Raw genomic sequence first — 229,184 nt, 5'->3', positions numbered from 1 at the left:
CTGGGCGCGGTGCGGGTCGCCGACGGCGAGGGAGTCGGCCTTGGCGGCGAGCCGCTCGACGTACTCCCCGTACAGCGACTCGTGGACGAGGTGGCGGCCGGTCGTCATGCAGATCTGGCCCTGGTGGAAGAAGGAGCCCCAGGCGGCGGTGGAGATCACCGCGTCGAGGTCGGCGTCCTCCAGGACGACCAGGGCGGAGTTGCCGCCGAGTTCGAGGTGCGCGCGCTTGAGGTGACGGCCGGCCGCCTCGCCGACGGCCCGGCCCGCGGCCGTGGAGCCGGTGAAGGAGATGACGGGGACGAGCGGGTCGGCGACCAGTGCCTGACCCGCGTCGGGGCCGCCCGGCAGTACGTGCAGCAGGTCCTCGGGCAGGCCAGCCTCGGCGAAGATCGCGGCCAGGGACAGCCCGCCGCAGACCGCCGTACGCGGGTCCGGCTTCAGGACGACCGCGTTGCCGAGCGCGAGGGCCGGGGCGACGGAGCGGATGGAGAGGATCAGCGGGGCGTTGAACGGCGAGATCACGCCGACCACTCCGACGGGCACGCGCCGGGTGTAGGACAGCCGGGGCGCCTCGGAGGGCAGCACCTGTCCGGCGGGGCGGGAGGCGAGAGCGGCGGCCTCGTAGCACTCCTGAGCGGCGACATGCAGCTCGAACTCGGCCTTGCCGGGAATCGAGCCCGACTCGCGGACGATCCAGTCGCGCAGTTCCTCGGTGTGCGCGGCGAACAGGTCGCCCGCCTTGCGGAGCACTCCGGCGCGGACGAAGTGCGGGGTGCGTGCCCAGGCCGCCTGGGCGGTACGGGCGGCCTGCGCGGCCGGTCCGACGTCCTCACCGGTGGCGAGCACGACCGTGCCGAGCGCCTCGCCGGTGGCGGGCTCGGTGACGGTGTACTCGGGGCCCGACAGGGGACGGGCGGCGTGGGACTGCCAGGTCTTGGGGTCGAGCAACGGCATTGCGGCTCTCCGTTTCAGTCACCGGCGGGACGCGCGGAGCGAACGCGGGTCCCGTGTGGTTCGCGGCCGTTCGTCGGCCGCGGAGCGGGATGCGGTGATCCGGCGCACGGCAGAGCAGCACGCGGCGTCCGGTGTTCGACGGCATCCCCAGCTGGTTGAGCGTGCAACATCCTATGGCCTGTCAGACGGTTCGGGTCAGCGAAAAGCAACGACACTTCCCCCACGCACGCCAGCGAGACGCGCCTCGACAGGGGCGCGAGGAACTGCGCGACCAGCCCCCACCGAACCCGCAGCAGACCCTAAACCTCACACACCTGAAGCCGCGACGAACGAGCATCACACCGAGGGGGCACGCTCAGACGCGCCCCCAACAGGGGCGCGAGGAACTGCGCGACCAGCCCCCACCGGACCCGCACCGAACCCCCGACCCCACGCACCCGACCCCCCAAAGCCCAGCGCAGCGATTCAGCTGGAGTCGCGGTGGACGAGTGTCGCGCCGAGGACGTGGTGGGTCTCGGGGGCGGCGCCGGGGTTGCGTACCGCGCGGTCGACGAGTTCCGCGAGGTCCTTCCCGGCCGGGAGTTCGATGTGGACCGTGCTCAGTCTGGGCCGCAGCAGCCGGCCGAGGATCAGGTCGTCGGCACCGACGAGCGCCGTGTCGTCGGGGACGGTGACGCCCTCGTCCTGGAGGGCGCGCATCAGGAGCATCGCGTACTCGTCGTTGAACCCGAAGACGGCGTCCAGGCCGAGTTCGGGCCAGCGGGCGGCGAGGCGGGCCGCTGACTCCTCCTCGTAGGCGAGCGACAGCACGGTCACCGAGGCGTCCGTGCCCTCCACCGCGCCGCGCACCCCGTCGAGACGGGGCTTGGAGAAGACCTTCAGGCCCGGCTCCTCGGGCACGACGACGCCGATGCGGCGACGGCCTCGGGCGTACAGGTGGGCGCCCGCCGTGCGGCCGACACCCTCGTGGTCGATGAGCAGGCTGTGCGCGCCCTCGATGCGCTCGGAACCGAGCGTGACGACGGCCCGAGCGCCGGAGCGCTTCAGGACGGCCACGCCCTGCGGTCCGAGCCCGCCGACGGGCACGAGGACGGCGGCGGGCCGCAGTTCGGCCCAGGCCCGGGCGGCCTCGTCCCCGCGCAGACCGACGGAGGCGTACTGCACGACGGTGTAGTCGAGGCGGCTGAGCGCCCACTGGAGTTCGTTGATGAACTGGCTGTAGAGCGGGCCTATCGGCACGCTCGGGGCGGGCATCAGGACCATACGGCTGTGGCCGGCCCGCAGGCTGCGGGCCGCCGCGTGCGGAACGTACCCGAGTTCCTCCGCGGCCTCGTGGACACGGCGGCGGGTGGGTTCGCTGATCCGGACGGCACTGGTGTTGTTGAGGACGTAGGAGACGGTTGCGCGCGAGACGCCGGCCAGGCGTGCCACATCCGCGCTCGTGGGCACGGAGCGCGGCTGGGACGCCGCCGGGGCGGCCGAATTCGGTATCTGCACCATGACGTACGGCATCTTTGCAGAAGCTCGGGGCAAGGTTCGGAGCGGGGGAACTTCGCAATCGACCCGGTAGCAAAGGCGGTTGACGAAAGCGCTTCAGGAAAGCGCTTTACTGAAACGCTTCAGAAAGATCATCAAAAGATCGTTTCCGGATTGCCGAGAGCGGCTGGACTACGGGTTCGGGGCCCGACCCCGAACAGCCGCGCACCGAACGCGCTTTCCGGACAGCCCGCACCAAGTCCCGGACGGATTGCACTGGTTGACCACCCGTGCGGGCCGGAGCACCTGCCCGGCGAATGGCCGAAACTCGCGGTCAATACGAAGGCGTACCACCGGCGATCCGGTCGACGAGGTCGATCCAGCCCGCCTCCAGCCGCGCCGTCGGCATCCCGCACTGCTTGGTCAAGTGGTGGACAAGGGCCGGATCCAGATAGCCCATCAGCGTTTTCGCGAGAAGTTCGCAGTCGGCGTCCGGAATGGTCTGCCGCAGCAGCAGGGTGACGTGCCCGGACAGCACCATGCGGGGTGCGGAAGCGAAGCGGCGGCCCGGTTCGCCCTCGGCGGCCAGTTGCAGTTCCAGCTCGTCGACGGTCCGGCGCAGCACCGCGACACCGAACGCGCGCAGCCGCTCCACGGGCGGCGCTCCCGGTCCGAGCGGCGGCGGGCCGGACAGGAAGGCGGCCTGGAGCTTCTTCTCCGAGTGGTCGAGCAGCGCCATCAGCAGGCCGGTGCGGTCCCCGAAGCGCCGGAACACGGTGCCCTTGCCCACCTGTGCCGCGACGGCCACCGCCTCCATGGTCACGCAGCCCACCCCGCACTCCTCCACCAGCCGCGCGGCGGCCTCCAGCAGGCGGGCGCGGTTGCGCGCGGCGTCGGCGCGCAGGCACGGCTCGTCGGCTTCGGCGCCGATGCCGGTGCTCAGTTCCAGCAGCTGGGGCGCCTCAGCCCGGCCCGAGGGCTTCGGGAAGGGCGGCAGGGACTCGGACATGAAGACAGCGTAACGCCCAGGAAGAAAACTGGACCCTGGTCCGTTTCACTGGTACAACTTTAAACGGACCTCGGTCCGGATCGTAACGACCACGTTTCAGCCCCCCTGTGGAGTCCCCCATGTCTGTTCGCATCCTTGCTCTCGTCGGCAGCCTTCGTGCCGGTTCGCACAACCGTCAGCTCGCAGAGGCCGCCGTGAAGCTCTCTCCCGAGGGCGCCGAGGTCGTGCTGTACGAAGGCCTTGCCGACATCCCGTTCTACAACGAGGACATCGACGTCGAGGGCAGCGTCCCGGCCGCCGCCGCCGCGCTGCGTGAGGCCGCCGGCACGGCCGACGCCCTGCTGCTCTTCTCCCCCGAGTACAACGGCACGATTCCGGCCGTCCTGAAGAACGCCATCGACTGGCTGTCCCGCCCGCACGGCGCCGGCGCCCTCTCCGACAAGCCGGTCGCCGTGGTCGGCACCGCCTACGGCCAGTTCGGCGGCGTCTGGGCGCAGGACGAGGCCCGCAAGGCCGTGGGCATCGCCGGTGCCAAGGTCCTTGAGGACATCAAGCTCTCCATCCCCGGCTCCGTGGTCCGCTTCGCCGAGACCCACCCCGCCGACGACGCCGAGGTCGCCGCGCAGCTGACCGAGGTCATCGGCCTGATCCACGGCCAGGCCACGCCCGCCGCCGCCTGATTCGACGTACTCGTGACGACGTACGCATGAGAGAGGGCCGGAGCCGCACGGGCTCCGGCCCCTTTTCTTGTCTCGTCTCAGCCCAGCTCGGCCGCGCGCCGCACCGCCGGGGCCACGAACTGCTCGATCCACGCGGCCGGTTCGCCCGTACGCGGTCCCAGCATCACCGTCTCGATGCCGAACTTCGCGTAGCCCTCGATGTCCCGGACGAAGGCGTCGACGTCGTTCTCGGCCAGCGCCTCGCCCATGTAGACGAGCGTCCTGGTGATGTCGTCGTACGGGCGTCCGACGCTGTCGCAGTGGCCGCGCAGGACGTCGAGCTTGTGCCCGACCTCTTCCGGGCTGGTCGCGAACAGGTTGCAGGCGTCCGCGTACTGGGCGACCAGGCGCAGCGTCTTCCGCTCGCCTCCGCCGCCGATCATGATCTCCGGGTGCGGTGAGCTGACCGGCGCCGGGACGCAGAGGGTCTCGGCGAGCCGGTAGTGGGTGCCCTCGAAGGGCCCGTTGGCGTCCGGGTCCCACATCTGGAGGCAGATCCGCAGGGTCTCCTCCAGTCGCTCGAAGCGCTCGGCCGTCGCCGGGTACGGCACCCCGAGCCCCTCGTGCTCGCGGTCGTACCATGCGGCCCCGATGCCGAGGGTGGCCCGGCCGCCGGACAGCACGTCGAGGGTGGTGGCGATCTTGGCGAGCAGGCCGGGGTGGCGGTACGTCACCCCGGTCACCAGCGCGCCGAGGCGGATCGTGGAGGTGTGGGCGGCGAGGAAGCCGAGGGTCGTGTAGGCCTCCAGCATGGGGTCCTCGGCGCCGCCGTTGAACTCCATCTGGAAGTAGTGGTCCATGACCGTGAGCCGGTGGACGCCCGCCGCCTCGGCCGCGGCACCGGCCGCCGCCAGTTCGGGGCCGAGCGCGGCGGCACCCGAGGAGTGGTTGAACCTGTTGATGTGCACGCCGAGCCGCATGTCCGTCTCCGTTCGCCTGCATCCAGCGGTGTTCCCCGAGCGAAGCTAGTTCCTGGAGCGCACACGAAGTCAAGCCTGGGCTTCGGCCTCGGCTTCGGCCTCGGCTTCGGCCTCCTCCTGCTTCTTCGAGGCCCGCAGGCTCGTCACGGTCGTGACGGCCAGGACGAGGACGATGAAGCCGAGCGAGAAGGGGATGGAGATCTCCGGCACGTGCACGCCGGACTCGTGCAGCGCGTGCAGCACCAGTTTCACGCCGATGAAGCCCAGGATGATCGACAGGCCGTAACTGAGGTGGACCAGCTTCTTCAGCAGGCCGCCGATGAGGAAGTACAGCTGGCGCAGACCCATCAGGGCGAAGGCGTTGGCGGTGAAGACGATGTAGGGGTCCTGGGTCAGCCCGTAGATGGCGGGGATGGAGTCGAGCGCGAACAGCACGTCCGTGGAGCCGATCGCGAGCATCACCACCATCATCGGCGTCATGATCCGCTTGCCGTTCTCGACGATGAACAGCTTGGTGCCGTGGTACCGGTCGGCGACGCCGAACCGCTGCTCGGCCATCTTGAGCAGCTTGTTCTCCTCGTACTCTTCGGCCCCCTCCCCGTGCGAGCCCTTCTTGGCGTCCTGGACGAGCTTCCAGGCGGTCCAGATGAGGAAGGCGCCGAAGATGTAGAAGACCCACGAGAACGTGGAGATGATCGCCGCGCCGGCCGCGATGAACCCGGCCCGCAGCACGAGGGCGACGAGCACGCCGACCATCAGCACCCGCTGCTGGTACTGCGAGGGCACCGCGAACTTGCCCATGATCAGGACGAAGACGAAGAGGTTGTCGACACTCAGCGACTTCTCGGTGATGTACCCCGCGAAGAACTCACCCGTGGGCTTGCTCCCGCCGTAGATCAGCAGCCCGAGCCCGAACAGACAGGCGAGGACCACCCACACCACGGTCCAGGTGCTGGCCTCCTTCAGGGACACGTCGTGGGGCTTGCGGCCGATGAAGAAATCGACGGCGACGAGGACGCACAGGGCGACGACGGTCAGCGCCCAGACGTTGAAAGAGACGTTCACAGGTACTCCAAAGAAAAGATGTGCAATGGCAGCGTTGTCATCACCAGTGATCACTTCCACCCCGAAGCGGTGAACAACGGCTCATTACCTGGCAAAATCCCAGGTCACCGGTGCGTGCGCCGGTCCGGCCGCGGCTGGGCCGACCGGGCTACCCGCCGGATGGCGGGCAAGTCCCGCCGGACGGCGGCGCTCCGGAATCCGGCGGGCGCGCGGATCATCGTCGTACGATCCGCCGCACGCAGCATGAGGAACAGAGACAATGACGCTTACGCCGCCCCCGTTCGACCCCGAACTCGCCGCCGTCCTGGAGATGCTCAAGGACGCGGTGCCGCCCCAGCTGACGATGGACGAGATCGAGGCCACCCGCAACGGGCCCGGTCTCGCGATGCTGGCGGACATGGACCTGACGCTGGGCGGAGCCTTCGAGGTCGAGGACCGGGTCGTGCCGGGCCCGGAGAACGCGCCGGACATCTCGCTGCTGATCTGTCGCCCGACCGCTCCGGCGACAGAGAATCCACTCCCCGTGATCTACCACGTCCACGGTGGCGGCATGGTCATCGGCAACAACCGCGTCGGCGTGGACGGGCCGCTGCGGTGGGGCAAGGAGCTGGGCGCGGTGGTGGTGTCGGTGGAGTACCGCCTGGCGCCGGAGCATCCGTACCCGGCACCGATCGACGACGTCTACGCCGGACTGCTGTGGACCGCCGACCACGCCGAGGAGATCGGCGCCGATCCCGAGCGGATCGTCATCGCGGGGGCCAGCGCGGGCGGTGGCCTGACGGCGGCGCTGGCGCTGCTCCTGAGGGACCGCAAGGGACCGCGCCCCCTCGGACAGCTGCTGATGTGCCCGATGCTCGACGACCGCAACGACACCGTTTCCTCGCACCAGATGGCGGGCGTGGGCGTGTGGGACCGCACGGCCAACGAGACGGGCTGGACGGCGTTGCTCGGCGCGGAGCGCGGCGGCCCGGACGTCTCCCCGTACGCCGCCCCCGCCCGCGCGGAGGACCTGTCCGGCCTCCCCCCGGCCTTCCTCGACGTCGGCTCCGCCGAGACGTTCCGCGACGAGGTCGTGGCCTACGCCACCCGCCTCTGGCAGGCCGGCGGCGCGGCCGAGCTGCACGTCTGGCCGGGCGGCTTCCACGGCTTCGACGGCTTCGCCCCCCAGGCAGCCCTCTCCCAGGCCAGCCAGTCGGCCCAGGTGAAGTGGCTGCGCAGGCTGCTGGCGGAGTGAGGGGGGCGCGGGGAGGGTTGTTCGCTGCGGGTCCGTGGGGGCTGGGCGCGCAGTTCCCCGCGCCCCTTAGGGGGCTGCGCCCCACCAAGGGCCCTACTGCGCCCCCAGCGACAAGACTCGGGCGACCAGTCCCCTCATATGGGGGCGCAGCCCCCATATGAGCGCGGGGAACTGCGCGCCCAGCCCCCACCGAACCCGCACCAGAACACCGAACCGACAGCCCCTGTGCCCGGGGGACCGGGGGCGCAGCCCCCATAGGGGTGCGAGGAACTGCGCGCCCAGCCCCCACCGGGCCCGCGGACAAGGAACCGCACAACCTGCGGAGCAACTGGCACCATGGGGCGCATGAAAGAGCTGGCGGGGCGCCTGACCGCGCTGGACCCGGACGCCGGTGCCGCCGTCCGGGTCATCGCCTACTTCGACCGCCTGGCCGAGCACCGCGCCGGCCTTGAGGCGCTGGTGCGCGGCGCCTCCGTCCTGGCCGGCTGCCCCGCACGGCTCGCCGACGCCGGCCGGCGCGTACACCTGCGGGTCGAGACCGACGGCCGCCGCCGCGACACGGACCAGCCGCCCGACCCCGCCTGGCCCTCCGCCCCGCTGTCACCGGACGGCGCCCCGGCCCTGTGGCTGGAGCGAGCCGAAGCACCCAGCGTCGTCGACGCGGTGATCCTGGAACGCGCGGCGGCAGCCATCCGTACCGTCCTCGACCGCACCCGTGGCCGCGCACCGGCGGCCCGCGCCGACGACCCGGCGCTCGTCGAGACTCTCCTCGACGCCACCGCACCCGAGCAGGTACGGCTGCACGCGGCCCGCGCTCTGGGCCTGGACCCCGCCTCCCCGGCCCGCGCGGTCGCCCCGCTGGACGGCCCGCCCCGGATCCTGACCGCGTCCGCCCTGCGCAGGCCCGCCCCCTTCGAGGGCGGCCCGGACTCACCGGATCACGTCAGATCCCCCGACCCCGCTCTCCCGCCCGGCCGGGTCGGAGTCGGCCCCGCCGGGCCGGTGCTCGAACTGCCGGGCTCCTGGGCCGCCGCCCGGACCGCGCTCCGGTTCACCGCCGACGGCACCCCGCACTCCCCCGGACCACGGGTCGTGTACGCCGATGAGCTGGGCGGTATCGGGCTGCTCGCCGAGCTGGTCGTGCCGGGGGCCGATCCGCCGCCCGACGTCCAGGCGCTGGAGGCGGCGGTCGCGGACGCACCCTGGATACTGACGACGTTGCACGCCGTCGCCTCGACGGCGAGCCTGCGGGGAGCCGCCGTCGAGGTCAACGTCCACCACTCCACGCTCCAGGACCGGTTGGGCCACGCCGAGGCACTGCTCGGGTGGCCCGTCCGTCCCCCGCAGGGCAGGCTCAGACTGCAACTGGCCCTGACCATGCGGCATTTGGGACGCGCGTAACTCACTTAGAAAGCAATGGAGTTACGCCCAGGCCGTCACCGGGGTGAAGGAGCTGTCCTGCCGGAAGGTGTCCGTGCCGTCTGTCACGTCCACGCGCAGCTGGTAGTTGTAGTGGCGCAGGAAGTAGCCGGGGTAGTTGTACGACTCGAAGCGGATCGAGCCCGACGCCGTGCCCGTCCGGGCGATGAACGTGGCGTCCTTCGCGAAGGACGTCGTGCCGTCGTTGGCGTCGAAGCGGGCGCGGTAGTTGTAGTGGCGCAGATAGTTGCCCGAACTGTCCCTGAACGAATAGCCGTTGGCGTCGGCGAGGCCCGCGACGACCGTGAAGGTGGCCGCCTGCTTGACCGCGGTGGTGCTGGAGCTGCTCACCACGGGGAGGTTGAGCAGGGAGGACTCCACCGTCCAGTACCGCGTCGAGTAGTTGGCCGACCGGAAGGAGCGGGTCACGCCGGTCGACAGGGTCGGGCCGCCGCTGACCGTCTCCTTGATGACGGTGAAGTGGCGTGCCGTACCGGATACCACGGGCAGCGCCTTGGGGGCGGTCCAGGTGGCGAACGTGTCGTAGCTGTCGCTGTAGTAGTAGGTCCCGTCGCCGTAACCGTCGAAGAAGATCCGCCAGCCGCCGTTGTCGAGCTGGATCACGGACGGGCCCTCGCGGTAGCTGCCCCAGCCGGCCCAGTTGCCGGTCTTCGAGATGGTGTAGGGGCCGGCGAGGCTGGTCGCGGTGGCGTACTCGATGTACTTCGTCGTCTCGTTCTTCGGGAAGGCGTGGTAGGTCGAGCCGATCTTCACGATGCACGTGTCGATGTGGTTCGAGCCTATGCCGGACAGGGCCACCGGTGAAGTCCACGCCGTGAGCGCCGAGTTGGTCGCCTTGAGCAGATACGGGGTGAAGATCCACTCGTCGCTGGTGACCGAGCAGGACACGATGACGTTGACGCTGCCGTCGCTGTCGACGAACCACTCGGGCGCCCACGCGCGGGACAGACTGGTGATCGGGACCGTGTAGTCGTACAGGAAGGTCCAGTTGACGCGGTCCGAGCTGCGGGCGAAGCCGATGGTGGTGCTGGTGTCCTGCCAGGTGTGCGTGGTGTAGGTGACGTAGTAGTAGCCGTTGGTGTGCTTGAAGACGCTCGCGTCGCGGATGCGGTTGCTGGGCGGGGTGTAGGCCGAGGACTGCACGAGCCGGAAGTCGGTGGCGTCGTCGGACTGGTAGACGTTCACCGTGCCGTCGTTGCTGTTGAGGAACGGCACGATGGTGTAGCGCGTGGCGGAGCCGCTGGGCGGGGCCGCCGCGGCGGCGGTGCCGAGCAGTCCGGGGAATTCGCCCAGCACGAGCGCCGAGGCGGGCAGAGCGGCCAGCGCGCGCAGGAGGCTGCGGCGGGAGGGGGTGGGGCGGGGTCTGGTCACGAGCGGCTCCTTGACGATCCAACCGACGGCTCTCCACGTTCGACATTGCGAACGCGGTTCGGTAAATCGGTCAGACCGTAGGTCCGAGTCGTGCGCACGTCAATACTTCCGACACGCTCCGGACCTGTGAACTTCCGCCCGGCCGCGCCGCATTCGACATACCGCACCGCGCCGCCCCGCCAGCCGTTACCGTTCGGTAGGAAGCTGTGAAATAGCTATGGGGAACACACCGGCGTGGCATGACGGTGTGCGACGGAGGTGTCCGGATGACTGCCGAACGTGCCGCACGTGCCGCCGGGCTCACGGAGTGCGCCCGTGCGCTGGCCGACGGCGAGGTGACCTCGCGGACCCTCGTCGAGCAGGCCCTCGCCCGGATCGGAGCGACGCAGGGCACCCTCAACGCGTTCCGGCTCGTACGGGCCGAGGCGGCGCTCGCCGAAGCCGACGCGGCCGACCGGGAGTTGGCGGCAGGAGGACGCCGGATGCTGCTCGGCGTACCGGTGGCCGTGAAGGACGACACGGACGTGGCGGGCGAGCCGACCGCGTTCGGCTGTCCGGGCGAGTTCCCGCCGGTGGCCGAGGACGGGGAGGCCGTGCGACGGCTGCGCGCGGCCGGGGCGATCGTCATCGGCAAGACCAACACCTGCGAACTCGGCCAGTGGCCCTTCACCGAGGGCCCCGCCTTCGGCGCGACCCGCAATCCCTGGCATCCCGACCACACCCCGGGCGGCTCGTCCGGCGGTTCGGCCGCCGCCGTCGCCGCGGGCCTGGTCCCCGCCGCTCTCGGCTCGGACGGCGCCGGCTCGGTGCGCATCCCCGCGTCCTGGACCCATCTGATCGGCATCAAGCCGCAGCGCGGACGCGTCTCGACCTGGCCGCGCCCCGAGTCCTTCCAGGGCATCACGGTCAACGGCACCCTGGCCCGTACGGTCGCGGACGCGGCCCTCCTCCTGGACGCGGCGAGCGGCAACCACGTACGGGACCTGCATCAACCGCGGACGATCAGCGCGTCCGAGGCGGCCGGCCGCGACCCCGGACGACTGCGCATCGCGCTCTCCCTCAAACCGCCGTTCACCGCGCTGCCCGCCCGGCTCCAGCCCGACGTACGGGCCCGGATCGTCCAACTCGCCGAGAAACTCGTCGCGTTGGGCCACACGGTCGAGGAGGCCGACCCTGCGTACGGGCAGATCGGGCTCACCTTCGTCCCCCGCGCCACCGCCGGTCTCGCCGAGCGGGTCCGCGAGGCCCCCTTCCCCGCGCTCCTCGACCGGCGCACCCTGGACGCCGCCCGGCTCGGCCGGTTGCTCGGCGGGCCCCCGCTGCGACTGGCCCGGCGGGCGGAGTCCGCCTTGCAACGGCGGATCGGCGCTCTGTTCTCCTCGTACGACGTGATCCTCTCGCCGACGACGGCCGCTCCCCCGCCGCGCATCGGGGCGATGCTGCCGCTGAACGGACTGGCGACCGACCGCGCGATGATCGCCGCCTGCCCGTACGCCTGGCCGTGGAACGTGCTGGGCTGGCCCGGGGTGAACGTCCCGGCGGGGTTCGTGGGTGAAGGGCTGCCGGTGGGCGCCCAGTTGCTCGGTCCGGCGAACAGTGAGCCGCTGCTGGTCTCGCTGGCCGCGCAGTTGGAGGCCGACCTGCGCTGGCACGAGCGGTGGCCGCCGTACGAACCCGTCGCCGACTCGGCAGCGGCATAAGGGGGCTTCGGCCCGTACGCTGTGACCATGGACGACGCGCCGATGGTCGGCTTGATGGGGCGGGTGACCGGCACGATCGGACCGGGGCTGGTCGGCGAGGTGATCGTCCGGGTGCGCGGTGGCGCCGAGCACTTCCTGGCGTATCCCGCAGCCGCGCAGGACCGCATCGAGCGGGGGACGGTGGTGATGGTCGTGGAGTACCTGCCGCCTCGGACGGTCTACGTCACCGCCGCGTACGACAGTTGAGTCCGGCCGGGCACACCGGGTGACCGAATCGTCTGCGGACGATCACGTGTGCGTCAAGCTTGCAACAAGGATTCGTCAGCATCTGTACCCCTGCGTCGCGCAGGAGCACCCTTGCCTTCGTTCGGTGCCGAAAGGGCACCAGGCAAAGGGGGCGTATGCCGATGTTCGTCGGCGTCGTTGCGGGGATCGCGGTAGCCGGGATCCTCGTTCTCATCGGTGTGTTCAAGATGATGTGGCGGGTCGCTGAACCCAACGAGGCACTCATCATCTCCGGTTCCAAGCACAGGACCGAAGGCCTTGAGGAAGGCATGGGGTTCCGGATCGTCACCGGGCGGGGCACGCTCGTGCTGCCCGGGATGCAGGCGGTGCGGAAGATCTCGCTCGACCTCAACGAGACCGAGCTGCACGTGGACTGTGTGACCACCCAGGGCATTCCGCTGAAGGTGCGGGGCGTGGTCATCTTCAAGGTGGGCGACGACTTCGTGTCGATCGCCAACGCGGGCCGTCGCTTCCTCGACCAGCAGAAGATGATGGCGGAGCGCGTGCACAACGTGTTCGCCGGTCATCTGCGGTCCATCGTCGGCGGGTTGACCGTCGAGGAGATGATCCGCGACCGCGAGAAGCTCACCGGGCAGACCCGGGCCGCGTGCGGCACCGAGATGGAGAAGCTCGGGCTGATCGTGGACTCCCTCCAGATCCACGAGATCGAGGACCCGACCGGGTACATCAAGAACCTCGCCATGCCGCACGCAGCCGCCGTCCAGCGGGACGCGCGGATAGCACAGGCCGAGGCGAACCGGCTCGCCACCGAGGCCGAGCAGAAGGCCGCGGCGCGGATGTCGGAGGCCACCCGGGACAGCGAGATCCTCCAGGCCGGGTACCAGGCGGAGCGCGACAAGGCAGCGGCGAAGGCCCGCCAGGCCGGACCGCTCGCGGACGCCGCCGCCCGGCAGGACGTCGTCGTCCAGGAGACCCGCATCGCCGAACTCGACGCCCTGCGCCGGGAACAGCAGCTCCAGGCGGACGTCCGCAAGCCGGCGGACGCGCAGGCCTACGAGACGCGGGCGCGGGCCGAGGCCGAGCGTGACGCGCGGATCTCGGCGGCGCAGGCCAAGGCCAAGGAGACGGAGCTGGCGGCCCTGGCCGAGGCGAACCGGGTCAAGACGGCCGCGACCGCCGAGGCCGAGGCGACCAAGGCACGGGGTACGGCCGCCGCCCTGGCGACCAGGGCCACCGGTGAGGCCGAGGCCGCCGCGTCCCAGGCCAAGGGGCTCGCCGCCGCCGAGGCGACCCGGGCGCAGGGGCTCGCGGAGGCGGAGACCATCAAGGCGCGGGCCGCCGCGCTCGCGGAGAACCAGGAGGCCGTGGTCGCCCAGCAACTCGCCGAGAACTGGCCGGAGATCGTGAAGGCCGGTGCGTCCGCGTTCGGCAGCGTGGACAACATGGTGGTGCTCAACGGCGCGGACGGTATGGCGGAGATGCTCGCCAAGGCCCTCACGATGGGCGGTACGGGGCTGGGCCTTGCACGACAGCTGCTCGCGTCCATGAACCAGAACGGGCAGTCGGCGAACGGGACTTCGGCGCTGAACGGGGTGGCGGCGCCGGCTACGCAGAAGGTGCCGGTGGAGAAGGAGTAGGTGAAGGAGCAGGGGTGATGCGGGGAAGGGCAGTACGCAGGCTCTAACGTGTGCCTCGTGACTGCCTTTCCCGATGCCGATGTTCCGGGGCGTTACGGCCCCTCCGCCACCACCGAGGCCGATCCTCGCGATGTGGGGCGGGTGCGTACGGAGTACTCGCCCGCCCACGACGGGGATCCCGATCCCGGGGAGATCGTGTGGACCTGGGTGCCGTTCGAGGAGAACGACGGGCGGGGGAAGGACCGGCCCGTCCTTGTCGTCGCCCGTGAGGCCGGGGGGACGTTTCTGGCCGTGCAGTTGTCCAGCAAGCGGCATGACGGGGATCGGGAGTGGGTCGCCATTGGCAGCGGGCCCTGGGATCGGACCGGGCGCGATTCCTGGGTTGATGTGGATCGGGTGCTGCGGCTGTTCGAAGACGGGATGCGGCGGGAGGCTTGTGCGTTGGATCGGATGCGGTTCAACTCTGTTGTTCGGCGGTTGCAGGAGCGGTACGGGTGGCGGTGAGTTTCGGTTGTTCGCCGGGTGCGGGTCTGTGGGGGCTGGTCGCGCAGTTCCCCGCGCCCCTAAAGGCAGGTCGCTCCAGCGAACGTATGTTCAAATGCAGCCCTTGTCGTCGCGCCTCTCGTGCGGTCCAGGATTGCGAACACGACCCTCTCGAATCTGCCCTCGAAACGGCCGCCCACCAGGAGGTCTCTGAACGTGGCCGCCACCATGCGCGGGTCGTTCTGGAAGACTCCGCAGCCCCATGCGCCCAGGACCAGGCGGCGGTAGCCCTCCCTCGCGGCCACCTCCAGGACCCGTTCCGCACGTGATGCGAGGGCCTGTGGGATGGCCGCCTCGCGCTCCGGGGACGTTCGTCGGATCACCCCCGCGTTCGGGGCCGCCGAGGTCAGGAAGCCCGCCGTGTATGAGGTGTCCAGGAGGTGGCCACGGTCGTCGCGGAAGACCGGGACCCCGGGTGAGTGGATGACGCGGTCCGTGTAGAACGGGTCGCGGTGGGTGCGGTGGTGGTCGTAGAACTCGCGCACCGCCGTCAGGCAGGTGTACAGCGCCGAGGCTCGACACAGGGCCTCTTCCTGGGCCTGGGCGCCGTTCAGGTAGCCGCCGCCCGGATTGCGGGCCGAGGAGAAGTTCAGGACCGCCACCGGGCCGGGGAGGCGGCGGGCGGCCTCCAGGCTGCTCTCGCCTGTGACCTCGAAGGAGGTGGCCAGCGGTGAGGGTGCCCGGAGTAGGTCCAGTGGGCTCGGGCCGAAGAGGCGCGTGCCCTCTCTGGCGGCCTTGATCGTCGCGGCGAGTTGCACCTCACGCCCGTCGGACGCTCGATAGGAACCGGCCGCGACGATCTCCTCCGTACCACGCGCGAGGTCGCGCAGGCGGGCGCTCATGGCGCCACCCCCGTGTGCGCCATGACCGTGCCTGGTACTCGCTCCCCCGCCGTGCTCATACAGGCATCGTGGGCGATGCTGGACATGCGGTGCAACAGAGTTTTCCGGGTCGGCGAACGGCCTGGAAACGTCATGGAAACGGAGATCCATCGTCCTGAAAGTGCCCATGTGCACCCTTGTGCGATTCGGCGTGAGGGGTTTGGGTGGGACGAGCGTTGCCTGACCGGCCCACCCGAAGCCGGGCCGGCGGCATGGTGGAATCTCAGGAGGATCCCTACATGTCCGATGCGTCCACTGCCACTTCGGCGAGTGGCTGTACCAAACGCCGCACCGCCCTCTCCGAGGCCGAGGTCGAAGCCCTCGTCCGGGGAATCTGTTTCAAGACCGGACCGCCCCGTACCCTCGGTGTCGAGGTGGAATGGCTCGTCCATGAGCTGCGCCAGCCGCAGCTCCCCGTGACACCCGCACGGCTCGAAGCGGCCTACGCTTCCCTGCGGACCCTGCCTCTCAGGTCGGCGCTCACCGTCGAACCGGGCGGTCAGCTGGAACTCAGTTCCGCTCCCGCCGACACCCTGATGGAGTGCATAGGATCCGTCTCCGCCGATCTGGACGCCGTTCGCGCGGTACTGCGCGAGGACGGTCTCGGGCTCGTCGGTATGGGCCAGGACCCCTGGCACCCGCCCCGCCGCTTCCTGCACGAGCCGCGCTACGACGCCCTGGAGCGCTCCCTCGACCTCACCGGCCCGGCCGGCCGCGCCATGATGTGCACCTCGGCCTCCGTGCAGGTGTGTCTCGACGCCGGTCACGAGGAGCCGGGGCCCCTGGGGCACGGACGGCGCTGGTGGCTCGCGCACCAGCTCGGCGCGGTCCTCGTGGCCGCCTTCGCCAACTCCCCGCTCGCCGTGCGCAACCCCACCGGCTGGCGTTCCACCCGGCAGGTGCTGTGGATGGAGATCGGCGCCGGACGGGCCGGAGCGCCCTCGTTGGACGCCGAACCGAGGCAGGCCTGGGCACAGCATGTGCTCGACGCCCCGGTGATGTGCGTACGACGGGACAGCGGGCCCTGGGATGTACCGGAGGACGGGCTGACGTTCCGGGAGTGGATCCGGTCCGGGGTGCCCCGGCCGCCGACGCAGGAGGATCTCGACTACCACCTGACGACCCTGTTCCCGCCGGTCAGACCGCGTGGCCATCTCGAACTGCGCATGATCGACGCGCAGCCCGGCGACGACGGCTGGATCGTGCCGCTCGCCGTGACAGCCGCGCTCTTCGACGACCCCGAGGCCGCCGAGCGGGCCTACCGGGCGGTCAAGCCGCTCGCCGAGCGCACCCAGTCGCTGCCCGCTCCGCACAACCCGCTGTGGGCCGACGCGGCCCGCTACGGCCTCACCGACCCGGAGCTGCACGAGGTGGCCGTGGTCTGTTTCTCGGCCGCCCTGGAGGCGCTGCCCCGGCTCGGCGCGAGCCGGGAGGTCGTCGGCGCCGTCGCCGCGTACCTCGACCGCTATGTCATACCGGGCCGTTGCCCCGCCGACGACCTGCTCGACCGCGTGCGCGGCACGGACCGGCGTGCGCACGGGACCTCGTACGGGAAGGATCTCCGCACATGACCGACCCCGCCCTGGATCCGGAGGCGCTCCGGGAGCGTGCGCTGGCCGCGCTCACCACCGCGCGGGCGCGGACCGCGCTTCTGACCACCGTGGACGATCCCGAACTCACCGCCCAGCACTCGCCGTTGATGTCCCCGCTGGTGTGGGACCTCGCGCACATCGGCAACCAGGAGGAGATGTGGCTGCTGCGGGCGGTCGCCGGGCGGGAGGCGATGCGGCCCGAGATCGACGGCCTGTACGACGCCTTCGAGCACTCGCGCGCCGAACGGCCCTCGCTGCCGCTGCTGCCGCCCGACGAGGCGCGTAAGTACGCGGCGGAGGTGCGCGGCCGGGCCCTGGACGTGCTGGAGAGCGCCGCGTTCGAGGGGACGGGCGCACGGCTGACCGAGGCCGGGTTCGCCTTCGGGATGATCGCCCAGCACGAACAGCAGCACGACGAGACGATGCTGATCACCCATCAGCTAAGGAAGGGGGCTGTTGTTCTCAGCGCTCCCGATCCCGAGCCCGCTCCCCCCTTCACCGGTCCGGCCGAAGTCCTGGTCCCCGGTGGGCCGTTCACGATGGGAACCTCCGCCGAGCCATGGGCCCTGGACAACGAACGGCCCGCGCATCGGAGGGAAGTGGCGTCCTTCTTCATCGACACCGTCCCGGTGACGAACGCCGCCTATCAGCGGTTCATCGAGGACGGCGGCTACGACGACCAGCGTTGGTGGACACCAGAGGGCTGGGCTCATGTCCGCCAACACTCCCTGTACGCACCGCAGTTCTGGTTCCGGGACGGCGGGCAGTGGCTGCGGCGGCGGTTCGGGGTCACCGAGGTGGTGCCGCCCGACGAGCCCGTGGTGCACGTCTGCTGGTACGAGGCGGACGCGTACGCCCGCTGGGCGGGGCGCCGGCTGCCCACCGAGGAAGAGTGGGAGAAGGCGGCCCGGCACGACCCGGCGACCGGCCGCTCGACGCGCTACCCGTGGGGCGACGCCGACCCTGCCCCCGAGCACGCGAACCTCGGTCAGCGGCATCTGCGGCCTGCGCCCGCCGGTTCGTATCCGGCCGGTGAATCACCGTTCGGAGTACGGCAGTTGATCGGTGACGTGTGGGAGTGGACGGCCAGCGACTTCGCGCCGTACCCGGGGTTCAGCATGTTCCCGTACAAGGAGTACTCGGAGGTGTTCTTCGGGCCCGAGTACAAGGTGCTGCGCGGTGGATCGTTCGCCGTGGACGCGGTGGCCTGCCGGGGGACGTTCCGCAACTGGGACTATCCGATCCGGCGGCAGATCTTCTCCGGGTTCCGCACCGCCCGTACGCCGGGTGCTTCGGAGGCCGTCTGATGTGCCGTCAACTCGCTTACCTGGGGCCCCCGGAGGCGATCGGCAGCCTCGTCGTGGAGCCGCCGCACGGGGTGTACCGGCAGTCGTGGGCACCCCGGCACCAGCGGTACGGGACCGTCAACGCCGATGGTTTCGGGGTGGGTTGGTACGCGGAGGGCGATCCCGTGCCGGCCCGCTACCGGCGCACCGGGCCCGTCTGGGCGGACCCGTCCTTCGCCGACCTCGCCCGGGTCGTCCGGACCACCGCGCTGCTCGCCGCCGTGCGGGACGCGACGGTGGCGGGCGCCGACGGGGAGGCCGCGGCGGCGCCGTTCGCCGCCGGTGCCTGGCTGTTCGGGCACAACGGGGCGGTCAGGGGCTGGCCCGGGTCCCTCGCACCCCTCGTACAGGCCCTGCCCGCCGAGGAGTTGCTGTCGATGGAGGCGCGCTGCGACTCGGCGTTCGTGTGGGCGCTGGTGCTGCACCGGCTGCGCGCCGGTGACGACGTCGGGCGGGCGCTGGCCCGTACGGTCCTGGAGGTCGCCGAGGCGGCCCCCGGGTCCCGGCTCAACCTGCTGCTCACCGACGGCACGACGATCGCCGCGACCACCTGGGGCGACACCCTCTTCCACCTCACCGGGCCCGGCCCGCGCACGGTCGTGGCCTCCGAACCGTACGACGACGATCCCCGCTGGCAGGAGGTACCCGACCGCACCCTCGTCATCGCGAGCCGCACCGAGGTACGGCTCACCCCGCTCCAGGACATGAGCGACGAGATGGCATCCGTACCACCCGAGGAGCTTCGTACGTGAGTCCGTTCCTGGTCACCCGCACCCTGCCCGAGGACGCTACGGAGGCCGCCCTGCGCGCCGACGTTCTCCACGGGCTCACCCGCACACCCAAGACCCTCCCGCCGAAGTGGTTCTACGACGCCCACGGCAGCGAACTCTTCGATCAGATCACCGAGTTGGACGAGTACTACCCGACCCGGGCCGAGCGCGAGATCCTCGTCGCCCGGGCCGGGGAGATCGCCGCCGTGACCGGTGCGCGCACCCTGGTCGAGCTGGGTTCCGGCTCGTCGGAGAAGACGCGGTATCTGCTGGACGCGCTGTCGGAGCTGGAGACGTATGTCCCGGTCGACGTCAGTGAGAGCGCGCTGCGGCAGGCGGGCGAGGCGCTGATCGCCGAGCGGCCCGGGCTCGGCGTGCACGCCCTGATCGCCGACTTCACCGGCGGTCTGGCGCTGCCCGGCACGCCCGGGCCCCGGCTGGTGGCGTTCCTCGGCGGCACGATCGGCAATCTGCTGCCCGCCGAGCGGGCCGGCTTCCTGTCCTCGGTCCGCGCCCTGCTGTCGCCGGGCGACGCGCTGCTGCTCGGCACGGACCTGGTCAAGGACGCGTCGGTGCTGGTCCCGGCGTACGACGACGCGGCGGGTGTGACGGCCGCGTTCAACAAGAACGTACTGACCGTCGTCAACCGCGAGTTGGGCGCCGACTTCGACCCCGACGCCTTCGAGCACGTGGCGCTGTGGGACGCCGAGAACGAGTGGATCGAGATGCGGTTGCGCTCGCTCGCCGAGCAGACCGTGAAGGTCCCCGCGCTCGACCTCGCCGTGGACTTCACGGCGGGCGAGGAGATGCGTACGGAGGTGTCGGCGAAGTTCCGGAAGGAGGGTGTGGGCGCAGAACTGGCCGCTGCCGGGCTGGAGTTGCGGCACTGGTGGACGGACAGCGCGGACCGCTTCGCGCTGTCGCTGAGCGTGGTGCGCTGACGGCGCGGCTCACCGCGGGCCGGCGTCCGGAACGCATCACCCGCCGGCCGCCGGCGCCGCGGAGGGCGGCGGGCTCGGGGTGGGCGGGGCGGCATCACCGGCGGGCGGCGGCGGGCTCCCGGGTGCCACCGGGCTGGTCGTGGAGACCGGGCCGCCGGGGTCGGCCTGCGTGGGCGTGTCGTCGGTGCGGGGGACGTCCAGGCAGTCGACGAAGCTGACGAAGTCGGGTCCGTCGGTGCTGTCGGCGACCAGGAACGCGCTCACCGCGTGGCTGCGCAGCAGGCACATGTCGTAGCGGGCGACGGCCGACAGGGGATGCTGCCGGCCGTCGGTCCGGTATTCGTGGCGGCCCACCAACTGGCAGGAGTCGTAGCGGATCAACGGCCCTCGCGGCCCCACCGAGTAGCGGTGCGGGCGCACGTCGGCGGAGAAGTCCCGGAAGGCGTGCCCGGTGTCGTCGCAGTCGCTGAAGTGGATCGTTCCGCTCCTCCATTCGCTGTCGATGATCCGCACGTTCGGGTTGCGCACCTCGAACCGGATGTCCTGGGCGTGGAACCGCTGCACCGAGTCATGGTGCTGGGCGACGGGGAAGCGGAAGAACGTGCTGCTGACGCCGTACTCCTCGGTGCTCACCGGGCGGGTGCCGGTGATGATGTACGAGCCGCCCCGGCAGGTGATCGATCCGCCGTAGGGGAACTCGAGGAAGTTGCCCCACTCGTACTCGACCTTCATGTCGGTGAACCAGTAGTTGAGGAACTGGTCCTGGTCGTTGGCGTCCGCCTGCCCGCGCCGGGTCAGACCCGAGTACAGGAAGGCCCGGCGGTAGCTGCCGCCGACCCGGCACGCCTCCCACCGCATCTCCGAGTTGGTGTCCGTACCCTCCAGGGCGAGCCCGAACTCCCACTCCCCCATCCACTCGCACTCGGAGAACCGGTAGTCCTGCGCCTGCCCGGTGGAGTACGAGCTGAAGAAGGAGGCACCCGGTGTGGCCGAGCGGAACTGCATGCGCTCGAAGGAGACGTTCGACCAGATGTCCTCGTTGCGGCACAGATAGGAGCCCGGGCCGGCATTCGGGCGGAAGACGAGGGTGGTCATGCGCTTGCCCGCCCCGACGAAGCGCAGACCGTTGGCCGGCCGCAGCGGAGCGACTCCGTTCATCAGCGCGTTCGGATGCGTGATGAGGAACTCGCCGGCGGGAATCCAGATCACCGTGCGTCCGACGCCGCCGGAGACCTGGGTGGCGGCGAGACGGTAGGCACGCTCGAACGCCGCGCTGTCGTCGGTCCGTCCGTCGCCCACCGCGCCGAGCTCGGTCACATCGATCACTCGGAGCAGCGGGTCGCCGGAGGGACGCCCTCGCCAGGGTCCAAAGGGGCCGGCCGGTGGGGCGGGAGTGCCCCCCGGCCCCACGGCGGCGGATGCGCTGTGAGCTGTCAGGGCCGTCGCGGCCAGCACCGTCGCTCCGCCACGCAGAAGTTGACGACGGCTGACACGAGACATGGAACCTCCCCTTTCTGCCATGATTGCCTTCTCTCTAACGTTTTGCCCAATAAAGGAGGATAATGTCAGAATTTACTGCGGTACTCAGACAGCTGTCGGCGGCACAGAAGCCCGCGAAGGGGGTGTCGCTCTACACCCTGTTCATCAACCGTCCGGCCGGTCGCGTACTGGCCGCGCTGGCCTACCGGGTGGGGGCGACGCCGAATCAGCTGACCGTGCTCGGCGCCCTGTTCACCTTCCCGGCCCTGGCCGCGGTGGCTCTGCTGCCACCCGGGCCGACGATGGCGGTCTGCGTCGGCGCGGCCCTGGCCGTGGGGTTCGCCCTGGACGCGGCCGACGGTCAGCTGGCGCGGGGTCAGCGCTCGGGGAGCCCGTCGGGCGAGTGGCTCGACCATGTCCTGGACTGCGTCAAGATCGTCGCCCTCCACCTGGTGGTGCTGGTGTCGTTCTACCGGTTCTTCTCCCTGCCCGGCCCGGAGTTTCTCCTGGCACCGATGCTGTTCCAGCTCGCGGCCGTGGTGATCTTCTTCGCCGGGATTCTGACGGACAAGCTCAAGCGGCGGACACCGGGTGATGTCCCGGCGCCGACTGGGCCGGTCCCAGCACTGAGATCCGTGCTGCTCCTCCCGGTCGACTACGGCCTGACCTGCGTCAGCTTCCTATTCCTGGGGAGTCAGGAGGTCTTCCTTTCGGTGTACTGCGCGCTGCTGCTCGCCCATGTCCTGTTCATGGCCGCCTTCCTGGTGAAGTGGTTCCGCGAGCTGCGCTGAGGGCATCTCCGTCGGCTCGTGCGCCGAGAGCAGCTGCAGGGCGCCGCGCAGCAGGGTGCTGGAGGTGTGCACGGTGTACGGGAAGTAGACGACTTCGACACCGACCGGGGCGAAGCGGCGCTCGAGCTCTTCCCACTTGGGGGTTCCCCGCCAGTCGTCACCCTTGAAGATGACGTGGAAACCGACCCGCTTCCATGTCTTCAGCTTGTCGACGTCCGCCTCCACGACGGCCTCGTCCACGTAACGCACGCTACGGACGATGTCCAGGCGCTCGGCGAGCGGAACGACGGGCAGCCTGCCCTTCAGGCGTGCGGCAAGGTCGTCGGAGGTCACCCCCGCGACGAGACGGTCGCAGTGCCGGCGTGCCTCACGCAGGATGTTGAGGTGCCCGACGTGGAACAGGTCATAGACGCCGGGGGCGAATCCGATGCGGGTCACTGCGTCTCACCCGCGGCCCGCTCCTCCGCCTTCGGCACGGTCACGCTCAGGGATGCGGACTTGGGCGAGGTGTTCGTCCCGTCCGTCACCTCGATCGCGTACCGGTGGCTCGTGCCCGCGCCCACGGAGTCGGTGTAGCTCATCCGCGGACGGTCCCAGTAGGCGGACGACTTGGTCCGCCGTGCCACGAGCTTCCCGTCCCGGTAGATCTTGTACGTCAGCTCGGCGTCGTCCCGGTCCCATGAGGTGCGCCAGGCGAGGGTGACCCTGCCGGGGTCGGTGTCGGCCACCGAGAGGGCGGGAACCATCGGCGCTCCGGTGTCGCGGCTCCCGAAGCGGGTGAGGCCCTGCTGCGGTTTGTCGTTGACCGTGGTGAACTCGCCGCCCGCCCACAGGATGCCGCGTCCCACCTCCAGGGTGCGGGGACCCACGTGTTCGCCCAGTCCGTCGTTGGTGTCGGGGAACCAGTGCAGGATCCTGCGGTCGTTGAGCTGCTGGGCCAGCAGGTGCTGCCGGTCTCCCCTTTCGGGGAACCCTCCGGGCGTCTCGGCGCAGTCGTGCGCGTGTGAGGCGCTGTACAGGACGCCCTTGTAGGGCAGCAGGGCCTGGGTGGCGCCGCGGCAGGTGTCCCTCCACAGAAGGGTGTTGTTCGTCAGCCGGCCGGCGATGCGGCCGTCGAAGATGCCCGGGCCGTGGCCCTCGGCGCCCACGTAGAAGCGGGTGCTGTCGCGCGCGATGGCCTTCACCGACGACTGGGACGGGAACCATCCAGGATAGGAGAGCACCGTCCCGCCGGTGGTGGGGTTCAGGGCGACCAGCGAACGGTCCTGGCGTCCGTTGGCCGACTCGAAGTCGCCTCCGACGAAGACGCGCCCGTGCGAGGTCGCGGCCGACAGGGCGCGCACCGGGTGGTCGAGGTTCGCCGAGAAGGGCAGCAGGGAGCCCTTTGGGGAGATGGCGGCGACACGCTGCCTCACCTTGCCGTCGACGCGGCCGAAGTCACCGCCCAGGTACACCGCGCTGTCCGTCACGTCGATGGCCCGCACGGTGGCGGACACCGCCGGGCGGAAGCTCTCGCGCAGCGAGCAGCCTGCGGTGTTGAGGGCGACCGCGCTGGCCACGCTGGTGGATCTGACGCGGTTGAAGGAACCGCCCACGTACAGCACGCGGCCGTCCGCCGAGGCCTTCATGGCCCGCACGGTGCGGCCCAGGCCGGTGAAGGACGGGGCACAGGGCAGCAGCTTGCCCGTCACCGCGTCGAAGGCGGCGAAGTTGTGGCGTTCCACCTCGCCCTGGCCGGGCTCGGCACCGGGTGGGCGGACCGAGTCGAAGGTGCCTCCGACGTAGACGACGCCGTTCGCGGAGGCCAGCGACCAGACGATGCCGTTCGTCTGCCAGGTGGCCAGCGGATCGGCGGTGAACGTCCCGTCGGCGGCAGCGACGGGGAAGGCTTCGAGCAGGGCCGTGGTGCAGACGAGGGCGGTGACAGCCGCCGTCGTGACCGATTTCGTGCGGAGCTTTCTCAGGCGCAAGGGACACCCCGGTGGCAGTTGTGGGAGTGGTACGGAGGAGGTGACGCCGACAGGGTGAGCCCGGACGGTACGACCGTGTCTGGGCTCATGCAGCGCGTCGGCGCAGCACTCCGACCAGCTCGCTCACTCTCAGCGGCGTCCTATATCGCCACAAACTAGTAGCAAATACACATATTCCCAAGACCATTCCCACGGCGAGTCCTGTCGGTGTGTCACCTGCCAACGCGCGGGAGGCCGCCAGGGCGACCGCGACGAACAGACCGGCGGCCAGGGCGTTCACGTAGCCGCGGCTCACGGAGGTGAAGCCGAGGCCCAGCCGGATGAGTACGGCCGCCGCGAGGTTCTCCACGACGATGGCCGCACCCCAGGACGCGGCGGCGCCGAGCACACCCCAGGCCGGCACGGCGAACACGCCGACGGCCAGCTGCACCGCGAACGCCGCGGCGGTGACGGCCAGGTGCCAGGAGCTGCGGCCGGCCATGAGGAGCACGGTCTGGGCGTTGCCGACCGCGACATTGACCATCGAGGCGGCGCACAGCAGCACCAGGGCGGGCGCACCGTCGACGAACTCCGGCCCGAAGACGGACAGAACGGTCCGCGGAAAGCCGGCGACGAGGAGGAACAGGGGCCAGGAGAAGAGCACGATCCAGCAGGTCGAGACGCGGTGCAGATCGTGCGCCTCGGCGGCCTTGTCGACGGCGAGCAGGCGGCTGATCTCCGGTGCGGAGGCGAGCCGGACGGCTAGCTGGATGAGGGCGCCCGCGGTGACGACGCGGCCGATCGCCGTGTAGACCCCCGCGTCGTCGGCCGTGGCCATGACCGACAGCAGGATGACGCCGACCCATACGGCGCTGATGTCGAAGACGGAGGAGACCGCGCGGGGTGCGGCGAAACCCCAGAAGGTCCGCCAGGGCACGGACCCGGGTCCCGTGGTGTACGGCGTACCGTGGCCGGCGCGGCAGCGGCGCAGGGCGAACCAGGCGGCCACGGAGCCGGCCAGCGCGGGCAGCAGCCAGGCCGAGGCCAGGGCCAGCAGTCCGGGCGCATAGCAGGCCACAGGGACGGCGATCAGCACGCGCAGCACCGGTTTGCCGATCTGCTCCACGCCGACGAACGGCACCACCGTGCCGTAGCCCCGGGTGGCGGCGAGCAGGATCGTGCCCACGGTGGCGGCGGGCAGGAAGAGTCCGAAGAGCCGGACCAGGGCGACGGCGTCCGCGGGGGGCAGGTGGGGCAGGAGCGTGGTGGCCACCGACGGGAACAGCAGCAGGGGCACGGCGGCCGTGGTGCCGGCCAGGGCCGCCGGCAGGGCGGCCGTGCGCAGCAGCGCCCCCACCGAGCGGCCGTCGTCGACGGCGAGGTCGCGCGGGACGAAGCGGACAAGCCCGGTGTCGGCACCGAGCTTGCAGGCGTTGCTGAGAATGGTGAACAGGGCGACGCCCGTGAAGATCGCTCCCGCTCCGTTCGCTCCGACGGCCCGGGTGATCAGGCCGACGAAGACGAAGGAGAAGACGGCGTTCGCGAGAGACCCCGCCATCCCCCACCAGCCGCCCCGTGCGGCCGCGGCCACCCCGCTCGGGGCGGTGGCCCCGGCGCGGCGGCGAGCGGTCGCTTCGGGTGCGGTCATCGGCGGGTGACGGTGAGCGTGCCGTCGTACAGGGGAAGGTCCATGGTCGAGGTGTCGACGGGCGACACGCGACCGTTCTTCCGGCGGCGGAACAGCGCGCGCAGGCGTCGGCGTGGGCGCCCGGCATCGAGGACCGCCCCCAGGAGGCGTCCGCCGGAGCAGCCGATCAGCTCCTGCACCTGCCGGAGGTCGTCGCGCCGGGTGCCGTCGAGGCCGGTGACCACGAGGATGCCGTCGACGCGCTGAGCGACCGCCAGCACGTCGGCGTGCTCGAGGAAGGGCCCCGTGACGACGACGGTGGAGGTGTCGGCCTCGGACCCTGTCCGGTCGGTCCCGGAGAGGGCGGCCCGGGTGTACGGGCCGGTGTGGCCGCCCGAGGAGAAGGTGAGGCGTCCGGTCACGTCGGCGTCGACGAGGACGCCGCTCTCGGAGCGGAACCCCTCCTTCAGGGCGGGGGCTTCGTACGGCAGCAGCGGCAGTCGTCCGGCCAGTCCGGAGGTGTCGGGGGCGGCGTCCACCAGCAGCACGTCGCCACCTTCCTCGGCGAGGGCCGCGGCCAGGTTGGCGCCGACCTCCTCGGCGGCGTCGGCACGCCGGGGGGCCACGACCAGGACGCTGCCGGGGCCGGCCGGGCTGCCGAGCTGCCGCAGACGGAAGGCCAGGGCCCGGTACGCCTCCGTGCGAGGACTGGCCGTGTGGCCGACCGTCAGCAGCGCGTCGTCGCCCCCGTCGTCCGAGGGCAGGAGGCCGAGCACCGGGGCGCCCAGGGCGGCCCGTACCTCACCCACCGACCGGACCCGGGTGTCCAGGGCGGAGCGCATCCAGGCCAGCACGATGCCGAGGAGGAGACCGCAGGCCAGTCCGACGGCGAGCAGGGTCTTCCGACCGGGGCCCACGGGCAGGGCGGGGGCCACGGCCCTGCGCACGATGTCACCGCCGTCGGTGTCGCGGGACTTGATGTCGAGGACCTTCTTCTGCAGGTTGTAGAGCTGGTTCTGCGCGGCGGGCTTCGCGGTCGCCCGCTCCAGCTGGTTCTGGGCCAGCCGCTGGTTCAGCACGGTGATCTGCTGCTCCAGGGCGCGGGTGGCCCGCAGCACCGTGGCGTCGTTGCGGCTCTTGCGGTCGGCGAGGTAGGCCTCGGCGAAGGCGTTGGCGCCGCGCGCCGCGCGCTGGGGCCCGCGGGCGGTGAACTCGAAGCGGAGTACCTGGGACTTCAGCGGATTGGTGACCCGCACCCGGGCGCCGAGCGTGCCGGCCTGGTTGTCGGGGCGACCCAGGAGCCGTGGCACGCGGTGGGAGACGGCCGCGCTGGCGGCGATCCGCTGCTCGGTGCTCATACTGACCTGGTTGTCGGCGGAGACGCCGACCGCGCCGAAGGGGTCGGTGGTGGAGCGCACGAGGACTTCGCTGGTGGCGGTGTAGGTGTGAGCTCGCTGCAGCGACAGCGCCAGCCCGCCGAGGAGTCCCAGGAGGATTCCCAGCGTGATCAGGACGCGGTGGCGCAGGAGTCGGCGCAGTTGGTCGCGTAGCTGGTCCGGCTCGTCGTACCGGTCGTCGATGGGGGTGGGGCCGGTCACGGGTGCCCTCCTGTTCCGGGGATCGATGCATGACGGGTGGGTGCGGTCGGCGCCGCCGATGAGGGGAACCGGGATGTCCTGACGGTCGGGATGCTGATGAGCAGCGGGATGGCCAGCAGCAGGGTCAGTGGGCCCGCGATGCCGAGCAGGCTGCCGCGCAGGAAGACCATCTGGTAGAAGGCGAAGGCGGGGACCATGAGGGCGGCGACGGTGTCCGGCCGGTCGCGCAGCCGGTGGCGTACGTCGTCCGCACGCCGTCCGGCCGCGCCGAGCAGGAGGAACACGATGACCACCGCGTAGGGGCCGGCCCACAGGTAGCTCTCGATCCACAGGGGCGCGGAGAGGTTGAGGAAGTCGTACCCCGCGTACCTGGCCAGGGTGATGCCGGTGTCGTCGGGTTTCCCGGGCCACATCGAGCGCGGCACCGCGAACAGCGGGGGGCCGAGCGCGTCCTGCGGGGAGAACCCGTTCTCCCGGGCGTAGTCGAGTCCGGTCTGCACCTGCTGGAAGGCGTCGTAGTCGCCGTTGGTAGTGAACTGGTCGGCGAGGGAGACGACGGCGACGTCCTCCCGCTCGCTGTAGCGGAAGTAGTCGCTGTACGGGAAGACGAGCAGGAGCGCCGCGATGAGAGCGGCCGCCGCGATGCGGAAGGCACGGGGCCGGCACAGCCGGGGCGCGGTGAACAGCAGGGTCAGCAGGACCGTGCCGACCCAGAACCGCGGCTTGCTGATGGGGTTGTTGACGACGGCGTTCAGCGCGAGGAGCACAGGCAGCAGCAGCCAGCGGACGCCGCGCAGCCATCGGTCGCCGCCGGGCAGGCGGGGTACGCGCAGCAGGCCCAGCAGCGCCCAGAAGGCGGGCACGGACAGCGACCAGCTGAGCAGCACCTGCATGAAGCCGCCCTGCCCGTTGTCGGGGGCGCCGACCTCGGTGATGGCCTGACGACTTGTGAAGTACGCGCCGAGACGGCCGGGTTGGCCCGAGATCAGCAGCACCGCCAGGGCGAGGGCGAGCCCGCACAGTGCCAGCAGCCGCCAGGGGGAAAGACGCCGGGAGAGAAGTCGTTCCAGGAATCCCGGTGGAGCACAGGCCGCGCGGGCGTGGCCACGGCGGGCGGCGAGGGCCGTTCCGGCGCTGTAGGCGACGAGACCCAGTTCGACGACGGCCACCGCCTGGAAGGCGGTCACCTCGCTGGTCCGGTTGGGCCACGGGTAGGTGTCGGCGGCGAGCATCGCCAAGGGGGCCAGACCGAGCCAGATGTAGACGAAGACCCAGAAGCCGAAGGCGATGAACCGCACGGTGCCCGCGGTGAGCACGCGGGCGAGCGCACCGCCGGTGTGCGCCACGACGACACCTTGCAGGGCCAGTGCGGCCGACAGGTGCACGCCGTCCGACTGGAGGATCAGCCCCGGCAGCAGGACGGTCAGCACCACGGCCCAGAGGGAAACCGCAGCCACACTGCGGACGCGAGCGTCCTGCATCCCGACCTCTCTGCCGAGTGAGCATTCTGGACGAAACATCACCAAACGATATATAGCATGCTTAATTATCAAATCGTCCCAGGCGCGCACGAATCCTTGACTTCGGCGCCGCCACCTCGGCGAGAGAGTCATCGGGTGATCTTGTTCATCGGGCGGCGTGCCATTTACCCCAAATCATGACAAGTCTGCATAGCTTATCGCGCAGGTCTCCGCGCAGCCCGGTGATGGACCGGCGTCACGAGCAGCGGCGGGCCGGCTGACCTCAGATCAGATCTCCGGATTCCCAGAGGAGTTACGCATGAGCAAGCGGGTCGACGTCGTCGTCGCTGGAGGCGGCGGATTCATCGGTGGCCATCTCGTGGGCGACCTGCTCGCCCAGGGGCTGACCGTCCGCTCCATCGACATCAAGCCCCGGCACGAGTGGTACCAGGTCCACGAGGACGCCGAGAACGTGATCGCCGACCTGTCGCTCCTGGACAGTGCTCGCGCGGGCGTCCGGGACGCCCGGCAGGTGTACATGCTCGCCGCCGACATGGGCGGCATGGGCTTCATCGAGAACAACAAGGCCGCCTGCATGATGTCGGTGCTGACCAGCACCCACATGCTCCAGGCGGCGCACGAGGCCGGCGTGGAGCGCTACTTCTACTCCTCGTCCGCCTGCGTCTACGCGGCCGACAAGCAGACCGACCCGAACGTCACCGCCTTGAAGGAGGAGGACGCCTATCCGGCGCTGCCGGAGGACGGCTACGGCTGGGAGAAGCTCTTCTCCGAGCGGATGTGCCGTCACTACGCCGAGGACCACGGGTTCGTCACCCGCGTCGCCCGCTACCACAACGTGTACGGCCCGCACGGCACCTGGACCGGCGGACGGGAGAAGGCTCCGGCCGCGGTGTGCCGGAAGGTGGCCGAGGCGGTCCTCTCCGGTGACCACCGGCTGCAGATCTGGGGCGACGGACAGCAGAGCCGCTCCTTCATGTACATCGACGACTGCCTCCACGGCAGCCAGATGATCATGCACGGGGACAGCGGTGTACCGGTCAACCTCGGATCGTCGGAACTGGTGACCATCAACCAGCTCGTCGACATCGTCGAGCGGATCGCCGGCGTCCGCTGCGAGCGCGCCCACCGGCTCGACGCCCCGCAGGGCGTGCGCGGGCGCAACTCCGACAACACCCTGATCCGCGAGATCTACGGATGGGAGCCGTCGGTCTCCCTCGTCGACGGTCTGGAGAAGACCTACGCGTGGGTCTACGACCAGGTCAAGCGCTCCCACCAGTGACACCCGACCGAGCACCAGGACACCACGAGCCGATGAGGATCCTCGTCCACGACTACAGCGGCCACCCGTTCCAGGCCCAGCTCAGCCGGGAGCTGGCACGCCGCGGTCACTATGTCGTCCACTCCACGTGTACGGCCTACGTCTCCGGCAAGGGCAACCTCGCCGAAGACACCCCCGGCCTCCGCTTCGTCACCATCGGGGACAGCACCGCGCTCAGGAAGGAGGCGTACTTCCGCCGGCTCCACCAGGAGACCCTGCTGGGCCTCGAACTGGCCCGGCAGGTACGGCGCGAGAAGCCCGATGTGGTGATGCTGTCCAATCTGCCCATTCCGGTGCTGGTCGTGGCAGCGGCCGTGCTGAGGCGGCTGCGCATCCCCTGGGTGCTGTGGCACCAGGACGTGACCGCCGTCGCACTCAAGCGCTTCGCCGCCGCCGACGTCGCGAAGTCGATGGGCGTCGCCGCCACCATCTTCGGGGCGGGCGAGAAGTGGTCGGCGCGCCGGGCCTCGGCCATCGTGGTGATCGCCGAGTCATTCGTGCGGATCCACGAGCAGTGGGGCACCGCCGGCAAGGTCACCGTCATTCCCAACTGGGCACCGCTGGACGAGATCGTGCCGGTGGCCCGAGCCAACGCCTGGTCGGCCGAGCAGGGTCTGAGCGGAGTGCGGACCATGCTGTACTCCGGCACCCTGGGGCTGAAACACAATCCGGTCCTGCTGGTGCAGCTGGCCGAACGGTTGCGGGACCGCGGCGCTCCGGTGCGTCTCGTCGTCGTCAACGACGGTCCGGCCGTGCCCGTCCTCCGGGAGGCCGCGGCCGCCCGCGGCGTCGAGCTGACGTTGCTGCCCTTCCAACCCTACGAGCGGCTGCCCGAGGTCCTGGGCACCGGCGACCTCCTCGTTGTTCTCCTGGCGGCGGACGCGGGGGAGTTCTCCGTCCCGTCCAAGACACTGTCCTATCTGTGCGCCGGGCGTCCCGTGCTCGGCCTGATGCCCGCCGACAACCTGGCCGCGCAGCTGCTGCGCGAGGCGGGGTCGGCTGTCTTCCCGCCGGAGGAGTCCTCACTCGACGACGCCTTCGCCTGGGTCCAGGAGGTCCTGTCCGACCCGGCGCGTTCCGAAGCGCTCGGCAAGGAGAGCCGCGCGCTGGCCGAACGGGAGTTCGCATTGGAGGGCTGCGCCTCGCGCTTCGAGGACATCCTCCGGACGGCGAAGCGCCGCGCCGCACGCTGACCGGTCCGCCGCGGGAGTCCGCCGTTCTCCTCACGGACGGCGGCTCACCGGCGGGCCGCCTCCCCTGGTCGGTCGAAGCCGCCGGCCACCCAGGGCTCGCCGTCGATCCGGCGGGTCCGAGGTGGCCGGCAGCCGTCACACCTGTGTCACCCCGCGCCCGGCCGGTCCTGGTAGATGCCCTCGAGCTGGTCCACGACGGCCCGGATGGAGAACACCTCGTCGATCGCGCGGCGACCCGCCTCGGCCAGTCGGCTGCGCAGCTGTTCGTCGACGAGGAGCGCGGCCACCGCATCGGCCAGGGCCTCCGGGCTGCCGTCGGTCACCAGCGCCGCCTGTCCGCGCTCCAGTTCGGCCGCGATGCCGCTGCTGTCCGTGCACACGACCGGTGTTCCCCCGGCCAGTGCCTCCAGGACCGTCATCGGGAACGGCTCGTGCACGCTCGGCAGGACGTACACGGCGGCTCTCCGGTAGGCTTCGAGCGCCGCGGAGTGCTCCAGCGCGCCGCCGTAGGAGACCACATCCGTCAGCCCGCGGTCCATGACGAGCCCGTTCACCGCCGCGAGGGATCCCTCGTCCGCTCCGTACAGCGTGAAGCGTGCCTCGGGGATCTCCTTGTGGACCAGGGCGGCCATCTCGACGAACGCCTCGGGGCGCTTGCGCGGGTGCAGCCGGGCGAGGAAGATCACCTGGTTGTCGTCCCTCGGCCGAGTGCCCGGCCGCTCGCCGGACGTGCGCAGGCCGTTGGGCAGTGACACCAGCGGTGGCCCGTCCGGGCCCAGCACCTCGGTCAGTGCCCGTCGCTCCCGCTCGGTGAGCACCAGGCAGCAGCGTGCCCGGCGCAGCAGGGGCACGTACAGACTGTCGAACACCCGCGCGACGAGACCTGTGCGGGGCTCGACCATGCCGTGCGTCTGGGTGACGAAGTCCGTGCGCCGGAGCCGGGCGACGGCGAGCCCGGCGAGGGAAACGAGGTCCCGTCCCGCATGAAGGTGAACGGTGTCGGCGCGCCCCATGGTCCGCCACAGGTCCCACAGCAGCAGGGGATGCGCGAGTCCGAGGCACCCTCGGCCCGGGACGAGGCGCCGTGCCGGGCGGGAGACGAAACGGACGGTTCCGACACGCTCCGAAGCGCGGGCCCTGCCCCGCCACAGCGACACCAGCGTGACGTCGTGACCGCGGGCGGCGCATTCCTCGAGCTGGGCGACGGCCACGCTCGTCGGACCGCCGAAGGCCCCGTCGTCGCTGACGAGCGTGACCACATGGACCAGTCTCATGCCGTGACTCCCTTCGCTGATACGGCCGGGGCCGCTCCCGGCGTACCGCTCGCCGTCAGGACCGAGCCGGGCGCCAGGTCCCGGTGCGCGACGGCACCGGCCCCCACCACCGCGTCCCGGCCGACAGTGACGCCGCGCAGCACGACGGCGCGGGCCGCAACCCAGCAGCCCGGCTCCAGCCGGATGGGGCCGTTGTCGAACTCGAAGGTGGCGGAACGACGGAGATGGCTGCCCGTGCACAGCAGCGCACTCTGGGAGACGCAGCAGTCCTGGCCGATCGTCACCGGTTCCAGGTTGAGGATCCAGGCGTCCTCGCCGATCCACACGTCGTCGCCGATGTCCAGCTTCCACGGCCAGTGCACGCGCACCCCGCGCCGGATCAGCACCCGCTCTCCGACACGGGCGCCGAAGGCACGCAGCAGTACCGGCCGCCACCGGGCCGGGAACCACCATTTGACGAAGAGCAGATGGAGAGCCGCGAACCAGGCCGCCTGGACCAGCAGGGGGCGGCCTTTCTCGTAGCCGGCACCGGTGAAGCCGCGCAGGGATCGCGCCACGACCGCCCGGTACGCCGTCTCCCCTGCCGCGTCACCCGCGTGCGGGACGGTTCCGGGCGGTGCGACTGCGGGCTCTGCTGCTTCGGGCTGTGCGGCCGCGGGCTGTGCGGCTGTGGTCTTTGCCATGACGGTGTCCCTTCCGGGGGCCCAAGACGTCCACGTCCGCGATCCTTCACGGCCCCGGGGACGGAGCACCTTCGATCACCGCGTGTTGGCGGCAGACCTGCCTGGATGGAGGACCGCCCGTGGGGCGTGCCGGTCCGGCCGACGGCACGCCCCACGGGACCACACTCCTGTTCAGTAGGCGCCTTGGCCGTCCAGCACCGCGCGCACGGTACGGGCCATGACGTTCATGTCCCCGGTCAGCGACCAGTTGTCGACGTAACGCAGGTCGAGTGCGACCGTTTCACGCCAGGACAGGTCGGACCGGCCGCTCACCTGCCACAGCCCGGTCAGGCCCGGTTTGACACTGAGCCGACGCATCTCGATCCCGTTGTACTTGACGACCTCCTCGGGCAACGGGGGACGTGGACCGACCAGGGACATGTGGCCGAAGAGGATGTTGAACAACTGGGGCAGTTCGTCCAGCGAGTAACGCCGCAGGATCCGGCCGACCGGGGTGACCCGGGGGTCCCGCCGCATCTTGAACATGTGCCCGTCGTTCTCGTTCTCCGCCTCCAGACCGCTCTTGAGCCGGTCCGCGCCGACCACCATGGTGCGGAACTTCCACATGGCGAACTGCCGCATGTTCCAGCCGACCCGGGTCTGGCGGTAGACGACCGGACCCGGCGAGCCGAGCCGGACGGCCAGCGCCAGCACGAGCAGCAGCGGTGAGAGCAGGAGGAGCAGCACCAGGGCGCCCACCCGGTCCAGCACGGCCTTCGCCACGGTGTGCGCGCCGCGCTGCAGCGGTGGTGCGATGTGCAGCAGGGTGAGTCCGGCCGCCGAGGTCAGCCGCATCCGCCGGCGTGCCACGTCCACGACGCCGGGCAGCACCATGAGGGAGCGGCCCCTGTCGTGCAGCATCCAGGACAGCCGGCGCACCCGGTCGCCCGACATGTGCCGGCCCGGCGCCACGAAGATCAGGTCGGCCGCGAGTTTGTCGGCCGCCCCGAGCACGGCCGCGGCGTCCTCCTCGGGCGTCTCGGGCTCCTCGCAGGGCAGCCGCACGCACACCTGCACCCCGGAGCGCACGTCGCCCTCTCCCACCGGGCAGGAGCCGACGATCACGTACTCGTGGTCCGTGCGCTGGGAGAGCTGCTCCACCACCGCGTCGACCGTCGGTGGTTCGCCGACGATCACCACGTGACGCAGGGCGCGGGCCTCCCGGCGGGCGGCCAGCAGGTGACGGTGAATCATCTTCTGACAGACCCCCGTGACGACCAGCGCGGGGATCAGTGCCGTGAACGCCTCGGCGGGCACGCTGTCCAGTCCGCAGACCACACGAAGCGTCGCCAGGGCGCCGACCAGGACCAGCCAGTCCCGTATGACGGCCCGGAGGCCGCCTCCGTCGCCCCAGGCCAAGGGCGTGTTGCGCTTACTCACCAGCCCGATCAGCGGCCACAGCAGGGCTGCGGTGGCCGCCAGGCGCAGCGGGTGCGGTTCTTCGACCTCCACGAACGTCGCAGCGACCGGCAGGGCCGCGGCAAGAAGGTCCACACAGACCGAGAAGGGGCGGTACCACTGCGCCCACGTTTCCTCACGGTGGACGGGGCGGCGCGCCACGGTAGTCGGCGCCTGTCGGGACATCGCGATTCTGAACCGCCGCATGGTCTCCTCTCAACCCCTGATCGGCAGATCTCGGGCACAGCCGCGTGAACCACCACGCGTGCGGTCCCACCTCCTGACGTGATTCTTATATCATCAGATGGATTTGAATATCGTACTTTTATCCCCTCCTGTGTGTCCGGGACGCCTCGCGCTCCGCCGCTGCTTGGGGCACGGTGGAGTGACGCGCCCCACACACCGGACACAGGTGACGCCACGCCGCCGTCACCGCGGAGAGGAGCCCCGCATGTCGAACCACACCTATCGGGTCACGGAGATCGTCGGCACCTCGCACGAGGGGGTCGACCAGGCCGTCCGCAACGGCATCACCCGCGCCTCGCAGACCCTCCGCAACCTCGACTGGTTCGAGATCACACAGGTCAGGGGCCAGATCGTGGACGGGCAGGTCGAGCACTACCAGGTCGGGCTGAAGGTCGGTTTCCGGTTGGAGGACGGCGAGTGACCGTAGTGGGCGACCTCCGCAGGTCCGGCCCTCACCCTCCCGCGCATCCTTCGGCGCGTCGGACTCGGCCGTGCAGCGGGCCCGTACGACGCTGAAGCCGGCCCGTTCCGCGTCCTGGCAGACGAGTTCGTCGTCCACCAGGACGCGGAGCGCGCGGCCCTGGTCCAGTCGGATCCGGATCCCCGGCCCACGGCTCTGAGGTGGCCCGCGCCTGCCGGTTCAGGGGCGGGGCGAGGTGCCCAGGAACCGGTGGAGACGAGAACCGCAGCGTTCGCGTATCTGATCGCTCGCCGTCCCAGGCTCACGACACATCACCCGGTCCAGTCGGCCGACCCGGCAACCTCCACGGCGCCGGCGGCCACTCCTTGGCGACAGAGCCGAGGCAGAGGCGGGAGCCGTACATGCGCAACGCAGCGATCCGGACGGGAACGGCGGTCCTGGGCACCGCGTTAATGACAGCGGGGATGCTCGTGGGCGCCGCCGAGGGGGCGAGTGCCGCGACGACCCTCGTCGTGGCGACAGGTGGCGACGACTCGGCGCCGGGCACGCCCGCGCACCCCCTGAGGACCATCCAGAAGGCCGTCGACCTGGCGAAGCCGGGCGACACGATCACCGTACGCGGGGGCACCTACGCGCTCACCGACAACATCACCATCGCCACCTCCGGCACCGCGTCCCAGCCCATCACCCTGGGCGGCTACCCGGGCGAACGGGTCGTGATCGACGGGGAGCGACTGCCGGCGAGCCACACGCCGGTCGGCGGCAGCATCCCGCGTGCCGAGCGCGGCGCGATCCACCAGGAGGCCTCCTACTGGCGGATCTCGGGGCTGGAGATCGTGAACGGGCCGTACGGCGTGTACTGCGACGGCTGCGACAACAACGTCTTCGCCCGCCTGATCACCCACGACAACTACGAATCCGGTTTCCAGCTCCAGGGCGCCTCCGCCCACAACCAGATCCTGGACCTGGACAGTTACGGCAACCGCGACCCGCGCAAGAACGGCGAGAGCGCGGACGGGCTGGCCGTCAAGGAGGGCAGCGGGACCGGCAACGTCGTGCGGGGCGCGCGGCTGTGGAACAACGTCGACGACGGCTTCGACGCCTGGAAGTTCACCTCGCCGATCACGATCGAGAACACCATCGCGTACGGCAACGGCGTCAACCGCTGGAACTTCCCCGACTTCGCGGGCGACGGCAACGGCTTCAAGCTCGGCGGCGGCACACCGGCGCCCGCCGCGGCGCACGTCCTGCGCAACACGGCCGCGTTCAGGAACGCGGCGCACGGCATCACGGACAACGGCAATCCGGGTGCCCTCAGCGTCAACCGCAGTACCGCGTACGGGAACGCGGGCACCGGCTTCGACGTGGACACCTCCGGGGGACGCGCCACCCTCAACGCCAACCTGTCGGTCGCCGACGGACGGGCCGTCGCCCTCGGCTCCGCCACCGTCTCCACCGGCAACTCCTGGGATCTGGGCGGCACTTGGAACGCCGCGTCAGTGCTGAGCACCGACCCGGCGGCCGTCACGGGCGCGCGTCGCGCGGACGGTTCGCTGCCGGCGGCCTCCGACTTCCTGGTACCGCGCAATGGAACGAACATCGGAGCCCGCTTCTAGGCGATCTCCGGAGGCGTAATCCGGGGGCGTAAGCAATCAACCGGAATTCAATCTGTCGGAAACATTGACTCGCTCGCGCCCCATACCTATCTTCCGGTCGAACCTCCGCACACCGTTCCATATATCGAACAATGTCGGCCCGGGAACAGGCCGCCGAAGGAGAGACTCGCCGTGGACCGCACCCGCAGCAGCTCGACCAGCAGACGCACGCTCCTCAAGGCCTGCACGGCCCTGGTCGTCGCCGTGACCGTGCCCGTCGCCGTCGGCGCCCCGGTGTTCGCCGCCGTCCCGGCCTCCCCGGCCGTCACCTTCACCAACCCGATCGCCGCGCAGCGCGCCGACCCGCACATCTACAAGCACACCGACGGCTACTACTACTTCACGGCCACGGTCCCCGCGTACGACCGGATCGTGCTGCGCCGGGCCACCACGCTCCAGGGCCTGGCGTCCGCCGCCGAGACGACCATCTGGACCAAGCACGCCAGCGGTGAGATGGGCGCCCACATCTGGGCTCCGGAGATCCACTACATCGACGGCAAGTGGTACGTCTACTTCGCGGCCGGTGCCTCCAACGACATCTGGAAGATCCGGCCGTACGTCCTGGAGACCTCGGCCGCCAACCCGATCACCGGGACCTGGACCGAGAAGGGCCGGATCGCGCTGCCGCTGGACACCTTCTCGCTCGACGCGACGACCTTCGTGGTGAACGGGACGCGCTATCTGAGCTGGGCGCAGAACGACCCGGCCGTCGGCGACGGGACCAACCTCTACCTCGCGAAGATGTCCAACCCCTGGACGATCAGCGGGACTCCGGCGATGATCTCCCGGCCCACGCTGTCCTGGGAGATCATCGGGCACACGGTGAACGAGGGGCCGTCGGTCATCCAGCGCAACGGCAAGATCTTCATGGCCTTCTCGGCGAGCGCCACCGACGCCAACTACTGCCTGGGTCTGCTGACCGCGTCCGCCTCCGCCGATCTGCTCAACCCGGCGTCCTGGACGAAGAGTTCGCAGCCGGTGTTCACGAGCAACGCCTCGACCGGGCAGTACGGGCCGGGCCACAACACGTTCACGGTCTCCGAGGACGGCAAGTCCGACGTCCTCGTCTACCACGACCGCAACTACAAGGACATCAGCGGCGATCCGCTCAACGACCCCAACCGGCGCACCCGTTACCAGAAGCTGTACTGGAACGCCGACGGCACCCCGAACTTCGGCATCCCGGTCTCCGACGGGCTCACCCCGGTCCGCCTCTCCTCGTTCAACTACCCCGACCGGTACATCCGGCACTGGGAGTTCCGGGCGCGGATCGAGGCGAACGTCACCAACCTGGCCGACTCGCAGTTCCGGATCGTCACCGGGCTGACCGGCTCCGGCACGGTCTCGCTGGAGTCGGCGAACTTCCCCGGCTACTACCTCCGGCACAAGAACTACGAGCTGTGGGTGGAGAAGAACGACGGCACCGCCACCTTCCTGGCCGACGCCTCCTTCACCCGGCGGGCGGGCCTCGCCGACTCGGCCGGGGTGTCCTTCGAGTCGTACAACTTCCCGGGCCGCTACGTCCGGCACTACAACAGCCTGCTCCAGCTCCAGCCGCTCAGCACCTCCCTCGACCAGCAGGACGCGACCTACTACGCCGAGTAGGCGGCCTGTCCCCGGCACCGCACCTCCGCACCTCCGCATCCCCTCAGAGACGAGGCACATGTGACCCCCCACCTCTCCCGGCGGTTCCTTCTCCAGAGCGCGATACTCGCCGCCGCCACGCCCGCGTTCGCCTACGCCGCCTCCGGCCGGGCCGCCGCCGCTGCCCTGCCCGCGCCGTCCGCCTGGACACTCCGCCCCTTCGAGCTGAAGGACGTCTCGCTCGGCCAGGGCGTCTTCGCGAGCAAGCGCCAGCTGATGCTGGACCACGGGCGCGGCTACGACGTGAACCGGCTGCTCCAGGTCTTCCGGGCGAACGCCGGACTCTCCACGGGCGGCGCGGTCGCGCCCGGCGGCTGGGAGGGCCTCGACGGCGAGGCCAACGGCAATCTGCGCGGCCACTACACCGGGCACTTCCTCAGCATGCTGTCGCAGGCCTACGCGAGCACCGGCGACCAGGCCTACGCCACCAAGATCGGGACGATGGTCGGCGCGCTGACCGACGTACGCGCCGCGCTGCGCACCGACCCGCGCATGCTCACCGTCACCGGGAGGTGGGGCGGCGCGCACGAGAACGTCCGGGGCTCCTACCAGTACGTGGACCTTCCGGCGGCCGTGCCGGGCGGTGCCGCGGCGATCACCCTGTCGATCTGGGTGAAGCCCACGCACGACGCCAACTGGCAGCGGGTCTTCGACTTCGGCAACGACACCACCCGGTACATGTACCTGGCCTCCCGCAACGCCGGTGGGGTGCCGCGCTTCGCCATCACCACCAGCGGTGCCGGCGGCGAACAGGGCCTCAACGGCACAGCCGCGCTGCCGCTGAACCAGTGGAGCCACCTCGCGGTGACCATCTCCGGCACCACGGGCACCCTCTACGTCAACGGCACCGCCGTCGCCACGAACACCGCGATGACCGTCAACCCGTCCGTCCTGGGCACCCTGACGAACAACTGGCTCGGCCGGTCGAACTACTCCGGCGACCCCGTCTTCGCCGGCGCCTTCGACGAGTTCAACGTCTACTCGCGCGCCCTGACCGCCGCCGACCTCACCTCACTCCAGGGCAACGAGGCCAAGAACTCCTCCGCCGGGCTCGGCAACCTCGCCTCGTACTACTTCTCCGCCACCACCGGCTCCACCTTCGGCGACGCCTCCGGACGCGGACTGACCGCCACCCTGCGCCGCACCTGGGGCGGCCCGAGCCACCAGGGCTTCCTCGCCGCCTACCCGGAGACGCAGTTCATCGCCCTGGAGTCGATGACGAGCGGCGACTACACGAGAGTGTGGGCGCCCTACTACACGGCGCACAAGATCCTCAAGGGTCTGCTGGACGCCTATCTCGCGACCGACGACGCCCGGGCGCTGGACCTCGCGTCGGGCATGTGCGACTGGATGTACTCCCGGCTGTCCAAGCTGCCCGACGCCACCCTGCAGCGGATGTGGGGGATCTTCTCCAGCGGTGAGTTCGGCGGCATCGTCGAGACGATCGTGGACCTGTACACGATCACCGGCAAGGCCGAACACCTCGCCCTGGCCAGGCTGTTCGACCTCGACACGCTCATCGACGCGTGCGCGGCGAACAACGACATCCTCAACGGCCTGCACGCCAACCAGCACATCCCGATCTTCACCGGATACGTGCGGCTGTACGACGCGACGGGCGAGACGCGCTATCTGACCGCCGCGAAGAACTTCTGGGGCATGGTGATCCCGCAGCGCATGTACGGGATCGGCGGCACCAGCACCGCCGAGTTCTGGAAGGCGCGCGGGGTGATCGCGGGGACGATCAGCGACACCACCGCCGAGAGCTGCTGTGCGTACAACCTGCTCAAACTCAGCCGGATGCTGTTCTTCCACGAGCAGGACCCGAAGTACATGGACTACTACGAGCGGGCGCTCTACAACCAGGTGCTCGGCTCCAAGCAGGACAAGGCCGACGCCGAGAAGCCCCTCGTCACGTACTTCATCGGGCTGACGCCCGGCCATGTGCGCGACTACACGCCCAAGCAGGGGACGACCTGCTGCGAGGGCACGGGCATGGAGAGCGCCACGAAGTACCAGGACTCCGTGTACTTCAAGTCGGCCGACGGCGCCTCCCTGTACGTCAACCTCTACAGCCCCTCGACCCTGACCTGGGCGGAGAAGGGCGTCACGGTCACCCAGACCACCGAGTATCCGAAGGAGCAGGGCACCACGCTCACGTTCGGGGGCGGCAGCGCGGCCTTCACACTGCGGCTGCGCGTGCCGGTCTGGGCGGCGGCCGGGTTCCAGGTGACCGTCAACGGGCAGGCGGTGAGCGGGACTCCGGTCGCCGGGAGCTACTTCACGGTGTCGCGGACCTGGCGTGCCGGGGATGTCGTACGGATCAGCGTGCCGTTCCGGCTGCGGGTCGAGAAGGCGCTCGACGATCCGTCGCTCCAGACCCTGTTCTACGGGCCGGTGAACCTGGTGGCCCGGAGTACGAGCACGAGCTATCTGTCCTTCGGGCTGTACCGCAACGCGGCGCTCTCCGGCGATCTGCTGCCCTCCCTCACCCCGGTCAGCGGCAAGCCGCTGCACTACACACTGAACGGCACCGAGTTCGCGCCGTTCAGCGAGGGGACCGAGGACGCGACGCACGCCTACGTCCGGCGCGCCGAGCCGACGGTCGTATTCGGGACCGTCTCCTCCGGGGTCGCCAATCCGGCGAAGGCCGACGGGACCACGCTGCTCGACGAGATCTGGGCCGGGGCACCCTTCGCCAACAAGGCCGCGCTGGTGACTCGGGTGCAGTCGACGACGGCGGCCTGGGTGACGGCGGGACTGCTCACGCAAGCGTCCGCGAACACGGTGGTGAGCACGGCACAAGCGGCGTCGTACGTGTCCTGATCGCGTCGTACGGGCCTTGATCGGCCGACGGGCGGTACCCCTCCTCAAGGGGTACCGCCCGTCGTGCGCGGGGACGAGGGTGCGGGCGCCTGTACTGCGTTCTCAGTAGTCGCGATTGTCGACAGGCGCACGACGACGGGAGGGGGTCGGTACCGGGAGCCTTGGCAGGTACCCGAGTTCCGATGATGTGGAGACCTCCCCCTCGTGGCTACCTTCCTGTACAAGCTGGGCCGACTGGCCTTCCGGCGGCGCTGGTACGTCGCCCTGATGTGGGTGGCGGTGCTCGCCGCCGTCGGTGCCGGTGCGGCCACGGCGCCCGCCGCTCCCGACGCGGACAACACGATGCCGGGGATCGAGTCCCAGAAGGCATTCGACCTGATGGACCAGCGGTTCCCCGGCTCCAACGCACATGGCGCCAGTGCCCGGGTGGTCTTCGTGGCCCCGGGCGGCGAGAAGGTCACCGCCACCGAGAACCGGGCGGCGATCGAGAAGTTCGTGGGCGAGGTGGCCGACGGTTCGCAGGTCTCGTCCGCCGCCGATCCCTTCCAGGCCAAGGCGGTCAGCGAGGACGCCTCGACCGCGTACGCCACCGTCAGCTACAAGGCCAAGCCCGACGATCTCAGCGACGCCACCAAGAACCATCTCAAGGACGCCATTAAGGAGGCGCAGGGCTCGGGGCTGACCGTAGAGGTCGGCGGTACGGCACTGGCGACCACGCCCGCGGCGGGCGGTACGGCCGAGGCGATCGGTATCGCCATCGCGGCCCTCGTCCTCCTCATCACCTTCGGTTCGATGGCCGCGGCGGGGCTGCCCCTGCTGACCGCGGTCATCGGGGTGGGCGTCAGCATGGCCTCGATCCTGGCGCTGAGCAGCGCGCTCGGTCTGTCGTCGACGACCGGGACGCTCGCCAGCATGCTGGGGCTGGCCTGCGGTATCGACTACGCGGTGTTCATCGTGTCCCGGTACCGGGAGGAGCGCGGCAAGGGGCACGGTCCCCAGGAGGCGGCTGCGCTCGCGACCGGCACCGCGGGATCGGCGGTCGTCTTCGCCGGGCTCACCGTCGTCATCGCGCTGGCCGGGCTCATGGTCGTCGGGGTGCCGATGCTGACGAAGATGGGCCTCGCGGCGGCGGGCGCGGTCGGTGTCGGTGTGCTCGTCGCGCTGACGCTGGTCCCGGCCCTGGTGGGCTTCTGGCCGAACGCGCTCCTCTCGCGCTCCGCCCGCAAGAGCGGGCAGATCAAGCCCGCCGCCGAGCAGAACGGCGGCACCCGCTGGGCCCGGTTCGTGCTGCGCCGTCCGGTCCCGGTGCTGATCGCCTCGGTGGCCGGTCTCGGCGCGCTCGCGATACCGGTGATGGACCTTCAGCTGGGCACGTCCGGTGACGAGGCCAAGCCGACCTCCACCACCGAGCGCCGCGCCTACGACGACCTCGCGACGGCCTTCGGCCCCGGCTTCAACGGCCCGCTGACGATCGTCGTGGACGCCAAGGGGGCCGCCGACGCCAAGGGCGCGGTGGCGACGGTCTCCGAGAAGATCGCCGCCACGAAGGGGGTCGTGTCCGTCTCCCAGGCCCGCTTCAACACGGCCGGCGACACGGCGATCTTCTCCGCGGTCCCGGCCGACGCGCCGACCGACAAGAAGACGCAGGACCTCGTGAAGAAGATCCGGTCCGAGCGGCCGGCGACTGTGGCCGGCACGGACGCGGAGTTCAGCGTCACCGGCACCACGGCGGCGAACATCGACGTCGCCCAGAAGATGCAGGACGCGCTGATCCCGTACCTGATCGTGGTCGTGGGTCTGGCCATCGTGCTGCTCCTGCTGGTCTTCCGGTCGATCCTGGTACCGATCAAGGCGGCCCTGGGCTTCCTGTTGTCGGTGCTGGCGGCGCTCGGTTCCGTCATCGCGGTCTTCCAGTGGGGCTGGGGTGCGGACCTGCTCGGCGTGGAAACCACCGGTCCGATCATGAGCATGATGCCGATCTTCCTGGTGGGCATCGTCTTCGGCCTCGCGATGGACTACGAGGTGTTCCTGGTCGCCCGGATGCGGGAGGCGTACGTCCACGGGGACGGGCCCGCGCAGGCGGTCGTCACCGGGTTCCGGTACAGCGCACGCGTCGTGGTCGCCGCCGCGCTGATCATGATGGCCGTCTTCTCCGGGTTCATCGGAGCCGGCGAGTCGATCATCAAGATGATCGGCTTCGGACTGGCGGTGGCCGTCCTGTTCGACGCCTTCGTCGTCCGGATGGCGCTCGTCCCCGCGGTCCTTGCGCTGCTCGGCAAGGCCGCCTGGTGGATGCCGGGCTGGCTGGACAAGGTGCTGCCCCGGGTCGACGTGGAGGGCGAGGCACTCGCGCACAGGGCGGCCACACCCGAGAACGGGGCGGACGGTACGGCAGACCGGGAGGCGGTCCGGGTCTGACACATCGGCCGTACGCCCTGGGGGTCGCCCGTGCTGGACACACGGGCGGCCCTCGCCGGACGTCATGACGCACTGTCGTGGACCATGGGTCCACGCCCCCTGACCGGAGAAAGACGATGAGCATCGACGTGGAGCGCCACATGGCACGTCATCCCCGTGTCGTCGACACGGTGACCGTCGTGACCCTGTTCGCCCTCTTCCTGATCGGCGCCAGGGTCACCCTGCCCGGCTCCACCCCGCCGGAGGGCCTGTGGCCCGCCGTGCTCATCGCCGTCAACGCGTGCACGGGCGTGCTCCTGAGCCGCAGCCATCCCCGTACGGCCGTCATGGTGACCACGGTCTGTGCCATGACCGCGAGCGCGCTGGGCTATCTGCTCACCGTGCTGATGCTGGCGCCCGCCATGGTCGCGATCTACTGGCTGGCCATCCTCACCGACCGGCGGACGACCCGCTACTACACCATCGGCATGATCGTCCTGCTGGTGGCGACGGCCACGATCCTCGACCCGGTCGACCATCCGCTCGTCCTCAAGACGGTCGCCCCCATCGCCTACGTACTGGTCCCTGTCGCCACCGGCAGCTCCCGGCGTATGCGCCACGCCTATCTGGAGGCCGTGCACGCCCGTGCCGAGCACGCCGAGCGGACCCGCGACGAGGAGGCCCGCCACCGGGTGACCGAGGAGCGGATGCGTATCGCGCGGGAGCTGCACGACGTCGTCGCCCACCATCTGGCCCTGGCCAACGCCCAGGCGACCACGGCCGCGCATCTCGCGCGCAGCAACCCGGAGCAGACCCGCCGGATGCTGAACGACCTCACCGGCACGACCTCGTCGGCGCTGCGTGAACTCAAGGCCACCGTCGGTCTGCTGCGCCACGCCGACGACATCGAGGCGCCGCTGGAACCGGCCCCCGGGCTCTCCCGGCTCCCCGAGCTGATCGACACGGTCCAGGCCGCCGGCCTCACGGTCACCCTCACCACCGTGGGCAAGGAGCACCCGCTGTCCCCGGGGGTGGACCTGACGGCGTACCGGATCGTGCAGGAGGCGCTCACCAACATCACCAAGCACGCCGTCGGCGCGACGGCGTGCGTACAACTCGCGTACTCGGCGGACCGGCTGACCATCACGGTCGCCAACAACGCCACCGCCGTCACGGTCCCCGCGGGTCCCGCCCCGGCCACGCCCGCGCGCGGTTTCGGTCTCATCGGGATGCGGGAGCGCGCCCAGTCCGTCGGCGGCAACCTGGAGGCAGGACACCGCCCCGAGGGCGGTTACGAGGTCTCCACCGCGCTGCCCCTCTACCCCCAGCCCTCCGAAGAAGAAGAGCGCACCCCATGACGATTCGCGTCCTGCTCGCCGACGACCAGGCCCTGCTGCGGGCGACGTTCCGGATCCTGATCGACTCCGAGACCGACATGACGGTGGTCGGCGAGGCCATCGACGGCCGGGAGGCGGTCGAGCTGACCCGCGTCCACCACCCCGACCTGGTCCTGATGGACATCCGGATGCCGGGCACCGACGGTCTGGCCGCCACCTCCGCGATCTGCGCCGACCCCGAGCTGTCCGCGACGCGCGTGCTGATCCTGACGACGTTCGAGACGGACGAGTACGTGGCCCAGGCGCTGCGGGCCGGCGCGAGCGGCTTCCTCGGCAAGGACGTGACGGCCGAGGCACTGCTCGCCGGCATCCGTACGGTGGCCGCCGGTGACTCCCTCCTCTCCCCCAACGCCACCCGCACCCTCATCACCCGCTTCCTCAACTCCCCCGCTCCGGGCACCCAGTTGGCGACCCCGGAGGGGCTCGCGGCGCTCACCACCCGCGAACGGGAGGTGATGTGCCTGGCGGCCGAGGGCGGCTCGAACGACGAGATCGCGGAGAAGCTGTACGTCAGCCCGCTGACCGTCCGTACCCATGTGCACCGCGCGATGACGAAGCTGGGCGCCCGCGACCGGGCCCAACTGGTCGTCATCGCCTACCAGTCGGGGCTGGTGCGGGCGGTGCCGCCGCAGGAGTCCTGAGGCATGGAGTCGTTCCGGTTCAGTCTGCTCCGGTGTGGGGGCTGAGCCCGTCGGTCCCCTTCCGCTGACCACTGCGGTACGCGAACCAGCCGGCCGCCGTGAGCGCGGCGGCGGCCGAGGCCATCCCGATGACGCCGACGCCGGTGGAGGCGAGGCTGCCGCCGGTGCCGCCGGTGGCCGTGGTGCCGCCGGTGGCCGTGGTGCCGCCGGTGGTGGAGCCCGAGCCGCCGGTGGTGTCGGTGCCGCCCGTGGTGCCGCCCCCGGTCGTGCTCCCTCCGGTCGAACTGCCGCCCGTCGTACCGCCGTTGGTGCTGCCGCCGGTGGTGCCCCCGTCGGTTCCGCCGGTCGTGCCGCCGTCGCCACCCGTGTCGCCTCCGGTGGTCGACTCGGCGGTGACGGTGAGGGTGACGGGCGTGGTGCGGGTGGTGCCGGCCGTGTTGGCGAACTCGGCGCGGTAGCGGTGGCCGTCGTGGCCGGTCTCGGCGGTGAAGGCGTACGTGTTCGCGGTCGCGTCCGGCAGGTCCTGCCAGGTCTGTGCCCCGTCCGTGCTGACCTGCCAGCGCACGGTCGGTTCCGGGGTGCCCTCCGCCTGGGCGATGAGGGTGACCGTGTCGCCGACCGTGACCGTCTGGTCCGTCGGCGCCTGGACGACCTTCGGCGAGACGAACCGGTCGAGCTTGACCACCTTGCCCTCGGCGGGGCTGGTCACGTAGACCGTCCTGCCGTCGGCGGCGACGGTGATCGCTGCCGAGCCCAGCTGGGAGTGGTTGCCCGGCAGCGGGACGGCCTCGACGGCGGCCTTGAACGTGGTCGTGTCGTACACGGCGAGCGAACCGTTGTTGTCGCCGCCGCTGCCGGTGTCGCCGTTGTCCTGCCGGACGACGAAGACCCGCCCCGTCGACGCGTCGAACGCGGCTGCCGCGGCCTCGTCGGTGCCCTCGACGGTCGCGAGGAGTTTCGCGTCCTGGTCGAAGACGAGCACCGAACTGCCCACGCCCACCCAGACGTTGCCGGTGGCGGGGTCGGTCTCGACGAACCCGATGGCCGCGTCCGGGAGTTCGGCGGTGGCCGTCACGGTGAAGGTGCCGGTGTCGACACGGCGCAGCTGTCCGGCGGAGGAGCCCGCGGACCAGACGGCGGCCCGGACGGAGTCGACGGCGATCCGGCGTCCGCCGTCCAGGGTCAGGGTGCGGCGGACCGCGCCGGTGGCCGTCTCCAGCTCGGAGAGGGTGGCGCCCTGGGCGACCAGCACGGTGTCGGCGGCGGTGCCGGGGCCGAGGTCGGTGATGGTCGCGCCGGTCAGCCAGACGCCCTTCGCGCTCGCGTCGCCGTCCTTCGCGGTGCCGATGCCGCGCAGGGGGTAGCGGTAGAGGACGCCGTCCCCGGGGAGCGCGGCGGCGATCTGTGCGGCTGCGGCGATGCGCAGGACGCCGTTGGTGCCGGGGGCCTGGCTGATGTGGCTGCGGACGGTGCCGTCGGCGGGGTCGAGGACGTACAGGCCGCGCTCGTCGACGTCGGCCGTGTCGGCGAGGTTGTCCGAACCGACGTACAGCTTCCCGGAGTCGGGGTGCAGGAGCACGTCGAGCGGCTTGCCGGTGGTGGTGAACTCGGCCGCCTGCCGGTAGCTGACGGTCCCGGCGGGTACGTCGACACCCTCACCGCCGTCGCCGGGCTCCTGGCCGGTGAAGGTGACGGGGACGCGTACGTCCTGGGAGCGGTCGCCGCTGCCCCGGTGGTCGACGCGGGTGACGATCGCGCAGGACACCTGGGCGCAGTCGAGGCCGTCGCCCGCGGCCTTGATGTCGAGGGTGACGTCGAAGGTGCCGCCGTCGCCGTACGCCACGGCGAGGTCGCCCTCGTAGGTGTCGCCCTTGGGCACGATCCAGCGGGAGGCCGCGCCGTCGCCGGAGGTGTCGGCACCGCCCAGGCAGGGGCTGGGGACGCGGTTGTCGCCGTTGTCCTTGCAGAGGGCGACGTAGATGCCCTTGGTCTGGTCGTATCCCGCGCCGGTGACCTGGAGGGTCTCGCCGTCGGGGGCGAGACCGGCGGACGCGGAGACGGTGAGCCGCTGGCCCTCTTTGCCGAGGGCGGTTTTCGGCGTGTCGGCGGCCTGGGCACCGGAACCGGCGCCGAGGGTGGCGAGCGAGAGGGCGGAGGCGGCGGACAGCGAGGCCGCCGCCCAGAGTCTGCGGCGTGAATGAGTCATGGGGTCCTCGGTAGTGAGCCACGGGCTGGGCCTGTCCGGCGGATCAGGCTGGAGGAAGGCGACGGCGCCTTGTCGACGTACGTGAGCGGGTCTTGGTGCGTCGAGCTGCAAGGCGGAGGAGGGCGTCGACGCGGTGGGGGTCCCCCCGCGCGAGCGCAGTCGAGCGTGGGGGAGTCGGCAACCACGACAACGCCGCAGATCGGCGTGCCAAGACCCGCGTGTCCGGCATGAGCCGCCGGACAGGCCCTAGGCCCGGCCGGGTATCGACCGGCCGGGCTCCGTACAGGCAACGGCAACGACTACTGGAAGGTGATCGGGGCGTGGACGTCGTACTTGCGGTCGTTGGTGTCGAAGTGGTCGGCGCGGGTGACGACGGCACAGGTGACGTCCTCGCCGCAGACCTGGCCGTCGTCGAGGGTGGCCTTGACGAAGATCTGCACGCTGAAGGTGCCGCCGGTGCCGAACGTGGAGCTGTTGGCGAACAGGCCGCCGAAGGTGTTGTTGACCCAGTGCGAGGCACCGGTCGTGCCGCTCTCGTCCTGACCGCCGAGGCAGGGGGTCGGCTTGGTGGCACCCTGGGCGCCGTCCACCACGCACAGGCTGACGTAGATGCCCTGACCGGTGTTGTAGCCGCTGCCCGTGACGGTGATGACCTGGCCCGTCGCGGCGGCGGTGTCGGGCGCCGTGAGCGACAGGTTGTAGGTGGTCGTGCCGTCGACGACGCTACGGGTCGAGGTCGCGGCGGACGCCGAGGTCGCGAGCCCCAGGGTCAGCGCGGTGGATGCGACGACGGCGAGACCGGCACGGGCGGCGGTACGTGCGGACAGCGGAGATCTCATGATCGGAGGGGCACCCTTCTCGACTGACTGTTAGGTAAGGCATACCTAACTTCAAGCCAGGAGGAATGTCAACGGGAAGCAAAGGGAACGTCAATCCCCTGAGGAGACACGGCAGTTGCGGCAAACAGCAACGAAGCCGGACATGCCGAAGCCACCCACCGCCGGGCGCAATCCCGGCGTGGGTGGCTTCGTACGGGGCCTGTCAGTCGCCGACGGTCGTGGGCTGCACCGTCTCGTCCGTGGGCGCCTCGGCCGGGGTCGCGGGGCGGGCGCGCCGGGCTCGCCACGCGCCGAGGCGGGCGGCCAGGGGCTCGGTCCAGCGCGCGGTGAGCGGGCCCGCGACGACCAGGATCAGGACGTACGCCGTCGCCAGCGGACCGAGGTCGGACTCGACGCCGGCGGTGACCGCGAGGCCCGCGATGACGATGGAGAACTCACCGCGCGCGACCAACGCGCCGCCCGCGCGCCAGCGGCCCTTGACCGAGATTCCGGCGCGCCGGGCCGCCCAGTAGCCGGTGGCGATCTTCGTCAGCGCCGTGACGGCGGCCAGGCCGAGGGCGGGCAGCAGAACGGGCGGGATGCTCGCCGGGTCGGTGTGCAGCCCGAAGAAGACGAAGAAGATGGCCGCGAACAGGTCCCTGAGCGGACTGAGCAGGGTGTGCGCCCCCTCGGCGACCTCCCCCGACAGCGCGATCCCGACGAGGAACGCCCCTACGGCTGCGGAGACTTGGAGCTGCTGGGCGATGCCCGCGACGAGGATGGTCAGACCGAGGACGACCAGCAGCAGTTTCTCGGGGTCGTCGCTGGAGACGAAGCGGGAGATGACCCGGCCGAAGCGGACGGCCACGAACAGCACCAGTCCGGCGGCCCCGAGCGCGATCGCCAGGGTGACGCTGCCGGCGGCGAGCGAGACGCCGGCCACCAGCGCGGTGACGATGGGCAGATAGACCGCCATCGCCAGGTCCTCCAGGACCAGGATGCTGAGGATGACCGGGGTCTCCCGGTTGCCGACCCGGCCCAGGTCGCCCAGCACCTTCGCGATGACTCCGGAGGACGAGATCCAGGTGACCCCGGCGAGCACGACGGCGGCGACCGGGCCCCAGCCGAGCAGCAGTGCGGCGGCGGCGCCGGGCAGCGCGTTCAGGGTGAAGTCCACCAGCCCTGCCGGGTAGTGGGACTTGAGGTTGGAGACGAGATCGGTGGCCGTGTACTCGAGGCCGAGCATCAACAGCAGGAGTATGACGCCGATTTCGGCGCCGGTGGCGATGAACTCCTCGCTCGCGCCGAGCGGCAGCAGCCCGCCTTCGCCGAAGGCGAGACCGGCGAGCAGATAGAGGGGTATCGGGGAGAAGCTCAGCCTGGCGGCCATCCGGCCGAGCAGCCCGAGCGCGAGGATGATGGAGCCGAACTCGATCAGCAGGACCTGGGAGTGCATGGCGATGTCACTCCCGTCCGAGTATCGCCGCAGCCGCGTCGACGCCCTCGCGGGTACCGATCACGATGATCACGTCCCCGCCGGCCAGCCGGAAGTGCGGCGTCGGGGAGGGGATCGCCTCGGCCCGCCGCAGCACCGCGACCACGGACGCGCCGGTCTCCGTCCGCATCCGGGTCTCCCCGAGCACCCGTCCGTTCCAGCGCGACCCGGCGGCCACCTCCACGCGCTCCGCCACCAGCCCCAACGGAGTGGTGGACAGCAGACTGGAGCTGTGGTGGGAGGGGCTCAGGGCGTCGATCAGCGAGGCGGCCTCGGGCGCGGTCAGCCGCAGCGACTGGGCGCACGAGTCCGGATCGTCGGCCTGGTACAGGTTCACGGTACGGCCGCCGTCACGGTGGGCCACGACCGACAGATGCCGGTGCTCACGCGTGACAAGGTCGTACTGAACCCCGATACCCGGCAGCGGAGTCGCCCGCAGGCGTGGCGCAGACACGTGAAATCCCCTTGCTGGTTGAAGGTGTTGAACCTTTGGTCGGGCTCAGGCTCCCGAGGTCCCGTCGACGAGTTCGCGCAGGAGGTCGGCGTGGCCGTTGTGGCGGGCGTACTCCTCGATCATGTGCACCATGATCCACCGCAGCGAGATCCCCTGGCCACCGACCTGGGCCGCCTCCGCCTCCGAGAGGCGCCCGGAGTCGTCCAACGAGGCTGCGGCGGCAACAAGTTCACGGCTCCGCCCGATCTCCGCCCGCCAGACGGCGAACGCCTCGTCGAGACCACGTTCAGGGACGAGGGTGTAACCGTCGCCCTTGCCCTCAGGATAGAGGAGGGGCATGTCGAGGCCCCCGAACACCCGCTGGAACCAGTTCCGTTCGACCTCGGCCAGGTGCTGGACGAGCCCGAGCAGGGTCAGCTCCGAGGGTGCCGCCGAGGTGAGGCGTAACTGCCGGTCGTCGAGGCCCTGGCACTTGAGGGCGAGGGTGGCCCGGTGGAAGTCGAGCCAGGCACTCAGCATGGCGCGTTCGTCGGCGTGCGCGGGAGGTATGGGACGTCCGTCCGGTGTAGTCGACATGTACAGCACCCTTCCACACGTCCCCGGCGGGCCGCGAGGAATAGAGGCGGCCGGAAGATCGCTGACACGGACACAGCCGAGGATGTCCGGAGCAGCCATGCCGAACCCAGCACCACGCCCCGCCGCGGGGTCGATCCTGTCGGCGACCCGCTTCTCCGTGCTGGACCGGTCCCGCACCCGGGAGGGCCACCCGGACTCCGAGGCCCTGCGGGACACGGTCGCGCTGGCCCGGGAGGCGGAACGGCTGGGCTTCCACCGGTTCTGGGTCTCCGAGCACCACGGCGTACCCGGTGTCGCCGGTTCCGCGCCGACGGTACTGGCCGCGGCGGTGGCAGCAGCGACACGCACCATCCGGGTAGGCACGGGCGGAGTGATGCTCCCCAACCACCAACCCCTGGTCGTGGCCGAGCAGTTCGGGGTACTGGAGTCCCTGTTCCCGGGCCGGATCGACATGGGCCTGGGCCGCTCGGTCGGCTTCACCGACGGCGTACGCAGAGCCCTGGGCCGCGACAAGGACATGGCCGAGGACTTCGCGGCCCAGCTCGACGAACTGCTCGGTTGGTTCGCCGGCACGTCCCCGACGGGGGTGCGTGCCCGCCCCGCCGAGGGCCTCACCGTCCCACCCTTCGTGCTCGCGATGGGCGAGGGCGCCACGATCGCCGCCCGGGCGGGCCTGCCCATGGTGATCGGCGACCTGCGCTCCCGCGACCGGATGCTGCGCGGCATCGACACGTACCGTGCCGCGTTCCGACCGTCGCCCTGGGCGAGCGAGCCGTACGTGGTGATCTCGGGGACGGTAGCGGTGGCCGCAACGCAGGAGGAGGCCCGACGGCTCCTGATCCCCGAGGCCTGGTCGATGGCGTACTCCCGCACCCACGGCACCTTCCCACCGCTCCCGCCCGCCGAACGGGTCGAGTCCCGCAAGATGACGACGAAGGAGCGCGGCTTCTACGAGTCCGGGCTCGTGGGCCACCTCGTCGGCACACCGGACGAGGTGGCCCACGAGTTGGAGACCGTCCTGAAGGAAACGGCCGCACAGGAGGTCCTGGTCACGACCAGCACGTACGACCGAACGGCCCTACTGGACTCCTACAGCAAACTGGCCGACCTGCTGAGGGCCTGAAAGGAGAGGCGGCGCAGCCGCCCTCCTTTCAGGGGCGCGGGGAACTGCGCGACCAGCCACAACGAACCCGCACCCGCCCACGACGGCTAATGCACCCCCACCACCGACGGCTGCGCCGCACGCGCCAGCGCACGCCGATCCACACAACTACCCGGCGCAATCACATCCCGAACCTCCACCTCCGCCACCAGCCCCCGCGCCGACACCACCCGCCAGACCGACGTAAGCAAAGAGTCCTCACCGACAAACGCAGGCGCAGTACTCGCCGCTCCCCCGGCAACCCGGTAATGCAAATGCACCGGCTGAACAGGCACCCCCGCATCCAGCGCCGCCTGGAACACGGCCCGGCGGAAGTGCCCCTGAGCCTTCCCGCACCAGGTACTGCCCTCGGGAAAGGCAACAACAGCCGTCCCCTCGCGCAGCGCCTCCGCGATCTTCCCGACCGTCTGCGGCAACGCCCGCAGCCGGTCCCGCTCGATGAACAACGCCCCGCTGGTCGCGGTCAGCGCGCCCGCCACCGGCCACCCCCGTATCTCGGCCTTGGCCAGCATCCTGGCGGGCCGTACGGCGGCCAGCAGCGGTATGTCCAGCCACGAGATGTGGTTGGCGACCAGCAGAAGACCCCCGGTGGGAGCCGCGGGGCCGGTCATCCGCAGCCGGACCCCCGCCGCCCGCACGATGACACGGACCCAGAGCCGTACCCACCCGGCAGGGATCCTCCTGCCGAGCGGGCACAGCGTGATGCCGGCGAGCAGGACGACCAGGACGGCCATCAGTCGCAGGACGGCCAGGGGTGGGGCCGTCGTGGCACCCTTCGTCTCCACGCACGCTCTCGGGGTGCAGGGCGCGCTGGGCAGCCAGACGCTCATCAGGCCGGGACGAGGGAGAGGAAGTGCCGCAGATAGCGCTGGTTGATCCGGCGCATCGACAGCAGCACGTACAGGTCGGCGACCCCGAAGTCGGGGTCGTGGGCGGGCTCCCCGCAGACCCAGGCGCCGAGGCGGACGTAGCCGCGCAGCAGCGGGGGCAGTTCGGTGCGGCCGTCGGGACGGGTCACGCCCTCGGCGGACCAGGGCAGCAGCGGGCGTACCCGGAACTCCTCCGGGGCCAGGTGCCGGTCGCGGACGCGGTCCCAGGTGCCGGCGGCGAGGGTGCCGCCGTCGGACAGCGGGATGGAGCAGCAGCCGGCCAGCCAGTCGTGGCCGCGGTCGACCATGTAGCGGGCGATCCCGGCCCAGATGAGGCCGATGACGGTGCCGTCGCGGTGGTCGGGGTGGACGCAGGAGCGGCCGACCTCGACGAGGCCGGGGCGGATCGCGTCGAGCGGGGAGAGGTCGAACTCGCCCTCGGAGTACAGGCGTCCGGCGATCGCGGCCCGCTCCGGGGGCAGCAGCCGGTAGGTGCCGACGACCTGGCCGGTGACGGTGTCGCTGACCAGCAGGTGGTCGCAGTAGGCGTCGAAGGGGTCGATGTCGAGGCCGGGCTGCGGGGAGGACAGCAGGGCGCCGAGTTCACCGGCGAAGACGTCGTGTCGGAGGCGCTGCGCGGCTCGTACGTCGTCCTCGTCGCGGGCGAGGGTGACGGTGTAGCGGGTGGGTGCGGCGGGGAGCGGGGGACGTTCGATGGTGGAAACGCCGGTCATGGCTCTCTCCTGGTCACGGGCCGGGGACGGCGAGGCGGCGAGCTGGCCGGTCCCGTTACGTCCGGCCGCATCAGTTCTTCCGACCGCGGCTGTCCGGCGCGTGACCCTCGAAGAGAGTGCGGGTGTGAGCTTGTTGAATGCCAGGGGTGCCTGGCGGGACCGGCAATGAGCACCACTACCGGTCCCGCCCGTCCGCACCTTGTCGGCGAACGGTCACTGAAGCGCCCCAAAGGGGCGCGGGGCTGTGACATTTACGGCTCCGCCGGGTGGGCGCGACCAGCCACGACGGACGCGCACCCGACAACGGGACTATCGCTTTGCCACTCCCCGAGCAGCTCGCAGCCACTCCTTGTTCATCCCGGTGATGGAGACGAGCGGGATGCCCTTCGGACAGGCGGTGGCGCACTCGCCGGCCAGCGTGCACCCACCGAACCCCTCCTCGTCCATCTGCGCGACCATGTCGAGGACCCGCGTCTCGCGCTCGGGCGCGCCCTGCGGCAGGACGTTCAGGTGGTTGACCTTGGCGGAGGTGAAGAGCATCGCCGCGCCGTTCGGGCAGGCGGCCACGCAGGCCCCGCAGCCGATGCACTCGGCGTGCTCGAAGGCGAAGTCGGCGTCCGGTTTCGGTACGGGGGTGGCGTGGGCCTCGGGGGCGGCGCCGGTCGGGGCGGTGACGTAGCCGCCGGCCTGGATGATCCGGTCGAAGGCGGACCGGTCGACGACGAGATCCTTGACGACGGGGAACGCCGCGGCACGCCACGGCTCGACGTCGATGGTGTCGCCGTCCTCGAAGGACCGCATGTGGAGCTGGCAGGTGGTGGTGCGCTCGGGCCCGTGCGCGTCGCCGTTGATGACGAGCGAGCAGGCGCCGCAGATGCCCTCGCGGCAGTCGTGGTCGAAGGCGACGGGGTCCTCGCCCTTGAGGATGAGTTCCTCGTTGAGGGTGTCGAGCATCTCCAGGAAGGACATGTCGGCCGAGATGCCGTCCACCTCGTACGTGGACATGGCGCCGTCGGCGTCGGCGTCGCGCTGCCGCCAGACGCGCAGGGTGAGCTTCATGCGTAGCTCCGCTGGGTGGGATGGACGTACTCGAAGACGAGGTCTTCCTTGTGCAGGGTCGGGGCCTCGCCCGTCCCCGTGAACTCCCAGGCGGCGGCGTACGAGAACTCGTCGTCCCTGCGCTCCGCCTCGCCGTCCGGGGTCTGGGACTCCTCGCGGAAGTGGCCGCCGCAGGACTCGGCGCGGTGCAGGGCGTCGAGGCACATCAGCTCGGCCAGTTCGAGGTAGTCGACGATGCGGTTCGCCTTCTCCAGCGACTGGTTGAACTCCTCGCCGGTGCCAGGGACTTTGATCCGCCGCCAGAACTCCTCGCGGATCTGCGGGATGCGTTCGAGGGCCTTGCGCAGGCCGCTGTCGCTGCGGGCCATTCCGCAGAACTCCCACATCAGTTCGCCGAGTTCACGGTGGAAGGAGTCGGGGGTGCGGTCGCCGTCGACGGAGAGGAGGAGGTTCAGGCGGTCCTCGGTCTCCGCCAACACCTCCTGTACGACAGGGTGTTGGACGTCGACGGGATCCTGGCCGGGGTGGCGTGCCAGGTAGTCGTTGATGGTGGCCGGGAGGACGAAGTAGCCGTCGGCGAGGCCCTGCATCAACGCGGAGGCGCCGAGCCGGTTGGCGCCGTGGTCGGAGAAGTTGGCCTCGCCGATCGCGAACAGGCCGGGGACGGTGGTCTGGAGGTCGTAGTCGACCCAGAGACCGCCCATCGTGTAGTGCACGGCGGGATAGATCCGCATGGGGACCGTGTACGGGTCCTCGGCGGTGATCCGCGCGTACATGTCGAAGAGGTTGCCGTACTTCTCCTCGACGGCCTTACGTCCCATCCGCCGGACGGCGTCGGCGAAGTCGAGGTAGACGCCCTGCCCGCCGGGTCCGACGCCGCGCCCCTCGTCGCACACGTTCTTGGCGGCGCGGGAGGCGATGTCACGCGGCACCAGGTTGCCGAAGGAGGGGTAGATCCGCTCCAGGTAGTAGTCGCGCTCGTCCTCGGGGATCTCGTTGGCGGGCCGCCGGTCCCCCTTGGCCTTCGGTACCCAGATCCGGCCGTCGTTGCGCAGTGACTCGCTCATCAGGGTGAGCTTGGACTGGTGGTCGCCGGTGCGCGGGATGCAGGTCGGATGGATCTGGGTGAAGCAGGGGTTGGCGAAGTGGGCGCCGCGCCGGTGGGCCCGCCAGACGGCGGTGGCGTTGGAGTTCATGGCGTTCGTGGAGAGGTAGAAGACGTTGCCGTAGCCGCCACTCGCCAGTACGACGGCGTCCGCGAAGTGGCTGGAGATCTCCCCGGTGATCAGGTCACGGGCGACGATCCCCCGGGCCCGCCCGTCCACGACGATCAGGTCGAGCATCTCGGTGCGCGCGTGCATCTCGATGTTCCCGACGGCGATCTGCCTGCTCAGCGCCTGGTAGGCACCGAGCAGCAGTTGCTGGCCCGTCTGGCCGCGGGCGTAGAAGGTCCGCGAGACCTGGACGCCGCCGAAGGAGCGGGTGTCGAGCAGACCGCCGTACTCGCGCGCGAAGGGCACGCCCTGGGCGACGCACTGGTCGATGATCTCGACGGAGATCTGCGCCAGCCGGTGGACGTTGGACTCGCGGGCGCGGAAGTCGCCGCCCTTGACGGTGTCGTAGAACAACCGGTGGACGGAGTCGCCGTCGTTGCGGTAGTTCTTCGCCGCGTTGATCCCGCCCTGGGCGGCGATCGAGTGGGCGCGGCGCGGGGAGTCCTGGTAACAGAACTGGACGACGTGGTAGCCCTGTTCGGCGAGCGTGGCCCCGGCGGAACCACCCGCCAGCCCGGTCCCTACGACGATGACGGTGTGCTTGCGCCGGTTGGCGGGGTTGACCAGCTTGGCCTCGAAACGGCGCGTGTCCCAGCGCTCGTTGACGGGGCCGGCGGGTGCCTTGTGGTCGACGAGGGGCTCGCCGGTGACGTATTCGGTGTAGGTCATTTCAGCTCACCACTCCGGTCATGACGCCCACGGGTACGGCGAGGAAACCGGCCGTGAGCAGCAGCGCGAGGACGTTGGCGACGGTCTTGAGGGCGCGGTCGCGGGTGCGGGTGCCGACGCCGAGGGTCTGGGCGGCGCTCCAGAAGCCATGCCGGATGTGCAGGCCGAGGGCGAGCATCGCGACGATGTAGATGACGTTGCCGTACCAGGTGGAGAAGGTGTCGACGACGTTCTGGTAGGGGTGACCTTCCTGGAAGCCGCCCGAGTGCACGGTGCCGGTGGTCAGGTCGAGGATGTGCCAGACGATGAAGAGGCCGAGGATGATCCCGCCCCAGCGCATGGTGCGCGTCGCGTAGCTGGCCCGCGCCTTCTTGTGCACGTACTTGCTCGGCCGGGCCCGGATGTCACGGCGGCTGAGCTGGTAGGCGGAGGTGGCGTGGGCGACGACGGCGACCACGAGCACGATCCGGATGAGCCAGAGCGTCCACTCGTAGTGCATGAAGGGCTCGCCGACCGTGCGCAGCCAGTGGGCGTAGTGGTTGAACTCGCCGGGCCCGAAGAAGATCTTCAGGTTTCCGATCATGTGGACGACGAGATACAGCAGCATGATCAGGCCGCTGACGGCCATCACGGTCTTCTTGCCGACGGACGAGTCCCACACGGTGCGCGCCATCGACGGCCGTCGGTCCGTCCGCGTTGCCAGAGCCATGGTTCAAGACGCTAGGCGGCGGGACCCCGATCGGTCCAAGACATGGTACGGCTCGTTTCCATAGTCACAGCCTATGCAAGCAGTACCCTGGGCCACATGCAGTTCCAGCAGCTCCAGTACTTCGTGGCGGTCGCCGAGACCCGGCACTTCACCCGCGCCGCGGATCTCGTCCATGTCGCACAGCCGTCGCTGTCCCAGCAGATCAAGGCGCTGGAGCGGGAGTTGGGGGCCGAACTGTTCCTGCGTGCGCGCGGCAACATCACGCTCACGGATGCCGGCGAGGCGCTCCTTCCGCTGGCCCGGCGCATCCTGGCCGACGCGGACACGGCCCGGCACGAGGTGCAGGAACTGGTCCAGCTCCGGGCGGGCCGGATCCGGCTGGGCGCGACCCCGAGCCTGTGCACGGGGCTGCTGCCGGAGGTGCTGCGCGCCTTCCACGACCGCTATCCCGGTATCCGGCTGCTGATCGAGGAGGGCGGTTCGCACGATCTCGTACGGCAGCTGGCACGCGGCGCCCTCGATCTGGCCCTGGTCGTCCTCCCGCTGCCGTCACCGTCCCCGGCGCTGACGACACTGGAGGTTCTGCGCGAGGACCTGGTGGTGGTGTCGTCCCCGGAGGCGCCCGCACCCGGCCAGGGCCGGCGGACCGTCCGCATCGCCGACCTGGAGGGCGAGCGTCTGGTGATGTTCCGGCACGGCTACGACCTGCGTGAACTGACCGTGACCGCATGTCGCTCCGCGGGGTTCGAGCCGGAGTTCGCGGTGGAGGGCGGGGAGATGGACGCGGTGCTGGGGTTTGTGCGGGCGGGGTTGGGCGTGGCCGTCGTGCCCCGCATGGTGGCCAGCCGGTCGGGGCGTGGGCTACGGGTAACTCCGTTGGCTCGGCCGGGGTTGTTCAGGGCGATCGCGCTCGCCCATCGGAGCGATGTGGCTCCGCCTCGGGCGGCTCGGGAGTTGCAGCGGATGTTGTTTGAGCGGTAGCGATGCGATGCGTTGTCTGCGCTGCGGGGAGGGGGCGCGGGGTTGTGGGGCGCGTTCAGGTAGTACGTGGCTGGTCGCGCAGTTCCCCGCGCCCCTAAGGGGCGCCTCTGCTCAGGCTTGATCTGGTGGGACCGGGGTGCCCTGGTGGTAGTACATGCGCCAGCCCGTCTCCTCGTCCTGTTTGCGCCACAGGGAGGTTCGGCGGGCCCGGTTGCCGTTGAAGTCCGTTTCGAAGGTGAGGTGGACCAGGTTGGGGGCCAGTAGGACGCCCGTGATCGTTGACGGCTCGTAGCGTGGGCCGTCCGCCGAACTGCCCGGCTTGGTGGGCAGTTCGGCGATCGTCTCCGAGTACGTGTAGCGGCGGCCGGAGGCGCCGACCTCCACGAACTCGGGGTCGATCAGGTGGGCGGCCTCGCCGGAGGCGCGGAAGGCGGGGTCCATCAGGAGCAGTTCGCCCTTGATGGCCTCTTCCACGTCAGCTGATTCCTGGGTCGAAGGTCTCACCCCGTCGCGTCCACCAGGGCCAGGTCGTGCAGGCGTTCCGGAGGGCCCGGGCGGGCGTAGTACCAGCCCTGGGCGGTGTCGCAGCCGAGTATGCGGAGTTGTTCGGCCTGGGCGCCCGTCTCCACTCCCTCGACTGTGACCGCGAGGTTCAGGCTGTGGGCCAGGGAGACGATTCCCTCGACGATCTTCAGGTCGACGGGGTCCGCCGGGAACTGCTGCATGCCCTGGGTGAAGGAGCGGTCCAGCTTGAGGATGCTCACCGGGAGGCGGCGCAGGTTGGCGAGGTTCGAGTAGCCGGTGCCGAAGTCGTCCAGGGCGATGTCGACTCCCATCTCGGCGAGGCGGCGCAGGGGCTTGAGGAGGTCGTCGTCGGCGCCGATCAGCGCCGACTCCGTCACCTCCAGGCACAGCACCTCGGGTTCCAGGCCCGCGCGTTCCAGGATGTCCACCGTGTCCTGGACGAGGCCGGGGTGGGTGAGCTGGCAGGGGGAGAGGTTGACGTTGATTCGGAGGGGGCCGCCTGCCGGGTGGCCTCCGTACCGTTCCTGCCAGTCGCGGGCCTGGCGCACCGACTGTTCCAGGACCCAGCGGCCGAGCGGGACGATCAGGCCGGTGTGTTCGGCGAGCGGGATGAAGCGGTCGGGGCCGAGGACGCCGTGCTGCGGATGCAGCCAGCGCACCAGGGCCTCGGCGCCACGGACGCTGCCGTCACCGAGGTTGACCAGGGGCTGGTACTCGATGAAGAACTCGCTCCGGTCCAGGGCCGCCGGCAACGCGGTGGTCAGGCCGTGGCGGGTGATCGCCTTCAAGTCGGCCTCGGGGTCCGCCAGTTCGAAGCGGTTGCCGCCCGCCGACTTGGCCCGGTACATGGTGATGTCGGCGCTTCGGAGTACCTCCGCCGGGCCGCGCTCACCTGCCGGGCCCTCGACGATGCCGATGCTGCCGCGCACGGTCAGCTCGCGGCCGTCGACGCTGACCGGGGCGATCAGCGCGTGCATGATGCGGGCGGCGAGTTCGTCGACCTCGGCCTCGGTGTCGGGGCCGGTGGTCAGCGCCACGAACTCGTCGCCGCCCAGCCGGGCCACCATCTCGCCCGGCGCGGTCGCACAGGACTGGAGCCGGTCGGCGACCTCGACGAGCAGCCGGTCGCCGGCCGCGTGGCCGAGGCTGTCGTTGATGGTCTTGAAGCCGTCGAGGTCGAGATAGCACAGGCCGAAGCGCTGGCCCTCGCCCGCCGTCACCGCCTTCTCCAGGCGTTCGAAGAACAGCGTGCGGTTGGGCAGCCCGGTGAGCGCGTCGTGCGTGGCCTCGTAGCGCAGCCGGAGGTTGAGGAGCCGGCGTTCGGTGGTGTCCTCCATCAGGGCCAGCTGGTACTGCGGCCGGCCGTCGGCGTCCCGGAGGAGGGAGACCGTGAGGTTGGTCCACAGGACCGTTCCGTCGGGGCGGTAGAACGCCTTCTCGACGTGGTAGTGCTCACGCTCGCCGCGGACGAGTTCCTCGTAGAGCTTCCAGACCTGCGGGGCGTCGTCCGGGTGGGTCCAGTCCGTGACCCTGCGGCTGCGTACGGTCTGCTCCGAGCCGCCGAACATGCGTTGCAGCGCGCCGTTGAACTGGAGCATGTTGCCGTCGAGGTCGGCGATGGCGATGCCTATGGCCGCGCCCTCGAAGACCGCGCGGAAGCGGGCCTCACTGTCGTGCAGCGCCTCGGCGACCGTGCTGCGCGCGCTCTGCGCGGCCCACGCGATCGCCTCCTGTTCGGCCAGCGTCCGCTCGCGCAGCGCGCCGGCGTATCCGGCGGCCATGGCGTGCTGGAGCCTCGACGCACGGTTGCGCAGGTCCTCCTGCGGGCCGTCCTCACCGCAGTACAGCACCAGATAGGCGTCCACGCAGTCGAGCGAGCGGCTCAGCGCCTCGGGGTCGGTGCAGTGCGCGGCGACCAGCGCGGCGCCGACCGCCCGGCCCTCCTCGGCGTCGAACGTCCTGGCGCGCAGCGCCTCGCTCAACCGCCCGGCGAGCGGCAGGAGTTGCTCCTCGAACTCCGGCCGGGTGAGCGACGTGGAGGTCACCTGGTACACCGACCGGCTCCAGATGGTCGCGAACCGGCGCAGTCTGTCCTGGGGCCCGTCCGGCTCCGCGGTCACGCCGTACGCCCCACGCCGGCGAATCCGGAGAAGGCGTACGCGTCCTCGTCCTCCGGTGCCGTCTCCGGCCGCCAGCGCGGCATCGGCACCAGTCCCGGTTCCACCATGTCGTACCCCTCGAAGAACCGCGCGATCGAGTCGCGCGAGCGCATGACCAGCGGGTTGCGAATGTCCTTGTATACGTCGACCGCCCCCTCGGCCCGCTCCGGCGGCAGCGGGATTCCCTCGTACGAGGCATGCGACAGGACGAGCAGGCTGCCGGGCGCGAGCGCGTCGCGCAGCTCGGCGACCGCCGCGTACGGGTCGTCCATGTCTTCCACGAAGTGCAGTATGGCAACGAGAAGCAGGGCCACTGGCCGGTTCTGGTCGATCAGACCCCGCACCTGGGGGCTGTCCAGGATCTCCCGGGGCTTGCGCAGATCGGCCGCGAGGACGTCCGCGTGCTCGTCGCCGGCCAGGACCACCTGGCTGTGTGCGACGGCAACCGGGTCGTGGTCGACGTACATCACCCGCGCCTGCGGGCTGACCGCCCGGACCACTTCGTGGACGCTGCCGAAGGTGGGAATGCCGGAGCCGATGTCGAGGAACTGGGTGATGCCCTCGGCGACCGCGAATCGAACGGCCCGGCGCATGAACGCGCGGTTCGCCTGCATCATCTTCGGAAGTCCCGGCAGGAACTCCATGGCCCGGCGGGCCGCTTCCCGGTCGACCTCGAAGTTGTGCGAACCGCCCAGGTAGAAGTCGTGGATCCGGGAGACGCTCGGCACCGAGATGTCGATGCCCCGGGGGGCCCAGGCGGGACGCTCCATCTATCTCTCTCCCAGGAGTTGGCAGGCGTTGGCGCTCCAGTGTTCGAGCTGAGGTTACTGATCGCCTGCCAAAGGAGCGAGCGGAAACGGAAATTGACCATCCGTTCCCGGTCACTGCCTGCGGCACGTGCCGAATTGACGTACCGCGAACTCACTGCCGAACTCTCTCCGAAACGTATCCGGAGCATTCCAAAAGTTCCCAAGGGTTACGAACAGTCGCCGCCGACTCCTGTTGAAATACGGCGAGTCGGGGACGATTCACCGGCAAATCGCCCTGCCTGTCGGCGCATTGCGGAGTCGCGGAGCAGTGGAGTCGCGGACATGCCGAAGCGACCTGCTCCCTTCACACCACACGGACTGTGCGGCACGAAGGGAGCAGGCCCGGAGAAGTCGGCTTCTCCCGCTACCGGTTACTACTCGTTCGGCGCGCCGACGAGCTTGCCGTCGGGTGCCACGGCGTACCAAGTGCCGCCGACGCCCTGGCCGTTGGTGTCGCCGGGCTCCTTGTCGTTGATGAAGGTGTAGATGGGCGAGCAGTTGACGGTCATCTGCTTGGCGCCGTTGTCGGGCCGGGTGAAGCTCATCAGGCCCTTCTTCTGGACACCCTTGGTGTCGTTGACCTCGACCGGCGCGACGACCGGCCACTTCTCCAGGCAGGCGCCGACGCAGGCGGAGACCGGCTTCGGCCAGGCCTCGTCCTTGATGAAGCGGTAGACCGTCATGCCGTTCTTGTCGACGACGATCTCGCCGAGCTTGGCGTCGTTGCGGGTGGACAGACCGGGCAGCGAGGCCAGCGTGGCCTTCTTGCCGTCGGGAGCGAGGCCGTACCACTTGCCGCCCACACCCTGGCCCTTGATGTCACCGGCCGCGGTGTCCTTGGCGTAGTAGTAGGCGGGCCAGCCGCCGACCGTCAGCTGCTTGGTGCCGTCGGCGCGGGTCACCTCGCCGAGCAGCGCAGCATCGATACCGGCACCGGCCGTGACATCGTCCGCCGGAACCGGCGGCCAGGCGGTGGCGCAGTCGCCGTCACAGTTGGACTTCGGCGGTTCGGCCGTGTCCGCGTCGAAACGGTAGATCGTACGGCCGGAGCTGCTGGCCAGCACCTTGCCGATCTCCGCGCTGGCGACCACGTTCAGCTGGCCCGCAGCGGCCTTGTCGCCCGCGGCGGCCTGATCTCCATCGGCCGCCGTACCGGTGTCGGAACCAGTGCCGGTACCCGTACCGGCCGTGCTCGTACCGGCCGTGGATCCGTAGCCACCGGCGGCGGGGGCCGCCGCACCGACATTCTGGCTGCTCGTGTCGGTGGCCTTGTCCTGACCGCACGCCGTCGTAAGCGCCAGCACGGCCGCAGCTGACGCTACGAGTGAGGCGCTCCGCCAGGAGGTCTTCATAATTGAAACTCCCCGTAATCGTTAGGGTGTTGCGACGCCCTGCTGGGCCGCCGCACGGTCCTAGGTACGGGCGGGGATGGTCACTGTGTTCAACCACTGCACAAATTTCTTTCCGATCCCTGTGGCCTCACCCGTCACTGCCTGCACGCCGTCATCCGTCACCCCTCGTACACGAGGACGGGTCACAGGCCCCATCTAGAACGCGTGATCCAAACCGCGGCACGACATATGTCACTCGTTCGGGGCAATCTCCTCGCGCTCCCGCGCACGCGGGAGCGCCCAGCGCACATGATCTTCGTCGTGTATGGACCCACACGGACCCGATTCGCCCTCGCCATACGGGTGTTGGCGCTGCTGGCAGTGACCTGGCTGCTCGTCGGCGTGCCGATCGGCACGGCCGGCGCGACGACCTGCGTCTCCGTCTCCACCGACCAGGGCGGCGGCACAGCGGTGACGGTCACCGGGAACGGCGCCGCGGTCACGGTCGACACCGGCGTCCCGGCCGCCACCTCGGACGGCTGGTCGGTCGGCGTGGGCAACGGTGGAGTCGCCGTCACCGGAAACGGTACGGCGGTGATCGTCGGCACCGACTCCTGGTGCCCGACCCCGACACCACCACCGCCCTGCCCCACCCCGACGCCCACGCCTTCACCGACCCCCACTCCGACGCCGACTCCCCCACCGACACCCCCGCCCACGAAGGAGCCGCCGCCACCACCGAAGCCGAGTCCCACGCCCACCCCGACCCCGAAACCCACTCCCCCGCAGAAGCCGACACCGGCACCGGAGCCGAAACCACCGGCCGCTCCGCCCGCCCCGGCTCCGCCGCCACCACCGGCGCCGCCCCCCACCCCCTCGTACACACCGACGAGCACCCCGAAGCCGAAGCCGAGCCCGAGTCCTAGTCCCACGGCGTCACCGACGACGGTGAGTTATCCGCCGTACCACGTGTCCGCCCGCAAACGGACCGTCCGCGGCGGCCCGTCGCTCGTCTCGTTCACCATGCTCGTCACCCTGCCCGCACTGATCGCCGTCGTCGCACTGCGTCCGCGCTGACCCCTTGGAGGCATCCCCTTGTCGGAATGGCTTGTTCTCGCCGTCGCGATCGCGGCTGCGATCGCGGTCGTCGTCCTCATCACCTTCGTACGGGACCGCAGGGCCCCGGAGGACGAGGATCCGTCCGACACCCCGGACGTGATCGAGTACATGACGATGTGGATCGGCGTGGTCTACGCCATCGTGCTGGGCCTGGCCATCGCCGGTGTCTGGGAGGCGCGCGGTGTCGCCCAGGACCATGTGTCGACCGAGGCCCACGCGCTGCACGAGATCTCCGAGCGGGTCCGGGTCTATCCGCCCGACGTCCGTGACCGCATTCGGGACGATGTCAACGCCTATGTCGGACACGTCGTCAAGACCGAGTGGAAGGAGATGTCCGACAACGGCAAGGTGACCGAGCGGGGCGACCAGCTGCTGGACCGTATCCGCGCCGACGTCACCGACTACGAGCCGAAGACGGACTTCCAGGCACAGGCCTACCAGCCGCTCCTGGACCAGGTGACCACGGCGGACCAGGCCCGTACGGCCCGCGCCGACTCGACCGGGCCGACCATGCCGGGCGTCGTCTGGTTCGGCCTGATCGCGGGAGGCATGATCACGGTCGGGATGATCTTCGCCCTCCAGATCCGCCGCACACCCCGCGAGCTGATCCTCGCCGGGCTGTTCTCCACCCTGATCGCCTTCCTGCTCTTCCTCATCTGGGACTTCGACGCGCCCTACAGCCGTGGCATCACCGCCACGGCGGATCCGTTCCTGACGCTCTTTCCGGGCGCGGACCGCTAGACCGTCCACCACGGATGACCGGTCGCGGACAGGTGGGGACCGGCTGACGGTTCCTCACCGGCCGCGTCCACGGGGGACACCCGTCACGCGCGCGTGTCCCCCGACTCGCTCAACGAGATCCCCTGACCGGCCCACGTCCATGCCCCATTCGCACGACACCGATCGCGCGTACGCACACGTGTTCCTAGCGTTTCGGTCATCGAGGTGCATTTCTGGCGCGAACGGTACGGCGCGAGCGGAAAAGGTCCGCAGCTGCTCCTCGGGGACCCGGAGGACTCACATGCGCGCGATACGCGTCGCTTCGGCCGCACTGCTGGGCGTCACCGCCCTCACCCTCGCCTCGCCCGCCGCCCACGCGGCCGTCACGGACAACAGCGTCACGTCGTTCGGCTTCAGCGTCGTGCCCTCGACGATCGCGGCGGGCGGACAGGTCACCCTGCGCGTGGACAACTGCAACGACGACACCCGGGTGTCCTCCGGTGTCTTCGATCCGGTCACCATCCCGAAGGGCCAGTCGTCGACGACGGCGAAGGTCGACTGGGACGCCGAACCGGGGGCCGCGTACCGGGTGACGTTCACCTGCGGCGGCGAGAACGGCCACACCGACCTCACCATCGCCGGCGGCAACTCCGGCAACCCGACGCACTACCCCGTGCCGATCCAGCGGGGTGTGCACGCGGGTGAGGGCGGCAGTGTCGCCGGCTTCGACCTCAAGGAGATCGGCCTCGGAGCGGCGCTCATCGCGGGGTCGCTGGCGGTGGCGTACCACTTCTCCCGCCGTGGCACGGGCGGCGACAACGCCTGACGACCTGTCGGTACCCGCACAGCCCTTCGCCCCGGAACCCGTCAGGGTCCGGGGCGAAGGGCTGTCGACGTGCGGTCCGCGCTCCGCAGGGGTGAGCGTCAGATCCGGTTCTCGGACCGGCGACGCATCCAGAACACACCACCGCCGACGAGCGCGGCGGCCACCAGACCGCCGCCGATCGCCATGTCGGTCGGGGTGGCCCCGGTGGAGCTGCTGCCACCGAGACCGCCCCGGACACCGCCGATGACCGTGAAGACACTGGTGAAGGTCTTGGAGTGGCCCTCGCAGTTGGTGGTGACGCTGTACGAACCCGCGGTGGCGTTCGAGTTGACGGTCACCGTCGCCGTCGCCGTGCTGCCGCCCATCGACTTGAGCTTGGTCGCCGGGAAGGCGTTGGAGCTGACGGTGCTGCCGTTCACGGTGCAGGCGGAACCGTTGACCGTGAGGACCAGCTGGCCGCCCGGAGCGATGACGCTCGGTGCGGCGGTGACGCTGGTCGGCTGGTCCCAGGCCGAGGCCGCCGGGGCGGCGAACCCCACCGCGGCAGCCGTGGCGGCAGACACCACCAGGGCACGAGTTGTACGCATGTTGAACCTCCGCGGAAGGCGCCCCGGGACCCGTCCCCGGTCGATCGGCGAGAAAACGCCTCCCAGACGAACCCTCAGATGCCGTGCGCGCAGCCGCATTTCGGGAATGGTCCGTCCTGGTGAGGGGACACGCCGAGCAAAGACCACACAATCAGATATTGCCGCAGGTCACGGACCGTCAGAAAAATACTTTTCCCCGCGACCCGGATGGCTCAGGAACGAGTCAGGAACAGGTCGGGAACGGGTCGGGAAAAAGTCAGGACCGACACGTGCGCCACCCGTTCGCTGCTGCCCCGTCGCCGGTTTCCCGTCGGGCACTTAGCGTTCTCGTATGCGCGATTGACACGGCGACGGCCGGGTCGAGAGGGGATGGCGAATGTCTGCGTCCGAGCTGGCGGAAGAGGAGGAGCGGCGGAAGAAGCGCGCTCCGTGGGGCGTGATAGCGCTTGTTCTGCTGACCGGCCTCGCTCTCATTCGGAACGGTTCGGGAGAGTTCGACGTGGGCCCGCCGCAGCCCGCGTCGGCGGCGGCAGCGGACAGCCGCCTCCCGGGCGGCACCTTCTCCAGCACCCCGGCCGCACTGCCGTACGCGGTGGTCGACCGGGTGCGGATCCCGGCGATCCAGGTCGACGCGCCGGTGCTGCCGGTGGGTCTGGACGCGGCCGGGTGGGTGGACGCTCCGCCGGCGGAGGACCCGAATCTGGCGGGCTGGTTCACCGGTGCCGTGTCGCCCGGCGAGAAGGGCACCGCGGTGGTCGTCGGCCATGTCGACAACCAACAGGGCCCCGCCGTGTTCTACGGACTCGGGGCCCTCAAGAAGGGACATCGCGTCGAGGTCCAGCGCCAGGACGGGAAAACGGCCGTATTCGAGATCTACGGCATCGAGGTCTTCGAGAAGGACAACTTCCCCGGCGACCGTGTCTACGGCAGCAGAAACACCCCGGAACTGCGGGTCATCACCTGCGGGGGCGGTTTCTCCAAGCAGAACGGCTACAACGGGAATGTCGTGGTGTTCGCCCGCCTGGTCGAGGTTCGCTGAGCGTTCCCCGACCGGGCGGGCGAAAGCCCGGTTCCAGTGACTCCGTGAATTCCGTTACGTGTAATGCCGTGTCGGTACGGTGATGTGGTACCCGGAATCCAGCAGTTCCGGCAGATAGTCGCGCAGTGCCCGGACGCTCTGCGAGCGGTCGCCGCCCGCGTCGTGCGAGAGCACCACGACGCCCGGGGCGGCGCCGCGCTCGACCCGGTCGACGATGGTGCCGGCGCCCGGGGCCATCCAGTCGAGGGTGTCGACCGTCCAGGCGAGAGGCTCCATGCCGAGGTCGGCGCCGATCTGGAAGGCGGCCCGGTTCCAGGCGCCGTAGGGGGCACGGAACCAGACGGGCGCCTCGCCACAGGCGTCCTCGACGACCTCGCTGGTGCGCTCCATCTGGGAGCGGATCTCGGCGCGCGTCAGGCGGGTGAGCAGCGGGTGGGACCAGGTGTGGTTGCCGACGACATGCCCGTCCTCGGTCATCTCGGCGAGCAGGTCCTTGTTGTGGACCGCCATCTCCCCGCACACGAAGAACATCGCGCGGACGTCGTGCTCGCGCAGGGTCCGCAGGATGTCCGGGGTGTAGCGGGGGTCAGGGCCGTCGTCGAAGGTCAGCACCATGGTGCGGCCACGTCCGGACACCCGCAGCAGGGGCTCGTGGCGGACCAGGGTGCGCCCGTGCGCGGCGGCGGGCGGCGGGCCGTAACCGGTGAGGGGCTCCAGGCGGTATGCGGAGGGCTTGAGCGCGCGGTGCGCCGGGGGGCCCGCGGCGGGGGCGGCGGGCCGGGCGGCCGGGGCGGTGTCCGGGCCCGCGGTGAGCAGCGCGGCCGTACCGGCCGCTCCCACGGCGGCGGCTCCGCCGATCAACACCCGGCGCCGTGTGAGCAACTGATCCTTCGTCATGACTCATCAGTCGCCCGGTCCGGTCCCGACGCCCCGCATCGACACCGGTGCGGCGGCAGGAAAGCACCCGCCTGGACCAGTACGCGCCGATCAGACCCTCCCCCGCGTCTCCTGCGGACCCCGGGCGCCCGATAGCCTCGCGGTGTGACGGAAGAGCAGCACTCACCCCGGTCCGGGCACCAGTTCGAGCGGGGCACGGACGGTCCGAAGGTCATCGTGGTCGGCGTCGACGGCTCCGACTCCTCCCTCCGCGCCGCCGCCTACGCCGCGGGACTGGCCCGGCGCCAGCACGCGCTGCTCGCCCTGGTGTACGTCCAGCCGGTGATGGCGGCGGGCACCGCGTTCGGGGCGCCCGTGGCGGAGACGACGGACCGGATCGCCGAGGACCTCATCGCACAGATCCGCGAGGGCACCGACCAGGTCAAGGGGATCTTCGACGTCCGCTGGGAGTTCCACACCTTCCGCGGGGACCCGTACGCCGGGATGGTGAAGGCCGCCGACGATCTCAAGGCGGACGCGGTGGTCGTCGGAGCGTCCGAACAGGCGGGCCACCGGATCATCGGCTCGGTCGCGATCCGGCTGGTGAAGGCGGGCCGCTGGCCGGTGACGGTCGTCCCGTAGCCGTAGTCCGGGGCGCTACTGACCCGTCGTCGGATCGGCCAGTGGCCGCCGGGATGAGGAATCCGCCGTTCAGACCGTTCGTCGCACCGTTCGTCGACGGGTCCGACCGTCCGCCGCACACTCCGGTCCGCGCTCTGTCCCGAATCGGGCCCTTGCGATGCCATACGGCCATGACGGCCGGAACCACCATCACCCACGGGACGACGACCGCCGAGCACGAGCTGGCCGCGCTGCAGCGCGAGCACGGCCGACCGCTCTTCGCCCTGCTGCTGCGCCTGTGCGACGGCGACCGGCAGCGCGCCGAGGACCTGGTGCAGGAGACCCTCGTACGTGCCTGGCAGCACCCCGAGGCGCTGCGCGCCGACGACTTCGAGTCCGTACGGCCCTGGCTGATGACCGTGGGGCGGCGGCTCGCCATCGACGCGCGGCGGGCCCGGCAGGCGCGGCCCGCCGAGGTCGGGGACGCGATCCTGGAGAACGCGCGGGTATGTGCGGATCACGCGGAACGGTCCGCGGCGACCCTCGATGTGCGGGAGGCTGTGAAGACACTCACTCCCGAGCACCGTGAAGTCCTGGTGCTCGTGTACTTCCAGGGGGCGAGTGTGGCGGAGGCCGCCACAGCCCTCGGGATTCCTCCCGGTACGGTGAAGTCTCGCGCGTACTACGCGCTGCGCGCCCTGCGCCGAGTCCTGCCGGGTTATGCGGCCGACCTGCGGTGAAACCAATGGTCGAGTCAAACCTCGGTAAAGCGCCTTGCTGAGGACCATGGTTGAGCCATCAGCTGTCTTCATCCGTGTTCCGGACTGGCACCAGTCCCGGATGCCCGGGGTCGGGCGACGCGCACGCACCGGAGGAAGGCAGGAAGGGATGCTGCACAGAGGTCAAGAGAGCACGGACGGCACCGGCGGGGGCGAACTCACCGTCCCCATGGCCTGGTTGTACGCCGAGTACATCGCCGACGAGCTGCTGCGGACGGGCGACCTGATGCCGCCCACGTCCTTCGAGTTCCGCGCGGGTCGGGACGCGCTGGCACTCACCATCTTCCTCTCCGACACCAGCGGGGAACTCTCGGGCATCCGGGTCATCACACAGCTGGAGAAGTGGCTTTCGCTCACGGCGTACGACCAGCCCTGGCAGGACTGGGTCCGCGAACGTATTTCCAGGTTGGCGGCCGACGCGCTCGAATCAGGAGCGCCGGCCCCGGACCTGGACCTCGCGGCTGCCGCCTGGCGCTGGCTGGAGGAGACCGAGCTGCTCGCCCCGGACCTGGACGCCGTACCGGGTGGCGGGCCCGTGCTCGGTGAGGACGACGGACCGAAGGTGTGGACCCCGGCCTGGCGGCTCGGACTGCCCCTCGGTCATCTGGCGATCCATCTTTTTTAGAATCCGACCAATCCGCGAGCCCCGCCGCTCCGAACACCTAAGGTCTCGATTCGGTATGGGGCTTGAGTGATTCCGCGGTCCGGTGCGTACCGGTGGGAGCAACACCACCCCACCCGTACCATCGGCACGAGGATTCGGCATGAGGTCCCTGGAACGGCATCGCGACGTCGGCGCATACGCGCTCGGCGTGCTCGACGAGGCGGAGGCCTTCCGCTTCGAGGACCACCTCATGGAGTGCCCCCAGTGCGCGGTCCAAGTGACCGAATTCGGCTCCGCCACACGGCAGTTGCTGCTGTACAAGCGGGCCACGCCGCGCTCCGTGCACCCCATGGCCCAACCCGGTCCCAGGCTTCTGGACCGGCTGCTCGGCGAGGTCGCCAACCGGCAGCGGGCCGGTCGGCGTCGCCTGCTGTACGCGGTCGCCGCCGCGGTGGTCTTCGCTGTGGCCGGGCCCGGCATCGCGATCATGGCGGGCGGCGACGCGGATCCGACGCAGCGGGTCACGGCGACCGACGAGCGGTCGGGCGTCTGGGCTCAGGTCACCAGTGAGAACACGGTCTGGGGGAGCCAGATCGAGCTGAAGGTGAAGGATGGGGCCGGGCCCCGCGCGTGTCATCTTGTCGCTATTGCGGACGATGGCACGGAAGAGACGCTGACGAACTGGAACGTGCCTGAGCATGATGCTCGCGCCAGCACCATGATGGGGGCGTCGACTTTTCATCCTGATCAGATCGATCGATATGAGTTGCGTACGACCGCTGGGTTGCGTCTGGTGACGCTTGACGCGCCGTGAGGTTGTGATTTGGCTGCTGCGCCGTTGTGGCTGGTCGCGCAGTTCCCCGCGCCCCTTTCGGTGCGCTACCTCAGGGCTCTACTTCAGTAGGCGGGACATCCGTCTGTCCGCCAGGGGTTTTCCGCCCGTCTGGCACGTCGGGCAGTACTGGAGTGACGAGTCGCTGAAGGAGACCTCTCGGACTGTGTCGCCGCAGATCGGGCAGGGTTGGCCGGTTCGGCCGTGGACTTTGAGGCCGCTTTTCTTTTCCGCCTTCAGGCGTCCGGCCGCGAGGCCGCGGGAACGTTCGACCGCCTCGGTGAGTGTTGTGCGCAGGGCCTCGTACAGGCGTCGGTTCTCCTCGGGTGTGAGTGAGGCGGCGAGTTTGAACGGGGACATCCGGGCGGCGTGCAGGATCTCGTCGCTGTAGGCGTTCCCCACCCCCGCGATCAGACTCTGGTCGCGCAGCGCGCCCTTCAGCTGTCGCCGCTCCCCCGCCAGCAGGCCGGTGAGCCGTTCCTCGTCGAAGTCGTCGGCGAGCGGGTCGGGGCCTAGCCGGGCGACGCCGGGCACCTCCTGCGGATCGTGTACGACGTACACCGCGAGCCGTTTCTGGGTGCCGGCCTCGGTGAGGTCGAAGCCCTCCCCGGTCTCCAGGGCGACACGCAGCGCGAGCGGGCCCTTTCCGGGTTTCGGCGGGCCGTCCGGGAGGCGGTCGCGCCAGTGCAGCCAGCCGGCGCGGGCCAGGTGGGTCACGAAGTGCGGGCCGCCGTCCGTGGCCAGGTCGAGGAACTTGCCGTGCCGGTGCACGGCGGTGACCTCGCGGCCCTCGAAGGCGGTGAGCGGTGGGTCGTACGTCTTCAGGACGCTGATCGCGACGGGCAGCACGCGGACCACCTCGTGGCCCACGAGCCGTTCGGTCAGGAAGTCCCTGAGCGCCTCGACCTCGGGAAGTTCCGGCATACGTCCAGGGTGCCACCGCCCGCCCGGGTGCTCAGCTTCTGGGCGGCACCGCGAACTCGCACCACACGACCTTGCCGCCGCCGCGTGCCTCCACGCCCCAGGTGTCGGAGAGGAGGTCGACCAGGAGCAGGCCGCGCCCGGAGACCCCGGACTCGCCGGCCTCCCGGCGGCGCGGCAGGGCGCTGGAGGAGTCCTCGACCTCGACGCGCAGCCGTCGTTCGGGGGCGGTCAGCACGCGCAGGGTGACGATCGCCGGGCCCTCGGTGTGCATCAGGGCGTTGGTGATCAGTTCGTCGGCTACCAGTTCGACCTCGTCGGCGCGTTCGCGGGCGCCCCAGGCCCGGACGGCGGCGCCGATCATGTGCCGGGCCTCGCTCAGCGCGTCGGGGTCACTGGGCGCGACGTGCTGCTGGAGCCGCCCGCCGGACTGTACGGCGGCCAGGCCCCGGCGGCGCAGGAGCAGCAGGGCCACGTCGTCGTCCCCGCCCCGCTCGTCGGCCACCTCGATGAGGCGGTCGGCCAGTTCCCAGGCGCTCTCCGGACCGGCGGCGATGAGCGCCCTGAGGGTCCGCATCCCGTCGGCGAGGTCGGCGCCGGGCTCCTCGATGAGTCCGTCGGTGCACAGCACCAGGGTTTCGCCGGGCTCCAGTTCGAGGATGGCCACCGGGTAGGTGAGACGCCCGAACTCGGCGGAGAGGCCGAGGGGCAGCCCGCCGTCGACCGGGACGCGCCGGCAGGTGCCGTCGGCGCTTCGCACCAGCGGGTCGAGATGGCCGGCCCGGACCACCTGGACCACCCCGGTGGCCATGTCGGCCTCCGCGTACAGGCAGGTCGCGAAGCGGTCGGTGTCGAGTTCGTCGAGGAAGACGGAGGCGCGGGCCATCACGGTGGCGGGCGGGTGTCCCTCGGCGGCGTAGGCCTTCAGGACGATCCGCAGCTGGCCCATGACGGCCGCGGCGTGCGTGTCGTGGCCCTGGACGTCCCCGATGACCGCGCCGACCCGGCCGCCGGGCAGTGGGATCACGTCGTACCAGTCACCGCCGATGTCCCGGCCGAGCTGGCCGCCGGAGGAGGCGGCGCGGTAGCGGACGGCGATGTCGGCGCCGGGCACGCTGGGGATGGTGCGCGGCAGCATGGCCTGCTGGAGGCCCTGGGCGAGGTCCTTCTCCTGCTCGTAGAGCATGGCTCGCTGGAGGCTCTGCGCGATGCTGGTGCCGAGCGCGACGAGGACGGCCCGGTCCTCCGCCGAGAAGCCGTACCGGTCGTTGTAGAGCAGGCCCATCGCGCCGATCGGCCGGGCCTGCGCGATGAGCGGCAGATAGGCGGCCGAGGTGATCTTCAGATCGACGAGATGCGGCCACAGGATCGGGTACCCGGCCGCGAACTCCTCCGGCGACTCGATGAACCGCGGGCTGAGGGTCCGTACGACGTCGCCCATCGGGTAGGGCTCCTCGATCCGGGTGATGCGGGTGCCTGGGACGGAGGCGCCCGCCGGGCCCTCGGCGACCAGACGGATCCGGCCGGCCTCCACCAGGCCCATGACGAGGCTGGCGGCGCCGAGGTGGGGGACGCCGGGCGAGTTGGTGAGGACGTCGATGACGTCCTCCACGGTGCGGGCGTGTGCGAGGGCCGCGGTGATGACCTGCACGACGTTGGTCTGGCGGCGCCGGACCTCGTCCTTGGCGGCCTGTTCGGTACGGGTCCGGCTGTCCCGCAGCTCCTGCGTGGCGTCGCGGACGATACCGATGACCCGGCGCGGGCGGCCCGTCTCGTCACGGCGGATGTAGCCCTGGGTGTGGGTCCACTGGAGGGTGCCGTCGCGGCGGTGGAGGCGGAAGTAGACGCCGTAGTTCTCGCTGCCGTCCTTCATGGCCTCGGAGACCACGGAGTCGATCCGGAGGCCCTCCATCCGGGGCACTCGCACGGCCAGGCTCTCGGGGTGGCCGTCGTATTCGTCGGGGCGCAGGTCGAAGATCTCGTGCGCCAGCGCGTCCATGTGGAACAGACCGGCGTCCAGGTCCCAGTCGAACGTCCCCATACGGTTGAGCGACAGAATCGGATCCGGGTGGGCGGGCCAGTCGTCCGGGAGTGACAGGGCGCTCGCTCCCCGATCAGCCATGGGGCCACCTTGCCAGTGTTTGGCTGATTCTTCGACTTGTCCGACAGCTTTCGTCGGGCATCCTTCACTCGCCGACGCCCTCACAGGGGTCGTACAGGGCGTACACGCCATATGCGGTGCTTGTCTCGTCGGGAATCAGGCCGCCGCCGTCGGGGAGGTCGGGGATCTCCGGGACGGTGTCGGGGCCGATCTCGTCGCAGGCGTCCTGGGCCGTGCCGAAGCCCAGGTCGTCCGGGGACACGACCTCCTCGCCGGGCGGGTCGCCGTCCCAGCCGCCGACGAGCAGGGCTGCCGAGAGTGCGCAGGCGGTGACAAGGGTTCGGTGCATTCCCCATTGTCTGCGTCACCCGCTCGGCGCACGCAAGCCGAGATGGTCACCCAGCGTCACAATGGAGGAGGCAGCGGGGAGAGAGGGGCGAACGGCGTGGAGTGGTTCACCGCACCCGAGTACTGGCTGAGCCGCCTGCTCTTCCAGCGCGGTCTGGCCTGCGTCTATCTCGTCGCGTTCCTGGGCGCGGCCCTCCAGTTCCGGGCGCTGATCGGCGAGCGGGGCATGCTGCCCGTACCTGCCCTGGTCGCCCGGGTCGGCTTCCGGCAGGCACCGAGCGTGTTCCAACTCCACTACTCCGACCGCTTCTTCGCCGTCTGGGCCTCGACGGGGTGCGCGGTGTCGGTGGCGCTGCTCGCCGGGCTGGATTCCCAACTCCCGCTCTGGGCGGGCATGTTGCTGTGGCTGCTGCCATGGGCGATGTATCTGTCGATCGTCAACGTCGGCCAGACCTGGTACGGCTTCGGCTGGGAGTCACTGCTCCTGGAGGTCGGCTTCCTCGCCGTGTTCCTGGGCAACGACGAGGTCGCGCCGCCGGTGGTGGTGCTGTTCCTGCTGCGCTGGGTCCTGTTCCGGGTCGAGTTCGGCGCCGGTCTGATCAAGATGCGCGGCGACGCGTGCTGGCGAAAACTCACCTGCCTCGACTACCACCACGAGACGCAGCCGATGCCGGGCCCGCTGAGCTGGTTCTTCCACCACCTCCCGAGGCCGGTGCACCGGATCGAGACAGCGGCGAACCACATCACCCAACTCGCCGTCCCCGTCCTCCTGTTCACCCCACACCCGGTGGCGACGGCCGCCGCGTCCCTGATGGTCGTCACCCAGCTGTGGCTGGTTCTGTCGGGCAACTTCGCCTGGCTGAACTGGCTCACGATCGTGCTGGCCCTGTCGGCGGTACGCCTCCCGGACACGGCACCGACGACCCTCCCGGACACCCCGCTCTGGTACGAGATCGTGGTCCTGTCCGTCGCCACGGGACTGCTGAGCCTCAGTTACCGCCCGGTCCGCAACATGCTCTCGCGCCGCCAGGTCATGAACCGCTCCTTCGACCCGCTCCATCTGGTCAACACCTACGGTGCCTTCGGCAGCGTCAGCCGCATCCGGTACGAGGTGGTCGTCGAGGGCACGGCCGACGACGTACCGCGCGAGGAATCCGACTGGCGGGAGTACGAGTTCAAGGGCAAGCCGGGTCAACCGGGACGCTGGCCACGCCAGTTCGCGCCCTACCATCTGCGGCTCGACTGGATGATGTGGTTCGCCGCGCTGTCGCCCGCGTACGCCGGGTCGTGGTTCGGGGCGATGGTCGAACGCCTCCTGGAGAACGACCGCGACACACTCCGACTGCTGCGCCACTCCCCCTTCCCGCCGGACGTGCCGCCGCGTTACGTCCGCGCCCGCCTGTTCCGCTACCGCTACACGACCTGGCGGGAGCTGCGGGCGACGGGGGCGTGCTGGGAGCGGGTGTACGTACGGGAGTTCATGCCGCCGACACGACTGGTCGCCGGGCCGGTTCAGAGGCCGTAGACACGGGTCGCGGTGCCCGTGAAAACCTGCTCGCGTTCGCCCGTGTCGAGGGAGGTGGTCAACTCCTCGGCCAGGGACACGACTTGGCCGTACGACGTGGCGAGCACGCACACCGGCCAGTCCGAGCCGAACATCAGGCGGTCCGGCCCGAAGGCGTCCAGGGCCGTCTCGGCGTACGGGCGCAGGTCGTCCAGGGTCCAGGCCGTGGGGTCGGCCTCGGTGACCAGGCCGGAGAGCTTGCCGACCGTGTTGGGCAGGGCGGCCAGGGAACGCAGGTCAGAGGCCCAGGGTTCCAGGGTGCCGGCGGCGATCGGCGGTTTGCCCAAGTGGTCGAGGGCGAAGGTGAGTTGTGGCAGCGACTCGGCCGCCTTGACGCACGCGGGCAGCTGGTGCGGGAGGACGACCAGGTCGTACACCAGGCCCGCCTCGGCGACGGCGGCGAGGCCCCGGCGTACGTCCGGGCGCAGCAGCCACTCCGGGTCCGGCTCGCCCTGGACCTGGTGGCGGATGCCCTTCAGGTATGCGCCACCGGGGAGTTCACGCAGTCTGGCCAGTTCGTCGGCGACGTCGGTGCGGGTCAGGTCCGTCCAGCCGACGACGCCCGCGATCAGCTCCTGTTCCGCCGCGAGTGCCAGGAACTCCGGGGTCTCCTCGGGCACGGTGATCGTCTGGACGAGGATCGTGCGGTCGACTCCGGCCGCGTGGGCCTGCGGTGCGAGGTCCGCCATGGTGAAGTCCCGCCGCAGTGGGCTGCCTTCGGCGATCCAGTCCTGGTCCCGGACCAACAGGTCCCACACGTGGTGGTGCGCGTCCACGATCGTCACGGCAGCTCCCATACGACCGGCAGGCCGGCGTCGGCGCCTTCGCCGGAGTAGTCGTGCACCACGTCGAGGAGTTCGGCCATCCGGGCCTGCCAGGCCACGTTGACCGGCAGTTTCTCCAGCTCCGCGAGGAGGAGGGCGTAGTCCTCGCACTCCAGGACGTGGAAGAGGTCGGTGCCGCTGCGCCAGATCCTCCAGGAGGTGGCGCCGGAGGCGCGGATCGCGTCGGTCAGTTCGACGGGGACCTCGCGGTGGGCGGCGTCGTACTCGGCGACACGGTCGGCGCGGACCTTGGTGTGCAGGGCGACTCTCATGGCGTCTCCCCCGACGGCTGCTCGGCGGACAGCAGGCCGGTGTCCGTCAGCTCCTCCCAGAAGGCCTCGGGTACGGAGGTGGCGAACTGCTCGGCGCAGTCCCGGACTTCGGCCGCCGAGCGGGTACCGACGAGGACGCTCGCGACGGCCGGGTGGGCCGCACAGAAGGCGAGGGCGGCTGCCCGCAGGGTGATGCCGTGGCGGTCGGCGACGGTCTGCATGCGCAGGGCGCGGTCGAGCAACTCGCCCGAGACGGCAGTGTAGTTGTACGTCGCTCCGGGCTTCGGGTCCGCCAGCAGGCCGGAGTTGAAGGCGCCGCCGATCACGACCGACGTACCGCGTTCCACGGCGGCGGGCAACAGCTCCGTGAGCGCGCTCTGGTCGAGGAGGGTGTAGCGGCCGGCGCACAGCACCACGTCGACGTCCGTGTCCTGGACGAAGCGGGTGAGCATCTCCGCCTGGTTCATGCCCGCGCCGATCGCGCGCACGACGCCTTCCGAGCGGAGCTTCTCCAGGGCCGGGTAGGCCTCGCGGAAGGCCTCCTCGGCGTGGTCGTCGGGGTCGTGGAGGTAGACGACGTCGACGTGGTCGAGGCCGAGCCGCTCCAGGCTGGCCTCCAGGGTGCGGCGTACGCCGTCGGCGCTGAAGTCCCAGACGCGGTGGTGGGTGTCGGGGACCGCGAAGCCGTTGGCGAGGTCGTCGCCGGCCGGGGCAGCGACGGGTTCCAGGCGGCGGCCGACCTTCGTGGAGATGGTGTACGCCGAGCGCGGGTGCTCGCGCAGGGCCGCGCCGAGGCGGCGTTCGGACAGGCCGATGCCGTAGTGCGGCGCGGTGTCGAAGTAGCGGATGCCCGCGTCCCAGGCGGCGGACACGGCGTCGTGCGCCTGTTCGTCGGGGACCTCGGTGAAGAGGTTGCCGATGGCGGCGGCACCGAAGGCGAGGCCGGTGACCTCGACACCGCTGCGGCCGAGCGCGTGCACCGGCATGGGGACGAGTTCGGGCACGGGGGCGCTGCCTAGGGTGTTGTTCGGCGTGTTCACTGGCCCACCGGCCTCAGCCTGAGGCCCTGCATACCGCCGTCGACGGCGAGTGCCGTGCCGGTGGTGGCGCCGGACAGGGGGCTCGCCAAGTAGGCGATGGCGCCCGCGACTTCGGCGGCCGAGACCAGTCGGCCGCTGGGCTGGCGGGCCTCCAGTGCGGCGCGTTCGGCGGCGGGGTCGGGGGCCGCGTCGAGGAGGCGGCCGACCCACGGGGTGTCGGCGGTGCCGGGGTTGACGCAGTTCACACGGACGCCCTCGCGGATGTGGTCGGCGGCCATGGCGAGGGTCAGCGAGTGCACGGCACCCTTGGTGGCGCTGTACAGGGCGCGTTGCGGCAGGCCGGCCGTGGCCGCGATCGAGCAGGTGTTCACGATGGCGGCGTGCGCCGAGCGCCGCAGGTGGGGCAGCGCGGCGCGGGCGACGCGGACCATGCCGAGCACGTTGACGTCGAACACGCGGTGCCACTGCTCGTCGTCGTTGTCCTCGACGGTGCCCTGGGCGCCGATCCCGGCGTTGTTGACCAGGACGTCCAGGCCGCCGAGGTCGGCGACGGCCGCGGCCACCGCCTCCCGTACGGACGTGTCGTCGGTGACGTCGGCCCGGTAGCCGAGCAGCGGCTTCTCGACCGACGACAGGTCCAGGTCGAGGACGGCGACCTGGGCGCCGCGCGCCGCCAGCAGTTCCGCGGTGGCCCGGCCGATGCCGGACGCGCCGCCCGTGACCAGCGCCTTGAGACCCTCGAAGTCGGTCATGCGGCCTGCCCCTTCTCCTTCGCCAGGTCGGCGGCCCAGAAGGTGCCGCCGGGGAACGTGAACTCCGCGATGGACTCCGGCCGCATGGTCGCGGAGAAGCCCGGCGCGGTCGGTGCGCGGTAATGACCTTGCCTGATCACCACGGGGTCGAGGAAGTGGCCGTGCAGATGATCGACGTACTCGATGACCCGGTTCTCGGTCGTGCCCGCCAGGGCGACGTAGTCGAACATCGACAGGTGCTGGACGAGTTCGCACAGGCCGACGCCGCCCGCGTGCGGGCAGACGGGAACGCCGAACTTGGCGGCGAGCAGCAGGATGGCGAGGTTCTCGTTGACGCCGCCGACACGGGCCGCGTCGATCTGGACGAAGTCGATGGCGTCGGCCTGGAGGAGCTGCTTGAAGACGACCCGGTTCTGGACGTGTTCCCCGGTGGCGACCTTGACGGGGGCCACGGCCCGGCGGATCGCGGCGTGGCCGAGGATGTCGTCGGGGCTGGTGGGTTCCTCGATCCAGTAGGGGTCGAACTCGGCGAGCGCCTTGGTCCAGCGGATCGCCTCGTCGACGTCCCAGCGCTGGTTGGCGTCGATCGCCATGCGGATGTCGGGGCCGACGACGGACCGGGCGACGCGGCAGCGGCGTACGTCGTCGTCGAGGTCCGCTCCGACCTTGAGCTTGATCTGGGTGAAGCCGTCGGCGACGGCCTCGGTGGCGAGCCGGGTGAGCTTCTCGTCGTCGTAGCCGAGCCAGCCGGCGGAGGTGGTGTAGGCGGGGAAGCCCTTCGCCAGCAGGTCGGCCGTGCGTTCGGCGGCGCCCTCCCGGCCCCGGCGGAGCAGGTCGAGGGCCTCCTCGGGGGTGAGCGCGTCGGTGAGGTAGCGGAAGTCGACCTGCCGGACGAGCCACTCGGGTTCGGCCTCGGCGAGCAGCTGCCACAGGGGCTGACCTGCCCGTTTCGCGGCAAGATCCCACACGGCGTTGACGACGGCGCCGATCGCCATGTGCATCACGCCCTTCTCGGGTCCGAGCCAGCGCAGCTGGCTGTCGCCGATCAGGTCGCGGTTCAGGGTGCCCGGGTCCGCGCACAGCGCGTCGACGGACCGGCCGACCACATGCCCGCGCAGCGCGTCGATCGCGGCGACCTGGACCTCGTTGCCCCGCCCGATGGTGAAGGTGAACCCATGCCCCTCGTGCCCGTCGGCCGCGTCGGTACGCAGCACGACGTAGGCCGCCGAGTAGTCGGGGTCTGGATTCATCGCGTCGGAGCCGTCCAGCTCGCGCGAGGTGGGGAACCGGATGTCGTAGGTGTCGACCGCGATGACGCGGGCGGGGCTGGGTGACACGGAAGGCCTTTCGGTCAGGGGCAGAGGTACGGGATGGCTCGATGCCGGATGAGGTGACGCGCTTTTAAGGGGCGCGGGGAACTGCGCGAGAAGCCCCCACGGGCCGCAGACGACAAACCACAGATCCAGCCGAGCTCTTAGTCACTAGTCCTGCGCCCGCCCCGTCGTCACACGCGCGATCATCAGCGCAACCAGGATGATTCCCCCATAGATCGCCTGAATCCAGAACGAAGGCACCTGGGCCAAGGTCAACAGGTTCTGCACAACCCCCAGCAACAACACCCCGGTCAACGCCCCGAACATCGTCCCCTTACCACCGTCGAGGCTGATCCCCCCGATGACAGCCGCAGCGAACACGGTGAAGATCATGTTGTTGCCCTGGTTGGCACTGATCGCGCCGACATACCCCGTCTGCATGATCCCGCCGACGGAGGCGAGCACACCGGCGACGACAAACACCCCGAGCATCACCCGCTCGACCCGGATCCCCGCGGCGCGCGCCGCATCCGCGTTGCCGCCGATCGCGTACAACGCGCGCCCGACACGGTGGTACCGAAGCACAAGCCCGGCGACGGCGAAGCACGCCCCGGCCACCCACACCGACATCGGGACGCTGAGGAAGGTGGTGGTGGCGAGGGAGTAGAAGGAGTCGGGCATGCCGAACAGCGTCTTGCCCTTGGTCGCGCCGACCAGCAGCCCGCGCAGCACGATCAGCATCGCGAGCGTGACGATGAACGCGTTGAGCTTGAACTTGACGACGAGGATGCCGTTGAACGCGCCGACGACACCGCCGGCAACGAGGATCGCCAACAGGGCGAGTACGGCGGGGAATTCGGTCCCCCACCCGGACTGCGCGACCGGCAGCACCAGCAGCGCGCCGACGGCCGGGGCGATGCCGACGACCGACTCCAGGGAGAGGTCGAACTTGCCGGTGATGAGGACGAGCGACTCGGCGAGCACGACCATCGCGAGGGCGGCGGAGGCACCGAGGATCGAGATCAGGTTGCGTTCGGTGAGGAACGAGTCGTTGACGACCGTACCGAGCACCATGAGCAGCAACAGGGCAGGTACGAGGGCGAGTTCGCGGGCCCGGCGGAGGAGTACGGTCTTGGCCGAGCGCGGGTCCGGGGCCCGGAGGGGGGCGAGCGGCGGGGCCTTCGTGTCAGCCATGGTCCACTCCTTCGATGGAGGCGATCAGCTCGTGGTCGTGCCAGCCCGCCGGGTGCTCGGCGACGACGCGGCCATGGAAGAGGACGAGGACGCGGTCGCAGCGGCGCAGGTCGTCGAGTTCGTCGGAGACGACGAGGACGGCCGTGCCGTCCTCGCGGGCGCTGTCCATGCGGGCGAGGAGGGACTCCTTGGACTTCACGTCGACGCCCGCGGTGGGGTTGATCAGGACGAGCAGTTTGGGGTCGGAGGCGAGGGCGCGGGCCATGACGACCTTCTGCGCGTTGCCGCCGGACAGGTCGGAGACGGGCTGGTCGGGGCCCTCGGTGTGGATGTCGAGGCGTTCGATGAGGGCGGTGGCGAAGCCGCGTTTGCGGTCGCCGGAGACGAAGCCGTACCGGCCGAGGCGCCGCAGGACGCTCATGGTGGCGTTGTCCCCGACGGTCATGCCGGAGACCAGCCCCTGCTCGTGCCGGTCACGCGGGACGCAGGCGACGCCCGCCGTCAGCGCCGCCTGCACATCCCCGAACGGCAGCCGTCCGCCGTCGAGTTGGGCGCTCCCGCCGGTCGGTGTGTGGAGCCCGGCGAAGGACTCGGCCAGCTCGATCTTGCCGCTGCCGCTGGACCCGGCGAGCCCGACGACCTCACCGCGGCACACGGTCAGGTCGATGTTCTCGTACGCCGGTGAGGTGAGCCCCTCGGCGGCCAGCAGCACCGGTGCGCCCGGCTCAACTCCCTTGGGGGTGAAGGCCTGTTCGGCGATGGTCTCCCCCGCCATGGCCTCCACCAGGGCCGTGCGCGGAAGGTCTGCGACGGGTGCGGTGGTGATCCAGCGGGCGTCCCGCAGGACGGTCACCGTCTGGCACACCTCGTACACCTCCTGGAGGTGGTGCGAGATGAACAGGAAGGTGACGCCGGAGTCCTGGAGTGCGCGCATCCGGGTGAAGAGCCGGTCGATCTCCCGGCTGTCGAGCTGGGCGGTGGGTTCGTCGAGGACGATGAAGCGGGCGCCGAAGCTCAACGCCCGTGCGATCTCCACCATTTGGCGGTCCTCGACCTTGAGGTCGGCGGTACGGGCCTCCGGGTCGACGTGCACGTCCCAGGTGTCGAGGAGTTCGGTGGCCTCGGTGCGCAGCCGCCGCCAGCTGATGACTCCCCCACGACCCGTCGGCTGCCGGTTGATGAAGAGGTTCTCGGCAACCGTCAACTCGGGGACCACGGTGGGCTTTTGGTAGACGCAGGCCACCTTGCGGCGCCAGGCGTCGCGGTCGGCGAGCGGGGGCGCGGGCTGGCCGTCGAAGCGGACCGTGCCCTCGTCGGGTGCCTGGAGACCGGTGAGGATGGTGACCAGGGTGGACTTTCCGGCGCCGTTGCGGCCGACGAGGGCGTGCGACTCACCTGCCAGGACGGTCAGTTGACCGTCCTGGAGTGCGGTGGTGGGGCCGTACCGCTTGGTGATGCCGCGCGCCTCGACGAGCGGCACGAGAGGGGTGTCCGGGTTCTCCCGTGGTTGGCTGCTCATCCGACCGTGTTGCCCCAGAGCGCGGCGTCGTCGACGTTGTCCTTGGTGACCAGGGGCGCGGGCAGCTGGTCCTCCAGGATGCCGCTGGGCAGCTTGACGATCGTGGAGTCGTGGTCGGTCGGGCCCGGCTCGAAGGTCTTCCCCGCCATCGCCGCCTTGATGTAGTACATGCCGTACTTGGCGTAGAGGTCGGCGGGCTGGGAGACGGTCGCGTCGATCTCGCCCTTGCGGATGGCGTCGAACTCCTGCGGGATGCCGTCGTTCGAGACGATCGCGATGTGCCCGGCCTGGCCGGTCTTCTTCAGCATCCCCTTGGACTTCAGGGTCTGGAGGGTGGGCGCGAGATAGACGCCGCCGGCCTGCATGTAGATGCCCTTGATGTCCGGGTTGGCGTTGAGGAGCGTGTCCAGCTTGGAGGCGGCCGTGTCCGACTCCCACTTGGCCGGTATCTCCAGCACCTTCAGCTTCGGGAACTTCTCCTTCACACAGGCCCGGAACGCCTCCGACCGGTCCCGCCCGTTGACCGACGCCAGATCGCCCATGATCTGCACGACCTTGCCCGAGGTGATGTGCTCGCCGAGGTACTGGCAGGCCTTCTCGCCGTACGCGACGTTGTTGGCGCGTACGACCATGGCGACCTTGCCCTTCTCGGGCGCCACGTCGACGGCGACGACGGGCACGCCCTTGCGCTCGGCCTGGTCGAGGCCGGCCTCGATGGCGGCGCTGTCGAGGGGCGCGACGACGAGCCCCTTCACTCCCTGGTTGAGCTGGTTGTTGATGTCGGTGATCTGCTGCGAGGGGTCGCTGTTGGAGTTGACGGTCTTCAGCGCGTCGACACCCTCGGACTTGGCCATCTTCGGCACGTAGTCGTTGTACGACTGCCAGAACGGCGAGGTCAGCAGCGGCAGGATCACGCCGACCTTGCCCGTCCCGTCGCCGTCACTGCCGCCCGTGGCGACGGTGTCCTTGGTGCTGCCGCAGGCGCTGAGCACCAGGCCGGTACAGGCGGCCAGGGCCACCGCACCGAGGACCCGCGCCCTGCCCCGCTTCTCCCGCCGCATCTCCCGCTTCCCCACTGTTCTGTCGAGCATCTGGCAGCTCCTCATCGAGCGTGATCGAGCAGATGCCCGCATATTTATCAGACCACTTCGGGGTTGGAACACCCCGCAGGGCCAAATTTTCCTCGATTCGGGCCGTAGTGGTCCGACCAACCTGCTGGTTAGACTGCGGCGCACCCGGCGACAGGAGGACACGGCGTGGACGAGATCCCGGCCAGGAACGGAGAGGCCGCCCCACAGAAGGGCACCGTGACGCAGCGCGCCATCGAGCAGATCAAGGCGATGATCGGCGAGGGCCGGCTGGAACCGGGCCAGCGGCTGCCCACCGAGCGCGATCTCGCCGTCCGGCTGGGCATCTCGCGCAGCTCGATGCGGGAGGCGATCCGGGCGCTCACCGTGATGGGCGTACTGGAGGCCCGGCACGGCTCGGGCATCTACGTGACCCAGCTGGAGGCCGGCGATCTGCTGGAGACCTTCGGCGTGGTCGCGGACCTCTCGCGGGGCCCGCGGCTGGTCGAGCTGCTGGAGGTCCGGCGCATCCTGGAGTCGACGGCGACCGCGCTGGCCGCCGCGCGGATCACCCCTGACCAGCTCGCGGAGGTGGAGAAACACCTCACGGCGATGAACGCCACAGACGATCCGGAGGAGATCCTCGCCCACGACCTCGCCTTCCACCGCGAGATCGCCGCCGCGGCGGGCAACGACACGATGGCGGCGATTCTTGAGGGGCTCTCCTCACGTACGTTCCGCGCCCGGGTCTGGCGCGGGTACCAGGAGGAGGGTGCGTTCGCGCGTACGCGCCGCGAGCACGCGGCGATCCACCGCGCCCTCGTCGCCCACGATCCGGAGGCGGCGCGGGCGGCGGCTGCGGCGCATGTGGGCGAGGTGGAGGAGTGGCTGCGGGCTCAGCTCGAGACATGAGCCAAGCGCTCCGCTGAATGCGCGGTGCGGAATCTGCGGGTCCGCTGTGGCTGGTCGCGCAGTTCCCCGCGCCCCTAATGGGGCGCGGTTCCGCACCCGACTTCCCCGGCGCCGCCGGGCCCTGCAGTACCTGCTACTGGGCCCGTACGAACCTCAGCGTCACCAGCTCGAACGGGCGCAGGCGTACGGCGACCCGGTCGCCGTCGAGCTGAGGTGGCGCCGTCTCCGCGAGCGGGCGTTCCAGCAGGTCGGTGACCGTGACGGACGCGCACGCGAAGCCGACGGTGAGCGTGGCGCGGGCGCGTCCGCCGTGGGCCTCGTGGAAACGGACCACGACATCGCCGCTGCCGTCGTCGGCGAGCTTCACGGCGCTGACGACGACCGCGTCCCGGTCGACGCTCACCAGCGGGGCCACGTCCCGGGCACCGGTCACCCGCCGCTCCGGCAGGTTGATCCGCCAGCCCTCGCGCACCGCGTCGCCGATCCCCGCGCCCGGTACCAGTGCGTGCCGGAAGCGGTGGACGCCCTGGTCGGTCTCGGGGTCGGGGAAGCGCGGGGCTCGGAGGAGGGAGACGCGCACGGTGGTGGTCGTACCGGAGTCGGTGTCACGGACGCTTCGAGTGACGTCGTGGCCGTACGTCGAGTCGTTGACGATCGCGACACCCCAGCCCGGCTCCGCCACGTGGACGAAGCGGTGGTTGCAGGCCTCGAACTTGGCCGCCTCCCATGAGGTGTTGGTGTGCGTGGGGCGGTGGAAGTGCCCGAACTGGGTCTCGGACGCGTACCGTTCGGCGTGCACGTCGAGCGGGAAGGCGAGCTTCAGGAACTTCTCGGTCTCGTGCCAGTCGACCTCGGTGGCGATCTCCAGCCGCCGCTCCCCCGGCGCGAGCGACAGCACCTGGGTGACGCGCGACCCGCCGAAGGACCGTACGATCCGCACCGACTCGCCGTCCTCACCTGCGGTGATCTCGTCGACGCCGGTCAGGGCGGTGACCGTGTTGCGGTAGAACTCGTCGACGTCCCAGGCGTCCCACATGTTCGGGAAGTCGGGGTGGAGCTGGAGGAGGTTGGCGGCGTGGCCGGGGGCGACGGTCTCGCGGTCGGCATCGATGTCGTACGCCGACACCACGAGCCCCGTCGCATCGATCTCGACCCGGAGCAGCCCGTTGTCGAGGGTGAAGCCGCCGGTGAGGCGGGGCGCGAGTGCCGTTTCGCCGACGGGTTCCGGGGTGCGGGCACCGCCCGCCGGGACCCCTTCCCTGCTGTGGGGCGCGGAGTTGAAGACGAACTCCGTGGTCCCCTCCCCCGTCAGGGCGTGCTGGGCCGCGTCGATGATGTCGTTCAGCTCGGCGGCGAGGCGGTCGTAGGTGGCGCGTGCCTCGCGGTGCACCCAGGCGATCGACGAGCCCGGCAGGATGTCGTGGAACTGGTGGAGCAGGACCGTCTTCCAGATACGGTCCAACTCCTCGTACGGATAAGGGAGTCCGGTGCGGACGGCCGCGGTCGCCGCCCACAGTTCGGCCTCGCGGAGGAGGTGTTCGCTACGGCGGTTGCCCTGCTTGGTCTTCGCCTGGCTGGTGAGGGTGGCGCGGTGCAGTTCGAGGTACAACTCGCCGACCCAGACAGGCGCGTTGGGGAATTCGGTCTCGGCCTTCGCGAAGAACTCGCCGGGGGTTTCCCACTCCACGATCGCCGAGCCTTCGAGGTTGCGCAGCCTGGCCGCCTTCGCGACCATCTCGCGGGTGGTGCCGCCGCCCCCGTCGCCCCAGCCGGTCGGTGCGAGGGAGTGCCGGGCGACGCCCTTGTCCTTGAAGTTGCGGGCCGCGTGGGCTATTTCGCTGCCCTTCATCGAGCAGTTGTAGGTGTCCACCGGCGGGAAGTGCGTGAAGATCCGGGTGCCGTCGATGCCCTCCCACTGGAAGGTGTGGTGCGGGAACTTGTTGGTCTGCGACCAGGAGATCTTCTGTGTCAGCAGCCACTTGGAGCCGGCCGCCTTGATGATCTGCGGGAGTCCGGCGGCGAAGCCGAAGGTGTCGGGCAGCCACGCCTCGTCGTTCTCGATGCCGAACTCGTCGAGGAAGAACCGCTTTCCGTGCACGAACTGACGGGCCATCGCCTCCGAGCCGGGCATGTTGGTGTCCGACTCCACCCACATGCCCCCGGCCGGCACGAACCGCCCGTCGGCGACAGCCTTCTTCACCCGGGCCCACACCTCGGGCCGGTACTCCTTCACCCAAGCCCACTGCTGGGCCTGCGACATGGCGAAGACGAACTCGGGCTCGTCCTCGATCAACGCGGTCATGTTGGCCGTCGTACGGGCCACCTTGCGTACGGTCTCGCGCAGCGGCCACAGCCACGCCGAGTCGATGTGGGCGTGGCCGACGGCGCTGATGCGGTGGGCGGAGGGGACGGCGGGCTCGGACAGCACGGTCTCCAGGCGGGCCCGCGCCTGGGCCGCCGTACCGCCCACGTCCTGGAGGTCGATGGCGTCCAGCGCCTTCTCCACCGCCCGCAGGATCTCCCAGCGGCGCGCCGACTCCACGGGCAGCTCGGCCATCAGCTCGCCGAGCACTTCCAGGTCGATCACCAGTTGCCAGACCGTCTCGTCGAACACGGCCAGGTCCATGCGGGTGAGGGTGTACTGCGGTTCGCTGCCTGCGGTCTCCTTGTCGCCCAACTGCGTGGGCAGGAAGGGGTGGTAGTCGAGGATGACCGGGTTGGACGCGGCCTCGATGTGCAGCCGCACCTCCTCGCCGCCCTCGACCGGCGCCCCGATCCGCACCCACTGGTTGCGCGGGTTCAGCCCCTTCACGGGAGTGCCGTCGGGCCGGTACACCAGGCCTTCGCACTGGAAGCCGGGCATGTTCTCGTCGAACCCGAGGTCGAGCAGGGCCTCTACGGTCCGCCCGGCCCACGCCTGCGGGACGGTTCCGGTGACCCGGAACCAGCTGGTGCCCCAGGGCGCGCCCCACCGGGCGCCCACCTCGATCGGCTCGGGCGCACCGGCCAGCCCCTCGGCGACGGGCACCGGCTCTCCGGGGGCGTGCCACACGGCCACGTCCAGCGGCATGGACTCGGGGTACACGGCGGGGCGGATGCGTTCGTCGAGGACACGCTTCAGACGGCCTTCGACCAGGTTGCGGTCGTCATGCATGCGGGGTGCTCCGTAATCGGCTGGGGTTGCCAGATGGGCGTTACCAGGTGGGGGTTACCGGGTGGGAGTTACCAGGTGGGAGTTACCAGGTGTGCGTGAGAGTCACGGGGGCCGACGCGGTGTACAGCTCTCCTACGGCGCGCACTTCGAACCGTGCGATCTGCTCGCCCTGTTCGGGTGCCAGGCCGGCGACGAAGAACGCCCGCTGTCCGGTGGCGCCGAGGAAGCGCCGGGTTCCGTCGGGGAGGACGCGGTGGAGGGTGTGGTGGCGTACGGGGACCGGGCCTGGGGCGGGGCTCCAGGCGAAGCGCAGGTCGCCTCCGGTGGCGCCGGTGATCAGCGCGTCGGCCGGGGCGGCGGGCGTCTCGACGCCGTTGTGAACGGCGATGCCACCGAGCCGCCACTGCACCGGGTCAACACTGGTCGGGGTGAGCCGGACGCCGAGCGCGTGAAGGGTCCCGTTGCCGGTGAGGCCTGTGAGCTGCACGGTCACGGTCTGCCAGCCGTTGACCGAATTCACAGGCATGCCGCTGTTGACCGAGTTCACAGGGATATACGTGTACGGCGGTGTCGCACCGGGTCCGCTCGGCTCGGCGGTGGCAACGGCCAGCTCGACGTTCACACCCCCAGCGTCCGTGCGATGCGTCAGCTCGACAACCGTGTTCACACCGATCGGCAGCCGGGTCGCGTACACATCGAGGGTGACTGGCTCGTCCAGTGAGCCGGCGACCAGGACACTGCTGCCACCACGCCACGCGTCGGCGAAGTCGAACGAGACAGCGGGCCGCACCCCCTCCGTCCGTACCACCCACCGTCGTGATGGCAGCCGGTCCTGGAGCCCGAGGTGGTTCCAGGCCGCGTCCGAGGTGACCGCACCCTCCTCGAACCACCGCACCCCGTGCCCGGTGTTGAACACACTCGCGAACGGAACCGCCGTCACCGTCGACCGGTCCGCGACCGACACCGCCGGTGCCCGCCAGCTGTCCGTCCCGTCGGGCGCGGCCGGGTCCAGTGACCGCCCGGTCCAGAACCGGTCGTCGGCCGCGTGGAAGTCGCCAGGGGTGCGGCCGGCGGGCAGGTGGTTGCGGGTCCACTCGGGCCGGTAGAACCCCAGCGAGACGACGTGCGCCTTGTTGGTCGGCACGATGGCGTCCCAGTTCACGGAGGAGTTCCAGCCGTTCGCCTCCACGTCCACGCCCGCCCACAACTCGTACCGGCTGCGCGCGAGTTGGTCGGCCGTCTGGCCGGACGACGTCAGTCTCGCCGCCGTCCATCGGAAGTCGACGAACATGGAGTCTGCTGCCTGGAAGAACGCCTGGTTCTGGCTGTTGAGCGCGCCCTGCCAGCTCACCGTGCCGTTCACCGTCATCGAGTCGTACCAGGTCACCCGCTGCCCGGCCGCCACGGACAGCGCCTTCAACTCCCGTACGAAACCCAGCATCTCGGTGCCGAGTGCGGTGTTGCCGCCACTGGTCTCGGCGTTGACGAACCAGCCGTCGAAGCCGTACGCCGCCGCGACGGCGACGAGTTGGGCTGCCAGCGGATAGCGGCCCGCGGCGTCCCTCTGCACCAGATCGCGCGTCCACTGCAACTGCCCGCCGTAGGCCACGGGCGGCAGGAAGATGTTCCCGAGGACGGGTACGCCGTGCCGGTGGGCGGCGTCGACGATCGGCGCGTTGGGCGCGAGGATCAGTCCCTCGCCGGACGAGCCGCCCCAGAAGACGAGTTCGTCGATGTACGCCCAGTGGGTGAGCGCGTAGTAGTCGGCGGTGGCCGAGCCCTGGGAGGGGTTCGAGGCGGTCGGGCCGAAGGAGACGAGCGACTGAACGCGGGCCTGGCCGGACCGGGCCGTCGCGTTGGCCGGGGTCGGGGTGAAGCGGGCGGCGAGCGGCACGGACGCCGCGTTGAAGGCTAGGTCGGCGTCGTCGGCCGCACTCCAGGCCTTCAGACTGCGCCAGGTGATGCCCGCGCCCGGGGTGCCCGAGGGCAGGGAGTCGGGGTACCAGTAGGAGGCGTAGGGCGGCGCTGCCGCGGCTGCCTTCGTGGCCGCCGTGGCCGCAAGTGCCGGAAGCAGGGCGGCTGTTGTGGCGGCGAGCAGGACGGTGCGTCTGGTCGGGTTCACGAGCGGGTGTCTCCTTGTGGGGTGGGGAGTACCTGGTCGGGAGTGACGACTTCGGTGATGCCGCGCGCAGCGAGGTGGGCCTGGTCGTCCGCGCGCGTGTCGAGGATGGTGGTCGGGCGGGCCGCGTCGGCGGTGAGCCGGAAGAACGCGTCGAAGACCGGCCCGCCGGGTGCGCAGGCGGAGCGGGTGGCGGGGTCCGCCGGTACGACGAGCGCGGTGGTCCGGGGCTTCGGGGCGTACGTGTGCTCGCGGGCCGCGCGCGCCAACGCCCGTGCGGCGTCCTTGGGTTGCCTGTCGTTGGTCAACAGACCGAGACCGTACTCGAGTTCGGGGAAGTCGGCGAGGTCGCGGGAGACGTCGTGGGAGCACCACCAGGTGATGCCCCACAGGTCGGGGCAGTCGAGGGCGTTCGCGACGGTCGCCGTGGTGAAGGCGGCGGCATGCTCAGCGGGGACCAGCGGCGCGGGCGCCCCGACCTCCTGGAGCCAGACCGGTCGGCCCGGATCGCCGGCCCACGCCTTGCTCAACTCGACGAGATACGCGGCGTGGTGCTCCGTCGGGACGGAGGTGCGGCCGTGCCGCTGGGCGGTGCCGTTGAAGACCCAGGAGTGCACGGCGGTGACCGCGCCGCGCCGGGCGGCCTGGGCCGGGGTGAACGGCTGGTCGTCCTGGTACCAGGTCGCGTCGTACTCGGCGTGCAGATGCAGCCGGCCCGGGGCACCCTCCTCACAGGCGGCGAGCATCCGCTCCAGCCAGGCGTCGATCTGGTCGGAGGTCGCCCGGTCCGGGTCCGGATGAGGGTCTGCCGAGAACTGGTTGATCTCGTTGCCGAGGGTCATGCCGATGAAGTTGGACCGGTCGGCGAGGGCGGCGGCGAGCGTGCGCAGGTAGGCCGCCTGCCCCTCGACGACCTCCGGGTCGGTGAAGAGGTTCCGCCGGTGCCAGGTCCGGGTCCAGGCCGGCAGGAAGTCGAAGCTGCTCAAGTGGCCCTGCAGTCCGTCCACGTTGACGTCGAGATCGAACTCGGCGGCGGCGTCCGCGAGTTGGACGAGCTGCTCGACGGCCCGGGGGCGGATCAGTGTGCGGTTGGGCTGGAAGTAGGGCCAGAGCGGGAAGACCCGGATGTGGTCGAGTCCGAGTTCCGCGATGGAGTCGAGGTCGGCGCGTACGGAGTCGAGGTCGAAGTCCAGCCAGTGGTGGAACCACCCTTCGCTCGGGGTGTAGTTGACGCCGAAGCGCACGGCGGAAGGCATGCGATGTCCTTGCACTCGATGGGGGTGTCAGCCCTTGACGGCGCCCTCGCCGACCCCGCGGAAGAAGTACCGCTGGAGACAGGCGAAGAGGGCGATCAGTGGTGCCACCGCGATGACCGTGCCCGCGGCGACGAGCCGTTCGTCGTTGGCGAAGGTGCCGTGCAGATAGTTGAGGCCGATGGTCAGGGTGAACTTGGACGGGTCGCTGAGCACGATGAGCGGCCACAGGAAGTCGTCCCAGGCCCCCATGAAGGCGAAGATCGCGACGACGGCGAGCGTGCCCTTGACCGACGGCAGCGCGATTCGCAGGAACCGCTGCCAGGAGTTGGCGCCGTCGACGAAGGCCGCCTCCTCGATCTCGTAGGGGAGGTTGAGGAAGGCGTTGCGCATCAGCAGGACGTTCATGGCGCCGATGCAGCCGGGCAGGACGACCCCGATGAGCGTGTTGTTCAGGCCGAGTTCCCGCATGGTCGTGAACTGGGCGATGATGATGCCCTCCACGGGCACGAGCATCGCGAGGATGAAGGCGAGGGTGGCGACGCGTCGGCCCCGGTAGCGAAGGCGGGCCAGGGCGTAGCCCGCGAGTGCCGAACCGACGCAGTTGGTCACGACGTTGGCGCCCGCGACCTTCAGGGAGTTGAGGGCGTAGTCCCAGACGGGGATGGTGTCGGCGACGCGTTCGTAGTTGTGGAGGGTCGGGTCGCCCGGTAGGAACTTGGGCGGGGAGCTGAAGATGTCCTCGGTCGGGCCCTTGAGGGACGTCGACAGCTGCCACAGGAACGGGCCGACGGTCAGGGCGAGGACGCCGAGCAACAGGGCGTAGCGCAGGGCGAGTTCCCAGGCGCGGACGCGTCGGCCGTGCTCGTCCACGATCCGCCGTTGCCGGGCGGGCGCCGGGCGCTCGGCCGGACGTACCGCCGAAGGCCCTTTCTCCAGCACGCTCATGGGGCGTCCTCCCTGCGGTCGGCGCGCAGGACGAGGAGCATAAGCGCGACGGTGACGGCGAAGACGACGACGGAGAGGGCGGAGGCGTAGCCGACGCGGCCGGTCAGGCCGGTGCCGGTACGCTGGACCAGCATGACGAGGGTGGTGTCCTCGCCCGCCGGGCCGCCGTCCGGGCCGGCCATCAGGTACACCTCGGAGAACACCTTGAACGCGGCGACCGAGGACAGCGCGCCGACCAGGACCATCGTGGAGCGGACGGCGGGCACGGTGACCGTGAGGAAGCGGCGTACCGCGCCCGCGCCGTCGACGGCCGCGGCCTCGTGCAGTTCGCGCGGGACGTTGGCGAGCGCCGCCAGGTAAATGATCATGTAGTAGCCGAGGCCCTTCCAGACCGTGACGGCCATCGCACTCAGCAGAAGCAGCCACTGGTCACTGAGGAAGCCGACCCGGCCGACGCCGATCGCCTCCAACAGCGAGTTCACCAGGCCACGTTCGTCGAGCAGCCACACCCAGATGAGCCCGACTACGACGATCGACGCGACGACCGGGGTGTAGAAGGCGGACCGGAAGAAGGTGATGCCGGGGATGTTCTTCTGGACCAGCAGCGCGAGCAGCAGGGGCAGCAGGACGAGCGCGGGGACGACCCCGACGACGTACAGCGTGCTGTTGCGCAGGCCGATCCAGAACATGTCGTCGTGCAGCAGCTCACGGAAGTTGGCGAGGCCCACGAACTCGCCGGGGATCAGGGTCCGGCGGTCGGTGAAGGAGTTGATCAGGGTGGAGACGAACGGGTAGAGGATGAAGGCGCCGATGATCAGCAGCCCAGGGGCGGCGAACAGCCAGGGGCTGGTGGGCAGTTGGCGCCGCACGGACACCAACCGCCCCGGCCGCTGCGCACGTTCGACTGCGGGACTGGCCATACCGGCGTCAGCCCTGCTGCTGGAGAAGCCGGTCACAGGCCTTGACAGCGTTGTCGAGGGCTTCCTCGGGGCTCTGCTTCCCCTGGAGCGCCCGCGCCACGGAGTTGCGCAGCTCGGTCTTCATCTGCTCGCTGAACAGCACGGGCGTGTAATTGACCGCGTTCTTCAGGGACTTGGCGGCGGCGATCCGGACCCTTGTCTCGTCGGTACCGTCTTCCGTGGTGAAGTACGGGTCGTCGAGCGAGCCGGCCGTGCTGGGGAAGATGGCGACCTTCTTGGCGAACGACATCTGGCGCTCGGCGTCGGTGACGTAGTGCGCGAAGGCGACGGCGGCGGGCTTGCGCTTGCTCTGCGCGTTCACCATCACGCCCATGACGTACATGTTGACCTTGCCGGTGCTGGTGATCTGGTCGGTGATGCCGATGTTCTTGTACAGGTTCGGGGCCTGCTTCTTGAAGTTGCCGAGGTCGAGGGCGCTGCCCGGGTTCATGGCGACGGCGCCGGTCAGGAACTTCTTGCCGGAGGACTCGGGGGTCGCGGTCAGGGCCTGCGGGTCGAGCGCCTTGGCGTCGTACAACTCCTTGTACTTGGTGAGGAGTTCGACTCCCTTGGCGTCGTTGAAGGCGAAGGCGGTGCCCGCGTCGTTCATGAGGGGGACGCCGTAGCGGCCGAAGTCCTCGATGGTGGGCACGTTGGCGAGCGTGGCGACTTTGCCGTCGCTCTTGTCCGCCAACTCCAGGGCGTCCGCGAAGAGTTCGTCGTACGTCTTCGGCGGCTGCTCGGGATCGAGGCCCGCCTCCTTGAACAGGGACTTGTTGTAGAAGAGCGGGCCGGTGTTCAGATACCAGGGGAAGGCGTACGTCCCGGTCATGCCCGGGATCTCGTGGCTCGCCCAGGCCCCCGGCAGATACTCGCTCTTGTACTGGGCGGCGGCCTTGTCGAGGTCGAGCGCGAGGCCGGCCTTGGCGAGCGGGGCGACGAGGTCCGGGGAGACGTTGACGACGTCGGGCAGGGTGCCGCCCGCCGCGTCCGCGCTGATCTTGTCGGCGTAGCCCTCGGCGGGCTGGTCGATCCACTTCACGTCGGTGCCCGGGTACTTCTTCTCGAAGTCGGCGACGACGCCCTCGAAGTACGACTTGAAGTTGGCGCGGAGGTTCCAGGTCTGGAAGGTGATGTCGCCCTCGATCTTGCCGGAGGCGTCGGTGGAGCCGCTGTCGCCGTTCCCGGAGCCGCAGGCGCTCAGCGGCAGGACGACGGCGAGGGCGGCAGCGGTGGCGAGGACTCTGCGGGGGATGCGCACGGCGGACGGGCTCCTTTGCGGCGGCGGTGGCCAATGGTGCCGGGGCAGACCCTGCACGCCCGGCGCCGGGCAAGTCAATGGATTCTGCTCAGCTAAATTCATTAGTTGGGCAACACTCCAGGTCAGACAGTTGTGTTGGCCGTATTGCAGCCGATCACTAATGCGCTTTAGGCTGGTCCGACTCAAGCGCATTAGTGCGCAGCCACCGGGAATTGGGGAGCAAGGATGCCGGCCAAGCGGTCGCCCGCGCGCAGGCCGACGATGAAGGACATCGCGCAGCGCGCCGGGGTCTCCGAGAGCGCGGTCTCGTTCGCGCTCAACGGCCGCCCGGGAGTCTCCGAGGTCACCCGGGACCGAGTGCGGCGGGTTGCCGAGCAGTTGGGCTGGCGGCCCAGCACCGCTGCGCGCGCACTGTCCGGTGAGGGTGCGGCCACGGTGGGGCTGGTGGTGGCGCGGCCCGCCGACACCCTGGGCGTCGACTCCTTCTTCCTCCAGCTCATCTCGGGCATCCAGGAGGTGCTGGCGGAGCGTCATCTCGGCCTGCTCTTCCAGGTGTTGGAGGACGTCGACGACGAGTGCGCGGTCTACCGCCGCTGGTGGGCCGAGCACCGGGTCGACGGCGTGCTGGTGGTCGACCCGCGCACGGACGACCCGCGCCCCGGCCTCCTCGACGAACTGGGCCTGCCCGCCGTGGTGATCGGCGGCGCCCCGGACGAGCGGCACCCCGGCTGGTCGACGGTGTGGGCGGACGACGCGGGCGCGATGGCCTCGGTCGTGGACCGGCTGTACGCGCTGGGCCACCGGCGGATCGCGCACATCGCCGGGCTCCCCGGCCTCGCGCACACCGAGCGCCGGATCCGTACGCTGCGCGCCGAGGCCGAGCGGCGCGGCCTGACGGAGGTCCGCTCGGTGACCACGGACTACTCGGACGCGCAGGGCGCCGCCGTCACCCGGCGGGTCCTGGAGAGCGCCGCTCCCCCGACCGCCCTGGTCTACGACAACGACGTGATGGCGATCGCCGGAGTCGCCGCCGCGACAGAACTCGGTTTCTCGGTGCCGGCGGACGTGTCGGTGGTGTCCTGGGAGGACTCGGCGCTGTGCCGGATGGTCAAGCCGTGGCTGTCGGCGCTGTCGCGGGACACGGTGGAGTTCGGCCGTACGGCGGCCCAGGAGCTGACGACGCTGCTGGACGGCGGCCCGGCGCGGACCGTACGCGTACCGGTGCCGCGGCTGATCGAGCGGGACAGTACGGGCCCCTGCGGCGCGGGGGCCCTCTGAACCGCGCGGGGCGGACGCCGTACCCCCGTGTACCCCCGTACCCTCGTACGGCGTCCGCCCCGCACCCCGTAGACATGAGTCCTCAGACCCGGGATTGATACAGCCCGAACTCAGCGATCCGCACCTCCGCCCGCGCCTGTGTGACCCGGACCCGCCACCGCCGCGCCCGAACAGGCGCCGCCAGCAGGAGAATTCGGCTCGCCCCGACCGTCCCGGCCCCCGCCACCCGGGTCCAGCCACCTCGGACGAACGCCTCGACGACGAAGGCCTCGACCTGCTGGCCGTGCTGGATGTCCTCCGCGAGGCGAATCCGGTCCGCCGCCAGCTCCCTGCCGAGATCGACGGTGACGACGCCCGGGGTCCGGGTGACCGAGGCCCCGATCGTCAGGTCGGCCGGCAGTTCCCGGTCGATGCGCTCCCGGAACTCGCGCAGCCGGGTGACGTCGGAGGCGGCGAGGAGGCCGTCGGTGTCCGGTGGGACGTTGAGGAGGAGTACGGCGTTGCGGCCGACCGAGCCGAAGTAGATCTCGGTCAACTGGTCGACCGTCTTGGGCTGTTGGTCGGCGTGGTAGAACCAGCCGTCCCGGATGGACACATCGCACTCGGCCGGCCACCACTGGACGTAGTCGGCGACCGTACGAGCAGCGACGAGCGCGTCCCGGCCGCCCATGTCCGCCGCGTCGTACGAGAGCGCGAAGTCGGTCTTGCCGTAGTCCTTCTCGGTGACCGGTACGACGCTCCACTCGTTCTCGCGCGCCAGCCCGCCCTCGTTGCCGACCCAGCGGACATCGGGACCGGAGACGGCGATCGTGGCGTCCGGGGCGAGGGTGCGGACGAGGGTGTACCAGCTGTCCCAGTCGTACTTCTCGACCTTGTCCGGCGGGATGTGCCCCTGGGCGCCGTCGAACCAGACCTCGTCGACGGGGCCGTACTCGGTGAGGACCTCGTAGAGCTGGTCGAGCATATGGGCGCCGTAGTCGGTGGCAGGAAGGGTGAACGTCGGGCCGTCGGGACGGTCGTCGTTCTCGACCGGGGTCGGGATGGTGTGCTCGACGCGGGCGCTGCCGTTGGCGTAGACGCCGTGGAGGTACTGGTTCTCGTCGGCCGGGGAGATGTACACGCCGACCTTCAGCCCGTACCGACGCATGGAGTCGGCGAACGAGCGCAGCACATCGCCCTGTCCGTCGCGCCAACTGCTCGACGCCACCGAGTGGTTGGTGTAGCGCGAGGGGTAGAGGACGAAGCCGTCGTGGTGCTTGACGGTGAGGATGGCGAGTTTGAAGCCGCCGTCGCGCAGAGCCCGCGCCCACTGGTCGGTGTCGAGGCCGGTCGGCTGGAAGACGTTCGGGTCCTCGTCGCCGGTGCCCCATTCGAGGCCGGTGAAGGTGTTGACGCCGAAGTGCAGGAACGCGGTCCGTTCCAGCCGCTGCCAGGCGATCTGCCGTGCGGTGGGCCGGACTTGGGAGGCCTTGCGGACGAGGACGTCGGCGGAGTCGGTGGAACTGACAGGGATGCGGAAGTTCGGTTCCTCCGCGACCGAAGCCGCAGCCGAGGCTCCCGCCGGAGCCGTGGCTGCCAGGGCGAGCGAGGTGCCTCTGGAGGCGACGAACGCGGCGGCTGCCGTGACGAAGAGACGTCTGGAGACTGTCATGGGGAACGGGCTCCTCGGGTCAGTGGTCAGTGGGTGACGGTCAGTGGACGGTGGTCAAGTGCCAGACAGCGGGCTGCTGTTGGTCCGGCGGGTACTGCACGAGCCGACCGTCGTCGGTCACGTGCACCGGCATCCGCGTGATCGCGTTGACGAGCGTGAAGCCCCCGGCGACCTGCTCCAACTCCCAGCGCTGCACGGTGTTTCCGGCATCGCAGGTCTGCGCGGTGATCTCGACGCCGGGCTGGAGCGGGGTGTTGAGCGTGAGCTTCCCGCCGCGCACCTCCAGACAGCCGCTCCCGGTCCGCAGGGTGACGTACCCGTCGGGCGTCCGCTGCACCTCGGCGGCAAGGGAGACAGCGCCTGCCCGCAGGGTGTACGTCCCGTCAGCGACCGGCACCCGGGTCAGGTCCCGCCAGCCGGGCGCATGCCCAACAGCCGTCCCCCGCGCGGTGAACTGGGCGTACGTGGCGTCGGGATGGGGATCGCCCCAGGTGGCTTGCGCGACGTGGCGCAGCGCGGGGTCGGTGTCGACGGCGACCTCGTTCTCGGTCTCGCCGCGCCCGTTGTCGGGCCAGAGGCTGATCTTCGCGCCGGTGATCCCCTGGCTGGAGGCGACCTTCTCGCCCTCGAAGCTGCGCGGGTCCCAACTCTGGTCGTACAGGCCCTTGGTGTCGGTGTGGAAGCCGCCCCGGACGAGGTACAGGGCGTAGGCCGCGTTCATCAACGGGTAGCCCTGGGCGAGGAGTTGGCTCGGCTTCACCGCCACGTTGATCCAGTGCTCGACCGTGGTGCCCGCAGTCACCGGCACGGTGTTGGCGCCGGTCAGCCCGTCGTTCCAGATGCGCAGCTTCTTGCCCTTGGCGGCCACATAGGCCTGGACGCGGTTGACGAAGTCGATGAAGGCGTCCTGGGGTGTGGCGTTCGCCCCGTACTTCTCCTGCGCGTACCGCAGGACCTGCGGGTACTTGGCGAAGTCGGAGCCGAGCATGTACTCGTCGGCGCCCATGTGCCAGGAGCCGCCGGTGAAGACCTGCGCGTACTCGTCGATCAGGCTCGTGTAGTAGTCGAAGGCGGCCGGCTGGGTGATGTCGAGCCTGCTGGGCTGCTTGTTCCCGTCGGAGTCGGTGAGCTGGAGATCCGGCCGGTTCTCGATCCAGGGGTCCATGTGGCCCGGGGAGTTGATCTCCGGAATGATCTCGACGTGGTACTTGTCGCCGAGGGCGACGAGCCGCCGGATCTCGTCCTTGGTGTAGTAGCCCCAGGTGTTGGCCTCGGGGTGGGCGTCGCTCTTCACCTTGAGTTCCAGGAGCAGCTGGTTGAGCTTGTGGTACGCCATGTCGCGTACGAGGTTCTCCAGCCACTCGGTCGAGATGTGGATGTAGCAGGCGCAGACGCCGACGCCCCGCTCCGCGTACCGGGGCACGTCGACCGTACGTCCCGCGGGGATCCGGTCGCCCTGGGCGAGGAGTTGGAGGAGGGTACGGGTGCCGTAGAAGGCGCCGCGCTCGGTCGCCCCGGTCACCGACAGCCGTGCGCCCGCCCGGAGTTCGTACCCCTCGGCGCCCAACGCGGCCCTGCCCGGCTGGACATCGATAACGATGTCACCGGTACGCGCGCCACTGCTCACCACGGGTACATCGCCATGCCCCGCGTCGCGCAGATCGTCGGCGAGGGTGTCCGCGACCCTGCGCTCGGGCACGGAGTCGGCGACCAGCCGGGCAGAGCCGTCGTACCGATAACTCCCCTGTTCCGGGGTCCAGTTGGTCAGCGCGGGCACGGTGACCGGGGTGCTCGCCGCCACCGTCTGCGCGACGGCCGGAACCGGGGCGGCGAGCAGCAGGAAGGCCGCCAGCACACCCAGAAGCCGACGTCTTGGATACCTACTCATCTGGAAGCTCCCATTCATCGGAGGTGTGATGATTGAGCGCGCCTCAGGTGCTGTCAATGGGGTCCGGAGTCAGGGAAGTTCGGCCAGTGATCGGATGACCAGCGGCTCTTTGGCCGGAACAGGGTGCCCCGACGGGCAGAAAGTCCAAGAGCCCCGGCCCGAATGTCCAAGCTCGACGCCTTGGACACCCCAGGATCTCCAGGCCCGACACCCCGGGATCCCCTGGTCCGACACCCCAGGCCCCCAGGCCCTACACCCCCGGCCCCGACGACTCTCGACGCCACTTGTACTCACGAGTAGCCTCATCGCCTCACGCGTAGCACCATGTGTTACAGACACCCCGAGGAGCCCCCGTGACCAGCTGGGCCGGCCGTACCGCCACCGAGATCGCCGCCGCCGTGCGCGAGAAGCGCGTCACGCCCCGTGAAGTCGTGGCCGAACATCTGGCGCGCATCGAACTCCTGGACGCCCGCGTCGGAGCGTTCCGCCGGCTGCGGGCCCAGGAGGCGCTGGCCGAGGCGGACGAGGTGGCCGCCCGCGCCGATCTGGCCGACCTCCCGCTGGCGGGCGTACCCCTGGCGGTAAAGGACAACCTGGGTGTGCGCGGCGAGTCGACCCGGCACGGTTCCACCGCGACGCCGGACACCCCCGCCGACCACGACCATGTCACCGTGGCCCGGCTCCGCGCGGCGGGCGCGATCGTCGTCGGGGTCACCAATGTGCCCGAACTGTGCATCTGGGGCACCACGGAGGGCCCTCTCGGCACGGCCCGCAACCCCTGGGACACCACCCGCACGGCGGGCGGTTCGTCGGGCGGCAGCGCCGCGGCCGTCGGTGCCGGGATGGTGCCGATCGCGCTCGGCAACGACGGCATGGGCTCGCTGCGCATCCCGGCCGCCAACTGCGGTGTCGTCACCATCAAGCCGGGCCTCGGGGTCGTCCCGGCGGGCATCGGCAACGGCGACTGGTTCGGCATGTCGGAGAACGGCCCACTGGCGACGACGGTCGAGGACGCCCGTCTGATGCTGTCGATCCTCGCGGACACCGGGTTCGTACGGTCGGACGCGCACACCGGCCGCAAGGTCGCCCTCTCGGTCCGCAGCCCCATCACCGGCGTCACCATCAGCAGGCCGTACGTGTCCGCCGCGCGCGAGGCCGCCGCCCTGCTCGACGGTGCCGGTCACCAGGTGCGGCCCGCCGACCCGCCGTACCCGCTGTCGATCGGCGTCACCTCGTTCACGCACTGGACGGCGGGCACGGCACGGGACGCGGAGGGCTTCGACAAGAGCGGACTGACCCGGCGTACCCGGGTCCACGCGGCCATCGGGCGCCGGTTCGTCGGCTACGTCGAGCGGGGACAGCACAAGGAGCAACTGCGCCGCCGTCTGGAGCCGTTCTTCGCCGAGCACGACGTCCTGCTCACCCCGGCACTCGCCCGGCGCTCCCCCGCAGCAGCCGCCTGGCACGAGCGGGGCTGGCTGCGCAACATCCTCGCGAACACCAACTACTCGCCGATGACGCCCCCGTGGAACCTGACGGGCTGGCCGGCGATGGCCGTCCCGTTCGGCACCCTGCCCTCGGGCGCGCCCTGCGCCGTCCAGCTGGTGGGCCGCCCGGGCTCGGAGGCCGTACTCCTCGACGTGGCCCAGCAGTTGGAGGAGCTGCACCCGTGGCAGCGGACGGCTCCGCTCGCCTAGAACGCACCGAGCCGGGTGGCGGTCAGTCGGCGCCGAGGGCCTTGTACATGATGTGCAGGCCCACCCGGCCGTCCCGGGGATGGTCGAACGCGTCCGGGACCGTGCCCAGGATCGTGAAGCCGAGCGAAGTCCACAGCTTGACCGCCGGGTTGGTCTCGACGACGGCGTTGAAGACCATGCCCCGATACCCCTGGACCTCGGCCTCGCTCAGGACGTGTTCGGCGAGGGCGCGGCCGATGCCACGGCCGCCGCAGTCGGGGTCGACCATGAAACCGGCGTTGGCGATACGGGCCGCGGGGCCACCGTAGTTGGGGGTGAGGAAGGCGGAGCCGACAACAGCCCCCGCACCGTCCTCGGCGACGTACACGCGCTTGGCCGGGCTCATCCACAGAGCGCGGGCCGCTTCCTCGGAGGTGTCCGGGTTCCAGGTGTAGGTCTCTGCGGCGGCGACGATGCGGTGCCAGAACGGCCAGATCCGCGGCCAGTCACCTGCCGCGGCTTCCCTGATGATCAGCATGGACGTGAGTGTGGCACGCCCATGCCGACGACAATCTCGACGGGTCCTACGACCCTTCGGTCCTTCGGTTCCTCGGTCCTCCCGGGGCGTCAGTCGACGCTGGGCAGGATGTGCGGCTCGGCGAGGTCGTCCTCGTAGCCCGCCAGGCGGATCGGGGCCGACCTGGCCCACACGTCGAGGCTGCCGAGCCGGTCGCTCCGGTCGCCGGGAGCCTTCGTGCGTTCCTCAGGGCCTTGTTCGAGATTCGTCTTCTCCGGTGTCACCGCGCACTCCTTATGTGTCGGGTCACCCTCAGGACAATCGGGACCAGTCTGATGCCGGTCGCTCCACATCCACTCGGGTCTGGGTCAAGAGCAGTCAGGACGCGGTGGCGCCGGTAACGGACCGTGGGTGTGGGTGGAACCCAGTCGTGCTGCCCGTCCGCTCCAGTATTAACCAAATGAGCGCATGCCCGCTCGATGGGGTGAAAACAAGGGGTAAAGATCTCACGTCGCTCAGTGTTCATTCAGCCATAATCTGGGGTTATTTGTTGCCTGGAGCACGGTTTGAGCATCACCCGTACGGCTCAACCAACGCACCCACGTACGCCGTCCTGGAGGAGCTGGCGCACCCTGCTGGAGCTGGGCGCGGTCGACTGAACCCCTTGAACCCCCGTACGTCCAGGGCCTGTTGACTGACGACTCGTCATGAGACGGTACGCGGATGACGTCGCCGTACGGACTGGACGGGCGGGTCGCTCTGGTCACCGGGGGCACGCGCGGGATCGGGCTGGCCGTAGCGGGCGCGCTGGTGCGGGCGGGGGCGCAGGTGTGCGTAACGGCCCGCGATCCGGACGGGGTTGCGCGGGCCGCCAAGACGCTCGGCGGGATCGGCCTGGCGGGCAGTGTCGCCGATCCCGCACACCTGTCCCTGTTGACCGAGTTCACACTCGACACATTCGGCCGCATCGACATCGTCGTGAACAACGCGGCCACCAACCAGCCCTACGGCCCACTCATGGACGCCGACCCGGACAAGTGGCGCGAGGCCTTCACCGCCAACGTCGAGGCTCCCCTGCGCCTGACGCAGTGCGTATGGCGAGCATGGATGCGCGAACACGGCGGCACGGTCATCAACATCTGCACGGAGGGCGCCACACACGTCGGCCCCAACATCGGCGCATACGGCACCACCAAAGCGGCCCTGCTGCACTTGACCCAGCAACTGGCGGGCGAACTGGCCCCAAGGGTCCGGGTCAACTCGGTCTCCCCCGGCCTCGTCCGCACGGAAATGGCCCGTTTCGTATGGGAGCAAGGCGGGGACGCAATCGCCGCCGGGCTCCCTCTCGGCCGGATCGGCGAACCCGAGGACATCGCCCAAGCGGTCCTGTGGCTGGCGTCGGACGCAGCGGAATGGGTGACGGGGACGGACCTGTTGGTGGACGGGGGTACGCGGGTCAGGACGGCGCGGCCGGCGTCGGGATACGCGATCCACGAGCACTTACGAGCGCGCGGGACTGCCACCCCCTAGGGGCGCGGGACTGTGACATTTGCGGCTCCGCCGCGTGGGCGCGACCAGCCCCCACCGCCCCGCAGACGCACCACCACCCCGCCTACCACTTACCGGGCGCGTAGTCCTTCAAGAACACCCCGTACAGATCCTCGCCCAACTCTCCCCGCACGACCGGGTCGTATACACGAGCCGCCCCATCCACAAGATCAAGCGGCGCATGGAACCCCTCATCCGCCAAGCGCAGCTTGTCGTAGTGAGGCCGCTCGTCAGTGATCCACCCCGTGTCCACCGAGGTCATCAAAATACCGTCGGCCTGGAACATCTCCTGCGCACTGGTCCGCGTCACCATGTTCATCGCGGCCTTCGCCGCATTCGTGTTCGGATGCCCCGCCCCCTTGTACCCACGCCCGAACACCCCCTCCATGGCCGACACGTTGACGACATACGCCCGCTTGCTCACCGCACCCCGCGCAGCCTCCGCCATCGCCGGCCGCAACTTGCTGATCAGGATGAACGGCGCCGTGTAGTTGCACAGCTGGGTCTCCAACAGCTCCACCGGGGAGATCTGCTCGATGGTCTGCACCCAGGTGTTGGTGTCGACGACGTCGGGGACGAGCCCGCCCGCGTCGATTGCGGTGCCGTCGAGATGCCGGGCGACGCTGGCGTTGCCCGCGACGAGGGCGAGGTCGGCGACCTGCTGGGCGTCGAGGCCGCTGATGCCGACGGGCAGCGCGGCCAGTCCGTCGACCGCGCCGGAGCCGAAGGCGCCGATCACCCGGTGGGCGGGCAGCTCCCCGGCGGGCAGCGGCGCGCTCTCGCCCTCGATCAGGGCGGCGTACGCGGAGGGCAGCCGGCGTACCGTCTGGGTCGCGTTGTTGATCAGGATGTCGAGCGGACCGTGCTCGGCGACCTGGTCGGCCAGGGCCACGACCTGGGCCGGGTCGCGCAGGTCGGTGCCGACGACCTCCAGGCGGTGGATCCAGTCCGCCGAGTCGTCCATGGCCTTGAAGCGGCGGATGGCGTCCTTCGGGAACCGCGTGGTGATCGTGGTGTGCGCGCCGTCGCGCAGCAGCCGCAGCGCGATGTACATACCGATCTTGGCCCGGCCGCCGGTGAGCAGCGCGCGCTTGCCGGTGAGGTCGGTGCGGGCGTCGCGGCGGGAGCGGTTGAGGGCGGCGCAGTCCTGGCAGAGCTGGTGGTAGAAGTAGTCGACCTCGACGTAGCGGGTCTTGCAGGTGTAGCAGGAGCGCGGGCGCTGGAGTATCCCCGCGATCTGCCCGGCCTCGGTCACCGACGACGGCAGGATGCCCTCGGTCTCGTCGTCGATGCGCTGGGCGGAGCCGGTCGCCGTGGACTCGGTGACCGCCTTGTCGTGGGCGGTTTTGGAGGCCCGGCGCTCCTGCCGGCGGCGCTGCTTGACCGTGCGGTAGACGCCGGCGGTGGCGCGGCGCACGGCGATGGCGTCGGGGTGGTCGACGTCCAGCTTGTCCAGCTCTTCGAGCACGCTCAGGCAGACGGCCATGCGCTCGGGGTCGATGCCGGGACCGTAGGAGACGTCGTCCATGTCGTCCACGCCGTCCACGGCCGTCGGGCCGTCCTCTGTCACCGTCATCGCGCTGCCGTTCCCTGGGGTCGCCTTCGTGGCGCTCCGACCGCGCCCGCTCTCGAACAGGCGATTTTACGGAAGCCCGGGCCCAGTCACCAAACCCGCGACGATCATGCCCCTGCTCAGCGGGCTATTCGGAGGACTGCTCAGAGGACTGCTCAGGGGCGCAGACGGCGACCAGCGCCTCCACCTCCTCAGAGACCGCAGCGGCGAACCGGTCAAGGTCCGGCACGGCGTCGGCGTCCGCGACGAGCCCGAAGTGGACGTGTCCCCGATACGTCGAGGTGGCGACCGCCAGCGACTGCCCCTGGGCGAGCGGGGCGAAGGGGTAGACCTCGGTGAGCGGGTTGCCACCGAGCCTGAGCCCGAGACTGGGCAGCGGCACGCTGGTGACGAGGATGTCGAACCAGAGCCGGGCGGCCTGCTTCACCAGCGGTCCGCCGAGCCGGTGCCCGAGGGCCGGCACATGGTCGGCGAGCAGCGCGACCGCTCCCGCGCCCCGTCCGGGCCCCGCGTCCTTGTTCCGGTCCATGGCGCTGCGTACGAGGTCGAGGCGCCGCAGCGGGTCCGGGTCGTCGACGGGCAGCCGCATCAGGTACCCGGAGAGCCGGTTGCCCTGCGGATGCGCGGTGCGCGGACGCCGCTTGGAGACGGGGATGAGCGCGCGCGGGGCGACCCCCTCGCTGCCGTCGCCGCGCTCGTCGAGCCAGCGCCGCAGGGCTCCCGCGACGACGGCGATGAGTACGTCGTTGACGGTGCCGCCGGCCGTCTTGCGCACCCGGTGGATGTCGTCGAGGTCGAGGAGGACTCCGGCGGTACGGCGGGTGCCGCTCGGTTCGGCGACGAGCGCGGCGGAGGAGCGCGTCCCCAGCGTGTCCAGGCCGGACCGGGCGACGGAGGCGCCGATGTCCAGGGCGCGCCCCACGTCGGAGAAGGCACCGCGCACCAGCCCGGGCAGCTTGCGCACGTCCGGGAAGAGGCCGGCGGCCGGCTGTGCGGGACGCGGGCGGGGCCCCGGCAGATCGAGGGGGTCCATGACACCGGCGGCGAGGGTGAGCGCGCGCAGACCGTCGGCGAGGGCGTGGTGGAACTTGAAGAGCACGGCGAAGGAGGTGCCGTCCTCGCCGGGCAGGACATGGGCCTCCCAGGGCGGCCGGCCGCGCTCCAAGGAGCGTTCCATGAGCCGTCCGGCCTCGGCGTGGAAGTCGGAGGTCGGGGCGTGCAGCCGGACGTGGTCGAGCGGGTCGAAGTCCGGCACCGCCTCGCGGGTGGCGCCCCCGAAGGCCAGCGGGAGCAGGGGCGGCCAGACGTCCCGGATGCGCATGCGCAGTCCGGGTACGGCGGCGGCACGGGCGGCGAGCAGATCGGCCGCGTGGGCTCCGGCGGTGGGCGAGTGGGACGAGAACACACCGAGGGCGCCCAGGTGCATGGGGTGCAGGTCGGAATCCATGTTCCAGAAGGCCAGGTCGAGGGGGGCGAGCAGGTCCGAGGTCTCGAAGGTCAAAGGATCACTCTCGCGTCGACGAAGGGTGAGTCAGCAGTCAATCGCCTGCGGATGATTACGGTCAAGTACGATCAAGCTACGCACAGTTAACAACGGATTAAGTCCCGCCGCTTTGAGAGCGACGGGACTTAAGTGACTTATGAGGTCACGTCAGGACGCGCAGCGTGCTATCGCAGGGCGGGCGGGGCCGCATCCGCGCCCGTTCCCCACCCGGACGGCTCCGGGCCGACCGTGAACTCCAGCGCACGCGCGCCCCGCAGCAACCCGCTCGTCACATACGTACGGCCGTAAGTCACCCCGTCGACGGCCACCGACTGGACGTACCGTCGGCCGTCCGACGTACCCGGTGCCGTCACCGTGAGGGCGCCGAGCGGGTAGTAGCGGCGGTCGAGGGTGAGGTCGGTCCGGTCGAAGACCGGGGTGGACAGGCCCCAGGTGTCGTAGCCGGGCTGCACCGGAAAGATCCCGATCGCGGACAGGACGTGCCAGGCGGACATGGTGCCCATGTCGTCGTTGCCCGTCATGCCGGTGGGGCCGTCCGTGTAGAGGGTCAGCGCGGTGTGCACGACCTCGGTGGTCTTCCAGGGCTGTCCGGTGGAGAGGTAGGTGTACGGGGCGGTGAGGTCGACCTCGTTCTGCGGGTTGTACTTGTCCGCGTTGTAGTAGGCGTACGGGCCGTTCACCCACACCTCGCGGGCCGTCCCGGCCGGGTCCGCCTTCATTTGGTCGTACGCGAAGAAGGCGTCGAGCCGGTCGTTGGCCGCTTCCCTCCCCCCGAGCAGGTCCACCAGGCCGGGCAGATCCTGCAGGACCAGCCACTGGTACTGCCAGGCGGTGCCCTCGTGGAACCCCACGCCGATGGCCGGATCGAGGTCGCCCGTGAAGGCTCCCGAGCCGTCCCGGGGCCGGAAGAAACCGGTCGAGGGGTCGAAGACCTCGCGGTAGCTCTGCGCCCGGCGGGCGTAGCGGTCGGCGTCTGCCTCGTGGCCCAGGTCGCGGGCCATCTGGGCCAGCATCGCGTCGGACAGGGCGTATTCGAGGGTGACGGAGGCGCCCCAGTGGTAGTCGGAGTCGCCGAGCTTGGTGCGTGGGCGGCCCTTGAGGTAGGGCGCGAAACCGTCCTCGATGTACTCCCGGTTCGCCTCGCGCCCGACCATGGGCAGGTCGGCGGGCGGGACGCCGTCGGCGTTCTTCCTCAGGGCGCGGTAGGCCCGCTCCTCGTGGCCGTGCAGCAGGCCCTGCTGGTAGGCGTGGGTGAGGAAGGGGGTGACCGGGTCGCCGGTCATGATGTTGGTCTCGACGGTGCCGTAGCCCCACTTGGGCAGCCAGCCGCCCTCCTCGTCGATCTTCAGCACCGAGAGCGCCATGTCCCGGGCCTCGCGGGGCGCGAGCAGCGACAGGAGCTGGGCCTGGGTGCGGTAGGTGTCCCAGAGGGACCAGTTCTGGTAGTACGTGAAGTCCCGCGCGCGATGGATCCTCAGGTCCCAGCCGGTGTAGCGGCCGTCGGCGTCGCTGCCGATGTTGGGGGCGAGGAAGCTCCGGTACAGGGACGAGTAGAAGGTCCGCCGGAGGGTCTCCGAGCCGCCGGTCACACCCACGTCGTCGAGGCGCGCCTCCCAGCCGTCCCGGGCCGCCTCCCGTACGGCGTCGAACGAACGTCCGCCTTCGGCGCTCAGGTTGCCCGCCGCGCCGGTCGCGTCGACGTACGACAGGGCGGTGGTCGCCTCGACGGTGCGGTCCCCGTCGGTCGTGTCGAAGCGGACGTAGGCGCCGTCGCCGCCGGTCCGGGACCCGTCGGTGACCGCGGACCCGTCCCAGGTGCCGTACGCCGTGAAAGGGCGGTCGAAGCGGGTGAGCGTGTGGACGATGTACGGCTTCGTGCCCCGGCAGAACCCGGAACCGGTGATCGTCGTACGGACGGTCCGGTCGTCGAGGATCTCGACGCGGCTCGCCACCTTGGTGTGCAGCGACTGACCCGCGTTGAGCAGCACGTTGGCCTTGGTGGTCGCCGGGAAGGTGTAGCGCTGGACGCCGGTGCGGGCGGTCGCCGTCAGTTCGGCGTCGATGCCCGAGTTCAGGCCCACCCGGTAGTAGCCGGGAGTGGCACGCTCCTGGTCGTGGCCGTACTCGGCGGCGTAGGTCGCGTAGTCGGTGCTCGTGATGTCCCCGGTCGTCGGCAGGACCGGCAGGTCGCCGCCGATCCGGCAGCCGACGCCGGAGAGATGGACGAGGGAGAAACCCCGGATGCGGGTCTGGGAGTAGCGGTAGCCGGTCTTGTGGCCGGTGTCGGGCGAGAGCTGCACCATGCCGAAGGGCGCGGTCGCGCCGGGGAAGGTGTTGCCCTCGTTCTCCGTGCCGATGAACGGGTTGACGAGGTCGGTGAGCCGCTCGTCACGGGCATGGGCGGCGGGTGCGGCGAGCGTGCCCACGAACAGGGCGGCGGCCGTCACCGCCCCGGCGGTGCGCAGCGTCCATCTCACAGGGAAGTCCTCCGTGGGCTCGGGCCGGACGGCCGGGCGGCCCACAGGTGTCGTCCTGGGCCGTGTCCCGGATCCGTTCCTCGCCGGGCGCCCCGATCCGCGCCCCGCCCGGCACGGTCACCTCGCGGCCGTACGGCAACAGCCCGTTCGGCTCACTCGCCGCAGGTACGCGGACGCCGACGGCCCCGGTGAGCACGGACTCACCGGGGCCGTCGGCGTGGGTGCGGGAGTGCCTGCCTACGACACGTGCTGGCCCTTCCCGAGGGCGATCACCCCGCCCTTGGAGACGGTGTACAGGTCGGAGTCGCGCTCCGGGTTGACGCCGATCGTCGCGCCCGGCGGGACCTCGACGTTCTTGTCCAGGACGGCCCCGCGCACGATCGCGCCCCGCCCGATGCGCACGTTGTCGTGCAGGATCGACCCCTGCACCACCGCCCCCGGATCGACGCGCACCCCGGGCGAGAGCACCGACCGCGTCACCTGCCCCCGGATCAGGCACCCCGCGCTGATGATCGACTCGCTGGCGATGCCGCCGGAGTTGAAGCGGGCGGGCGACAGCTGACCGGAGTGGGTGTAGACGGGCCAGCTGCGGTTGTAGAGGTTGAATGCGGGGCGCTCGGCGATCAGGTCCATATGGGCGTCGTAGTACGCGTCGAGCGTGCCGACGTCCCGCCAGTAGCCCTGGTCGCGGGTGGTCTCGCCGGGCACGTGGTTCTCGCTGAAGTCGTACAGCTGGGCCTCACCCCGGTCGGTGAGGGCGGGCAGTATCGAACCGCCCATGTCGTGCACGGAGTCACCGTCCTCGGCGTCCCGCTGCAGGGCCTCTATCAGGGCCTTGGTGGTGAAGATGTAGTTGCCCATCGAGGCGAACACGGACTCGGGGTCGTCGGGCAGGCCCGGCGGGTCGGCGGGCTTCTCCAGGAAGCCCTGCACGGTCTGGTTGTCCGTGCCGGGACTGATCACGCCGAAGGACGACGACTCGACGCGCGGCACCCGGATGCCCGCGACGGTGACCCCGGCGCCGCTCTCGATGTGCTGGTTGAGCATCTGGCGGGGGTCCATGCGGTACACGTGGTCGGCGCCGAACACGGCGACGTAGTCGGGCTGTTCGTCGTGCACGAGGTTGAGGGACTGGAGGATGGCGTCGGCACTCCCGAGGTACCAGCGCGGGCCGAGGCGCTGCTGGGCCGGGACCGGCGTGACGTAGTTGCCGAGCAGGCTGGACATCCGCCAGGTGGTCGTGATGTGCCGGTCCAGCGAGTGCGACTTGTACTGCGTGAGCACGCAGATGCGCATGATGTCACCGTTGACGAGGTTGGACAGGACGAAGTCGACCAGGCGATACGTTCCGCCAAAAGTGACCGCCGGTTTCGCGCGGTCCGCGGTCAGGGGCATCAGGCGTTTGCCCTCTCCGCCCGCCAGTACGATCCCGAGCACAGAAGGTCCACCACGACGCATCGCCGCTCCCCTCACCGTGGTTGTGCAGGTTGCTTGCCCGTACGCCGGTCGCGCTAAGCCTGTTGACCTTTTTTGACGATCTCCTCGTAGAGCCGCACGGTCCGCCGGGCCACCGCGTCCCAGCCGAACTCGCCCACCGCGCGCTCCCGTCCGGCCTCCCCCATGCGCCGCGCGCCCTCCGGATCCCCGAGCACGGAGTCCAGCGCCCGCGCGAGATCCGCCTCGAAGATCCCCAAGTCCTCGTCCAGGGACACAAGTACGCCGGTCTTGCCGTCGTCGACCACCTCGGGGATGCCCCCGACCCGCGAGGCCACGACGGGAGTTCCGCAGGCCATCGCCTCCAGGTTGACGATGCCCAGCGGCTCGTACACCGAAGGGCAGACGAACACGGCGGCATGCGTGAGGAGTTGGATGACGTCCGGGCGCGGCAGCATCTGCGGGATCCAGAAGACGCCCTCGCGTACGGCGCTCAGCTCCTGGAAGAGTTCGCGGAACTCCCGGTCGATCTCCGGGGTGTCGGGGGCGCCCGCGCACAGCACGACCTGGGCGGCCGGGTCGATGTCCCGTACCGCGCGCAGCAGATGGGGGACGCCCTTCTGCCGGGTGATGCGGCCGACGAACAGGACGTAGGGGCGGTCGGGGTCGACGCCGATGCGGGTGAGGGCGTCGGTGCCGTGGTCGGGGCGGTAGAGGGTGGTGTCGATGCCGTTGTGCACGACGTGGACGGTGGCCGGGTCGAGGGCCGGGTAGCAGGCGAGGATGTCCTCGCGCATGGCCCCGGAGACGGCGATCACCCCGTCGGCGGCCTCTATCGCGGTGCGCTCGGCCCAGCTCGACAGGGCGTAGCCGCCGCCGAGCTGCTCGGCCTTCCAGGGGCGCAGGGGCTCCAGGGAGTGCGCGGTCATCACGTGCGGGACGCCGTACAGGAGCTTGGCGAAGTGGCCGGCCAGGTTCGCGTACCAGGTGTGGGAGTGGACGAGTTCGCGGCCTTCGAGGGCGGCGGCGATGGAGAGGTCCGTGGAGAAGGTGCGCAGGGCGTCGTTGGCGGTGTCGAGCGCCGACCAGGGACGGTGACGGATGACACCGACGCCGCGGCCCTCGCCCCAGCAGTGCACCTCCAGGTCGGTGAGGGCACCCAACTCCCGGGCGAGGAACTCGACATGGACGCCCGCGCCGCCGTACACATCCGGCGGGTACTCCCGGGTCAGCAGGCCCACACGCACCCAAAACTCCCTGTCTCGGCGGTTGGTTCCCACATGGTCACCCAGATGCGCCTCCCGGGGAAGACCGTGGGGGCCTGGTGAAGCAGCAGTCTCCGCAGACCCCGCCGCCGGGCACCCGGTAGTAGAGGCAGCAGCTGCGGCGGCGGAAGGCGGTGCCGGTGAGGGTGCCGGTCGGGGCGAGGCGGGGGTGGGTGAACAGTTCGGCGGCGAGCGAGCGGGCGTGTGCGCCGGCCGCCGGGTCCGTGCCGCGCGCCCAGCGGTCGAGTTCGCGGGCCGCGCCGGCCAGTGCGGAGCCCGCGTTGCCCCACAGCAGGCCCTCGGCGACGCCGTACCGGGCGTGCAGGGCGGCCGTGAGGGGCTCCAGGTGCCCTCGTACGACGATGTCCACGACCGTCGCCGCGTCGGCGGGCCGGGGGCGCACCTCCGTCAGCCACAGGTCGTCGGGGGCGCTCGCGGCGGCGTCCCAGAGGAGGAGGCGGGGGTCGAGGTCGGGGACGTGGCCGTAGAGGACCGCACAGCCCAAGGCGACGGACCACAGCCGGGCCGCGAGTGCCTGCTGGGCGATCGACGCGGAGACCCGCAGCTCAGAGACGTGGAGACGGTCCGCGACCGCGTGGACACGGAAAGTTACGGAATCCGCGTAAACCTCCTCGCCGCGATACGTGTAGGCCTGCGCGAGCGTCGGCGGTCGCACGGCGGGTGCTCCGGCCGTGCGTAGTACGAAGAAGCCGCCGAGCGGTCCGAGGGCCGTGAGATCCGAGTCGAGGTCCACGGGGAGCAGTAGTACCAAGGAGGGCCGTAGTCGTGCGCACCGGCTTCACCTCCGCGTCACCCACCCTGGGGAGGACGTTGGACTCCGCGTACTCCATCGGCAGTAGGACCCAATGAATGCTCTGGTACGACGACGTGGCGCGCGCGAGGGGGGATCGTAGTCACTATGGAAGCCGACCGTTCGCCGCGCCGGGCCCCTGGCCCACGCCGCACGCAGAGGAGTTGCTCATGAGCGCCCTCGCGTTGTCCATCCTGCTGTCGCTCGTCTCCGCTGTCGCCTACGCGGGCGGAGCGATCGTGCAGGAACGTGTCGCCGATTCCGAGTCCGGCCAGTCCTACGCGCCGATGCGCAGGCCGGTCTGGTGGGCCGCCGTGGCGCTGAACGGCTTCGGCGGAGTGCTGCACGTGGTGGCGCTGGCCTACGGGCCGCTGAGCGTCGTCCAGCCCATGGGTGCCCTGACGATCGTGTTCGCGCTGCCGATGGCGGCCCTGTTCGTCCGGCGCAAGGCCGGGGCGACCGCCTGGCGGGGCGCGATCATGGCGACGCTCGGACTCGCGGGTCTGCTGTCCCTGGTGGGCGCGTCCGACGCGCAGTCCCTGGGTACGACCGAGCGGGTGCTGCTGGCCGTGGTCACCGGCTCCGCGGTGGTGACGCTGATGGTGGCGGGCCGCGCGGCACACCGGCACCCGGCGGTGCGCAGCACGCTGCTCGCGATCGCGTCCGGTATCGCCTTCGGTATGTCGTCGGTGTTCACGAAGGTGGTCGCCGTGGACTGGACCGGCGGCATCACGGCCGCGGATCTGCCCACGCTGGCCCTGATCGCCGTGCTCGGTGTCGCCGGTCTGCTGCTCTCGCAGGCGGCCTACCGCGGCGGCGGCCTCGCGGCACCGCTCGCGACGCTGACGGTCGTGAACCCGGTGGTGGCGGCGGCGGTCGGCATCACGATGTTCGGCGAGACCTTCCGGTACGGCACCACGGGCACCATCCTCGCGCTGAGCTGCGGCGTGGTCGCCGCCGGTGGCCTGATCCTGCTCACGACGGAACGGCTGCAGCACGGCACGCAGCCCGAGGCGCTGCCTGTGTTTCCTGACTCTGCATCCCCTGTTCCCCCTGTTTCAGCGCTCCCGGTCCCGGAGCAGGCAGCAGAGGCCGAGGCCGGGCACGAGGAAACGGCGGAAGTGAGCGCGAAAACCCCCGGGCCGGTCAACACCCCCGGGCCGGTCCCGGCCGACGCGCTGTCGGACGCCCTGCCTACGCTCGCGGGGGTGCCCCCGCAGCCCGACCCGCCCGCCCACGAGGACGACCTGGTGCCGGCCAACGCGGCCGTGCCGGAACCGCCGCAGGACCCGCCCGACGAGGGCCCGCCCCTCCACTACGGGCCCTTCTACGGCATCCCGTACGTGGCGATCCCGCTGCCCGCCCTCGACCGGCACCGCACGCGGGTCAAATCCTGACGCCACCGGCCCTGAGATAGGCCACCGGGTCGATGTCGGTACCGAAGCCGGGCCCCGTCCGCACCTCGAAGTGCAGATGCGGGCCCGTGCTGTTGCCCGTGGAGCCGGAGCGCCCGATGCGCTGCCCGCCCGACACGGACTGGCCCGCCCGCACGGAGATCGCCGACAGATGTGCGTACTGCGAGTAGCGGCCGTCGGCGTGCCGGATCACCACCTGGTACCCGAACGACCCGCCCCAGCCCGCGTCGACGACCTCGCCCGCCCCGACCGCCTTCACCGAGGTGCCGGTGGGCACCGGGAAGTCGACACCCGTGTGGTAGCCCTTCGACCAGGAGGAACCCGCCTTGTGGTACGGCGTCCCGGTCGAGGCGCTCACGGGCGCGCTGAGCGTGGTGGTGGTCGTGGGGGCCTTGGTCGCGGCAACCTTCTCGACAGTGCGCGAAGGGGCCTTCTCCGTCTTGGGCGTGGACTTGCGCGCGGGCTCGGCGGTGGCGGGTGTCTGGGGTGCCGTCTTCGTACGGAGGCTGAGCCGCTGGCCGGGGACGATCAGGTCCGGATCGGTGCCGACCGTCGTGCGGTTGGCGGCGTACAGGCGGTGCCAGCCGCCCTTGACCTCGCGGTCGTCGGCGATGCCGGAGAGGGTGTCGCCGCGCACGACGGTGTACATCTCGGCGGTGCCCGCCTGGGACTGGGGCGTGGTCTGCGGCTTGACGTCACGGACGGTCCGCTGGCTCTTGGGCTGGGACTTCCGTTCGGAGGTGCCCGAGTTGCCAGAGTTGCCCGACGGGTTGATGTCCGGGGTGTCGCCGCCGCGCGTGAGTCCGGCGCGGACCGAGCAGACGGGCCAGGCGCCGGGGCCCTGCCCCTTGAGCACCTTCTCGGCGACGGCGATCTGCTGGTCCTTGGTGGCCAGATCCGCACGCCCCGCGTAGGCCGTGCCGCCGTACGCCTCCCAGGTGGACTGGCTGAACTGGAGCCCGCCGTAGTACCCGTTGCCCGTGTTGATGTTCCAGTCGTTGGTGGACTCGCACGCGGCGACCTTGTTCCAGGTGCTCACGTCCGCCGCGTCCGCCGCTCCGGCACCGACGAACGGCAGCGCGATACCTGCGCTGCCCGCGGTGACGGTGAGAGAGGCCCGGTTGATCCGGTTCGGCTGGTACCGGCGATGCTTGCCGCGTACGGCCATGGAAAAGCCCCCCTCACCTATGCCAGGACTCGCAAAAGTAAGCGCTACGAACAGGCCATGACAAGACGGCAAATCAGCCTCCGTACGTCCGAAGTTCGCCTGCGGTGAAACACAATTGGCCAGGAATACAGTTCCGTCACGCGAACGCTGAGGCAGGTGGGGGTTCTGGTGCGTATCTGCGTACGCAGGAACGGCGGACCCGGATGTGCGGTCGGCGTACCGGCAAGTCAGGATGGTCCGAGGGGCAATACTGACGAGCAGGAACGGCACCACCGATTCCAGGACCTACCGGCACCACCGTTTTCCAGGACCCACTAGGAGCCATCCGCATGAGCAACTCAGCCCAGATCGGCGTCACGGGACTCGCGGTGATGGGCCGCAACCTCGCCCGCAACTTCGCGCGCAACGGCTACACGGTCGCGCTGCACAACCGGACGGCGGCGCGTACGCACGCTCTGGTCGAGGAGTTCGGGACCGAGGGCGACTTCGTCGCGGCCGACACCGCCAAGGAGTTCGTGGCCGCGCTGGAACGGCCGCGCCGCCTGGTCGTCATGGTGAAGGCCGGTGAGCCGACCGACGCGGTGATCCAGGAGTTCGCCCCGCTCCTGGAGCCCGGCGACATGATCATCGACGGCGGCAACGCGCACTTCGCGGACACCCGGCGCCGCGAGCGCGACCTGCGTGAGCAGGGCATCCACTTCGTCGGCATGGGCGTCTCGGGCGGCGAGGAGGGCGCGCTGCTCGGCCCGAGCATCATGCCGGGCGGCCCGGTCGAGTCGTACGACTCCCTCGGTCCGATGCTGGAGAAGATCTCCGCGAAGGCGGCGGACGGCACCCCCTGTGTGTCGCACATGGGCCCGGACGGCGCCGGCCACTTCGTGAAGATGGTCCACAACGGCATCGAGTACGCCGACATGCAGCTGATCGGCGAGGCGTACCAGCTGCTGCGCGATGTCGCCGGGTACTCCCCCGCGCAGATCGCCGACATCTTCCGCACCTGGAACACGGGCCGTCTCGACTCCTATCTGATCGAGATCACCGCCGAGGTGCTGTCTCACGTGGACGCGGCGACGGGCAAGCCGTTCGTGGACGTCGTCGTGGACCAGGCCGAGCAGAAGGGCACCGGCCGCTGGACCGTGCAGATCGCCCTCGACCTGGGCGTACCGGTGTCGGGCATCGCCGAGGCGGTCTTCGCCCGCTCGCTGTCCGGCCACGCGGCCCTGCGCGAGGCCTCGCGGGACCTGGCCGGCCCGAAGGCGACCCCGCTGAGCGAGTCGGAGGCGGCGGCCTTCGCCGACCGTGTCGAGCAGGCGCTGTACGCGTCGAAGATCGTGTCGTACACGCAGGGCTTCCACGAGATCGCGGCGGGCAGCGACGAGTACGACTGGAACATCGACCTCGGTGCCGTCTCCGCGCTCTGGCGCGGCGGCTGCATCATCCGGGCGGCGTTCCTGGACCGTATCCGCGCCGCGTACGACACGCGGGCGGACCTGCCGAGCCTGCTGTCCGACGAGACGTTCGCGCGGGAGATCGCGGGGGCGCAGGACGACTGGCGCGAGGTGCTGGTCGCGGCGACGCGGCAGGGTGTGCCGACGCCGGGGTTCGGGGCGGCCCTCGCGTACTACGACGCGCTGCGTGCGGAGCGGTTGCCTGCGGCGCTTACGCAGGGGCAGCGGGACTTCTTTGGCGCGCACACCTATCGGCGTACTGACCGGGAAGGGGCGTTCCACACTCTGTGGGGTGGGGATCGGTCCGAGGTTACTGGCTGAGGTTGCTCCGCGGGGTCGGTGGTTCTTTGGCTGCCGCCCCGTGGGGGCTTGTCGCGCAGTTCCCCGCGCCCCTGTCGGGGCGCGTCGTGGTGGGCGGTCGGATTTTCCGGCCGCCCATCTGGTTTTTCCCGGGTCAGGACAGTGGTGGGCCCGGTTCTGGGTCGGGGGTCGGTTCGGGGCCCGGGGGCTGTGGGATGGGGTCCGGGGGTGTCGGGGGCGGTCCGGGGGCCGGGGGTGTCGGGGTCGGGTCCGGGAAGGGGCCCGGGGTGGGGCCTGGTGGTACGGGGTGGGGGTGCGGGTCCGGGTGGGTCACGGTGTCCTCCAGCCAGTCGAATGCTTCGGCTCTGGACTTCTCCCCCGCGTACCCGGCACACGCGCCCCTCACTCACTCCAGGTGGGTCACGGCCGCCGCCAGGCCCAGGCGGGGGCTGGACAGCACCGGCAGTGCGGTCGTCGTCCGTAGCTGGGCCGGGGTCATGGAGGCCTGGGCGAGGACGATCGCGTCGGTGGTGTCGCCGGGGATCGAGTCCACCGCGTCGGCCACCGTCCGGGCGTAGGCCTCTGTGTCGCCCGCCTGGAAGAGGGCCCAGGCTCCGTCGACGAGCAGTGTCCGTACGTCGGCGGGGAGTCCTGCGCGGCGCGCCTCCTCCTCGACGAGGGCCACCGTCGGCCCGAACGTGCTCTCCGAGGTCGCGACGACGACCACCCTCGGGCCGATGGCCACCGCGGCGGCGGCCATCGGACGGTCGACCCGCAGCACGGGCACCCCGACCTCGTCGGCGAACGCCTCCGCGACCCCGCCGATGGAGGAGCAGGTGCAGAGGACGGCGACGGCGCCGCCGGCGACCGCCTGGTCCAGGACCGCCCGTACGTCACCCGCCACGGCCTCGGGCCCTTCCACCCGCGCCCTGGTCAGCAGGTTCTCGTGGATCAAGTGGGCGAGTTCCAGGCCTTGGTGGTCCTCGTCGCGCAGGGCGTCGAACACCGGGACGTGCACGGGTGAGGTGTGCAGAAGGGCGAGCACGGCGAGGCGAATCCTCTTGTCGGACAGCCGGACAGGCGGGCTGTTTGGCGTCAGAAGCGGTCGGGGTTCGCCACGAGCCACTCCTTGGCGGCCTGGAGAAGCCCGGGGTCGGCCGCCGGGGCCTCGTCGGGGTGACGCTCGGCCCACTTCACGACGTACGGGCAGAGGGGGGCCACGACGATCCCCTCGCGGGCGGCCATGGCGTACAGCTCGCGGGCGAGTGAGCCCGCGATGCCCTTTCCCTCGTGCGCGGGCTCGACGATCGTGTGGACGGGGACCAGCGCGCGTCCACGCGCGGCCAGCACGAAGTACTCGATGCGGCCCACGACTTCGCCGGCGGCCACCGCTTCCAGGCGGCCCGCCGCCCGGTCGTCCCGGATCTCGATGTCACTCATGGACACTCCTCGTCGATTCGTCGATTCGCCGGATCCTCGGGCCGTCAGACGGTGACCGCCTGCGGGCTGCGCTTCTGCTCCGAGCCCGGCACCGGCTCGGCCGGGTCGGCGCCCAGCGCCACGACACGGTTGCCGTGGTCCACGTGGACCACCTTCGGCCGCAGCGTCCGCGCCTCGGCGTCGGTCACCTGAGCGTATCCGATGATGATCACCAGATCTCCGGGATGGACGAGGTGGGCCGCCGCCCCGTTGATCCCGACGACACCGGACCCCCGCTCGCCCTCGATGACGTACGTCTCCAGCCGGGCGCCGTTGGTGATGTCGACGATGTGCACGAGTTCGCCGGGCAGCAGGTCGGCGGCGTCGAGGAGGTCGGCGTCGATGGTCACGGAGCCGACGTAGTGCAGGTCGGCCTGGGTGACGGTGGCTCGGTGGATCTTGGACCTGAACATGGTGCGCAGCATGAAGGTACTCCCTGAGCTAGGCTCCCTGCCTGCGTCAATGCAGGTCAAGGGCTGTTCACTCACCCTACTGAGGACTCGTGGGCCGAGTGCGACCAGCCTACGCACCGGCCGCCGCCGGCCCGCGTGATCCGTGCCACTGCTCCGCGCCCTCGGCCTAGGCTGAGGGAATGGAGACCCGCATGACGTCCGGCACCGCACGCCGCCGCGCCGCCGTGGTCGGTCTGGGTGCCCGTGCCCGGCTGTTCACCGAGGCGCTGGCCGGTCCCTACGCGGACCGGTTCGAGCTGGCCGGTTTCTGCGATGTCAACTCCCACCGGATGGCGGTCCACAACGGCTGGCTCGCGGACGCCGACCCGGGCCGGGCGCCCGTACCCGCGTACGCCGCCGAGGACTTCGACGAGATGCTGCGCCGTGAGCGGATCGGCCTCGTCGTGGTCTGTTCCGTGGACCGTACCCACGACGACTACATCGTGCGCGCCCTGGAGGCGGGCTGCGACGTGGTCACCGAGAAGCCGATGACGACCGACGCAGGCAGGGCCCGCCGCATCCTGGACGCCGTCGAACGCACCGGCCGCGAGGTGCGGGTCGCGTTCAACTACCGCTACAACCCGGTGCATTCGGCCGTACGGGAGCTGATCGCGGGCGGGGAGATCGGCGAGGTCGGGTCGGTGCACTTCGAGTGGCTGCTCGACCTGCGCCACGGCGCCGACTACTTCCGCCGCTGGCACCGCGAGAAGGCCGACTCCGGTGGCCTGATGGTCCACAAGGCCACCCACCACTTCGACCTGGTCAACTGGTGGCTCGGCACCCGGCCGGAGAGCGTCTTCGCGCAGGGCGGTCTCTTCTTCTACGGCGACGAGGCCGGCCGGCGCCGCGGCCTCGCCCGGGACTACACCCGCGCGCACGGCTCCCCCGCCGCCCAGGACGACCTCTTCGCCGTACACCTCAGGGACTCGCCCATGCTCAGCGCGCTGTACCTGGACGCGGAGGCGGAGGACGGCTACCACCGCGACCAGAACGTGTTCGGCCCCGGTGTGACCATCGAGGACGACATGGCGGTCCTCGTGCGGTACGCGACCGGCACGACGCTGACGTACCACCTGACGGCGTACGCCCCCTGGGAGGGTTACCGCATCGCCTTCAACGGCAGCGAAGGACGGCTGGAGTTGCTCGTCGAGGAGTCGACGTGGACCCGCCCCCGGGTCGCGGTGAGCTGCTCCGGCCCCGTGCTGCACGGCGCCGAGGTGGCCGACACGGCGGGCCGTACCGAGCTGATGCTGCGCCGCTTCTGGGAGGAGCCGCGCGAGATCAAGATCGCCACCGGGGAGGGCGGGCACGGGGGCGGCGACGTGCGCATGCTCCAGGACGTGTTCGGCACCCGGGTCGAGGACCCCCTGCACCGCGCGGCGGACGCGGCCGACGGCGCCCACTCCCTGGTCACCGGCCTGGCCGCGAACCGCTCCTTCGAGACGGGGCTTCCGGTGCGGACCCGGGATCTGCTGGACCTCTGACGTCAGAGGTCGCGCACGGCGGCCCGGACGAGTCCGGTCTGGTAGGCGATGACGACGAGCTGGGCCCGGTCGCGGGCGCCGAGTTTGGTCAGGGAGCGCTGGATGTGGGTGCGGACGGTCAGCACGCTCAGGACCAGGTCCGCGGCGATCTCGGCGTTCGACTTGCCCTGCGCGGCGAGGGCGGTGACCTCGCGTTCGCGGGGTGTGAGGTCGGCGAGGCGTTCCGGGGGTGCGAGGAGGCCGCCGGGTGCGGGTGTGGTGAGGAAGCGGGTGATGAGGGCGCGGGTGGCGCCGGGCGAGAACAGGGCCTCGCCTGAGGCGACCGTGCGGATGCCGGTGAGGAGGGCGTCGGTGGTGACGTACTTGCCGAGGAAGCCGCTGGCGCCGACGCGCAGGGCCTTGGCGACGTACTCGTCGGTCTCGAACATGGTGAGGATGAGGACGCGGGTGCCGGCCAGTTCGGGGTCGGCGCAGATCGCGGCGGTCGCGGCGAGACCGTCCGAGCCGGGCATCCGGATGTCCATGAGGACGACGTCGGGGTGGTGGGTGCGGGCGAGGTCCGCCGCCTCGTCACCGTTGGCCGCCTCGCCGACCACCTCCATGTCGGCGCAGGAGTCGATCAGCAGCCGGAACGTGCCCCGCAGCAGGGCCTGGTCGTCGGCGAGCAGGACACGGATGGTCACGCGATGGCCTCGTCTTCTGTGCGGGGTGCGACTGCTTCCCGGACATCCTCCAGGGCGGCTTCCCTGACATTCTCCGGGGCTTCTGCCAGGGCTTCTTCCGGGGTCTGCGAGTGCAGCGGGAGCGCGGTGGTGACTTCGAAGCCGCCCCCGGGCCGGGGTCCGGCGCGCAGGTCGCCGCCGACGGAGTGGGCACGCTCACGCATGCCCATCAGGCCGTAGCCGCCTCCCGGTACCGACGGAGTGGTGGCGGCTGCTTCGTTGGTGACCGAGATCAGCAGCCGGGATTCGGAGTACGCGAGCCGGACGCGGGCCCCTTTGCCGGCGCCGTGCTTGGTGACGTTGGTGAGGGCCTCCTGGATGATCCGGAACGCCGTCAGGTCCACGCCCGGTGACAGGGGCCGGGGTTCCCCGTCGGTCGTGACGGTGACCTCGATGCCGGCGGTCTCGCAGGTCGCGATCAGCTCGGGCAGGCGGTCCAGGCCGGGAGCCGGTTCCAGGGAGTCGGTGTCGGGGTCTCCGGTCTGGCGCAACACCCCTACCGTGGCGCGGAGTTCGAGCAGCGCGGAGGACGTGGTGGTGCTCAGTTCGTCGAGCAGCTTCATCGCCTGTTCGGGGTGGGAGTGCGCGAGGTGGCGGGCGGTGCCGGCCTGGGCGTTGGCGACGGCCATGTGGTGGGCGACGACGTCGTGGAGTTCGCGGGCGATCCGCAGCCGCTCCTCGGCGACCCGCAGCCGGGCCTCCTCCTCACGGGTGCGCTCGGCGTACGAGGCACGCGCCTGCACGGAGTCCGTGTAGTCCCGGCGCAGACGGTCCCGGCTGCCACCGACCAGGGGCAGCATCAGCCACAGCACGGGGCCGACGGTGCGCAGCAGGAGTATTTCGTCCGCGGGCTGGTCGGCCGCAGAGGTGATGACCACCACGGCAATGGTCACGGCACCGTACAAACGCGTGGTTCTGGGATCAGTGCCGGCGGCCAGCCGGTACAGGGCGATCATCAGAGGGGCGAGCAGCAGGGGTGTCACCAGAAAGCCGAGGGCCACGGTGATGACCGTGCAGACCGTGGCCACGACGAGCGTGCTGCGCGGGTGGGTGCGTGACTTCAGCTGGGCGAGACAGGAGACGACTGCGAGGGCTTCGGCAGGCCAGTTCTCGCGCGGCTGGGTGACCCCGGGGATGGCGATCGAGGCACCGAGGGTCACGGTGCCGAGCAGGCCCAGGACCATGATCACGTCCGTGGCCGTGATCCGGCGCCGTGGGTAGCGCTCCAGGCTGGTGGTCATCTGTCTCTCCGGGGGAAGGATCTGAGCCCATGGTGGACGATGCGGCAGGGAATGCCGCGCGGGCCGCCCGTGGCCTTCGCCACGGGCGGCCCTGGGACGGGCCGGGGCCGGCCCGGTCAGACGCGGGCCTCGACCGGCTCGTCCGGGGTCGGGTCCGGGTCGGGGTCGGGGTCCGTGGTGCCGGCCAGGCGGCGGGTGAGGGCCTCGCCCTCGACGTCGACGCGGGGCAGCAGCCGGTCGAGTCGGCGGGGCAGCCACCAGGCCTTGTCGCCGAGGAGGGCGAGGACGGCGGGTACGAGTGCCATCCGGACGACGAAGGCGTCGAGGAGTACGGCGGTGGCCAGGCCGAACCCGATCATCTTGATCATGGAGTCGTGCTCGCCGATGAAGCCCGCGAAGACGGCGATCATGATCAGCGCGGCGGCCACGACGACCCGGGCGCTGTGCCGGAACCCCGAGACGACCGCCTGCTCGGCCGACTCGCCGTGGACGTACGCCTCCCGCATCCGTGACACGAGGAAGACCTCGTAGTCCATGGCGAGACCGAAGACGATGCCGACGAGGAAGATCGGCATCAGGCTCATGATCGGTCCGGTCTGCTCGACGCCGAACAGGCCTGCCCCGTGGCCCTGTTGGAAGACCACGACGACCGCGCCGAGGGCGGCGAGGACCGAGAGGAGGAAGCCGAGGGCCGCCTTCAGCGGAACGAGCAGGGACCGGAAGACCACCAGCAGAAGGACGATCGCCAGCCCGACGACGGTCACCAGATACGGGACCAGCGCCGCCTGGACCTTCGCGGAGATGTCGATGTTCAGGGCCGTGGTGCCGGTGACCTCGAAGGTGGCTCCGTCAGCCGCCGCCTCGGTCGTGGGACGGGCGTCGCGGATGGTCGTGACCAGGGTCTTGGTCCGCTCGTCGGTGGGGCCGGTGGACGGGGTCGCGGTGAACACGGCGGTGTCCCCCGCGTCGTTGAAGTGCGGGTTCGTGACGGAGACGATCCCCTTCGTGGCGCCGATCCTCTCGCCGATGCTCGCCACGGCCGTCTTCGGGTCGGCGGCGCCCTCGGCGTCGACGACGATGGTCAAGGGCCCGTTGAAGCCGGGGCCGAAGCCGTCGGCGAGAGCGTCGTAGGCGCGGCGCGCGGTGGTGGACGTGGACTTGGCCTCGTCGCCCGGCATGCCCAGCTGCAGGGACGTCATCGGTATCGCCAGTGCGCCGAGGCCCAGAACACCCAGGATCAGCACGGGGATGGGACGGCGCAGCACGAAGCGGGCCCACCGGGTACCGAGGTTGCTCTCGTGCTCCGGCCCGGACCCGGCCCCCTTCTCGGAGGCGGCGGCCTTCCCCTTCCGCCACCCCGGCCTCCGCTTCGTCTCCTTGCGTGCCGCCCTCGGCAGCACGGCGCCCGGCCAGAAGCCCAGCAGTGCCGGGACGACGGTCAGGGCGATGAGGACGGCGACGACGACCGCGCCGGCCGCCGCGAGGCCCATCTTGGTGAGCATCGGGATGCCGACCACCGCGAGTCCGGCGAGCGCGATGACCACGGTGAGACCGGCGAAGACCACCGCCGATCCGGCCGTACCGACCGCGAGCCCGGTCGCCTCTTCCGGGGCGTGCCCCTTGGCGCGTTCCTCGCGGTAGCGGGAGACGACGAACAGGGCGTAGTCGATGCCGACCGCGAGGCCCAGCATCATCGCGAGGGTGCCGGTGTTGGTGGACAGGCCGAGGGCGTCGGCCAGGAACGTGATCGTGAACATGGTGATGCCGACGCCGAGGACCGCCGTCAGCAGAGGCAGCCCGGCCGCCGCGAGCGAGCCGAAGGTGATCAGCAGCACCACGGCGGCCATCGCGACACCGATGATCTCGGCCACGCCGCCCGGTCCGCCTCCGCTGTCCATCGCGTCGCCGCCCGCCTCGACGGTCAGACCGGCCTCCCGGGCCTGGTCGGCGGCCTTTTCGACGGCCGTCCGACTCGTGTCGGTGACCTCGGACGACTTCACCTTGTAGGTGACGGTCGCGTACGCCGTCGAGGCGTCCCCGCTGACTGCCCGCGACTCGAACGGGTCGGTGACACCGGCGACCTGGGTGCCGTCGCCCAGGGCGTCCACGGCCTCCTCGACGGCCTCTCTGTTCTCGGTGGCGGTGACCTTCTGCCCGTCCGGGGCGACGAACACCACCCGGGCGGTGGCGCCGTCGGCAGCGGCGCCGGGGAAGCGCTCTCCCATCAGGTCGAACGCCTTCTGCGACTCGATGCCGGGCATCGAGAACTCCTCGTCGGCGGCCCCCGGCGCCTGTAGGGCGCCCAGCCCGACGGCGGTCAGTACGGCCAGCCATGCCAGGACGGCGTAACCACGCCGTCGGAAGGCCAGACGGCCCAGTCGATACAGAAAAGTAGCCACGGAAGGGAACCTCACCTCGGGTTTCACGTACCCGAACAGGCTGTCCCGGCAAGGGCCCCTTGGTCGTCCTCCCCGTAGTGGCACTTGGACCTACCGAAACGGGAGGACCTCCTACCGAAACGGCAGTACATCGGCGGCAGTCGAGCTCCTGCTCAGGTATGCCGACGCGGCTTCCGGTACGTCCGCCACCGGCGGGCCGGTCTCCGTCCGGGCGCCGAACTGCGTCCGGTACAGCTGCGCGTACCGCCCGTCCAGGGCCAGGAGTTCGTCGTGCGTGCCGCGTTCCAGGATGTGGCCGGCCTCGACCACGAGGATCAGGTCGGCCGCGCGGATCGTCGAGAGGCGGTGGGCGATCACGATGGCCGTACGGTCGGACAGGGCTTCCGCCAGGGCCTCCTGGACCGCGGCCTCCGAGGTGTTGTCCAGGTGGGCCGTCGCCTCGTCGAGGACGACGACACGCTGGCGGGCCAGCAGCAGCCGGGCGATGGTCATGCGCTGGCGTTCGCCACCGGAGAGGCGGTAGCCGCGTTCGCCGACCACCGTGTCCAGGCCGTCGGGCAGCGCGTGGACCAGGTCGTCGAGGCGGGCCCGGGTCAGGGCCTCCCACAGCTCGTCGTCCGTCGCGGTGGGGCGGGCCAGCGCCAGGTTGGCGCGCACGGTCTCGTGGAAGAGGTGGCCGTCCTGGGTGACCATGCCGAGGGTGCCGCGCAGCGAGGCGGCGCTCAGGTCGCGGACGTCGACGCCGCCGATGCGTACGGCGCCCTCGTCCGTGTCGTACAGGCGGGGCAGGAGTTGTCCGATGGTCGACTTTCCGGCGCCGGAGGAGCCGACGAGGGCGATGGTCTGGCCGGGTTCGGCGCGGAAGCTGACGCCGTGCAGGACCTCCGTACCGCCTCTGGTGTCCAGGGCGGCCACCTCCTCCAGGGAGGCGAGGGAGACCCGGTCGGCGGCGGGGTAGGCGAAGCGGACGTTGTCGAACTCCACCGCGACCGGGCCATCGGGGACCTCGCAGGCGTCCGGTTTCTCCGTGATGAGGGGCTTCAGGTCGAGCACCTCGAAGACACGCTCGAAACTCACCAGGGCGCTCATCACCTCGACGCGCGCCCCTGCGAGCGCCGTGAGCGGCGCGTACATCCGGGTCAGGAGGAGGGCGAGCGCGACGACCGCGCCGGGTTCCAGGGTGCCGCGCAGCGCGAACCAGCCGCCGAGCCCGTACACCAGGGCGAGCGCCAGGGCCGACACCAGGGTGAGGGCGGTGATGAAGGCCGACTGCGCGAGGGCCGTCCGTACGCCGATGTCCCGTACCCGGCGGGCGCGGGCCGCGAACTGGGCGGACTCCTCGTCGGGCCGGCCGAAGAGCTTGACGAGGGTGGCGCCGGGGGCCGAGAAGCGCTCGGTCATCCGGGTGCCCATCGACGCGTTGAGGTCGGCGGCCTCGCGCTGGAGCCGGGCCATCCGGCTGCCCATCCGCCGGGCGGGCACGACGAACACCGGCAGCAGCACCAGCGAGAGCAGGGTGATCTGCCAGGACAGGGTGAACATCACGGCGAGCGTGAGCACCAGCGTGACCAGGTTGCTCACCACCCCGGACAGGGTGTTGCTGAACGCGCGCTGCGCGCCGATGACGTCGTTGTTGAGCCGGGAGACCAGTGCTCCCGTGCGGGTGCGGGTGAAGAACGCGACCGGCATGCGCTGCACATGGTCGAACACGGCCGTCCGCAGATCGAGGATGAGCCCCTCCCCGAGCTTCGCGGAGAGCCAGCGGCCGAGAATCCCGAGGGCCGCCTCGGCGACCGCGATGAGCGCGATCAGCAGCGCGAGCCGGACGACCGTGCCCTCGTCGCCGCCCGACACGATCGTGTCGACGACCCGGCCCGCGAGGACGGGGGTCGCGACGGCGAGCAGCGCGGTCAGCACACTCAGGACGAGGAAGCGGGTGATACGGCGGCGGTGCGGGCGCGCGAACTCCGCGATACGGCGCAGGGTCGCGCGGGCGAAGGGGCGCCGCTCCTGGTGGGCGGTCATGACGCTCTGCAACTGCATCCAGGCGGTGGTTTCCATGCTCATGACGGTGACCCTAGGACCTAAAGTAAAGTTGAGGTCAAGCGTCGGCGGCATGCCACCGCCTGTCGTTGCCCGGGTGGACGGCCTGAGGCCGGGCGCCCGCAACCCGGCGTTGGTGCGGTGAGGAAAACCTCTCCGAACGTGACAGCGGTTCCCCCTTCCCCGTCCGCCCCCGCTCCGCCCCGGCGTCGGCGCGTACCGGTGCGCCAGATCCTGTGCCTGCTCCCCCTCGTTCTCGTCGCCGTGGTCGCGGTGCGCCACCGGGACGTCCTCGGCGCGGGCTTCGGCCATCTGGCGACGGCCAAGTGGCCCTGGCTGCTGGCCGCGGCCGGCGCGACCTGCCTGACCTGGGTGGCCGCCGCCGTCAGCCGGCAGGGCGCCGTCGTCGAGCGGCTGCCCAGACTGCGGCTGCTCGCCACGCAGTTCGCGGCGGGTTCCGCCAACCATCTCCTCCCGACGGGGCTCGGCGCGAGCGCGGTCAATCTGCGGTTCATGACGGTGTGCGGCCTGCCACTGGTCCGTTCCTCGGCGGCGCTCGCCCTGTATCTGCTCGCGGAGGTCATCGGCCGACTGGGCCTGCTGGCCGCCCTGCTGATCGCGTTCCCGCACGCCCTGAAACTCCGCGGCCTCGTCCCCGACACGGCGCTCGGCCCGCTGCTCGTCGGCATCTGCGTCGTCCTGTTGGCGGCGGCGGGCGCGCTGGCCTGCGTACGACGGCTGCGCACGGCCTCGCTCTCCTTCCTGCGTACGGCACTCGGCGAGGCCCGTTCCGTGCACATGCGGCCGGCCAGGGCGCTGGCGCTGTGGGGCGGTTCGCTGGCGTTCCCGGCGTTGCAGGCCGCCGGACTGGCCGCGGTGGGCATGGCGTTGGGGCTGCCGGTGCCGCCCTGGCACATGGCGCTCGCCTACCTCGCCGCGACGGTCGCCGTGGCGCTGATCCCGACGCCCGGCGGTATCGGCTCGGTCGAGGCGGCGCTGATCGTGGCCCTGGTCGCGGTGGGCGCGCCGGTGACCGTCGCCACGGCGGTGGTGCTGGCGTTCCGGATCATCACCGTCTGGGTGCCGCTGCTGCCGGGGGCGTTGACGCTGGGGGCGCTGGTGCGGCTCAAGGTGATCTGAGGGTCACTTCGGGGGTGGCACCCCGGGGTCGAACCCCAAGGCCGCTTGTGAAAATGATTTCCAATAAGCTAGCGTGCGGAGGCATGCCCACCACTTCCGCTGACCCCCGTCTGCCCGTGACCGTGCTCTCCGGCTTTCTCGGCGCCGGAAAGACGACGCTGCTCAACCACCTTCTCGGCAACCGTCAGGGCCTGCGGGTCGCGGTCATCGTGAACGACATGAGCGAGATCAACATCGACGCGTCCCTCGTCCGGGACGGCGGCGCCCTCTCCCGCACGGAGGAGCGGCTGGTCGAGATGACCAACGGCTGCATCTGCTGCACCCTCCGGGACGATCTCCTGGAGGAGGTCGAGAAGCTGGCCCGCGCGGGCCGCTTCGACTACCTGCTCATCGAATCGTCCGGAATCTCCGAACCCATGCCGGTCGCGGCCACCTTCGCCTTCGGCCGTGACGACGGCGCGAGCCTGCTGGACGTCTCCCGTCTCGACACCATGGTCACGGTCGTGGACGCGGTGAACTTCCTGCCCGAACTGGACCGCGGCGACGACCTGTCGGAGCGCGGGATCACCCCCGTCGAGGGTGACGAACGCACGGTGAGCGATCTCCTCGTCGACCAGATCGAGTTCGCCGACGTCATCCTCCTCAACAAGACGGACCTCGTCCCCGAGGAGACGGCCGACCGTCTGGAGGCGACCCTGCGGCGCCTCAACCCGGCCGCCCGTGTGCACCGTACGGTCCGTGGCACGATCGACCCCGCCGAACTCCTCGGCACCGGCCTGTTCGACCTGGAGAAGGCCGAGCAGGCCCCGGGCTGGGTGGCCGAGTTGAACGGCGACCACGTCCCGGAGACGGAGGAGTACGGCATCTCCTCGCTCGTCCTGCGCGACCCGCGCCCCTTCCATCCGGGCCGTCTCTGGGACCTCCTCACCGGCCCGCTCGACGCGGGCGACTACGGCCAAGTGCTGCGCTCCAAGGGCTTCTTCACCCTCGCCTCCCGTCCCGGCACCACGGGACTGTGGTCGCAGGCGGGTTCAGTGGCCCGCTTCGAGCCGATCGCCGCCGCTGACGGCGTGGGCGGCGAATCCCCCGTACAGGGCCAGGAGTTGGTGTTCATCGGCACCGATCTTCGCCGCCAGTCGCTGCGGCTGGCACTGTCGCGCTGCCTCTTGACGGAGGCGGAACTGGCCACGTACGCAGGTGAGTTGGCACACACGATGTACGAGGACCCCTTCCCCGCATGGGAGGTGCACCCGGCGGACGTCTGCGATGCGCTCCCCGTCTGAGCTGCTCGATGGCGGGTTCCGCACCGCTCGGTGCCGAACGGTCCGCCGGATGCGGCAGGATGAGCGGTCGCGCCGGACTTCGTACAGACGTCCGGACGTTGATCGCACATTCAAGACGCTTCAAAGATTCGAACAGGTGGCACGTGACGAGACTTCACATCCGGCCGTCGGTGGCGCTGGGCGCCGCGGATCCACTCCTCGGAGGTGACCGGTGAAGCGAGACCTCACCGTGGACGATCTGGTCGTCGCGGGCATCGCCTTGGCCGTGGGGCTGCTGGCGGCCTTCCTGCTGCGGATGCTGCTGCGCTGGCTGGGCCGGCACGCCGACCGCACCCGCTGGAGCGGGGACGACGTCATCGTGGACGCGGTGCGCACGGTGGTGCCCTGGTCGGCGTTCACCGCCGGCGTGGCGGTCGCCGCGGCGGCGCTGCCGCTGACGAAGACGGTCGGGCACAACGTCAACCAGACGCTGACCGTGCTGCTGATCGGCGTCACGACGCTGACCATCGCGAGAGTCGTCAGCACGCTGGTGCGGACGGTCACCCAGTCCCGGTCGGCGGTCGCCGGATCGGCGACGATCTTCGTCAACATCATCAGGGTCGTCATCCTGGCCCTGGGCTTCCTGGTCGTGCTGCAGACGCTGGGCGTCTCCATAGCGCCGATGCTCACCGCCCTGGGAGTCGGCGGTCTGGCCGTCGCGCTCGCCCTCCAGGACACCCTCGCCAACCTCTTCGCGGGCATCCACATTCTCGCCTCGAAGACCGTCCAGCCCGGTGACTACATCCGGCTGAGCAGTGGCGAGGAGGGGTATGTCGAGGACATCAACTGGCGGCAGACGACGGTCCGCAACCTCTCCAACAACCTGGTCGTCATCCCCAACGGGGAGCTGGCCAAGACCAACATGACCAACTTCATGCGTCCTGAACAGATGCTGACGATCCTGGTCCAGGCCGGGGTGGCGTACGACAGCGACCTGGAGCACGTCGAGGCGGTGACCATCGAGGTGGTCGCCGAGGTGATGACCGAGATCACCGGCGCCGTCCCCGACCACGAGCCGCTCGTCCGGTTCCACACCTTCGGCGACTCGCGGATCGGGTTCACCGTCATCCTGGGCGTCGGCGAGTTCAGCGACCAGTTCCGGATCAAGCACGAGTTCATCAAGCGCCTGCACCGGCGCTACCGCGCGGAGGGCATCCGGATCCCGGCGCCCACCCGCACGGTGGCGTTGCAGCACGGTGCGGTGGTGATCCCGCAGCAGCGCGGCACCGAGGTCGAGCCGGGCGAGATGTCCTCGGCCCGGCTCGACTGAGGGTGCGTCAGAGGGTCGCCGAGTTGTCGTGATGACCGGCCGTACGGTTCTGCGGCGCGAGCCGTGCCGTCACCGGTGTGACCGTCCAGTCCGGGTGACCGGGCATCCGCGGTGTCGTGGTGCCGTACAGCCAGTCCCGCAGGAAGCCGGAGAGGTCCTGGCCGGAGACCTCGGAGGCGACCGAGATGTAGTTCTCGGTCGTCGCCGAGGCGTTGCGGTAGCGGTCGAGGAAGGTGCGCTCGATCGCGCCGAAGGTGGCCTCGCCGACGAACTGGCGCAGCGCGTAGAGGACGAGGACGCCACCCAGGTAGCGCTGGCTGTCGAAGAGGTTGGCCTCGTTGGGTGCCGCGACCGGCCCGGAGTCGTGGCGCCACTGGTCGCCGCGCGCGTAGGTGTTCTTCATCCGGGCTTCCATCGTGGTCAGGCCGATGGAGTCGGCCCAGCCGCGCTCGTAGCGGTAGAGCAGCCCGTAGAAGTCGGCGTGGCCCTCGTTGATCCAGAGGTCGGCCCAGGTGCCGGGGCTGACGCTGTTGCCGAAGTAGGAGTGGACCAGCTCGTGCATCATGTGCGAGCCGATGAACCTCTCCTCCTGGAGAAGGTAGTTCGGCTTGTAGAGCGTGAGGGTCTGCGTCTCCAGGCCCGTGAAGTCGAAGGCGGCCGGGTCGTCGGAGTTGCACGGCAGCAGACCGTACGTCTCGAACGGGTAGGCGCCGAGGCGCTGTTCGATCCACGCGACCAGGTTCGGGGTGAGCGCCAGCGCCGGTTCGAGGGCCGCGGCGCGCGCGACCGGGACGACGTCCCGCAGCGGCAGCCCGTGCGGCCCCTGCCGGTCCTTGATCACGTACTCGCCGACGGTGATCTGCACGATCTCGGTGGCGATCGGCGAGCGCGAACGGTAGGTGTACGCCGTCCGGCCGCCGCTCAGGCTCTCCGTACGGACGAGGGCGCCGCTGGCGACTCCGCGCAGGTTGTCCGGGACGGTGAGCCGGAACGTGAAGTCGGCCTTGTCGACCGGGTGGTCGTTGCACGGGAAGACGGTGTGCGCGGAGTTGGGCTGCGGGCACACCGCGAAGCCGTCGGGCGTGGCGACCCAGGCGGTGTGGCTCAGGACGCGGCGCGGGTCGGCGCCGTACTCGACACAGACCGTCGTCCAGGTGCCCGCCCGGAGCGTACGGGCGGGGGTGATCCTCAGCTTCTCGTCGACCTGCTCGTACGTGGCCGTGCGGCCGTCGACGCGGACGGAGCGGATGTCCAGGCCGAGGGAGTCGAGGGAGAGGCGGGTCAGGGCCTGGGTGGTGCGGATGCGCAGGGTCGCCTTGCCGTCGACCAGCTTGGTCGTGGCGTCGTAGGCGAGGTCGAGGTGGTAGGCGGAGACGCGGTAGCCGTCGTTCCCCAGGCTCGGGTAGACGGGGTCACCGAGGGTCTCGGGGCCCGGGCCGGCGCTTCCCCCGGAAGCCCCCTTCGTGGTCCCCCCGGACGCCGCGTGGGCCGAGGGAGCCAGGGTCGTCGCCGCGGCCGTGCCGAGCAGAACAGCCGCCGGTGCCGTCAGTCTGGTGCGATATCTCATGTTTCGCTTTCGCTCGGGCAGCCGGGTGGTCAGGTCCGGCCGCCGCATCGGATGTGCGGATCTACCACCTAGACCACAAGATCGGCGGAATCGGTTGCACGCCTGTCCGAACGGACTGCGATCGAGTTCGGTACAGACCGCTGTCGAGTGAGACCCGATCACGAGATATCTTGATGTCGAGCAATGTTGCAGACGTGGAGCGGAGCACCCGGTGACTGACTCGACCATCATTTACACGCACACTGACGAGGCGCCCGCCCTGGCGACCCACTCGTTCCTGCCCGTGATCCAGGCGTACGCCTCGCAGGCCGGGGTGAACGTCGAGACCCGGGACATCTCGCTGGCCGGCCGCATCATCGCCGTCTTCCCCGAGTACCTGGAGGAGGGCCAGCGCATCGCGGACGCCCTCACCGAGCTGGGCGAACTGGCGAAGACGCCCGAGGCGAACATCATCAAGCTGCCGAACGTGTCGGCGTCGATCCCGCAGCTCAAGGCCGCCGTCGCCGAGCTGCAGAGCCAGGGCTACGCGCTGCCCGACTACCCGGACGACCCGAAGTCGGACGAGGAGCGCGACATCCGCGCCCGCTACGACAAGATCAAGGGTTCCGCCGTGAACCCGGTCCTGCGTGAGGGCAACTCGGACCGCCGCGCCCCCGCGTCGGTGAAGAACTACGCCAAGACCCACCCGCACCGCATGGGCGCCTGGACCCCCGAGTCCAAGACGAACGTGGCGACGATGGGCGAGAACGACTTCCGCTCCACCGAGAAGTCCGTGGTGATCTCCGAGGCCGGTTCGCTGCGCATCGAGCTGGTGGGCGAGGACGGCTCGACCACCGTCCTGCGCGAGTCCGTACCCGTCCTCGCGGACGAGGTCGTCGACGCCTCCGTCCTGCACGTGGCCGCGCTGCGCGAGTTCCTGACCGCGCAGATCGCCCGCGCCAAGGCCGAGGACGTGCTGTTCTCCGTCCACCTCAAGGCCACGATGATGAAGGTCTCGGACCCGATCATCTTCGGTCACGTCGTGCGCGCCTTCTTCCCGAAGACGTTCGCGCAGTACGGCGAGACGCTCGCCGCGGCCGGCCTGTCCCCGAACGACGGTCTCGGCGGTATCTACAAGGGCCTGGAGGCCCTCCCCGACGGTGCCGCGATCAAGGCGTCCTTCGACGCCGAGCTGGCCGAGGGCCCGGCGCTGGCCATGGTCGACTCCGACAAGGGCATCACCAACCTGCACGTGCCGTCCGACGTCATCGTCGACGCGTCGATGCCGGCCATGATCCGCACCTCCGGCCACATGTGGGGCCCGGACGGCGCCGAGGCCGACACCCTGGCGGTCCTCCCGGACTCCTCCTACGCCGGTGTCTACCAGGTCGCGATCGACGACTGCCGCGCCAACGGCGCCTACGACCCGTCGACCATGGGCTCGGTCCCGAACGTCGGTCTGATGGCGCAGAAGGCCGAGGAGTACGGCAGCCACGACAAGACCTTCGAGATCCCGGCCGCCGGTACGGTCCGCCTCGTCGACCAGGCCGGCAACGTGGTGATCGAGCAGGAGGTCGCCGCCGGTGACATCTTCCGCGCCTGCCAGACCAAGGACGCGCCGATCAAGGACTGGGTGAAGCTGGCCGTCACGCGTGCGCGTGCCACCGGTGACCCGGCCGTGTTCTGGCTGGACGAGACCCGCGCGCACGACGCCAACCTGATCACCAAGGTCAACACGTACCTGGACGAGCACGACACCGAGGGCCTGGTCATCCGGATCCTGAACCCGGTCGACGCCACCAAGCTGTCGGTGGAGCGCATCCGCCGCGGCGAGAACACCATCTCGGTGACCGGCAACGTGCTGCGCGACTACCTCACCGACCTGTTCCCGATCCTGGAGCTGGGCACCAGCGCCAAGATGCTGTCGGTCGTACCGCTGATGGCGGGCGGCGGGCTGTTCGAGACGGGCGCCGGTGGCTCCGCCCCGAAGCACGTCCAGCAGCTCGTCAAGGAGAACTACCTGCGGTGGGACAGCCTGGGCGAGTTCTTCGCCCTTGCGGCCAGCTTCGAGCACCTCGCGACGACGACCGGCAACGCGCGTGCGCAGGTTCTGGCCGACACGCTCGACCGGGCTACGGCGACGTTCCTCAACGAGGACAAGTCGCCTACCCGGCGGGTCGGTGGTATCGACAACCGAGGGAGCCACTTCTTCCTGTCGCTGTACTGGGCGCAGGAGTTGGCCGCGCAGAGCGATGACGCCGATCTGGCGAAGGGGTTCGCTTCGTTCGCCGAGGCGTTGGCTGCCAACGCGGAGGCGATTGTCGGTGAGCTGATCGCCGTTCAGGGTAAGCCTGCGGACATCGGGGGGTACTACCAGCCTGACGTTGAGAAGGCGAAGGCGGTTATGCGGCCTTCTGCTACCTGGAACTCGACGCTGGCTACGCTGGGTTAAGGCTGTTTGTCGGCTGCGGGGCGGCGGGGGCTGGTCGCGCAGTTCACCGCGCCCCTTGAGGGCGCGGTTCCGCACCGGAGTTCAAGATGTGCCGATCGGCCCCTGGGATCCTTGTCCCGGGGGCCGATTGTCATGTCTGGTCGGTGTTTCTGACCCTCGCCAGTACCTCGCGGATCATGTCCGCGCTGATCGTGAAGTGGTCCCGGGCGATCTCCTCCGCCCGGGTCGGGTCGCCGGAGGCGATTGCCTCGTAGAGGGCCTTGTGGTCCTCGCTGGCCAGGTGGAAGTGGGTGCGTTCACCCTTGCCCCAGGGTTCGACCGGGAAGCCGAGGCTGGCGCGGGCCAGGAGGTCGCGGCTGAGCATCGCGATCTGGGGGTTGTGGGTGGCGTCGCAGATGCTGCGGTGGAAGGCGCTGTCGGCGGCGCGTTCCTCGCGCGGGTCGCTCGCGGCTAGGTAGGCCGTAAGAGCGTCGTGCATGGGGACGAGGTCCTCCGGGCGTCGGCGGCGGGCCGCCGTCGCCGCCACCATCCCCTCCACCAGCCCGCGCAGGTCGAAGAGCTGCTCCAGCTCCGCCCAGCGTGGCAGCAGCGTACGCCGGACTGCGGCGCCGGAGGACTCGGTCCAGCTGTCGCGGACGTAGGCGCCGCCGTTCCGGCCCCGGCGGATCTCGATGACACCGACCGCCTGGAGCCGGCCGACCGCCTCGCGCACCGTCGGGCGGCTCACCCCGAGCAGGGTGATCAGCTCGCGCTCGACCGGCAGCCGCTCCCCCGGCAGGAAGTCGCCGACGGCGATCGCGGTGAGCAGCCGGTCGGAGACCTCGTCGACCGCCGAGGCCACCCGCACCGGGCGCAGCTCGGGCGAGGGGGCGCCGCCGCCGGACAGGGCGCGGTCGAGCACCCGCGACAGCTCGTCCCCGGCACCTGATCGTTGCGGCGGCTCAGGCAGCTCTGGTGACTCGGGCAGTTCTGGTGGCTGCGGTGCGACGGTCAGTGGTCCTCCCCCGGTCGGTCGCGGGTTCCGGGCGCGTGAACGCGCAGTTACTTCTGCCGGGCCACCGCTAAAAGGTCTTAAAAGGTCTTGTGGACTGAGCATTTACCCAAACAGTATGTCAGCCATCCACAGACGCCCAACTTATTTCAGACACGGACTGGCTTGATTCTGCCTGCCCCCGGAGGCTCTTCAGTGGCGATTCCCGAACCGAACCACACCGGGACCATCGACTTCAACGGCTGGTCCACCTGGTACCGGATCACCGGCGAACCCGGCCGGACCCCGCTGGTGGTCCTGCACGGCGGCCCGGGTGCCGGGCACGACTACACGCTCCGCATCGCGGGCATCGCCCAGCAGGGCCGCCCGGTGATCCACTACGACCAGCTCGGCATCGGCCGGTCCACCCATCTACCCGACGAGGGCGCCGACTTCTGGACCGTCCAGCTCTTTCTCGACGAACTCGACAACCTGCTCAAGGAGTTGGGGATCGCCGACGGCTACCACCTGCTCGGTCAGTCCTGGGGCGGCATGCTCGCCGCCGAGCACGCCGTGCGCCGCCCGTCCGGGCTGCGGGGCCTGGTCATCGCCAACTCCCCCGCCTCCATGGAGCTGTGGCTGGCGGGCGCCGCCGAACTCCGCGCCGCGCTCCCGCCCGAGGTCCAGGAGACCCTGCTAGCCCACGAGGCCGCCGGGACCACCGACCACCCCGACTACCAGGCCGCCGAGCAGGTCTTCTACGAGCGCCATGTGTGCCGTACGGTCCCGGTGCCCGCCGAGGTCCAGGCCACCTGGGACAACATCGCGGCCGACCCGACCGTGTACCACACGATGAACGGGCCGAACGAGTTCCATGTCGTCGGCACGATGAAGGAGTGGTCGGTCATCGACCGGCTTCATCTCATCGACGTGCCGACCCTGCTGGTCTCCGGCCGCTTCGACGAGGCGACGCCCGACACGCTGCGGCCCTTCGCCGACCACATCCCCGATGTGCGCTGGCACATGTTCGAGCGCTCCAGCCATATGCCGCACGTCGAGGAGGAGGAGCTGTACCTCCAGGTCGTCGGCGACTTCCTCGACTCCACCGACTGAGTCACCCTCCTCACCCTTCATCGTCTTCAGCACCCGCTCCATCGACGGGAGTTCCCCGATGCCCCGGACCACCAGACGTACCGTCCTCGCCGCCGTGACCGCCGCCCTCGCCCTCACCGCGACGGCCTGTTCGTCCTCCGACGACGGCGGCTCGTCCGACCCGACCTCGACCGCCACCGGCGGCGCCCAGTCGACCGCCTTCCAGCCCGCGCACAAGGGCGGCACGCTGAAGCTGGTCGCCCACGCGGCTGCCGGAACCTTCGATCCGCAGGTCAACTACACGCTCCAGTACTGGCAGTTGTACCAGTCGATGTACGACGGTCTGCTGGCGTTCAAGAAGACCGGCGGGCAGCAGTCGTTCACCGTCGTACCGGATCTGGCGGCGGCCATGCCCACGGTCAGCAACGGCGGGAAGACGTACACCTTCACGCTCCGCAAGGGCATCAAGTTCTCCACCGGCAAGGCGGTGACCACCGACGACGTGGTGGCGTCCTTCCAGCGGATCTTCAAGGTGTCCAGCCCCACCGCGGGCACGTTCTACAACGGCATCGTCGGCGCGGACGCCTGTCTCAAGACGCCCGCGTCCTGCACGCTCGCCAAGGGTGTCGTCGGTGACGCGGCGGCCGGCGCGGTCACCGTCAACCTGACGGCGCCGGACCCGGAGTTCCCGTACAAGCTGGCCGTTCCGCACGCCAGCATCGTGCCGAAGGACTCGCCGACGAAGGACGCGGGGACGAAGCCGCTGCCGACGACGGGCCCGTACATGGCGGCCTCGTACGACCCGAACCGGGCGCTGAAGCTGGTGCGCAACCCCTACTTCAAGGAGTGGTCGCGCGAGGCCCAGCCGCAGGCCTACGCCGACAACGTCGACTACACCTTCGGGCAGACCGTCGAGTCCGAGGTGACCGCCGTGCAGAACGGCTCGGCGGACTGGATGTTCGACCCGCCGCCCGCCGACCGGCTGAGCGAGATCGGCACGCAGTACGCCTCCCAGGCGCACGTCAATCCGCTGACCGCGTTCTGGTACGTCACCCTGAACGTCAACTCGGCCCCGTTCAACAACAAGTTGGCGCGCCAGGCCATCAACTGGGCGATCGACCGCGACGCGGTGGTCGGGCTGTACGGCGGCAAGAACCTCGCCTCTCCCGCGTGCACGATCCTGCCGCCGGGCTTCCCCGGGCACGTCGACAAGTGCCAGTACACGAAGGGTGGCGGGAAGACCTGGTCGGCGCCGGACCTCGCCAAGGCGAAGGCGCTGATCAAGCAGTCGGGGACGGCCGGGCAGGAGGTCGGCATCGTGGTCAGCGACGACGAGGTCAACAAGTCGATCGGGCAGTACCTTCAGAGCCTGCTGACCCAGCTCGGCTACAAGGCGACGCTCAAGCCGCTCTCCGCCAACATCCAGTTCACGTACATCCAGAACACCAAGAACAAGGTGCAGTTGGCGCTGACGTCCTGGTACCAGGACTATCCGGCGGCCTCCGACTTCCTCAACGTGCTGCTGTCCTGCGCCTCGTTCCACCCGGGCAGCGACTCCAGCATCAACATCGCCGGGTTCTGCGACAAGGGCATCGACGCCAGGATGCAGACCGCGCTGAAGACCGGGCAGACCGACCAGAAGGCCGCCGACCAGCAGTGGGCGACCATCGACCAGGACATCATGACCGAGTCCCCGGTGGTCCCGGTGATCAACCCGAAGATCATCGACTTCACGTCGAAGCGGGTCGGCAACTACCAGTTCAGCAAGCAGTTCTACATGCTCGTCGGGCAGTTGTGGGTCAAGTGAGCGGCGCGACAACCCAGTTGGCCCCCGCCGAGGCCCGGCGTCGTTCGCCGGGCCCCTGGCGGACCGCTGCCGCCGACCTGTTGCGCAACAGGTCGGCGGTGGCGGCGGCCCTCGTCCTGCTCGCCGTCGTCACGGTGACCCTGCTGGCCCCGCTGTACGCCGACCACATCGCGCACACCGACCCGTTCCAGTCCCATGTCTCCGGGACGACGGTCGTGAACGGCAAGACCGTGCCGGTGCTGACCCCGAGCAGTACCGGGCTCGGGCTCGGTGTCACGCCCATCGGGCCCACCTGGGACTTCGGCCACTACTTCCTCGGCGCCGACAACCAGGGGCGTGACGTGATGGCGCGGCTGCTGTACGGCGGTCGTACCAGCCTGTTCATCGGGGTCGCGGCGGCGCTGCTGTGCTGTGTCGTCGGTACGGCCGTCGGGGTCGTCGCCGGGTACGCGGGCGGGGTCGTCGACGCGGTCATCTCCCGTGTCCTGGATGTCATCTGGGCCTTCCCGGTGTATCTGCTGGCCATCTGTCTGTCCGTCGTCCTCCTCACCGACGGGCTCAGTCTCGGCCCTGTCACCGTCGAGGCCGGGAGTCTGTGGCTGCCGGTCGTGATCATCGCGGCGATCTACGTTCCGTACGTGGCCCGGCCGATGCGCGGGCAGGTGCTGGTGCTGCGGAACAAGGAGTTCATCCAGGCGTCCATCGGGTCGGGCGCGCCCGCGCTGCGCGTGATGCGCCGGGAGGTGCTGCCGAACGTGCTGCCCACGGCGATCGTGTTCCTGCCGCTGATGACCGCGCTCGCGATGCTGACGGAGTCGGCGCTGTCCTTCCTGTCGGTCGGCGTCCAGCCGCCCGACGCCAGCTGGGGCACGATCATCGAGGACGGCCTCGGGCTGCTCTACACCCGCCCGACCGTGACCATCGCACCCGGGCTGCTCATCGCGCTGACGACGGCGGCCCTCAACGTTCTCGGCGACGGGGTGCGCGACGCCCTCGACCCGAGCGCCCGGCTGAGGGGAGGGGTGTGATCCGATGCTGTACTTCGCGCTCCGGCGCTTCCTGTCCGCGCTGCTGGTGATGTTCTCGATCAGTGTGCTGGTGTTCCTGATCTTCTTCGCCACCCCGGGGGTCGACCCGGCCGCCCGTATCGCGGGCCGCAACGCCGACCCGGCCACCCTCGCCCAGGTGCGGCACTCCTTCGGCCTCGACCGGCCGCTGCCCGTCCGCTATCTGCTGATGATGCGGCACCTCCTGATCGACCGGGACCTGGAGTCGTTCGTCAACCGCGGCTCGAAGGTCGTCCCGCAGATCGTGCAGGCCATGCCCGTGACGCTGTCCCTGGTGATCGGGGCGGCGGTCATCTGGATGACGGTCGGCATCCTCATGGGTACGGCTGCTGCCGCTCTGCGCGGTACGGCCGCAGACCCAGTGATCATGCTGGTGGGTGTCGTGGGCGTCTCGCTGCCCGCCTACTGGCTCGGCGAGGTCGTCAACCTCCTCACCCAGAAGCGCCTGCACGACTCGGTGTTCTCCTGGGTACCGCCACCCGGGTACGTCGAACTGGGCAAGGACCCCGGCCAGTGGGCCCTGCATCTGCTCTTCCCCTGGCTGACCCTGGCGCTGCTGTACGCCGGCATCTACGCCCGGCTGCTGCGCGGCGAGGTCGTCAGCGCGCTGGGCGAGGACTACGTCCGCACCGCCCGCGCCAAGGGCCTGTCCGAGCGGCGGATTCTCGTCCGGCACGCGCTGCGCTGCTCGCTCATCCCGATCGTGTCGCTGTTCGGCCTGGACTTCGGCGCGCTGGTGGGCGGGGCCGCCCTGCTCACCGAGGTCGTCTTCGGCCTGCCCGGCGTCGGCAAGCTCACCTTCGACGCGCTGCAGAACCTGGACCTGCCCGTGATCATGGGGACGGTCATGTACGCGGCGTTCTTCGTGGTCCTCGCCAACGCCCTGGTCGACATCCTGTACGCGCGACTCGATCCGAGGGCCCGCCATGCCTGAGCCACTGCAACCCCTGTTGGACGTACGGGACTTGCGGATCTCCTTCCGTACCCGCAGCGGCACCGTCACCGCCGTGGACGGACTGTCCTTCTCGGTCGCCCCCGGCGAGATCCTGGGCGTGGTCGGCGAGTCGGGCTCCGGCAAGAGCGTCTCGATGCTGGCGGTGCTGCGGCTGCTGACCAACCCGAACGTCACCGTCACGGGCCAAGTCCTCTTCCGTGGACGGGACTTGCTCACCCTCCCCGACAAGGAGATGCGGTCGGTGCGTGGCCGGGAGATCGCCATGGTCTTCCAGGACCCGATGACCGCGCTGACCCCGGTCTACACGGTCGGCTGGCAGATCGCCGAGCAGATCCGGGCGCACGAGAAGGTGTCCCGGAAGGAGGCGCACGCACGGGCGGTCGCGCTGCTGTCGGACGTGGGCATCCCGGACGCCGCCTCGCGTGTCGACGCCTATCCGCACGAGTTCTCGGGCGGGATGCGGCAGCGGGCGGTCATCGCGATGGCCCTCGCCTGCGGTCCGGCGCTGCTGATCGCCGACGAGCCGACCACCGCGCTCGACGTGACGATCCAGGCCCAGATCCTCGACCTGATGCGGGAGTTGAACGCGCGCGGCTCGGCGGTCGTCATCATCACCCACGACATGGGTGTGGTGTCCGAGGTCGCCGACCGGGTGCTGGTCATGTACGGCGGACGGGCTGCCGAGGAGGGCCCGCGCCGGGCCGTGTTCCACGGTCCCCGGCATCCGTACACCTGGGGACTGCTCGACTCGGTGCCCCGGGTCGGCGGTCCGCGCCTGCGCCGGCTGCCCACCATCGCGGGCGTGCCCGTGTCGCCGGACAGTGTCCCGGAGGGCTGCGCGTTCGCGCCGCGCTGCCCGGCCCGGCACGACCGGTGCGACGAACGCCCGGTGCTCACCGGCGAGTCGGACCACCGGGACGCCTGCTGGCTGCCGGCCGGGGAGCGCGGAACAGCCCGTACGGCGGCCCGATCTGCTCCGGACCGAAAGGCCGCGTCATGACAGCGGACGCCCGGACCGGAACCGGCGACGCCAAGCACTACCCCCTGCGTGCAAGGTGCTGCGGACTGCCGGCCGGGGAGCGCGGACCGGCCCGTACGGCGCACTCGACGCCGGACACCCTCGACGGAAAGGCGGCGCCGTGACCACGGACCCCCAGGCCCGAACCGGCGACGCCGACGTGCTGCTGCGCGCCACGGACGTCACCAAGCACTATCCCCTGCGCGGCGACTCCTTCACCCGGCACCGCAAGGTGCTGCGGGCCGTGGACGGGGTCTCGCTGGAGGTGCGCGGGGGTGAGACCCTCGGCGTCGTCGGCGAGTCCGGCTGCGGCAAGTCGACGCTCGGGCGCTGCCTGGTCCGGCTCACCGACATCACGGGCGGGCGGGTCGAGTTCGACGGGCAGGACATCACGACGTTGTCCGCGCGCCGGCTGCGCCCTGTACGGCCCGGGATGCAGCTCGTGTTCCAGGACCCGCAGGCCTCCCTGAACCCGCGCCGCCGCGCCGGGGACATCGTGGCCGAGCCGCTGCTCATCCACCGGTACGGGGATGCCGCCGCCGTCCGGCGCCGGGTGGCCGAGCTGTTCGACGTGGTGGGGCTCGCGGCGGCCCATCTGGACCGCTACCCGCACGAGTTCTCCGGCGGGCAGCGTCAACGCATCGGTATCGCACGGGCGTTGGCGACCTCCCCGAAGCTGATCGTCGCCGACGAACCGGTGTCCGCGCTCGATGTGTCGATCCAGGCGCAGGTGCTGAACCTGTTCGCCGATCTCCAGGACGAGTTCGGGCTGACGTACGTCTTCATCGCCCACGACCTGGGCGTGGTCCGTCATGTCTCGGACCGGATCGCGGTCATGTATCTCGGTGAGATCGTCGAACTCGCCGACACGGAGACGCTGTACGGGGCTCCCGCGCACCCCTACACCGAGGCGCTGATGTCGGCGGTGCCGGAGATCGACGACGGGACCGGCGACCCGGACGCGCCGCGCCGGGAGCGGATCGTCCTCACCGGGGACGTACCCGACCCGGTGGCCAGACCGGCCGGTTGCGCGTTCCACACGCGGTGTCCGTACGCGCGGGAGGTGTGCGCGGTGGAGCGGCCCCGGCTGACCACGACGGCCTCGGGGCGCGCGGTCGCCTGCCACTATCCGCTGGTCGCGGCGGGGTGAGGGCAATGGTCGGGGGCGGGCTTCCCTGTGGATCCCGCCCCCGACAGCCGCGCTCGCGTCAGGCGCGCAGCCACTCCGTGACGACGACCTCCGCGTCCGTCCGCAGCCGGAGCGCGAACGGGCCGCTGACGTGCAGTTCGCCGGTGAAGCGGCCCATGTCATCGGCGGTGAGGCTGGGCGGCGAGGCGAGCTGCGGACCGCTCAGCACCTCGATCCTGGCCTCCTGGGGCGGCAGCACCTGACCCATCAGACCGTGCGCGGTCACCTCGACGTCGACCGTCAGCTCACCCGTGCGGAAGGTCAGCATGCGGGGTGCGTCCACGGCCCCTCTGACGGGGATGCCGTGGACGAGCGAGTCGAAGGTCAGCTCGGCCAATTGGGTGTCGAGCGAGTAGAGGGTGTAGGCCTCGACGGCGGTCTGCTGGAGCTGCGCCGGAACCGGGTCCATGATTGCCCCGGCCTGGCGCAGTGTCTCCTCCAGCAGGTCGTTGTCCAGCGAGTCGTCGCCCTCGAACTCTGATAAGTCGTCGGTTTCGCCGTCCAGTTCGTCGTCGAAGCCGTCCGTGTCGTCTGTGCCATCAGTGCTGGTCATGTCGGCCGTGCCGTCCAAGTCGTCGGAGTCGTGGGGTAATCCGTCGCTGTCGTGCGCGTTGTCGTTCACAGCACGCCCCGGGCGGCGAGCCGTACCCGCAGCCGGCGCAGGCAGCGCTGGCGCAGGGGGCCGATGCTGCCCACGGCGATGCCGAGGCCTGCGGAGATCTCCTGGTAGCTGGGCGGCGGCGCGGACATCAGGATGCGCAGCAACTGCCTGCACCGGGCGCCCAGTTCCTCGAACTCCTGCCATAACTTCCGGATGCGCTCCGCCTCGGCGGAGGCCTCCTCGGACTCGATCACCCACTGCTCGGGCGTACGGTCGTCACTGATCCGGTCGAGCAGCTGGGCGTCGTCCGTCGGTGTCATCCGGTGGGCGCTCTTGATGACCTTGAGGCACTCGTGCCGGGCGGTGCTCGCGAGCCACGAACCCGCCTTCTCCGGTTCACGGATGCGGCCCAGATGCTGAGCGAAGCGGAACCAGACGGTCGAGTACACCTCGTGCGCGTCCGCGTCGGACAGCCGGTGGGCGCGCGCCACCGACCACACCAGCGGGCTCAACCCTTCCACCAGCGCTTTCCAGCCCGCCGCGTCGCCGTCGACGGCGGCTTGGACCAATGCGCCGACCGCAGCTCGGTCCACGTCCCCACCCCTCGTGTACGGCAAGTCATCGTACGCCGTGGAAGGGGGTGCTCCACTCGTCCTGCGCATGGTCCTCACTCGATTTGTCCTTGCACGGAGGCCTGTTGACCTCTATACGGCGGGCGGGATGTTCACGACGGGCACCGGGCTCCAGGTGGGCGGGAGGAGCGCGGGTACGACCGCGCCCCGGACCTCCGCGAACTCGGTGTTCGCCGCAAGGAGTTGCTGTCGGGCGGCGCGCGGGTCGGTCTCCTTGTGGGCGGTCATGTGGGCGGCGATCATCGCGACGACCAGCGGGGTGGCGAACGAGGTGCCGCTCCACTGTGCGAACCCCTCGAACTGCGCCTGGTCCGGGGTGCCCGAGGTGGTCTCGTACTCTCCCGTCAGCACGCCGAGGTGCTGGGGGGCCTGGCAGGTGCAGGCGTAGGTGAACTCGTGGCGGCAGGAGTCGTACGTGCTGTGCTGGTAGATGTACGGCACCGGAGTCTGGAAGCCCGTGAGCGGGCCGGTGAGCCGCTCGCCGGGGGCGTAGACCCGCACCCAGGGGCCGTGGTTGCTGAAGCAGGCGCCGAACTCGCCGTCGCTGCGCAGGGCGCCCACCGAGATCACGGACTGGGCGTACTCGGGCTTGTCCGCATAGGCGGCGGGCCAGAAGGGGGTGGCGCTGGCGTTGTTGCCGGCGGCGGCGACCAGCAGGGTGCGCGGCTGCTCGCGGAGGGCCTCCATGAACGCGGCGAGGCCGAGCAGGCCTTCCGTGCTGCCGTTCGACGTGCCCGCGGAGAGGCTGATGAGGGGCGGCCAGCCGTCGCGCTCGACGGCCTCGAACAGCTTGTCGCCGAACTCGGACTCCAGGATCGCGCCGGCGTCGTTGAGGGTGTTGCGGGAGACGATGTTCGTGTTCGGGGCGACGGCCGCGACGAGCCCCGAGATGAACGTGCCGTGTCCGGCGTACTGCTGGAGCACACCGTTCCCGTCGCACTCGTCGATCTGGGTGTCGCCCTGGACATGGGCCATCGCCGGGTAGGAGGCGTAGTCGTGCATGAGGCCGGTGTCGATGACCAGGACGCCGACGGCGCTGTCCGCGTCGTAGCCGCTCTCGGCCACGGCCGGGTTGGGTCCCGCGGTGTGCGAAACGGGTACGGGCTCGTCGCCGGGACAGGCGTTGACGGGGGCGATGTGCACCACGTGGTTACGGCTGACCAGGCGCCGCCGCGCGTTGCCCTCCGTCTCCCTGAGCGCGCGCAGCGCGCCCGCCACCGCGCGGTCGCCGCGCCGGTCGCCCCGGCCGGGGTCGCCGACCCGGATGCGGGTGATGCCCGAGCGGTTGGTCTCCGGGCTGTCCCGGCGCACCTCGTCGGCGGTCAGGCCGGCGAAGGTGGTGAAGTGCGCGCGTACGGTGTCCTCGACGAGGCGGGCCTCCTCGCCGTCGCGGGCCAGGACGACGCCCTTCTCGTAGATGAACTCGGCCGCGTCGTCCGGCCCCGTCGCCAGCTCCACGCCGGGCATGGAGCGCTGAATGTGGTCGAACTGCTCCTGGAAACGCTGCGGTGCCATGGAATGTCCTCCCCCTAGAACCGATCCCTTGTTGCACTAAATGAGAGCCGCGAGGTCGGCGCGTGATACAGGCGCCGCGGCACATTTCCTGATACAGGGGTCGATCAGCGTTGGACAGTGAGTTGTCCATGGCCAAACCTGTGTGACGCGGGGCGCGGAGCACTACCATCCGTTAAGTGACTGCGGGAAGCGACACGGTTCTCGAACTCCTGCCGATGGTGTTCGCCCGCCCGAAGGACGCGCTTGCGCGGGCGGAGAATGTCCTCGGCAACGATCCGACGCCGTTGCACGCCTCCGTCGCCCATCAGGTGATCGGTCTGTGGCAGCGGGACTTCGGCGACATGCGCATCGCCCTGCGTCATCTGCGGCGCGCCCGCGATCTGGCGGCGGAAGCCGGTTCGGCGGAGCGCGAGGCGGACGTCCTCGGCACGCTCGGCGTGGCACTCGTCCACGCGGGGCGCACCCGGCAGGGCCTGGAGGCGTTCGAGCAGGGCGTCGACCGGGGTACGGGCCACACCCGCGCGCGGGTGCTGTACCGGCGGGCGTACGCGTGGTGGGTGCTGGGGCATCACCGCGAGGCGCTGGACGACGTACGGCGGGCCATTCCCGTGCTGCGGCAGGCGGACGACGTCATCTGGACGGCGCGGGCGCTGACCCTGCGGGCGACCGTGCATCTGGCGCTGGGCCGTCCCGAGCGGGCCGACGCCGACTTCACCGCCGCCGAGCAGATGTGGGACACCACCGGGCAGGACCACGACAAGGCGGACGTCGTCGAGAGCAGGGCGCTGGCCGCGTACCGGGCGGGTGACATCCCGGCGGCGCTGCGGCTGTTCGACGAGGCAGCCGAGCGGTACGACCGGCTGGGCACGCCGATCTTCGTGTTCTACATCCGCCGCTGCGAGGTGCTGATGGCCGCCGGGCTGGCCCCCGAGGCGGTCGCGGAGGCCGACGCGGCGATCGCCGAGCTGGACGGGATCGGCGGGCAGAGCACCCGCAAGGCGGAGCTGCTGCTGACCGCCGCGAAGGCCGCCCGGCTCGCGGACGATCCGCACACCGCGATCGCCCGCGCGGCCGTGGCCGTACGGCTGTTCGCCGGGCAGCGGCGCAGCTGGTGGGAGGCGCACGCGCGGCTGGTGCTGATCGAGGCGCGGGTCGCGACCGGGCGGAAGTCGGGGCGGCTGGTCGCGGACGCGGCGGCGCTGGCCGAGCGGCTCGCCGCCTTCGGTTCGCCGTCCGCGCCCGAGGCGTCGCTGCTCGCGGGCCGGATCGCGCTCTCGCTGGGCTGGACCGAGGACGCGGAGAAGCATCTGAAGGTCGCCGCCCGCAGCCGACGCGTCGGTCCACCGCTGGCGCGGATGACGGGCTGGGCGGCGCAGGCGCTGCGCGCGGAGGCGGCCGGGTCGGGGCGGGGCGTACTGGAGGCCTGCCGGCGCGGGCTCGCCGTCCTGGACGACCACCGGATGACGCTCGGCGCCTCGGAGCTGCGGGCCCGGGCGACGGCGCAGGGCGCCGAACTGGCGGCCCTCGCACAGCGGGCGTCGCTGGAGTCCGGCGGTCCTCGGCGGCTGCTGGTGTGGAGCGAGCGGTGGCGGGCCACGGTCCTGTCGGCGCCGCCGACCCGGCCGCCCGACGATCCGGCGCTCGGGCAGAGCCTCACCGCGTTCCGGGAGATCGCCGCCCGCGCGGAGGAGGCCCGTATCGACGGTCGCCCGGTGCCGGCGCTGGAACGCGAACAGCGGCGCCTGGAACGGGAGGTGCGCTCCCGCACCCTGCACATCCGCGGCGGGTCCGGCGGCGACGGGCACCGCTTCGACCCGGCCCGGCTGCTCGAACGCCTGGGCGGCGGTGGGCGGTTGATCGAGATCGCGGTGGTCGACGGCCGGGTGCAGGTGCTGCTGTGCGGCGAGGGGAAGGTACGCCGTTTCGAGGCGGGCCGGCTGGCGGACGCGGTGACGGAGGCCGAGCATGTACAAGCCGGACTCCGACGGCTCGCGCACCCGGGGGCAGAGGGCAGGCTTCCGATCCTGGAGGCGTCGGGCCGCAAGCTGGAGGAACTGCTGCTGGGCGCGGCGGTACCGCACCTGGGCACGGGCCCGGTGGTCGTGGTCCCGCCGGGAAGGCTCCACCGGGTCCCCTGGGCCCTGCTCCCCTCCCTCCGCGACCGGGTGCTCAGCGTGTCCCCGTCGGCGAGCAGCTGGCTGCGCGCGCAGGAGACGGGCCCTCCGCCGAGCGGCCGACACGTCCTCGTCAGAGGGCCGGGCCTGGCGAGCGGCGGGGCAGAGGTCCCCGACCTGGTCGACCGCTACGGCAGACCAACGGTCCTGGAACACGAGGGCGCACGGGTCCCGGCGGTGCTCGACGCCCTCGACGGGGCCGCACTGGCCCATATCGCGGCCCACGGCACGTTCCGGGCGGACAGCCCGCTGTTCTCGTCACTGCGCATGGCCGACGGCCCACTGATCGTCCACGACTTCGAACGCCTCGACCGCAGCCCGTACCGAATCATCCTGTCGAGCTGCGACACCGGCCGCCTCGCGACAGTCGGCGCGGACGAACTCCTGGGCCTGGTAACGGCGTTGCTCCCCCTGGGCACGGCAGGCGTGGTGGCAAGCAGCGCCCCGGTCAACGACGCGGCGGTGGTCCCCCTGATGCTGGCCCTCCACAAGGGCCTCAGCGCGGGCCTCTCCCTGGCGGAGGCCCTGCGAGACGCACGGGCGGCACTACCCGGCGATGCGACGCACCAGGCGACGGGGTGGGCGTTCTCGGCGTTCGGCTCGGCGTGAACGCGTCGCAGCCGTCCGTCATGCCGACTGCGCGGCCGGGGGCTCGTCCAGAAGCCACGGCAGAGCCGCCCGGTCGCTTGCGCCCAGGCGGGTGTAGGCGCTGTACAGGTGGTTTCCTACCGTGCGGATGGACAGGGTGAGGCGGTCTGCGATCTGGCGGTTGCTCAGGCCGGCCGCCGCCAGGGTGACGATCTGGCGTTGGCGGGCGGTGAGTTCGCCCAGGGTCAGCGCGGACAGGGCCGGGGTTCGGGCGCCCTGGCAGCGGCGGGCCAGGGTCATTGCTCGGGAGCGGGACCTGCGCGCCGCGCGTGGGTCGCGGTGCACCGGAACGGCCTGGGCGTGGGCCTCGGCGGCGAAGAGCAACAGGCCCCGGCGCTCCAGGAGTTCGGCGGCGCGGTCCAGGGCGGGGCCGTCCTGGCGGACCAGTGCGTCGGCGTGCCGGGCCAGGGGTTCCGCCTCCTCGGAGGGTAGTTGGGCCAGTCGGTCCACCACCAGGTGCGGGGCCCCTAGGCGTACGGCGTCGTACAGGACGTACGCCTCCCCCTCGTCCCTGCCCTCGGGGGCCGTGGCCGACCGCAGTGCGCCTGCGGTGTCGCCGTGTGCCGCGCGCAGCCATGTGGTCGCCCGGCCGGAGGGGGCCTCGTCCGCCGTCGCGACCTCGTTCAACTGGGCTGCCGCCAGCGCCAGTTCCGTACGGCAGGACGGGTCGTCCGGGGTGCCGCGCAGGCCCTCCCGGGCCCAGGACAGAGCCTCGCGCAGCTCTCCGCGCAGTCGGGCGAAGCGGGACCGGACGGTCGCGTAGGAGGCGGGGACCGCCCTTTCAGCCGCCAGCCAGTCTCCTACCGGGCCCGCCGGGTCCTGGACGTCCGTGCGCTCGATCCGGGCGGACAGCTGCGCGCGCTCGGCGTTCAGGGCCGCCATGCACTCTGCCGGGGTGCGGGAGAGGCGCCTCGCGCGGAGTTGGCCGGCGCCCGCGCGGAGCGCGGGGCCGTGCAGGGGGTGGGCCAGGCGGACCTCCTCGGACAGGGCGTCCACGTGGATCAGGCCGTCGGTTTCGAGGCTCTCCAGGGTCCGTAGGTCCAGGTCGGCCAGGGCCAGCGGGAGTGGTTCGCTGAACGCCAGGCGTTCCAGGGTGTGCCGTTCCTCGGTGGAGGCGCGGTTCAGGGCATGGTCCGTCCGTTCGCGTACCGCAGGCGTCACCGGTACCGGGCCCCGCCACATCAACTCGTCGGAGGTCAGGGTCAGTTCGCCGCTCTCGCGTACCGCCCCGATCAGGTCGCGCAGCAGGCGCAGGTCGCCCTGGCAGAGGTGGTGAAGGCGGCGCGCGGTGAGCGGCTCGACCGGGGCTCCGGCGCCTGCCGCGATCAGCTGTGCGGTCTCCTCGCGGGGCAGGGGCTTCAGGGCCAGACGTGGCAGCACCTCGCCCGTCCAGAGGCGGGACACCGCGCCCGGTGCCGAGGTGCCGTCCGTCGCCACCACCAACAGGCGGGTGCGGCCGTGCACCGCGAGCTGGTGGACCAGGGCGGCCGAGGAGTCGTCCAGCAGATGGGCGTCGTCGACCAGCAAGGTCCGTACGCCGGAGAGGAGTTGGACCGCGCGGTGCAGGGTGACCTCCTCCGGGAGGAGGTGGGCGAACGCGGCGAAGGGGATGCTCCGGGTCTCGGGCGTGCCGCTCACCTTGGCGCAGTCGGTGCCCCGGACCGCCTCCGTGACGAGACGGGTCTTGCCGTGTCCGGCCGGACCCGTCACCACGACGCCGTGCCGTTCCGCCGCCAAGGACCGGCGGAGCAGCTCCAGTTCGTCGTCCCGGCCGGTGAACGGCCAGGGCAGTTCCAGGGTCTTCGCGTCCCGTTCGAAAGTCATCACGTTGAACAAGAGCCGGGCTACTCAGCTTTGATACAGGCCGACTTGAGTAGCCCCCGACTCAGGCGCCCGAGCACCTGTGAGCCGCAACCTGTTCCCCATGAACGCACGGTTCTGCTCACTCCCGCAGCAGCCGGCCCCCACGTTCGCCCCGGGGCTGCCGGCCGAGCGGCTCAGCGCGCTCCTCTCCGGGCGCCTGATGTGGGTGAACGGCACCGTGCTCCACTACTACTTCTTCGACCGGGACAGCGACGGCTCGGTCATCCCCCTGCCGGGGACCGGGGAGACCCGGTGGGAGTCATGGGTCGGCGCCGAGGCACAGCGCGATGTCGTCCGTGACTGCTTCCGGGAATGGCTCGACCTGGGGATCGGGCTGTCCTTCGTGGAAGTGCGCGACCGATCGGAGGCCGAACTGCGCATCGGATTCCAGACCGGTGACGGTTCGTACTCCACGGTCGGGCGGGACGCACTGTCGGTGGGCCTGGGGCGGCGCACGATGAACTTCGGGTGGGACCTGACCGCGCCGGGGGAACGCGCGACGGCCCTGCACGAGATCGGGCACGCCCTGGGCCTGCTGCACGAGCACCAGAACCCCTTCGCCGGCATCCACTGGGACGACGAGGCGGTGTACGACGACCTGGCGGGGCCGCCGAACTTCTGGGGCCGCGACAAGACGTACTTCAACATTCTGCGCAAGCTCGACCCGGACGAGGTCAACGGCTCCGTCTGGGACCCGCTGTCGATCATGGAGTACCCGTTCTCGGCGGGGCTGATCCTGGAGCCGGAGCAGTTCCGGTCCGGGGTCGTGCCTCCGGGGACGCTCTCCCCGGCCGACAAGGAGTTCGTACTCCGCTGGTATCCGCCGACGGGCACGGGCAGGCCGGCCGAACTGGTGCCGTTCCGGTCCGCGCCCCTGCACCTCGGCGCGGGCGAGCAGGCCGACTTCGGTATCGCGCCGCCGGAGACCCGCGACTACACCGTGGGCACCTTCGGGGAGAGCGACACGGTCGCCGCGGTCTTCGAGGAGATCGACGGCGAGCCCCGTTACCTGTCCGCCGAGGACGACGGCGGCACTCCGCACAACGCCCATGTCAGGGTCCGGCTCGTCAAGGGCCGTCACTACTTCGTCCGCGTCAGGCTCTACTCCACGTGGGGATCGGGGGAGACGGCCGTCATGTGCTGGTGATGCTGGGGGCAGAGACCAGCACATGACGGCCGACGCGGACGAACCAAACCACCTTCGGGCTCCCGGGGGAGCGGTCGAGCACGTCACCTTCTGGGGGAGGGTGACGTGCTCGACCACGCCATGCTCTAGGACGCCGCCCGCTCCCCCACCGGCTCGGCGTCGGGGTGCGCAAGGCCGAGGTGGTCGCGGAGGGTGGTTCCCTCGTACTCCGTACGGAAGACGCCCCGCTCCTGGAGGAGGGGAACGACGGTGTCGGCGAAGGTGTCCAGGCCCCCCGGGGTGATGTGGGGCGCGAGGATGAAGCCGTCGCTCGCGTCGGCCTGGACGAAGTCGTTGATGGTGGCGGCGACGGTGGCCGGGGTGCCGACGAAGTTCTGGCGGTTGCCGGTCTCGATGACCAGGTCGCGGATGGACCAGTTGTTGGCCTCCGCGCGCTCCCGCCACTCGCGGGCGGTGGCCAGCGGGTCGCGGTACATCCGCACCTGGGCCCGGCCACGGGCGACGGTGTGTTCGCCGAGGTCGGGGTCGATGTCGGGGAGCGGGCCGTCCGGGTCGTACGCGGACAGGTCACGGTTCCACACGAACTCCAGGTGCTTGATGGCCGTGGCGCCGCTCACCTGCTGGCGGCGCACCTCGTGGGCGAGTTCCTCCGCCTCGGCGTCCGTGTCGCCGAGGACGAAGGTGGCGGCGGGCAGGATCAGCAACTGGTCGGAGCGGCGGCCGTACTTGGCGAGGCGCCCCTTGACGTCCGTGTAGAACTCCTGGCCCTCCTTGAGGGTGGCGTACCGGCTGAAGATCGCGTCGGCGGTCGACGCGGCGAACTCGCGGCCCTCGTCGGAGTCGCCGGCCTGGAAGATCACCGGGCGGCCCTGCGGGGACCGGGGCACGTTGAACTGCCCCTCGATGTCGAAGTGCTGCCCCGAGTGCACGAACGCACCGGCCTTCGCGTCCCGCAGGAAGGTGCCGGTCTCCTGGTCGGCGAGGATCTCGTCGCCCTGCCAGGAGTCGAAGAGTTCACCGGCGGTCTGCAGGAACTCCTTGGCCCGGGAGTAGCGCTCGCTCTGCGGGAGGAAGCCGCCGCGCCGGAAGTTCTCGCCGGTGAAGGAGTCCCAGGAGGTGACGACGTTCCAGGCGGCGCGCCCGTCGGAGAGGTGGTCGAGGCTGGCGAACTGGCGGGCCACCTCGTAGGGCTCGTTGAAGGTGGAGTTGATGGTGCCGGTCAGGCCGAGGTGCTCGGTGACGGCGGCGAGCGCGGTGAGGACGGTGAAGGTGTCGGGCCTGCCGACGACGTCCAAGTCGTAGATCTTTCCGCCCTGTTCGCGAAGCCGCAGCCCTTCGGCGAGGAACAGGAAGTCGAACTTGGCGCGTTCGGCGGTCTGCGCGAAGTGGACGAAGGAGCTGAACTCGATATGGCTGCCGGCCTTCGGGTCGCTCCACACGGTGGTGTTGTTGACGCCGGGGAAGTGCGCGGCCAGGTGGATCTGCTTCAGCGGCTTGCTCATGGTCGTACGGGTCCCTCCGGCTCAGGCGCCGACGGCGGCGGCGGCGGTAGAGGTGGCAGCGGCAGTGGTGACGTAACGGTTCGCCGGGCGGGTCAGGCCCAGTAGTCCGCGCAGGGTGTCGGCCTCGTACGCCTCCCGGAAGACTCCCCGGCGCTGGAGTTCGGGGACCAGCTTCTGGGTGATCGCCGGGAGGTCGTGCCCGGCGACGGCGGGCCGCAGCCGGAAGCCGGTCAGCCCGGCCGACGCCAACTCCTGGAGCAGATCGGCGAGTTGTGCGGGCGTACCGGCGAAGATCCGGGCGTCGCTGGCGTATTCGTACCCGGCGAGGGTGTCGAGCCGCTCCCGGCGGGCCGTGGCGGCGGCCGATGTGTCGTCAAGGAAGACGACCAAGTCACCGAAGACGTGCAGGAGTTCACCGGCACGCCCGGCCGCCGCCTGCTCGCCGCGGATCTCCTCGACGATGACGCGGGCCTGGCCGCTGTCGAACGGCGTGACGTATCCGACGTCGGCCGAGCGGGCCACCAGCCGGTACGGGACGGTCGCGTGGGCCAGCGCCGTGACGACCGGCTGGCCCTGCGGCGGGCGGGGGGTGATCGACGGTCCCTTGACGCTGAAGTGCGGGCCCTCGAAGTCGATGTAGTGCAGCTTCTCGCGGTCGACGAAGCGGCCGGTGGCGGCGTCGCGGATCTCCGCGTCGTCCTCCCAGCTGTCCCAGAGACGGCGCACCACCTCCACGTAGTCGGCGGCCTCGTCGAAGAGTTCGCCCACCGAATCCCAGGTGCCCGGGTCGTTCAGCGGGCCGAGCTGCGGTATCCGGCGGCGGCCGAAGTGGGCGGCCTCGTTCTGCCGGGCGGTGATCTGGACGCGCAGGCCCGCGCGGCCGGTGCTCACGTAGTCGAGGGTGGCGATCGCCTTGGAGAGGTGGAAGGGCTCGGTGTGCGTGGTGACGACCGTCGGGACGATCCCGATGTGCCGGGTGAGCGGCGCGACGCGGGCCGCGATCAGGACGGCGTCCAGCCGGCCCCGGACCTGGTCGGTGCGGCCGTCCGGATCGACGGGGTGCGAGGACTGGAGACCGAGGCCGTCCTCGATGGTCACGAAGTCGAGCAGTCCGCGCTCGGCCTCGGCGACCAGGTCGGCCCAGTAGCGGGCGGTGAGCAGCTCCCGGGGCCGGGCGACGGGTTCACGCCAGGCGGCAGGGTGCCAGCCGGCGCCGTCCAGAGCGACGGCGAGGTGCAGAGAAGAGGGTGACGAGGACACGAAAGTAGCGCCTTCCTGATCGACCGTACGAAGAGACGAGACAGCAGGTCAGGAACAACAGAGCGCGCCTGCCACACGCAACAGGTCGATGTGCCGCCGCGAGTACAGCCTCGGACGGCAGGGGATGGACTTCGGCACGATGTGCTCAACAAGCCGATCAGGCCGCGTGTTCCGCCACTTTGTGTCGGCGGGATGAAATCCGCCCGGGTTCAACCGGACCGGGTTCAGGTGGGCCGAGTTCAGGTGGGCCGAGCGGATCGGCTGGCGGCCCAGCAGCGCGCCCCAAAGGGGCGCGGGGAACTGCGCGACCAGCCCCCACCGGCCCGCAGCCAACGAACCACCTATCCAGCGGAGCTATCGGCGGAACGCGAAGCGTAAGCCGCCCAATCCAGAATCTGGACAGCCGCCCCCGCGGCCTCCAGCCCCCGGCAATCCGCATGGTGCCGCCGAGCAATGGCGTCGAGATCCAGGTGGCGACCGAAAGACGGGTGGGCGGCGAGGCGGCGGGCGTACGCCCACAGGGCCGGATGATCGGCAATCCGATGCACCGCCGCAGCGTCCAGGTGCCACCGGTGCACCGTATCGAGGCGCACCAGACTGACCCACAACTCCACATCCGCCGCAGTCAGTTGCTCACCCAGCAGATACGGATCCGCAGCGAGCCGCGCGTCCAGCGACCCCAACGTCCGCAGCAGAGACGCAAGCGCATCAACACGGTCGGCATCCTCACCGACGGCGTCCCCCGCCCGCTGCGCCGCCGCGTCGATCCCCTGCGCGCACAACCGCTCGACCGCCTCGATCTCCCCCTCCAGACCACACGGGTACAGCGCGGCGCGCCCCGCACCGAATCCCCGGGCCAGGTCGCGCAGGATGTCCGGAGTGTGCGTGCTGACGATCCGCCCCGACCAGTCGTCGCTGAGCACCGGGGCGGTCGCCGCGCCGGAGTAGCGGTGCGCGCTCGCCTCGTACAGCGGGCGCAGTGCGGAGTGTTCGCCGCCGGGGGCGTCGGGCACGGCGGGCAGTTCGGTCACGGGACAGGCCGCGTCGAGGCCGAGCAGGCTGTGGGTGACGGCGATCCGGAGACAGTCGGGGTCGGCCGGGGACAGGTGGAGGCGGTAACGGCGCGGCACGGCGTAGTGGCCGCTGCGCGCGTCCCGGCCGAGCCGGCCGCGGAAGGCCGGGGTGGGGCGGGCGGCGGAGGCGGCCAGTGGTGTGACGGTCATGAGTCTCCCCAGGGTGTGGTGCGCAGACGTACGCGCGGCGGAAGGCGTAGTCGGGCCCGTCGGTCCGGCGGCGTGGGTGACGGCCGGGCTCAGCGCAGGCGGCGGATGGCGCTGCAGACGCGCTGGAGGTCGATGTGACGGCGGGAGGTCAGCAGCGGGGTCGGCCGGGGTGTGTGAACCACCCGACTGGCCTTCGACTCCACGCGCATCACGTTTCCCTACCTTTTCACTAGGATTCCCATGGGGAGTGTCAATCGGGCCGCGTCCCACGTCAAGGGCGTCTCGCACGTCGGACGATGCCGAGGGGTCCTCGCGGTGGGCTCGTAAAGCTCGTGAAGAGAGAAACGACGACGCCTACGGCATCCGAGGACCAAGGGAGCAGGGGACGACATGAGATTCCTGGAGCGCGAGCGCGCGGCCCTCACCAAGTTGCTGCCCGGCCTCGACGAGGGGTTGCGGGCCCTGCCGTTGATGACGCTGGAGAGCCCGCAGAGTCCGGGCATCGGGCTGTTCCGGGAGTGCGGGGGCCCGGGACTGCTGGCGCCGACGGCCCTCCAGGGGCGGGGCGCCACCGCCCTCGAAGCGGTACGGGTGCAGCGGGCACTGGGCAGCCGTTCGCCCTCGCTGGCGGTGGCGACGACCATGCACCACTTCTCGATGGCCACGCTCGTCGGGCTGAGCGAGTCCGGCGGGGGCGAGGGTCTGGAGTGGATGCTCGTGCAGGGCGTCGCGACCGACAACCGGCTGATGGCGTCCGGCTTCGCGGAGGGCCGCAGCGGCACCGGCATCCTCTCCCCCGCGATGTCCGCCACGGTGACCCCCGAGGGCGTACGCATCACCGGCGTGAAACAGCCGTGCAGTCTGGCCCGCTCCATGGACCTGCTCACCGCGAGCGTGATGGTGCCGTGCGAGCACGGTGAGGGCGAGGAACTGGCCGTGGCGCTCGTGCCGGCCGAGTCGGCGGGGCTGAGCGTCAGCGGCTTCTGGTCGAGCAGCTTCCTCGCGGGCGCCGAGAGCGACCGGGTCACGCTGGACGACGTACTCGTGCCACCGGAACTGCTGGTGCGCACCGCGTCCCCGGCCGGAGCACGGCTCGACGAGGTGCAGACCGCCGGGCTGGTCTGGTTCGAGCTGCTGATGACCGGCAGCTATCTCGGCGCCGCGAGCGCCCTGGTGGAGCGGGTGCTGCGCGCCGACCGGGTGCCCGAGGCCGAACGGGTGCGGCTGCTGGTGGAGGCGGAGGGCGCGATGGCCGCCCTGGAGGGCCTGGCCCGGCGGGTGGACGAGGGCTCCCCCGACGAGTCCGCGCTCGCCGACTCGCTCTACGTCCGCTACACCGTCCAGGACACGCTCGCCCGTACCGTCCCGCGCGCGGTGGAACTGCTCGGCGGGCTCCGCTTCATGACCTCGGACGAGGTCGGCTACCTCGCCGCCTGCACCAACGGCCTCGCCCTGCACCCACCGTCGCGATCACGCATGACGGGCCCACTGGCCGCGTATCTGGCCGAGGCACCACTGACGGTCGCCTGAGCCTCTCCGCAGGAATCTCCACCCGCACGAACCTCTTTGTACGAGGCCTACAGCGCCGTACGACCCGACGCCAACCGCCACTCACCCGACCGAGGGGAAGTTCGTCATGCCCGAATCCCGCCCCAGTGACCGCTCCGCCACCCGACCCGCCACCCGGCCCACCGTGCTGCTCACCGGCGGCTCCGGAGTGCTCGGCAGAGCCCTGATCGACGAACTGCGGCCCGACTTCCGCATCGTCTGCCTGCGCCATCGCACCCCGGTGCACGAGCCCGGGGTACGGGAGTTCCGCGCCGATCTGATGGAGCCTCGACTCGGGCTGTCCGGACCCGAGTTCGCGCGCCTCGCCGCCGATGTCGACCTGGTGCTGCACTCCGCCGCCGCGACCAACTGGCAGTGGGAGCCCGACCTGATCCGGCGCGCCAATCTCGACGGCACCCGGACGATGCTCGCCCTCGCCGCCCTCGCCGACGCGCCCTTCTTCCACATGAGCACCGCCTTCGTCGCCAACCCGCTGGCCCCGGAGGAACAGGAGCGCTTCCCTGGCGCCGCCGCCTATCTCGCCTCGAAGAGGGATGCCGAGCAGGCGGTACGGGAGGCGCCGGTGCCCGGGGTGATCATGCGGCCGTCGGTGGTGATGGGCGACTCGGTGACCGGCCGGATCGCCGGGATGCAGGGGCTGACGCGGGCGCTGGGAGCCATCGTCAAGGGCCAGGTTCCGGTCATGCCGGGTGGCCAGGACTCACGGATCGACATGGTGCCGCAGGATGTCGTCGCCCGTGCGGTGGGCGACCTGATGCGCGGCGGGGTCACTGAGGGCGAGTACTGGCTGACGGCCGGTTCGGAGGTGCTGCTCCAGACCGAGGTCATCGACACCTGCCTGGAGTTCGCCGACCGCTACGGGCCCCGGCCGCATCCGCCCCGGCTGATTCCGCTGGAGTCGGTGCACCGGCTGCTGCTGCCGCTGATCGAGGGCCCCACGTTCCCGGAGTCGCTGCGCCGCCGCTTCCACACGTACGCCGAACTGCTGCTGGTCTTCCAGCGGGCGCTGCCCTTCGAGTCGTCCCTCGGTACCCCGCACTGCGGCCGGGCGGTGTCCAAGGAGGAGCTGCGCGAGGCCCTGGTACGCAATCTGGTCGCCTGGGCCGCCCGCCCCGGCGGAATGCGCGGCCGGCAACTCATCCAGCCGACGAACACCCCCGCGGCACCTCACGAGGCAGTCCAGGCAAGGGAGTTGGCGTCATGACCACCGTTCCGATCGACTCCCCGCCACAGCCGGACACGGACACGACGGCCGACAACCGCGCCCACATCACCCACCTCTACCGCGAGCATCTCTCCTCCGGCCGTGCCGTCATGGGCACCGTGCTCGGCGGCATGCTGGAGACGGCGTCCGACGGGGCGTGGATCTTCACCGACGACGGTCGCCGCTACCTCGACTTCGGCGGGTACGGGGTCTTCATCCTGGGCCACCGGCACCCCGCCGTGACGGCGGCCGTGCACTGCCAGGTGGACGCCCATCCGCTGGCCTCCCGGGTCTTCCTGGAGCCGGTCGCGGCCCGCGCCGCCGAGGCCCTGACCGCGCACACCCCGGCCGGCCTCGACCGCGTTCACTTCGTCAACTCCGGTGCGGAAGCGACCGAGGCGGGCCTGAAACTGGCCCGCGCCCATGGGCACACGGCGCTGGTGAGCATGTCCTCCGGCTACCACGGCAAGACCCTGGGCGCGCTCTCCGCCACCGCCAACGCCAAGTACCAGGAGCCGTTCCGCCCGCTGCTCCCGGACACCGACGTCGTCCCGTACGGCGATCCGGACGCCCTGGCGGCCATACTCGGCGTGCTCGGCGAGCGGGCCTGTGTGATCGTCGAGCCGGTGCAGGGCGAGGGCGGGGTACGGATTCCGCCGCCGGGTTATCTGGCGGAGGTGAGCCGGCTGTGCCGGGCGTACGGCGCCTTCCTGATCGTCGACGAGATCCAGACCGGGCTGGGGCGGCTGGGCTCGTGGTGGGGACTGGACGGTGAGGGGCAGGAGGGTGTCGAGGGCGCCGGGGAGGTCACGCCGGACGTCCTGCTCGTCGGCAAGGGACTGAGCGGCGGGGTGGTGCCCGTCGCGGCGATGGTCGCGACGGAGACGGCGTACGGGCCGTTCTCCCGCGACCCCTACCTCCACACCTCCACCTTCGCCGCGTCGCCGATCGCCTGTGCGGCGGCGCGGGCCGCGGTCGAGGCGCTGGCCCGGGAGGACGTCGTCGCCCGGGCCCGCGGGCTCGGGGAGCGGCTGCTCGAGGGCGTACGGGCGGTCTGCGCGCCGTACTTCGGCGGGCTCGTCCAAGAGGTGCGCGGGCGGGGGCTGTTGATCGGCCTGGAGTTCACCGAGGAGCGGGCCGTCGGCGAGCTGATCCTCGAACTGGTCGGCCGGGGCATCCTGGTGAACCACTCCCTCAACGCCTCCCGGGTGCTGCGCCTGACCCCGCCCGCGATCGTCGGCGACGACGAGGTACGGCTCTTTCTGACGACCCTGGCAGAGTCGCTGCACGATGTGGCGCGGCGGGTGGGCTAGGGCCTGTCCGGCGGATCAGGCCGGAGGACAGCTGCGGTGCCGAATAGGCGCAGGTGAGCGGGGCTTGGTGCGTCTGGCTGCAAGGCGGAGGACGGCGTCGACGCGTGGGGGTCCCCCCGCGCGGGCGAAGCCGAGCGTGGGGGAGTCGGGAACCACGACAACGCCGCAGACGGGCATGCCAAGCCCCGCGTCTCCGGCATGATCCGCCCGACAGGCCCTAGGGCGCCGGTCAGTGCGGCGGGCGGCGGCGGTCGAAGAGGAGGGCGGCGGCGCCGAGGGCCATCAGGCCCCGCGAGGGGGTCCAGGGCCGCTGTCCGCCCATGCCCGCCGGGGTGTGCGGTTCATGGAGCTGGAGGGCGAACTGCCGGCCCGCGGCGTCGGAGAGGAGACTGCGCAACTGCTCGGGCGCGGAGACGGCGAAGGACAGGAAGTCCATCGTGTTGCGGGCCGCCTGGTCGACGGAGAAGTACTCGCGGAGCAGAGCCATGACGATCCCCCGTGCCTCCGCCCTGAAGACCTCCGCGAGGGCGATGTCCGGTGCGAGACAGCGCACCGAACCCTCCAGGTTGGCGAAGGACTTGCCCAGCAGGGAGATCGCGGGCGCCGAGCCGATGCCCCGCTTGGTCGCCTTCTCCAGCACGGTCGTCAGGGACACCCCGAAGTTGATGTCCTCCAGGGAGGCCGTGGCGACCTTGGGCACCAGTGCGGCCATGTCGGCGGCGAACGCGGGCAGGTTGGACCACGGGGTGACGCGCCCCATGTCCGCCCAGGCCCAGGCGAGTCCGTGACCGTCGTTCTGGGCGAGGGCCATGAGCAGGGGCAGGAGTTGCAGGCTCGTACGCCGGTCGAGGCGGCCGATCATGCCCCAGTCGATGAGTGTGGCCGGTCCGCCGGGCAGGGCGAAGACGTTGCCGGCGTGCGGGTCGGCGTGGAACATGCGGTCGACGAAGTAGCCGCGGTACATGAAGCGCAGCAGGTCCTTGCCGATGTCCGTGCGCTCGCGGTCGCTGAACTGGCCGCGGTCGAGATGCCGTACGGAGGAACCGGGCGCCAGGGACTGCACCAGCACCTTGGGGGTGGCGTGGATGACCCGGGGCACCGCGAGGGTCGGATAGCGCCGGATGTGTTCGCGGGCCTCGTCCATGTTGCGGGCCTCGCCGGTGAAGTCGAGTTCCGGTTCCATGGCGTCGAAGATCGAGCCGAGCATCGCCTCCATGTCGATGACCTCGTTGAAGCGGGGTGCGGTGCGGGCGAGGATCCTGGACGCCCTGCGCATCAGGGCCATGTCCGCGCGGACCGCGTCCCGGATGCCGGGCCGCTGCACCTTCACCACCGCCGGGCGCCCGCCGGGCAGGGTGACCCGGTACACCTGGGCGAGGGAGGCCGCGCCGAGCGGTCGTACGGTGTCGATGTCGTCGAAACGGCGCTTCCAGTCCGGTCCGAGCTGGTCGCGGAGGACGGGTTCGAAGACGGCGAAGGGCTGCACGTCGACCTGGTCGTGCAGGTTCTGCAGCTCGGCGATCATCGAGGCGGGCACCATGTCGGGCCGGGTGGAGAGGATCTGTCCGAGCTTCACGTAGAACGGGCCGAGGCTTTCGAGCGCGTGCCGTACCGCCTTGGCGCGCCGGGTGCCGTCCCCACCGTCCTCGGCGTCCTCGGCGGCTTCTTCGTCGGTTCCGCGCCGGGAGCGGCGGCGGTCCCGGGCCAGTCGGCCGGCCTCTTCGGCTGCGAGACCTCCCAGCACCTTCACCACCAGCCGGAGCCGACTGCCGAGCAGGGCACTGCCCATGTGTCACGACCTTCTCTGTGTGCTGCGATTCCTGAGGGGTGCGTACGTGCGTACGCGGTACGGGAGCGGGCGATGGCCGACCGGCGGGGCGGGTCCGGCCCCGCCCCGCCGTCACGCACCCTGCGTCACGCGCCCCGCGTCAGCTCTTGCGTGCCGCCGACGGCCGGCTGCCACCGCCCGTCACCGCTCCGGCGACTCCCTGCACGCTCTCCAGTACGCCGACCAGGTTGGCGACCAGTTCGGAGAGCTGGGCGATCTGCCGTGGCAGTGCCGCCAGCCCCTCCGCCATGTCGGCCGCTCCCGACACGGCGGACGCGGCCCCGCCCGCCACCTGTCCGAGCGCGGCCAACGGATTCGCGCCCCCGCCGCCGAGCGCGGCCAGCGGGTTGCCCGCGCCCGCCATGCCGCCCAGTGCGGCGAGCGGATTCGCGCCCCCGGCCGCGAGTGCGGCGAGGGGGTTCGGAGCCGCGCCGGTGAGGGCGGCCAGGGGGTTGGGGGCGGCGCCCGTCAGCGCGGCGAGCGGGTTGGCGGCGCCGACTCCGGCGGCGGTGGCCGCGTTCGCCAGGGCCGCCACGGGATTGGCGACCCCGCCGAGTGCCGAGAGCGCGCTGACGGTGCGCAGCACGTCCCCGGGCAGTCCGTTCAGCGCCTGGTAGGGATTCGCCGCGGTGAGCCAGTCCACGGCATGGGAGTCGTCGCTCCTTCGGTCGAGAATGTCGTCGAAGGCCTTCTTCGTACTGTCGGCGATATCGCCGATGAAGTCCTTGATCGTGTCCTGAGTATTGTTCCTGCTCACTGCAACTGCCTTCCCTGTCGACTCAACTCCCGTAATCCGGAAGTCGTTCACAAGAGGCCGGACGTGAACCGAGGATGAATTCGGCCGTCCGTCACCTGGGATGTGCCGCGACCCCGTCCAGCGTCTGGGCGCACACGAGCCGCAGCCGTGCCCGTCCCCGCGTGAACGCACCCTCGGCCGCCTTCAGTGAGATCTGGTGCATACGGGCGAACTCCATCGTGGAGATGCCGTCGGCGCGGGCCAGCATGACCTGGCGCTCACGGCCCCGCAGCTGCTGGACCTGGCGCAGCAGCCAGCGTCCGAAGTCCTCGTCGCACACGTCCTCGTCCGGCAGCTCGGGCCTGCTGACGTGCGCGGTACGGCCCACGAGGCGCCGTCTGCGCTCCTGTTCGCGGTAGTGGTCGACGCACAGCCGCAGCGCGACCGAGGTCAGAAAGGGCCCGATCCGCTCCCGGTCGAGATTGTCGTGGGCCGCCGCCCGCAGCATCGCCTCCTGGACGCAGTCCTCCGCGTCCTGAGCGGTCGGGAGCCGCCGGCGGACCAGCCGCATCAGCCGTTCCCGATGGACGGCGATCTCTTCCCAGATTGCTAACTCATCCGCGCAGTCTTCCGAATTCATGCAGTACACGGCCCCGAAATATTCCCGTTCCCCGACTCGACGGGAAAGGACTGTCCGGGTCAACTCATCGACAAACCGAGCAGATTGCGCGCCACTCGTCCGAATGGAAAACGAAAGAACCGGCTCCGGACCACGCCACATCGTGCTATAAAAATCCGTACTGCTGCCGGATCGGCCAATTTCCGCAGAAACGTCACATCAAGTCCAGGGTAAATGAATTACCCCCGGCAGCATACCCATCTCGGCCACGGGGGAACTTAACTCGCCAATACCGGCCGACCTGCTTTCGCCCCGCAGGTCAGCCCTCGGTCGCCGCGGCGGCCTGTTTGATGGCCTCGCGGATCCGGCAGTAGGTGCCGCAGCGGCAGACGTTCTCGATCCGGTCGATGTCCGCGTCCGTCGGTTCGGACGTCTGTCGGAGCAGCGCCGCCGCGGCCATGATCTGCCCCGGCTGGCAGAAGCCGCACTGGGCCACGTCCTGGTCGAGCCAGGCCTGTTGGACGGGGTGCAGGGTGTCGCCGTCGGCCAGTCCCTCGATGGTGGTGACCCTGCGGTCCGCGCAGTCGGCGACGGGGACGACACAGGGCTGGATCTCCGCGCCGTCGAGATGGCTGGTGCAGGCGCGGCAGACCCCCACCCCGCAGCCGTACTTGGGGCCGGTCACGTGCAGCAGGTCGCGCAGCACCCACAGCAGCGGCATGTCGGCCGGGGCCTCGACGGTGACCGGCTTGCCGTTGAGGACGAAGGTGTAGCGGGGCATCAGTACCTCTCGGGGGCGGAGTTGGAGCCGGAGTCGACGGCCGTTCAGAAGTTGAGGGGGAAGCGGCGGGGTTTGGTGCCCGTGGCCCGGGCGTAAGCGTTGGCGACCGCGCCCGCCGCGGCCGGCACCCCGAGTTCTCCGGCTCCGCCGGGCTCGCCCTTCGACGGCATGATGTGCGCCTCGAAGTGGAGGGGGGCGTGCCGTTGGCGGGCGTAGTGGAAGTCGGCGAAGCTGCCCTCGCGGACGGCGCCCCGGTCGATGTGGAGGCCGGCCCGCAGGACGGTGGAGATGCCGTCGATCGTGGTGCCCATGAGCTGGGCCTCAAGTCCGCGTGGGTTCACGGCCGTTCCGACGTCGGCCGCCATCACCGCCCTGGTGACGCGGGGGTTCTTCGGGTCGGTGGCGTCGATCTCGATCAGGCAGGCCACACAGGAGCCGTACTCCTCGTGGACGGCCATGCCCTGTCCGTGTCCGGCCGGCAGGGTCCGTCCCCAACTCCCGGCGGACGCCGCCTTGTCGAGTACGGCGCGTACGGCCTTGCTGCGGAGTGTGGTGCGCCGGAAGGCGACCGGGTCCTTGCCGAGGCTGCGGGCGATCTCGTCGACCATGATCTCCTCGACGGTCCGGGTCGTCCCGGAGTCCACCGACCGCCAGGCGCCCAGCGGTATCGCGGCCAGCTCCACGCCGCCCGAATCCCCGTCGAGCCGCCCGAAGTTGTAGAGCCCGCTGTCGCTGGGCAGCGGTCCCGCCTCCCGGACGCGCCCCGCCCGCGCGGCCATGGGCCTCGCACCGCCCTCCGCGGCGAGGCCCTCGTACGACTCGCTCACCGAGGCCGTCGAGTGGACGAAGGCCACCACTCGACCGCCCGTGTGGCTGGCTCGGATCCGGTGGTGGGTGGCCGGGCGCATCTGGCCGTGGCGCAGGTCGTCGCTGCGGCTCCACATCAGCTTGACCGGTCGGCGGGCCGCTTTGGAGACGAGGGCGGCTTCGAGTGCGAAGTCGTAGTTCAGGCGCCGTCCGAACGAGCCGCCGCCCCGCATGACATGGACCTTGACCTTGGACGCCGGGAGTCCGACCGCCGCGGCGACGGCGTCCCGGGCGTCCATCGGTGTCTGGGTGGAGAACCACAGTTCGGCGCGGTCCGCGCGGACGTCGGCCACCGTGGTCAGCACCTCCATCGGGGCGTGGCTGACGAACGCGAACTCGAACTCGCCCGTCACCTGCGTCGATCCGCTCGGCGCGGTACCCAGCGGGGGGACGGCGGCGCGCAGCCGGGCTCTGATGGCCGCGTCGGAGAGCGCGGCCAGCGGGCCGGGGGCCCAGGTGATCCGCAGGGCGTCGCGGGCCTGGAAGGCGTGGTGGAAGGTGTCGGCGACCACGGCGACTCCGCCCGCGACCCGGACGACCGCGCGGACGCCGGGCATGGCGCGGGCCGCCCTGTCGTCGAGCGTGCGGATCTTCCCGCCGAGCGTCGGCGGCCGGGCCACCACGGTCGGCTTCGCGCCGGGCACCCTCAGGTCACCGGCGTACTGCGCCTTGCCGGTGACGAGGTCCCGGGCGTCGATCCGGGTCGTCGGTTTCCCGATCACCTTGTGCCGGGAGGCCGGTTTGGGCCTGCTGGACACGGCCGGGCGGGTGACCTGCGCGGCGGTCGCGGTCAGCGAGCCGTAGGTGGCCGTACGGCCGTCCGGTGCGACCACCATGGTGTCGCGGGTGCGGAGCGTGCGCGCGGGGAGCCGCCAGCGCCGGGCGGCTGCGGTCACCAGGCGGGCCCGCGCTGGCGGCCAGCGCCCGGGCCGGACCGTACAGCGAGCTGACCGAACTCGAACCGCCGGTGTACTGGCTGCCCTTGGTGCGGGCGTCGGCGAGCGGGATGTCGACGTCGGCGAGGCGGGCGTCCAGTTCCTCGGCGATCATCATGGCGACCGCGGTGGTGACTCCCTGGCCGACCTCGACGCGCGGCAGCCGGACGACGACCCGGTTCGCCGCAGTGACCTCCAGGACGAGCATCTCGTCGTCGGTACCGGTCACCACGACACCCGACCGCGCCCCGGCCTCCGCGGTGGAGCGGTCGGCGCCCTCGGCCGGGGACGTGTCGCAGCCGATCGGCGCGGCCACGGTCAGGGTGGTGGCGGCCAGCGAGTAGACCATGAACCTCCGACGGGACCACTGCCGTTCCATCGCCACCCCTGTCGATTCCTGTCGATTGCCGCTACCGCCCGCCGGTCTCCGACGGGTCGTCGCCGCGCCCGCTGTCGGTGCGTCTCCTGTGTATGAGGGGTCGGGAGCCTTCGTGGTTGCGTGCCCGGTCCACGACGGTCCCCCCGGGCGGCTGGAAGCCTCCCCCCAGGTGGCTGGAGTGTCCGGGGATGGCGTTCTACCGGGGCTTTCGCCGCTCTAAGGTCGGGGGACGACTTCGACGGCAAGGCGGAACGTGTGTGATCCGGGTAGTGGTGGTGGACGACGAGGCCCTGGTGCGGTCCGGTTTCCAGCTGATCCTGAGCGCGGCCGACGACATCGAGGTCGTCGCGACCACGGCGGGCGCAGGCGCGGTCGACACCGTACGGAGGGAGCGCCCCGATGTCGTCCTGCTGGACATCCGGATGCCGGACGTCGACGGTCTGACCGTGCTGCGGGAGGTACGGGAGCTGCCGGAGCCCCCGGTGGTGGCGATGCTGACGACGTTCGACGCCGACGAGTACATCCTGACCGCCCTGCGTTCCGGCGCCGCCGGCTTCCTGCTGAAGGACACCGAACCGGACCAACTCGCGCAGCTGGTACGGAGCTTGGCGGCGGGCGGGGTCGTCATGTCGCCGAAGGCCTCCCGTGCCGTCTGGCAGAGTCACCCCGGTTCCGGCGCCCGCGCCGAGGATCCCGGGGCCGCCCGGGTGGGCCGGCTCAGTGAGCGTGAGCGCGAGGTTCTGGTGCTGGTCGCGGAGGGGTTGTCCAACGCCGACATCGGCACGCGTATCCATCTGAGCGCGGGCACGGTCAAGGACCATGTCAGCGCGATCCTCACCAAGCTGAGGGTGAGCAGCCGGGTCCAGGCGGCGCTGCTCGCCCAGCGCGCCGGGCTGCTGGACGGGCCGTTCGGCGAGGGGCTCCGGCCGGAGTCCGGGCGGTGAGCGCGGCCGACGCCCGCCCGGCCTGGTGGGCGCGGGTCCCGGACCGGGGCGTCGATGCCGTTGTCGTCGCCGTCGCGGCCGTGGACGCGTTGATCAGCCTGTTCGGTGAGTCGCCCGCCTCGGTCGCGGCCTCCGTGCTGGCCTGCGGGGCACTGGTGTTCCGTCGGCGGTTCCCGCTGGTGGTCTTCCTGCTGACCCTGCCCGCGAGCCTGATGCTGGACATCGTGTTCGCCCCGTTCGCCGCGCTGTTCACGCTCGCCGAACAGTCCCGGGACCGCCGTCTGCTCGCTCTCTGCGCCCTGCTGTTCGCGATGGCGTCGGCCGCGCCCTGGCCGCTGGACGACCTGTCCTCGCACGACCGTGCCTGGACCGTCGTCTCCTTCTTCTACACCCTGGCCTCCGCCGCCGCCCCGGTCCTCCTGGGCCAACTGCTCCAGGCCCGGCGGGACTTGTCCGGGCGGCTCGTCGAGATCGAGGAGGCGCGGGAGCACGAACGGCTGCTGCACTCCCAGGCCGTGCTGGCCCGGGAACGCGCCCAACTGGCCCGGGAGATGCACGACGTCGTCTCCCACCAGGTCAGCCTGATCGCCGTACAGGCCGGAGCACTCCAAGTCGCCGCGAAGGACCCGGAGTTCAGGGAGGGCGCCCGGACGATCCGGGCTCTCAGCGTCGACACCCTGGACGAACTCCGCCATATGGTCACCCTGTTGCGGGCCTCGGGCGGCAAGGCCACCGAACTGACCCCGCAGCCCACGCTGGCCGACCTCCACCGGCTCGTCACGACGAGCGGTATCGAGACCGAGCTGACCGGTGAACTGCCCCCGGACATCGGCACCCCGGCCCAGCGCGCCGTCTACCGGACCGTGCAGGAGGCCCTCACCAACGTCCGCAAGCACGCTCCCGGTGCCCGTGCGACGGTCCAGCTGTGGCGTGCCCCGGACGACGCCGGATTCGGCGTGACCGTCACCAACACTCCCCCGACCCGCCCGTCCCTGCCCCTGCCCGGCTCCCACCAGGGCCTCGTCGGCCTCCAGGAACGTGCCGAACTCCTCCACGGCACCTTCCGGTCGGGGCCCACCGGCGACGGCGGCTACCAGGTCAGGCTCAGGATCCCGGTCGGCTCGGCCCAGTAGAGCCGATCAGGGCGGTGTCGGTGCCGACGGGACCGAAGGCGTTCGCGCCGCCCGGGGTGCCGAGCGGGGTGTCGCGGCCCGGCAGGGGTTCGTCGAAGAAGCGGCGGTTGTCGGTGCGGTGCTCGGGGTCGGCGAGACGGTCGACGGCGATCGCCTGTTCGGGGCAGGCCGTCTCGCAGGCGCCGCAGTCGATGCATTCGGCCGGGTTGATGTAGAGCTTGCGCTCACCCTCGTAGATGCAGTCGACCGGGCACTCCTCGACGCAGGACCGGTCCATGATGTCGACGCAGGCCGGGCCGATGACGTAGGCCATGTCAGTTCTCCTTCTCTTTCTCTGTCGAGTGGCCGGGGAACAGCGCCGCGTCCGGGTCGATGACGGTGGCGGCGTTGTTGACGGCGGTGGCGACCTCGCCGAAGCCGACGGAGATCAGCCGCACCTTGCCCGGGTAGTCGGTGATGTCCCCGGCGGCGTAGACGCGGGGCAGGTTGGTGGCCATCCGGGTGTCGACGGCGATCCGCCGGGCCTGGAGGGTCAGCCCCCACTCCGTCAGGGGGCCGAGGTCGGCGAGGAAGCCGAGCGCGGCGACGACCGTGCGCGCCGGGAGCAGCCGGGTGGCCTTGGTGGTGCGGTGGCGGACCTCGACCTGTTCGACGTACGCGTCCCCGTGCAGGGCGCTCACCTCGCAGTCGGTGATGATCTCGATGCCGAGGGCGCGGACCTTGTCGACACTCGCGCGGTGGGCCCGGAAGCGGTCGGTGCGGTGCACCAGGCGTACGGAGCGGGCGAGCGGGGCGAGGGTCGCGGCCCAGTCGAAGGCGCTGTCGCCGCCGCCGACGACCACGACGTCGTGGCCGGTGTGCGCGGCGGGGTCCGGCACGAAGTAGACCTGCCCGCGGCCGAGGTAGTCCTCGCCCGCCGGGAGCGCCCGGGGCGTGAAGGTGCCCACGCCGCCGGTGATGACGACCGCGCCGGCCCGGACCGTGCTCCCCCGGTCGCCGCGCACGACCGGTCGGCCGTCGGGGCCGTGGGCCAGGGTCACCGCGCGCTCGCCGAGGAGGTAGCGGGGGCCGTACGGCTCGGCCTGGGCGACGAGGTTGGCCACCAGGTCACGGCCGCGTACGGCCGGGAAGCCGGCGATGTCGAAGATGGGCTTCTCGGGGTACATGGCGCTGATCTGGCCGCCGCACTGGGGCAGGACGTCGATGACCGCCACGCTGAGGCCACGGAAGCCCGCGTAGTAGGCGCCGTACAGGCCCGCGGGCCCGGCGCCGACGATCAGGATGTCCGTCTCGATCGTGCGCGACTCGTCCGTAGTCGTCGGCAGGTCGGTGAGAACGCTCATGGTCCCGGACGGTACGAGCGGTTCACGGTCCGGTCCCACGGGATCGGTCCGGTGAGCAGGACGACCCGCTTATCGGACCGGGTACCGTGCTGGGAACGTCTGCGGTACGAGATTTCCGGCCATGCACGGGAGTACGACATGCGGACAGCAGCCAGAATCGGACTCAGTACCAGGAGCGCCCTGACCGTCGCCTGTGCGGCGCTGCTCCTCACCACGGCCTGTACGGCCGGGACGACCGACTCGACGGGGGTGTCGGCGGCGGGGAAACCGACCGTGCGCCTCGCCCTCGGTGTCGACGCCTCGTACGCCCCCATCTTTCTGGCCGTGGAGCGCGGCATGTTCGCGGAGGCGGGCGTCAACGTCGAGCTGGTGAAGACGGAGGGCGGCCCGGCGGCGTCCGAGGCGGTGACGGCGGGCACCGCGCAGATCGGGCTCAACTCCGACTCCACCGCCCTGCCACTGATGGTGACCAACCCCGATCTGCGGGCCCTGGGCGTCTTCCAGTCCTCGGACCGCTACCTCAAGGTCGTCCTGCGCGACGGCATCGACTCCCCGAAGCAGATAAAGACGATGGCGTCGATCGGCGGCCTCGGCCTCTACTCGACGCACCGGTATCTGCTGCACAACGGCATCGACCCCGACTCCGTGAAGATCGTGGAGAGTTCACCGCCGGAGATCCCCGGCCTGCTGGAGCAGGGCTCGATCGACGCCTACATCCTGTACGAGCCGTGGGCGGCCCGGGGCGACGCGGCGGGCGGTCACATCGCAGGGCGCATCGGCGACTTCGGGGTGCGGTACGTCCAGTGGCTGCTGGCCGACCAGAGCTGGCTCAAGGACAACGAGGACGTCGCCGGCAAGATCTTCAAGGTGGTGGCCGAGGCCGACAAGCTCGTCACCGACGATCCCGCCGCCGCGGCGAAGGCCTCCAACGCGCAGGTCAAGCTGCCCGAGGACCAGACGGTGAAGGTCCTGCCGGAGATCACCTTCGCCGCGCGCGGCATCAACGACTCGGATCTCACCGAGTCGAAGAAGATCGTCGACTTCTTCCTCCAGCAGAAGCTGCTCAAGAAGTCACCGGACCTGAAGACCAGCCTGCTCAAGGGCTGGTACGAGCAGCACGCCAGGTGAGTTCGACGCTTCCCGTGACGCAGGGGGCGCCGTCCTCCTTGAGCACGGCGGCGTCGAGCGTGACCCGGGCTCCCTCGTCGCAGGGCTCCACCGTGCGTACCGTCGCGGTCCAGGTGAGCTGCTCACCGGCCACGGCGGTGGCCCGGTTGCGCCAGCTCACCGACTCCAGTTTCGCTTCCGGTCCGGCCCAGTCGAGGACGTGCCGGGTGAGGGTCTCGCCGTGCAGGGTGGACTGGACGACGACGTCCGGGAAGCCCTCGGTGGCGGCGAACGCGGCGTCGTAGTGGATGCGGTGGGAGTTCCAGGAGACGGCGCTGAAGCGGAACAGTTGCAGGTGGCTGTGGTGATAGGTGTGCGGTGGGCAGGTCTGTCCCGCGGTAGGAGCGGTCATGCGGCGGCTCCACCGGCGGGGCGGGGGTCGCCTTCCGCGGGTGCGTCGGGCAGGTCGAGGTCCAGTACGACGATCGTCTCGTCCATGGCCATGAGTTCGGCTCCGTCCACTGTGTCTTCCGCTGTGAAGCGGGTCGTGATGCCGAGCAGGACGAACTCGCCGGACCGGCCGCTGCGGTGGTCGGCCGAGGTGATGGCCCGTTCCGCGGTGACCCGGGTGCCCGCGAGCACCGGTCCGCCGAGCCGGACCGACTGGCCGCCGTGCACATGGCGTACGGGCAGTCCGTCGGTGCAGGGTGCTTCCCGGGCGGCGAGTCCGTCGCGTTGCAGGGCGTCCTCGGTCGGGCCGTCCTGCCAGCTCAGCGTCCCGGCGAGGAAGAGCGGCGGGGCGACGACGGGCTCCCCGGCGGCCTCCTGGGCACGGGCGCGGCGGATGTAGTCGTCGTCGTTGAGGGAGGCCGCGTACCGGCAGAAGTCCTTGACGGCCAGGACACCGCAGTCCTCGTGCTCCCACTCCCCGATCAGCTTCCGGGCTCTGCCGAGCACCTCCTCCAGTGCCGCGCTCACCGCAGCGACCTGCTGATGCCGAGGGCCGCCGCGCGCAGCGCGACCGCGTGGCCGGGCGGATCCATCCGGTAGGTGGGCGCGGTGATGGACAGCGCGCCCACCAGGGTGTCCTGGCGGCTGAAGACGGGCACGGCCATGCTCGTGTAGCCGAGGCGGATCTCCTCGGCCTCGGTGGCGATGCGCTCCGCCCGGATACGTTCCACCTGGGCGCGCAGCCGGCCGGGCGAGGTCACCGTGTGGCGGGTGAAGGGCTTCAGGCCGTTTCTGACCACCTCGGCGAACAGGGCGGGCGGGGAGAAGGCGAGGATCGCCTTGCCGGTGGCCGTGCAGTACAGCGGGAGCCGGCCCGCCACCCGGGACTCCTGGTTCAGCCCGCGGTGCGGGAAGAGTTTCTCCAGGTAGACGACGTCGAGGCTGTCGTGGATGGCGAAGTGGATGGTCTCCTGGGTGGCCAGCAGCAGGTCCTCCATGTACGGCTGGGCCACCTCGCGCAGGATGCGCTGCCGGTGCACGCGCTGGCCGATCTCGAACAGACGCAGCCCGAGCCGGTAGTCGCAGCCCGCGCGTTCCAGGAGCCCCCACATCACCAGTTCCTGGGCGAGCCGGTGCACGGTTGCCTTGGCGACGCCGGTGCGGCGGACCAGTTCGGCGAGGGAGAGGCTGTCGTCCTCGGCGGTGAACGCCTCCAGGATCGGCCTGACCTTGCCCAGGACCGAGTTCATGGGGTCCGGGCCGGGGTCCGCGTCCCGGGGAACGGCCGACGGGATGCCCGACGGGAAGTTCGGCGAGATGTCGGACGGGGTGTGCGACGGGGTGGTGGCGGTCACGGTCATGGGGAGTACCTCCCGGTCGGTCGTTGCCCTCCGGAGAACGGAACCACGGCCTCATGGACGCTGGCCATGGTCAGGTGTTAATTCACGGTGACCCGGAGCCCGTCAACGCGCCGTGTCGAGGAAGGCCAGGCTGAGCGGGTTGTAGAGGTCCGCCTTCTCGTGCTGGGGCCAGTGCCCGCACTCGTTGAAGATCTCCAGACGGGCCCCGGGGATGGCGGCGGCGATGGCCTCTGCCTCCGGGACGTCACCGAACGGGTTCTTGTTGGCCCACACCACGAGCGTGGGTGCCTTGATCCTGGCCATGCGGTCCGGCCGGAGCAGATTGCGTTCGCGGGTGTCGACCTCCTGGAGGGCCAGCAGGTTGTGCAGGTTCCGCTGGAAGTCGGGCTGATGGTAGATCTCGTACCGCACCTCGGTCAGCTCGTTGCCGAGGTCGTCGTCCCACTCGGCCCACAGGAGGCGCAGCCGGTCCCGGGTGAGGGCGATGTCGTCCTCCAGGGCGGCGGCGCGCGTCGAGGCCTTGAGCCGTTCCATCACCGCCGGGTTGATCTTCGTGCCGCCCATGCAGAGCAGTTGCAGCGAGGCGACCCGGTCCGGGTACTCGCTCGCCGCCCAGGACGACACCCAGCCGCCCAGCGACTCGCCGACCAGGTGGACGCGTTCGGCGCCGACCGCGTCGAGGTACGCCATCAGGTGCTCGACGTACGCCGGGATCTCACCGGGCCGGTCGGGCTTGCCGGTGTAGCCGTGGCCGAGCATGTCGACGGCGTGGCAGCGGTAGCCGGCCGAGGCGTGCACCGGGATGTTCTTGACGAACGCCTCCAGGTGGCCGGTCGTGCCGTGCAGGAACACGACGTGCTCGCCGTCCTCAGGTCCCGCCTGAAGGGCGCGCGTCCTGATGTCGCCGGTCTCGACATACGCGTGCCGGTAGTCGATGCCCGACAGTGCGGTCCAGATGCTCATCGCTGCCTCTCCTCGGTGTGTACGGGGTCCAGGACGGCGACCGCCATCCCGGTGAGCCACTCGGGCATGGGCTCGTACGCCAGGCGCCGGCCGGGGGCGTGGTCGAGCAGGGCCGTCATCAGCAGCCAGGTGCGGATCTCCTGGGCGCCGTTGCCGGCCGTCTTCTCCACGTCCTCGGTGGTCAGTTCGGTGACGCGGTGGGTCTCACCGCGCTCGACGAGGGACAGGAACTCGTCGTCCCATCCGGGGTTGAGCGCGGCCTCGGCGGCGCGGATGATCTCGCGGCGCCGGACGTCGTAGTCCTGCCAGTTGGTGCGGCCGTCGAGCCAGGCGCCGACCATGAACTCCTCGTCGTCGCCGTGCGGTTCGCGCCAGTCGGGCCAGGGCAGCCGATGCGAGAGCCCGCCGGAACCGATGACGGCGACCCGGCGGTCACCGGGGAACGCCAGCACGGCTTCCCGGATCGCGCGCCCGAGTTGTTCGCAGCGGTCCAGGGTCGGCAGCGGAGGGGCGAAGACGTTGATCACGATCGGTACGAGTTCCACGTCCAGTCCGTCGAGGAGGTACTGGACGGCGTGCGACTGGCCGTGGTCGATCTGGAGCCGGGCGGAGAAGGCCGCGTCGAAACGGCCGCCCTCCACAAGGGAGTTGGCGAGGTGCCGGGCGAGCGGCACGTCCACCGGCAGCGGGCCCTTCGGGGTGCCGGACTCGCCGCTCGCGACGCACTCACGGACGCCGATGGTGAAGCTGGGGATCAGGTCCAGCCAGAAGCCGCGGAAGTGGTTGGAGCCGACGAGGATCACCGTGTCGGGCCGGGCGGCGGCGAGTTCGTCGCGCGCGGCCTTCAGCGCGTCGCGGAAGCGCTCGGCGCGGTCCTTGTGAACGGTCTGCTCCCAGTGGGTGTTCATCAGCGTGCTGTGCGAGGCGCCCACGCCCAGGACGATCTCGGTCATACCGCTTCCTCCAGCTCGGCGCGGGTCCGGGTGACGGTGTCGACCGCCGTACGGACCAGATGCCGCGTCAGCTTCTCCATGGCCCGTACGGAGACGGTGTTCATGCCCCGCGCGAAGTCGATCTCGAAGGGCGCGTCGGCGACCTTCGGCATGCCGACCCGGACGGTGGGGATGCCCCGGCCGCGCAGGATGTTGGCGTCGGTGGCCCCGCTGTTGCCCGCGATCACCTCGTGCTCCCGGCCCTCGAAGGCGGCCCAACTCGCCTTGGCCGTACGGCAGATCCAGCTGTCGGGGTCGGTGCGGGTGCTGGGGATCGTGAGGATCATCTCGGTGCTGACGTCGATTCCCGGCAGCTTCTCCCGTACGGCGTCGATCGCCGCGGCGAACTCCCGCTTGGCCCGCATCGGCGTCGTGTCGGGGCCGATCCGCAGGTCGACTCTCAGGGTGCAGACGGCCGGAGTGACGGCGGCCATGCGGGGCCAGCCGCCGCGTACGGAGGAGACGATGCCCTGCGGGGCGACCGTGCCGCCGGTGTGCCGCTCGGCGTACTCGGCGAACCACTCCTCCAGGTACCGGACGACCTCGCCGGCGCGGGCGATGGCGTTGTCGTACGGGAGGCGGTGGCGGGAGCCGACATAGGTGTGCGTGCCGCGGACGGTGACCTCGAACCAGACGAGGCCGACCTCGTCCCAGGAGACCGTCCAGCCGGGCTTGGCGATGACCGCGTAGTCGGTCCACACGCCCTGTTCCAGGAGGAACGAACAGCCCACGCCCTGGCCGGTGTTGAGCCTCGCACTGCCCGGTCGCGCGTTGGTGGGCATGCCTCCCGCTCCGAACGCGGCGACCAGGTCGCCGGTGAGCGGGAGGCCGGCGCGGGCGATCGCCTCGGCCGCCATCATCACGCAGGCCGCGTGACCCTTGGGGTTGGAGGCACCGAGGCCGGTCACCAAGTCGCCCTGGACAGTGGCCCGGGGGCGCATGTCGTCCCTCAACTCCGGGCCGATCCAGGGCAGATCCTCGCTCTCCTCGCCCACGGTCAGGGTGTCGATCGGTGCGTAGAGCATGAGGTCGGGGCCGGTGCCGTCGCCGGGGAGGCGGGCGTGGGCGTTGGCCTGCCGGTCGTCCAGCGGCTGGACCCTGGCATCGCATCCCGAGGTCTTGAGCGTCTCGGCGATGTGGGTGGCGAGCGGGGCCTCGTCTCCGGTCGGGCTCGGGATGTCGACGAGGCCGGTGATCAGGTCGCGCAGCCGGTCGCCGGTGATGTGCCGCCAGGCCTCCTCGGTCCAGGCGCGGCGGCGGGTGTCGAGGCCCGCGAGGCCATCGGCGCTCATTGGTTGATCCTGTGGACCTGGGTCATGGTGGTGCGCGCGAAGCGCTTCTTGGCCAGGGGGAGCCCGATGGCTATCGCGGCCCCGGCCAGCAGGGTGAGCAGGGTACGCACGCTCACGCCTCCTTCTCGGCGGATTCGGCGGATTCGGCGCCCGTCGCGGCCAGTTTCTTGCCGTACTCCTCCTCGCTGAGATTCCGCCAGGCGGTCAGCGAGATGTCGGGGCGGTAGAGCTTCTCCGGGGGCGCGTCGGTGACGTCGACCATCCAGGCGTCCTGACCCGAGAACTGACCGTGGAACAGCCAGCGGATGGCGCCCAGGTACTTGGCGTAGAAGCGGAGGGTCTGCCAGCCCTCGGTGAAGTTGACCATCACGCCGACGTAGTTGTGGTGGTCGGCGTCGACGGGGATGTAGAACTCGTAGTGGATGAAGTTGGGGTAGGCGATGCGCAGGATGCCGGGCATCGCCAGGGACGCGAAGCCGGGGAACTCCTGGGCCTCGATCGTCGGGTTGACGCTGTCCGCCTTGCCGGTGTTGCCGATGTTGAAGGTTTCCTTCGGCGGCCGGTACTTCCACCAGCGCTTGTTGGACCAGTGGCCCACACCGGGGAAGTCGGCCTCCCAGTACACCTCGTCCTGGACCCGGAAGATCCAGCGGCCCTTGGGCACGATCCGGGTGATGTTCCAGGTGGGCATCGGCTTGAAAAGGCGCCAAAGGGCCGTGCGGTGCAGGTACTTGGCGTGGCCCTCGTCGAAGCCGTTCTCGCAGGCGAAGCGCCAGTTGCCGCCGCGCGGCTCGATCCGGCCGCCCATCACGAAGCCGTTGCCGACGAGTTCCTCGGGCAGCTGGGTGTCGATGGGGTGGGGTTCCTCGTCGGCGAGGGGGATGTACACCCACACCATGCCGAGGCGCTCCTCGACGGCGTACGTCCGTACCTCGACCTTGCCGGTCAGCCGGCAGCCGGGGCCGTCGGTGATGACCGCGGCCAGCTTGCCGGTGGGCAGATCGAACGTCCAGCCGTGGTATGGGCAGCTGACGGTGCCGGGGAACTGCTGGTCGCCCTCGGAGAGCGGTACGCCCCGGTGGGGGCAGCGGTTGTGCAGCGCGTACGCCTTGCCCGCGTCCCGGATCAGCGTGATCTTCTCGCCGCAGATCGTGAACGGGAGCGGTTTCTCCGTGATGTGGCTGGCCCAGGTGACCGGATACCAGTACCCGCGGAAGCCCGACCCTGCGGCGTCGTAGTGGGGCCACGTCGACCAGTCCTGCCGGCCCGGCGCTCCCGTCGCCGTGCGCTTCGCCCGGCCCGTCCTGCGGGGGGCGAGCGATCCTCCACCCGTCGTCTCACCCGTCGTCATCGTGCGTGACCTCCTGCTGGCGTCTGCTGCCGTCGGGACATGGCGTCGAGCATCGGCCGTGGCGCCGGGTCCGCCAACGGACCCGTTCCGCTGAACAGACCGCACGCCCCGGTCACCCGGCGTCCCGTTCAGCGGACCCGCACCCGTGCGCGTGTGCGGCGCCCTGACCTACATTTCGACCTCCCGGGGCCCGCACCCCGCCGATGACCTGTCGAACACCCGGTGGTCAGCCACCGGCAGACGAAGGGATCGTGATGACGAAGGCCATGGAGGCCGAACCGACGCGCGCCCCGGCAGCGGGCAGGCGCGGTGCGGCCGTTCGCGTCGAGGGGGTCGACATCCGGTTCGGCTCCTTCCACGCCGTACGGGACGTGTCGCTCGACATCGCCGCCGGAGAGTTCCTGTGCCTGCTCGGGCCGAGCGGGTGCGGCAAGTCCACCCTGCTGTCCGCGCTGGCCGGGTTCGTCGCCCCGCACGACGGCAGCCTCACCGTCGACGGCGCCCCGGTGACCGGACCCGACCCGGAACTCGGGATGGTGTTCCAGAGCAGCGAGGCCCTCTTCGACTGGCTGACGGTCCGCCAGAACGTGGCGTTCGGGCCCCGGATGCGCGGGAGTTCACGTGCCGAGCAGTCGGCACTCGCCGACGAGTACCTGGGCCTGGTCGGGCTGCGGCACTGCGCGGACAAGTTCCCGGGCCAGTTGTCGGGCGGTATGCGGCAGCGCGTGCAGATCGCGCGGGTGCTGGCCAACCGGCCGAGCGTCGTGCTGATGGACGAGCCGTTCGGGGCACTGGACGCGCAGACCCGGCAGGTGATGCAGGAGGAGATGGACCGTATCCGGCGGGTGTCGGGCTGCACGGTCGTGTTCGTCACGCACGACATCGACGAGGCGATCCTCCTCGCCGACCGGATCGCCGTGATGACGGCGGGCCCGGCCGCGTCGATCAAGTCGGTCTATCCGGTGGACCTGCCCAGGCCCCGGGACGTCACCGACCCGTCCGCCGCCGAACTGCGCCACCGCCTCCGCCAGGACATCGGCGAAGAGGTGCGCAAGGCCCTGCGCGACCAGGGGCTCGCCCTTGAGGAGGACCTGTGACCACCGCCACCCTCGACACCGCTCCGAAGCAGCGCGTCGAACGCCGTCCGGCGGGCGCGGCCCGGCTGGGCCTGCGTACGGCAGGCCTCTATGTCGTGTCCGTGCTGCTCGGCATCGCCGTCTGGCAGTTGCTGGCGACGCACTACGGCCCCTCGCTCGTGGCGTCCCCCCGGGAGACCCTGTCGGCGGCCGGCGATCTGGCTGCCGACGGCACACTCACCAACTCGGTCATCGCGTCGAGCCGCCGGATCCTGATCGGCTGGGGGCTCGGGCTCCTTGTGGGCGTACCGGTCGGGCTGCTCATCGGGCAGATCCGGATCGTGCGCCAACTCCTGGAGCCCTACATCGAGTTCTTCCGGTTCATCCCGCCGGTCGCCTTCGTGACCCTGGCGGTGGTGTGGCTGGGCATCGGCGAGTCGTCGAAGGTCGTGCTGATCTTCTACACGTCGGTCTTCATCGTCATCCTCAACACCAGTGCCGGGGTGATGGCGGTGAGCGAGTCGAAGCTGCGGGCCGCCGCGAGCCTGGGCGCCGGCCGCCGTCAGATCCTGACCGGGATCGTGCTGCCGTCGACGGTGCCGCACATCGTCACCGGGGCACGCCTGGCGATGGGCAACAGCTTCCTGACCATCGTCTCGGCGGAGATCGTCGCCGCCCAGGTGGGGCTCGGCTCGCTGATCTGGACCTCCCGCAACTACGGCCGCATCGACTGGGTCTTCGTCGGGATCATCACCCTGGGCATCCTCGGGTTCGTCTTCGACCGCGTGCTGCGGATCGTCGCGTCCCGCGTCCTGCGTCGATACGGAGTGAAGCTGTGAGCGGCGAGTATGCAACGGCGGACACGTCACGCGCCCTGGTCCTGGAGGAGTTCGGCTCCCTGCCCCGGCTGGTCGAGCGGCCGATGCCCTCGCCCGCGCCCGGCCAGACGGTCGTACGGATGCTGGCGGCGCAGGTGGGCCACCTCGATCTCAACATCGTCGACGGGAGGTTCGGGATCCTGCCCGACCTTCCGGTGGTGCCGGGCACCAACGGCAGCGGGATCGTGCTGAGTTCGGACACGCATCCCGAGGGGAGCCTGGTCAGGGTCAACGGCAAGGGGGTGGGGCTGCGGCGGGACGGCTGCTGGGCGGAGCACGTCGTGGTGCCGGACGCGGCCGTGAAGGCGGTGCCCGCGGGCACGGACCCCGCGCTGGCGTGCGGTTTCTTCTCCCCGGCCGGCACGGCCTGGGCGGCCGTGCACTCCGTCGCCGCCGTACGGCCGGGCGAGCGGGTTCTGGTGACCGGGGCGGCCGGTGCGGTGGGTTCCCTGACGGTGCAGGTCGCGGCGCGGGCCGGGGCCGAGGTGATCGGCGTGGTCGGCCGGCCGGCGAAGCTGGACCATGTGCCCCCGTCCGCCAAGGCGGTGCTGGCAGCCGAGTTGTCCCCCGAGTCGGTGGGCGGGCCGATCGACGCGCTCATCGACACCGTCGGCGGGCCCGTCCTGCGGGACGCCCTCGATCTGGTGCGCCCGCGCGGACGTGCCGTCCTCGTCGGCTACACCGCCGGGCGCGAATTCGGCGTGGATCTCGCGGACTTCCTGCTGGCCGACGTGTCGCTGCTGCCCGTGAACCTGATGACACGCGGCCGGGAGGTCGCCGCCGACGCCGAACGGCTGCTGGCGGAGCTGAGTTCGGGCGAACTGACCCTGCCCATCGAACGCCACTCCCCCGAGCGGCTCGCCGAGGCGGTGACCCGGCTGCGCAGCGGCGAGGCCATCGGCAAGGTCGTCCTCGAACTGGGCTGAACACGCCCGCAGTTGACCAACCGCCCTTTGACCAATGGCCCGTTGAGCGGACCCGTTCCCTTGGGCGGACGGCGCTCCCACCGGACGATCGGAGCATGGATCACATGGACGTCATGGACCTCATGGACATTCAGGCCCCGCCGAAGGGTGCCTACGCGGCGGCGGACGGCGTCGACTACCACTACATCGAACTCGGCGAACCCGGGGGCAGCCCCACGGTCTTCCTGCACGGCGGCGGCCCCGGCTGCACCGGCTGGTCGGACTTCGGCCAGGTGGCGCCGCTGTTCGCCGAGGACCGCCGGTGCTTCCTGGTCGACATCCTGCAGTACGGCAAGTCCGCGAAACCCGTCATCGAGGGCCCGATGTGGGACTACCACGCCGCGAAGACGGTGGCCCTGCTGGACTCCCTCGGCGTGGAGCGCGCCGACTTCGTCTGCAACTCCTGGGGCGGCACGATCGCCCTCAACCTGGCAGCCAAGTACCCCGAGCGCGTACGGTCGTTGGTGATCACCGGCAGCATGCCCGTCTTCTACGGCCCGCTCGCCCCGCTCCCGGAGGGCGGTCGCCGTGGCCGCAACGCCCGCGACGTCTACTACGGCGGCACCGGCCCGTCCCGGCAGAAGATGCGGGAGCTGATCGCCCGCCTGGAGTGGTACGACGCGGACGCCGTCCCCGAGGGCACGGTGACCCTGCGCTACGAGCAGAGCCTCGACCCCGAGGAGACGGCACTCGCCGGGGCGTCGGACAACCCGCGCGGCGACTGGCAGGACCTGACCGCCGAACTCGGCCGCATCACCGCGCCGGTGCTCTTCCTGTGGGGGATGCACGACGCCTTCCTGACCCCGGACTATCCGCTGATGCTGGCGCGCATGATCCCGAAGGGGAACCTGTATGTGATGAGCGAGGTCTCCCACCACCCGCAGGAGGAACGGCCGTACGACTACCACGCGGTCGTGACAGGCTTCCTGAACCAGCGCCACGGCTGAGGTCGGAGAGGCGGAGGAGACGTGACCGCATGCGAAAGCGGGACAGTCCCGCGTGTCATCGAGCTGACCAGCCCCTTCACCCGCTTCGCCGGCCGGCTGCTGGTCGGCCTCGGCTACGAGGTGGTGCTGGTGGAGCCCCCGGAGGGCGACCCCGACCGGCACGGACCCGACGGCCACGACTTCGCCCACTGGCACGCAGGCAAACGCTCGGTGACCCTCGACCGGGGCACCCCCGAGGGCACGGACGCCCTGCGTCGGCTGCTGGCGGGCGCCGACGCCGTCCTCGACGGGACGGCGGGCGGGGTGCGGACGCTCGCCGAGGGGCTCGATCACCTCGTACACGTCCGGGTCACCCCGTTCGGTCTCGTCGGGCCGCGCAGCGACTGGCAGGGCGGCGATCTCGTGGTGGCCGCGACGGGCGGGATGCTCGCCCAGGTCGGCGACCCCGACGGCCCGCCGCTGCGGCTGCCCGAGAACCAGGCGGAGCACCTCGCGGGCGTCAACGCGGCGATCGCCGTCCTGCTGGGTCTACGGGCGCGTCGCCGGGGGCCGGGCCAGCTGATCGACGTCTCCGCGCAGGCGTGCGTCGCCGCGGCCCTGGAGGCGGGCGCCCTCGCCTATCTGCACGAGGACCGGGTGCCGCCCCGCCCGGGACGCGTGCACCCGCTCGTCCCGCACGGGCTGTTCCGGGCCGCCGACGGCTACCTGGGCGGCGGGCTCGGCGGCAGCCCGCGCATGTGGGACGCGCTGCTGGCCTGGCTGGTCGAGGAGGACTCGGCGGCCGACCTCACGGAACCGAGATGGCAGGACCCCGTCGAGCGCAAGACCCACCAGGCGCACGTCTTCAAGGTCGTCCAGGATTTCATCGGCAGGTGGCCCAAGGCGGAGTTCGCGGAGCGGGCCCAGTCCCGGAAGCTGCCGTGGGCGGCCGTTGACCTGCCCGCCGAACTGCCGGACAACCCCCAGCTCACCGCGCGCGGCTTCTTCACGGAGGTGGAGGGCCGCACCGACCTGGGCTTCCCGTTCGCGTTCCCGGAGGGCCACCGGATCAGCTCGCTGGCCGTGCCGGGCCCGGGCGCCGACCAGCCACTACTGGACGAGCCGCGCACGGTACGAGCGGTCGTCGCCGACTCCCCCACCCTGGCCGCCCTGGACGGCGTACGGGTCCTGGACCTGACCTGGGTGCTGGCCGGCCCGTACTGCACGAAGGTCCTGGCCGACCACGGCGCCGACGTCATCAAGGTCGAGTCCGCCGGGCGTCCCGACCCCACCCGGTTCGCGCCCTTCATGCACCTCTCGCGCGGCCCGCACACGGACCCGGACACCAACGGCTACTTCAACGAGGTCAACCGGAACAAGCGCGGTATCGCGCTGGACACCCGGACCGAGGAGGGCGTGGCGGTGCTGCGCGACCTCGTCGCCAACTGCGACGTCCTCGTCGAGAACTTCAGCGCCTCGGTCATGAAGAAGCTCGGCCTCGGCTACGAGACGTTGCGCGAGATCAACCCCGGCATCGTCTACGTGAGCATGTCGGGCATGGGCCACACCGGTCCGCGCGCCGACTGGGTGTCGTACGCCGACACGGTCTCGGCGGCCGGCGGGCTGACCGGACTCACCGGCTGGGGACCGGACGACGTCGTGGGCGTCATCTACGGCCACGGGGACATCGTCGCGGGCCTCCAGGGCGCGCTGGCCACGGTCGCCGCGCTGGAGCACCGGGCCGAGACCGGCCGGGGACAGCACATCGACCTGTCCCAACTGGAGGCGATCGCCGCCCACATGGGCACGAGCGTCCTCACCTCCGCACGGTCGCCGATGGGCAACTCGCACCCCCGCTGGAGTCCGCAGGGCGTGTACCGGAGCCTGGGCGCGGACCGCTGGCTGGCGGTCAGTGTGCGCTCGGACGAGGAGTGGGCGGGCCTGTGCGAGGTGATCGGGCGTCTCGAACTCGCCTCCGACGCACGGCTGTCGACGGCCGAGGGGCGCCGGAAGGAGAGCGCCCTGGTCGACGGTGTCCTCGGCGAGTGGGCGCGCACCCTGCCCGCCGACGCCGCCGCCGAGCTGTTGCAGGAGCGCGGGGTGCCCGCCGGGGCGGTGCAGGACGGGCGTGAACTCGTCGAGCACGACCCGCAGTTGAGAGCACGCGGCTTCTACGTCCGGGTCGAGCACCCGGCCGCGGGCGCCTTCCTCCAGGAGGGCGTGCCGATCCGGCTCACCCGGACACCGGGCGGAATCCGCAGACCCGCTCCCCTGCTCGGCGCGGACACCGAGGAGGTGCTGAGGGAGGTGGCGGGCATCTCGCCCGAGCGGTTGCAACTGCTGTACCAGGCCGGGGTGTTGCGTTGATCTCGACCCTGCCGGAACTCGTCGACGCGGCGGCCGGCACGTTCGGCGACCGGGTCTTCCTGCGCATCGGGGACACGACACGGACGTACGCCGAGACCCGCGAGGCCACGGCCACGATGGCCGGAGCACTCGCCGCACAGGGCTGCCGGCCCGGCGACCGGATCGCGGCCCTGCTGTCCAACCGGATCGAGCTGGTCGACCTGGTCCTCGGCTGCGCCTGGCTGGGCGCGGTCGTGGTGCCGTTGAACACCGCGCTGCGGGGGCGCTCCCTACGGCACGTACTGGACGAGGCGCGGCCTCGATTCCTGTACGCCGAGCCCGAGTTGGCGCTCCTCGCGGTCGAGGCGGGACACCGGGGCGTGGTGTGGACGGCGGGCGAGGCGGATGTCCCCGCGCCCGGTGTCACCGCCCCGCTCCCGCCTGCCCCGGTCCGACCGGAGGACACAGCCGCCGTCCTCTTCACCTCGGGCACCACGGGGACGTCACGCGGAGTCCGCTGCCCCCAGGGCCAGTTCGTCCACTGGGGCCTCAATGTGGCGGACGCACTGCGCCTCACCGCCGACGACACGCTCCACACCGCCCTCCCCCTGTTCCACACCAACGCCCTCAACACTCTGGCGCAGGCGATGACGGTGGGCGCGAGCTGCACGGTCGAGGCCCGCTTCTCCGCCTCGCGGTACTGGTCGCGGGTGACGGACTCCGGTGCCACGGTCGTCCATCTGCTCGGCGCGATGGCGTCCATGCTCCTCGCGCAGCCGCCGGGGCCGTACGACCGCGCCCACCGGGTGCGGTGCGGTCTGTCCCCGGCGACCCCGGCCGCCGCCTGGGAGGCCTTCCGGGAGCGCTTCGGTGTCACCCTCGTCGACGGGTTCGGGTCCACGGAGACGAACCTCGTCCTCGGGTCCACGCCCGAGGAGTACCGGCCCGGGTACATGGGCACCCTGCGCGAGGGCTTCTCCGCGCAGGTCGTGGACGAAGACCTGGCACCGGTCGCGGACGGGACACCCGGCGAACTCCTCGTCCGCAGCCACCGGTTGAACGCCTTCTCGACCGGCTATCTGGACGGCCCCGCACTGCCCTCCGACTCCTGGCGCCGCACCGGCGACCGGGTGATCCGTGAACCCGACGGCTGGTACCGCTTCGTCGACCGCATCAAGGACGTCATCCGCCGCCGGGGCGAGAACATCTCCTCCGGCGAGGTCGAGTCGGTGGTCCGCTCCCATCCGGCGGTCGCCGAGGCCGCCGCGTTCCCGGTCCCCTCCGAACTGGCCGAGGACGAGGTGATGGTCGCGGTGGTGGTCCGGGCGGGCGGCGCACTGGATCCGGCGGATCTGGCCCGGCACTGCGCGCGGGAGCTGCCCGCGTTCGCCGTGCCCCGGTACGTCGAGACGGTGGCGGAACTGCCGCTCACCGAGACCGGCAAGATCCGCAAGGCCGTGCTGCGGGAGCGCGGTGTGACGGCCGGCACCTGGGACCGCGTCGGGGGCCACCCCGGATGACACCCGAAGTGGCCCCGCGCGTCGCAGTGCGGCTCACTCCGGGCCGGCCCCGCGTGCCTTGAGCCAGGCCACGCTGTCGGCGACCAGGTCGAAGATGTCCGCCCCTTCGGCGATCCCGTCCGCCTCGATGATGTGCGCACGGATCGAGTCCCGGCCGGCGTCGAGGGCGTCGGCCAGCGCCACCGTGCCCCGGCCGGCCGCGACCTGCGGCTCGCCGCGGACCGCCGGTCCGTCCTTCACATGGACCAGTCGCACCCGTTCGCCGAGCCTGGCGACCACCTCGGCGGGCACCTGACCGGCGGTCTGCGCCCAGTACAGGTCGACCTCGGCGACGACCGACGGGTCGAGGGCGTCCCAGAGCGCGTCGTAGCCGTAGCGGCCGTCGTCGAGCCGGGTCCACTCCCATTCGTGGTTGTGGTAGCCGACCCGCAGACCGTGCGTGGCCGCCGCCTTGGCCAGGGCGTTCAACCGGTCGGCGTACCGGAGCACTCCGTCCGTGGAGACCAGGGCGTCCCGGGTGAATCCGGGGAGCGCGTCCGGGGTGGAGGCGATGGCGACGGGGGCGCCCAGCTCGGCCAGCTCCTCGAAGAACCAGCCGGGGTCCTCCGCGTCCGGGAGCCGGGCGTGGGTGGAGGACACCGTCAGTCCGGCGGCGTCGATGTCGGCCTTCAGGGCGCGGGCCTCGGCGAGGCGTGCGGCCCGGTCCAGGTCGCTGCGGCCCAGCCGGAAGGGCTCGACCGTGGTCACGCCGAGTCCGGCGACCCTGGCGAGCGCGGCGGGACGGTCCGCCAGGACGTCCATCAGGGTGTACAGCTGCAGACCGATGGCGGGCATGTCCAACTCCCCTTTCGAGTACGTCACTTGACTGCCCCTGCGGTGAATCCGGCGACGAGGTAGCGCTGGAGGAGCAGGAATCCGGCGACCACCGGGACGGACACGACCAGGGAGGCGGCCATGATCTGGTTCCAGTAGACGTTCACCTCGGTGGAGTAGGCCTGGAGGCCGATGGCCAGGGTGCGGGTCTGCTCGCTGGTGAGGACCGAGGCGAAGAGCACCTCGCCCCAGGCCGTCATGAAGGCGTAGATCGACACGGCGACGATGCCCGGTGTCGCGGCGGGCACGATGATCTGCAGCAGTGTGCGCAGCGGCCCCGCGCCGTCCATCTTCGCCGCCTCGTCGAGTTCGCGCGGCACCGATTCGAAGTATCCGACCAGCATCCACACCGCGAACGGCAGGGAGAAGGTCAGATAGGTGAGGGTGAGGCCGGTGCGGGTGCCGACGAGGTCGGTGCCGAAGTTCTGGTCGGCGTAGACGAACAGCAGGTACAGCGGCAACAGGAACAGGATTCCGGGGAACATCTGGGTGGCCAGCACCGCGCCCTTGAAGGTGCTGCCGCCGCGGAAGTTCCACCGGCTCATCGCGTAGGAGGCGAAGACCGCCACCAGCACCGAGAGCACCGTGGCGGTCACGGCCACGATCAGCGAGTTCACGAAGTACTGGGCCAGCGGCACGGTGTGCCAGATGTCGACGAAGGACTTCAGCGTCGGCGAGGCGGGAATCCAGGTGAACTCGCCCTGCACGTCCGGGAGCGACTTCAGCGACGAGGTCACCATGACGTACAGCGGGGTCGCGACGAACAGCGCCAGCAGGGTGAGCGTGACGTACCGGAACAGCCGGTAGCCCGGGGTGTCATGAGTCATGGCTTGTCCTTGTCATGGCCGGTCCTCCGGGTGAGGGCGAAGTAGCAGGCGCTGACCAGCAGCAGGAACAGCAGGAGCAGGACGCTCATGGCCGAGCCGAGGCCGAAGTTCCAGGTGGCGAACGAACTCTCGTAGATGTGCACGGAGATGAGGTCCCCCGCGGGCGGGGCCCCGGCGCCGAACAGGACGTACGGCGTGCTGAAGTCGTTGAAGGTGTGCAGGAACATGACGAGCACCAGCACCCGGTTGACCGGCGAGAGCAACGGCAGGGTGATGGACCGCAGTTGCCGCCAGGGGCCGGCTCCGTCGATGCTCGACGCCTCGTACACGTCCTGCGGGATCGCCTGCATGCCGGCCATCAGGAACAGGAAGGCGAACGGCCACATGCGCCAGACGGCGACGACGCACTCCGCCCAGAACGCGTTCTGGCCGATCAGCCAGAACGGGTTGCCGTCGGTCAGCCCGGCCTGGCCGAGCAGATGGTTGAGCATGCCGTTGTCGCGCTGGAAGATGAAACGCCAGGTGATGACCGAGGCGTACGCGGGCAGGGCGTAGGGCACGAGGAACAGCGTCCGCAGCAGGCCCCGGCCGCGGAAGGGGCGTTGCAGGGCGAGCGCCGCCGCCATGCCCATGAGCCAGGTCGCGGACAGGACGACGGCCGTGAAGGCGAGGGTGACCAGGAACGACTGGAGCAGGGACCTGCCCGTGGGGCCGTCTAGGTCCAGGACGATCCTGAAGTTCCCGAGGCCCGTGAAGGGCGCCTCCCACCAGTGGCTGATCTGGTACTGCGTCACCCGCAGCACGCTCATCGCCGTGCCGAGCACGATGGGCACGAAGTGGATGAGCAGTTCGAGCGCCAGAGCGGGGAGCAGGAAGGCGTACGGGATCCAGCGGCGGCTTCCCTTGGCGCGTCCGCGTTGGGGCTGTGGCGGTTTGTCCGGGGCCTCGGGGCTCTCACGTGTCCCGGAGGGAGTGATGACTGCCATCGGGAAGCTCCTAGCTGCCGGCTTCGAGCTTCTGGTTCGCCGCGTCCATCTCGCTCCGGATCGCGGCCTTCCCGGGCTGGTCCCCGGTCGCGGTCTGTGCCGCGAAGGCGTTCATCGCGGAGCCGACCAGGGTCTCGAACTGCGCTTCCTCGGTGATCTGCGGAAGCGGCTCGGACCGGTCGGCGAGGGTCGCGCGGGCCACGGTCAGTGCCGGGGTCTCGAACGCCGGGTCCTTGGCGTCCGTGACCGAGGGGAGCGTCCCGTAGACCTTGTTGAGGATCACCTGCTCGGCGGCGCTGGTCAGGAACTTCACGAACTGCGTGGCTCCGTCGGGGTTCCCGCTGTTCCTGAAGATCGCCACGTTGATCCCGCCGACGAAGGACCCGATGTCCTGGCCGCCCGCGGGCGGTGAGTCCTGGGCGGGCACGGGTGCGACGCCGTAGTCGTCCGCCGCCGTCCCGAACTGGCTCAGCGTCAGGCCGGTGGAGGCCTGGGCGAGGATCATCCCGGCCTTGCCCGCCGCGAAGTTCCGCGTCATCGCGGTCTTGTCGGCGACTTCCGCGTCCGAGGGGTTGGCGATGCCGTCCTCGCCCATCCAGGACAGCCACTGGTCGATCCCGTCGACCATCCCCGCGTCGGCGAACTTCGGGGTGTGGCCGTCGAAGACCTCGGCTCCTTGCTGGGTGCCGAGGATGTACGCGAAGTGCGCGGCGAACGAGGGCGAGGCGCCCTGCATGCCCAGACCCCACTGGTCGGTCGTGCCGTCGCCGTCGGTGTCCTTGGTGAGCTTGCGCCCGACGGAGACGAACTCGCTCCAGGTCTTCGGCGGCGCACTGATCCCGGCCGCCTCGAACAGCTTCTTGCTGTAGTACAGCTCGTACGCGTTGGTGTAGAGCGGCAGGCTCATCGGGTCCTCGCCGGTGGCGCCCGTCGACTTCAGCGCCGTCGGCAGGAAGCGGGACGCGCCGCCGACCTCGGTCAGCTTCGCCTTGTCCCACGCCACGAAGGCTCCGCTGGCCTGCAGCGAGGCGGACCAGGTGTTGCCGATGTTCAGGACGTCGGGGCCCTTGCCGCTGGTCGTCGCCGCGAGGATGCGGTTGAGCAGGTCGGCGGAGGGAACGACCTCCAGCTTGACCTTGACGCCGGTCTGTTTCGTGAACTTGTCGATCTCCGGCTGGAGGATCTTCTTGTCCGCGTCGAGGCTGGCGCTCTGGTTGGTCGCCCAGTAGGTGATGGTGTCGGCACCGGACGAGGAGGTCGAGCCGCCGCCGCACGCGGTGACACCGGCGCCGGCGAGTACGGCCGCCGTCGTGAGTGCCACCGTGCGAATCGCACGCTGCATGGGAGTTCCTTTCGAGGGTGGGTCGTGCTGGTACGCGAAACCGCTGATACACGCGTCCGCGGCCGGCGTGCGGGGCCGGATGGGAAAACTCAGGCGGAGAACGGAGTCCGGGCCGAGTCGGAGTCGGGAACCGCGACCGGCGCGGGCTGCACAGCCGTGCTCTTGATCGCACGCACCCCGCCGGCGAAGGTCGACTGCTCGATCGCCTCGAGGACTTCGAGGACGTGCAGCGCGAACTCGCCCGAGACGCGCAGGGGTTCGCCGCTCAGCGACTCGACCAGGTCGTTCACACCGTGCCCGCGGAAGAGCCGTACGGCCGGGTCGCAGGTCGGCGGGAGCACCGGGGGAAGCTCCCACCAGTCCGCGTCCGTACGGCGCTTGACGAGGACGGGGGCGTCGTGGTGGTTCGGGTTGGGGATGTTCAGCGTGCCTTCGGTGCCGTACACCTCGATGTGGGGCAGCGTCATGTCCCAGATGTCGAAGCTGTAGAGGGTCGAGACGATCACGCCGGAGACCGTGCGCAGGATCGAGGCGGTGGTCGTCGGCACGGTCACCTCGACCTCGTCGACGACCCGGTCCGGCGCGGTGACGGTGATCCGGGGACTCGGGATCGCGCCGGCCCCGACGACCTCGGCGACGGGCCCGAGCAGGTTCACCAGGGCGGCCACGTGATAGGGGCCCCAGTCGAGGGTCGGTCCGCCTCCGGGCTGGTAGAAGAACGCGGGGTTGGGGTGTTTCGTCTCGACCCTGGGCGACCGGACGAAGGACGTCGCGGCGAACGGAGTGCCGATCAGACCGCGGTCGACGGCCGCGCGGGCCGTCTGGCCGGCCGTGCCGAGGAAGGTGTCGGGGGCGCCGGCGAGCACCCGGTCGGCGGCCCGCGCCTGGTCGAGATTGGCACGGGCGAGTTCGGCCGTCGCCGCGAGGGGCTTCTCGCTGTACACGTGCTTGCCCGCGGCGAGGGCGTCCCGGGTGACCTCCCAGTGGGCGACGGGGGGCGTGATGTTGACGACGACGTCCACGTCCGGGTCCGCGTAGAGGTCCTCGGGGGTGCCGTACGCGGCGATGCCGTACAGCTCCGCCTTGGCGCGGGCCCTGCCGACGTCGATGTCGGCGACCCGGACGACGGGCAGATCGCCGTACCAGGCAAGCCCCTGGGCGTACGCGTCGAAGACGACGCCGGCCCCGACGACGCCGATGTGTGCACGAGGGGTGGGTTGGTTCACCGTGTCTCCCAAGTCTGGTTCGCGCGGAGCGAATCCGCCGGGTGGATGAGACCGGACGTGCGAGACGTGTTGGAAGCTAGTGGCCTCCGTGTGGAGCGTAGAAGCGTGATGTTCCGGTGAACGGACCTCCGGGTGAACGACTCGGTGAAGGGCCCGTCACCTCGCCGGGTGTGCGCCTCGCGCGGTGCCGTGTCCGGTGTCCTGGTCCAGGAAGCGGCCGATCCCGGTCGGCGACAGCAGGTGCTCGACGCCGAGCACCATCGCCCCGACCATCGACGCGTCCCGCCCCAACACGCTGCGGGTGATGGTCAGTTCACGGGTGGCGAGCGGCAGGGCCTGCCGGTACACCACACCGCGTACCGCGGAGAGCAGATCGTCGCTCGCCTCCACGACCTCGCCGCCGACGACGACATGACGCGGATTCAGCATGTGGATGCACAGGGCGACGACCTCCCCCAGCGTGGCCCCCGCCTCCCGGACCGCCCGCAGCTCGTCCGGCAGACCGTCACGCAGCCGCCCCAGGAAGGCCCGCATCGCGGCGTCGTCCGCCGCCGTGCCCGCCGTGCCCGCCGACGCGTCGTCGCCGTCCGCCGCACCGGTCGGCGCGTGGCGCCGGGCGAGTGCCCCGGTGGACGCCAGGGCCTCGACACAGCCGACCTTGCCGCACCGGCACACCACGTCGTCGGCGCCGGGGGCGCGGATGTGCCCGATGTCCCCGGCCGCGCCGTCGGCGCCGCGGTGGAGCGTTCCGTCGGCGAGCACGAACCCGGCCCCGATGCCGGCGCCGACGGTCACGAAGAGCACGGGCAGCTGCTCGGGCGGCACGGTGCGTGCCTCGCCGAGGGCCATCAGGTTGACGTCGTTGTCGACCAGGACAGGGCAGTCGAACGCGGCGGCGAGCCGCTCGGCCACCGGGAAGCCGTCCCAGCCCGGCATGATCGGCGGGCGGACGGCCATGCCCCGCGCCACGTCCACCGGGCCCGGCAGGCCGACGACCAGGACACGCGGCCGGTCCGCCGGGATGCCGGCCCGTGTCAGCAGGTCGGCGAACCGGTCCGCCAGGAACGACAGGGTGGGCTGCGGGCCCTCGACGAGCCGCCAGGGGAGGGTCAGTTCGGCGAGCACCCGCTGGGTCAGGTCCGCCACCACGCAGCGCGCCGAGAAGGCGGAGAGGTCGGCGATGAGCACGACGCCCGCGTCACCCGCGAGCGAGAGCCGCAGTGCCGGCCGGCCCCTGCCGCCGCCCGCGGCGTCGTCGCCGTGCAGCAGACCCGCGTCCACCAGATCCTGCACGTGCGTGTGGATCGAGGACCGTGAGAGCCCGGTGAGCCGGGCCAGGTCGAGGCGGTGGGCCGCCTCGCCGGCCGCGACCAGGCGGGCGATCCGGCTGCGGACCGCGTCGGGGTGACGGCGTGAGCCGCTGCCCGGCGCACCCAGTCGTGCTGCCATGTCGACTCCCTCATGTCGCCGGCGACGGATGGCGACGGCGGCCAAATATTCCAGAAACGACAATATTCATGGGGGTGTTCCGACAGAACAACAGCCCATATTGTTGGCAGCGGATGAGGCCGGTACAGGCGGGTTCCGTACGGCAGTTGCCGAAAGGACCTTGCATGACCGCCCCGACTGGGCACACCCCCCGCATCGACACCACTCACGTACGGCGTCCACGGACACCGCGACCTCGGGTCGCCGTCCTCGGCGCCGGAATGATCGCGGGAGTCCATCTACGCAGCGCACGCGCGGCCGGCGCGGAAGTGGTCGGCGTCCTGGCCTCCTCACCGGAGCGGAGCCGGGCGGCGGCGCGGAACTGGCAGGTCGAGGTCGCGTATCCCGACGTCGACGCCGTCCTGGGCGACCCCGGTATCGATGTCGTCCACGTCTGTACGCCCAACCACCTGCACGTGTCCCAGGCCCGCGACGCGCTGCTGGCGGGAAAGCACGTCATCTGCGAGAAGCCCATCGCCACGTCGGCGGCCGAGGCCCAGCTGCTCGCCGACACCGCCGCGGCGTCGGGCCTGGTCGCCACCGTGCCGTTCGTCTACCGCTACCACCCCGTGGTCCGCGAACTGCGGGCCCGGGTCTCGGCGGGCGACTTCGGCCCCTGGCAGCTGCTGCACGGTTCGTATCTGCAGGACTGGCTGCTCACCCCCGAGCACACCAACTGGCGGGTGGACCCGGCGCTAGGGGGCGCCTCACGGGCATTCGCCGACATCGGCTCGCACTGGTTCGACCTGGTGGAATGGGTGGCCGGGGTCCGGCTCGCCGAGCTACTGGCCGAGGCCACCACGACGGTGGCCGAGCGGCCCGCCGCCGGAGGCCCGTCGTTCTCGGGCCGGGCTCCCGCCGGCTCGTCACGCGTCCCGGTCGCGACGGAGGACGCACTGGGCGTTCTCGGGCGTACGACGGACGGAGTGCTGGTGTCCGCCACCGTCTCCCAGGTCTCGGCCGGCCGGAAGAACCGGCTGTGGCTCGAACTCGACGGCGCCGACGCCAGCGCCGTCTTCGACCAGGAACTGCCGGAATCCCTGTGGCTCGGCTACCGGAACCGCACCGAGACGGTGGTACGCGACCCGTCGTCCAACTCCGCCGACGCGGCCCGGCTCTCGATCGTGCCCGCCGGGCACGCCCAGGGCTACCTGGAGTGTTTCGAGCACTTCGTCAAGGACTCCTACGCCGCCGTCCACGGCGAGGCCCCCGACGGTCTCCCCACCGTGCTGGACGGACTGCGGTCCGCCCGCCTCGTCGACGCCGTCATGACCTCGGCGGACCGGCGCGCGTGGACCACCGTCCACGGCTGACTCCCACCCCACTCCCCCGTTCCCCGAGTCGTCACTCAGCGAAGGACCCGCGCCATGAAGCTTGGACTCCTGACAGCGTGCCTGCCCGGCCTGTCCCTGGACGAGATCGCCACCTGGGCCTCCGGCGAGGGATACCAGAGCCTCGAAGTGGCGGTGTGGCCGGACGGCCGCGGTCGCGACTTCGAAGCCTCCCATCTGCCCGTCGTGGCCTTCTCGGACGCCGCCGAGGACGCCACCCGTGAACTGCTGCACCGCACCGGCCTGGAGATCAGTTCGCTGGCCTACTACGAGAACAACCTGCACCCCGACCCCGTGGCCAGGGAGGCGATCCGGACCCACCTCAAGCTCGTGATCGATGTGGCGGCGCGGCTGGGCGTGGACTCGGTCGGCACGTTCATCGGGCGCGATCCGGGGCTCAGCGTCGCGGAGAACCTGCGCGAGGGCGAGAAGATCCTGCCCGAGCTGGTGGACCACGCGACGCAGCGCGGGGTCAGGATCGTGATCGAGAACTGTGTGATGGAGGGCTGGCACCCCGACGGTTATCCGGGCAACCTCGCCTACTCTCCCGAGCTGTGGGAGTGGATGTTCGGCCTCGGGTTCTACCTCAACTGGGACCCCTCTCACCTCACCTGGCTGGGCATCGACCCCCTCACGACCATCGAGCCGTACATCGACCGGATCGTCCACACCCAGGCCAAGGACGTGGAGACCTTCCCCGGCAGGCGGGACCGGTTCGGCTTCTTCGGCACCGTGAACAAGGGCGGCAACCCCTGGGAGACGGGCTGGTGGCGCTACCGTGTGCCCGGCCTGGGCGAGGTGGACTGGCGCCGCGTCGTCGACCGGTTCCACGAACTCGGATACACGGGCACCCTCTCCGTCGAACACGAGGACCCCGTCTGGTCCGGCAGTCCGGAGAGGGTGAAACAGGGCCTGCGGATCGCCCACAGGACACTGCGTCCACTCCTCGTGGAGTGATTCCGCCGCTCGCGGAGCAGTGCGTCCCGCTGGCCGGACCGATCCCATGGGGCCGGGGCCACGGCCCTCCCTACGCTCCCGACCATGAGCGCTCTTCCAGACAGACACGCACAGGACGGACAGGACGAACAGGGACGACCACTCACGGGCGACGGACGGCCCCCGTCGCAGGACGCGGCACCGGTCCCGCTGCACGTCGGAGTCCGTGTACCTCCCTGCGACCGGGCCGACCGCGTCCTCGAAACCGTGCGCCGCGCCGAGGAGTCGGGCTTCGCCGACGTCTGGTTCCCCGACTCCCAGCTGCTGTGGCGGGACGTGTTCACCACGCTGACCGCCGCCGCCCTGGGCACCGAGCGGATCGGGCTGGGCACCGCCGTCACCAACCTGGCGACCCGGCACCCGGCCGTCGTCGCCTCGGCCGCGCGCAGTGTGGCCGAGCTGGCACCCGGCAGGTTCACGCTCGGACTCGGGGTGGGGAACAGTTCGGTGGGGCCCGTCGGACTGCGCCAGACCACCTCGGCGGCGATGCGTGAAGGGCTGCGCATGCTGCGGGCGCTGCTGGACGGCGAGGAGTGGGACTTCGAGGGCAGGGCCAGGTCCCGGCTGCGCGATCCGCGCCCCGAGGTGCCCCTGCACCTGGCCGCGAGCGGGCCGAAGAACCTGCGGCTCGCGGGCGAGATCGCCGACGGCGTGATCCTGCTGAGCGGCATCTCCCCGAGGACGCTCGCGAGCGCCACGGCCCGGGTGCGCGAGGGCGCCGAGGCGGCGGGCCGCGACGCCGACGCCCTGCCCCTGACCGTCTCCGCGTTCTGCGCGGTGACGGACGACATCGAGGCCGAGGCCCGCCTCCTCAAGCCCATCTGCGCGTCGATCGCCCAGAACGGCGGAGCAGGTTTCCTGGCCCTCGCGGGCATCGACGTCGACGTTCCCGCGACCGTCGAGGGCGTCCACCCGGACCTCGTGCACGCCGAGGACTGGAAGGCCGCCGTGGACATCTGCTCGGAGTGGATCAGCGACGAGGCGGCGGTCCAATTCGCCCGGGAGTTCTGCCTGTTCGGCACCGCAGAGCACATCGCGGGACGACTCCGCGCCCTCAACTCCGCCGGAGTGTCCGGGGTGTTGCTGCAACAGGTCGGCTCCTACACCCCGCCCATCGACCTGATCGAGGCCGTCGGCGCCTCCGTACTGCCGGCGCTCTCCCTCAAGGTGCCTTAGTTCAAGGGGTGCGTTGTCGGCTGCGGGCTGGTGGGAGCTGGTCGCGCAGTTCCCCGCGCCCCTTAAAAGCGATCGGCGCCGGTCGCATACCTAGGGGCGCGGGGCTGTATTGAATTTGCGGCTACCGCCGCGTGGGCGCGACCAGCCACGACGCACCCGCAGCCGACAACGCACCACCAACCCACTCTCGGAAAAGGCGGGTCACCGATGACCAACACCCTGCGGAAGGGCTACGCGCCCAGCCCCTTCGGCCAGTTGCACTACGTCGAGTGCGGCGCGGGCGAACCCGTACTGATGCTGCACCAGACCCCCCGCTCCTGGACCGAGTACCTCGACGTGCTGCCGCTGGTCGGCGCCACGCACCGGGCGATCTCCATGGACACCCTGGGCTACGGCGCCTCCGCGAAGCCCGACGGGCCGCATTCGATCGAGCGGTTCGCCGATGCCGCCGACGCGCTCATCGAGGCGCTGGGGCTGGAGCGGTTCCATCTCGTCGGGCACCACACCGGTGGGGTGATCGCGGTGGAACTCGCCGCCCGTCATCAGGACCGGGTCGCCGGCCTGCTGCTGTCCGCGACGCCGTTCGTCGACGAGGAGAAGCGGCGTACGGCGGGTGAGCGCAAGCAGATCGACCATGTCGTCCCCAGGCCCGACGGCTCGCACCTCACGGAGCTGTGGAACCACCGCCGCGGCTTCTACCGGGAAGGCGAGGAGGCCGCCCTCAACCGTTTCATGGTGGACGCCCTGACCGTCCTCGACCGGGTCGAGGAGGGCCATGAGGCGGTCCGGCGGTACGCCATGGACCAGCGGCTGCCGTACGTCACCGCCCCCACCCTCGCGGTCTGCGCCCCCGGCGACCACTACTCCCTGCCCGGCCTGGAGAAGTTCGCCGCCGCGCTGGGCTGCGAGACCCGGGTGCTGTCGGGCGGGCACGTGCCCGTCCCGGAGCAGCTGCCGCACGAGTTCGCCGAGGTGGTCCGGGAATGGGCGACGCGGGGCTGATCGGCGGCAGCCCCGCGCCACGATCACGGGAAGCCGATGTGCGCGCCAGGGCCGAGCGGCAGGTCGAAGCCGTAGAAGATGCCGAGGATCACCAGCCAGATCACCATGAATGGCACCACGAACACGGCGAGCCGGGAGATCAGTGTGCCGAGGCGGGCGTCCGGCTCGTACTGGCGGAGCATCGCCAGGATCAGGAACAGGTAGGGGTTCATCGGCGTGATGACGCCGGTGGCCGAGTCCCCGATCCGGAAGGCCGCCTGGGTGAGCGCCGGGCTCATCCCCATCAGCATGAACGCGGGGATGAAGACCGGCCCCACCAGCGACCACAGGGCGGAGCCGGAGAGGATGAACAGGTTGAGGCAGGAGACCAGCAGGACGAACACGATGATCGCCCAGAAGCCGGTCACGCCCATGGACTGGAACAGGGCGGCGCCCTTCACCGCGAGCAGCACACCGACGTTCGACCAGGTGAACAGGGCGATGACCTGGGCGGCGACGAACATCATCACGAGGTAGCCGGACATGCTCTTCACGGACTCGGTGACGGCCGTCGCCACGTCCTCCGCGCCGGTGAGCTTCTTCACCGTGAAGCCGTAGGTCAGCCCGGCCAGCAGGAAGGCGCCGAAGAGGACCGGCACGATGCCCGAGAGGAAAGGCGAGGGCACGAAGGCCCCGCCCTCGCCGCGCAGCGGAGCCCCGGCCGGCAGCCACAGGGCCAGCACCCCGCCCAGGTAGGCGAGAACGACCAGGCCGGTGTACAGGAACCCCCGGCGCTGGACGGGAGTGAGCGTGAGGTCCTGCTGCTCGGGCTCGTCCGCACCGGCCTCGTACGTGCCCAGGCGCGGTTCGAGGACGCGGCTGATGAGGAAACCGCCGACCGCCGCGAGGACGAGGCTGCTGGTCGCGGTGAAGAAGTAGTTGATCAGCAGATGGATGTCGAGGCCCTCGGCGGCCGGGAGCACGGAGGCGGCCTGCTGGGTGATGCCCACGTAGAGGGCGTCGAGCGAGCCGATGGTGAACCCGGCGGCGTAACCCGCGGTGACGCAGGCGAAGCCGCCGATGAGGCCCGCGACCGGATGGCGTCCGGCGCTCTTGAAGACCAGGGCGGCGAGCGGCGGCAGCACGATGGCGGCGACGTCGCTCATCATGTGCGCCTGGCTGGCGATCAGCGCCACCGCGTACGGGAGCACCGGGCGCGGCACTCTCGCCAGGGTGGCCCGCATCACCGTCTCCAGCAGACCGGTCCTCTCCGCGAGCCCGACCACCATGATCAGCACGAGTACGGCGCCGATCGGCGGGAACGTGGCGAAGTTGACGATGAGGTTCTCCACCAGCCAGCGCACGCCGTCGCCGCTGAAGAGCCCGGTGATGTGCTTGGTCTCGTCGGTGCCGGGCACCTTGACGGACACCCCGGCCAGTTCGAGGCCCGTGGAGACGGCCGCCAGGAGCAGGAAGAGCCCGGCGAAGAGGACTATCGGGTTGGGCAGGGCGTTGCCGACCCGTTCGATGAGGGAGAGCACCCGGTCGAGGCCGCTCGGCCGGCCGGTCTCCGGGGACTTGCTGTCCGGTGCTGGGAGGTCGGTCAGTGAGGACATCACGGTTGCCTTCCGGTCGGGGCGGCTGGGAGGGAGAGGTCGAGCAGGTCCTTGCGTACGACGCCGTCCTGGACGACGCAGACGATGCGGGCGGGATCGCCGAGGACGCCGATGTCGGTGAGCGGGTCGCCGTCGCAGACGATCAGGTCGGCGGTGCGGCCGACGGTGAGGGTGCCCAGCCGGTCGGCCACTCCGAGGAGCTCGGCGGAGGTGCGGGTGCCGGCGACGATGGCGTCCATCGGGTCCATGCCGAGGTCCACCAGGTAGCTGAGCTCCATCAGGTTCACGCCGTGCGGGCCGACGGCGGCGTCGGTGCCGAGCGCGATCCGGGCACCGTACTCGATGGCGCGGGCGATGTTCTCCTTGGTCAGCCCGGACCAGCGGACCTTCTTCTGGTAGTGGTAGTCCGGCATCGTGTCCTTGTTGATGCCGGCGTACACGGTGGACAGCGTCGGCACGACGAAGGTGCCCTGCTCACCCGCCATGTACAGGGCCTGCTCGTCGAGCCCGTAGCCGTGCTCGATGCTGGTCACACCGCCCCGCAGCGCGTTGAGGATGCCGGCGTTGCCCTGGGCGTGGGCGGCGACCGGCTTGCCGCCGTGCCGCCGGGCCTCGTCGACGACGGCCCGGATCTCCTCCTCCAGGAGGCCCTCGTCGTCGGGCTGGTCGTAGGGGCTGCCCATGCCGCCGGTGGCGCAGATCTTCACCAGGTCGGCGCCCTCGCGCAGCACCCGGCGCACGGCCAGCCGGGCCTCGTCCGCCGTGTCGGCGATCTCGGACATCCCGGCGCTGAGGTCGGTGCCGTCGGGGAGGCGTACGTCGGCGTGGCCGCCGGTGTGGCTGATGATCCGTACGGCCGTGTGCAGCCGGGGGCCGACGATCCGGCCGGTCTCGACGGCGGTACGGTAGCCCGCGCTCAGTCCGCCCAGGTCGCGGGCGCTGGTGATGCCCGCGTCGAGGGTCTGGCGCAGCCGCCCGGCGGTGTCCAGGGTGACCAGGACGGGGTCGAGTTCGGCGCGGCGGCCGGGGGGCGAGCCCTGCGCGTAGGCGAGGTGGACGTGGCAGTCGAAGAAGCCGGGCAGTACGGTACGGCCACCCGCGTCGATCTCACGGACCGGGGAAGCATTCCCGGGAGCCGTGGGCGCCGTCGCGGCGGCTCCCGCGTAGGTGAGGGTTCCTTCGGCGTCGACGATGACGACGGCGTCGTCCACCGGGGCCGAGCCGGTGCCGTCGATGAGCCGGGCATGGTGGATCCGCAGGGCGGTGCGGGGGGCCTCGGGGGCCGTGGCGTTCGTCATCGGATGCGGTCACTCCTCTGTGGTCGGAAACGGTCGGGAACTGTGGGGACGGTCAGGACGGTCAGGACGGTCGGAAACAGCTGGGTCGGAAGCGGTTGGGTCAGGACCGGCCGGGGTCAGGAGAAGGGAGTGTGGGATGCGCGGAAGTACGCCGTGTCACGACGCAGATTTCACGTCCGATTCCCCGGGCGTGCGCAGGGATGTGCCGCCCATGGGGGTGCAGGATTCCGCCGCCGTGGAAGCCGTGGAAGTCGACGGGCCCGACGAACTCGATGAGCTGGACCGCGGAGTCGTCCACGCCCTGCAGATCCATCCCAGGGCGCCGTGGAAACTCGTCGGCGAGGTTCTCGGGGTAAACCCGGTCACGGCCGCCCGCCGCTGGAACCGGCTCACCGAGGCGGGTCTGGCGTGGGTGACCGCCTACCCCCGGCTGTCGAACTCCCGGATCGTGGTGACGGCCGTGGTCGAGGTGGACACCCGGCCGGGCACGGCGGAGGACGTGGCGCGGGCCCTCGCGGCGGATCCGGCGGTGACGAACATCAAGCTCACGGCGGGCGGCCGGGATCTGGTGGCGTCCGTGGTGACCCGGAGCCTGGACGAACTGGCGCACCTCACCACGCTGCTGTTCCAACGGACCCCCGGGGTACGGGCGACCCGCACCCATGTGTCGACCGGCCTCCCTACGGAGGGCAGCCGGTGGCGGCTGCGCAGCCTGGACGCCGTCCAGAGCGCCCGTATCGAGGCGGCGCTGCCCGCGCCCTGCCGGCCCGCGCTCGCGGGCGAGTCCGGCTGGGACTCCCTCGACGCCCATCTCCTGGAGCTGCTCAGCGCGGACGGCCGGTTGTCGCTGCGGGACCTGTCGGTGGCGACGGACGCCAGCCTCACCACGGTGCGGCGCAGACTCCAGTCGCTGCTCACCTCACGGCTGAGCCTGCGCTGCGATCTGGCCCGGCCGCTGTCGGGCTGGCCGCTGTCGGCCGTGTACTTCGCCTCGGTGCCGGGCCAGTTCGTGGCGGAGACGAGCAGGGCGCTGTCCGGGGTGCGCGAGGTCCGCTCGTGTGCGATCACCGCGGGCCCGCACAACCTGGTTATCGACGTGTGGCTGCGCGACCTGCACGACGTCCACGACTTCGAGGCCCATCTGTCCCGGCAGCTGCCCCGCCTCACGGTCGACGACCGCTCGGTGGTGCTGCGGACGGTCAAGCACATGGGGCGGCTGCTGGACCGGGACGGGCGGTGCGTGGGGGTGGTGCCGTTGCGGCATCCGCAGGGGTGACGCTCCGCTGGGTGCCGCTCGGTGTTGTCGGTTCACTGCGGCGGCGTTGTGGCTGGTCGCGCAGTTCCCCGTTGTCGGTTCGCTGCGGCGCCGTTGTGGCTGGTCGCGCAGTTCCCCGCGCCCCTTTGGGGGCGCCGACAGCGCGGGTCGGGAGTCGTCCCGGCCCGCGCTGTCGTGTTCGGTCGGCTGGGTCAGCCGAGGAGCTTGGTTGCCAAGGTCGCGGCGTTGTACGAGCCCCAGCCGGTGGTGAAGTCCCAGCCGGTGGCGGCGGAGTAGGCGCCGTTGCTGCCGCTGGTGATGTCGTGGAAGCCGGTGCCGCTCGCCGTGTAGAGGGCGGGGTTGGCGAAGCCGAGGTTGGCCTCGCCGGCCGCCGCGGCCTGCTGGTTGTAGAGGGCCGCGAAGGCCGCCCATTCGGGGGCCGCCGCGCTGGTGCCGCCGACCGAGGACCAGGAGCCCTGCGAGTAGATCGAGACGCCGGGGCTGGGGTTGGCGTGCGCCGAGACGTCCGGGACCTGGCGGTAGCCGCCGCCCGCGCTCTTCTGGACGGCCGTCTGCCAGCTGGGGATCTTGAAGACGGTCGACTTGCCGCCACCGCCGCCGGACCAGGCCACCTCCTTGCTGAAGGCGTTGGCCGAGGTGACGGTCAGCTTGGTGCCGCCGACGCCGGTCACGTACGGGTCGCTGGCCGGGTAGTCGACGGAGGTGCCGCCGTCGCCCGCGTCGTCGGAGCCGTCGTCGCCGGAGGCCGCGTAGAAGCCGAGGCCCTGGGCGGCGCCCGCCTTGAAGACGGCGTCCACGGCGTTGATGTTGGAGGTGGTGCGGGCGCTCTCGGCGGCGCCCCAGCTGATCGACGTGGTCGGGATACCGCTGTCGACGATCGCCTGGTACGTGTCGACCTCGCCGGCGTCGGAGTTGGGGCCCTCGAAGACGGTGACGTTCGCCTTGGGGGCGATGGCGTGCAGGACCTCGATGTCCAGCTCGACCTCGACCTGGCCGTCGCCGAGCGCGCCCGAGCCGCCGTCCACCTTGGACACGGTCGGGGTGGGCGAGCCCAGGCTGTAGTTGGTGTCGTACTTGGTGATGTTGGACTGCTGGAAGCCGTCGAACTCCAGCAGCGCGATCTTCTGGCCGCTGCCGGTGTAGGTGCCGGAGACGTTGTAGCCGCCCTTGAGCTGGGCCGGGGTGTAGCCGCCGCCCGGGCCGTTGCGGGGCGCGACACGGGAAGTCGACTGGTGGTGCAGCTGGACGCGGTTGTTGAGACCGGCCACGTCGCTCACCAGGGCGGCGACGGAGGACGGCAGGGTCGGCGCGGCGTCGTTGGCGTAGAACGAGCGTCCCGACGCCGTGTCCTTCCAGGTCGACAGCTTCGTGCCGAAGGCCTTCTCCAGCTGGGCGGCGGTGCCGCTGGCGTCGACGAGCAGGTTGCCCGAGTGGACCTTGCCGACGGTGAGGCCCTGAGCGCGCAGGTAGTCCTTGAGCTGCTTGACCTCGGCGTCGGTCCGGCCGAAGCGGGCCGCGAACTGACTCTTCGTCAGATAGTGGCCGTAGGAACTCGACTTCGGGTCGCTGACCTTGGCGACGAAGGTGTCGAGCGCCTTGTCGTTTCTGGGGGCCAGGCTGATCGCCACCGCTATGCGCTTCCCGGCGGCGACCTTGCCGGTGCGGGTCGCGTGCTGGTTCAGGCCCTTGAGGACGTCTCCGGTGACGGCCGCCCGAGTCGTGTGCGGCTGGGCGATGTCGGCCGCGTAGGCGGTGGGGACGGCGGCGGCGAGCAGGACCGGTGCGGCGACCAGACCGAGCAGTTTCAGACGTGACTTCACTGACGTCCTCCGAGGAGTGGGGGGTGCAGGGTGGGGGGTGAGGAGTGGGGGTGCTGTCCCGAAAGCGGAACGGCTTCACCGTAGGAACGGCGGCCCCTCCCCCATAAGCGGGGGAACCCTTGCTCTCCGTGTTAACTGCGCATGTCGTGCCGACGGCGGAGGTCGGGTCAGCGGCGTGCGTCGAGCGAGCGGGACGCCCGCAGACGGCCCGGCTGACTGACCGTCACCTCCTGTGCCACGGGCCCCCCTTGGTCGTCGTCGCCGTATCCCACGGCGGCGCCGGAGGCGAGGACGGCGACCGCCATCGCGTGGGCGAGCGCGGTGCGTGAGCGGACCCCGAGCTTGCGGTAGACCCGCGAGAGGGCGCCCTCGACCGTCTTGACGCTGATGAACAGCCGTGCGGCGACTTCCCTGTTGGTGGCCCCGCCGCCGACCAGTTCGGCGATCCTGGCCTCCGTGGGGGTGAGTTCGGGCCCGCCCGCCTCACCACCGCGGTCCCCGGCGTCCAGCCGCACCAGCTCGTCCCGGGCCCGCGCCGCGAGCGGAGCGGCGCCGATCCGTGTCGCGGTCTCCGCCGCCTCACGGAGGACGGTCCGCGCCGAACTCCGGTGCCGTGCACGGCGTTCGACCGTGCCGAGGGCGATCAGGGTCCGTACCAGCTCGACGGGCAACGGCAGCCGACGTAGGCGCTCCACGGCGGTACGCAGCCTGCGCTCGGCCGGCTGGGCCGCCGAGAACGGCCTCGGCCTGCTGTCCGGCAACATCGTCACCGGCGAGAACACCGACGACTTCACGACGGCCCAGCTGAACCTGCTCTCCGAGTACCGTCGCAACCTCTCCGGGGACCATGAGCCACGGGTCGCCCTGGGCCGGGTGATCGTGCCCTTCGACAGCGCCGACGCGACCACCCGGGCCCGCTACCGCGCCTACGCGGCGAGCCGCCACGAACGGACCCTCGCACCCCAGGGCCCGAAGCGCATCCTGTTCGCCCCGGACGTCGTGGGCACCGCCGAGCAGATCCTCGAACAACTCACCGCCGACCCGGTGATCGCGGAGGTGTCCGAGCTGCGCCTGGAACTGCCGTACGAGTTCCATCGCGAGGAGTACGAACAGATCCTGCACGACGTACGACACCTGATCGCGCCCGAACTCGGCTGGCGCACATCGGCAGTTCAGGAGGCGGCCCGATGAGTCCGCAGCCGGAACCGGCCGCCCGGCTCGTCCGGCTGGAGGTGCACACCCGCGAACCGTTCGCCGAAGGCCATCACTTCGACGGCTCCGGCGCACGAAGTACTCACCGCGACCGCCCACTACACCGTGGACCCGGAAGCACCCGCCCACCACGCGATCCCCGACCTCGGCCTCGCGCCACGCGACAGCACCGGCCTGGTCCGTTTCAGCGGTGACGTCGAGCTCCTGCGGCCGGTCGACGGCGGGCGCCGCCGGCTGTTCTTCGACTGGGGCAACCGCGGCAACAAGCGGGCCGTGCAGTACTTCTGCGACGCCCCGCACACCAACCGGCCCCGCACACTCGCCGACGCGGGCAACGGCTTTCTGCTGCGCCGCGGGTACACGGTCGTCTTCGGCGCCTGGCAGGGCGACCTGTTGCCGGGCGACGGACGGCTGCTGCTGGACCTGCCGGTCGCGCGGCGGGACGACGGCGAGCCCGTACGGGGTCTGACGACGGCCGAGTTCATCGTGGAGGAGCCCACCGGGTCGCTCCCGCTGTCCCGCTGGTCGAGCACCAGATCGTCCCCTGTCAGCGAGCGGGGAGTGCGCCACGCGCGACTGACCCGGCGCCGCTACTCACACAGCGCACCGGAGGAACTCCCCACGGAGACCTGGCGGTTCGCCCGCCTACAGGGAGGCGGAGGCGACCTCAAGGGACGCTCCACAGCACTGGTCCCGAGCCGCCAGGACCTTCACCTCGACGACGGATTCCGCCCCGGCTGGATCTACGAACTCACCTACGAGGCCGAGGATCCGCTCGTCCTGGGACTGGGCCTGGTGGCGGTCCGCGATCTCGTCAGCCATCTGCGCCACGACCCCGCACAGCCCGTCGGCCCCATCGACTACGCCTACGGCTGGGGGCGTTCGCAGACAGGCCGGGCCATCCGTGACTTCATCCACCTCGGCTTCAACGAGGACCTCGAAGGCCGCCGCGTCTTCGACGGGCTGCTCCCGCACGTCTCCGGCGCCGGCCGGCTGGGCCTCGAACGCTTCACCAACCTGACGGTGCCGGGCGGCCAGCAGTACGAGGACCACCTCAGCGCGGCCGACACCTTCCCGTTCGCCTACGCGGAGACGGTGGACCATCTCACCGGCGAACGCGACGCGATCATGAAGCGCCCGAGCGACCCGAAGGTGCTCCACACCCAGACCTCGACGGAGTACTGGCAGCGCCGGGGCTCACTGGTGCACACGACGACGGACGGCCAGGACCTGGGCTTCCCCCCGAACTACGGGGTTACTTCTGGTCGTCGAGCCAGCACGTGGCCGATCCGACGGCGGGCGCCCCCGCGAAGGGGATCTGCAACCACCCGGAGAACGTCGTCGCCACCTCCGCCCTCTTCCGCGCAGTCCTGGACGCCCTCGACGCCTGGGTGAGCGAGGGCGTGGAACCGCCGCCGAGCGCGGTACCCACCGTCGCCGACGGCACCCTGGTTCCGCCGGACGAATGGTCGCGCCGTTTCCCGGCCGTACCGTCCGCACTACGCCCGCACGGCCCCAACGAGCTGTACGCGGTGGACCGTTCGACGGTGCCGCCGGTCGCGGACCGCTCGCGCCGCTACACGGTGCTGGTCCCGGCCGTCGACTCCGACGGCAACGAGACGGCGGGCGTCCGCGCGCCCATGGTGGCCGTCCCGCTCGCCACCTACACCGGCTGGAACACCCGCGCCCCCGGCCAGGGCCACGCTGTGGCGCCGTTCGCCGGCCGGCGCGCTGGCCGCGGCACTGAGCGCCGTCCTGTTCTTCTGGTGGTCACAGCGGACGCTGCTCGGCGGGCGGATCGCCTGGAGCGCCCTGCTGCCGGGTGCGGTGGCAACGGCGCTCGGGCTGTTCGGTCTTCGGGCCTTCTCCCGTCTCGTGTTCTCACCACTGATCGCATCCAGCGCCGTCACCTACGGCCCCTTCGGAACCGTCCTGGTCGTCCAGTCCTGGCTGGTCGGTGTGGGCGTCGTCGTGTTCGGCGGTGCGCTGGCGGGCCGTCTGCTGCACGAGGAACTCCCCAGCGTGACACCGGCCCTGAAACAACGGGCCCGGCGACGACAACCCTGATGCCGGACAACCGCGCCGGTGACGCCCCGGACGACGACCGGTGACCCGGCCGGTACCGCTCGGCCCTCGCTCGCCGAGTGCGCGCATCAAGCCCCGGGCCCGGGGCACTCGGGGGCGGTGGGCGCGTATCGCGCGTCCACGCCATGGGGAGGACATCGTGACGTCGTCCAACACGCAAGGGCGCGGCCGGGCCGTGAAGTCCGCGGCCCGTACCACCCAGAACGAGACGCTGACCGCCGCGGGGCGGGCGGGCTTCGTCGCACGGGGCGTGGTGTACGTCCTCATCGGCGCCCTTGCCCTGCAGATCGCCCTCAGCAGCGGAGGCGAATCGGCTGACCGGCAGGGCGCGCTGGCCCAGGTCGCGGAGCAGCCGTTCGGGAAGGTGATGCTGTGGGCGATGGTGGTCGGCTTCGCCTCCATGGCGCTCTGGCGGGGTACCCGCGCGGTCCTCACCCGGGGCCCTGAGCGGAAGGCGGGTTCACGAGTCCTCGACGGCGGGCGGGCGGTCTTCTACGCCTTCGTCTGCTGGACCACGGCCGTGTACGCCGCCGGCGGCGGCCAGGGCTCCAGCGGCAACGAACAGTCGCAGGACGGGACGGCATCGGCGCTCAAACTGTCGTACGGCCAGGTACTGGTGGGAGCCGCGGGCTGCCTCCTGATCGGCATCGGCGCGGTACTCGCCGTCCGGGCGGCCCTGCGGCGCTTCCTGAAGCAGCTGGACACCGCCACCATGAACCACCGTACGAAGCAGGTCGTCACCGCTCTCGGCGTGGGCGGAGGCGTGGCGCGTGGCGTCGTGTTCGCCGCGGCCGGGATCTTCATCCTGGTGGCAGCCGTCCGCTTCGACCCGGACGAGGCCAAGGGTGTGGACGCCACACTCCGTAGCTTCACACAGACACCGGCGGGGCCGTGGCTTCTGGTCGCCGTCGCGATCGGGCTGATCCTCTTCGGCGTCTTCTCCTTCGCCTCGGCCCGCTGGCGCCGACTGTAAAACGGTGGCCCAAGCCGGATCCGAGCATGTGAGCGATGGTCCCGCCATCCATCACCATGCCTCAGTGGGCCGGGCGTCGACGGCGCGAGCGCGATACCGAGCGCACAAGCAGGTACAGCACGGCGGCGATGAGCAGCAGCACACCGGTGGAGAGCAGATACAGCGTGCCGTCGACGACGGCGCCGATGACGACCAGCGCGACGGCTCAGCCGAGAGGAACCAGGAAGAAGGCCATGGTGCTACGCCTCCCGGGGTTGTGGCGGATGGACGGATCAGATGTCGTCCACCCAGTAGTGCCAGTGTCCTCCGGTCTCGCCCTTACCTCAATTTCAGGGTAGCCGCAACCTCTGGCGGTGGCCTGCCGGGCGGAACGGCTCTACCGTGGAAAGAGGAAGCAGATCCCAGGAGCACGCCATGATCATCCTCGGACTCGTCATTCTCGTCGCCGCGGTAGTCATCGGCGTCGCCGGCGTTCTTTCCAACAGCGGCAGCGCCCATGAGTTCAGCGGCGGATTCTCGGTCTTCGGAGTCGATGTCACCGGCTCCACCGGCACCCTCTTCCTCTGCGGCATCGTCGTCGGGGCGGCGGCTCTGCTCGGGCTGAGCCTGATCCTGACCGGTACACGCCGTACCGCTCGCCGCAGACGCCCTGCACATCGCCGGCTCGAACCGTCTTCGCGCGAGTCTGCCGCAACCGAACAGGAACACGGTGGCCTGACCAACGAACGCGACACCGCCCGCACGCGGACGGCGCAGGCGGAGGAGGACGAGGCAGACCCCGCCGGACCGGCCGAACACCCCCGCCGCAAGGACCACTGGTTCCGCCACCGGGCCGCTCACTGACGATCCCGGTCGGCCGCCCGGCGATCTGTCGCGGCCCACGGACGGCCTTGTCGCACCGGACGACCTGATCGTCTCGTCCTGTGGCCCGGAGGCCCGCCGCAGCCAGAAACTACTGCAGCGCGTGGACCGCTGCTGAGAACACCGGGGGCATCCGGGATGCCGCGGGGACGATGAGGCGGGCGGTGCCGGGACGGCGGCTCGCGGCCAGCAGGGTCCCGGTCAGCAGTCGGTGGCGGCGGGTCAGCCGGGTCCAGGTGCGGTCGTACGCGTCCGGTCGCCCGGCGGTCAGGCAGCGGACGGCGGCCCCGGCCGTCGCCAGCGCGAGGGCGATGCCCTCGCCGGTGAGGGCGTCCAGGTAGCCCGCGGCGTCGCCGACAAGCAGGACCCGGCCGGCGGTTCTGCGCCGCACCCGCTGCCGCAGCGGTCCGGCGCCGCGTACCTCCGTCGCGGCCGGGCCGCGCAGCGAGGCGGTGAGGGCCGGGAAGGCGGCCAGGTGATCGTCGTACCCGCGACGGCTGCGGCTGAGGACCGCGACGCCCACCAGGTCGTCGCCGACCGGTGTCACGTAGGCCTCGCCGTGCCGGGACCAGTGGACCTCGACGAAGTCCGTCCACGGTTCGACGCGGTAGTGCCGGCGCAGTCCGTAGCGGCCGTGGGCGACACCCGGCAACTCCAGTCCCAGGCCGCGGCGCACCGGGGAGTGCAGGCCGTCGGCGGCGATCAGCCAACGGGCGGTGGTTCCGGCGGCGGTGACCGTGTCCGCGTTCTGGCGCACCTCGCCGACCTTGCCCGGCAGCACGCGCACGCCGAGGTCGAGAGCGCGCCGGTGCAGTGCGGAGTGCAGCGTCGTACGGCGGATTCCCAGCCCGCTGTCGCCACGGAAGGACGCTTCGGCGCGGGTCGTGCCGTCGATGTAGCGGATGCCGCGCAGTTCGCGGCCACTGACCTCGACGCCCAGCGCTCGCAGCGCGGCAACGCCACCGGGCATGACCCCTTCTCCGCAGGCCTTGTCCACGGGCCCGGTCCGGGGCTCGACGACGACGGCCTCCAGGCCGGCGAGCGCGGCGTGGATGGCGGCGGCCAGACCGGCGGGTCCGCCACCGGCCACCAGTACGTCGATCACGCCGGAGCGGGTGCGGTCGGCGTGGCCGCGGCGGCCAGCGCCCGGTTCTCGCAGCGGATACGGACGGTGAGCAGGGCGGCGTTGAGCACGGTGAACGCGGTCGCGGTGACCCAGGCGGTGTGGACCAGGGGCAGGGCCACGCCCTCGGCGACGACGGCCACGTAGTTCGGGTGCCGCAGCCACCGCCGGCGGTAGGGGCCGCCGGTCACCAGCGGCAGACCGGGTACGACGATCACCCGGGTGTTCCAGCGGGGTCCCAGGGTGTGGATGCACCACCACCGCAGTGCCTGGGCGCCCGCCAGCACGGCCAGCATCGGCCAGGCCAGGGCGGGTACGAAGGGCCGGTCGGCCAGCCACACCTCGGCCGGGCAGGCGATCAGCAGGCCGGTGTGGAGGACGACCATGGCCGGGTAGTGGCCCTGCCCGGTCTCGGTCGCACCGCGGGCGGTGCTCCACCGCTCGTTGCGGCGGGCGACGACGAGTTCGGCGACGCGCTCGGCGGCGACGGCGGCCACCAGCAGTCCGTACCAGATCATGTGTACCTGTGTCCTTCGACGGTCCTTCGAGGTCCTTCGGCGGCCCGAACTACCAGCGCAGCAGGACGAGTTCGGAGGCGAAGCCGGGCCCCATGGCCAGCAGCACACCCGGGGTGCCCGGCGGCGGGCGGCGTTCGGCCAGGGTGTCGCGCAGTACGTGGAGCACCGACGACGAGGACAGATTGCCGACGTCGGCCAGGTGACGCCAGGTCACATCGAGTGCGTCGTCAGGCAGATCGAGGGCCTCGGTGACGGCCTCCAGAACCTTGGGGCCGCCGGGGTGGCACACCCAGGCGGTCACGTCCTTCGGCTTGATCCCGTGGTCGCCGAGGAACCCCTCGACGTCATCGGCGAGGTAACGGCGTACGACATCGGGGATCCGCGGGTCGAGGACGACCTGGAAGCCGGTGTCCTTGATGTCCCAGCCCATGACGCGCCCGGTGTCCGGATACAGGTGGCTGCGGGTGTCCACGATCGTCGGGCCGGCGTTCTCGTCCGGGCGGGCCTGACGGTCCGCGCCGCAGGCGACGACCGCGGCGGCGCCGTCGCCGAACAGCCCGGTGGCGACCAGGTTGGCCATGGAGGCGTCGTCGCGCTGGAAGGTGAGCGAGCACAGTTCGACGGAGAGCAGCACCGCCACCTGGTCGGGCCGGCCCAGCAGGTAGTCGTGCATACGGGCCAGGCCGGCGGCGCCACCCGCACAGCCCAGGCCGAACAGGGGCAGCCGTTTGACGTCCGGCCGCAGTCCGAGGCGGCCGGCCAGCCGTGCGTCGATCGAGGGGGTGGCGATGCCCGTGACCGAGGTGAAGATCAGCAGGTCCACGTCGGCTGCGGTCAGGCCGGCGGCGTGCAGAGCGCCCCGGACGGCCTGGGCGCCCAGGTCGGTGGCGGCGGCGATGAAGGCGTCGTTGGCGGCGCCGAATCCGTCCAGTTCTCCGTACCGTTCGAGCGGCAGCGTCATGTGGCGCGAGCCGACCTTCGCGCTGCGGTGCAGCCGGTCCAGAACCCGGCGGTCGGTGCCCTCGGGCAGGCAGGTGCGGGCCACCATGTCGGTGATCTCGGACTGGGTGTGACGGTGCGGTGCGAGAGCACCGTGAACGGCGGCGATCCGCGTCATATGGTTCCCGTCCGGTTACCGACTGGGGTGAGTTGCTTCCCACGTGTTCCCTGGACCTGGCCTTCGACACCACGAATCGCCCGTCCGGCCGTTCGCCCCTGGGGGTGCGTGCTCGAGCCGGGTGGGGCCCGGGCGCCTACGATCGGCCGGGTGGGCACTCCCGAGCAGTTGACGACCAGCGGCCCCGAGGCGAGTTGGGCCGGACGGGTGGGCGGCCTGGCCGGGGCCTGCCACCCCGGGCCGGTCGTGGCGGTCACCGCCCTGATGGCCGCGCTCGCCGTCACCGCCGGTCAGAGCGCCGCGCGTTGTGTCCTGACCGCCGCCGCCGTGCTGACCGGGCAGCTGTCCGTCGGCTGGTGCAACGACGCGTTCGACGCGCGCCGGGACATCGCCGCCGGCCGCCGGGGCAAACCGGTCGTCGACGGCACGGTCGGTGTGACGGAGGTCTGGGTGGCCGCGTACGCCGCACTGGCACTGTGCGTGCCGCTCTCGCTCGCCTGTGGCCTGTGGGCGGGCGCCGTTCACCTGGCCGGGGTGGCGGCGGCGTGGGCGTACGACCTGCGACTCAAGGCGACAGCGTGGTCCTGGGCGCCGTACGCGGTGGGCTTCGCCGCGCTCCCGGCATTCGTGGCGCTGGGCCTGCCGGGGCAGCCGTGGCCGGCCTGGTGGGTCGTCACCGCCGGGGCGCTCCTGGGGGTCGGGGCCCATCTGGGTGACGTACTGCCGGACATCCGTGGAGATCTGGCGACGGGCGTACGGGGATGGCCGCACCGGCTGGGCCCGGACGGCACCCGGCTGCTGCTGCCGGTGCCGCTGGTGGCCGCGTCCGCCGTTCTGGTGCTGGGGCCCGCCGGACCACCCGGCAACTGGGGAGTGGCGGCGCTCGCGGTGGCCGGCCCGGTCGCGGTGGCGGGGACGGTGCTGGGACGCCACCGGGAGCGGTCGGCGTTCGCGGCGGCGGTCGCCGTGGCGGTGGTGGACGTGGCGTTGCTGCTGCTGCGCGGCACCGGGATCGCCTGACCGCGCCGCCTCGCGTGTGCGGTCCCCGGTCGTGACGACGGCGTGGCCGGTGATGCCGAGGCCGGTCGTGGGTGGTCAGACGATCAGGCCGTTGAGGGGTTCGGTGCCGTCGGTGAAGGCGCCGACGACCTCGTCCCGCAGTCGCATCGGCACGGCCTGGACCGCCGCGAACCCACGCGATCAGTCGCATGGTGGCCCAGCTGGTGTTCACCCGGCTCGGCCATGAACATCTACGCGTCCCCAACTGGTCCCCAAGAATGGCCCAGGGCCGGTTTCGGATGTCTCCAAAACCGGCCCTGACCCGCGACTCTCTCAAGTCGGGACGACAGGATTTGAACCTGCGACCCCTTGACCCCCAGTCAAGTGCGCTACCAAGCTGCGCCACGTCCCGGTGCGTCGACCCGCGGTTGCCCCGCGTGATCGCACAGACAGACCCTACCGCACACCAACCCATGCCTCCGAGCGGTCACGGAACGGTCACCGAGGCATCAAGGGCCCCTTACCGTCTCATCCACCGCACTACCGTCGTCCCACCTGAAACACAACCCAGGGGGACGACCATGAGCAACCCGTACAACACACCCGGCACCCCGCAACCGGCTCCGACACCGGGTCCCGTGCCGGACCGGCAGAGCCCGAGATGGGCCCGCAAGAGATTCGTCCTGCCCGCCCTCGGGCTGGCGCTCTTGATCGGCGCCGGCATAGGCACCGGCGACGACGGCAAGGACCCGGTGTCCGCCGACCCGCGACCGACCGCCACCGTCACCGCCACGGCCACTGCGACCGCCACGGTCACCGCCACCGCGACGGCCGCACCCGAACCCGAACCCGAACCCGCCCCCACGGTCACGGTGTTGGCGACCAGGACCGTGACGGCCGAACCGGCGGCCGACACCGACACGGATTCAGACTCCGACACCGGCTCCGGCTCCGTCGCCGGGTCCGACGGGGGCTCCGGCTCCGGTGACGAGGACGTGTACTACGCCAACTGCTCCGCGGCCCGCGCCGCCGGTGCCGCCCCGGTGCGTGTCGGCGATCCGGGTTACGGACGGCATCTCGACCGGGACGGCGACGGGGTCGGCTGCGAGTGACCCCTGCGAGGGTCAGGCGTTCGGGTCGAAGGTGATGCCCGCCGGCATGGCCGTAGCCAGGTGGGAGTTGAAACTGCCGTCCTTGAGGCCGAAGTTGGCGCTGCCCCAGTTCGCGGAGGTCAGGATGTCACGGATGCCCGACGGGTAGCCGTTCCAGCCCACCAGCGGCGGGAACTGCCAGGTCCCCTTGTGGTTCTCCGGCGGCTCGTCGTTGGTGTTGGCGATCCGGAAGCAGTGCGTGCTGATGCCGTCCTTGTGGTAGACGATCTTGGGGTGCGTGCCGTCCCAGCGGACCTGGTCCCGGGTGTAGATGCTGAAACTGCCGTGATTGGACGTCGAGACGTACTGGGCCACGTTGTTCTGCACCCACACCACCACGTGCTCCCAGTCGTGCCGGTGCCCGCCGAGGCTGCTGCCCGCGAGGGCCTGGTCCTTCTCGAAGTACAGACCGTAGATGATCGCGCACCAGCCGTTGTTGCACTTGTAGCGGGAGTAGCCGTTGGTGTTGTCGAGGTCGGAGGCGTCACGGCACGACCCGTTGAGGGCACCGGTCGGGTTGAGGCCACCGTTGAGGGTGCCCGTGGGGCCGATGGCGGGGGTGGAGTAGCAGCCGTCCGTGTCGTAGTCGTAGGCCGGTTGGTACGTCTGCTCGGTGCTGTCCGCGTTGGCCGGCAGGGCCCCGGGCGGGGCGGCGAGGGCGGTGCCGGGAAAGGCGACGAGCAGCGCGATCGCGCTGCCGATGACGAGCGAAGCTCTGCGGATACGCACACGTCTGTTCACTGGGGGCCTCCTGATCGACCACGTCCGGGTGCGGGCTCGGTCAGATTGGCATGCCCATATCACGGATGGGTCACTCGGAAGGAAAGGTTCAGGGGCGTGCGGCAGACGTTTTGGCGGTCCGAGTCGGCTACTCAGGCGGCGTGGGTGTGTCGTGCGTCCGGTACATCGCCTGTACGTCCAGCTCCAGTTGGACGGTCGGGCCGACCACCGCGATGCCACGGGCCAGCATGGAACGCCAGTTGAGGGTGTAGTCCTCGCGGTGCAATTCGGCCCGGGCGAGGGCGGCGCAGCGCAACTCCTCGCCGTAGCCGCCGTTCACGGTGCCCAGGTACGTGGTGTCCAGCCCCATCGAACGCGTCACCCCGTGCATGGTCAGCGTGCCCTGCAGCGTCCACTTGCTGCCGCCGCGGTACGCGAACCGCGTGCTCGCGAAGTCGATGTACGGGAAGCGCTCGACGTCGAGGAAGTCGGCGGACCGCAGATGGTTGTCCCGGGTGCTGTTGCCCGTGGTGATGCTCGACGCGTCGATCCGGACGGACACCCTGGAGTCCGTCATCTGCCGGGCCACCTGGATGCCGCCCTCGAACCGCTCGAACCGGCCGTGCACATGCGCCATCCCGACGTGCTTGGCAATGAACCGGATCGCGGTGTGCGGCGGATCGAAGAGCCAGGTGCCGGGCGAGGGAAGGTCCAGCTGACGGGCCGGCTCCAGTTGGACGCGCTCCGTCGGGAGCACCGTGTCGCCGACGACCTCGACCGTCTCGCGGTACGGCGTCAGCCCCTCCGCCGCGACCATCAGGCTGTAGCGGCCCGGCGGCAGGACCGCCAGGAAGAAGCCGTACGGGTCCGTCGTACCGCGAGCCGTCACCTGGTGGATGTCGACCGCCGACACGGTCACGTCGGCGCCGCCCATCGGCTGGCCCAGCGGGTCCAGGACCTCGCAGCTCAGCGCCCCGGCCCCCGCGGGCAGGGGCAGCGTCAGACCCCCGCCCTGCCCGGCCCCCTTGGACCACCGGCGCCTGAGCAGCGCGAAAGCCATACGGCTCACCTTTCCTTACGTCCGTCGAAGCCACGAGGCCATGGCTCATTTCCGATCTTGGACCGGGCGACGGACATGCGGGTGTCTCAAAACGAGACACCCGCATCCGGGACAGGCCCGCTCCGCCCGCGTGTCAGAGGGAGACGGCCACGCCGTTGAACGTCGTCTCCGGCGTCTGGGGCGTCGTGAAGCGCGCGTTGACCAGATACAGCCGGTTGCCGAAGCGGGCGGCCGTGGTGGGTACGTCGAAGCGCGGGTCGGTGATCGTGGTACGCAGGGTGGCGGTGGTGGCCCCGGCGTCGAGGTCCCACACGCTGATGAGGTTCAGCCGGTTCTGTACGACGTACAGGGTGCGGCCGATGCGGACCAGACCATCGCCGTTGACGACGCTCGCCTGGCCGACCAGCGTGATCTTCGTGGCGTAGCCGGTCCTGAGGCTCACGTTGTACAGCTCGCCCGGTGTGCTCTTGACGACGATGAGGCCCCGGCCGTCGGGGGTGGCGACGATGCCGTTGGCGTTGTTCACGTCGGGGGTCTGCGTCCAGTCGCCGGTGAGCGGCAGGGCGCGGATCTCGCCGGACCGACCGCGCGGCAGGCCGTACAGGACGGCGTCGCGCGAGTCGGTGAACCAGGCGCGGTCCTTGTGCAGGATGACGTCGTTGATGAAGTGGCCGGTGGCCTCGGTGAGTTGGTGAGTGGCGACGAGTTCGCCGGTACGGGAGTCGACGACCCGGGCGATCCCGGTGTTGCCCGCGATGTAGAGCAGCCCGTCGCGGTCCAGCTTCAGGCCGACGGCGATCTGGCCGGTGCCGCCGGCGTAGAGGATCTCGCCCTCGCCGGTGCGCAGGTCGGTGCGCTGGATGGCGCCGTTGGCGCGTGAGCCCATGTAGGCGTACGGCTTGTCGCCGATGGTGATGCCCTCGGGGAGGAAGGCGTTGGGGAGTTGGAACTCGGTCGGCCAGGTGGCCTTCGGCTGTGCGGCGCTCGCGGTGCCGGCGCCGGCCGTCGCCAGGCCGAGGGTGGCGAGGGCGGTGCCGCCGAGGAAGGTGCGGCGGGAGGGCTGGGGGTGGTTCCGGATCATGGTTTCCGGGCCTCCGTGCAGAGTAGGGGCGAAGTCAACCCGGTCAACTCGGGTGATTCCCCTAGGAGTTGACAGTTGTGTTGACAGTTTCCGTTCGCTGGTAACGGACTATGGCCCCACAGCGTTCCCATGGGCACCCTGTGTTCGCTGTCGATCCCCTGTCACTTTCGCCCCGGCCGGCACCGGAACGCCGACCGGCTCAGATGGTCCCGGGCGCCGCGCCCTCGTACGCCGCCCGCAGCACCCCGAGCACGCCCTCCGTCGTGACCTCGCGCGGGTTGGCGTACGGCTGCCCGGTGATCTGGTCCGCCGCCACCGTCAAGTCGGCCTCGGTGAGGCCGAGTTCGGCGAGGGAGCGCGGGGCACCGAGGCCTCCGGCCAGTTCCCACAGGGCGGTTGGGGCATCGGCCGCGCCGCCCAGCGCACGGGCGACGGCGTCGGCCGCGTCCGGTGCGGCGGGCGCGTTGTAGGCCAGGGCGTAGGGCAGGACGACCGTGTGGGTCTCGGCGTGCGGCAGGCCGAAGGTGCCGCCGAGGACATGGCACAGCTTGTGGTGCAGGCCCATAGTGGTACCGCCGAGGCAGGAGCCGCACAGCCACGCCCCGTACAGGGCCCGGCCGCGCGCGTCGAGGGACGCGGGGTCGGCGGCCACGTCCGGGAGCGCCCGGGCCATCGCCCGTACGCCCTCCTGCGCCATCAGGGACACGATCGGGGAGGTGTCGGGGGCGTACAGCGCCTCGACGGCGTGCGCGATGGCGTTGATGCCGCTGGTGACGGAGAGCGGGACCGGCAGGGAGAGGGTCAGTTCGGGGTCGTACACCACACTGCGCGGGAGGACGGCCCGGTCGCGGCCGGTGCGTTTCACGCCATCCTCGGTCAGGCCCCAGACGGGGGTCATCTCCGAGCCGGCGTAGGTGGAGGGCACGGCGATCAGCGGCAGCCCGGTGCGCAGTGCGATCGCCTTCCCGAGCCCGATCGCGGAGCCGCCGCCGACCGCCACACATCCGTCGGCGCCCGCCGCGAGCGCCACCTCGACGGCCCGGTCGGCGACTTCGACGGGTACGTGCATCCGCGCCTCGTCGTGCAGTCCGGCCAGGGCCGGTCCGAGCGAGTCGGCGACGGCCTGCGCGGTGTCCTTGCCGCGTGCCCCGCACACCACCAACAGCCGTCGCAAGCCGAGCCGTTCGGCCTCCCCGGCCGTCGCGGTCACGGCGGCCCCGGCCCGCAGCACGACCCGCATCGGCTGGGCCTCGTACACGAAGTCCGGCGTGAAGGTCACGAGTTCTTCTCCGACTTCTCCAGTACGAGCTTCTCCAGTACGAGGTCGAAGCGTGCGTGGCGGAACGGGTTCGGCAGGCCGAACTCCCGTGCCAGGGACGGGTCGTCGGTCTCAGCGAAGTCCTGGACCAGGCTCTCCTTGACCGCGAACACGGCGTCCGAGTCGAGGTAGTCACTGCCCGCGACGAAGATGTGGGTGGTGACGGGTTCGTGGCCCTCGGCCGTGGCGATGAAGTGGATGTGGGCGGGGCGGTAGGGGTGGCGGCCGGTGGCGTGGAGGAGTTCGCCGACCGGGCCGTCCGTGGGGATCGGGTACGGGCTCGGCACACAGGTGCGGAACCAGAAGCGGCCCTCCGCGTCCGCGGTGAAGAGTCCACGGCCGTTGCCCGGTGGCTGTACGTCCGGCTGCTGGACGTCGTAGTAGCCCTCGGCGTCGGCCTGCCAGACGTCAAGTACCGCGCCGGGCAGCGGAGTTCCGTCCCGGTCGAGGACGCGCCCGCTGACCGCGCACGGCTCGCCGGTGCCCACCAGGTCGATGTCGGCGCCGAGTTCCCGTACCGGCGACTCGGTCATGTGGAAGGGGCCGAGGACGGTCGACTCGGTGGCGCCCGGGTCGCGGTGACCGTTGAGGGTCTCCACCAGCATCGAGACGCCGAGGACGTCCGACAGCAGGATGAACTCCTGCCGGGTGTCCGTGCAGGTCTGTCCGGTCGCCGTCAGGAAGCCGATGGCCCGCTCCCACTCCGCCATCGTCGGCTCGGTCTCCCGCACGAAGGCGTGCAGGTGCCGGGTGAGGGCGGTGAGCAGTTCACGCAGACGTGGGTCGGCGGTCCCGCTCATGCTGTCGACGACCGCTTCGGTGACGGCCGTCGTGAATCCGGCGGCGCTTTCACCCGTGTCGGTGTCAGCGGTCTCCGTGGTTTCCGTGCTCATTCCGTGCTCCTCGTCCCGTCCGTCCTGTCCCGTCAGGCATGTCCGAGGATCTGCCGCAGCGCGTCCGTCAGCAACTGTTCGGCGTTCTCGGCCGCTTCGGCGTGTCGGAAGGCGACGAACCCGTCCGGGCGTACGAGGAGCACGCCCGCGTCGGACACCTCGCTCAGGCGGGCCCAGTCGCCGTACGGGTCCTCGTACTCCTGGCCGGGGCCGACGACGACCGTGGCGATGCCGAGGGGCTGGGCCTTCGCCGCGCGCACCCAGGCGTCGCCGCCGATACCGGTGAGGAGGGTGAAGCGGCCCCGGCCCACGGTGTCGAGGGTGGACAGGGTGCGGGTGCCGGAGGAGAGCCAGGCGTGCGGGAGCTTGGCGCCGGGGCGGGTGGAGGGCTGGTGGTGCAGCTCGGGGTCGCGGGCGAAGCCGGGGTCGGGGGTGCCGTCGGGGACGATCGCGGCCGACTCGTAGCGCTGGTTGAGGTCGACTCCGTGGGCGTTGAACTCGTACACCTTGGCGGTGATCGCCTCGCGCAGCCGGGCGCGCTGCTTGGCGGCGGCCTCGGTGGCGTCCTTGCGGGCGGCGATGTTGGCCCACAGCTCCTCGGGGGTCTGCGGGGAGAGCCCGTCGAGCGCCTCGAAGATCGGGGCGGTCTCGGCGATGGACTTGTTGGCGCGGGTGACGATCTGCCTGCCGACGGGGGCGCGTTCGGCGGTGTAGCTGTCGAGCAGCGCGGGGGTGGCGACCCCGTCGAGGACCAGTTTCAGCTTCCAGGCCAGGTTGTAGGCGTCCTGGACGGAGGTGTTCGAGCCGAGCCCGTTGGACGGCGGGTGGCGGTGGACGGCGTCGCCGGCGCAGAAGACGCGCCCGTTCGCGTAGGTCTCGGCGTACATCTCGTTGACCGTCCAGGCGGAGGACGACTTGATGGTGACGGGGATGTCGTCGTCGCCGACGAGCCGGCGGACGATCGATTCGGCGTACTCGGTGGTGAGGTCGGGGGCGCCGGCGGTCACGTCGTAGCCCCAGACGATCATCCACTCGTTCCAGGGGCGGACGTTGCGGACGAGACCCGCGCCGATGCCGCCGACGGTGGCGCCCGGGGCGAGCACCCAGTAGAGGGTGGAGGGGCGGTGGGCCGTGTACTTCGTGAGGTCCGCGTCAAAGACGATGTTGATGCTGCCCGCGACGCCCATCTGGCCGCCCATGGGCAGTCCGGCGTCCTCGGCGACCTTGGAACGGCCGCCGTCGGCGCCGATCAGATAGCGGGCGCGGATCTCGTACGTGTCGCCGCGCAGCCGGTCGCGGACGGTCGCCGTGACGCCGGACGCGTCCTGAGTGTGCGTCAGATACTCGGTCTGGAAGCGGAGTTGGGTGCCGCGCGCGACGGCCGCGTCGACGAGGACCGGCTCCATCAGGTGCTGCGGCATGTCGCACATGCGCGTGGGGCTGGCCAGTTCGTGCGCGGCCTGGACGAGCGGGTCGTTGCCCCAGGAGCGGACCCGGCCCAGCTCCTCGCCGGCCAGGCTGGTGCAGAAGGTGGTGTTGCCCATCAGGTGCTGGGGCGTGGCCTTGGCGACCACTTCCTCCTCGACGCCGAGGTCGCGCAGGACCTCCATCGTGCGCTGGTTGGTGATGTGCGCGCGGGGCGTGTCGGCGAGGCTCGCGTACCGGGTGACGACGATGTTGGGCACGCCGTAGGTGCTCAGCGCGAGCGCGGCCGACGCCCCGGCCGGGCCGCTGCCCACGATCAGTACGTCGGTGTCGACAACGGTGTGCACGGGCGACGCTCCAGATTCCGGACGGACTGCCACCTGTGATCGTGGAGCCGTACGCCGAGCCGTGGGTGTCTCAATACGAGACACTCCACACGTCCGAGTACCTCTCCCCGATTCCCCAGTACCTCTCCCGCGCTCTCCGGACCCGGCCCCGATACCGTGAGGGGTGCCATGACCACAGCCGAAGAATCCCCCGCCCTCCTCCTGCTCAGTCAGGCGCGCCAGCGGTTCCTGACCGGGCGTCCGCTGCCCGACGACGTCCCCGACGAGACGGTCGCCGCCTGGCGCCGCGCCCGTTTCCTCGGTGTGCGGCACGATGTGCGCGCGTCCGCCTCCGTCGACGGTCTGGCTGTCGGGTCGGCGTTGCTGGCGGCGGCCGGGCCGGTCCTCGAACGGCTCGCCCCGGCGCTCGGCACCGGCGGGTCGGGGCTGCTGCTGACCGACGAGCGGCTGCGGGTGCTGTGGTCGGCGGGCGCCGCGCCCGGCGGGGAACTGCGCCGCGATCTGGCCGAACGGGAGGTCGGGCACAACAGCGCGGCGCTCGCCCTGCGCACCCGGCGGCGCGCCGAGGTGCACGGCCCCGAGCACTTCCTCGACGTGTGGCAGAACGTGTCGGCGGTCAGCGTGCCGGTGTTCGCCCCGGAGTCCGGCCGCCCCCTCGGCACGATCACGGTCGCCTCCGGCCTGTGCGCCGACGCGGGTCCGCATCCCGGGGCCGCCCTGGCGGAGGCGGCAGCGGCGGCGGTGGAGGCGGAGCTGCTGGCCCGCTCGCGTTCGGCGGAACGGACACTCCTCGACGCCTACACACGCACGGCTCACGGACCGGGTGACGGGCAGGAGCGGGCGGTGGTGGCCCTCGACGGGCGCAACCGGCTGGTCAGCGAGGCGGCGGTGCGGCTGGTGTCGCCGCAGGTCCTGGAGTCGCTGGAGCGGGGCGCGCGGGCGCTGTTGCGGTCGGCGGCGCCTGTCGGGTCGTACGACATCACGCTGCCCGAAGGAGCGGGCTGCACCGCCGAGTTCCGTCCGGTACGGGAGCAGGGCGGTGGCCGGGTGCTGGGGATCGTCGCCGTGCTGGAGCCGGTCACCGAGAGTGCGGTTGTACGGGCGTTGCCGCGTCCGGTGGCGGGGCGGCTGGCCGGGAGTTCGGTGCCGTGGCGCCACGCGGTGGGCCGGGCAACGGAGTTGGCGCACGGCGGCGAACCGCTCCTGCTGACCGGAGAGCGCGGCTCCGGCAAGACCGCGCTGGCCCGCGAGCTGCTCGGCGGCACGGAACCGCTGGTCCTGGACGCCGCCGAGGTGCCCGAACTCGACCTGGGGAACGGCATGTTGACGGTCGACCGCCCACTGCTCCTCCGGCACGCCGAGCGGCTCGCCCAGTCGGACGTCGCCGCGCTGAACGGTCTCCTCGACGAGCGTCCGGACGTCCACCTGCTGACGACGTACACACCGGACACTCCCCCGGGCCCGTGCCTCCAACGGCTCCTGGACACCCTGGCCGCCCGCTCGGTCACCCTGCCCGCGTTGCGTGAACGCCCGGAGGACATCAGGGAGTTGCTCCCGGCGCTGGCCCCGAGGCCGGTCGACGGCACACCGCCGCTCACCTGGACACTGGACGCGCTACGGGCGCTGGAGCGGTATCCGTGGCCCGGGAACCTCACCGAACTCGCCCACCTGGTACGGACGTTGGCGGAGCACCGGCGGGCGTCGGGACCGGTTCTGCGGGCCGAACTCCCGGACCCGGTGCGGGAAGGGCCCGCCGCGCGCCCGCTCAGCCCGATGGAACACGCCGAGCGCACCGCGATCCTGGAGGCGCTGCGCCGCAACGGCGGCAACAAGGCCCGCACGGCGACGGCCCTGGGCATCGCCCGCGCGACGCTCTACCGGAAGCTGCGCGAATACCGGGCTTGAGGCGGCCTCACGAAGCCTGGGCCGGTGGGCCCGTCGTCCCCCGGATCTCCAGTGTCGGGGCGGCGAGGTGGACGCTGCCCGGGCTGCCGGGCGGGTCGAGCCGGTCGAGGAGGCAGCGGGCGGCGCGGCGGCCGACCTCGTGGCCGGCGTTGTCCACGGTGGTCAGCCAGACGTGGCGCAGCCGGGAGATGTTCGTGTTGTCGTAGCCGATGACGGACAGGTCGCGCGGGACGCTCAGTCCCAGTTCCTCTGCGGCGGAGATCGCGCCGACGGAGGTCATGTCGTTGACGGCGAAGACGGCGGTGGGCCGGCTCGCGGGGTCGCCGAGCAGCCGGACGGCGCTCCGGTAGCCGCCCTCCTCGGTCAGGTCACCGGCCTCGACGAGCGCGCTGTCCGCCAGACCGTGAGCACGCATGGTCGCCTCGAAGCTGCGGCGGCGCAGTTCACCGACGGCGCCGTACCCGGCGATGTGGGCGATCCGGCGGTGGCCCAGCCCGATCAGGTACTCGGTGGCGATCCGGGCGCCGTGCTCGTCGTCGTTGGCGACCACGTCGACGCCGGGCAGCACGGGCTCGCGGGCGCCCGCGACGACGACCGGGATGCGCTCGGCGAGGGTGCCGAGGACGGCGGGGTCGGCCAGGGTGCCGACCACGATCAGGCCGTCGACGCCGAGGTCTCGGAAGGGGCCGGTGAGGTCCTGGCCGCTGCGCCGGTTGAGGCGGGCGTCGGCGAGCAGCATGTGCAGGCCGTTGTCGTGGAGAAGGGAGTTGAGACCGTCGAGCAGGTCGACGAACCAGGGGTTGCGCAGGTCGTTGAGGAGGACGCCGACGGTTCGGGTGCGCTGTTCGCTGAGGCTGCGCGCGGCGGCGTTCGGCCGGTAGCCCAGCTCCCGTACGGCGAGCTGGACGGCTTCCCTCTTCTCGGGCCGCACCTGGTCGGAGCCGCGCAGCACCAGCGAGACCAGGGATTTCGACACACCGGCGCGTTCGGCGACGTCTCGGATGGTCGGCGGTCTCATGTGTTGGACCGTTCCACAGGCCGCCATGTCCTGTCAAAGGGTTGACAGCGAAGGCCGACGGCACCGAGGGTGAGTGGGAAATGTTCTGGACCGGTCCAAAGAGGGGCTGTCATGGCAAGTACGCTCGGTGTCGCCGTCGTGGGGTTCGGCTGGATGGGACGGGTGCACACGCAGGCGTACGTCCGCCTGGCGCACCACTTCCCCCAGCTGGGGCTGCGGCCCGAACTGGTCCTGGTCGCCGAGGAGGTGCCGGGCCGGGCCGAGGAGGCCGCCGCGCAGTTCGGGTTCGCGTCGACGACCCGTGACTGGCGTGCCGTGGCCGCCGACCCGCGCGTCCAGGCCGTGAGCATCACCGCGCCGAACTTCCTGCACCGGGAGATCGGCGTCGCGATGGCCGAGGCCGGCAAGCACATCTGGATCGAGAAGCCGGTCGGGCTGTCGGGGGCCGACGCGGGTGCGGTCGCCGACGCGGTCGCCAAGGCCGGCGTCCAGGGGACGGTCGGCTTCAACTACCGCAACGCGCCTGCCGTGGAGCGGGCCCGGCAGCTCATCACCTCCGGCGAGATCGGCACGGTCACGCATGTCCGCGTCCGCCTCTTCAGCGACTACGCGGCTCATCCGGAGGGTGCGCTGACCTGGCGGTACGAGCGGGAGCGCGGGGGCAGTGGGGTGCTGGGCGATCTCGCCTCGCACGGTGCGGACCTGGCCCGTTTCCTGCTCGGCGACATCGACGCGCTCATCGCCGACACGGCGGTGTTCGTGCCCGAGCGGTCCCGTCCGACGGGTGCGACGGCCGGGCATGCGCGTGCGTCGGGTGGTGAGTTGGGGCCCGTGGAGAACGAGGACTACGTCTCGTGCCTGCTGCGGTTCGCCTCCGGCGCCCGGGGGGTCCTGGAGGCGTGCCGGGTGTCGGTCGGCGAGCAGAACAACTACGGCTTCGAGGTGCACGGGACTAAGGGCGCGGTCTTCTGGGACTTCCGCCGGATGAACGAGCTGGGTGTGAGTATCGGGGCGTCGTATCAGGACCAGCCGGTGAGTACGGTGTTCGTCGGTCCGGGGGACGGGGAGTTCGGGGCGTTTCAGCCGGGGGCGGCGAACGCGATGGGGTACGACGATCTGAAGGTGATCGAGGCGCAGCGGTTTGTGCGGTCGGTGGCTGAGGGGACTCCGTACGGGGCTACGTTGGCGGATGCCGTGCGCAGTGCTGCGGCGCTGGATGCGATGAGTCGGTCCGTTGAATCGGGGGCGTGGGTGACGGTGGGGGCGTAGCGGTGGGTTCGTTGGCCGCGGGCCCGTGGGGGCTTGTCGCGCAGTTCCCCGCGCCCCTTCAGGGCGCTGTTGTGCGGCCTGGTTGGTCTGCTCCCTTTGCCTCGTGAGCGCTTGGTTCGTTGGCCGCGGGTTCGTGGGGGCTTGTCGCGCAGTTCCCCGCGCCCCTTTAGGGCGCGTAGCGCAACCGGGTTTCTGGCGCGACCCCTAAACCCCTTCAGCGTGGCGGCATGTTGTACGGCGTGACCACCTGGATCGCCGACGGCTGGGTCGGGGCCGCCGGGGGGAGGGCGCCGTGGGTGCGCATCACCGTGCGGCAGGCCTCGTGCATGTCCTGGCGGAGGTCGTGGTGGAGGACGCAGGACAGGCGGTGTTCGCGCAGGAGGCGGGTGTTGTCGTGGTCGAGGTCGTGGGCGACGAACACCGCGCACTCGCGGCCGAGGTCCTCGAAGGCCCGTAGCGTCGCGATGTTGCCGCCGCCGATCGAGTAGACCGCCCGGATGCCGGGGTCGCGCTTCAGGGCGTCCCGGACCAGGTCGTACTGGGTGGCGTCCAGGCCCTGCCCCTCCGTGATCTCGACGAGGGCACGCTCGGGGTGCCGGGCCCGCATCGCGCCCCGGAAACCCATCTCCCGCTCCTCCTCGTTACGGAAGAAGCCGCTGCTCAGGCTGGTGAGGACGTTGCCGGGGAGCTCGCCGAGCCACTGGCCCATGAGGTAGGCGGCGGTGGCGCCGGCGGCCCGGTTGTCGATGCCGACGTAGGCGAGGCGGGCGCTGGAGGGCAGGTCGGTCACCAGCGTGACGACCGGGATCTCGGCGGCCACCAGGCGGCCGACGGCGGCCGTGATCTCGGGGACGTCCGGCGCCTTCAGGATGACGCCCTGGGAGCCGCGCCGGGCGATTCGGTCGAGGGCGGCGGCCAGTTCCGTGACCGGGCCGGTCTCGCGGAAGTGGAAGCGGGAGCGTACGACGGCCGGGTGGAGGGCGGGCAGTTCGGCCTCCAGGGCGGCCCGCACCGCGGTGGTGAACCGCTCGGGCGCCTGCATCACGATGTCGATCATGAACGTACGGCCGACCAGCCTGACCTGGGTGCGCTGCCGGTCCAGGTCCGCGATGGCCTGCCGTACCTCCCGCTGGGTGCTCTCACGGACGCCACCCCGGCCGTTCAGGACGCGGTCGACGGTGGCCTCGCTGAGGCCCGCCTGACGTGCGATCTCCCGGATCGGATAAGGGTGGCCCATGGGAGGGTTCCTCGGCTTCTGGTTGAGGGGTTTTTGATGGCCGCCTGCTGGTTGTTTGACGAGTTTGTCATGACAACAATGACAGCATCCAGATGACAACCGTCAGCCGCCGTTGACGACGACGCCGATGTCGATGATCGAGAGAAGGACGACGATGTCCCTCACCGCCGCACAACGCCGCGCGTGGCTGTCCGAGCAGGACTGCGATCTCGACGCCTTCCGCGCCGAGGTCGAGCGGACGACCGACGCCGCCGACTTCCCGTACGCGACCGCCGTCGAGCGGAACGTCCTCGTCTACGACAGTGAGCGGCTGCGTGTCGCCGTCACCACGCCGGATGAGCGCCGGGAGGTCCTGGCGGAGATGGTCCGGGCGCTCACCGACGGTCCCGGCATCGTGGTCCTCAAGCGGGCCTTCGCCGATCTGTCGGTCGTGGACCGGGCGACCGCCGCCTTCGAGGCGCTCATCGCCGACCAGCGCGCCGCCGGGACCGTCGCGGGCGACCACTTCGCCAAGCCGGGCGCCAACGACCGGGTGTGGAACGCCCTGGAGAAGACGGCCCTGCGCGCGCCGGAGGCGTTCGCCGACTACTACGCGAACGACATGATCGCCCTGATCTCGACGGCCTGGCTCGGCCCCGGCTACCAGGTCACCTCGCAGATCAACGTGGTCAACCCGGGTGGCGCCGCGCAGAGCCCGCACCGCGACTACCACCTCGGCTTCCTGTCCAACGAGGCGGCGGCAGCGTTTCCGGCGCACGTCCACCGGCTGTCCCCGGTGCTGACGCTGCAGGGCGCGGTCGCCCACTGCGACATGCCCGTCGAGTCCGGACCGACGCTGTACCTGCCGTACTCGCAGTCGTACGAACCCGGCTACCTGGCCTGGCGGCTGCCGGAGTTCGTCGAGTACTTCGACGCCCATCACGTACAGCTGCCGCTGGCGAAGGGCGACGCGGCCTTCTTCAACCCGGCGCTCTTCCACGCGGCCGGCACCAACCGGTCCGCGGACATCCGCCGGATGGCGAACCTCCTCCAGGTGTCCTCGGCGTTCGGGCGGGCCATGGAGACCGTGGACCGGGAGGCGACCGCCAACGCGGTCTACCCGGTGCTGCTCGCCCGCAAGACCGAGGGCGCTGACGACACCTGGCTGGAGGCGGTCGTCGCGGCCTCGGCCGAGGGCTACCCCTTCCCCACCAACCTCGACCGGGATCCGCCGGTCGACGGGCTGGCCCCGCCCTCGCAGGCGGACCTCGTACGGCGTGCGCTGCGCGAGGAGTGGACCCCCGAGGCGCTCCGCGAGGCACTGCGGGCGAGCGCCGAACGACGTGAGAGCCGACATGAGAGCTGAGGAACCGAACGGTATGGGACTTCTCCAGGACAAGGTCGTCCTCGTCAACGGCGGCAGTCAGGGCGTCGGCGCCGCCATCGCCCGGGCCGCCGTCCGCGAGGGCGCCGTCGTCGCGGTGACCGGGCGGCGCCCGGAGCCGGGCGAGGCACTGGTCGCGGAACTGACGGCGGCGGGCGGCAAGGCCATGTTCGTACGCGCCGACCTCGCCGACGCCGAGCAGGCGAAGGCGTCCGTGGCCGAGGTGATCGCCGCGCACGGCCGGATCGACTGCCTGGTCAACTCGGCGGGCCTGACCTCGCGCGGCACGCTGCTCGACACCACGCCCGAGCTGTTCGACGCGCACATCGCGATCAACCTCAAGGCCCCGTTCTTCGCCATGCAGGCGGCGGTGGCGGACATGGTGGCGCGCAAGGCGCCCGGCACGGTCGTCAACATCATCACGTCCTCGGCACACGGCGGACAGCCCTTCCTGGCCCCGTACGTCGCCGCCAAGGCCGGCCTCATCGGTCTGACCCGCAACGCGGCGCACGCGCACCGCTGGGACCGGGTCCGGATCAACGGCCTCAACATCGGCTGGACGGCGACCGAGGGCGAGGACGCCACCCAGCGGGCCTTCCACGGCGCGGAGGACGGCTGGCTCGACCAGGCCGCCGAACGCCTGCCCATGGGCAAGCTCGGCCAGCCGGACGAGATCGCCGATTTCGTGGTCCTCCTGCTGTCCGACCGGTCGGGCGTGGTCACCGGTTCGGTGATCGACTGGGACCAGAACGTCCTCGGCGGCCTGGACTGACATCCACAGGAGCCTCCCCCCTTCTTCTCCTCCCCTCGCAAGACACCCGCACCATTCACCAAGGAGCAGCACAGCCCATGCGTATCGGAATCCTCGGCCTCGGCCGCATCGGCGCCTTCCACGCCGAGACCCTCTCCGGTCTCGACGCCGTCGACTCCCTCGTCGTCAGCGACCCGTTCGCGGAGGCCGCCAAGGCCGCCGCGGAGCGCTTCGGCGCCCAGGTGGCGGACTCCCCCGAGGCCCTCCTGGCCGCCGGTGTCGACGGCATCGTGATCGCCGCCGCGACCGACGCCCACCCGGCCCTGATCCTCGCCGCCGTCGAGGCGGGTGTCCCCGTGTTCTGCGAGAAGCCTGTGGCCCGCTCGATGGCCGAGGGCGTCGCGGTGCTGAACGCCGTCAAGGACAGCGGCGTCGAGATCCAGATCGGCTACCAACGCCGCTTCGACGCGGGCTTCACCGCCGCCCGCAACGCCGTCCAGAGCGGCGAGCTGGGTCTCCTGCACTCCATCCGGTCGACCACGCTGGACCCGGCGCCGCCGCCGGCCGCGTACATCGCCGCCTCCGGTGGCATCTTCCGGGACTGTTCTGTGCACGACTTCGACATCCTGCGCTGGGTGACGGGCCGCGAGGTGACCGAGGTGTACGCGGTCGGCGGCAACCGGGGCGCCGACTACATCAAGGAGGCGGGCGACGCCGACACCACCGGCGCGATCCTCACGTTGGACGACGGCACGATCGCCGTGGTCTCCAACTCCCGCCACAACGCCCGGGGTTACGACGTCCGCATGGACCTGCACGGCTTCAAGGACAGCATCTCCGTGGGCCTGGAGGACAAGCTCCCGCTGCGCTCCGTGGAGCCGGGTGTCACCTTCCCGGCGGGCGTCCCGCACGACTTCTTCATGGACCGCTTCATCCCGGCCTACCGCGCCGAACTGACCGCGTTCACGGAGGTCGTCGCGGGCACCCGCACGTCCCCGTGCACGGTCGCCGAGGCACTGGAGGCGGGCTGGATCGCGGACGCGTGCACCCTGTCGCTCCAGGAGCACCGCCCGGTGCGCATCGAAGAGGTACGCACCGTCTGAGCAGCCCCGATTGAACGAATGGCCCGCGCTGTCACCAGGACAGCGCGGGCCGTTCGACGTGTTCCACCGGCGAACCGATCGTGCCGATGGGTTTCACGGGGACAGGTGCCATTTCAACAGGCGGCGCGGGGGACGTACCTAGGGGCGCGGGGAACTGCGCGACAAGCCACGGACTACCCGCAGCCGCCACCCAACCGAAGCCCCTCGAACCTACGCCCCACAAGAACGCAAGAACTGCCGCGTACGCACCGCAATAGGCAACGGCCTGTCCGGCTCGCACGGATACATGTCCTGCTCGACAATCGCGAACAGATCCACGCCAAGCCCCTGCGCAGCAGTCAGCACAGGCCCCAACTCCGGCACCCCAGAGGGCGGTTCACACATGACCCCCCGCTGCACGGCCGGCCCGAACGGCACCCCGTTCTCGACCACGTCGGCCAGGATCGCCGGATCGACCTGCTTGAGGTGCAGATACCCGATCCGCTCACCGTACGTCTCGATCAGCTTGACGCTGTCCCCACCGCAGTAGGCGTAATGCCCGGTGTCCAGACACAGGTTGACCACGTCGGAGTCGGTGGCGTCGAGGAACTGCTCGACGTGCGCCTCGGTGTCGATGTGGGTGTCCGCGTGCGGATGGACGACGATGTCGAGCCCGTACGTCTCCTTGACCTCACGCCCGAGCCGTTCCATGCCCCGGGCGAGGTGACCCCACTGCTCGGCGGTGAGTTCCGCCGGTTCCAGGATCTCGGCGGTCTTGTCGTCCCGCCAGAACGAGGGGATCACGACCAGGTGCTTCGCGTCCATCGCCTGGGTGAGCGCGGCGACCTGACTGACGTGCTCCCAGGTCGACTCCCACACGGACGGACCCCGGTGCAGGCCGGTGAAGACGGTACCGGCCGACACCTTCAGGTCACGCTTGACGATCTCGTCCGTCAGTCGGGCCGGGTCGGTCGGCAGATAGCCGTACGGGCCCAGTTCGATCCAGCGGTAACCGGCCTCGGAGACCTCGTCCAGGAACCGTTCCCACGGCACCTGGACCGGGTCCTCGGGAAACCAGACGCCCCACGAGTCCGGCGCCGAGCCGACCCGGATGCGGTCGAGCGGAGTCGTCATGACTTCGTCCCTTCCGAGGTGGCCGTCGCCGACGCCTGGAGATCCTCCACTTCGGGGAGTTCTTCGACGTCGACGCCGCGTACCTGGGCCAACTCGTGCTTCAGTGCTGCGAGTTCGGCGCCACCGGCCATGTGGTTGGTGAGTTCTTCGAGGCTGACCTCGCTGCGGGCGGCACTCAACTCCATGGTGCCCAGGCGCAGGACGCTGAAGTGGTCGCCGACCATGTAGGCGTGGTGCGGGTTGTGGGTGATGAAGATGACGCCGAGGCCCTTGTCGCGGGCGGCGGCGATGTACTTGAGCACCACACCGGACTGCTTGACGCCCAGGGCTGCTGTGGGTTCGTCGAGGATGAGGACGCGGGCGCCGAAGTAGACGGCGCGGGCGATGGCCACGGACTGGCGCTGGCCGCCGGAGAGGGTGCCGATGGGCTGGTCGAGGTCGTCCAGGACGATGCCCATGTTGCGCAGTTCCGCGTCCGCGGTCTGCTTCATCCTCTCGATGTCCAGACGGCGGATCGGCCAGGGGCCCTTGGTCATCTCGGAGCCGAGGAAGAAGTTGCGCCACACCGGCATCAGGGGGACGGTCGCCAGGTCCTGGTAGACCGTCGCGATCCCGGCGTCCAGCGCCTCACGGGGCGTGCCGAAGTGGACGGCGTTGCCGTCGACGAGGAGTTCGCCCTCGGTGTGCTGGTGCAGCCCGGAGATGATTTTGATCAGCGTCGACTTGCCCGCGCCGTTGTCGCCCAGCACGCAGGTGACCTGACCGGAGCGGACAGCGAGGTTCACACCGTGCAGGGCACGGATGTTGCCGTACGACTTGCCGGTGTTGCGCAGCTCGACGATCGGCTTGCCGTCCTCGGGCGAACTCTCTTTGGTGAGCGTGCCGTTGGGGGAGGTTTCGTTGGTTGTCATGAGTTCACCTCCGGGTCGCCTGGCGGCGGACCCACAGATTGACGAGGGCGGCGACCAGGAGCATCACGCCGAGGAACGCCTTGAACCAGTCCGGGT

General features: G+C 70.8%; 193 protein-coding genes, 1 tRNA gene and 6 pseudogenes (1 of these 200 running past the window's edge). 83 read left to right on the top strand and 117 right to left on the bottom strand.

Features of this window, described 5'->3' with window-relative positions; translation table 11 throughout:
- The 3 genes from ACWDR4_RS08700 to ACWDR4_RS08690 form a co-directional block, all read right to left on the bottom strand.
- Nucleotides 1–954: the 5' portion of a benzaldehyde dehydrogenase gene (locus ACWDR4_RS08700; RefSeq protein ID WP_450405656.1), read on the bottom strand. Its footprint begins 492 nt before the window's first position; 954 of the gene's 1,446 nt are visible here — the first part of the coding sequence; the start codon lies at nt 952–954; its stop codon lies beyond the left edge, outside the window.
- 465 nt (nt 955–1,419) lie between these two features.
- Nucleotides 1,420–2,454 (bottom strand): LacI family DNA-binding transcriptional regulator, encoded by a 1,035-nt coding sequence (locus ACWDR4_RS08695; protein ID WP_450405654.1) that lies wholly within the window; start codon nt 2,452–2,454, stop codon nt 1,420–1,422.
- Nucleotides 2,455–2,764: 310 nt separating this feature from the next.
- Nucleotides 2,765–3,439, bottom strand: coding sequence for a TetR/AcrR family transcriptional regulator (locus ACWDR4_RS08690; protein ID WP_450405651.1), 675 nt, complete (start codon nt 3,437–3,439; stop codon nt 2,765–2,767).
- A 119-nt stretch (nt 3,440–3,558) separates the two neighbouring features.
- On the opposite strand from ACWDR4_RS08690, the gene ACWDR4_RS08685 reads away from it, so the two are divergent.
- Nucleotides 3,559–4,119 carry an NAD(P)H-dependent oxidoreductase gene (locus tag ACWDR4_RS08685; RefSeq protein WP_450405648.1) on the top strand — a complete coding sequence of 187 codons (561 nt, stop codon included), beginning with the start codon at nt 3,559–3,561 and terminating at the stop codon, nt 4,117–4,119.
- Nucleotides 4,120–4,196: 77 nt separating this feature from the next.
- Here ACWDR4_RS08685 and ACWDR4_RS08680 read toward each other — a convergent pair whose 3' ends face one another.
- Complete coding sequence (locus ACWDR4_RS08680) at nt 4,197–5,078, bottom strand: LLM class F420-dependent oxidoreductase (RefSeq protein WP_450405646.1); 882 nt, start codon at nt 5,076–5,078, stop codon at nt 4,197–4,199.
- Between the two features lie 69 nt (nt 5,079–5,147).
- Nucleotides 5,148–6,143 (bottom strand): TerC family protein, encoded by a 996-nt coding sequence (locus ACWDR4_RS08675; RefSeq protein ID WP_450405643.1) that lies wholly within the window; start codon nt 6,141–6,143, stop codon nt 5,148–5,150.
- 259 nt (nt 6,144–6,402) lie between these two features.
- Here ACWDR4_RS08675 and ACWDR4_RS08670 point away from each other — a divergent pair, with 259 nt between their 5' ends.
- Together ACWDR4_RS08670 and ACWDR4_RS08665 are read left to right on the top strand one after the other, a co-directional pair.
- A complete protein-coding gene (locus ACWDR4_RS08670) occupies nt 6,403–7,377 on the top strand; it encodes an alpha/beta hydrolase (protein ID WP_450405641.1) in 975 nt (324 codons plus the stop codon).
- A 345-nt stretch (nt 7,378–7,722) separates the two neighbouring features.
- Nucleotides 7,723–8,778: a helix-turn-helix domain-containing protein gene (locus tag ACWDR4_RS08665; protein ID WP_450405638.1), complete on the top strand. Its 1,056-nt coding sequence runs from the start codon at nt 7,723–7,725 to the stop codon at nt 8,776–8,778.
- 21 nt (nt 8,779–8,799) lie between these two features.
- On the opposite strand, the gene ACWDR4_RS08660 is transcribed toward ACWDR4_RS08665, so the two are convergent.
- Nucleotides 8,800–10,188: a glycoside hydrolase family 43 protein gene (locus ACWDR4_RS08660; protein WP_450405636.1), complete on the bottom strand. Its 1,389-nt coding sequence runs from the start codon at nt 10,186–10,188 to the stop codon at nt 8,800–8,802.
- A gap of 266 nt (nt 10,189–10,454) precedes the next feature.
- Here ACWDR4_RS08660 and ACWDR4_RS08655 point away from each other — a divergent pair, with 266 nt between their 5' ends.
- The 4 genes from ACWDR4_RS08655 (at nt 10,455) to ACWDR4_RS08640 (ending at nt 14,275) form a co-directional block, all read left to right on the top strand.
- Nucleotides 10,455–11,888, top strand: a complete 1,434-nt coding sequence (locus tag ACWDR4_RS08655; RefSeq protein ID WP_450405633.1) for an amidase — start codon at nt 10,455–10,457, stop codon at nt 11,886–11,888.
- 21 nt (nt 11,889–11,909) lie between these two features.
- Nucleotides 11,910–12,134, top strand: a complete 225-nt coding sequence (locus ACWDR4_RS08650) for a hypothetical protein (protein WP_369032243.1) — start codon at nt 11,910–11,912, stop codon at nt 12,132–12,134.
- A gap of 155 nt (nt 12,135–12,289) precedes the next feature.
- The gene (locus ACWDR4_RS08645; protein ID WP_450405630.1) at nt 12,290–13,771 is read left to right on the top strand and encodes a flotillin family protein; all 1,482 of its coding nucleotides are present in this window, start codon (nt 12,290–12,292) and stop codon (nt 13,769–13,771) included.
- A gap of 57 nt (nt 13,772–13,828) precedes the next feature.
- Nucleotides 13,829–14,275, top strand: coding sequence for a type II toxin-antitoxin system PemK/MazF family toxin (locus ACWDR4_RS08640; RefSeq protein ID WP_450405627.1), 447 nt, complete (start codon nt 13,829–13,831; stop codon nt 14,273–14,275).
- Between the two features lie 59 nt (nt 14,276–14,334).
- On the opposite strand, the gene ACWDR4_RS08635 is transcribed toward ACWDR4_RS08640, so the two are convergent.
- Entirely contained in the window at nt 14,335–15,156 is an 822-nt protein-coding gene (locus ACWDR4_RS08635) for a TIGR02452 family protein (protein ID WP_450405624.1), read from the bottom strand.
- Nucleotides 15,157–15,434: 278 nt separating this feature from the next.
- Between ACWDR4_RS08635 and egtA the strand changes: the two genes are divergently transcribed.
- Genes egtA through egtD form a run of 4 tightly spaced genes read left to right on the top strand, consistent with a single transcriptional unit; the run spans nt 15,435 to nt 19,844 of the window.
- Complete coding sequence (gene egtA / locus ACWDR4_RS08630; RefSeq protein ID WP_450405621.1) at nt 15,435–16,766, top strand: ergothioneine biosynthesis glutamate--cysteine ligase EgtA; 1,332 nt, start codon at nt 15,435–15,437, stop codon at nt 16,764–16,766.
- Nucleotides 16,763–18,094 carry an ergothioneine biosynthesis protein EgtB gene (egtB, locus tag ACWDR4_RS08625; protein ID WP_450405618.1) on the top strand — a complete coding sequence of 444 codons (1,332 nt, stop codon included), beginning with the start codon at nt 16,763–16,765 and terminating at the stop codon, nt 18,092–18,094. Before egtA ends, egtB begins: the two co-directional genes overlap by 4 nt.
- Nucleotides 18,094–18,885, top strand: a complete 792-nt coding sequence (egtC, locus tag ACWDR4_RS08620; RefSeq protein ID WP_450405615.1) for an ergothioneine biosynthesis protein EgtC — start codon at nt 18,094–18,096, stop codon at nt 18,883–18,885. The genes egtB and egtC overlap by 1 nt, the downstream gene beginning before the upstream one ends.
- On the top strand, nt 18,882–19,844 hold the full coding sequence (egtD, locus tag ACWDR4_RS08615) for an L-histidine N(alpha)-methyltransferase (protein WP_450405612.1): 963 nt from the start codon (nt 18,882–18,884) through the stop codon (nt 19,842–19,844). Before egtC ends, egtD begins: the two co-directional genes overlap by 4 nt.
- Nucleotides 19,845–19,880: 36 nt before the next feature.
- On the opposite strand, the gene ACWDR4_RS08610 is transcribed toward egtD, so the two are convergent.
- A complete protein-coding gene (locus ACWDR4_RS08610) occupies nt 19,881–21,170 on the bottom strand; it encodes a glycosyl hydrolase family 28-related protein (protein ID WP_450405609.1) in 1,290 nt (429 codons plus the stop codon).
- A gap of 236 nt (nt 21,171–21,406) precedes the next feature.
- Between ACWDR4_RS08610 and ACWDR4_RS08605 the strand changes: the two genes are divergently transcribed.
- Nucleotides 21,407–22,114, top strand: a complete 708-nt coding sequence (locus ACWDR4_RS08605) for a CDP-alcohol phosphatidyltransferase family protein (protein WP_450405606.1) — start codon at nt 21,407–21,409, stop codon at nt 22,112–22,114.
- 27 nt (nt 22,115–22,141) lie between these two features.
- On the opposite strand, the pseudogene ACWDR4_RS08600 reads toward ACWDR4_RS08605, so the two are convergent.
- The 5 genes and pseudogenes from ACWDR4_RS08600 to ACWDR4_RS08580 all read right to left on the bottom strand — a co-directional run.
- Nucleotides 22,142–22,552, bottom strand: a pseudogene (locus ACWDR4_RS08600) (adenylyltransferase/cytidyltransferase family protein); the annotation flags it as partial.
- On the bottom strand, nt 22,549–24,084 hold the full coding sequence (locus ACWDR4_RS08595; protein ID WP_450405603.1) for a fibronectin type III domain-containing protein: 1,536 nt from the start codon (nt 24,082–24,084) through the stop codon (nt 22,549–22,551). The pseudogene ACWDR4_RS08600 and the gene ACWDR4_RS08595, both read right to left, overlap by 4 nt.
- Nucleotides 24,085–24,169: 85 nt before the next feature.
- Nucleotides 24,170–25,711 (bottom strand): lipopolysaccharide biosynthesis protein, encoded by a 1,542-nt coding sequence (locus ACWDR4_RS08590; protein ID WP_450405600.1) that lies wholly within the window; start codon nt 25,709–25,711, stop codon nt 24,170–24,172.
- Complete coding sequence (locus tag ACWDR4_RS08585; protein ID WP_450405598.1) at nt 25,708–27,288, bottom strand: hypothetical protein; 1,581 nt, start codon at nt 27,286–27,288, stop codon at nt 25,708–25,710. Before ACWDR4_RS08585 ends, ACWDR4_RS08590 begins: the two co-directional genes overlap by 4 nt.
- Nucleotides 27,285–28,745 carry a hypothetical protein gene (locus ACWDR4_RS08580; protein WP_450405596.1) on the bottom strand — a complete coding sequence of 487 codons (1,461 nt, stop codon included), beginning with the start codon at nt 28,743–28,745 and terminating at the stop codon, nt 27,285–27,287. Before ACWDR4_RS08580 ends, ACWDR4_RS08585 begins: the two co-directional genes overlap by 4 nt.
- Before the next feature lie 322 nt (nt 28,746–29,067).
- Here ACWDR4_RS08580 and ACWDR4_RS08575 point away from each other — a divergent pair, with 322 nt between their 5' ends.
- A complete protein-coding gene (locus ACWDR4_RS08575; RefSeq protein WP_450405593.1) occupies nt 29,068–30,048 on the top strand; it encodes an NAD-dependent epimerase/dehydratase family protein in 981 nt (326 codons plus the stop codon).
- A 32-nt stretch (nt 30,049–30,080) separates the two neighbouring features.
- Nucleotides 30,081–31,280: a glycosyltransferase family 4 protein gene (locus ACWDR4_RS08570; protein ID WP_450405587.1), complete on the top strand. Its 1,200-nt coding sequence runs from the start codon at nt 30,081–30,083 to the stop codon at nt 31,278–31,280.
- A gap of 146 nt (nt 31,281–31,426) precedes the next feature.
- On the opposite strand, the gene ACWDR4_RS08565 is transcribed toward ACWDR4_RS08570, so the two are convergent.
- The 3 genes from ACWDR4_RS08565 to ACWDR4_RS08555 all read right to left on the bottom strand — a co-directional run bounded on the left by ACWDR4_RS08565 (nt 31,427) and on the right by ACWDR4_RS08555 (nt 34,770).
- Nucleotides 31,427–32,554: a glycosyltransferase gene (locus tag ACWDR4_RS08565; RefSeq protein WP_450405585.1), complete on the bottom strand. Its 1,128-nt coding sequence runs from the start codon at nt 32,552–32,554 to the stop codon at nt 31,427–31,429.
- A complete protein-coding gene (locus ACWDR4_RS08560; RefSeq protein WP_450405583.1) occupies nt 32,551–33,237 on the bottom strand; it encodes a DapH/DapD/GlmU-related protein in 687 nt (228 codons plus the stop codon). The genes ACWDR4_RS08565 and ACWDR4_RS08560 overlap by 4 nt, the downstream gene beginning before the upstream one ends.
- A 171-nt stretch (nt 33,238–33,408) precedes the next feature.
- Nucleotides 33,409–34,770, bottom strand: coding sequence for an exopolysaccharide biosynthesis polyprenyl glycosylphosphotransferase (locus ACWDR4_RS08555; RefSeq protein ID WP_450405740.1), 1,362 nt, complete (start codon nt 34,768–34,770; stop codon nt 33,409–33,411).
- Between the two features lie 355 nt (nt 34,771–35,125).
- Between ACWDR4_RS08555 and ACWDR4_RS08550 the strand changes: the two genes are divergently transcribed.
- The 7 genes from ACWDR4_RS08550 (at nt 35,126) to ACWDR4_RS08520 (ending at nt 45,901) form a co-directional block, all read left to right on the top strand.
- The gene (locus tag ACWDR4_RS08550) at nt 35,126–35,341 is read left to right on the top strand and encodes a dodecin (protein ID WP_369032224.1); all 216 of its coding nucleotides are present in this window, start codon (nt 35,126–35,128) and stop codon (nt 35,339–35,341) included.
- Nucleotides 35,342–35,742: 401 nt separating this feature from the next.
- A complete protein-coding gene (locus tag ACWDR4_RS08545) occupies nt 35,743–36,957 on the top strand; it encodes a right-handed parallel beta-helix repeat-containing protein (RefSeq protein WP_450405580.1) in 1,215 nt (404 codons plus the stop codon).
- A 231-nt stretch (nt 36,958–37,188) separates the two neighbouring features.
- The gene (locus ACWDR4_RS08540; protein WP_450405737.1) at nt 37,189–38,601 is read left to right on the top strand and encodes a family 43 glycosylhydrolase; all 1,413 of its coding nucleotides are present in this window, start codon (nt 37,189–37,191) and stop codon (nt 38,599–38,601) included.
- 60 nt (nt 38,602–38,661) lie between these two features.
- Nucleotides 38,662–41,466: a beta-L-arabinofuranosidase domain-containing protein gene (locus tag ACWDR4_RS08535; RefSeq protein WP_450405577.1), complete on the top strand. Its 2,805-nt coding sequence runs from the start codon at nt 38,662–38,664 to the stop codon at nt 41,464–41,466.
- A gap of 204 nt (nt 41,467–41,670) precedes the next feature.
- Nucleotides 41,671–43,884 (top strand): MMPL family transporter, encoded by a 2,214-nt coding sequence (locus ACWDR4_RS08530; RefSeq protein ID WP_450405574.1) that lies wholly within the window; start codon nt 41,671–41,673, stop codon nt 43,882–43,884.
- Nucleotides 43,885–44,000: 116 nt separating this feature from the next.
- On the top strand, nt 44,001–45,221 hold the full coding sequence (locus ACWDR4_RS08525; protein ID WP_450405571.1) for a sensor histidine kinase: 1,221 nt from the start codon (nt 44,001–44,003) through the stop codon (nt 45,219–45,221).
- Nucleotides 45,218–45,901, top strand: coding sequence for a response regulator transcription factor (locus ACWDR4_RS08520; RefSeq protein ID WP_450405568.1), 684 nt, complete (start codon nt 45,218–45,220; stop codon nt 45,899–45,901). Before ACWDR4_RS08525 ends, ACWDR4_RS08520 begins: the two co-directional genes overlap by 4 nt.
- Before the next feature lie 19 nt (nt 45,902–45,920).
- Here ACWDR4_RS08520 and ACWDR4_RS08515 read toward each other — a convergent pair whose 3' ends face one another.
- The 5 genes from ACWDR4_RS08515 to ACWDR4_RS08495 all read right to left on the bottom strand — a co-directional run bounded on the left by ACWDR4_RS08515 (nt 45,921) and on the right by ACWDR4_RS08495 (nt 51,450).
- The gene (locus ACWDR4_RS08515) at nt 45,921–48,107 is read right to left on the bottom strand and encodes a hypothetical protein (RefSeq protein WP_450405567.1); all 2,187 of its coding nucleotides are present in this window, start codon (nt 48,105–48,107) and stop codon (nt 45,921–45,923) included.
- Between the two features lie 299 nt (nt 48,108–48,406).
- Nucleotides 48,407–48,946 carry a hypothetical protein gene (locus tag ACWDR4_RS08510; protein ID WP_450405564.1) on the bottom strand — a complete coding sequence of 180 codons (540 nt, stop codon included), beginning with the start codon at nt 48,944–48,946 and terminating at the stop codon, nt 48,407–48,409.
- Between the two features lie 202 nt (nt 48,947–49,148).
- On the bottom strand, nt 49,149–50,381 hold the full coding sequence (locus tag ACWDR4_RS08505) for a cation:proton antiporter (protein ID WP_450405562.1): 1,233 nt from the start codon (nt 50,379–50,381) through the stop codon (nt 49,149–49,151).
- A gap of 7 nt (nt 50,382–50,388) precedes the next feature.
- The gene (locus ACWDR4_RS08500; protein ID WP_450405559.1) at nt 50,389–50,874 is read right to left on the bottom strand and encodes a cation:proton antiporter regulatory subunit; all 486 of its coding nucleotides are present in this window, start codon (nt 50,872–50,874) and stop codon (nt 50,389–50,391) included.
- 45 nt (nt 50,875–50,919) lie between these two features.
- Nucleotides 50,920–51,450 (bottom strand): DinB family protein, encoded by a 531-nt coding sequence (locus tag ACWDR4_RS08495; protein WP_450405556.1) that lies wholly within the window; start codon nt 51,448–51,450, stop codon nt 50,920–50,922.
- Between the two features lie 97 nt (nt 51,451–51,547).
- On the opposite strand from ACWDR4_RS08495, the gene ACWDR4_RS08490 reads away from it, so the two are divergent.
- Nucleotides 51,548–52,573, top strand: a complete 1,026-nt coding sequence (locus ACWDR4_RS08490) for an LLM class flavin-dependent oxidoreductase (RefSeq protein ID WP_450405553.1) — start codon at nt 51,548–51,550, stop codon at nt 52,571–52,573.
- An 86-nt stretch (nt 52,574–52,659) separates the two neighbouring features.
- Here ACWDR4_RS08490 and ACWDR4_RS08485 read toward each other — a convergent pair whose 3' ends face one another.
- The 5 genes from ACWDR4_RS08485 to ACWDR4_RS08465 form a co-directional block, all read right to left on the bottom strand.
- Nucleotides 52,660–53,442 carry a lysophospholipid acyltransferase family protein gene (locus tag ACWDR4_RS08485; RefSeq protein WP_450405551.1) on the bottom strand — a complete coding sequence of 261 codons (783 nt, stop codon included), beginning with the start codon at nt 53,440–53,442 and terminating at the stop codon, nt 52,660–52,662.
- Entirely contained in the window at nt 53,442–54,215 is a 774-nt protein-coding gene (locus ACWDR4_RS08480; RefSeq protein WP_450405548.1) for a GNAT family N-acetyltransferase, read from the bottom strand. The genes ACWDR4_RS08485 and ACWDR4_RS08480 overlap by 1 nt, the downstream gene beginning before the upstream one ends.
- A gap of 309 nt (nt 54,216–54,524) precedes the next feature.
- The gene (locus ACWDR4_RS08475; RefSeq protein WP_450405545.1) at nt 54,525–55,274 is read right to left on the bottom strand and encodes a succinate dehydrogenase/fumarate reductase iron-sulfur subunit; all 750 of its coding nucleotides are present in this window, start codon (nt 55,272–55,274) and stop codon (nt 54,525–54,527) included.
- Nucleotides 55,271–57,217 (bottom strand): fumarate reductase/succinate dehydrogenase flavoprotein subunit, encoded by a 1,947-nt coding sequence (locus tag ACWDR4_RS08470; protein ID WP_450405543.1) that lies wholly within the window; start codon nt 57,215–57,217, stop codon nt 55,271–55,273. The genes ACWDR4_RS08475 and ACWDR4_RS08470 overlap by 4 nt, the downstream gene beginning before the upstream one ends.
- A gap of 1 nt (nt 57,218) precedes the next feature.
- Complete coding sequence (locus ACWDR4_RS08465; protein WP_450405734.1) at nt 57,219–57,890, bottom strand: succinate dehydrogenase; 672 nt, start codon at nt 57,888–57,890, stop codon at nt 57,219–57,221.
- 132 nt (nt 57,891–58,022) lie between these two features.
- On the opposite strand from ACWDR4_RS08465, the gene ACWDR4_RS08460 reads away from it, so the two are divergent.
- Nucleotides 58,023–58,907 carry a LysR family transcriptional regulator gene (locus ACWDR4_RS08460; protein ID WP_450405539.1) on the top strand — a complete coding sequence of 295 codons (885 nt, stop codon included), beginning with the start codon at nt 58,023–58,025 and terminating at the stop codon, nt 58,905–58,907.
- A 111-nt stretch (nt 58,908–59,018) separates the two neighbouring features.
- Here the strand turns inward: ACWDR4_RS08460 and ACWDR4_RS08455 are convergent, their stop codons facing one another.
- The 4 genes from ACWDR4_RS08455 to ACWDR4_RS08440 form a co-directional block, all read right to left on the bottom strand.
- Complete coding sequence (locus ACWDR4_RS08455; RefSeq protein ID WP_450405733.1) at nt 59,019–59,348, bottom strand: nuclear transport factor 2 family protein; 330 nt, start codon at nt 59,346–59,348, stop codon at nt 59,019–59,021.
- A gap of 59 nt (nt 59,349–59,407) precedes the next feature.
- Nucleotides 59,408–61,552, bottom strand: a complete 2,145-nt coding sequence (locus ACWDR4_RS08450) for a putative bifunctional diguanylate cyclase/phosphodiesterase (RefSeq protein ID WP_450405536.1) — start codon at nt 61,550–61,552, stop codon at nt 59,408–59,410.
- Nucleotides 61,549–62,361 carry an SAM-dependent methyltransferase gene (locus ACWDR4_RS08445; RefSeq protein WP_450405534.1) on the bottom strand — a complete coding sequence of 271 codons (813 nt, stop codon included), beginning with the start codon at nt 62,359–62,361 and terminating at the stop codon, nt 61,549–61,551. Before ACWDR4_RS08445 ends, ACWDR4_RS08450 begins: the two co-directional genes overlap by 4 nt.
- Nucleotides 62,362–62,774: 413 nt before the next feature.
- The gene (locus ACWDR4_RS08440) at nt 62,775–63,752 is read right to left on the bottom strand and encodes an SCO0930 family lipoprotein (RefSeq protein ID WP_450405531.1); all 978 of its coding nucleotides are present in this window, start codon (nt 63,750–63,752) and stop codon (nt 62,775–62,777) included.
- A gap of 596 nt (nt 63,753–64,348) precedes the next feature.
- Between ACWDR4_RS08440 and ACWDR4_RS08435 the strand changes: the two genes are divergently transcribed.
- From ACWDR4_RS08435 to ACWDR4_RS08420, 4 genes are all read left to right on the top strand, one after another.
- Nucleotides 64,349–64,657, top strand: coding sequence for a hypothetical protein (locus ACWDR4_RS08435; RefSeq protein WP_450405528.1), 309 nt, complete (start codon nt 64,349–64,351; stop codon nt 64,655–64,657).
- A gap of 22 nt (nt 64,658–64,679) precedes the next feature.
- Nucleotides 64,680–64,808, top strand: coding sequence for a hypothetical protein (locus tag ACWDR4_RS08430; RefSeq protein WP_450405526.1), 129 nt, complete (start codon nt 64,680–64,682; stop codon nt 64,806–64,808).
- 18 nt (nt 64,809–64,826) lie between these two features.
- Entirely contained in the window at nt 64,827–65,591 is a 765-nt protein-coding gene (locus ACWDR4_RS08425) for a bestrophin-like domain (protein WP_450405524.1), read from the top strand.
- 280 nt (nt 65,592–65,871) lie between these two features.
- Entirely contained in the window at nt 65,872–66,396 is a 525-nt protein-coding gene (locus ACWDR4_RS08420) for a hypothetical protein (protein WP_450405521.1), read from the top strand.
- Nucleotides 66,397–66,494: 98 nt separating this feature from the next.
- Here the strand turns inward: ACWDR4_RS08420 and ACWDR4_RS08415 are convergent, their stop codons facing one another.
- Nucleotides 66,495–66,983 (bottom strand): hypothetical protein, encoded by a 489-nt coding sequence (locus tag ACWDR4_RS08415; protein WP_450405519.1) that lies wholly within the window; start codon nt 66,981–66,983, stop codon nt 66,495–66,497.
- A 376-nt stretch (nt 66,984–67,359) separates the two neighbouring features.
- Here ACWDR4_RS08415 and ACWDR4_RS08410 point away from each other — a divergent pair, with 376 nt between their 5' ends.
- Complete coding sequence (locus tag ACWDR4_RS08410) at nt 67,360–68,022, top strand: class F sortase (protein WP_450405516.1); 663 nt, start codon at nt 67,360–67,362, stop codon at nt 68,020–68,022.
- A gap of 54 nt (nt 68,023–68,076) precedes the next feature.
- Here the strand turns inward: ACWDR4_RS08410 and ACWDR4_RS08405 are convergent, their stop codons facing one another.
- On the bottom strand, nt 68,077–68,919 hold the full coding sequence (locus ACWDR4_RS08405) for a polysaccharide deacetylase family protein (protein ID WP_450405513.1): 843 nt from the start codon (nt 68,917–68,919) through the stop codon (nt 68,077–68,079).
- A gap of 144 nt (nt 68,920–69,063) precedes the next feature.
- Here ACWDR4_RS08405 and ACWDR4_RS08400 point away from each other — a divergent pair, with 144 nt between their 5' ends.
- From ACWDR4_RS08400 to ACWDR4_RS08385, 4 genes are all read left to right on the top strand, one after another.
- Nucleotides 69,064–69,540: a universal stress protein gene (locus ACWDR4_RS08400; RefSeq protein WP_450405510.1), complete on the top strand. Its 477-nt coding sequence runs from the start codon at nt 69,064–69,066 to the stop codon at nt 69,538–69,540.
- Between the two features lie 170 nt (nt 69,541–69,710).
- Nucleotides 69,711–70,259 carry a sigma-70 family RNA polymerase sigma factor gene (locus ACWDR4_RS08395; protein ID WP_369032198.1) on the top strand — a complete coding sequence of 183 codons (549 nt, stop codon included), beginning with the start codon at nt 69,711–69,713 and terminating at the stop codon, nt 70,257–70,259.
- 148 nt (nt 70,260–70,407) lie between these two features.
- Nucleotides 70,408–70,923, top strand: coding sequence for a hypothetical protein (locus tag ACWDR4_RS08390; protein ID WP_450405507.1), 516 nt, complete (start codon nt 70,408–70,410; stop codon nt 70,921–70,923).
- Between the two features lie 139 nt (nt 70,924–71,062).
- The gene (locus tag ACWDR4_RS08385) at nt 71,063–71,716 is read left to right on the top strand and encodes a zf-HC2 domain-containing protein (protein ID WP_450405505.1); all 654 of its coding nucleotides are present in this window, start codon (nt 71,063–71,065) and stop codon (nt 71,714–71,716) included.
- Between the two features lie 78 nt (nt 71,717–71,794).
- Here the strand turns inward: ACWDR4_RS08385 and ACWDR4_RS08380 are convergent, their stop codons facing one another.
- The 3 genes from ACWDR4_RS08380 to ACWDR4_RS08370 form a co-directional block, all read right to left on the bottom strand.
- Complete coding sequence (locus tag ACWDR4_RS08380) at nt 71,795–72,658, bottom strand: Fpg/Nei family DNA glycosylase (protein ID WP_450405502.1); 864 nt, start codon at nt 72,656–72,658, stop codon at nt 71,795–71,797.
- A gap of 31 nt (nt 72,659–72,689) precedes the next feature.
- On the bottom strand, nt 72,690–74,777 hold the full coding sequence (locus ACWDR4_RS08375; RefSeq protein WP_450405500.1) for a SpoIIE family protein phosphatase: 2,088 nt from the start codon (nt 74,775–74,777) through the stop codon (nt 72,690–72,692).
- 64 nt (nt 74,778–74,841) lie between these two features.
- The gene (locus tag ACWDR4_RS08370; RefSeq protein ID WP_450405497.1) at nt 74,842–75,105 is read right to left on the bottom strand and encodes a hypothetical protein; all 264 of its coding nucleotides are present in this window, start codon (nt 75,103–75,105) and stop codon (nt 74,842–74,844) included.
- Nucleotides 75,106–75,201: 96 nt separating this feature from the next.
- Between ACWDR4_RS08370 and ACWDR4_RS08365 the strand changes: the two genes are divergently transcribed.
- A complete protein-coding gene (locus ACWDR4_RS08365; RefSeq protein WP_450405494.1) occupies nt 75,202–76,629 on the top strand; it encodes a lipase maturation factor family protein in 1,428 nt (475 codons plus the stop codon).
- Here ACWDR4_RS08365 and ACWDR4_RS08360 read toward each other — a convergent pair.
- From ACWDR4_RS08360 to ACWDR4_RS08325, 8 genes are all read right to left on the bottom strand, one after another.
- On the bottom strand, nt 76,617–77,465 hold the full coding sequence (locus ACWDR4_RS08360) for an amidohydrolase family protein (protein WP_450405491.1): 849 nt from the start codon (nt 77,463–77,465) through the stop codon (nt 76,617–76,619). The two genes, ACWDR4_RS08365 and ACWDR4_RS08360, sit on opposite strands and share 13 nt — an antisense overlap.
- On the bottom strand, nt 77,450–77,764 hold the full coding sequence (locus ACWDR4_RS08355; RefSeq protein WP_450405489.1) for an L-rhamnose mutarotase: 315 nt from the start codon (nt 77,762–77,764) through the stop codon (nt 77,450–77,452). Before ACWDR4_RS08355 ends, ACWDR4_RS08360 begins: the two co-directional genes overlap by 16 nt.
- Nucleotides 77,761–78,744, bottom strand: coding sequence for an aldo/keto reductase (locus ACWDR4_RS08350; RefSeq protein WP_450405730.1), 984 nt, complete (start codon nt 78,742–78,744; stop codon nt 77,761–77,763). Before ACWDR4_RS08350 ends, ACWDR4_RS08355 begins: the two co-directional genes overlap by 4 nt.
- 56 nt (nt 78,745–78,800) lie before the next feature.
- Nucleotides 78,801–79,556, bottom strand: coding sequence for an SDR family NAD(P)-dependent oxidoreductase (locus tag ACWDR4_RS08345; protein ID WP_450405487.1), 756 nt, complete (start codon nt 79,554–79,556; stop codon nt 78,801–78,803).
- Entirely contained in the window at nt 79,553–80,893 is a 1,341-nt protein-coding gene (locus ACWDR4_RS08340; protein WP_450405484.1) for an L-fuconate dehydratase, read from the bottom strand. The genes ACWDR4_RS08345 and ACWDR4_RS08340 overlap by 4 nt, the downstream gene beginning before the upstream one ends.
- Before the next feature lie 144 nt (nt 80,894–81,037).
- A complete protein-coding gene (locus tag ACWDR4_RS08335) occupies nt 81,038–82,063 on the bottom strand; it encodes an ABC transporter permease (protein WP_389350541.1) in 1,026 nt (341 codons plus the stop codon).
- Nucleotides 82,056–83,582 (bottom strand): sugar ABC transporter ATP-binding protein, encoded by a 1,527-nt coding sequence (locus tag ACWDR4_RS08330; protein WP_450405481.1) that lies wholly within the window; start codon nt 83,580–83,582, stop codon nt 82,056–82,058. The genes ACWDR4_RS08335 and ACWDR4_RS08330 overlap by 8 nt, the downstream gene beginning before the upstream one ends.
- Nucleotides 83,579–84,673: a sugar ABC transporter substrate-binding protein gene (locus ACWDR4_RS08325; protein ID WP_450405478.1), complete on the bottom strand. Its 1,095-nt coding sequence runs from the start codon at nt 84,671–84,673 to the stop codon at nt 83,579–83,581. The genes ACWDR4_RS08330 and ACWDR4_RS08325 overlap by 4 nt, the downstream gene beginning before the upstream one ends.
- 165 nt (nt 84,674–84,838) lie before the next feature.
- On the opposite strand from ACWDR4_RS08325, the gene ACWDR4_RS08320 reads away from it, so the two are divergent.
- Nucleotides 84,839–85,561 carry a FadR/GntR family transcriptional regulator gene (locus ACWDR4_RS08320; protein WP_450405476.1) on the top strand — a complete coding sequence of 241 codons (723 nt, stop codon included), beginning with the start codon at nt 84,839–84,841 and terminating at the stop codon, nt 85,559–85,561.
- 133 nt (nt 85,562–85,694) lie between these two features.
- Here ACWDR4_RS08320 and ACWDR4_RS08315 read toward each other — a convergent pair whose 3' ends face one another.
- From ACWDR4_RS08315 to ACWDR4_RS08290, 6 genes are all read right to left on the bottom strand, one after another.
- Nucleotides 85,695–88,715 carry an alpha-mannosidase gene (locus ACWDR4_RS08315; RefSeq protein WP_450405473.1) on the bottom strand — a complete coding sequence of 1,007 codons (3,021 nt, stop codon included), beginning with the start codon at nt 88,713–88,715 and terminating at the stop codon, nt 85,695–85,697.
- Between the two features lie 82 nt (nt 88,716–88,797).
- The gene (locus tag ACWDR4_RS08310; protein ID WP_450405471.1) at nt 88,798–90,837 is read right to left on the bottom strand and encodes an endo-beta-N-acetylglucosaminidase; all 2,040 of its coding nucleotides are present in this window, start codon (nt 90,835–90,837) and stop codon (nt 88,798–88,800) included.
- Nucleotides 90,834–92,090 (bottom strand): glycoside hydrolase 5 family protein, encoded by a 1,257-nt coding sequence (locus tag ACWDR4_RS08305; RefSeq protein ID WP_450405468.1) that lies wholly within the window; start codon nt 92,088–92,090, stop codon nt 90,834–90,836. The genes ACWDR4_RS08310 and ACWDR4_RS08305 overlap by 4 nt, the downstream gene beginning before the upstream one ends.
- 27 nt (nt 92,091–92,117) lie before the next feature.
- Entirely contained in the window at nt 92,118–93,035 is a 918-nt protein-coding gene (locus ACWDR4_RS08300) for a carbohydrate ABC transporter permease (RefSeq protein ID WP_450405465.1), read from the bottom strand.
- Nucleotides 93,032–93,955, bottom strand: coding sequence for a carbohydrate ABC transporter permease (locus tag ACWDR4_RS08295; RefSeq protein WP_450405462.1), 924 nt, complete (start codon nt 93,953–93,955; stop codon nt 93,032–93,034). The genes ACWDR4_RS08300 and ACWDR4_RS08295 overlap by 4 nt, the downstream gene beginning before the upstream one ends.
- A gap of 7 nt (nt 93,956–93,962) precedes the next feature.
- Nucleotides 93,963–95,255, bottom strand: coding sequence for an ABC transporter substrate-binding protein (locus tag ACWDR4_RS08290; RefSeq protein WP_450405459.1), 1,293 nt, complete (start codon nt 95,253–95,255; stop codon nt 93,963–93,965).
- 225 nt (nt 95,256–95,480) lie between these two features.
- Here ACWDR4_RS08290 and ACWDR4_RS08285 point away from each other — a divergent pair, with 225 nt between their 5' ends.
- A complete protein-coding gene (locus ACWDR4_RS08285; protein ID WP_450405456.1) occupies nt 95,481–96,533 on the top strand; it encodes a LacI family DNA-binding transcriptional regulator in 1,053 nt (350 codons plus the stop codon).
- An 82-nt stretch (nt 96,534–96,615) separates the two neighbouring features.
- Here the strand turns inward: ACWDR4_RS08285 and ACWDR4_RS08280 are convergent, their stop codons facing one another.
- The gene (locus ACWDR4_RS08280; protein ID WP_450405453.1) at nt 96,616–98,184 is read right to left on the bottom strand and encodes an alpha-L-fucosidase; all 1,569 of its coding nucleotides are present in this window, start codon (nt 98,182–98,184) and stop codon (nt 96,616–96,618) included.
- Nucleotides 98,185–98,224: 40 nt separating this feature from the next.
- A complete protein-coding gene (locus ACWDR4_RS08275; protein WP_450405451.1) occupies nt 98,225–100,072 on the bottom strand; it encodes a family 20 glycosylhydrolase in 1,848 nt (615 codons plus the stop codon).
- Nucleotides 100,073–100,425: 353 nt separating this feature from the next.
- On the opposite strand from ACWDR4_RS08275, the gene ACWDR4_RS08270 reads away from it, so the two are divergent.
- Nucleotides 100,426–101,769: an amidase gene (locus ACWDR4_RS08270; RefSeq protein ID WP_450405449.1), complete on the top strand. Its 1,344-nt coding sequence runs from the start codon at nt 100,426–100,428 to the stop codon at nt 101,767–101,769.
- A gap of 22 nt (nt 101,770–101,791) precedes the next feature.
- Here ACWDR4_RS08270 and ACWDR4_RS08265 read toward each other — a convergent pair whose 3' ends face one another.
- Both ACWDR4_RS08265 and ACWDR4_RS08260 read right to left on the bottom strand, forming a co-directional pair.
- A complete protein-coding gene (locus ACWDR4_RS08265) occupies nt 101,792–102,283 on the bottom strand; it encodes an N-acetyltransferase family protein (protein WP_450405727.1) in 492 nt (163 codons plus the stop codon).
- A 92-nt stretch (nt 102,284–102,375) separates the two neighbouring features.
- A complete protein-coding gene (locus ACWDR4_RS08260) occupies nt 102,376–102,549 on the bottom strand; it encodes a hypothetical protein (RefSeq protein WP_198539264.1) in 174 nt (57 codons plus the stop codon).
- 439 nt (nt 102,550–102,988) lie between these two features.
- On the opposite strand from ACWDR4_RS08260, the gene ACWDR4_RS08255 reads away from it, so the two are divergent.
- Entirely contained in the window at nt 102,989–103,795 is an 807-nt protein-coding gene (locus tag ACWDR4_RS08255; RefSeq protein ID WP_450405446.1) for an SDR family oxidoreductase, read from the top strand.
- Between the two features lie 82 nt (nt 103,796–103,877).
- On the opposite strand, the gene ACWDR4_RS08250 is transcribed toward ACWDR4_RS08255, so the two are convergent.
- From ACWDR4_RS08250 to ACWDR4_RS08225, 6 genes are all read right to left on the bottom strand, one after another.
- On the bottom strand, nt 103,878–105,389 hold the full coding sequence (locus ACWDR4_RS08250) for an SDR family NAD(P)-dependent oxidoreductase (protein ID WP_450405442.1): 1,512 nt from the start codon (nt 105,387–105,389) through the stop codon (nt 103,878–103,880).
- Nucleotides 105,390–105,513: 124 nt separating this feature from the next.
- A complete protein-coding gene (locus ACWDR4_RS08245; RefSeq protein ID WP_450405724.1) occupies nt 105,514–106,833 on the bottom strand; it encodes a wax ester/triacylglycerol synthase family O-acyltransferase in 1,320 nt (439 codons plus the stop codon).
- 221 nt (nt 106,834–107,054) lie between these two features.
- Nucleotides 107,055–109,367, bottom strand: coding sequence for a GH92 family glycosyl hydrolase (locus tag ACWDR4_RS08240; protein WP_450405439.1), 2,313 nt, complete (start codon nt 109,365–109,367; stop codon nt 107,055–107,057).
- Between the two features lie 237 nt (nt 109,368–109,604).
- Nucleotides 109,605–110,825: a glucose-1-phosphate adenylyltransferase gene (glgC, locus tag ACWDR4_RS08235; protein WP_450405436.1), complete on the bottom strand. Its 1,221-nt coding sequence runs from the start codon at nt 110,823–110,825 to the stop codon at nt 109,605–109,607.
- 53 nt (nt 110,826–110,878) lie between these two features.
- Nucleotides 110,879–112,048: a glycogen synthase gene (glgA, locus tag ACWDR4_RS08230; protein ID WP_450405433.1), complete on the bottom strand. Its 1,170-nt coding sequence runs from the start codon at nt 112,046–112,048 to the stop codon at nt 110,879–110,881.
- A 37-nt stretch (nt 112,049–112,085) separates the two neighbouring features.
- Nucleotides 112,086–112,820 (bottom strand): (2Fe-2S)-binding protein, encoded by a 735-nt coding sequence (locus ACWDR4_RS08225; protein ID WP_450405430.1) that lies wholly within the window; start codon nt 112,818–112,820, stop codon nt 112,086–112,088.
- A gap of 227 nt (nt 112,821–113,047) precedes the next feature.
- Between ACWDR4_RS08225 and ACWDR4_RS08220 the strand changes: the two genes are divergently transcribed.
- Complete coding sequence (locus ACWDR4_RS08220) at nt 113,048–114,274, top strand: DMT family transporter (RefSeq protein ID WP_450405428.1); 1,227 nt, start codon at nt 113,048–113,050, stop codon at nt 114,272–114,274.
- Here the strand turns inward: ACWDR4_RS08220 and ACWDR4_RS08215 are convergent.
- Together ACWDR4_RS08215 and ACWDR4_RS08210 are read right to left on the bottom strand one after the other, a co-directional pair.
- A pseudogene (locus tag ACWDR4_RS08215) lies at nt 114,264–114,989 on the bottom strand (M23 family metallopeptidase); the annotation flags it as partial. The gene ACWDR4_RS08220 and the pseudogene ACWDR4_RS08215 sit on opposite strands and share 11 nt — an antisense overlap.
- Before the next feature lie 180 nt (nt 114,990–115,169).
- Nucleotides 115,170–115,460: pseudogene (locus ACWDR4_RS08210) on the bottom strand (transglycosylase family protein); the annotation flags it as partial.
- Nucleotides 115,461–115,789: 329 nt separating this feature from the next.
- Between ACWDR4_RS08210 and gndA the strand changes: the two are divergent.
- A complete protein-coding gene (gene gndA / locus ACWDR4_RS08205; RefSeq protein ID WP_450405425.1) occupies nt 115,790–117,229 on the top strand; it encodes an NADP-dependent phosphogluconate dehydrogenase in 1,440 nt (479 codons plus the stop codon).
- A 385-nt stretch (nt 117,230–117,614) separates the two neighbouring features.
- Here gndA and ACWDR4_RS08200 read toward each other — a convergent pair whose 3' ends face one another.
- Genes ACWDR4_RS08200 through panD form a run of 3 tightly spaced genes read right to left on the bottom strand, consistent with a single transcriptional unit; the run spans nt 117,615 to nt 119,112 of the window.
- The gene (locus ACWDR4_RS08200; protein ID WP_450405422.1) at nt 117,615–118,253 is read right to left on the bottom strand and encodes an aspartate/glutamate racemase family protein; all 639 of its coding nucleotides are present in this window, start codon (nt 118,251–118,253) and stop codon (nt 117,615–117,617) included.
- 50 nt (nt 118,254–118,303) lie between these two features.
- Nucleotides 118,304–118,648, bottom strand: a complete 345-nt coding sequence (locus ACWDR4_RS08195) for a GNAT family N-acetyltransferase (protein ID WP_450405420.1) — start codon at nt 118,646–118,648, stop codon at nt 118,304–118,306.
- A gap of 44 nt (nt 118,649–118,692) precedes the next feature.
- Nucleotides 118,693–119,112 (bottom strand): aspartate 1-decarboxylase, encoded by a 420-nt coding sequence (panD, locus tag ACWDR4_RS08190; RefSeq protein ID WP_450405418.1) that lies wholly within the window; start codon nt 119,110–119,112, stop codon nt 118,693–118,695.
- A gap of 179 nt (nt 119,113–119,291) precedes the next feature.
- Here panD and ACWDR4_RS08185 point away from each other — a divergent pair, with 179 nt between their 5' ends.
- On the top strand, nt 119,292–120,623 hold the full coding sequence (locus tag ACWDR4_RS08185; RefSeq protein WP_450405415.1) for a Gfo/Idh/MocA family protein: 1,332 nt from the start codon (nt 119,292–119,294) through the stop codon (nt 120,621–120,623).
- Between the two features lie 2 nt (nt 120,624–120,625).
- Here ACWDR4_RS08185 and ACWDR4_RS08180 read toward each other — a convergent pair whose 3' ends face one another.
- The 4 genes from ACWDR4_RS08180 to ACWDR4_RS08165 form a co-directional block, all read right to left on the bottom strand.
- Entirely contained in the window at nt 120,626–121,306 is a 681-nt protein-coding gene (locus ACWDR4_RS08180; protein ID WP_450405412.1) for a response regulator transcription factor, read from the bottom strand.
- A complete protein-coding gene (locus ACWDR4_RS08175; RefSeq protein ID WP_450405409.1) occupies nt 121,303–122,586 on the bottom strand; it encodes a sensor histidine kinase in 1,284 nt (427 codons plus the stop codon). The genes ACWDR4_RS08180 and ACWDR4_RS08175 overlap by 4 nt, the downstream gene beginning before the upstream one ends.
- A gap of 116 nt (nt 122,587–122,702) precedes the next feature.
- A complete protein-coding gene (locus ACWDR4_RS08170) occupies nt 122,703–124,985 on the bottom strand; it encodes an MMPL family transporter (RefSeq protein WP_450405406.1) in 2,283 nt (760 codons plus the stop codon).
- Nucleotides 124,986–125,096: 111 nt separating this feature from the next.
- Nucleotides 125,097–127,046: an ABC transporter ATP-binding protein gene (locus ACWDR4_RS08165; RefSeq protein ID WP_450405721.1), complete on the bottom strand. Its 1,950-nt coding sequence runs from the start codon at nt 127,044–127,046 to the stop codon at nt 125,097–125,099.
- A 144-nt stretch (nt 127,047–127,190) separates the two neighbouring features.
- On the opposite strand from ACWDR4_RS08165, the gene ACWDR4_RS08160 reads away from it, so the two are divergent.
- The 3 genes from ACWDR4_RS08160 (at nt 127,191) to ACWDR4_RS08150 (ending at nt 130,760) form a co-directional block, all read left to right on the top strand.
- On the top strand, nt 127,191–128,168 hold the full coding sequence (locus ACWDR4_RS08160) for a lysylphosphatidylglycerol synthase transmembrane domain-containing protein (protein ID WP_450405403.1): 978 nt from the start codon (nt 127,191–127,193) through the stop codon (nt 128,166–128,168).
- 83 nt (nt 128,169–128,251) lie between these two features.
- Nucleotides 128,252–129,451: a GTP-binding protein gene (locus tag ACWDR4_RS08155; RefSeq protein ID WP_450405400.1), complete on the top strand. Its 1,200-nt coding sequence runs from the start codon at nt 128,252–128,254 to the stop codon at nt 129,449–129,451.
- Between the two features lie 211 nt (nt 129,452–129,662).
- Nucleotides 129,663–130,760 carry a mechanosensitive ion channel family protein gene (locus ACWDR4_RS08150; protein WP_450405397.1) on the top strand — a complete coding sequence of 366 codons (1,098 nt, stop codon included), beginning with the start codon at nt 129,663–129,665 and terminating at the stop codon, nt 130,758–130,760.
- A gap of 7 nt (nt 130,761–130,767) precedes the next feature.
- Here ACWDR4_RS08150 and ACWDR4_RS08145 read toward each other — a convergent pair whose 3' ends face one another.
- On the bottom strand, nt 130,768–132,327 hold the full coding sequence (locus tag ACWDR4_RS08145) for a M1 family metallopeptidase (RefSeq protein WP_450405395.1): 1,560 nt from the start codon (nt 132,325–132,327) through the stop codon (nt 130,768–130,770).
- A gap of 211 nt (nt 132,328–132,538) precedes the next feature.
- Here ACWDR4_RS08145 and ACWDR4_RS08140 point away from each other — a divergent pair, with 211 nt between their 5' ends.
- Entirely contained in the window at nt 132,539–134,758 is a 2,220-nt protein-coding gene (locus ACWDR4_RS08140; RefSeq protein ID WP_450405392.1) for an NADP-dependent isocitrate dehydrogenase, read from the top strand.
- Between the two features lie 130 nt (nt 134,759–134,888).
- Here the strand turns inward: ACWDR4_RS08140 and ACWDR4_RS08135 are convergent, their stop codons facing one another.
- The gene (locus tag ACWDR4_RS08135) at nt 134,889–135,659 is read right to left on the bottom strand and encodes a FadR/GntR family transcriptional regulator (protein ID WP_450405390.1); all 771 of its coding nucleotides are present in this window, start codon (nt 135,657–135,659) and stop codon (nt 134,889–134,891) included.
- Between the two features lie 285 nt (nt 135,660–135,944).
- Here ACWDR4_RS08135 and ACWDR4_RS08130 point away from each other — a divergent pair, with 285 nt between their 5' ends.
- From ACWDR4_RS08130 to ACWDR4_RS08100, 7 genes are read left to right on the top strand one after another with little or no spacing between them, the layout of a single operon-like run.
- Complete coding sequence (locus ACWDR4_RS08130) at nt 135,945–136,841, top strand: proline iminopeptidase-family hydrolase (protein ID WP_450405388.1); 897 nt, start codon at nt 135,945–135,947, stop codon at nt 136,839–136,841.
- 58 nt (nt 136,842–136,899) lie between these two features.
- On the top strand, nt 136,900–138,627 hold the full coding sequence (locus ACWDR4_RS08125; protein WP_450405385.1) for an ABC transporter substrate-binding protein: 1,728 nt from the start codon (nt 136,900–136,902) through the stop codon (nt 138,625–138,627).
- The gene (locus ACWDR4_RS08120) at nt 138,624–139,655 is read left to right on the top strand and encodes an ABC transporter permease (RefSeq protein ID WP_450405382.1); all 1,032 of its coding nucleotides are present in this window, start codon (nt 138,624–138,626) and stop codon (nt 139,653–139,655) included. The genes ACWDR4_RS08125 and ACWDR4_RS08120 overlap by 4 nt, the downstream gene beginning before the upstream one ends.
- Before the next feature lie 4 nt (nt 139,656–139,659).
- The gene (locus tag ACWDR4_RS08115) at nt 139,660–140,628 is read left to right on the top strand and encodes an ABC transporter permease (protein ID WP_369032146.1); all 969 of its coding nucleotides are present in this window, start codon (nt 139,660–139,662) and stop codon (nt 140,626–140,628) included.
- Nucleotides 140,621–141,649 carry an ABC transporter ATP-binding protein gene (locus ACWDR4_RS08110; protein ID WP_450405379.1) on the top strand — a complete coding sequence of 343 codons (1,029 nt, stop codon included), beginning with the start codon at nt 140,621–140,623 and terminating at the stop codon, nt 141,647–141,649. The genes ACWDR4_RS08115 and ACWDR4_RS08110 overlap by 8 nt, the downstream gene beginning before the upstream one ends.
- Entirely contained in the window at nt 141,646–141,792 is a 147-nt protein-coding gene (locus tag ACWDR4_RS08105) for a hypothetical protein (protein ID WP_450405376.1), read from the top strand. Before ACWDR4_RS08110 ends, ACWDR4_RS08105 begins: the two co-directional genes overlap by 4 nt.
- On the top strand, nt 141,789–142,817 hold the full coding sequence (locus ACWDR4_RS08100; RefSeq protein ID WP_450405373.1) for an ABC transporter ATP-binding protein: 1,029 nt from the start codon (nt 141,789–141,791) through the stop codon (nt 142,815–142,817). Before ACWDR4_RS08105 ends, ACWDR4_RS08100 begins: the two co-directional genes overlap by 4 nt.
- 58 nt (nt 142,818–142,875) lie before the next feature.
- Here ACWDR4_RS08100 and ACWDR4_RS08095 read toward each other — a convergent pair whose 3' ends face one another.
- From ACWDR4_RS08095 to ACWDR4_RS08085, 3 genes are all read right to left on the bottom strand, one after another.
- Nucleotides 142,876–143,409, bottom strand: coding sequence for a hypothetical protein (locus tag ACWDR4_RS08095; RefSeq protein ID WP_450405718.1), 534 nt, complete (start codon nt 143,407–143,409; stop codon nt 142,876–142,878).
- 65 nt (nt 143,410–143,474) lie between these two features.
- Complete coding sequence (locus ACWDR4_RS08090) at nt 143,475–144,119, bottom strand: RNA polymerase sigma factor (protein ID WP_450405370.1); 645 nt, start codon at nt 144,117–144,119, stop codon at nt 143,475–143,477.
- A 42-nt stretch (nt 144,120–144,161) separates the two neighbouring features.
- Nucleotides 144,162–145,604, bottom strand: a complete 1,443-nt coding sequence (locus tag ACWDR4_RS08085; RefSeq protein WP_450405367.1) for a S8/S53 family peptidase — start codon at nt 145,602–145,604, stop codon at nt 144,162–144,164.
- Between the two features lie 176 nt (nt 145,605–145,780).
- Here ACWDR4_RS08085 and ACWDR4_RS08080 point away from each other — a divergent pair, with 176 nt between their 5' ends.
- Nucleotides 145,781–148,387 carry a CHAT domain-containing protein gene (locus tag ACWDR4_RS08080; RefSeq protein WP_450405364.1) on the top strand — a complete coding sequence of 869 codons (2,607 nt, stop codon included), beginning with the start codon at nt 145,781–145,783 and terminating at the stop codon, nt 148,385–148,387.
- 18 nt (nt 148,388–148,405) lie between these two features.
- Here ACWDR4_RS08080 and ACWDR4_RS08075 read toward each other — a convergent pair whose 3' ends face one another.
- On the bottom strand, nt 148,406–150,250 hold the full coding sequence (locus tag ACWDR4_RS08075; RefSeq protein WP_450405361.1) for a LuxR family transcriptional regulator AbsR2: 1,845 nt from the start codon (nt 150,248–150,250) through the stop codon (nt 148,406–148,408).
- Nucleotides 150,251–150,350: 100 nt separating this feature from the next.
- Here ACWDR4_RS08075 and absR1 point away from each other — a divergent pair, with 100 nt between their 5' ends.
- On the top strand, nt 150,351–151,436 hold the full coding sequence (absR1, locus tag ACWDR4_RS08070) for a beta-glucuronidase AbsR1 (protein WP_450405358.1): 1,086 nt from the start codon (nt 150,351–150,353) through the stop codon (nt 151,434–151,436).
- A gap of 125 nt (nt 151,437–151,561) precedes the next feature.
- Here the strand turns inward: absR1 and ACWDR4_RS08065 are convergent, their stop codons facing one another.
- The 5 genes from ACWDR4_RS08065 to ACWDR4_RS08045 form a co-directional block, all read right to left on the bottom strand.
- Nucleotides 151,562–152,938 carry an NtaA/DmoA family FMN-dependent monooxygenase gene (locus ACWDR4_RS08065; RefSeq protein ID WP_450405356.1) on the bottom strand — a complete coding sequence of 459 codons (1,377 nt, stop codon included), beginning with the start codon at nt 152,936–152,938 and terminating at the stop codon, nt 151,562–151,564.
- Nucleotides 152,939–152,959: 21 nt separating this feature from the next.
- Entirely contained in the window at nt 152,960–154,198 is a 1,239-nt protein-coding gene (locus ACWDR4_RS08060) for an LLM class flavin-dependent oxidoreductase (protein WP_450405353.1), read from the bottom strand.
- Nucleotides 154,199–154,246: 48 nt separating this feature from the next.
- A complete protein-coding gene (locus ACWDR4_RS08055) occupies nt 154,247–154,336 on the bottom strand; it encodes a putative leader peptide (RefSeq protein WP_450405716.1) in 90 nt (29 codons plus the stop codon).
- A gap of 203 nt (nt 154,337–154,539) precedes the next feature.
- Complete coding sequence (locus ACWDR4_RS08050; RefSeq protein ID WP_450405350.1) at nt 154,540–155,421, bottom strand: glutathione S-transferase C-terminal domain-containing protein; 882 nt, start codon at nt 155,419–155,421, stop codon at nt 154,540–154,542.
- 89 nt (nt 155,422–155,510) lie between these two features.
- Nucleotides 155,511–155,630 (bottom strand): putative leader peptide, encoded by a 120-nt coding sequence (locus ACWDR4_RS08045; RefSeq protein ID WP_450405348.1) that lies wholly within the window; start codon nt 155,628–155,630, stop codon nt 155,511–155,513.
- A gap of 181 nt (nt 155,631–155,811) precedes the next feature.
- Between ACWDR4_RS08045 and ACWDR4_RS08040 the strand changes: the two genes are divergently transcribed.
- From ACWDR4_RS08040 to ACWDR4_RS08030, 3 genes are all read left to right on the top strand, one after another.
- The gene (locus ACWDR4_RS08040) at nt 155,812–156,951 is read left to right on the top strand and encodes an acyl-CoA dehydrogenase (RefSeq protein WP_450405345.1); all 1,140 of its coding nucleotides are present in this window, start codon (nt 155,812–155,814) and stop codon (nt 156,949–156,951) included.
- Between the two features lie 106 nt (nt 156,952–157,057).
- Nucleotides 157,058–158,194 carry an SDR family oxidoreductase gene (locus ACWDR4_RS08035; RefSeq protein ID WP_450405342.1) on the top strand — a complete coding sequence of 379 codons (1,137 nt, stop codon included), beginning with the start codon at nt 157,058–157,060 and terminating at the stop codon, nt 158,192–158,194.
- Entirely contained in the window at nt 158,191–159,507 is a 1,317-nt protein-coding gene (locus ACWDR4_RS08030; protein ID WP_450405339.1) for an aspartate aminotransferase family protein, read from the top strand. Before ACWDR4_RS08035 ends, ACWDR4_RS08030 begins: the two co-directional genes overlap by 4 nt.
- Before the next feature lie 229 nt (nt 159,508–159,736).
- Here the strand turns inward: ACWDR4_RS08030 and ACWDR4_RS08025 are convergent, their stop codons facing one another.
- From ACWDR4_RS08025 to ACWDR4_RS08005, 5 genes and pseudogenes are all read right to left on the bottom strand, one after another.
- Nucleotides 159,737–161,296 (bottom strand): ABC1 kinase family protein, encoded by a 1,560-nt coding sequence (locus ACWDR4_RS08025; protein ID WP_450405337.1) that lies wholly within the window; start codon nt 161,294–161,296, stop codon nt 159,737–159,739.
- Between the two features lie 139 nt (nt 161,297–161,435).
- Nucleotides 161,436–162,092 (bottom strand): hypothetical protein, encoded by a 657-nt coding sequence (locus ACWDR4_RS08020; protein WP_450405334.1) that lies wholly within the window; start codon nt 162,090–162,092, stop codon nt 161,436–161,438.
- A 91-nt stretch (nt 162,093–162,183) separates the two neighbouring features.
- Complete coding sequence (locus ACWDR4_RS08015) at nt 162,184–162,711, bottom strand: RNA polymerase sigma factor (RefSeq protein ID WP_450405332.1); 528 nt, start codon at nt 162,709–162,711, stop codon at nt 162,184–162,186.
- Nucleotides 162,712–163,009: 298 nt separating this feature from the next.
- Nucleotides 163,010–163,471, bottom strand: coding sequence for a (2Fe-2S)-binding protein (locus ACWDR4_RS08010; RefSeq protein WP_450405329.1), 462 nt, complete (start codon nt 163,469–163,471; stop codon nt 163,010–163,012).
- Nucleotides 163,472–163,515: 44 nt separating this feature from the next.
- Nucleotides 163,516–165,622, bottom strand: a pseudogene (locus ACWDR4_RS08005) (molybdopterin cofactor-binding domain-containing protein).
- A gap of 287 nt (nt 165,623–165,909) precedes the next feature.
- Between ACWDR4_RS08005 and ACWDR4_RS08000 the strand changes: the two are divergent.
- Nucleotides 165,910–166,596, top strand: coding sequence for a response regulator (locus ACWDR4_RS08000; protein WP_450405326.1), 687 nt, complete (start codon nt 165,910–165,912; stop codon nt 166,594–166,596).
- Complete coding sequence (locus ACWDR4_RS07995; RefSeq protein WP_450405323.1) at nt 166,593–167,729, top strand: sensor histidine kinase; 1,137 nt, start codon at nt 166,593–166,595, stop codon at nt 167,727–167,729. Before ACWDR4_RS08000 ends, ACWDR4_RS07995 begins: the two co-directional genes overlap by 4 nt.
- Here ACWDR4_RS07995 and fdxA read toward each other — a convergent pair.
- Nucleotides 167,701–168,042, bottom strand: coding sequence for a ferredoxin (fdxA, locus tag ACWDR4_RS07990; protein WP_450405321.1), 342 nt, complete (start codon nt 168,040–168,042; stop codon nt 167,701–167,703). The genes ACWDR4_RS07995 and fdxA overlap by 29 nt on opposite strands.
- A 1-nt stretch (nt 168,043) precedes the next feature.
- Nucleotides 168,044–169,072, bottom strand: a complete 1,029-nt coding sequence (locus tag ACWDR4_RS07985; RefSeq protein ID WP_450405318.1) for an NAD(P)/FAD-dependent oxidoreductase — start codon at nt 169,070–169,072, stop codon at nt 168,044–168,046.
- A 138-nt stretch (nt 169,073–169,210) separates the two neighbouring features.
- Between ACWDR4_RS07985 and ACWDR4_RS07980 the strand changes: the two genes are divergently transcribed.
- A complete protein-coding gene (locus tag ACWDR4_RS07980) occupies nt 169,211–170,200 on the top strand; it encodes an ABC transporter substrate-binding protein (protein ID WP_450405315.1) in 990 nt (329 codons plus the stop codon).
- On the opposite strand, the gene ACWDR4_RS07975 is transcribed toward ACWDR4_RS07980, so the two are convergent.
- From ACWDR4_RS07975 to ACWDR4_RS07945, 7 genes are all read right to left on the bottom strand, one after another.
- Nucleotides 170,169–170,591 carry an acyl dehydratase gene (locus ACWDR4_RS07975; RefSeq protein WP_450405313.1) on the bottom strand — a complete coding sequence of 141 codons (423 nt, stop codon included), beginning with the start codon at nt 170,589–170,591 and terminating at the stop codon, nt 170,169–170,171. The two genes, ACWDR4_RS07980 and ACWDR4_RS07975, sit on opposite strands and share 32 nt — an antisense overlap.
- Nucleotides 170,588–171,157, bottom strand: a complete 570-nt coding sequence (locus ACWDR4_RS07970; protein ID WP_450405310.1) for an FAS1-like dehydratase domain-containing protein — start codon at nt 171,155–171,157, stop codon at nt 170,588–170,590. Before ACWDR4_RS07970 ends, ACWDR4_RS07975 begins: the two co-directional genes overlap by 4 nt.
- Entirely contained in the window at nt 171,154–171,990 is an 837-nt protein-coding gene (locus ACWDR4_RS07965) for an IclR family transcriptional regulator (protein ID WP_450405308.1), read from the bottom strand. The genes ACWDR4_RS07970 and ACWDR4_RS07965 overlap by 4 nt, the downstream gene beginning before the upstream one ends.
- Nucleotides 171,991–172,092: 102 nt before the next feature.
- The gene (locus ACWDR4_RS07960) at nt 172,093–172,953 is read right to left on the bottom strand and encodes an alpha/beta fold hydrolase (protein ID WP_450405305.1); all 861 of its coding nucleotides are present in this window, start codon (nt 172,951–172,953) and stop codon (nt 172,093–172,095) included.
- On the bottom strand, nt 172,950–173,906 hold the full coding sequence (locus ACWDR4_RS07955; RefSeq protein WP_450405302.1) for a DODA-type extradiol aromatic ring-opening family dioxygenase: 957 nt from the start codon (nt 173,904–173,906) through the stop codon (nt 172,950–172,952). The genes ACWDR4_RS07960 and ACWDR4_RS07955 overlap by 4 nt, the downstream gene beginning before the upstream one ends.
- Nucleotides 173,903–175,237, bottom strand: coding sequence for a M20 family metallopeptidase (locus ACWDR4_RS07950; protein WP_450405299.1), 1,335 nt, complete (start codon nt 175,235–175,237; stop codon nt 173,903–173,905). Before ACWDR4_RS07950 ends, ACWDR4_RS07955 begins: the two co-directional genes overlap by 4 nt.
- 112 nt (nt 175,238–175,349) lie before the next feature.
- Nucleotides 175,350–176,588, bottom strand: a complete 1,239-nt coding sequence (locus tag ACWDR4_RS07945; RefSeq protein ID WP_450405296.1) for an aromatic ring-hydroxylating oxygenase subunit alpha — start codon at nt 176,586–176,588, stop codon at nt 175,350–175,352.
- Nucleotides 176,589–176,842: 254 nt separating this feature from the next.
- On the opposite strand from ACWDR4_RS07945, the gene ACWDR4_RS07940 reads away from it, so the two are divergent.
- From ACWDR4_RS07940 to ACWDR4_RS07915, 6 genes are all read left to right on the top strand, one after another.
- Complete coding sequence (locus tag ACWDR4_RS07940; RefSeq protein WP_450405293.1) at nt 176,843–177,685, top strand: ABC transporter ATP-binding protein; 843 nt, start codon at nt 176,843–176,845, stop codon at nt 177,683–177,685.
- Entirely contained in the window at nt 177,682–178,503 is an 822-nt protein-coding gene (locus ACWDR4_RS07935; protein ID WP_450405291.1) for an ABC transporter permease, read from the top strand. The genes ACWDR4_RS07940 and ACWDR4_RS07935 overlap by 4 nt, the downstream gene beginning before the upstream one ends.
- Nucleotides 178,500–179,468 (top strand): quinone oxidoreductase family protein, encoded by a 969-nt coding sequence (locus ACWDR4_RS07930; RefSeq protein WP_450405288.1) that lies wholly within the window; start codon nt 178,500–178,502, stop codon nt 179,466–179,468. Before ACWDR4_RS07935 ends, ACWDR4_RS07930 begins: the two co-directional genes overlap by 4 nt.
- Nucleotides 179,469–179,581: 113 nt before the next feature.
- Entirely contained in the window at nt 179,582–180,454 is an 873-nt protein-coding gene (locus ACWDR4_RS07925) for an alpha/beta fold hydrolase (protein WP_450405714.1), read from the top strand.
- A 21-nt stretch (nt 180,455–180,475) separates the two neighbouring features.
- A complete protein-coding gene (locus tag ACWDR4_RS07920; RefSeq protein ID WP_450405286.1) occupies nt 180,476–182,800 on the top strand; it encodes a CoA transferase in 2,325 nt (774 codons plus the stop codon).
- The gene (locus ACWDR4_RS07915; RefSeq protein WP_450405284.1) at nt 182,797–184,299 is read left to right on the top strand and encodes an AMP-binding protein; all 1,503 of its coding nucleotides are present in this window, start codon (nt 182,797–182,799) and stop codon (nt 184,297–184,299) included. Before ACWDR4_RS07920 ends, ACWDR4_RS07915 begins: the two co-directional genes overlap by 4 nt.
- A gap of 33 nt (nt 184,300–184,332) precedes the next feature.
- On the opposite strand, the gene ACWDR4_RS07910 is transcribed toward ACWDR4_RS07915, so the two are convergent.
- The 6 genes from ACWDR4_RS07910 to ACWDR4_RS07885 form a co-directional block, all read right to left on the bottom strand.
- On the bottom strand, nt 184,333–185,133 hold the full coding sequence (locus ACWDR4_RS07910) for a sugar phosphate isomerase/epimerase family protein (RefSeq protein WP_450405281.1): 801 nt from the start codon (nt 185,131–185,133) through the stop codon (nt 184,333–184,335).
- Between the two features lie 23 nt (nt 185,134–185,156).
- Nucleotides 185,157–185,999 (bottom strand): carbohydrate ABC transporter permease, encoded by an 843-nt coding sequence (locus ACWDR4_RS07905; RefSeq protein ID WP_450405278.1) that lies wholly within the window; start codon nt 185,997–185,999, stop codon nt 185,157–185,159.
- On the bottom strand, nt 185,996–186,985 hold the full coding sequence (locus tag ACWDR4_RS07900; protein WP_450405276.1) for a carbohydrate ABC transporter permease: 990 nt from the start codon (nt 186,983–186,985) through the stop codon (nt 185,996–185,998). Before ACWDR4_RS07900 ends, ACWDR4_RS07905 begins: the two co-directional genes overlap by 4 nt.
- A 10-nt stretch (nt 186,986–186,995) precedes the next feature.
- Nucleotides 186,996–188,327: an ABC transporter substrate-binding protein gene (locus ACWDR4_RS07895; protein ID WP_450405273.1), complete on the bottom strand. Its 1,332-nt coding sequence runs from the start codon at nt 188,325–188,327 to the stop codon at nt 186,996–186,998.
- An 89-nt stretch (nt 188,328–188,416) separates the two neighbouring features.
- Entirely contained in the window at nt 188,417–189,553 is a 1,137-nt protein-coding gene (locus ACWDR4_RS07890; protein ID WP_450405270.1) for a Gfo/Idh/MocA family protein, read from the bottom strand.
- Between the two features lie 156 nt (nt 189,554–189,709).
- Nucleotides 189,710–191,002, bottom strand: coding sequence for an ROK family protein (locus tag ACWDR4_RS07885; RefSeq protein WP_450405268.1), 1,293 nt, complete (start codon nt 191,000–191,002; stop codon nt 189,710–189,712).
- Nucleotides 191,003–191,166: 164 nt separating this feature from the next.
- Here ACWDR4_RS07885 and ACWDR4_RS07880 point away from each other — a divergent pair, with 164 nt between their 5' ends.
- The 4 genes from ACWDR4_RS07880 (at nt 191,167) to ACWDR4_RS07865 (ending at nt 195,546) form a co-directional block, all read left to right on the top strand.
- Entirely contained in the window at nt 191,167–192,354 is a 1,188-nt protein-coding gene (locus tag ACWDR4_RS07880) for a Gfo/Idh/MocA family protein (protein WP_450405266.1), read from the top strand.
- A gap of 54 nt (nt 192,355–192,408) precedes the next feature.
- On the top strand, nt 192,409–193,329 hold the full coding sequence (locus tag ACWDR4_RS07875) for a sugar phosphate isomerase/epimerase family protein (protein ID WP_450405264.1): 921 nt from the start codon (nt 192,409–192,411) through the stop codon (nt 193,327–193,329).
- Between the two features lie 84 nt (nt 193,330–193,413).
- Nucleotides 193,414–194,544 carry an LLM class flavin-dependent oxidoreductase gene (locus tag ACWDR4_RS07870; RefSeq protein ID WP_450405261.1) on the top strand — a complete coding sequence of 377 codons (1,131 nt, stop codon included), beginning with the start codon at nt 193,414–193,416 and terminating at the stop codon, nt 194,542–194,544.
- 207 nt (nt 194,545–194,751) lie between these two features.
- A complete protein-coding gene (locus ACWDR4_RS07865) occupies nt 194,752–195,546 on the top strand; it encodes an alpha/beta fold hydrolase (protein WP_450405258.1) in 795 nt (264 codons plus the stop codon).
- A 23-nt stretch (nt 195,547–195,569) separates the two neighbouring features.
- Here the strand turns inward: ACWDR4_RS07865 and ACWDR4_RS07860 are convergent, their stop codons facing one another.
- Together ACWDR4_RS07860 and ACWDR4_RS07855 are read right to left on the bottom strand one after the other, a co-directional pair.
- On the bottom strand, nt 195,570–197,141 hold the full coding sequence (locus tag ACWDR4_RS07860; protein WP_450405255.1) for an AbgT family transporter: 1,572 nt from the start codon (nt 197,139–197,141) through the stop codon (nt 195,570–195,572).
- On the bottom strand, nt 197,141–198,439 hold the full coding sequence (locus ACWDR4_RS07855) for an amidohydrolase family protein (RefSeq protein ID WP_450405253.1): 1,299 nt from the start codon (nt 198,437–198,439) through the stop codon (nt 197,141–197,143). The genes ACWDR4_RS07860 and ACWDR4_RS07855 overlap by 1 nt, the downstream gene beginning before the upstream one ends.
- Before the next feature lie 211 nt (nt 198,440–198,650).
- Here ACWDR4_RS07855 and ACWDR4_RS07850 point away from each other — a divergent pair, with 211 nt between their 5' ends.
- Nucleotides 198,651–199,715, top strand: coding sequence for an Lrp/AsnC family transcriptional regulator (locus ACWDR4_RS07850; RefSeq protein WP_450405249.1), 1,065 nt, complete (start codon nt 198,651–198,653; stop codon nt 199,713–199,715).
- Between the two features lie 191 nt (nt 199,716–199,906).
- Here ACWDR4_RS07850 and ACWDR4_RS07845 read toward each other — a convergent pair whose 3' ends face one another.
- Both ACWDR4_RS07845 and ACWDR4_RS07840 read right to left on the bottom strand, forming a co-directional pair.
- On the bottom strand, nt 199,907–201,535 hold the full coding sequence (locus ACWDR4_RS07845) for a S53 family peptidase (RefSeq protein WP_450405247.1): 1,629 nt from the start codon (nt 201,533–201,535) through the stop codon (nt 199,907–199,909).
- 167 nt (nt 201,536–201,702) lie between these two features.
- A complete protein-coding gene (locus ACWDR4_RS07840; RefSeq protein WP_450405245.1) occupies nt 201,703–202,206 on the bottom strand; it encodes a helix-turn-helix domain-containing protein in 504 nt (167 codons plus the stop codon).
- Between ACWDR4_RS07840 and ACWDR4_RS07835 the strand changes: the two genes are divergently transcribed.
- The 6 genes and pseudogenes from ACWDR4_RS07835 to ACWDR4_RS07810 all read left to right on the top strand — a co-directional run bounded on the left by ACWDR4_RS07835 (nt 202,166) and on the right by ACWDR4_RS07810 (nt 206,648).
- Complete coding sequence (locus ACWDR4_RS07835) at nt 202,166–202,726, top strand: hypothetical protein (protein ID WP_450405242.1); 561 nt, start codon at nt 202,166–202,168, stop codon at nt 202,724–202,726. The two genes, ACWDR4_RS07840 and ACWDR4_RS07835, sit on opposite strands and share 41 nt — an antisense overlap.
- A gap of 126 nt (nt 202,727–202,852) precedes the next feature.
- A complete protein-coding gene (locus tag ACWDR4_RS07830; RefSeq protein WP_450405240.1) occupies nt 202,853–204,142 on the top strand; it encodes an alpha/beta hydrolase domain-containing protein in 1,290 nt (429 codons plus the stop codon).
- Nucleotides 204,028–204,381 (top strand): annotated as a pseudogene (locus tag ACWDR4_RS07825) (alpha/beta hydrolase domain-containing protein); the annotation flags it as partial. The gene ACWDR4_RS07830 and the pseudogene ACWDR4_RS07825, both read left to right, overlap by 115 nt.
- Nucleotides 204,382–204,469: 88 nt before the next feature.
- Nucleotides 204,470–204,814 (top strand): annotated as a pseudogene (locus ACWDR4_RS07820) (ribonuclease BN); the annotation flags it as partial.
- Nucleotides 204,815–204,971: 157 nt separating this feature from the next.
- A complete protein-coding gene (locus ACWDR4_RS07815; RefSeq protein WP_450405237.1) occupies nt 204,972–205,805 on the top strand; it encodes a DUF1206 domain-containing protein in 834 nt (277 codons plus the stop codon).
- 414 nt (nt 205,806–206,219) lie between these two features.
- Nucleotides 206,220–206,648: a hypothetical protein gene (locus tag ACWDR4_RS07810; RefSeq protein WP_450405235.1), complete on the top strand. Its 429-nt coding sequence runs from the start codon at nt 206,220–206,222 to the stop codon at nt 206,646–206,648.
- Between the two features lie 109 nt (nt 206,649–206,757).
- On the opposite strand, the gene ACWDR4_RS07805 is transcribed toward ACWDR4_RS07810, so the two are convergent.
- The 3 genes from ACWDR4_RS07805 to ACWDR4_RS07795 are packed head-to-tail and all read right to left on the bottom strand — an operon-like array spanning nt 206,758 to nt 209,424.
- Entirely contained in the window at nt 206,758–207,771 is a 1,014-nt protein-coding gene (locus tag ACWDR4_RS07805) for an NAD(P)/FAD-dependent oxidoreductase (protein WP_450405232.1), read from the bottom strand.
- Complete coding sequence (locus ACWDR4_RS07800) at nt 207,768–208,307, bottom strand: isoprenylcysteine carboxyl methyltransferase family protein (RefSeq protein ID WP_450405230.1); 540 nt, start codon at nt 208,305–208,307, stop codon at nt 207,768–207,770. Before ACWDR4_RS07800 ends, ACWDR4_RS07805 begins: the two co-directional genes overlap by 4 nt.
- Nucleotides 208,308–208,356: 49 nt before the next feature.
- Entirely contained in the window at nt 208,357–209,424 is a 1,068-nt protein-coding gene (locus ACWDR4_RS07795; RefSeq protein ID WP_450405227.1) for a type III polyketide synthase, read from the bottom strand.
- A gap of 150 nt (nt 209,425–209,574) precedes the next feature.
- On the opposite strand from ACWDR4_RS07795, the gene ACWDR4_RS07790 reads away from it, so the two are divergent.
- A complete protein-coding gene (locus ACWDR4_RS07790) occupies nt 209,575–210,444 on the top strand; it encodes a UbiA family prenyltransferase (protein WP_450405224.1) in 870 nt (289 codons plus the stop codon).
- A 317-nt stretch (nt 210,445–210,761) separates the two neighbouring features.
- Here the strand turns inward: ACWDR4_RS07790 and ACWDR4_RS07785 are convergent.
- Nucleotides 210,762–210,835, bottom strand: a tRNA-Pro gene (locus ACWDR4_RS07785).
- Between the two features lie 169 nt (nt 210,836–211,004).
- Here ACWDR4_RS07785 and ACWDR4_RS07780 point away from each other — a divergent pair.
- Entirely contained in the window at nt 211,005–211,535 is a 531-nt protein-coding gene (locus ACWDR4_RS07780; RefSeq protein ID WP_450405222.1) for an excalibur calcium-binding domain-containing protein, read from the top strand.
- A 12-nt stretch (nt 211,536–211,547) separates the two neighbouring features.
- Here the strand turns inward: ACWDR4_RS07780 and ACWDR4_RS07775 are convergent, their stop codons facing one another.
- From ACWDR4_RS07775 to ACWDR4_RS07750, 6 genes are all read right to left on the bottom strand, one after another.
- Entirely contained in the window at nt 211,548–212,315 is a 768-nt protein-coding gene (locus ACWDR4_RS07775) for an NPP1 family protein (RefSeq protein ID WP_450405219.1), read from the bottom strand.
- A 127-nt stretch (nt 212,316–212,442) separates the two neighbouring features.
- The gene (locus ACWDR4_RS07770; RefSeq protein WP_450405217.1) at nt 212,443–213,354 is read right to left on the bottom strand and encodes a YceI family protein; all 912 of its coding nucleotides are present in this window, start codon (nt 213,352–213,354) and stop codon (nt 212,443–212,445) included.
- A 133-nt stretch (nt 213,355–213,487) separates the two neighbouring features.
- Nucleotides 213,488–214,435 (bottom strand): SMP-30/gluconolactonase/LRE family protein, encoded by a 948-nt coding sequence (locus tag ACWDR4_RS07765; RefSeq protein WP_450405215.1) that lies wholly within the window; start codon nt 214,433–214,435, stop codon nt 213,488–213,490.
- A 199-nt stretch (nt 214,436–214,634) separates the two neighbouring features.
- Entirely contained in the window at nt 214,635–215,714 is a 1,080-nt protein-coding gene (locus tag ACWDR4_RS07760) for a maleylacetate reductase (protein WP_450405213.1), read from the bottom strand.
- On the bottom strand, nt 215,711–216,553 hold the full coding sequence (locus ACWDR4_RS07755; RefSeq protein ID WP_450405712.1) for an intradiol ring-cleavage dioxygenase: 843 nt from the start codon (nt 216,551–216,553) through the stop codon (nt 215,711–215,713). The genes ACWDR4_RS07760 and ACWDR4_RS07755 overlap by 4 nt, the downstream gene beginning before the upstream one ends.
- A gap of 125 nt (nt 216,554–216,678) precedes the next feature.
- Complete coding sequence (locus ACWDR4_RS07750; protein WP_450405211.1) at nt 216,679–218,418, bottom strand: FAD-dependent oxidoreductase; 1,740 nt, start codon at nt 218,416–218,418, stop codon at nt 216,679–216,681.
- 168 nt (nt 218,419–218,586) lie between these two features.
- On the opposite strand from ACWDR4_RS07750, the gene ACWDR4_RS07745 reads away from it, so the two are divergent.
- Nucleotides 218,587–220,323, top strand: coding sequence for a helix-turn-helix domain-containing protein (locus ACWDR4_RS07745; protein ID WP_450405208.1), 1,737 nt, complete (start codon nt 218,587–218,589; stop codon nt 220,321–220,323).
- A 7-nt stretch (nt 220,324–220,330) separates the two neighbouring features.
- Here ACWDR4_RS07745 and ACWDR4_RS07740 read toward each other — a convergent pair whose 3' ends face one another.
- Nucleotides 220,331–221,341, bottom strand: coding sequence for a LacI family DNA-binding transcriptional regulator (locus ACWDR4_RS07740; RefSeq protein ID WP_450405206.1), 1,011 nt, complete (start codon nt 221,339–221,341; stop codon nt 220,331–220,333).
- A gap of 111 nt (nt 221,342–221,452) precedes the next feature.
- Here ACWDR4_RS07740 and ACWDR4_RS07735 point away from each other — a divergent pair, with 111 nt between their 5' ends.
- Nucleotides 221,453–222,610 carry a Gfo/Idh/MocA family protein gene (locus ACWDR4_RS07735; protein WP_450405204.1) on the top strand — a complete coding sequence of 386 codons (1,158 nt, stop codon included), beginning with the start codon at nt 221,453–221,455 and terminating at the stop codon, nt 222,608–222,610.
- A gap of 214 nt (nt 222,611–222,824) precedes the next feature.
- On the opposite strand, the gene ACWDR4_RS07730 is transcribed toward ACWDR4_RS07735, so the two are convergent.
- Nucleotides 222,825–223,847, bottom strand: a complete 1,023-nt coding sequence (locus ACWDR4_RS07730) for a LacI family DNA-binding transcriptional regulator (RefSeq protein WP_450405202.1) — start codon at nt 223,845–223,847, stop codon at nt 222,825–222,827.
- 154 nt (nt 223,848–224,001) lie between these two features.
- Between ACWDR4_RS07730 and ACWDR4_RS07725 the strand changes: the two genes are divergently transcribed.
- From ACWDR4_RS07725 to ACWDR4_RS07715, 3 genes are all read left to right on the top strand, one after another.
- Entirely contained in the window at nt 224,002–225,192 is a 1,191-nt protein-coding gene (locus tag ACWDR4_RS07725; protein ID WP_450405709.1) for a phytanoyl-CoA dioxygenase family protein, read from the top strand.
- Between the two features lie 13 nt (nt 225,193–225,205).
- Nucleotides 225,206–225,982 (top strand): SDR family oxidoreductase, encoded by a 777-nt coding sequence (locus ACWDR4_RS07720; protein WP_450405200.1) that lies wholly within the window; start codon nt 225,206–225,208, stop codon nt 225,980–225,982.
- A 77-nt stretch (nt 225,983–226,059) separates the two neighbouring features.
- Nucleotides 226,060–227,064, top strand: coding sequence for a Gfo/Idh/MocA family protein (locus tag ACWDR4_RS07715; RefSeq protein WP_450405198.1), 1,005 nt, complete (start codon nt 226,060–226,062; stop codon nt 227,062–227,064).
- A gap of 210 nt (nt 227,065–227,274) precedes the next feature.
- On the opposite strand, the gene ACWDR4_RS07710 is transcribed toward ACWDR4_RS07715, so the two are convergent.
- Complete coding sequence (locus ACWDR4_RS07710; RefSeq protein WP_369037898.1) at nt 227,275–228,177, bottom strand: sugar phosphate isomerase/epimerase family protein; 903 nt, start codon at nt 228,175–228,177, stop codon at nt 227,275–227,277.
- A complete protein-coding gene (locus ACWDR4_RS07705; RefSeq protein ID WP_450405195.1) occupies nt 228,174–229,088 on the bottom strand; it encodes an ATP-binding cassette domain-containing protein in 915 nt (304 codons plus the stop codon). The genes ACWDR4_RS07710 and ACWDR4_RS07705 overlap by 4 nt, the downstream gene beginning before the upstream one ends.
- Nucleotides 229,089–229,184: the final 96 nt, after the last annotated feature.

Source organism: Streptomyces sp. NPDC000878 (assembly GCF_053599695.1).
This window is presented reverse-complemented; position numbering and strand designations above follow the sequence as displayed.

Bases quoted from the DNA above. Each gene is read 5' to 3' on its own strand.
- ACWDR4_RS07905 (WP_450405278.1), bottom strand. From the start codon at position 185,999: ATGACTCATGACACCCCGGGCTACCGGCTGTTCCGGTACGTCACGCTC.
- ACWDR4_RS07740 (WP_450405206.1), bottom strand. From the start codon at position 221,341: ATGAGACCGCCGACCATCCGAGACGTCGCCGAACGCGCCGGTGTGTCG.
- fdxA (WP_450405321.1), bottom strand. From the start codon at position 168,042: ATGGCCTACGTCATCGGCCCGGCCTGCGTCGACATCATGGACCGGTCC.
- ACWDR4_RS08065 (WP_450405356.1), bottom strand. From the start codon at position 152,938: ATGAGCAAGCCGCTGAAGCAGATCCACCTGGCCGCGCACTTCCCCGGC.
- ACWDR4_RS08525 (WP_450405571.1), top strand. From the start codon at position 44,001: ATGAGCATCGACGTGGAGCGCCACATGGCACGTCATCCCCGTGTCGTC.
- ACWDR4_RS08095 (WP_450405718.1), bottom strand. From the start codon at position 143,409: ATGACCAGCACTGATGGCACAGACGACACGGACGGCTTCGACGACGAA.
- absR1 (WP_450405358.1), top strand. From the start codon at position 150,351: ATGAACGCACGGTTCTGCTCACTCCCGCAGCAGCCGGCCCCCACGTTC.
- ACWDR4_RS08305 (WP_450405468.1), bottom strand. From the start codon at position 92,090: ATGCCTTCCGCCGTGCGCTTCGGCGTCAACTACACCCCGAGCGAAGGG.
- ACWDR4_RS08335 (WP_389350541.1), bottom strand. From the start codon at position 82,063: ATGGCTGACACGAAGGCCCCGCCGCTCGCCCCCCTCCGGGCCCCGGAC.
- ACWDR4_RS08370 (WP_450405497.1), bottom strand. From the start codon at position 75,105: ATGCACCGAACCCTTGTCACCGCCTGCGCACTCTCGGCAGCCCTGCTC.
- ACWDR4_RS08245 (WP_450405724.1), bottom strand. From the start codon at position 106,833: ATGGATTCCGACCTGCACCCCATGCACCTGGGCGCCCTCGGTGTGTTC.
- ACWDR4_RS08165 (WP_450405721.1), bottom strand. From the start codon at position 127,046: ATGGAAACCACCGCCTGGATGCAGTTGCAGAGCGTCATGACCGCCCAC.
- ACWDR4_RS07945 (WP_450405296.1), bottom strand. From the start codon at position 176,588: ATGACGACGGGTGAGACGACGGGTGGAGGATCGCTCGCCCCCCGCAGG.
- ACWDR4_RS08670 (WP_450405641.1), top strand. From the start codon at position 6,403: ATGACGCTTACGCCGCCCCCGTTCGACCCCGAACTCGCCGCCGTCCTG.
- egtC (WP_450405615.1), top strand. From the start codon at position 18,094: ATGTGCCGTCAACTCGCTTACCTGGGGCCCCCGGAGGCGATCGGCAGC.
- ACWDR4_RS08050 (WP_450405350.1), bottom strand. From the start codon at position 155,421: ATGACCGTCACACCACTGGCCGCCTCCGCCGCCCGCCCCACCCCGGCC.
- ACWDR4_RS08345 (WP_450405487.1), bottom strand. From the start codon at position 79,556: ATGACCGACTTCGAGGGTCTCAAGGCGCTGGTCACGGGCGGCGCGTCC.
- ACWDR4_RS07895 (WP_450405273.1), bottom strand. From the start codon at position 188,327: ATGCAGCGTGCGATTCGCACGGTGGCACTCACGACGGCGGCCGTACTC.
- ACWDR4_RS07985 (WP_450405318.1), bottom strand. From the start codon at position 169,072: ATGAGCGTTCTCACCGACCTGCCGACGACTACGGACGAGTCGCGCACG.
- ACWDR4_RS08460 (WP_450405539.1), top strand. From the start codon at position 58,023: ATGCAGTTCCAGCAGCTCCAGTACTTCGTGGCGGTCGCCGAGACCCGG.
- ACWDR4_RS08045 (WP_450405348.1), bottom strand. From the start codon at position 155,630: ATGCGCGTGGAGTCGAAGGCCAGTCGGGTGGTTCACACACCCCGGCCG.
- ACWDR4_RS07865 (WP_450405258.1), top strand. From the start codon at position 194,752: ATGACCAACACCCTGCGGAAGGGCTACGCGCCCAGCCCCTTCGGCCAG.
- ACWDR4_RS08560 (WP_450405583.1), bottom strand. From the start codon at position 33,237: ATGGCAAAGACCACAGCCGCACAGCCCGCGGCCGCACAGCCCGAAGCA.
- panD (WP_450405418.1), bottom strand. From the start codon at position 119,112: ATGCTGCGCACCATGTTCAGGTCCAAGATCCACCGAGCCACCGTCACC.
- ACWDR4_RS07975 (WP_450405313.1), bottom strand. From the start codon at position 170,591: ATGACCGCTCCTACCGCGGGACAGACCTGCCCACCGCACACCTATCAC.
- ACWDR4_RS08115 (WP_369032146.1), top strand. From the start codon at position 139,660: ATGCTGTACTTCGCGCTCCGGCGCTTCCTGTCCGCGCTGCTGGTGATG.
- ACWDR4_RS08680 (WP_450405646.1), bottom strand. From the start codon at position 5,078: ATGCGGCTCGGCGTGCACATCAACAGGTTCAACCACTCCTCGGGTGCC.
- ACWDR4_RS08075 (WP_450405361.1), bottom strand. From the start codon at position 150,250: ATGACTTTCGAACGGGACGCGAAGACCCTGGAACTGCCCTGGCCGTTC.
- ACWDR4_RS07795 (WP_450405227.1), bottom strand. From the start codon at position 209,424: ATGACGCGGATCGCCGCCGTTCACGGTGCTCTCGCACCGCACCGTCAC.
- ACWDR4_RS08410 (WP_450405516.1), top strand. From the start codon at position 67,360: ATGTCTGCGTCCGAGCTGGCGGAAGAGGAGGAGCGGCGGAAGAAGCGC.
- ACWDR4_RS07780 (WP_450405222.1), top strand. From the start codon at position 211,005: ATGAGCAACCCGTACAACACACCCGGCACCCCGCAACCGGCTCCGACA.
- ACWDR4_RS08590 (WP_450405600.1), bottom strand. From the start codon at position 25,711: ATGACCGCACCCGAAGCGACCGCTCGCCGCCGCGCCGGGGCCACCGCC.
- ACWDR4_RS08375 (WP_450405500.1), bottom strand. From the start codon at position 74,777: ATGGCTGATCGGGGAGCGAGCGCCCTGTCACTCCCGGACGACTGGCCC.
- ACWDR4_RS07745 (WP_450405208.1), top strand. From the start codon at position 218,587: ATGACCACAGCCGAAGAATCCCCCGCCCTCCTCCTGCTCAGTCAGGCG.
- ACWDR4_RS07730 (WP_450405202.1), bottom strand. From the start codon at position 223,847: ATGGGCCACCCTTATCCGATCCGGGAGATCGCACGTCAGGCGGGCCTC.
- ACWDR4_RS07755 (WP_450405712.1), bottom strand. From the start codon at position 216,553: ATGAGCGGGACCGCCGACCCACGTCTGCGTGAACTGCTCACCGCCCTC.
- ACWDR4_RS08495 (WP_450405556.1), bottom strand. From the start codon at position 51,450: ATGTCGACTACACCGGACGGACGTCCCATACCTCCCGCGCACGCCGAC.
- ACWDR4_RS08390 (WP_450405507.1), top strand. From the start codon at position 70,408: ATGCTGCACAGAGGTCAAGAGAGCACGGACGGCACCGGCGGGGGCGAA.
- ACWDR4_RS07705 (WP_450405195.1), bottom strand. From the start codon at position 229,088: ATGACAACCAACGAAACCTCCCCCAACGGCACGCTCACCAAAGAGAGT.
- ACWDR4_RS08325 (WP_450405478.1), bottom strand. From the start codon at position 84,673: ATGCTCGACAGAACAGTGGGGAAGCGGGAGATGCGGCGGGAGAAGCGG.
- gndA (WP_450405425.1), top strand. From the start codon at position 115,790: ATGAGCAACTCAGCCCAGATCGGCGTCACGGGACTCGCGGTGATGGGC.
- ACWDR4_RS08385 (WP_450405505.1), top strand. From the start codon at position 71,063: ATGAGGTCCCTGGAACGGCATCGCGACGTCGGCGCATACGCGCTCGGC.
- ACWDR4_RS08575 (WP_450405593.1), top strand. From the start codon at position 29,068: ATGAGCAAGCGGGTCGACGTCGTCGTCGCTGGAGGCGGCGGATTCATC.
- ACWDR4_RS08195 (WP_450405420.1), bottom strand. From the start codon at position 118,648: ATGAGTGACATCGAGATCCGGGACGACCGGGCGGCGGGCCGCCTGGAA.
- ACWDR4_RS08155 (WP_450405400.1), top strand. From the start codon at position 128,252: ATGCCCACCACTTCCGCTGACCCCCGTCTGCCCGTGACCGTGCTCTCC.
- ACWDR4_RS08565 (WP_450405585.1), bottom strand. From the start codon at position 32,554: ATGAGACTGGTCCATGTGGTCACGCTCGTCAGCGACGACGGGGCCTTC.
- ACWDR4_RS07860 (WP_450405255.1), bottom strand. From the start codon at position 197,141: ATGTCCTCACTGACCGACCTCCCAGCACCGGACAGCAAGTCCCCGGAG.
- ACWDR4_RS08645 (WP_450405630.1), top strand. From the start codon at position 12,290: ATGCCGATGTTCGTCGGCGTCGTTGCGGGGATCGCGGTAGCCGGGATC.
- ACWDR4_RS08685 (WP_450405648.1), top strand. From the start codon at position 3,559: ATGTCTGTTCGCATCCTTGCTCTCGTCGGCAGCCTTCGTGCCGGTTCG.
- ACWDR4_RS08025 (WP_450405337.1), bottom strand. From the start codon at position 161,296: ATGGGCAGTGCCCTGCTCGGCAGTCGGCTCCGGCTGGTGGTGAAGGTG.
- glgC (WP_450405436.1), bottom strand. From the start codon at position 110,825: ATGCGTCGTGGTGGACCTTCTGTGCTCGGGATCGTACTGGCGGGCGGA.
- ACWDR4_RS08570 (WP_450405587.1), top strand. From the start codon at position 30,081: ATGAGGATCCTCGTCCACGACTACAGCGGCCACCCGTTCCAGGCCCAG.
- ACWDR4_RS07855 (WP_450405253.1), bottom strand. From the start codon at position 198,439: ATGACGAACGCCACGGCCCCCGAGGCCCCCCGCACCGCCCTGCGGATC.
- ACWDR4_RS08690 (WP_450405651.1), bottom strand. From the start codon at position 3,439: ATGTCCGAGTCCCTGCCGCCCTTCCCGAAGCCCTCGGGCCGGGCTGAG.
- ACWDR4_RS08550 (WP_369032224.1), top strand. From the start codon at position 35,126: ATGTCGAACCACACCTATCGGGTCACGGAGATCGTCGGCACCTCGCAC.
- ACWDR4_RS08250 (WP_450405442.1), bottom strand. From the start codon at position 105,389: ATGACGGTGACAGAGGACGGCCCGACGGCCGTGGACGGCGTGGACGAC.
- ACWDR4_RS08330 (WP_450405481.1), bottom strand. From the start codon at position 83,582: ATGAGCAGCCAACCACGGGAGAACCCGGACACCCCTCTCGTGCCGCTC.
- ACWDR4_RS08280 (WP_450405453.1), bottom strand. From the start codon at position 98,184: ATGACAGTCTCCAGACGTCTCTTCGTCACGGCAGCCGCCGCGTTCGTC.
- ACWDR4_RS07850 (WP_450405249.1), top strand. From the start codon at position 198,651: ATGGGGGTGCAGGATTCCGCCGCCGTGGAAGCCGTGGAAGTCGACGGG.
- ACWDR4_RS08295 (WP_450405462.1), bottom strand. From the start codon at position 93,955: ATGGCCAGTCCCGCAGTCGAACGTGCGCAGCGGCCGGGGCGGTTGGTG.
- ACWDR4_RS08395 (WP_369032198.1), top strand. From the start codon at position 69,711: ATGACGGCCGGAACCACCATCACCCACGGGACGACGACCGCCGAGCAC.
- ACWDR4_RS08490 (WP_450405553.1), top strand. From the start codon at position 51,548: ATGCCGAACCCAGCACCACGCCCCGCCGCGGGGTCGATCCTGTCGGCG.
- ACWDR4_RS08420 (WP_450405521.1), top strand. From the start codon at position 65,872: ATGCGCGCGATACGCGTCGCTTCGGCCGCACTGCTGGGCGTCACCGCC.
- ACWDR4_RS07800 (WP_450405230.1), bottom strand. From the start codon at position 208,307: ATGATCTGGTACGGACTGCTGGTGGCCGCCGTCGCCGCCGAGCGCGTC.
- ACWDR4_RS08125 (WP_450405385.1), top strand. From the start codon at position 136,900: ATGCCCCGGACCACCAGACGTACCGTCCTCGCCGCCGTGACCGCCGCC.
- ACWDR4_RS08090 (WP_450405370.1), bottom strand. From the start codon at position 144,119: ATGCGCAGGACGAGTGGAGCACCCCCTTCCACGGCGTACGATGACTTG.
- ACWDR4_RS07880 (WP_450405266.1), top strand. From the start codon at position 191,167: ATGACCGCCCCGACTGGGCACACCCCCCGCATCGACACCACTCACGTA.
- ACWDR4_RS07940 (WP_450405293.1), top strand. From the start codon at position 176,843: ATGACGAAGGCCATGGAGGCCGAACCGACGCGCGCCCCGGCAGCGGGC.
- ACWDR4_RS07960 (WP_450405305.1), bottom strand. From the start codon at position 172,953: ATGAGCATCTGGACCGCACTGTCGGGCATCGACTACCGGCACGCGTAT.
- ACWDR4_RS08665 (WP_450405638.1), top strand. From the start codon at position 7,723: ATGAAAGAGCTGGCGGGGCGCCTGACCGCGCTGGACCCGGACGCCGGT.
- ACWDR4_RS08040 (WP_450405345.1), top strand. From the start codon at position 155,812: ATGAGATTCCTGGAGCGCGAGCGCGCGGCCCTCACCAAGTTGCTGCCC.
- ACWDR4_RS07765 (WP_450405215.1), bottom strand. From the start codon at position 214,435: ATGATCCGGAACCACCCCCAGCCCTCCCGCCGCACCTTCCTCGGCGGC.
- ACWDR4_RS08185 (WP_450405415.1), top strand. From the start codon at position 119,292: ATGACGTCCGGCACCGCACGCCGCCGCGCCGCCGTGGTCGGTCTGGGT.
- ACWDR4_RS07980 (WP_450405315.1), top strand. From the start codon at position 169,211: ATGCGGACAGCAGCCAGAATCGGACTCAGTACCAGGAGCGCCCTGACC.
- ACWDR4_RS08300 (WP_450405465.1), bottom strand. From the start codon at position 93,035: ATGAGCGTGCTGGAGAAAGGGCCTTCGGCGGTACGTCCGGCCGAGCGC.
- ACWDR4_RS07870 (WP_450405261.1), top strand. From the start codon at position 193,414: ATGAGCGCTCTTCCAGACAGACACGCACAGGACGGACAGGACGAACAG.
- ACWDR4_RS07770 (WP_450405217.1), bottom strand. From the start codon at position 213,354: ATGGCTTTCGCGCTGCTCAGGCGCCGGTGGTCCAAGGGGGCCGGGCAG.
- ACWDR4_RS08015 (WP_450405332.1), bottom strand. From the start codon at position 162,711: ATGAATTCGGAAGACTGCGCGGATGAGTTAGCAATCTGGGAAGAGATC.
- ACWDR4_RS07900 (WP_450405276.1), bottom strand. From the start codon at position 186,985: ATGGCAGTCATCACTCCCTCCGGGACACGTGAGAGCCCCGAGGCCCCG.
- ACWDR4_RS08655 (WP_450405633.1), top strand. From the start codon at position 10,455: ATGACTGCCGAACGTGCCGCACGTGCCGCCGGGCTCACGGAGTGCGCC.
- ACWDR4_RS08470 (WP_450405543.1), bottom strand. From the start codon at position 57,217: ATGACCTACACCGAATACGTCACCGGCGAGCCCCTCGTCGACCACAAG.
- ACWDR4_RS08220 (WP_450405428.1), top strand. From the start codon at position 113,048: ATGAGCGCCCTCGCGTTGTCCATCCTGCTGTCGCTCGTCTCCGCTGTC.
- ACWDR4_RS07715 (WP_450405198.1), top strand. From the start codon at position 226,060: ATGCGTATCGGAATCCTCGGCCTCGGCCGCATCGGCGCCTTCCACGCC.
- ACWDR4_RS08635 (WP_450405624.1), bottom strand. From the start codon at position 15,156: ATGAGCGCCCGCCTGCGCGACCTCGCGCGTGGTACGGAGGAGATCGTC.
- ACWDR4_RS07910 (WP_450405281.1), bottom strand. From the start codon at position 185,133: ATGCCCGCCATCGGTCTGCAGCTGTACACCCTGATGGACGTCCTGGCG.
- ACWDR4_RS08355 (WP_450405489.1), bottom strand. From the start codon at position 77,764: ATGAGAGTCGCCCTGCACACCAAGGTCCGCGCCGACCGTGTCGCCGAG.
- ACWDR4_RS08405 (WP_450405513.1), bottom strand. From the start codon at position 68,919: ATGACGAAGGATCAGTTGCTCACACGGCGCCGGGTGTTGATCGGCGGA.
- egtA (WP_450405621.1), top strand. From the start codon at position 15,435: ATGTCCGATGCGTCCACTGCCACTTCGGCGAGTGGCTGTACCAAACGC.
- ACWDR4_RS08255 (WP_450405446.1), top strand. From the start codon at position 102,989: ATGACGTCGCCGTACGGACTGGACGGGCGGGTCGCTCTGGTCACCGGG.
- ACWDR4_RS08440 (WP_450405531.1), bottom strand. From the start codon at position 63,752: ATGAAGACCTCCTGGCGGAGCGCCTCACTCGTAGCGTCAGCTGCGGCC.
- ACWDR4_RS08360 (WP_450405491.1), bottom strand. From the start codon at position 77,465: ATGGGAGCTGCCGTGACGATCGTGGACGCGCACCACCACGTGTGGGAC.
- ACWDR4_RS08545 (WP_450405580.1), top strand. From the start codon at position 35,743: ATGCGCAACGCAGCGATCCGGACGGGAACGGCGGTCCTGGGCACCGCG.
- ACWDR4_RS08285 (WP_450405456.1), top strand. From the start codon at position 95,481: ATGCCGGCCAAGCGGTCGCCCGCGCGCAGGCCGACGATGAAGGACATC.
- ACWDR4_RS07710 (WP_369037898.1), bottom strand. From the start codon at position 228,177: ATGACGACTCCGCTCGACCGCATCCGGGTCGGCTCGGCGCCGGACTCG.
- ACWDR4_RS08485 (WP_450405551.1), bottom strand. From the start codon at position 53,442: ATGAGCGTCTGGCTGCCCAGCGCGCCCTGCACCCCGAGAGCGTGCGTG.
- ACWDR4_RS08275 (WP_450405451.1), bottom strand. From the start codon at position 100,072: ATGAGTAGGTATCCAAGACGTCGGCTTCTGGGTGTGCTGGCGGCCTTC.
- ACWDR4_RS08175 (WP_450405409.1), bottom strand. From the start codon at position 122,586: ATGACCACCAGCCTGGAGCGCTACCCACGGCGCCGGATCACGGCCACG.
- ACWDR4_RS08695 (WP_450405654.1), bottom strand. From the start codon at position 2,454: ATGGTGCAGATACCGAATTCGGCCGCCCCGGCGGCGTCCCAGCCGCGC.
- ACWDR4_RS08380 (WP_450405502.1), bottom strand. From the start codon at position 72,658: ATGCCGGAACTTCCCGAGGTCGAGGCGCTCAGGGACTTCCTGACCGAA.
- ACWDR4_RS08475 (WP_450405545.1), bottom strand. From the start codon at position 55,274: ATGAAGCTCACCCTGCGCGTCTGGCGGCAGCGCGACGCCGACGCCGAC.
- ACWDR4_RS08520 (WP_450405568.1), top strand. From the start codon at position 45,218: ATGACGATTCGCGTCCTGCTCGCCGACGACCAGGCCCTGCTGCGGGCG.
- ACWDR4_RS08515 (WP_450405567.1), bottom strand. From the start codon at position 48,107: ATGACTCATTCACGCCGCAGACTCTGGGCGGCGGCCTCGCTGTCCGCC.
- ACWDR4_RS08030 (WP_450405339.1), top strand. From the start codon at position 158,191: ATGACCACCGTTCCGATCGACTCCCCGCCACAGCCGGACACGGACACG.
- ACWDR4_RS08110 (WP_450405379.1), top strand. From the start codon at position 140,621: ATGCCTGAGCCACTGCAACCCCTGTTGGACGTACGGGACTTGCGGATC.
- ACWDR4_RS07950 (WP_450405299.1), bottom strand. From the start codon at position 175,237: ATGAGCGCCGATGGCCTCGCGGGCCTCGACACCCGCCGCCGCGCCTGG.
- ACWDR4_RS07955 (WP_450405302.1), bottom strand. From the start codon at position 173,906: ATGACCGAGATCGTCCTGGGCGTGGGCGCCTCGCACAGCACGCTGATG.
- ACWDR4_RS08505 (WP_450405562.1), bottom strand. From the start codon at position 50,381: ATGCACTCCCAGGTCCTGCTGATCGAGTTCGGCTCCATCATCCTCGCG.
- ACWDR4_RS08415 (WP_450405519.1), bottom strand. From the start codon at position 66,983: ATGCGTACAACTCGTGCCCTGGTGGTGTCTGCCGCCACGGCTGCCGCG.
- ACWDR4_RS08605 (WP_450405606.1), top strand. From the start codon at position 21,407: ATGTCAGAATTTACTGCGGTACTCAGACAGCTGTCGGCGGCACAGAAG.
- ACWDR4_RS08465 (WP_450405734.1), bottom strand. From the start codon at position 57,890: ATGGCGCGCACCGTGTGGGACTCGTCCGTCGGCAAGAAGACCGTGATG.
- ACWDR4_RS07965 (WP_450405308.1), bottom strand. From the start codon at position 171,990: ATGACCGTGACCGCCACCACCCCGTCGCACACCCCGTCCGACATCTCG.
- ACWDR4_RS07725 (WP_450405709.1), top strand. From the start codon at position 224,002: ATGTCCCTCACCGCCGCACAACGCCGCGCGTGGCTGTCCGAGCAGGAC.
- ACWDR4_RS08035 (WP_450405342.1), top strand. From the start codon at position 157,058: ATGCCCGAATCCCGCCCCAGTGACCGCTCCGCCACCCGACCCGCCACC.
- ACWDR4_RS08445 (WP_450405534.1), bottom strand. From the start codon at position 62,361: ATGGAGCGTCCCGCCTGGGCCCCCCGGGGCATCGACATCTCGGTGCCG.
- egtB (WP_450405618.1), top strand. From the start codon at position 16,763: ATGACCGACCCCGCCCTGGATCCGGAGGCGCTCCGGGAGCGTGCGCTG.
- ACWDR4_RS07925 (WP_450405714.1), top strand. From the start codon at position 179,582: ATGGACCTCATGGACATTCAGGCCCCGCCGAAGGGTGCCTACGCGGCG.
- ACWDR4_RS08315 (WP_450405473.1), bottom strand. From the start codon at position 88,715: ATGCATGACGACCGCAACCTGGTCGAAGGCCGTCTGAAGCGTGTCCTC.
- ACWDR4_RS08105 (WP_450405376.1), top strand. From the start codon at position 141,646: ATGACAGCGGACGCCCGGACCGGAACCGGCGACGCCAAGCACTACCCC.
- ACWDR4_RS08480 (WP_450405548.1), bottom strand. From the start codon at position 54,215: ATGACCGGCGTTTCCACCATCGAACGTCCCCCGCTCCCCGCCGCACCC.
- ACWDR4_RS07810 (WP_450405235.1), top strand. From the start codon at position 206,220: ATGATCATCCTCGGACTCGTCATTCTCGTCGCCGCGGTAGTCATCGGC.
- ACWDR4_RS07720 (WP_450405200.1), top strand. From the start codon at position 225,206: ATGGGACTTCTCCAGGACAAGGTCGTCCTCGTCAACGGCGGCAGTCAG.
- ACWDR4_RS08455 (WP_450405733.1), bottom strand. From the start codon at position 59,348: ATGGACCCCGCCTTCCGCGCCTCCGGCGAGGCCGCCCACCTGATCGAC.
- ACWDR4_RS08510 (WP_450405564.1), bottom strand. From the start codon at position 48,946: ATGAGATCTCCGCTGTCCGCACGTACCGCCGCCCGTGCCGGTCTCGCC.
- ACWDR4_RS08145 (WP_450405395.1), bottom strand. From the start codon at position 132,327: ATGAGATATCGCACCAGACTGACGGCACCGGCGGCTGTTCTGCTCGGC.
- ACWDR4_RS07735 (WP_450405204.1), top strand. From the start codon at position 221,453: ATGGCAAGTACGCTCGGTGTCGCCGTCGTGGGGTTCGGCTGGATGGGA.
- ACWDR4_RS08085 (WP_450405367.1), bottom strand. From the start codon at position 145,604: ATGGCACCGCAGCGTTTCCAGGAGCAGTTCGACCACATTCAGCGCTCC.
- ACWDR4_RS07875 (WP_450405264.1), top strand. From the start codon at position 192,409: ATGAAGCTTGGACTCCTGACAGCGTGCCTGCCCGGCCTGTCCCTGGAC.
- ACWDR4_RS08010 (WP_450405329.1), bottom strand. From the start codon at position 163,471: ATGCCCCGCTACACCTTCGTCCTCAACGGCAAGCCGGTCACCGTCGAG.
- ACWDR4_RS07885 (WP_450405268.1), bottom strand. From the start codon at position 191,002: ATGGCAGCACGACTGGGTGCGCCGGGCAGCGGCTCACGCCGTCACCCC.